At 44.9% G+C, this 204167-nt stretch carries 169 protein-coding genes and 2 pseudogenes; 84 read left to right on the top strand and 87 right to left on the bottom strand.

The genetic code is table 11. The features are described from left to right. Nucleotides 1–66, top strand: a complete 66-nt coding sequence (locus QQ041_RS24165; protein ID WP_353057832.1) for a hypothetical protein — start codon at nt 1–3, stop codon at nt 64–66. Between the two features lie 64 nt (nt 67–130). Here the strand turns inward: QQ041_RS24165 and nagB are convergent, their stop codons facing one another. Both nagB and QQ041_RS19270 read right to left on the bottom strand, forming a co-directional pair. Continuing rightward, nucleotides 131–931, bottom strand: a complete 801-nt coding sequence (gene nagB / locus QQ041_RS19275) for a glucosamine-6-phosphate deaminase (RefSeq protein WP_008216780.1) — start codon at nt 929–931, stop codon at nt 131–133. Between the two features lie 566 nt (nt 932–1497). Then, complete coding sequence (locus tag QQ041_RS19270) at nt 1498–1851, bottom strand: DUF413 domain-containing protein (RefSeq protein ID WP_019819999.1); 354 nt, start codon at nt 1849–1851, stop codon at nt 1498–1500. Nucleotides 1852–2005: 154 nt separating this feature from the next. Here QQ041_RS19270 and QQ041_RS19265 point away from each other — a divergent pair, with 154 nt between their 5' ends. Further along, nucleotides 2006–2896 carry a LysR family transcriptional regulator gene (locus tag QQ041_RS19265; protein WP_285954845.1) on the top strand — a complete coding sequence of 297 codons (891 nt, stop codon included), beginning with the start codon at nt 2006–2008 and terminating at the stop codon, nt 2894–2896. Between the two features lie 196 nt (nt 2897–3092). On the opposite strand, the gene QQ041_RS19260 is transcribed toward QQ041_RS19265, so the two are convergent. Beyond that, nucleotides 3093–3296, bottom strand: a complete 204-nt coding sequence (locus QQ041_RS19260) for a hypothetical protein (protein WP_146492599.1) — start codon at nt 3294–3296, stop codon at nt 3093–3095. A 236-nt stretch (nt 3297–3532) separates the two neighbouring features. Between QQ041_RS19260 and QQ041_RS19255 the strand changes: the two genes are divergently transcribed. The 3 genes from QQ041_RS19255 to QQ041_RS19245 all read left to right on the top strand — a co-directional run bounded on the left by QQ041_RS19255 (nt 3533) and on the right by QQ041_RS19245 (nt 6015). Next, the gene (locus tag QQ041_RS19255) at nt 3533–4909 is read left to right on the top strand and encodes an AlkA N-terminal domain-containing protein (protein WP_285954844.1); all 1377 of its coding nucleotides are present in this window, start codon (nt 3533–3535) and stop codon (nt 4907–4909) included. A 65-nt stretch (nt 4910–4974) separates the two neighbouring features. Further along, nucleotides 4975–5457 (top strand): methylated-DNA--[protein]-cysteine S-methyltransferase, encoded by a 483-nt coding sequence (locus QQ041_RS19250; RefSeq protein ID WP_146492596.1) that lies wholly within the window; start codon nt 4975–4977, stop codon nt 5455–5457. A 171-nt stretch (nt 5458–5628) separates the two neighbouring features. Further along, nucleotides 5629–6015, top strand: a complete 387-nt coding sequence (locus QQ041_RS19245) for a hypothetical protein (RefSeq protein ID WP_086714579.1) — start codon at nt 5629–5631, stop codon at nt 6013–6015. Here QQ041_RS19245 and nhaD read toward each other — a convergent pair. Then, the gene (gene nhaD, locus QQ041_RS19240; protein WP_146492594.1) at nt 6012–7451 is read right to left on the bottom strand and encodes a sodium:proton antiporter NhaD; all 1440 of its coding nucleotides are present in this window, start codon (nt 7449–7451) and stop codon (nt 6012–6014) included. The two genes, QQ041_RS19245 and nhaD, sit on opposite strands and share 4 nt — an antisense overlap. Before the next feature lie 235 nt (nt 7452–7686). Beyond that, nucleotides 7687–7857, bottom strand: coding sequence for a hypothetical protein (locus QQ041_RS19235; RefSeq protein WP_167373185.1), 171 nt, complete (start codon nt 7855–7857; stop codon nt 7687–7689). A gap of 531 nt (nt 7858–8388) precedes the next feature. Here QQ041_RS19235 and QQ041_RS19230 point away from each other — a divergent pair. From QQ041_RS19230 to QQ041_RS19215, 4 genes are all read left to right on the top strand, one after another. Further along, nucleotides 8389–9126 carry a nucleoside recognition domain-containing protein gene (locus QQ041_RS19230; protein WP_048610036.1) on the top strand — a complete coding sequence of 246 codons (738 nt, stop codon included), beginning with the start codon at nt 8389–8391 and terminating at the stop codon, nt 9124–9126. Continuing rightward, on the top strand, nt 9126–9593 hold the full coding sequence (locus QQ041_RS19225) for a YjiG family protein (RefSeq protein ID WP_004737023.1): 468 nt from the start codon (nt 9126–9128) through the stop codon (nt 9591–9593). The genes QQ041_RS19230 and QQ041_RS19225 overlap by 1 nt, the downstream gene beginning before the upstream one ends. 608 nt (nt 9594–10201) lie before the next feature. Next, entirely contained in the window at nt 10202–10588 is a 387-nt protein-coding gene (locus QQ041_RS19220) for an MAPEG family protein (protein WP_285954843.1), read from the top strand. An 8-nt stretch (nt 10589–10596) separates the two neighbouring features. Beyond that, on the top strand, nt 10597–11127 hold the full coding sequence (locus tag QQ041_RS19215; protein ID WP_285954842.1) for a DNA mismatch repair protein: 531 nt from the start codon (nt 10597–10599) through the stop codon (nt 11125–11127). 34 nt (nt 11128–11161) lie between these two features. Here QQ041_RS19215 and QQ041_RS19210 read toward each other — a convergent pair whose 3' ends face one another. Both QQ041_RS19210 and QQ041_RS19205 read right to left on the bottom strand, forming a co-directional pair. After that, the gene (locus QQ041_RS19210; RefSeq protein ID WP_285954841.1) at nt 11162–11788 is read right to left on the bottom strand and encodes an START domain-containing protein; all 627 of its coding nucleotides are present in this window, start codon (nt 11786–11788) and stop codon (nt 11162–11164) included. A gap of 162 nt (nt 11789–11950) precedes the next feature. Further along, entirely contained in the window at nt 11951–12427 is a 477-nt protein-coding gene (locus tag QQ041_RS19205; RefSeq protein WP_146492588.1) for a YHS domain-containing (seleno)protein, read from the bottom strand. Nucleotides 12428–12537: 110 nt separating this feature from the next. Between QQ041_RS19205 and QQ041_RS19200 the strand changes: the two genes are divergently transcribed. Together QQ041_RS19200 and QQ041_RS19195 are read left to right on the top strand one after the other, a co-directional pair. Beyond that, complete coding sequence (locus QQ041_RS19200; protein WP_285954840.1) at nt 12538–13362, top strand: AraC family transcriptional regulator; 825 nt, start codon at nt 12538–12540, stop codon at nt 13360–13362. Nucleotides 13363–13595: 233 nt separating this feature from the next. Further along, nucleotides 13596–14474, top strand: a complete 879-nt coding sequence (locus tag QQ041_RS19195) for a 6-carboxytetrahydropterin synthase (protein ID WP_285954839.1) — start codon at nt 13596–13598, stop codon at nt 14472–14474. Between the two features lie 433 nt (nt 14475–14907). Here the strand turns inward: QQ041_RS19195 and QQ041_RS19190 are convergent, their stop codons facing one another. Both QQ041_RS19190 and QQ041_RS19185 read right to left on the bottom strand, forming a co-directional pair. Beyond that, the gene (locus QQ041_RS19190; RefSeq protein ID WP_285954838.1) at nt 14908–15948 is read right to left on the bottom strand and encodes an acyltransferase; all 1041 of its coding nucleotides are present in this window, start codon (nt 15946–15948) and stop codon (nt 14908–14910) included. 123 nt (nt 15949–16071) lie between these two features. Continuing rightward, entirely contained in the window at nt 16072–17028 is a 957-nt protein-coding gene (locus QQ041_RS19185; RefSeq protein ID WP_146492581.1) for an AEC family transporter, read from the bottom strand. Nucleotides 17029–17191: 163 nt separating this feature from the next. Here QQ041_RS19185 and QQ041_RS19180 point away from each other — a divergent pair, with 163 nt between their 5' ends. Both QQ041_RS19180 and QQ041_RS19175 read left to right on the top strand, forming a co-directional pair. After that, nucleotides 17192–17785 (top strand): TetR/AcrR family transcriptional regulator, encoded by a 594-nt coding sequence (locus tag QQ041_RS19180; RefSeq protein WP_008216752.1) that lies wholly within the window; start codon nt 17192–17194, stop codon nt 17783–17785. Nucleotides 17786–18010: 225 nt separating this feature from the next. Next, nucleotides 18011–18859 carry an alpha/beta hydrolase gene (locus QQ041_RS19175; protein ID WP_285954837.1) on the top strand — a complete coding sequence of 283 codons (849 nt, stop codon included), beginning with the start codon at nt 18011–18013 and terminating at the stop codon, nt 18857–18859. Between the two features lie 112 nt (nt 18860–18971). Here the strand turns inward: QQ041_RS19175 and QQ041_RS19170 are convergent, their stop codons facing one another. Both QQ041_RS19170 and QQ041_RS19165 read right to left on the bottom strand, forming a co-directional pair. After that, the gene (locus QQ041_RS19170) at nt 18972–21512 is read right to left on the bottom strand and encodes a glycosyl hydrolase family 18 protein (protein ID WP_285954836.1); all 2541 of its coding nucleotides are present in this window, start codon (nt 21510–21512) and stop codon (nt 18972–18974) included. Between the two features lie 426 nt (nt 21513–21938). After that, complete coding sequence (locus QQ041_RS19165; RefSeq protein WP_285954835.1) at nt 21939–22403, bottom strand: DUF2850 domain-containing protein; 465 nt, start codon at nt 22401–22403, stop codon at nt 21939–21941. Between the two features lie 307 nt (nt 22404–22710). On the opposite strand from QQ041_RS19165, the gene QQ041_RS19160 reads away from it, so the two are divergent. Next, entirely contained in the window at nt 22711–22992 is a 282-nt protein-coding gene (locus tag QQ041_RS19160; protein ID WP_285954834.1) for a pyrimidine/purine nucleoside phosphorylase, read from the top strand. Nucleotides 22993–23219: 227 nt separating this feature from the next. Here QQ041_RS19160 and QQ041_RS19155 read toward each other — a convergent pair whose 3' ends face one another. Continuing rightward, nucleotides 23220–24092 carry a pirin family protein gene (locus QQ041_RS19155; RefSeq protein WP_285954833.1) on the bottom strand — a complete coding sequence of 291 codons (873 nt, stop codon included), beginning with the start codon at nt 24090–24092 and terminating at the stop codon, nt 23220–23222. Between the two features lie 158 nt (nt 24093–24250). Here QQ041_RS19155 and QQ041_RS19150 point away from each other — a divergent pair, with 158 nt between their 5' ends. Further along, nucleotides 24251–24535, top strand: a complete 285-nt coding sequence (locus QQ041_RS19150) for a hypothetical protein (RefSeq protein WP_285954832.1) — start codon at nt 24251–24253, stop codon at nt 24533–24535. Nucleotides 24536–24560: 25 nt separating this feature from the next. On the opposite strand, the gene QQ041_RS19145 is transcribed toward QQ041_RS19150, so the two are convergent. Further along, entirely contained in the window at nt 24561–25751 is a 1191-nt protein-coding gene (locus QQ041_RS19145) for a GGDEF domain-containing protein (protein ID WP_285954849.1), read from the bottom strand. A 314-nt stretch (nt 25752–26065) separates the two neighbouring features. On the opposite strand from QQ041_RS19145, the gene QQ041_RS19140 reads away from it, so the two are divergent. From QQ041_RS19140 to manA (QQ041_RS19115), 6 genes are all read left to right on the top strand, one after another. Further along, nucleotides 26066–26404, top strand: coding sequence for a DUF1840 domain-containing protein (locus QQ041_RS19140; protein ID WP_146492573.1), 339 nt, complete (start codon nt 26066–26068; stop codon nt 26402–26404). 400 nt (nt 26405–26804) lie between these two features. Beyond that, entirely contained in the window at nt 26805–28199 is a 1395-nt protein-coding gene (uhpT, locus tag QQ041_RS19135; protein WP_285954831.1) for a hexose-6-phosphate:phosphate antiporter, read from the top strand. Nucleotides 28200–28416: 217 nt separating this feature from the next. Next, a complete protein-coding gene (gene uhpA / locus QQ041_RS19130; RefSeq protein ID WP_017061545.1) occupies nt 28417–29025 on the top strand; it encodes a transcriptional regulator UhpA in 609 nt (202 codons plus the stop codon). Next, on the top strand, nt 29025–30521 hold the full coding sequence (uhpB, locus tag QQ041_RS19125) for a signal transduction histidine-protein kinase/phosphatase UhpB (protein WP_285954830.1): 1497 nt from the start codon (nt 29025–29027) through the stop codon (nt 30519–30521). The genes uhpA and uhpB overlap by 1 nt, the downstream gene beginning before the upstream one ends. Nucleotides 30522–30529: 8 nt before the next feature. Continuing rightward, nucleotides 30530–31870, top strand: a complete 1341-nt coding sequence (locus QQ041_RS19120) for an MFS transporter (RefSeq protein ID WP_285954829.1) — start codon at nt 30530–30532, stop codon at nt 31868–31870. 295 nt (nt 31871–32165) lie between these two features. Further along, a complete protein-coding gene (gene manA, locus QQ041_RS19115; protein WP_285954828.1) occupies nt 32166–33371 on the top strand; it encodes a mannose-6-phosphate isomerase, class I in 1206 nt (401 codons plus the stop codon). Nucleotides 33372–33487: 116 nt separating this feature from the next. Here manA (QQ041_RS19115) and QQ041_RS19110 read toward each other — a convergent pair whose 3' ends face one another. Then, nucleotides 33488–36169 carry a hypothetical protein gene (locus QQ041_RS19110; RefSeq protein ID WP_285954827.1) on the bottom strand — a complete coding sequence of 894 codons (2682 nt, stop codon included), beginning with the start codon at nt 36167–36169 and terminating at the stop codon, nt 33488–33490. Nucleotides 36170–36567: 398 nt separating this feature from the next. On the opposite strand from QQ041_RS19110, the gene QQ041_RS19105 reads away from it, so the two are divergent. Further along, the gene (locus QQ041_RS19105; protein ID WP_285954826.1) at nt 36568–39483 is read left to right on the top strand and encodes an alkaline phosphatase family protein; all 2916 of its coding nucleotides are present in this window, start codon (nt 36568–36570) and stop codon (nt 39481–39483) included. A 44-nt stretch (nt 39484–39527) separates the two neighbouring features. On the opposite strand, the gene QQ041_RS19100 is transcribed toward QQ041_RS19105, so the two are convergent. Then, nucleotides 39528–40004 (bottom strand): N-acetyltransferase, encoded by a 477-nt coding sequence (locus QQ041_RS19100; protein WP_285954825.1) that lies wholly within the window; start codon nt 40002–40004, stop codon nt 39528–39530. A 150-nt stretch (nt 40005–40154) separates the two neighbouring features. Next, on the bottom strand, nt 40155–41327 hold the full coding sequence (locus QQ041_RS19095) for a DUF5666 domain-containing protein (RefSeq protein WP_285954824.1): 1173 nt from the start codon (nt 41325–41327) through the stop codon (nt 40155–40157). Between the two features lie 84 nt (nt 41328–41411). Between QQ041_RS19095 and QQ041_RS19090 the strand changes: the two genes are divergently transcribed. After that, the gene (locus QQ041_RS19090) at nt 41412–42080 is read left to right on the top strand and encodes a response regulator transcription factor (RefSeq protein WP_017072378.1); all 669 of its coding nucleotides are present in this window, start codon (nt 41412–41414) and stop codon (nt 42078–42080) included. Further along, complete coding sequence (locus QQ041_RS19085; protein ID WP_285954823.1) at nt 42052–43314, top strand: HAMP domain-containing sensor histidine kinase; 1263 nt, start codon at nt 42052–42054, stop codon at nt 43312–43314. The genes QQ041_RS19090 and QQ041_RS19085 overlap by 29 nt, the downstream gene beginning before the upstream one ends. A 90-nt stretch (nt 43315–43404) precedes the next feature. On the opposite strand, the gene QQ041_RS19080 is transcribed toward QQ041_RS19085, so the two are convergent. From QQ041_RS19080 to QQ041_RS19070, 3 genes are all read right to left on the bottom strand, one after another. Beyond that, nucleotides 43405–43662: a YdcH family protein gene (locus QQ041_RS19080; RefSeq protein ID WP_009846137.1), complete on the bottom strand. Its 258-nt coding sequence runs from the start codon at nt 43660–43662 to the stop codon at nt 43405–43407. Nucleotides 43663–43818: 156 nt separating this feature from the next. Continuing rightward, complete coding sequence (locus QQ041_RS19075) at nt 43819–44808, bottom strand: rhodanese-related sulfurtransferase (RefSeq protein WP_285954822.1); 990 nt, start codon at nt 44806–44808, stop codon at nt 43819–43821. Nucleotides 44809–45109: 301 nt separating this feature from the next. Further along, entirely contained in the window at nt 45110–46258 is a 1149-nt protein-coding gene (locus QQ041_RS19070; RefSeq protein WP_285954821.1) for a PLP-dependent aminotransferase family protein, read from the bottom strand. 115 nt (nt 46259–46373) lie between these two features. Here QQ041_RS19070 and QQ041_RS19065 point away from each other — a divergent pair, with 115 nt between their 5' ends. Next, nucleotides 46374–47243 carry a GyrI-like domain-containing protein gene (locus QQ041_RS19065; protein WP_285954820.1) on the top strand — a complete coding sequence of 290 codons (870 nt, stop codon included), beginning with the start codon at nt 46374–46376 and terminating at the stop codon, nt 47241–47243. Between the two features lie 24 nt (nt 47244–47267). Continuing rightward, a complete protein-coding gene (locus QQ041_RS19060; protein ID WP_102299817.1) occupies nt 47268–47510 on the top strand; it encodes a hypothetical protein in 243 nt (80 codons plus the stop codon). A 134-nt stretch (nt 47511–47644) separates the two neighbouring features. Here QQ041_RS19060 and QQ041_RS19055 read toward each other — a convergent pair whose 3' ends face one another. From QQ041_RS19055 to QQ041_RS19040, 4 genes are all read right to left on the bottom strand, one after another. Then, entirely contained in the window at nt 47645–50500 is a 2856-nt protein-coding gene (locus QQ041_RS19055; protein ID WP_285954819.1) for an FAD-binding and (Fe-S)-binding domain-containing protein, read from the bottom strand. A gap of 428 nt (nt 50501–50928) precedes the next feature. Continuing rightward, nucleotides 50929–52068 (bottom strand): FMN-dependent L-lactate dehydrogenase LldD, encoded by a 1140-nt coding sequence (gene lldD / locus QQ041_RS19050; protein WP_285954818.1) that lies wholly within the window; start codon nt 52066–52068, stop codon nt 50929–50931. Nucleotides 52069–52102: 34 nt separating this feature from the next. Beyond that, nucleotides 52103–52294, bottom strand: a complete 192-nt coding sequence (locus QQ041_RS19045) for a hypothetical protein (protein ID WP_285954817.1) — start codon at nt 52292–52294, stop codon at nt 52103–52105. Between the two features lie 87 nt (nt 52295–52381). After that, complete coding sequence (locus QQ041_RS19040; RefSeq protein ID WP_285954816.1) at nt 52382–54073, bottom strand: L-lactate permease; 1692 nt, start codon at nt 54071–54073, stop codon at nt 52382–52384. A 235-nt stretch (nt 54074–54308) separates the two neighbouring features. Here QQ041_RS19040 and QQ041_RS19035 point away from each other — a divergent pair, with 235 nt between their 5' ends. From QQ041_RS19035 to QQ041_RS18990, 10 genes and pseudogenes are all read left to right on the top strand, one after another. After that, a complete protein-coding gene (locus tag QQ041_RS19035) occupies nt 54309–55226 on the top strand; it encodes a LysR family transcriptional regulator (protein ID WP_192891465.1) in 918 nt (305 codons plus the stop codon). A gap of 61 nt (nt 55227–55287) precedes the next feature. Then, nucleotides 55288–55500, top strand: a pseudogene (locus tag QQ041_RS19030) (prolyl oligopeptidase family serine peptidase); the annotation flags it as partial. A gap of 373 nt (nt 55501–55873) precedes the next feature. After that, the gene (locus QQ041_RS19025; protein ID WP_146492554.1) at nt 55874–57157 is read left to right on the top strand and encodes a carbohydrate porin; all 1284 of its coding nucleotides are present in this window, start codon (nt 55874–55876) and stop codon (nt 57155–57157) included. Nucleotides 57158–57736: 579 nt separating this feature from the next. Beyond that, nucleotides 57737–58744, top strand: a complete 1008-nt coding sequence (locus tag QQ041_RS19020; protein WP_285954815.1) for a LacI family DNA-binding transcriptional regulator — start codon at nt 57737–57739, stop codon at nt 58742–58744. 18 nt (nt 58745–58762) lie between these two features. Then, nucleotides 58763–60010, top strand: coding sequence for an ABC transporter substrate-binding protein (locus tag QQ041_RS19015; RefSeq protein ID WP_285954814.1), 1248 nt, complete (start codon nt 58763–58765; stop codon nt 60008–60010). A 67-nt stretch (nt 60011–60077) separates the two neighbouring features. Further along, a complete protein-coding gene (locus tag QQ041_RS19010) occupies nt 60078–61064 on the top strand; it encodes a carbohydrate ABC transporter permease (protein ID WP_017631101.1) in 987 nt (328 codons plus the stop codon). Nucleotides 61065–61110: 46 nt separating this feature from the next. Beyond that, a complete protein-coding gene (locus QQ041_RS19005; protein ID WP_017061568.1) occupies nt 61111–61959 on the top strand; it encodes a carbohydrate ABC transporter permease in 849 nt (282 codons plus the stop codon). A gap of 17 nt (nt 61960–61976) precedes the next feature. Continuing rightward, entirely contained in the window at nt 61977–63326 is a 1350-nt protein-coding gene (locus QQ041_RS19000) for a GH1 family beta-glucosidase (protein ID WP_285954813.1), read from the top strand. After that, a complete protein-coding gene (locus tag QQ041_RS18995) occupies nt 63326–64417 on the top strand; it encodes an ABC transporter ATP-binding protein (protein WP_285954812.1) in 1092 nt (363 codons plus the stop codon). Before QQ041_RS19000 ends, QQ041_RS18995 begins: the two co-directional genes overlap by 1 nt. 108 nt (nt 64418–64525) lie before the next feature. After that, nucleotides 64526–66940 (top strand): glycosyl transferase, encoded by a 2415-nt coding sequence (locus QQ041_RS18990; RefSeq protein ID WP_285954811.1) that lies wholly within the window; start codon nt 64526–64528, stop codon nt 66938–66940. A gap of 107 nt (nt 66941–67047) precedes the next feature. On the opposite strand, the gene QQ041_RS18985 is transcribed toward QQ041_RS18990, so the two are convergent. Beyond that, the gene (locus QQ041_RS18985) at nt 67048–67995 is read right to left on the bottom strand and encodes an aldose 1-epimerase (protein WP_285954810.1); all 948 of its coding nucleotides are present in this window, start codon (nt 67993–67995) and stop codon (nt 67048–67050) included. Between the two features lie 64 nt (nt 67996–68059). Here QQ041_RS18985 and QQ041_RS18980 point away from each other — a divergent pair, with 64 nt between their 5' ends. Together QQ041_RS18980 and QQ041_RS18975 are read left to right on the top strand one after the other, a co-directional pair. After that, on the top strand, nt 68060–71131 hold the full coding sequence (locus tag QQ041_RS18980) for a GH116 family glycosyl hydrolase (protein ID WP_285954809.1): 3072 nt from the start codon (nt 68060–68062) through the stop codon (nt 71129–71131). Between the two features lie 94 nt (nt 71132–71225). Next, a complete protein-coding gene (locus QQ041_RS18975) occupies nt 71226–72239 on the top strand; it encodes a LacI family DNA-binding transcriptional regulator (protein ID WP_050643642.1) in 1014 nt (337 codons plus the stop codon). Between the two features lie 200 nt (nt 72240–72439). Here the strand turns inward: QQ041_RS18975 and QQ041_RS18970 are convergent, their stop codons facing one another. Then, nucleotides 72440–74068 (bottom strand): ABC transporter ATP-binding protein, encoded by a 1629-nt coding sequence (locus QQ041_RS18970; RefSeq protein ID WP_146490224.1) that lies wholly within the window; start codon nt 74066–74068, stop codon nt 72440–72442. Nucleotides 74069–74080: 12 nt separating this feature from the next. Next, nucleotides 74081–74575 (bottom strand): hypothetical protein, encoded by a 495-nt coding sequence (locus tag QQ041_RS18965; RefSeq protein ID WP_285954808.1) that lies wholly within the window; start codon nt 74573–74575, stop codon nt 74081–74083. 240 nt (nt 74576–74815) lie between these two features. Between QQ041_RS18965 and QQ041_RS18960 the strand changes: the two genes are divergently transcribed. Continuing rightward, the gene (locus QQ041_RS18960) at nt 74816–77176 is read left to right on the top strand and encodes a Lon protease family protein (RefSeq protein ID WP_285954807.1); all 2361 of its coding nucleotides are present in this window, start codon (nt 74816–74818) and stop codon (nt 77174–77176) included. 173 nt (nt 77177–77349) lie between these two features. Here QQ041_RS18960 and QQ041_RS18955 read toward each other — a convergent pair whose 3' ends face one another. After that, the gene (locus tag QQ041_RS18955; protein ID WP_146490227.1) at nt 77350–78096 is read right to left on the bottom strand and encodes a flagellar brake protein; all 747 of its coding nucleotides are present in this window, start codon (nt 78094–78096) and stop codon (nt 77350–77352) included. 273 nt (nt 78097–78369) lie between these two features. Between QQ041_RS18955 and QQ041_RS18950 the strand changes: the two genes are divergently transcribed. After that, the gene (locus QQ041_RS18950) at nt 78370–78654 is read left to right on the top strand and encodes a GNAT family N-acetyltransferase (protein WP_285954806.1); all 285 of its coding nucleotides are present in this window, start codon (nt 78370–78372) and stop codon (nt 78652–78654) included. 11 nt (nt 78655–78665) lie between these two features. Next, a complete protein-coding gene (locus QQ041_RS18945; RefSeq protein ID WP_285954805.1) occupies nt 78666–79796 on the top strand; it encodes a phosphotransferase in 1131 nt (376 codons plus the stop codon). Nucleotides 79797–79878: 82 nt separating this feature from the next. Here the strand turns inward: QQ041_RS18945 and dsbD are convergent, their stop codons facing one another. The 18 genes from dsbD to QQ041_RS18855 all read right to left on the bottom strand — a co-directional run bounded on the left by dsbD (nt 79879) and on the right by QQ041_RS18855 (nt 100180). After that, entirely contained in the window at nt 79879–81675 is a 1797-nt protein-coding gene (dsbD, locus tag QQ041_RS18940) for a protein-disulfide reductase DsbD (protein ID WP_285954804.1), read from the bottom strand. After that, nucleotides 81672–82631, bottom strand: a complete 960-nt coding sequence (locus QQ041_RS18935) for an FAD:protein FMN transferase (RefSeq protein WP_285954803.1) — start codon at nt 82629–82631, stop codon at nt 81672–81674. The genes dsbD and QQ041_RS18935 overlap by 4 nt, the downstream gene beginning before the upstream one ends. Then, the gene (locus QQ041_RS18930) at nt 82621–83847 is read right to left on the bottom strand and encodes a DUF3570 domain-containing protein (protein ID WP_285954802.1); all 1227 of its coding nucleotides are present in this window, start codon (nt 83845–83847) and stop codon (nt 82621–82623) included. The genes QQ041_RS18935 and QQ041_RS18930 overlap by 11 nt, the downstream gene beginning before the upstream one ends. A gap of 49 nt (nt 83848–83896) precedes the next feature. Continuing rightward, entirely contained in the window at nt 83897–84388 is a 492-nt protein-coding gene (locus QQ041_RS18925) for a DUF4266 domain-containing protein (protein WP_285954801.1), read from the bottom strand. Further along, complete coding sequence (locus tag QQ041_RS18920; protein ID WP_004732809.1) at nt 84388–84852, bottom strand: TlpA disulfide reductase family protein; 465 nt, start codon at nt 84850–84852, stop codon at nt 84388–84390. Before QQ041_RS18920 ends, QQ041_RS18925 begins: the two co-directional genes overlap by 1 nt. A gap of 84 nt (nt 84853–84936) precedes the next feature. Beyond that, a complete protein-coding gene (locus tag QQ041_RS18915; RefSeq protein WP_285954800.1) occupies nt 84937–86151 on the bottom strand; it encodes a VWA domain-containing protein in 1215 nt (404 codons plus the stop codon). Beyond that, nucleotides 86144–86704, bottom strand: a complete 561-nt coding sequence (gene tadF, locus QQ041_RS18910; protein WP_285954799.1) for a tight adherence pilus pseudopilin TadF — start codon at nt 86702–86704, stop codon at nt 86144–86146. The genes QQ041_RS18915 and tadF overlap by 8 nt, the downstream gene beginning before the upstream one ends. Continuing rightward, nucleotides 86691–87140, bottom strand: a complete 450-nt coding sequence (locus QQ041_RS18905) for a TadE/TadG family type IV pilus assembly protein (protein ID WP_004732812.1) — start codon at nt 87138–87140, stop codon at nt 86691–86693. Before QQ041_RS18905 ends, tadF begins: the two co-directional genes overlap by 14 nt. After that, the gene (locus tag QQ041_RS18900) at nt 87140–87880 is read right to left on the bottom strand and encodes a lipopolysaccharide assembly protein LapB (RefSeq protein ID WP_285954798.1); all 741 of its coding nucleotides are present in this window, start codon (nt 87878–87880) and stop codon (nt 87140–87142) included. The genes QQ041_RS18905 and QQ041_RS18900 overlap by 1 nt, the downstream gene beginning before the upstream one ends. Next, the gene (locus tag QQ041_RS18895) at nt 87877–88728 is read right to left on the bottom strand and encodes a type II secretion system F family protein (protein ID WP_285954797.1); all 852 of its coding nucleotides are present in this window, start codon (nt 88726–88728) and stop codon (nt 87877–87879) included. The genes QQ041_RS18900 and QQ041_RS18895 overlap by 4 nt, the downstream gene beginning before the upstream one ends. Beyond that, entirely contained in the window at nt 88725–89639 is a 915-nt protein-coding gene (locus tag QQ041_RS18890; RefSeq protein WP_102445647.1) for a type II secretion system F family protein, read from the bottom strand. Before QQ041_RS18890 ends, QQ041_RS18895 begins: the two co-directional genes overlap by 4 nt. Continuing rightward, the gene (locus tag QQ041_RS18885; protein WP_285954796.1) at nt 89639–90982 is read right to left on the bottom strand and encodes a CpaF family protein; all 1344 of its coding nucleotides are present in this window, start codon (nt 90980–90982) and stop codon (nt 89639–89641) included. Before QQ041_RS18885 ends, QQ041_RS18890 begins: the two co-directional genes overlap by 1 nt. After that, nucleotides 90982–92142 carry an AAA family ATPase gene (locus QQ041_RS18880; RefSeq protein ID WP_285954795.1) on the bottom strand — a complete coding sequence of 387 codons (1161 nt, stop codon included), beginning with the start codon at nt 92140–92142 and terminating at the stop codon, nt 90982–90984. The genes QQ041_RS18885 and QQ041_RS18880 overlap by 1 nt, the downstream gene beginning before the upstream one ends. Further along, nucleotides 92139–92762, bottom strand: coding sequence for a CpaD family pilus assembly lipoprotein (locus QQ041_RS18875; RefSeq protein ID WP_285954794.1), 624 nt, complete (start codon nt 92760–92762; stop codon nt 92139–92141). The genes QQ041_RS18880 and QQ041_RS18875 overlap by 4 nt, the downstream gene beginning before the upstream one ends. A gap of 7 nt (nt 92763–92769) precedes the next feature. After that, a complete protein-coding gene (locus QQ041_RS18870) occupies nt 92770–94167 on the bottom strand; it encodes a type II and III secretion system protein family protein (protein ID WP_285954793.1) in 1398 nt (465 codons plus the stop codon). Beyond that, nucleotides 94160–95041, bottom strand: a complete 882-nt coding sequence (cpaB, locus tag QQ041_RS18865; protein WP_285954792.1) for a Flp pilus assembly protein CpaB — start codon at nt 95039–95041, stop codon at nt 94160–94162. The genes QQ041_RS18870 and cpaB overlap by 8 nt, the downstream gene beginning before the upstream one ends. Before the next feature lie 30 nt (nt 95042–95071). Continuing rightward, entirely contained in the window at nt 95072–95251 is a 180-nt protein-coding gene (locus QQ041_RS18860; RefSeq protein ID WP_146490243.1) for a Flp family type IVb pilin, read from the bottom strand. A 69-nt stretch (nt 95252–95320) separates the two neighbouring features. Then, nucleotides 95321–100180: a DUF1566 domain-containing protein gene (locus QQ041_RS18855; RefSeq protein ID WP_285954791.1), complete on the bottom strand. Its 4860-nt coding sequence runs from the start codon at nt 100178–100180 to the stop codon at nt 95321–95323. A 242-nt stretch (nt 100181–100422) separates the two neighbouring features. Here QQ041_RS18855 and QQ041_RS18850 point away from each other — a divergent pair, with 242 nt between their 5' ends. Further along, a complete protein-coding gene (locus QQ041_RS18850; protein ID WP_285954790.1) occupies nt 100423–102426 on the top strand; it encodes a hypothetical protein in 2004 nt (667 codons plus the stop codon). Nucleotides 102427–102632: 206 nt separating this feature from the next. Beyond that, nucleotides 102633–103814 carry an MFS transporter gene (locus QQ041_RS18845; protein ID WP_285954789.1) on the top strand — a complete coding sequence of 394 codons (1182 nt, stop codon included), beginning with the start codon at nt 102633–102635 and terminating at the stop codon, nt 103812–103814. Nucleotides 103815–103922: 108 nt separating this feature from the next. Here the strand turns inward: QQ041_RS18845 and QQ041_RS18840 are convergent, their stop codons facing one another. The 5 genes from QQ041_RS18840 to QQ041_RS18820 all read right to left on the bottom strand — a co-directional run bounded on the left by QQ041_RS18840 (nt 103923) and on the right by QQ041_RS18820 (nt 109550). Next, nucleotides 103923–104837, bottom strand: coding sequence for a DMT family transporter (locus QQ041_RS18840; protein ID WP_146490247.1), 915 nt, complete (start codon nt 104835–104837; stop codon nt 103923–103925). A gap of 369 nt (nt 104838–105206) precedes the next feature. Continuing rightward, nucleotides 105207–105860 (bottom strand): hypothetical protein, encoded by a 654-nt coding sequence (locus QQ041_RS18835; RefSeq protein ID WP_285954788.1) that lies wholly within the window; start codon nt 105858–105860, stop codon nt 105207–105209. 73 nt (nt 105861–105933) lie between these two features. Continuing rightward, nucleotides 105934–107409 carry a hypothetical protein gene (locus QQ041_RS18830; RefSeq protein WP_285954787.1) on the bottom strand — a complete coding sequence of 492 codons (1476 nt, stop codon included), beginning with the start codon at nt 107407–107409 and terminating at the stop codon, nt 105934–105936. Nucleotides 107410–107582: 173 nt separating this feature from the next. Beyond that, on the bottom strand, nt 107583–108503 hold the full coding sequence (locus QQ041_RS18825; protein ID WP_285954786.1) for a LysR family transcriptional regulator: 921 nt from the start codon (nt 108501–108503) through the stop codon (nt 107583–107585). A gap of 153 nt (nt 108504–108656) precedes the next feature. Next, nucleotides 108657–109550, bottom strand: a complete 894-nt coding sequence (locus QQ041_RS18820) for a DMT family transporter (RefSeq protein WP_285954785.1) — start codon at nt 109548–109550, stop codon at nt 108657–108659. Between the two features lie 123 nt (nt 109551–109673). Between QQ041_RS18820 and QQ041_RS18815 the strand changes: the two genes are divergently transcribed. Beyond that, nucleotides 109674–110156 carry a MarR family winged helix-turn-helix transcriptional regulator gene (locus QQ041_RS18815; protein WP_146490252.1) on the top strand — a complete coding sequence of 161 codons (483 nt, stop codon included), beginning with the start codon at nt 109674–109676 and terminating at the stop codon, nt 110154–110156. A 98-nt stretch (nt 110157–110254) separates the two neighbouring features. Here QQ041_RS18815 and QQ041_RS18810 read toward each other — a convergent pair whose 3' ends face one another. Both QQ041_RS18810 and aceB read right to left on the bottom strand, forming a co-directional pair. After that, complete coding sequence (locus tag QQ041_RS18810; RefSeq protein ID WP_060980973.1) at nt 110255–110695, bottom strand: heme-binding protein; 441 nt, start codon at nt 110693–110695, stop codon at nt 110255–110257. 103 nt (nt 110696–110798) lie between these two features. Further along, nucleotides 110799–112424, bottom strand: coding sequence for a malate synthase A (gene aceB / locus QQ041_RS18805; RefSeq protein WP_285954784.1), 1626 nt, complete (start codon nt 112422–112424; stop codon nt 110799–110801). A gap of 313 nt (nt 112425–112737) precedes the next feature. Here aceB and gcl point away from each other — a divergent pair, with 313 nt between their 5' ends. The 6 genes from gcl to QQ041_RS24160 all read left to right on the top strand — a co-directional run bounded on the left by gcl (nt 112738) and on the right by QQ041_RS24160 (nt 119730). Continuing rightward, on the top strand, nt 112738–114510 hold the full coding sequence (gcl, locus tag QQ041_RS18800; protein ID WP_285954783.1) for a glyoxylate carboligase: 1773 nt from the start codon (nt 112738–112740) through the stop codon (nt 114508–114510). A gap of 114 nt (nt 114511–114624) precedes the next feature. Next, a complete protein-coding gene (gene hyi, locus QQ041_RS18795) occupies nt 114625–115401 on the top strand; it encodes a hydroxypyruvate isomerase (protein WP_285954782.1) in 777 nt (258 codons plus the stop codon). A gap of 37 nt (nt 115402–115438) precedes the next feature. Next, complete coding sequence (locus QQ041_RS18790; RefSeq protein ID WP_086714501.1) at nt 115439–116335, top strand: 2-hydroxy-3-oxopropionate reductase; 897 nt, start codon at nt 115439–115441, stop codon at nt 116333–116335. 340 nt (nt 116336–116675) lie between these two features. Then, nucleotides 116676–117986: a glycerate kinase gene (locus QQ041_RS18785; protein WP_285954781.1), complete on the top strand. Its 1311-nt coding sequence runs from the start codon at nt 116676–116678 to the stop codon at nt 117984–117986. 208 nt (nt 117987–118194) lie between these two features. Beyond that, nucleotides 118195–118809 (top strand): TetR/AcrR family transcriptional regulator, encoded by a 615-nt coding sequence (locus QQ041_RS18780; RefSeq protein WP_146490258.1) that lies wholly within the window; start codon nt 118195–118197, stop codon nt 118807–118809. A 144-nt stretch (nt 118810–118953) separates the two neighbouring features. Continuing rightward, nucleotides 118954–119730, top strand: a complete 777-nt coding sequence (locus tag QQ041_RS24160) for a type II secretion system protein (protein ID WP_353057841.1) — start codon at nt 118954–118956, stop codon at nt 119728–119730. Between the two features lie 79 nt (nt 119731–119809). Here the strand turns inward: QQ041_RS24160 and QQ041_RS18770 are convergent, their stop codons facing one another. Next, entirely contained in the window at nt 119810–121060 is a 1251-nt protein-coding gene (locus QQ041_RS18770; protein ID WP_285954848.1) for a HAMP domain-containing sensor histidine kinase, read from the bottom strand. Between the two features lie 50 nt (nt 121061–121110). Continuing rightward, complete coding sequence (locus QQ041_RS18765) at nt 121111–121815, bottom strand: response regulator transcription factor (protein ID WP_285954780.1); 705 nt, start codon at nt 121813–121815, stop codon at nt 121111–121113. A gap of 197 nt (nt 121816–122012) precedes the next feature. Between QQ041_RS18765 and QQ041_RS18760 the strand changes: the two genes are divergently transcribed. The 4 genes from QQ041_RS18760 to QQ041_RS18745 all read left to right on the top strand — a co-directional run bounded on the left by QQ041_RS18760 (nt 122013) and on the right by QQ041_RS18745 (nt 128598). Next, nucleotides 122013–122846: an efflux RND transporter periplasmic adaptor subunit gene (locus QQ041_RS18760; protein ID WP_285954779.1), complete on the top strand. Its 834-nt coding sequence runs from the start codon at nt 122013–122015 to the stop codon at nt 122844–122846. Nucleotides 122847–122848: 2 nt separating this feature from the next. After that, complete coding sequence (locus QQ041_RS18755; protein ID WP_285954778.1) at nt 122849–125893, top strand: efflux RND transporter permease subunit; 3045 nt, start codon at nt 122849–122851, stop codon at nt 125891–125893. A 252-nt stretch (nt 125894–126145) separates the two neighbouring features. Continuing rightward, the gene (locus QQ041_RS18750) at nt 126146–127582 is read left to right on the top strand and encodes an amidohydrolase (protein ID WP_285954777.1); all 1437 of its coding nucleotides are present in this window, start codon (nt 126146–126148) and stop codon (nt 127580–127582) included. Nucleotides 127583–127854: 272 nt separating this feature from the next. Next, on the top strand, nt 127855–128598 hold the full coding sequence (locus QQ041_RS18745) for an oligogalacturonate-specific porin KdgM family protein (protein WP_285954776.1): 744 nt from the start codon (nt 127855–127857) through the stop codon (nt 128596–128598). 108 nt (nt 128599–128706) lie between these two features. Here QQ041_RS18745 and QQ041_RS18740 read toward each other — a convergent pair whose 3' ends face one another. Continuing rightward, nucleotides 128707–129351, bottom strand: a complete 645-nt coding sequence (locus tag QQ041_RS18740) for a MurR/RpiR family transcriptional regulator (protein WP_061015689.1) — start codon at nt 129349–129351, stop codon at nt 128707–128709. A gap of 172 nt (nt 129352–129523) precedes the next feature. Here QQ041_RS18740 and QQ041_RS18735 point away from each other — a divergent pair, with 172 nt between their 5' ends. The 6 genes from QQ041_RS18735 (at nt 129524) to manA (QQ041_RS18710) (ending at nt 138511) form a co-directional block, all read left to right on the top strand. After that, on the top strand, nt 129524–130927 hold the full coding sequence (locus QQ041_RS18735; RefSeq protein WP_285954775.1) for a PTS fructose transporter subunit IIC: 1404 nt from the start codon (nt 129524–129526) through the stop codon (nt 130925–130927). 84 nt (nt 130928–131011) lie between these two features. Then, entirely contained in the window at nt 131012–133669 is a 2658-nt protein-coding gene (locus QQ041_RS18730) for a glycoside hydrolase family 38 C-terminal domain-containing protein (RefSeq protein ID WP_285954774.1), read from the top strand. Between the two features lie 10 nt (nt 133670–133679). Then, a complete protein-coding gene (locus QQ041_RS18725) occupies nt 133680–135416 on the top strand; it encodes an alpha-amylase family glycosyl hydrolase (RefSeq protein ID WP_285954773.1) in 1737 nt (578 codons plus the stop codon). Between the two features lie 10 nt (nt 135417–135426). Beyond that, complete coding sequence (locus QQ041_RS18720) at nt 135427–136074, top strand: fructose PTS transporter subunit IIA (RefSeq protein WP_285954772.1); 648 nt, start codon at nt 135427–135429, stop codon at nt 136072–136074. A 14-nt stretch (nt 136075–136088) separates the two neighbouring features. Continuing rightward, a complete protein-coding gene (locus QQ041_RS18715; RefSeq protein WP_285954771.1) occupies nt 136089–137249 on the top strand; it encodes a glycerate kinase in 1161 nt (386 codons plus the stop codon). 74 nt (nt 137250–137323) lie between these two features. Next, nucleotides 137324–138511, top strand: a complete 1188-nt coding sequence (gene manA / locus QQ041_RS18710) for a mannose-6-phosphate isomerase, class I (RefSeq protein ID WP_285954770.1) — start codon at nt 137324–137326, stop codon at nt 138509–138511. Between the two features lie 113 nt (nt 138512–138624). On the opposite strand, the gene QQ041_RS18705 is transcribed toward manA (QQ041_RS18710), so the two are convergent. The 4 genes from QQ041_RS18705 to uraH all read right to left on the bottom strand — a co-directional run bounded on the left by QQ041_RS18705 (nt 138625) and on the right by uraH (nt 143763). Further along, complete coding sequence (locus QQ041_RS18705; RefSeq protein WP_285954769.1) at nt 138625–139986, bottom strand: 8-oxoguanine deaminase; 1362 nt, start codon at nt 139984–139986, stop codon at nt 138625–138627. Between the two features lie 159 nt (nt 139987–140145). After that, nucleotides 140146–141597 (bottom strand): nucleobase:cation symporter-2 family protein, encoded by a 1452-nt coding sequence (locus tag QQ041_RS18700; protein ID WP_285954768.1) that lies wholly within the window; start codon nt 141595–141597, stop codon nt 140146–140148. Nucleotides 141598–141818: 221 nt separating this feature from the next. Next, the gene (locus QQ041_RS18695) at nt 141819–143162 is read right to left on the bottom strand and encodes an NCS2 family permease (RefSeq protein ID WP_285954767.1); all 1344 of its coding nucleotides are present in this window, start codon (nt 143160–143162) and stop codon (nt 141819–141821) included. A 247-nt stretch (nt 143163–143409) separates the two neighbouring features. Further along, nucleotides 143410–143763 carry a hydroxyisourate hydrolase gene (gene uraH, locus QQ041_RS18690; protein ID WP_004732855.1) on the bottom strand — a complete coding sequence of 118 codons (354 nt, stop codon included), beginning with the start codon at nt 143761–143763 and terminating at the stop codon, nt 143410–143412. A gap of 411 nt (nt 143764–144174) precedes the next feature. On the opposite strand from uraH, the gene puuE reads away from it, so the two are divergent. The 8 genes and pseudogenes from puuE to QQ041_RS18650 all read left to right on the top strand — a co-directional run bounded on the left by puuE (nt 144175) and on the right by QQ041_RS18650 (nt 152520). After that, a complete protein-coding gene (gene puuE, locus QQ041_RS18685; protein WP_210473430.1) occupies nt 144175–145095 on the top strand; it encodes an allantoinase PuuE in 921 nt (306 codons plus the stop codon). Nucleotides 145096–145118: 23 nt separating this feature from the next. Further along, complete coding sequence (gene uraD / locus QQ041_RS18680; protein ID WP_285954766.1) at nt 145119–145634, top strand: 2-oxo-4-hydroxy-4-carboxy-5-ureidoimidazoline decarboxylase; 516 nt, start codon at nt 145119–145121, stop codon at nt 145632–145634. A gap of 123 nt (nt 145635–145757) precedes the next feature. Continuing rightward, nucleotides 145758–146744, top strand: coding sequence for an allantoicase (alc, locus tag QQ041_RS18675; RefSeq protein WP_285954765.1), 987 nt, complete (start codon nt 145758–145760; stop codon nt 146742–146744). A gap of 14 nt (nt 146745–146758) precedes the next feature. Then, nucleotides 146759–147319 carry an ureidoglycolate lyase gene (locus tag QQ041_RS18670; RefSeq protein WP_146490274.1) on the top strand — a complete coding sequence of 187 codons (561 nt, stop codon included), beginning with the start codon at nt 146759–146761 and terminating at the stop codon, nt 147317–147319. Between the two features lie 14 nt (nt 147320–147333). After that, nucleotides 147334–148653 carry a urate hydroxylase PuuD gene (locus QQ041_RS18665; protein WP_104215200.1) on the top strand — a complete coding sequence of 440 codons (1320 nt, stop codon included), beginning with the start codon at nt 147334–147336 and terminating at the stop codon, nt 148651–148653. Between the two features lie 298 nt (nt 148654–148951). Next, complete coding sequence (locus QQ041_RS18660; RefSeq protein WP_285954764.1) at nt 148952–151447, top strand: bifunctional diguanylate cyclase/phosphodiesterase; 2496 nt, start codon at nt 148952–148954, stop codon at nt 151445–151447. A 69-nt stretch (nt 151448–151516) separates the two neighbouring features. Next, nucleotides 151517–151728: pseudogene (locus QQ041_RS18655) on the top strand (hypothetical protein); the annotation flags it as partial. A 267-nt stretch (nt 151729–151995) separates the two neighbouring features. Then, complete coding sequence (locus tag QQ041_RS18650) at nt 151996–152520, top strand: hypothetical protein (RefSeq protein WP_285954763.1); 525 nt, start codon at nt 151996–151998, stop codon at nt 152518–152520. Here QQ041_RS18650 and QQ041_RS18645 read toward each other — a convergent pair. The 10 genes from QQ041_RS18645 to QQ041_RS18600 form a co-directional block, all read right to left on the bottom strand. Then, the gene (locus QQ041_RS18645) at nt 152517–153398 is read right to left on the bottom strand and encodes an AEC family transporter (RefSeq protein ID WP_239718505.1); all 882 of its coding nucleotides are present in this window, start codon (nt 153396–153398) and stop codon (nt 152517–152519) included. The two genes, QQ041_RS18650 and QQ041_RS18645, sit on opposite strands and share 4 nt — an antisense overlap. 264 nt (nt 153399–153662) lie before the next feature. Then, nucleotides 153663–154997 (bottom strand): guanine deaminase, encoded by a 1335-nt coding sequence (guaD, locus tag QQ041_RS18640; RefSeq protein WP_285954762.1) that lies wholly within the window; start codon nt 154995–154997, stop codon nt 153663–153665. A 59-nt stretch (nt 154998–155056) separates the two neighbouring features. After that, a complete protein-coding gene (gene xdhC / locus QQ041_RS18635) occupies nt 155057–155938 on the bottom strand; it encodes a xanthine dehydrogenase accessory protein XdhC (RefSeq protein WP_285954761.1) in 882 nt (293 codons plus the stop codon). 71 nt (nt 155939–156009) lie between these two features. Beyond that, nucleotides 156010–158400: a xanthine dehydrogenase molybdopterin binding subunit gene (gene xdhB, locus QQ041_RS18630; RefSeq protein ID WP_192891385.1), complete on the bottom strand. Its 2391-nt coding sequence runs from the start codon at nt 158398–158400 to the stop codon at nt 156010–156012. Next, on the bottom strand, nt 158393–159838 hold the full coding sequence (gene xdhA, locus QQ041_RS18625; protein ID WP_285954760.1) for a xanthine dehydrogenase small subunit: 1446 nt from the start codon (nt 159836–159838) through the stop codon (nt 158393–158395). The genes xdhB and xdhA overlap by 8 nt, the downstream gene beginning before the upstream one ends. Before the next feature lie 468 nt (nt 159839–160306). Further along, nucleotides 160307–161041 carry a GntR family transcriptional regulator gene (locus QQ041_RS18620; protein WP_285954759.1) on the bottom strand — a complete coding sequence of 245 codons (735 nt, stop codon included), beginning with the start codon at nt 161039–161041 and terminating at the stop codon, nt 160307–160309. 194 nt (nt 161042–161235) lie between these two features. After that, the gene (locus QQ041_RS18615) at nt 161236–161922 is read right to left on the bottom strand and encodes a DNA-3-methyladenine glycosylase I (protein WP_285954758.1); all 687 of its coding nucleotides are present in this window, start codon (nt 161920–161922) and stop codon (nt 161236–161238) included. Between the two features lie 80 nt (nt 161923–162002). Continuing rightward, nucleotides 162003–162500, bottom strand: coding sequence for an N-acetyltransferase (locus QQ041_RS18610; RefSeq protein ID WP_285954757.1), 498 nt, complete (start codon nt 162498–162500; stop codon nt 162003–162005). Between the two features lie 50 nt (nt 162501–162550). Beyond that, nucleotides 162551–163177: an HD domain-containing protein gene (locus QQ041_RS18605; RefSeq protein ID WP_285954756.1), complete on the bottom strand. Its 627-nt coding sequence runs from the start codon at nt 163175–163177 to the stop codon at nt 162551–162553. A 185-nt stretch (nt 163178–163362) separates the two neighbouring features. Beyond that, entirely contained in the window at nt 163363–164022 is a 660-nt protein-coding gene (locus QQ041_RS18600) for an HAD family phosphatase (RefSeq protein ID WP_285954755.1), read from the bottom strand. 411 nt (nt 164023–164433) lie between these two features. On the opposite strand from QQ041_RS18600, the gene QQ041_RS18595 reads away from it, so the two are divergent. Both QQ041_RS18595 and galM read left to right on the top strand, forming a co-directional pair. Beyond that, nucleotides 164434–165762 (top strand): anaerobic C4-dicarboxylate transporter, encoded by a 1329-nt coding sequence (locus QQ041_RS18595; RefSeq protein ID WP_017630706.1) that lies wholly within the window; start codon nt 164434–164436, stop codon nt 165760–165762. A gap of 222 nt (nt 165763–165984) precedes the next feature. Next, the gene (gene galM / locus QQ041_RS18590) at nt 165985–167049 is read left to right on the top strand and encodes a galactose-1-epimerase (protein WP_285954754.1); all 1065 of its coding nucleotides are present in this window, start codon (nt 165985–165987) and stop codon (nt 167047–167049) included. A gap of 32 nt (nt 167050–167081) precedes the next feature. Here galM and QQ041_RS18585 read toward each other — a convergent pair whose 3' ends face one another. Then, nucleotides 167082–168089 (bottom strand): LacI family DNA-binding transcriptional regulator, encoded by a 1008-nt coding sequence (locus QQ041_RS18585; RefSeq protein WP_285954753.1) that lies wholly within the window; start codon nt 168087–168089, stop codon nt 167082–167084. A 213-nt stretch (nt 168090–168302) separates the two neighbouring features. On the opposite strand from QQ041_RS18585, the gene QQ041_RS18580 reads away from it, so the two are divergent. Both QQ041_RS18580 and QQ041_RS18575 read left to right on the top strand, forming a co-directional pair. Continuing rightward, on the top strand, nt 168303–169373 hold the full coding sequence (locus QQ041_RS18580) for a cellulase family glycosylhydrolase (protein ID WP_285954752.1): 1071 nt from the start codon (nt 168303–168305) through the stop codon (nt 169371–169373). 70 nt (nt 169374–169443) lie between these two features. Next, on the top strand, nt 169444–170832 hold the full coding sequence (locus tag QQ041_RS18575) for an MFS transporter (RefSeq protein ID WP_285954751.1): 1389 nt from the start codon (nt 169444–169446) through the stop codon (nt 170830–170832). A 129-nt stretch (nt 170833–170961) separates the two neighbouring features. On the opposite strand, the gene QQ041_RS18570 is transcribed toward QQ041_RS18575, so the two are convergent. The 3 genes from QQ041_RS18570 to QQ041_RS18560 form a co-directional block, all read right to left on the bottom strand. Further along, nucleotides 170962–171273 (bottom strand): DUF4144 domain-containing protein, encoded by a 312-nt coding sequence (locus QQ041_RS18570; RefSeq protein ID WP_285954750.1) that lies wholly within the window; start codon nt 171271–171273, stop codon nt 170962–170964. Nucleotides 171274–171363: 90 nt separating this feature from the next. Next, entirely contained in the window at nt 171364–172155 is a 792-nt protein-coding gene (locus QQ041_RS18565; protein WP_285954749.1) for a CLCA_X family protein, read from the bottom strand. A 90-nt stretch (nt 172156–172245) separates the two neighbouring features. Beyond that, nucleotides 172246–172947: a flavin reductase gene (locus QQ041_RS18560; protein WP_285954748.1), complete on the bottom strand. Its 702-nt coding sequence runs from the start codon at nt 172945–172947 to the stop codon at nt 172246–172248. Nucleotides 172948–173125: 178 nt separating this feature from the next. Between QQ041_RS18560 and QQ041_RS18555 the strand changes: the two genes are divergently transcribed. Together QQ041_RS18555 and QQ041_RS18550 are read left to right on the top strand one after the other, a co-directional pair. Then, complete coding sequence (locus tag QQ041_RS18555; RefSeq protein WP_285954747.1) at nt 173126–174457, top strand: ferric reductase-like transmembrane domain-containing protein; 1332 nt, start codon at nt 173126–173128, stop codon at nt 174455–174457. A gap of 193 nt (nt 174458–174650) precedes the next feature. Then, nucleotides 174651–175058 carry a hypothetical protein gene (locus QQ041_RS18550; protein ID WP_065206759.1) on the top strand — a complete coding sequence of 136 codons (408 nt, stop codon included), beginning with the start codon at nt 174651–174653 and terminating at the stop codon, nt 175056–175058. A 256-nt stretch (nt 175059–175314) separates the two neighbouring features. Here QQ041_RS18550 and QQ041_RS18545 read toward each other — a convergent pair whose 3' ends face one another. After that, nucleotides 175315–176757 carry an N-acylglucosamine 2-epimerase gene (locus QQ041_RS18545; protein WP_285954746.1) on the bottom strand — a complete coding sequence of 481 codons (1443 nt, stop codon included), beginning with the start codon at nt 176755–176757 and terminating at the stop codon, nt 175315–175317. A gap of 302 nt (nt 176758–177059) precedes the next feature. On the opposite strand from QQ041_RS18545, the gene QQ041_RS18540 reads away from it, so the two are divergent. Then, nucleotides 177060–177608: a DUF2975 domain-containing protein gene (locus QQ041_RS18540; RefSeq protein ID WP_285954745.1), complete on the top strand. Its 549-nt coding sequence runs from the start codon at nt 177060–177062 to the stop codon at nt 177606–177608. 10 nt (nt 177609–177618) lie between these two features. Next, the gene (locus QQ041_RS18535) at nt 177619–177852 is read left to right on the top strand and encodes a helix-turn-helix transcriptional regulator (RefSeq protein ID WP_146490297.1); all 234 of its coding nucleotides are present in this window, start codon (nt 177619–177621) and stop codon (nt 177850–177852) included. Nucleotides 177853–177923: 71 nt separating this feature from the next. On the opposite strand, the gene QQ041_RS18530 is transcribed toward QQ041_RS18535, so the two are convergent. After that, on the bottom strand, nt 177924–178571 hold the full coding sequence (locus QQ041_RS18530; RefSeq protein WP_285954744.1) for a glutathione S-transferase family protein: 648 nt from the start codon (nt 178569–178571) through the stop codon (nt 177924–177926). Nucleotides 178572–178669: 98 nt separating this feature from the next. On the opposite strand from QQ041_RS18530, the gene QQ041_RS18525 reads away from it, so the two are divergent. Further along, the gene (locus tag QQ041_RS18525; RefSeq protein WP_285954743.1) at nt 178670–179521 is read left to right on the top strand and encodes a LysR family transcriptional regulator; all 852 of its coding nucleotides are present in this window, start codon (nt 178670–178672) and stop codon (nt 179519–179521) included. 126 nt (nt 179522–179647) lie between these two features. Here QQ041_RS18525 and QQ041_RS18520 read toward each other — a convergent pair whose 3' ends face one another. Continuing rightward, nucleotides 179648–181780 carry a methyl-accepting chemotaxis protein gene (locus QQ041_RS18520; protein WP_285954742.1) on the bottom strand — a complete coding sequence of 711 codons (2133 nt, stop codon included), beginning with the start codon at nt 181778–181780 and terminating at the stop codon, nt 179648–179650. Between the two features lie 400 nt (nt 181781–182180). Next, nucleotides 182181–183971: a sigma-54-dependent Fis family transcriptional regulator gene (locus tag QQ041_RS18515; protein WP_285954741.1), complete on the bottom strand. Its 1791-nt coding sequence runs from the start codon at nt 183969–183971 to the stop codon at nt 182181–182183. 351 nt (nt 183972–184322) lie between these two features. Here QQ041_RS18515 and QQ041_RS18510 point away from each other — a divergent pair, with 351 nt between their 5' ends. Continuing rightward, nucleotides 184323–185843 carry an aldehyde dehydrogenase family protein gene (locus QQ041_RS18510; RefSeq protein WP_285954740.1) on the top strand — a complete coding sequence of 507 codons (1521 nt, stop codon included), beginning with the start codon at nt 184323–184325 and terminating at the stop codon, nt 185841–185843. 132 nt (nt 185844–185975) lie between these two features. On the opposite strand, the gene QQ041_RS18505 is transcribed toward QQ041_RS18510, so the two are convergent. The 5 genes from QQ041_RS18505 to QQ041_RS18485 all read right to left on the bottom strand — a co-directional run bounded on the left by QQ041_RS18505 (nt 185976) and on the right by QQ041_RS18485 (nt 190338). Continuing rightward, nucleotides 185976–186713, bottom strand: coding sequence for an NUDIX domain-containing protein (locus QQ041_RS18505; RefSeq protein WP_146490303.1), 738 nt, complete (start codon nt 186711–186713; stop codon nt 185976–185978). A gap of 222 nt (nt 186714–186935) precedes the next feature. Further along, the gene (locus QQ041_RS18500) at nt 186936–187337 is read right to left on the bottom strand and encodes a hypothetical protein (protein ID WP_146490304.1); all 402 of its coding nucleotides are present in this window, start codon (nt 187335–187337) and stop codon (nt 186936–186938) included. Nucleotides 187338–187523: 186 nt separating this feature from the next. Beyond that, entirely contained in the window at nt 187524–187856 is a 333-nt protein-coding gene (locus tag QQ041_RS18495; protein ID WP_215402852.1) for a multidrug efflux SMR transporter, read from the bottom strand. Nucleotides 187857–188005: 149 nt separating this feature from the next. Beyond that, complete coding sequence (fghA, locus tag QQ041_RS18490; RefSeq protein WP_102265547.1) at nt 188006–188845, bottom strand: S-formylglutathione hydrolase; 840 nt, start codon at nt 188843–188845, stop codon at nt 188006–188008. 344 nt (nt 188846–189189) lie between these two features. After that, nucleotides 189190–190338 carry an S-(hydroxymethyl)glutathione dehydrogenase/class III alcohol dehydrogenase gene (locus QQ041_RS18485; protein ID WP_285954739.1) on the bottom strand — a complete coding sequence of 383 codons (1149 nt, stop codon included), beginning with the start codon at nt 190336–190338 and terminating at the stop codon, nt 189190–189192. 368 nt (nt 190339–190706) lie between these two features. Here QQ041_RS18485 and QQ041_RS18480 point away from each other — a divergent pair, with 368 nt between their 5' ends. Then, nucleotides 190707–191270, top strand: coding sequence for an outer membrane beta-barrel protein (locus tag QQ041_RS18480; protein WP_285954738.1), 564 nt, complete (start codon nt 190707–190709; stop codon nt 191268–191270). Between the two features lie 86 nt (nt 191271–191356). Here QQ041_RS18480 and QQ041_RS18475 read toward each other — a convergent pair whose 3' ends face one another. Continuing rightward, complete coding sequence (locus QQ041_RS18475) at nt 191357–192379, bottom strand: diguanylate cyclase (RefSeq protein ID WP_061015592.1); 1023 nt, start codon at nt 192377–192379, stop codon at nt 191357–191359. A 143-nt stretch (nt 192380–192522) separates the two neighbouring features. Further along, entirely contained in the window at nt 192523–193137 is a 615-nt protein-coding gene (locus QQ041_RS18470) for a hypothetical protein (RefSeq protein ID WP_086714397.1), read from the bottom strand. Nucleotides 193138–193532: 395 nt separating this feature from the next. Between QQ041_RS18470 and QQ041_RS18465 the strand changes: the two genes are divergently transcribed. From QQ041_RS18465 to QQ041_RS18455, 3 genes are all read left to right on the top strand, one after another. Beyond that, nucleotides 193533–194240, top strand: coding sequence for a response regulator transcription factor (locus tag QQ041_RS18465; protein WP_285954737.1), 708 nt, complete (start codon nt 193533–193535; stop codon nt 194238–194240). Continuing rightward, nucleotides 194233–195582 (top strand): ATP-binding protein, encoded by a 1350-nt coding sequence (locus QQ041_RS18460; protein WP_285954847.1) that lies wholly within the window; start codon nt 194233–194235, stop codon nt 195580–195582. The genes QQ041_RS18465 and QQ041_RS18460 overlap by 8 nt, the downstream gene beginning before the upstream one ends. A gap of 142 nt (nt 195583–195724) precedes the next feature. Further along, the gene (locus QQ041_RS18455; RefSeq protein WP_285954736.1) at nt 195725–196069 is read left to right on the top strand and encodes a multidrug efflux SMR transporter; all 345 of its coding nucleotides are present in this window, start codon (nt 195725–195727) and stop codon (nt 196067–196069) included. Nucleotides 196070–196212: 143 nt separating this feature from the next. Here the strand turns inward: QQ041_RS18455 and QQ041_RS18450 are convergent, their stop codons facing one another. From QQ041_RS18450 to mpaA, 3 genes are all read right to left on the bottom strand, one after another. Continuing rightward, entirely contained in the window at nt 196213–196539 is a 327-nt protein-coding gene (locus QQ041_RS18450) for a hypothetical protein (protein ID WP_285954735.1), read from the bottom strand. 174 nt (nt 196540–196713) lie between these two features. Continuing rightward, nucleotides 196714–200313 carry an Ig-like domain-containing protein gene (locus QQ041_RS18445; protein WP_285954734.1) on the bottom strand — a complete coding sequence of 1200 codons (3600 nt, stop codon included), beginning with the start codon at nt 200311–200313 and terminating at the stop codon, nt 196714–196716. A gap of 374 nt (nt 200314–200687) precedes the next feature. Beyond that, nucleotides 200688–201398: a murein tripeptide amidase MpaA gene (gene mpaA, locus QQ041_RS18440; RefSeq protein WP_285954733.1), complete on the bottom strand. Its 711-nt coding sequence runs from the start codon at nt 201396–201398 to the stop codon at nt 200688–200690. Nucleotides 201399–201542: 144 nt separating this feature from the next. On the opposite strand from mpaA, the gene QQ041_RS18435 reads away from it, so the two are divergent. Both QQ041_RS18435 and QQ041_RS18430 read left to right on the top strand, forming a co-directional pair. Further along, nucleotides 201543–203168 carry an ABC transporter substrate-binding protein gene (locus tag QQ041_RS18435; RefSeq protein WP_285954732.1) on the top strand — a complete coding sequence of 542 codons (1626 nt, stop codon included), beginning with the start codon at nt 201543–201545 and terminating at the stop codon, nt 203166–203168. Nucleotides 203169–203589: 421 nt separating this feature from the next. Beyond that, nucleotides 203590–204167 (top strand): ethylbenzene dehydrogenase-related protein (locus QQ041_RS18430; protein ID WP_285954731.1); only part of this gene is annotated, 578 nt, incomplete at its 3' end.

The following is a 204167-nucleotide window of genomic DNA, read 5'->3' as shown; positions in this document are numbered from 1 at the left end:
ATAAAAGTGAAACTAAAAGGCCTGACTCCGATAGAATATCGAACTCAGGCCTTGAAAGCCGCTTAACAGAAATGTCCAACTTTACGGGGTCAGTTCATTATGTGGCTTTTTGTTTCAACAAAACCTGAGATTATAGGTCTTGGATGTTCTCAGCTTCTAGCTCTTGGAAGTAACGTAGAGTCTTAACTTTTAGCTCTTGTTGAGCTGGCTCATCAGCAACGATGATCGCTTTACGGTGCATCTGTAGAGCTGTAACAGTCCACATGTGGTTTACAGAGCCTTCGATAGCCATTTGAAGCGCTTGAGCTTTGTTGTGGCCTAGAGAAAGGATCATTACTTCTTCTGAATCTAGAAGAGTAGCAACACCGATAGTTAGTGCGTATTTAGGAACTTGGTTGATGTCGCCATCGAAGAAACGAGAGTTCGCGATACGAGTGTCTTCAGTTAACGTTTTGATACGAGTGCGTGAAGATAGAGAAGAACCAGGTTCGTTGAATGCGATGTGACCGTCGATGCCTACGCCGCCCATGAACAGGTTGATTTTGCCGTATGAACGGATTTTCTCTTCGTATGCTGCACAGTGCGCATCGATGTCTTCAGCTTGACCGTCTAGCAGGTTGATGTTTTCTGCTTGGATATCAACGTGGTTGAAGAAGTTCTCGTGCATGAAAGTGCGGTAAGACTCTGGGTGGTTAGGGTCGATACCAACGTACTCATCCATGTTGAATGTTACAACGTGCTTGAAGCTAACTTCGCCAGCTTTGTAAAGTTCAATTAGCTCAGCGTAAGTAGTTAGAGGTGTGCTACCAGTAGGAAGACCTAGTACAAATGGACGCTCAGCAGTTGGCGCGAATTTGTTAATAGAATCTGCGATATGACGAGCAGCCCATTTACCTACTTTTGCTTTGTTGCTTAATGGAATAAGTCTCATTGATTTTGCCCCTAGAAATAAAATTTTATAGTGTTCTGAAACATTAATTCGCATTATAAAATAAGTTGTCGAGTTCCGCTATTGTTTTAGGTCAAGTTTTTGCTTTTTTCGTCATATGTGTGACTGGAACTCTCAAAATTGCACAATTATTGTATGGATATTTAGTTACGTTAAACAAGATTAATACGTTTGTCATATAGAGCAATATTGATCTAATTCAGCGCCTGAAAGGGACGGTGTTTCTACGTATTAATAGGTATTGAGGTTTTGATATACTTCGGCGTATTAACAAGCTTTGAAAGTATAGTTGAGGCTAGAAAATAATGATGGCAATGAGGTGCTATCGTGATAAAAGACGGGAGCGGGATAAAGAACGATGAATATCATTGGGATGAATCCCTAGGATATTGAGAAAGAGCCGTGTTTTATTCACGCTATCGCTATGAATTCTATATAAATATTGGTAAAAATGGACAGTTTGGCTAAACTTATCAATTACAATGAAGATGTGTGTTCGAAGGCAAAAAAAAGCCCAAAGTGATGAGGAATCACTTTGAGCGGTTTTACTAATCTTCTAACACTAACTCACTTTCGTATTCTTCCCTAGGCACTTCACCGCGTTTGCAGCCGTTTAGGGTATGAAAGCGACGGCGTCCACGAGCCAGTTGAATGTACTTCAACCAAACACGCTCTAACTTGGACTTTGCCTTATGAGGGTGAGATAACACTTTAATGAAGTGTTTTTCTTCTGCATTGATTGGTGCTAGTTCACCAGTTTCAAGTGCAAGCATAGTGTCACCAAACAAGGTTAGGATTTCCTCTTCTGAAAGAGTAAAATCACCCGACTTAGCGAACCCTCGTGGGAATTTAATGGTGTCATAAAAACGTTTTTTTCCGTGTCGGAATTCGGTCTCAGACATATCAGCCTCAGTAATGTGGTTAGATAGAAATTAGTGTTTATTGCTCACGCGAAAATATTGTTAAAAGGCTAAAATAGGAAACAAAACGTTTTTGCCTTTACGATAAACAATCCTAGATCGGCTAGTTAGCAGATTTATTACAGAGATGTATTTGATGGATGTGAAAGTATTTAGAACCTTTCTTGAGGTTGCAAGGGTGCGCCATTTTGGGCGTGCAGCTGAAAACTTGTATTTAACACAAGCGGCGGTGAGTGCGCGGATCAAACAGCTTGAAGGCTATTTTGATACTCAACTCTTCATTCGTGATCGCAATAACATCAAACTCACATCTTCCGGTGAACGTTTGATTGGTTATGCCGAAGTGATGGTGTCCACCCTACAACAAGCCAAATTTGAGCTGTCGTTAGAGAGTGGTAAAGCCTTGCAGTTAACGCTGGGTGGCACGCCGAATATTTGGGATGCGTATCTACAAAACTGTTTAAGTGTGGTGACCGACTCTTTTGGTGGTTACGGCTTTATGGCAGAGGTGATGGGGCGCGAGCAACTGAACCGAAACTTGTTAGAACGAACTTTAGATATGGCGTTCGCGTTCGATCAGATCAAAGCGGAAGAGCTGAACTGTAAAAAAGTGGCTGATTTGGTTTTGGTGTTGGTATCAACACAGCAAGATGATCTGGAATCGGTATTCCAACATAAATATGTGTATGTTGATTGGGGAACGCGCTTCGGTTCAGAACACGCAGAACGTCACCCTAAAGTTCCGGCACCTTATCTTCGTACCTCTACAGCGCGTATTGCCCTAGATTTCATTTTAGAGAAAGGTGGTAGTGCGTATCTTCCGGTTTCTCTAGTCGAACCTTTTATCGATTCGGGTAAGCTGCACAAGGTGAAAGGGGTTGAAGACTGGTATCGCCCAATTTATCTGAGCTACCGTAAAAGCAGCACTTCGGTGGATGCGATCATGCAGGTTGAGAAATTGGTTAATGAGATTGACCCATCGACCGCTTACACGCTGCAACAAGCCGCTGAACAGACGCCAGAGTAATAGCACGCGCAGCCAGCAATATGCTTTGTTGACGAGATAAAAAATGGCTCCTAACTAGTTGTATAGTTGGGAGCCATTTTTGTTTTAAACCAGAGATGTACTTCTTTTTTGAATTAGAGATCGTTTCTAATTCAAATAAAATCGTTTAAGCCTGGTATACCTAGCCCTATTTAAAGGCTCTATAGTGTTAACACACTTATAGGTTCATTAGATTCTCAATAGACTCTTCGAGAGAGTGTGACATGTACGAATGGATTGTGTGGCCATCCGTTGCGTCAATCTCAATCATAGAAATCCCATTGTCCGCTTTGTCTTCAAGAAAGCTCAGAGATTGCTCGACTGATTGACTGGTGAGAACCTGTTGGTTTGATAAAACAATACGACATGTGTGTAGAACCATAGCCTTTTCCTTTTTATATTCGATAGGTCTCTGCATCTTGGTGTGCTAAGTACCTATCGTTGACGTTGTGAGAAGAATTTCTTCTCAAGATTAAATTTAGTCGAATTGAATAAAATTAAAACCCTTTTTTGTGATTTATCTAACCTTCGCTTCCGAAAGTGGCTAGCGATGATGCTGGTTCACGGTAAACTTTTAGTTATAGGAGCAAAAGCTATGGCAAATGGGAAGAGCACAGAATGTCGAAAAATATTCATCACAATAGTACCTTAACGAGTGAGCAGTGCCATTTGGCTCGATATGCGCGAGATGCTCGCTTTGATGGTACGTTTTTTACAGCAGTGAAAACGACAGGGATTTTTTGTCGTCCGATTTGCCCAGCAAGCCCGCCCAAAGAAGAAAACGTCGAATACTTTTCTCATCAAGCTCAAGCATTGAAAGCGGGGTATCGTCCTTGTTTGCGTTGCCGACCAGACAGTGCGCCTTTCTCTCCGGCATGGAAGGGCGTTGAAACCACTTTTTTACGTGCGATGCAGTTGATTGATAACGGCGCGCTGAATTCAGGATCTATCGTTGACCTTGCAACGCGGTTAGGTATTTCCGATCGTTACTTACGGACCTTATTCAACAATTACATCGGTGTGTCACCCAAGCAGTACAGCCTTTATAGCCAATTGATGTTCGCCAAACAGTTGCTACATACCAGCAGTATGAGCATTACTGATGTCGGCTTTGCGAGTGGCTTTAATAGCACACGTCGCTTTAACGATGCTTTCCAAAAAGAGTTGCAGCTTTCGCCGAGCCAAATTCGACGAACGAAGCCAAGTGACACACTGAGTAATCATATTCAGCTTGGTTTTAATGGGCCTTTAGACTGGAAGCACTTGTTGGGTTTTTATCGACGAAGAATGATTGAAGGCTTAGAAGAGGTTGGCGAAGATTGTTATAAGCGCACGGTGAATGTGAACGGAGCGAAGGGGTGGTTCAAGGCGACTTTAGCCAAAGAGAACCGCTTAGATATTGAGTTTGAGTTGGATGATATAAGCCAATTAAGAAGTTTGATTACGAATATCCGACGTATGTTCGATCTTGATGTCGATATTGTAAAGGTCGAGACTTTCTTTGCGACGATCGATCCTAACTTGGTCGCTAAGAGTGGTATCCGTATTCCTGGCGTGTGGAGTGCTTGGGAAGCCGGAGTGAGAGCGATTTTGGGGCAGCAAGTCTCGGTAACCGCTGCAATTGGTCAGCTCAATTTATTGGTCAAAGAGCTTTCTGAAGCACATGAGGAGGTTAGCTTTCCCATGCCGCAACAGATAGCGAAGGCTGATTTGAGCTTCTTGAGAATGCCGGGAAGCCGCAAAGAGACCTTAAAGCGTTTTGCTGAATACATGGTCGACAATGAAGCTGAGCATCCTTCTAAATGGATTGCGCTAAAAGGCATTGGGCCTTGGACGATTCAATATGCACTGCTTCGTGGTTTAAGTGAGCCTAACCATCTGTTGGTTGGCGATTTAGTGGTGAAGAAGTTTATTGAGCATCGCCCCACCATCAATATAGAGAGTGTTTCGCCTTGGGGGAGTTACGCGACGTTCCACTGTTGGAATCAGTCTTAATAGAAATAGCTATCCACGAACATCAGCAATCCACAAACATCTGAAATACCAAGCTAGGAGATATTATGGCTAACCGATTTACTTATTATGAGAGTCCATTGGGAACCGTGACTTTACAGGCGAACGATCAAGGGTTGCTAGGCCTGTGGTTTGAAACACACACCACTAAGCCGGAACAGTTAGGTGTTCAAGATGATAGCTTTCCGATCTTTGTAGTGGCAATCGAGCAGCTTAATCGCTATTTCTCAGGTGAAACTATCCAATTTTCTGTGCCTATCGCAGCCAAGGGCACGCCATTTCAGCAGTCGGTTTGGCAGGCGCTGACGACCATTCCTTATGGAGAGACTTGGAGCTATGCACAACTGGCTGATGCGATAGGTAATCCGAAAGCCGTTCGTGCTGTTGGCTTAGCCAATGGCAAAAATCCGGTTTCTGTGATTGTGCCGTGTCACCGTGTGATTGGCAAAAATGGCAAGCTGACGGGTTATGCGGGTGGTGTAGAACGCAAACAGCGCTTATTGGTGATAGAGGGCAGAGATCAAGACTAGTAAGCGATTTGGCAACGAGCCTGTCGCGATGCTGGCTGAGGATCACGTACTACTCAATGGTGAAGGCTAGTGGTTCTTAAAATGTGACTTTGCATTAAAATCAACGCTTTCTGGAAAATGTCGATTTGGTTGCATATTCTTTGACTATGTTCTCTAGGCAAGGATGCCCAAATGAATAGCCATCACTCTCTGATAATTGGCTGCAGTAGCGCGCTGTTGCTAGCCGGTTGTTTAACCGATACCAGTCGTCCCTTCGAAGTACCACAGCTTGTTCTGTTCAAAGGTATGTATGAGAACGCAGATAATGACAGTTTTCTAGTTTTTGAATCTGGGCAAGTGACCTATCAAACAACGGATAATTCCGTGACTCGAACCTATAGTGTCGAAGGTGATTTGCTCAACATTAAGTTGAATTCAGCGAATAGCCGATCAGATTCTGGACTGGTAATGCGAATACAACACGAAGGGGAGGTGCTAACCTGCAATCGGTGTCCAGCAATGCAGTTAAGCAACGTCTGGACACGTGTTGAACAACCTTTGAAAGGAGCATCGAATTAGAAAAGCCCACCATTTAGCCATAAGTGGGCGGCGATACTTACGGCATATCCAATCATGATTACTGGCATCCATTTCAAGTGGCCAAAAAAGGTGTATTTACCATGTGCCGCTCCCATTAATGCGACACCTGCTGCACTACCAATAGATAACAAGCTGCCACCAACGCCTGCAGTTAAGGTGATCAGTAGCCAGTTGCCCATCGACATTTGTGGCTCCATGGATAACACGGCAAACATCACCGGAATGTTGTCGACAATCGCAGATAAGATCCCCACCATGATATTGGCCCAAATAGGATCCCATTGGCTATACATCACGCCAGAGGCAAGTTCCAAGTATCCAAGCAGACTCAAACCACCGACACACATCACCACACCGTAGAAGAACAACAGCGTGTCCCATTCGGCATGCGACACTCTTCGAAATACATCAAATGGCACAACAGAACCGAGTCTCTTTAATGCCCCCTCATCATTATTGGCAATCGCCACCGCTTTTTTCTTGGCCAGTGAATTAGGTAAGGTCTTACGCAAGAAATACCCAAAGAACTGTAGATACGCCAGCCCCATCATCATCCCCATGACCGGAGGGAAGTGGAGTACGGCATGGAAAGCAACCGCAGTGGCTATCGTCATGATGAACAAGAACACGATGCGTCTTGCACCACGTTTTAATTCAACGTGTTGATGCACCGTATCGGGTTGGGTTGTTGGAACAAAGTAAGACATGATCAGTGCAGGGACGAGGTAATTCATCACTGAAGGAATAAATAAAGGAATGAACTCACTGAAGCTCACATAACCAGCTTGCCACACCATCAGTGTTGTGATGTCGCCGAATGGGCTGAATGCGCCGCCAGCGTTAGCGGCTATTACGATATTTACACAGGCCAAGTTAACGAATTTAGGGTTGGATCCTGCGACTTTCAGAACCACGGCACACATCAATAGAGCTGTCGTGAGGTTGTCTGCGATAGGTGAGATAAAGAAGGCCAGAATACCGGTTAGCCAGAACAGAGATCGGAAGTTAAAGCCTTTGCCGACCATCCACGCTTGCAACGCATCAAACAGTCTTCTCTCTTCCATGGCGCTGATATAAGTCATAGCGACGAGTAGGAAAAGTAATAGCTCGGCGTATTCAAGTAAGTTGTGTTCGAGCGCTTGTTTAGCGACTTCAACGAGGTTGTGTTCTTGGTAGGTAAAACCAATGATTATCCAAATCAGGCCAGCCGCAAGTAGCACTGGCTTGGATTTTCGGAGCTTTAGGTACTCTTCCATCATTACCACAATGTAGGCGATAACGAAAATTGTCAGTGATAGGTAGCCGACAAATGAGTTAGTTAGCTTGAGAGGCTCTCCTAACTGAGAGGTAGCCGCACTTGTTACTGAAGAAAAGAAGAATAAAAAGAGAACAGCAGGAAGCTGGATACCTAACATGAATTACGCTCCAAAGTTAATAAGTTATTAACACGCGTAAAAGCGTAGACCTAAATAACCATGTGGAGTGTGATAGATATCTTAATAATTCAATAGATTATAGTGAAAGCAATAGACTGTGATGTGAACGAAATATGGTCTTACATGCTCAAAATTACTGTCTTGAGAACTCAAAGCCTAAAGAAAAAGCCCTACCGGATTCACTGCCGATAGAGCTTATTCGAAATAGCCAATATTATGCAGCATTGAGATCAAACGTCAGTGTTTGTTCTGCAGCACATACTTCAACAGGCCAGCCGTAGGATTGGTATTCCAGCGCCAGTTTGTCCGCTACTGCACGAGATACCGTTGCAGTGATCCACATGCCCTTGCCCATTACTTGATATTTAAGCGTTCTCATTTCCATTGTAATCACCGTTTTCCTTCAATATTGGCTGCGCGAAGTCTATAGCACCTCTGAGGGCTGAAATTTCGAATCAAGCTCAAATTCTTTATAAACGGGCTCACCGTTGTCGCTAGGCTCAAAACTCAATCAACTAAGGGCAAACGGTTGCATTTTGGAAGCGAACTCACTCTTTAAGTCTCTGTATTATAATTGAATTAAAATTAAACAAAACACCATGTAAGAGATCACTTACATCATTATCAGAGATCTGATTAGGTAAAAAACTCTCACTAGAAGCCAGAGTTGTGTGTTGATTGTGTGCGTTTTTGGTTGCGGTGTTGAAGCAAGGTTTGTTTAGTTTTGTATGTTAAATATTCTAATTTATTTAGCGTATGGTCCTGCTTTTAAATCCATGTCACAGTTTTATATGTTGTTGTGCTTCTTTTATTCAAACCGATACGCTGTTTGATTTTGGTCATTAACCTTTTGCTCATTAGTTTGCACTATCTATACGTGTTCTGTTCCACATAAACGAGATGTATAGAGGTCCTTATGACGAATCCAACCAAAACCGATCGTAAAGTCACGATCGGTAGCTATATCGCACTCGCATTCGCGATTGTGTTCTTTTCAGGCTTAATGCAGTCCAATGAATGGTATGGAGTGTTCGATTTTACAACGCTCAACGGTTCATTCGGTAAGGTCGCTTACGATGTGAGTGAAACGGCTGATGGTATTCAAGCGGCAACGACGTCATTGCGTGGTAAAGGTGGTAGTGGTGCTCGCGACGGTTTCATTTTTGCTTTGACACTTATTCCGACCGTGATGTTTGCACTGGGTATGATCAACGTACTTGAGCACTATGGTGCGCTAGATGCGGCTCGCAAACTGCTGACACCTCTACTTCGCCCTCTGATGGGTATTCCGGGTAACTCTGGCTTGGCATTGATTGCTTCTCTGCAAAGTACTGATGCGGGTGCAGCGATGACGCGTCAGCTAAAAGACGAAGGGCATTTAACTAAGCGTGAAACCGATGTCTTTACGATGTTCCAGTTCACCGCGGGTGCCGCGATCGTTAACTTCTTCTCGTCGGGTGCCGTGTTGTTCACTCTAACCGCGATGGATGGCTCTTTGGCAGTAACCTCGTCAATTGGTCTTGCTGTGGCAGTGATGTTCATCTTCAAGTTTGTTGGCGCGAACCTATTCCGCATTTACCTAAATATTACTGAAGGCAAAGAAGACAAACCAAAATCAGACAAAGAACAAAAACTGGAAGAGGAAGTAGCATAATGAGCGAAGTTAAAGCAAAGAAACCTATGGTTACTGATATTTTCGTTGAAGGTGCCAAGAAAGGCTGGGTTATTGCGACCACCTCGACCGTGCCAAATGTTCTGATGGCGTTTGTGATTATCAAGGCATTGCAGATTACGGGCGCGTTGGATCTGATGGGCAGCGTATTTGCTCCAATCATGGCGGTATTTGGTTTACCAGGTGAAGCGGCAGCGGTGTTGATTGGCGCGTGGATGTCGATGGGTGGCGCAGTAGGTGTGGTTATCACGTTGTTTGACCAAGGCATCTTGAACGGCAACCACATTGCTATTTTGGCGCCAGCTATCTACCTGATGGGTTCTCAAGTGCAATACATGGGCCGTATCATGGGGCCAATCGGAACTGAAGGTCGTTACATCCCAGTGATGATCGCGATTTCGGTACTGAACGCATTTGGCGCGATGTTCTTGATGAACATCATCCTGTAACCCGATTTCTGAATCTTTATAAGCTTTAGAAAAAGGAAAACCCGTTTGGCTTTCACCAAACGGGTTCTGTTCTTTTTCGTAGCCATCCTGCTACTAACGTTGTTACTTATTTTTCAATAAGGTAACGCATGCTCCCTGCATCGTTCCTTGACTTGGCTAAATCCTTTAACCTATCCAATTCATCGCCGTCCTAGCGGTGTCCTTACTAACTCATCATCCTGATAAGTGACTCTATCCTAGAGTATAACTTCCTTGCTGATAACTCATCCGAAGTCATCAAATCTTCGTCCTGAAGATACCTAATCCATTAGGCTTTTTCCTGTTCCTGCCAACTCCCTGTCGACATGTATATTAAACACTCTGGAGGCTTCTCCGACAATCTACCTCAAGTAAATAATCTGAAGGCAAAGCTAAGAAAAACTGTGCGGACTCATACAAAACAAGGGCTTGGGTTTGTAATCTAGGATTTTTCTGCGAAGCTTGATTGTAATCTCTTACGTTTGTTGTGAGAGATCTCTTACACATGTGCGGGCGTGAATGCTCCTTGTTTTCTGAATACAGATACGTTGAGGTAGTCCGCCGAATAAACTAACCAGTAGGAAATGATAATGGTTACAGCGTTATATGCTTCGTTGCTTACGTTAGTCATGTTATGGCTTTCCATTGAAGTGATTAAGCAAAGAAGAAAGAATCAAGTAGCACACGCAGATGGTGGTGTTGAATCGTTACAAGTGGCTCGTTCCGCTCAAAGTAACGCAATGGATTACATCCCAATCACGGTGATTTTGATGGGATTGTTAGAAATGAATGGTGCCGGTGTGTGGCTGATTCATGTTATTGGTATTGCTTTTGTTGCTGGTCGTATTATTCATGGAAAAAGCATTCTTGCTCGTAGCCTGAAGGGAAGAAAGCAAGGCATGTATTTGACCTTTGCCAGCATGGTGTCTTTAGTTGTTCTAAACTTGATTTATCTCCCGTTTGATAAGCTTATGTAAGGACAAGCATGGCGCTACGCCTCCCTCCACCATGGATGATTGTATTAACAGGTTTAGTGCTGAATATTCTGGCCATTGTTGTGTCGAGCCTAGTGCTCGACAAAATGGTGGTTGAACAAGCCCAGTATCGAGAACGCCAACAGGGCAATGTCTACTCGATTCAGTTGGCTTGGAATACGATTGAAACCTTAGAACGTAAGCGTGAATCTATGTTGCTGCACATGGATATTAGTACTTCTTCAAGTTCGGCGGTGACGCCGGAATTAGAAGAAGCGATGCGCGGTCAGCTTGGTGCGTGGGTCAGTGGCGAAGTTCCAGAGATTACTGTCGAAAACCTTTCTCAGATCATGATGCTGATTAACCAAGCTCAGCAATCGCAACGCATACGCATCGATGACTTCTACCTTGATAATCTAACCTTATCTGAACTCCTCCAAGCTCTTGAAGAGCAGATGACCCTCTATAAAAATATCGCGCTCTTTCTTCAGATCTTTGGTTTAGCATTGATTCTTGCGCGTGACCTAGCGAGACGAAATTAACCGTTCTACAACTGCAGCCAAACCTGATGTTGAGTTATTTGTCGAGATTAGGGTGTTGTTGCCCTTGGTACTTTGGAAGCTGGTCTTTAAGCTTTTTGAAGGTACTGAATGCGTTATTAGCTGATAAGCGGTTCATTAACCAGTCAGGCAGGATACCGCCCGCATTCGCATATGCCGTATAGGTGATGTGAGTCAGGCCATTGGTTAGAGGCTGTAAAACCCAAAGCGCATCGACCTCGTTGATTCGAATATACCCCGACTCTTTAGCCAAGTAATTGGATGCATCTTTAATGGTTAAGGTGAATTGACCGTCTTCTACTTCATATTTCGAATACGTCACCATATCACGGTCACGAGCTGGCCAAGGAGCTTTGAACTGGGTATAGACGATATTCTCATTACTAGAGATCTGCATTAATACTTCACTGTGCGACACATTGTCGATCCAATTCGGCACGTTATCGCTGTCTTCCAACAATAAGAGAAAACCTGAGCAGCTCGTTTCGACCTGCATTTGGGCTCGAACTTCAACAAGACCATTCCCATGATTGCGCTTATGAATGGTGATGCCATTTTCACTTTTGACGAACTGCCACGGAGTCGCATAAGAGAGGGCTGAAAATAGACAGAGTCCAAGTACCAAAATCCTAGGTAATATCATTATTCTTCCATGAAATGAAAAGCTTATCTTCCATGATTATAGAATAAAAATAGGTTGGATTCGCGTCGTAAGATGCTGCGTATTGAATATGGTTATTTGATATTGGGAAAAACGGAAGACAGAGGTCTTCCGTTTATAGAAGGGAGGGTAGTGGCAATTTATCTAGAGCTTATAGGCTTCAACCGTTTTTATAGTGGTCCAATTGCTGTCGGCATCTTGGATGAATTCTTGGGTATTCTCTAACCAGCGTTTCTGAACCGATTTGTCTAAGTTCAAGTACAACTTCCCATCTTCCACCTTCCAAGCGAGAGGGTCAGTTTCAAACTTCTTACCCATTGCTACACCAAATGCGCAGTAACCGCCATATTGAGGAGCATAGGCTTCTGGATTGGCTCGAAATTCATCTCTGTTTTCACTGTTCGCAAAGTTATAGATCGCATTCTTATAGGTCGCTGTGAACTCTGATGTACCTTTTACTGGTCCTTCATTGGCAAAGTAAGCAACAGGGTCATAACCTTTAATCGCGAGGTCATTGCTGTCGACGCTCATATCAAGGTCGGCTGCCATGATGGAAAAGCTGGCACCTAATAACGCGGTCATTAGAGTGATTTTTTGGCTGGTCGATTTCAAATGTGACATATCAAGTTCCTTGTCAGTATTAGTTAACTTGTATGAAATAAATTAGCTCACTCGTCCGGTCTATAGAGGGACAAAAGAACTAAAAACTAAGCGAATCGTTCGGAGGGTGCATGGATCTGCTTTCACAATTAATGGAACACTTCTCGATACGTACAGGCGTTTTCTATTCAGGGAACTTGTGTGGGGTGTCGTCATTTAACGCGCAACAAGGTAAAGAGGGGCACCTTCATGTACTGAGTGCGGGGGAGTTGAGCTTGTCTAGTGCTCAAACGGAACACAGGCAACTGTCGCAACCTTGTATTGTTTATCTGCCGAATAGCACACCACATGCGATTGAAGGTGTGGGAGACGGCGCGGAGGTCGTATGTGCGAACGTAGAGTATCGCTCAGGACAGATGAACCCATTGTTGTCTGCGCTTCCTGATGTGATAGTGATTCCGTTTGTGGACGCACCTAACTTAATGCCAGTGATCGAAGTGTTATCTAACGAGTCGAGCCAAGAATCGTCGGGGCAGCAGTACTTAATGGACAAGTTGAGTGACGCTTTGATGGCTTTGATTTTTCGTCATCTTATTGAGCAACAGAAAATTGATAGTGGTGTTTTCTCGGCTCTTGCACACCCTCGATTGGCTTCTGTAGTGACGGCCATTCATCGATTACCCGCTCGTCATTACTCGATTGCCGAAATGGCGTCATTGGCCGCGATGTCTCGTACTCAGCTTATTGAAGCATTTAAACGAGAAGTGGGTGAAACGCCGGGAGATTATGTGCAAAAGTGGCGAGTATCAGTGGCTCAATCGCTGTTATTGCAAAATAAGCCCATCAATTGGGTTGCCGATGAAGTGGGTTACAATAGCTACTCAGGATTCTCACGTGCCTTTCAACATGTTACGGGTGTGTCGCCGCGCCTTTGGCTAAAGCAAAATGTGTCGTGAAGCGCCAGGCACTCCCCCACTCGGTTTATGGCTATTCGCATCAGGCTGGTCTATGTTTTAGCGGAAATTGTATGTAGTTTGTTCTTTTATCGGAAGAGGGTGTAAAAAGGTGGACTTTATAAGCTCGTTGTAACATCCTGCCCGTCCTATTTTATCTAGACACCAATGAGACGAAGTGCCTGCTGAACATTATTCAGCCTCCCGTATCTCATTAAAGTATTAAGGAGTTCAACTTGAACCTATTTGTAAGAGACCTTACCGTTATCGATTCTTCATACATTTGTGAGCACAGAGGGGTCGTAGGAGATAGTTGGATTTTAGATGTCACCATGTCTGGTGAACTTAATGAAATGAGCATGGTGCTGGATTTTAGTAAGGTCAAAAAGCAGATCAAACAGCTGGTTGATCAACATGTTGACCACCGCTTACTGCTGCCAATGAAAAGCGCTGCAATCGTGCATCAGGCGAGCAAAGCCGGTTACTCTAAGGTGGATGTGTTGCGTGGTGATAAAAGCCTGCACCTGCACTGCCCTGATGAAGCATACTGTTTGATTGATGCTGAAGCGATCACCATCGAGAGTGTGACCGCTCATGTTTATCATATTCTTCGCGATAACCTACCAAGTAACGTCACAGGGTTAGAGATCACCCTTCGCCATGAAAACATTAATGGTGCGTTTTACCACTATACCCATGGCTTGAAAAAGCACGACGGTAACTGCCAGCGTATCGCACATGGTCACCGTTCTCCTGTCGAAATTGTGGTTGATGGTCAACGTGATGAACAACGCGAGCAGGCGTTTGCTCAGCGCTGGGAAGATATCTATTTAGGCTCTAAAGAAGACCAAGTTTCAGTTTCATCACTTAACCTGAGTGAACACGCGAATAGCGTTAATGACGAAAGTCACTATGGCTTCCGCTACACCGCGCCACAAGGCGAATTTGAGCTAGCGATTGCTAAGAGTGAAACGGAAATCTTACCAACCGATACCACGGTGGAATTACTGGCAGGCTACATTGCGGATCAAGTAGCCCCAAGTTTGGTAGAAAACCAATCACTACAAATTGTGGCTTATGAAGGGGTAGGTAAAGGCGCGATGGCGTTCCGATAACACCTCACGAGAGAGAGTCTCAGTTCTAATATGATGAAAGAAAGGCAAGATATTCAGTTATCTTGCCTTTTTTTTGTGGCTCTTTAAAACTGATTTAGCGGATAGTTTTAGGCATAAACACTAGGGCGTGTTGATCTTTCGAGCTGTTTTTTGCAGCGAGTTGCTGGGTATTTATACAAGGCAGAGGCATCGATGTGTAGCTAGCCTACATGAGAAGCCGACTAGCCTACATGAGAAGCCGATAACGTAGTAGAAATGACCAGCAAACGCTGCCCGAAGGGTTCGAGCTGGGCGCCCCCGCAAAAAGCGTTTTACTCTTTGTTGAGGGAGATTTGCTTAGAATGCTAGGCTATTTCTCCCTCGCTGCGATTAAAACGCTTTTGACTAGGCGTCCCCATCCGAACAAAATTTAACCGCGAAAGGTCAACACGCCCTAGCGAAGTAGCACGCGTCGCAGTGGCGTTTTCTCGATTCCAGCAACCAACCCAAAGCTCAACAATACGGTGCCAAAAAATACCGTAACGTCTTTTGCCAATTCCGTAATGCCTAAGATTCCACAGACATTGAACAACACGATAATGATCAGTAAGTGGCTTACGTAGATACCCAGCATGCGATTTGAAATGGCACGAACCCAAGCGTAGTTACCCATGTTTGGATTTGCTAAAAGCCACATGAACACACCAATCCCCCACAAAGCCGTACCAAATAAGAAATCGTGAATATTAAAGGCGATATCAAACTGGGTTAACCATGCTGCTTCTGAAAAATGGATGATCATTCCCACAGCGACTAACCCCAACGCTTTTGCTGATGATAGCTGCCATTGGTGTTGGCGAATCAGAAAACCAGCGGTAACGAGTAAAGTGCTAAAGAACGGACCATTGCGCGTGAAGAAGGGTGCTTCTAATCCGGTTAGCGTTGCGTAGCTTCCTGCCAAAGCACCGTAGCCATAGAGCGCAATAGCGATCGGCAATAGAAGTTTATTGAGCTTCAATTCAACCAATAAAGCGATGATCAACACTGCGCACACAAGGGCTGGAATGAACCACAAATGCACCAATCCGCCCTCTAAGAAAGAGTTAAGTGGAGTGTTCATTAAGAAACCCCAATAGCCTTCGCGCTCACCTAGGTAGCCAAACTCTTCTACCTTTGCGAGGTTGAATGGCATCACTAAGCAAATGATACTCCATGCCAACCAAACCTTAAGCAGTGGTTTGGAGTAATTAATGACGGTTTGCCACGGGGATGCAGTTAGCTTGGGCTGAATAAGATAACCGGAAATTAGGAAAAACAAAGGCACCGCAAAACGAGCAGTTTGGTTGAGTACATAACCGATCCAAGGCACTTCATCTATTTGCCAATAAGTGAGTGCCATTTGACCGTGTAAACCAATGATCGCCAAGATAGCAATCACTCGGCCTAACTCGATACTGGCGATGTGCTGTGAAGGCGTATGTTGAACGGAAGACATATCAGATCTCTTAGTAAAATTTTTACGAAATCTAGCAGTCTTTATGCCCAACTAGTTAGTCCTAAATCAAGGCTTATGACCTTTGTTTCAAGGCTTGTGTTGGTTTTTTGAAGCCTGTCGCAGCTATATTAAATCCATTGCAGTAAGCGCAAAGATGCCAAGTGTACAAGTGATAAGCGAACCCATAGTTGTGAGCGCGATAATATTGGCAGCAAGCGTTGCATTTCCGCCCATTGCACGTGCCATGACATAACTCGCGGCTGCGGTTGGTGCAGCACTCATCAGGAAAACTAGGCCCAGATCGAGACCTTCAAAGCCTAAGGCCAATGCTGCTAATGTGATAAGTAAGGGGGAAACAATTAATCGGTAACTTGAGGAAAACCAAGTCGCGAGTCTCTCTTGTTTGAGAGAGCTGATATCCAATGAGCCGCCTGTACAAAGTAAAGCCAAAGGCAAGGTCATTTTTGCCAAGTATTGCCCGGCGTCAGTGACCATTTTAGGGATTGGAATAGACAATGCGTAACAGAAAACGCCGAGGAAAATGGCGATAATAAGAGGGTTCTTGGTTATCGACTTTGCGATTGCTTGAATGGCTTTATTGCCGGTATCTGTCCCCTTGGGAGTTAGGGCAATCACCGCTTGGATATTGTAGAGCACTGTAATTGATGCGACATAGATAGCGGCCAGTGCCACGCCTTGGTTGCCGTAGATATTGGCTACATACGCTAAACCTATGATGCCAGTATTAGCCCGAAATCCACCCTGGATGATAACACCTTGGTCCTTCGACTCTTTAAACAACAGCTTGGTGGATAGAGTAGCAATTAAGAAAAAGGCGAAGTTAGCAGCTAGAGCAAATAACACTAAGGTGCTACTGGCAGAGAAGTTATGTTCGGACTGAACAATACTCAAGAACAGCATCGCAGGTAAGGTGATTTGAAAAACAATTTTGGAGGCGACATCAATGAAGTTGTCGTTGATCAGTCCAATTCGTTTGAGTATCACACCAAGAAACAGCATTAAACAGATAGGGCCTGTTACTGAGGCCGAAAACGCAAACTGTTCCCTAAGTGTGTCCATTATTTTTCCTTAAATTTAGCCGACTTCAATATCCTTTGAATACTGTCGCATTTTTCCACAATTCTTTGAGAAGACAAAATGAATACCAAGAGTTAAGTAAAAAACTTTGAAAAAAAGAACGAACGTGCTAAAAGTAACGTATCAGATTTATCATTGGTGAATAATGAGCAAGGGAAAGATAACCAAAGAGTATATTTTGAGCCATGCATTCGCGCTTGCGAGTGAAAATGGGCTTGAGAGTTTGACGATTGGCGAGCTAGCCAAGCAGTGTGGCATGTCTAAGAGTGGCTTGTTTGCGCACTTCAACTCTAAAGAGAACCTGCAACTCTCTGTACTCGAATATTCCAACGCCATATTCACTGAAAGAGTTATCATTCCGGCGAGAGAGCTCGGTGACGGTGATATTGAAGCCAAGCTTAAACAACTGCTCGATAACTGGCTGGGTTGGAATCATTCATTCCAAGGCAGCTGCATGTTTATTGACGCATGGAAAGACGCTGGCAGTGAAACCTCTGTGATTCAGAAGGCATTGCAGAAAACCATTTCAGTGTGGATTGATTACTTGACGATTCAGGTAGCAAAAGCGGTTGAGAGCAAACAGTTCAGAGCCGATTTAGATCCTAAGCAGGCTACCTTCGAGTTATACGGTCTCTACTTGAGTGCGAACTTGTTCTATTCGTTGCGAGGCCAACAAGCGAGCCATACCCATTTTTGGAGTGGTGTAGAGCGCTTAATTGCTAGCTGGAAAGCGGTTTAATACATATAGCAGGTTAACTCGCAAATCATTTAGTTCGCAAACCATTGAGCTCGCAAAGCATGTGACCTTGCTTAATTAATGTTTGCAAAAGATTTTAAGAGAAGTGGCGGCAAGCAGTCATAAAAAGCGCTATCGCCATTTTTTATATTAATAAATAGCACGGTCGTTCGATTTTTTAGGGCCGAGCTCGACCCGCCAATGATGATGGCGATACAAGGAACGGTCATGAGTGACAAAATCTATTTCAATACATCGAACAAATTCAGCTTCAAGCGCAGCCTGATTGGTGCAACAACCAACCTGCATTACATTCTTGCGCCGAGCCATGCAAAGAAAACAGCGCGTAAGTTACTCCTTACTCCAATGCGAACTGAGCAAAAAAACGCCGATCCACAAGGGCTGATTAAGAGTGAAATTAAAGGCCGTGATGGCGTTTTAAAAACCTATTCTTTGGGTACGGGGCCTGTTTGGGTGCTGACTCATGGCTGGTCTGGCACTGCGAGTCAGTTCTTCCCTCTGATGGAGTACATCGCCGCTAAAGGCTTTACGGCTTTGGCTTACGATCATCCTGCTCATGGTGGCAGCGATGGCGTACATGGTCATATCCCTGCGTTTGTGAACGGCCTTGAAGCCATTCTTGATTCGGTGGGCGAGGTAGCTGGTTTGGTCGGTCACAGTATGGGTACCGCTTCTGCGTTGGAATGTAAGCACGTTAAATTGGAAAACAAGCCATTATTGCTGATTGCACCTGTACTGGATTATCTAGAAAACCTATTTGGCAGCGTTGCGCGTTCAGGTTACTCAATGAAACTGTTTGAGGCGGTAGTTGGAGAAGTAGAAGAGCAGTTTAACTACCCAATTCAGTCTGTGGATCCATATGGAAAGCTAGCGCTTCGTGAGTCTCAAACGATCATTGTTCATGACGAGCAAGACAAGTTTACTAAGTTTGATGTGTCTCAGCGTGCTGCGAATGAAATGGAACGCGTTACTTTGATTGCTACTCAAGGTCAAGGTCACGGGCGAGTAATGAAGTGCCCGCAAGTATTCGAGAGCTTTGATAACCTGATTGGTTAAGGTTAACTAATCAAATAAGTAGAACGTGGGTTAAGAAAACAAACACGAAAAAGGCCAACCAGACATTCTCTGGTTGGCCTTTGCTTTTAGTTGGCTTTAGCTAATCTTGTTCTTAGTTAGCACAGCTTGCTGGGCCGATCTCTTTCCACACGCCCCATTGGCCTGTCGTTGTTGGATCTTCACCAGTTGTCCACCATTTCGCTTCCCAAACCTTACCGCCTTGAGTCACTTGGTCGCCGCCAGTGTAAACCGCACCTGAATCCCAAGCGTTAGTACACGTACCGCCGCCTGTGGTTTTCTTAAGAACTTTCACTGAAGTAGCCGCTACTGATGTCTCTGTGCCATCGCTGACCGTTACAGAGAAGTTCAGCGTTGTATCTTGCGTGTATTCCGCCGCGACAAAGCTCACTGAAGAACCTTGAACAGTCGCATCAATACCAGCAGGCACATCCCATGTGAAGGTCAATGTGTCTTGGTCAGCATCGCTCGAAGCCGAAGCATCAACCACGACTACATCACCCGCATTAACTTCAGCCGGAGCCGTAACCACTGCAACTGGTGCTGTGTTTACTGGGCCTGTGTCTTTAGGGTTTACCGTTACAACAACTGTGTCTGTTGACGTTGCGCCTTCGTTGTCTGTTACGGTTAGGCTGAATGTTAGAGTCTCTTGTTGTGCGACTTCCACAACATCGAAGCTTGCAACGACTGCATTGGCATTAGCCAGTGTTACGGCTGGACCGCTCACTTGTGACCAAGCGTAGCTAGCAATTGTGCCGTCGCTGTCTTTTGAAGCACTGCCATCTAGAGAAACAGAAGCTGGGCCTTCAACCGATTGGTCGGCACCTGCTGCAGCCGTTGGTTTACGGTTTACAGGATCGGTGGTGCCACCTGCTAGACCTTCATGCATTGCATTTAGGATATCACCGTTATCAGCATCAATCTCCCAAGAGAATAGACCCGCAAGGCCAAGGCTACGAACGTACGCGCCTTTGGCTTTTACAGAGCGGTCATCATCAAATGTGATCAGCTGGCCTGAAGTGCGGTTCCAAACGTAAGGCGCTTCTGCCATTTCGTCGTAGCCGTATTCGAAGCCATTGATACCTTGGTTGTTCGCACCAAGCATGTTCGCCTTAATGCCTTTGTAGTCGATAACGCCATCTTCCCATACTCCTTGTGCAGAGCTGCCTTTCAGTTTGCCGTTACCAACTCCTGTCATAGGATCGCTCGGATCTGAAAGTGATGATGGTAATACGCCTTCCCAACCACGACCGTACATCGCTGTACCAACAACAAGCTTGTTGGCTGGAACACCTTGCTCAAGAAGCAATTGGATGCCGTTGTCTGTGGTGTAAGCAGGGCCTGTGTATGGTTCGCCATTTTCATCAAGTCCTGTGCCATCACATTGACCAGGACGCATGAAGTTACCGCAGTTTAGTGCCGTTTGGTGACCCAACACGTTGTTCCAACCACCGTAGAAGTCATAAGTCATTGCAAAGATGTAATCCATGTACTGGATAGCATCGCCGTAGTTCACGTCTTCAATCTTATCGTGACCAACACCGATCGCTGAGGTTAGTTCATAAGTACGGCCATTTTCTGCTTCTAGCTCATCGAGCATTGCGCGCAGCTCTGCCATCAATGCGATGTATGCTGGGCCATCATTTACTGGGTCACCAAGATCTGGCGCAGCACCGCCACCACCAGGGAATTCCCAGTCAATATCTACACCGTCATAGAATTTCCATGTGTTTAGGAATTTTTTAACCGATGCCACAAAGGTGTCTCGGTTCGCTTTGGTTGTGAAATCGAAGAATGGGTCTGACAGCGTCCAACCACCAATCGATGGTATGATTTTCAAATCAGGATTACGCTGTTTGAGTGCCATCATCATCGCGTAGTTACCCTTGATCGGTGAGCTGTATTCGTGGCCCGCTTGAGGGAAACTTTTCTGGAAAGCGGCCCATGGGTCATGAATCACCACTTCGTAATCATTAACACCCTGACAAGCTGTCATTAGTGCGTTGTAGCTGTTTCCACCTACCGATTTTACTGATTCGTTAGGACCACAAATTGGGATGAAGCCATAAAGGATATGGGTCAAGTTATCAGCGGGTAGATTATCAACTGTGTAATCACGGCCATAGATGCCCCATTCAACAAAGTAAGTACCCACTACTGTGTTTGGATCTGTGTTGTATGACTTGTTGTTCGGATCAACATTCATCGCAAGTGGGGCTAAGTGTGAGCCATCAGTATCAGCGATCGTGATTTGAGCGGGTGCACTTTTGGCACAGCCTGTTTCGTCACACGCTTCGATTTCCATCTCAAATAAGCCGCCTTGGCCGTATTCGAATGAAGCTGTGGTTTGACTGCCAGTAATTGGGCCAGTGGCAACTTTCACGCCATCGAAGTAGATGTTGTACGTGTTTCCTGACGTTCCGCTCCATTGGTTGAACTTAACGTCGACCTTTGCTTTGTCGTGATATTTAACCATCTGGTTGTAGCCTGATGTGGTTTCCATCGCGAGTTCAATTTTAGAAAACTGCAGGTTGTTGGAACCGTACATGTCGATGCTAGGTGCTGTTGGAGCAGCTAATGCTGTACCAGATAGCGCTAGAGCAATGCTTGCAGCACAGGTATTTATACGAATCATACTTTTTCTCTCATTCCTTGAAGGTTACGAGAACCAATTGGCCCCATAAGCGGCTCCAGTCAGTTTTGAAGGAGCTTCCCAGTCAGTATTCGAGAGAGTTTTTATTTTATAACTGAAAATAAATCCGTTTACGATGGACAACTAAAAAATTGTATCTTGTTACAATTCTGTTGCTTAATGAGTGAGAGGTTGAGTCCATGTTTTATAAAATAAATCCTTCTTCAGAATGAAAATCTCATAAGTGAAAATTTACAACATTAAGTGATGAAAAGATGCGACAAACTATAGGAAAATATCGCGAATTGAAGCCGTATCACAAAGTGAAGTGTGTTGGATGAGTGGGCAGATCAACAAGGAGATATGAAGGGTATAACTGCAGATAATACTTTTATGGAGAATAGATTTACTGAGAAGATAGAGGTGAGGTTATTTTTTGAACTGCTCAGCTAAGGAAGCGCGTCTTTGTTGCATCACACTGTGGGTATCACCCGTCGCGGTATCTTCGAAGCCTTCTTTGATGAATTGCTGAGAGGGCACACTTGGCATCAGTCGCTTTAAGCGAGGTGAATCGTAAGTGCCACTGATGGTGTAAACCGTTGGTCCGGAACCTGTATTGATTGTGACAATTTTGCCATCAAAGTCAAACGAGGTAGCAATGAGGCGATGATTCATCATTACACCTTTATCTGAAAGTGTAAGGATATCGGTGTTGTAAGGTGGCGCCGCAATCTCTACCCATGTGCCATAGACGTTGCTTGGGCTGACAGATTGTTGGTGGGCTTGGTAAGCAAAATAGCCGGCGGTGAGAGCAACCATAAAGCCAACTAATAGGAAGCCGTAGAGTAACGCGTTGGCAAATAGATCTCTGCTTTTAGTCGGCTTTTTTACCATTATCTCTTCATTTTTCGACTGATATTGTTTTAAATTCTATTAACTAAAACCTTAGTTTGCAAAAATTGTTCTAAGAGTTAGAAGCAGGATCGAATGTTCCAATAAATCTGGTTGCTTTGGCGATTTTTAGCCTTGTCCCTCAGTATTTGCGCTGTCAATGAAAGCGAATTCCAGAAATGCTTAAGCTATGCGTATTTATTTCTTGTAGGAAAGTCTCGAATTGGTTAAAACAATTATCACCTAAATTTACGCATAGGCTTACTCGGTGAGCTCAATAATTGCAATTTGAAGATAACAAGGAAGTACAATGATTAAAGAAAACACATACTTTGAAGGTGGCGTTAAGTCGTTAGCGTTTAACCAGTCTGGTGCTGATGTGAGTGTTGGTGTAATGGCGGCTGGTGAGTACACGTTCGGTACTGCGGCTCCAGAAAAGATGACCGTTGTTAAAGGTGCTTTGATTGTAAAGCGTGTTGGTGATGATGACTGGACGACATACCAATCTGGTGAGTCTTTTGACGTTGCGGGTGACTCTTTATTCGACCTACAGGTAAAAGAAGCGACTGCTTACCTATGTGAGTACTTGTAATCAGGTCTAAATTTGTTCAATCAGGCATCGTTTGTCTCTGATTTAATAGAAAAAAACCACGCTCTAGGAGCGTGGTTAAATAAGTGATAGTAACCGGCAGTGGATAGTGTCACTTGTTTTTGTAGTCATCAAATGGATGACCAAATCGTTGTTCGTTGCAAAGTATCTTCAATCTTCAATCTTCAATCTTCAAAGCTCAACTCAAAGCTCAACTCAAAGCCAAGACATCAGTAAGTCTCAAACACACCGTTGTTGTAGTCTTGAATTGTTTGTTCAATCTCTTCCATCGAGTTCATGACAAACGGACCATAGTGCACAACAGGTTCATTAATCGGTTCACCAGAAAAAATCAGTACCCCTGAATCTTCTAAGCTACCCAAAGACAGCAAGTCAGCTTTGGTGAGTTGGGCAAGTTGACCTTGGTTGATGACTTTGTCGCCGATCTTAATACTGCCTCGGTACACGTAAGTCATGGCATTGTGATTAACATTAGTCCCTAACGTGACTTTTTGCCCAGAATGAGAGCGCCAATCCGCAACGCTTAATGGCACACCTGTTTTCTGTAATGGGCCTTGAGCTCGTAAAGCCTCTGAGTCATCGTCGGTTTGGTTGTGCAGCTCAAATCCTCCGGCAATCATTCTTAACAAACCACTTTGTTCACTTTGATGTTCCACGATGCTTTCACTTTGGAAGTCGTGATATTGCGCCGGCTGCATTTTGTGTGTCGCAGGTTGGTTTATCCAAATCTGGAAACCATGCAGCGCGCCTTCTTCCATCATTGGCATTTCACTGTGAATGACACCACGACCTGCAGCCATCCACTGCGCGCCACCGCTGCGCAGTTCTCCAACATTCCCCATATGGTCTTTGTGTTGGAAGTGACCTTGCAGCATGTAAGTGAGCGTTTCTATCCCACGGTGAGGATGTGGAGGAAAGCCGCCAACATAGTCTTTGCTTTCATCCGATTTAAGTTCATCAATCATCAAAAATGGAGAGAAACGTGCGTTGTTAAAACCAGCGAGTCTTTGGATTTTGACGCCATCACCGTCGGAGGTGGCATGTGCTGCAATCACATGATCTACTGCTCTTACATTCGTCATTTTAAAACCCTCATAAACTTGAATAGCTGTAGTTTATGTAATTTGATTGAAAAAGAAGATGGCATAGCGTTGAGTGACTTATTCGAAAATCTTGAACAGGTAACAAGATGAAATTATGTCTATACTTGAATAGAGAGTAGACCGCCAAGGAGGCCGCTATGGCAGTTCAGCAAAAACATGGCGAAAGGCATGGTCGGATGGGTTTTGATAACGACTTTACAACGGAGCAAGGTCAGCGTTTTACAGAGGTTGCAAACAGCGCGGTTAAACGCCGCGTGAAAAAACGTGAGATTGAGGCGCCGTTTATTCAGTCGGCTAAGCAAGCCGCTTTTAAAACAGTGGCGAGGCGACCTAAAGGTAATAACCCAAACCGAACACGGCAAGTCATATGGATTATTATGCTTGGGTTAGTGAGCCTTTGGCTTATGTACCTTGCAGGTTAGCAGCACCGATGAGTTATAGTACTGGTTAGCGTTGACGCATTTTTAATCGCGTCACATTGTTCCCTTCGACCTGCGCTTCAAGACAATCTTTAAGTTCAGATGAATCAGATTCTAAGCAGGCTAGGTTCGTCGGTAGTTCCTCAATCAAGGTCGATACTGGATTATCGTGATAATAAGCGTATCGGTTCTTGCCTGAATGCTTGGCAACATACATCGCTTTATCAGCACATCTAGTCAGTTCATGTAATTCTTGAGCGTCTTGTGGGTATAAAGAAACCCCAACACTTAGCGTCAATTCCTTGATTCTCTCGTTTGTTTGGCAACCGCTTTCGAACAGCCCGCAAATCCTATCTAGAATGCCGTCTAAATCTTTACGAGTTGGCACATCGTAGAGCATTAAAACAAACTCGTCTCCAGCAAAGCGCGCGATGGAATAATCGTATTCATGGTTTTTTCTGTCTCTGGTTCGAATGTTGTTGCTCAAGCGATTGGCAAAATGCTGCAAGACACTGTCTCCGACGTCGTGCCCGTAGCTGTCATTAATGCCTTTAAAGTCATCAATATCCAAAAAGACTAGTGCCGTAAGTGATCGCTCACTATCGACTGTCGCAAGTTTTTCAGCCGCCCAGCGCTCAAAGCTCCAGCGGTTTGCCAAGCCGGTAAGTTGGTCTCTGTAGGCAAGATCTTCGATGCCTTCTTTATACAGACGTTGAATATAACTGACGGCTTTTGTGTAGTAATAGGCAGATGTATGACACACCAAGCTCATGGTAAATAAACTAAGAATAAATCGATGGGTACTGTTAAAGGGTAAAGAAAAGTTGTTAGGCATAGCGGTAATCAAGGTGCTGATAAACAGACAAAATGAGGTGCTCAAAATAATGCCAATTCTGAAATCGTTAATGAAAATGACTGCCGCCAGAATCGGGTAGAGCCAAAGTATCCGGTCGGGAATAGCATAACTGTACAAAAATAGGATGAGGCCTTGAACTAGAAGGACTCCGCTCAGGATCAATTCTGAATATTCAGGATTAATAACTTTTTTTACGTAAAATGCATTGGAGATAGCGATAAGTGCAAAACACAGTTCGAAAATCGACAGTGTGTAATGCTGACCTTGGAAATAAGCCCAAGTGTAGAAAATGAATAACACAGCGGCAGTCAGTGAAAAGGAGTAAACAATTTTTTGTTTGCGAGTGGATCGTATGTCCGCCATTTCTTCTAGGTGTCTGCCGACGAGCCTTTTCATGTGATTTATGCCAAAGATTTTGATAATGGAGTTAATAGTAGATTAAATAATAGCCGTTGCGGAGTGCTAGTCGTCTTTTTAGTGTGACTGCTATCAATGTTTTGGATTAAACATGCTCAACCTATAGTTATTGGTGATACGTGTCGCTGAAGGTGCAAAACTGCCTGGTAACGAGTAACTTAAGGTTCGATTTAGAAGAAGCGATTTGGTGATTATCTACTTGCTTTCCAGTGAGTTACTCAACATAGTTTGTAAACTACCAAAATTAAGAGAGGCTCATTATGTTAATCACCTTTAGTTGTAAAGCCCATGCTAGCGTCACGATGTTTGGTGAAGTCGGCCTTCAGTTTATCAAGATGCTTGGGCACAGCGGTACCATTCCAGGTGCTATTGATGCTTCAGAGGTTCCTCAAGCGTTAAATAACTTACGTGTTGCGATTGCCTCTGAGCAGAGCAAGCAGGTAGAGCAAGAGAATGTTGGTGACGACAATGAAGAAGAGGCTGTTGAAGCGTCTGTTAATATCGGTAGCCGAGCGTTCCCACTGGTTGAATTATTAAAAGCCGCCATCAAGGATGAATGCGAAGTGATGTGGGAAGACGGCAGCGGTAAGCGACTGTAGTACGATTTGCTCGAAGCGTAACAAGCCTATTGCATCTATTTTAATAAGAATGAATGTTGAGCCAGTATCGGTCATACCATGGAAATTGACGGTGATGAACCGATACTGGTGTTTTTTTTAGTGAAGTAATCCACTCGTTTCTGTTTGTTTACAAGGTTTGTCCGCCTTGAAATGAGTGACTTTTGTTATCGTAATATCAATCCATAACACACCGTAAACAAAGTGATACTGTTCACGCTTTCTTGACTCCCAATTCTGAACTAAGAATTTTTCCTAGTTATTCTAAGACCCTCTCTCATGCGGTCGATTTTTAGACTCCTTATTATTTCACGGTCAACTAACAAAATGCATGGTCGCAATTATGCCGTGCAGACCTCATGAAAAAATAAGAGAGTTCACAATGTTAAAGTTCCTAGATCAGGTTAGAAAACCGACGCTGGATCTTCCGGTCGAAACTAGAAGAAAAATGTGGTTTAAACCATTCCTACAATCTTACCTTGTCGTGTTCATTGGTTACCTAACCATGTATTTAATCCGTAAGAACTTCAATGTCGCGCAAAACGACATGATTTCTACTTATGGATTATCAATGACGGATCTAGGTCTTATTGGTCTTGGTTTCTCAATTACTTATGGTATTGGTAAAACCGTCGTTTCCTATTACGCCGATGGTAAAAACACCAAGCAGTTTCTGCCATTCATGCTTGTCCTGTCTGGTATTGCCATGTTGGGCTTCAGCTTCAGTATGGGTGGTGGCAGCGCTAGCTTATTCATGATGGTGGCCTTCTACGCATTGAGTGGTTTTTTCCAAAGTACAGGTGGCCCTTCAAGTTACTCAACCATCACTAAATGGACACCTCGTAACAAGCGTGGTTCATATTTAGGTCTTTGGAATATGTCACATAACGTGGGTGGTGCGGGTGCAGCTGGTGTTGCTCTGTTTGGCGCTAACTACCTATTTGATGGCAATGTGATTGGTATGTTCGTTTTCCCATCTATCATCGCGATTGTGGTTGGCTTTATTGGTATGCGCTTTGGTAATGACTCTCCAGAAGCCTACGGCCTAGGTAAAGTTGAAGAGTTGTTTGGTGAAGAAATCAGCGAAGAAGATACAGCCGCTGAAGAAAATCAAATGACCAAGAAAGAGATCTTTGTTGAATATGTTCTTAAAAACAAGGTGATCTGGTTGCTCTGCTTCGCGAATATCTTTTTGTACATTGTTCGTATCGGTATCGATCAATGGTCTACCGTTTATGCGTATCAAGAGCTAGGTCTATCAAAAGAAACCGCGATTTCAGGTTTCACACTGTTTGAAGTTGGCGCACTGGTCGGCACGCTAATGTGGGGCTATTTATCAGACCTTGCGAATGGACGCCGTGCTTTAGTTGCTTGTGTATCGCTTGGCCTGATTATCGTTTCGCTAGAGTTCTACCAGCATGCAACGAGTGAGTTCATGTACCTAGCGTCACTGTTTGTGCTTGGTTTCCTAGTATTTGGTCCTCAGTTGCTGATTGGTGTTGCTGCGGTAGGTTTCGTGCCGAAGAAAGCAATCAGTGTTGCGGATGGCGTGAAAGGCACATTTGCTTACTTAATTGGTGATAGCTTTGCCAAACTTGGCCTAGGTATGATTGCGGATGGAACGCCTATTTTCGGCTTAACGGGTTGGAAAGGAACGTTTGCTGCACTCGATACTTCAGCGGCTATTTGTATCGTATTGCTGCTATTCGTTGCGGTTGCCGAAGAGAAGAAGATTCGCCACGCTAAGAAAATGCATTTAGCGGCTCAAAACACGTAGCGAGTTTGGTGAGCCTGTTCTTGTGTATTTGCTCTCGCGCATTTGTGGTCGCAAAGAGAGTTTCGGGTAGATAGTCTCACGTGATTTATTGGTTTAAAGCACGTGAGATCATACCAATCGTTAGTTCGATTCAGTATCATCTCTATCAATAAACTTAATTTTAGATAGCTCCTGTTGGGGCTATTTTTCTTTCTTACTCTTAATTTTGGTTAATATCATGATTAATGTTGCGCTTGTTGATGACCACGTCATTGTTCGATCTGGCTTTGCTCAATTACTCAGTCTTGAAGCTGATATTACGGTCGTGGGTGAATTCAACTCTGCGGCAGAAGCGCGCCTAGGATTGCCAAGCTGTCACCCTGATGTCGTGATCTTGGATATCTCAATGCAGGACGAAAGTGGCCTGAGCTTATTGGAAGAGATTCCATCTGGCATTGCCAGCATCATGTTGAGCGTTCATGACTCTCCGGCGATGGTTGAGAAGTCATTAGAGTTAGGAGCCAAAGGTTATCTCAGCAAGCGCTGTAGCCCTGATGAGTTAATCCAAGCCGTACACACGAGCGCAAATGGTGGCTGTTATCTCACGCCTGATATCGCCATTAAGCTTGCGACACCCATGAAGAATAAAGCCTCTTTAAATCAGCTCACCCGCAGAGAAAGCGAAGTGTGCCAGTTATTGGCAACAGGGCTCGATGTAAAATCTATCGCCGTAGAGCTAGGGGTTAGCCATAAAACGGTGCATGTACACCGTGCCAATGCGATGGACAAACTCAATGTTAAGAATAACGTCGAGTTAGCGAAACTGTTTACACAAGACCAGTACTAATGCGTTCTTACCTAGCCACCTCCCTGTGTGGGTTTTTTATGGCTGGTTGTGCATGGTTCTGTTTATGGGTTATTGCCTTCTATTTCATTAATGACCCTGAGTTAGCGATTCTGCTTTTCCCGTTTTCACTTCGACTGGGAATGACGCTGCACACTCGCACCCACTATTGGCCTGCCATCTATATTGCAGAGTGGGGGCTCGCGATTGCTTTAGCTCTACTGCTTGATGAACCTCAATGGCTGACGATACTCATCGCCAGTGGATTGAGTATTCCTGCTACGCTAATTGCCAAGCGTTATTATTCTGGTGACCAGAATCGTCACTTGTTAGTGATGGCGAGCTTAATCATGGTCACAGCATTCATTAACGTTGCCGTGGTGGGTTCTCATGTTCCGGCTGTTTACATGGTGTGGTTGGTGAGTATCACTGGCGGATTGATGCTGGTACCGATGTGTTATCTAGTCTGGAACTACCTATTCCAAAACAAGTGGGCGCCACTGAGCTCTTACTTAATCAATAATGTCGTTGAGTTCAAAATCCGTCACATCGCTTTATATAGCGTCTTGTTGGTCGCCAGTATTTTGATACAAACCAGTTTGCCTGATGAACTAAGGCGCTTCGCCCCGTTCTGTATGGCGATCCCTATTATCTTGCTCGCGGTTCGTTACGGGTGGCAAGGCGCTCTGCTTGCAACAATGTTAAATAGTGTCGCGTTGATTGCAGCCCACAGCGGAACATCTAAACTCGAAATTACCGACTTGCTCTTGTCTCTGTCTGCTCAAACCATCACCGGTATATTACTTGGTTTAGCGGTTCAAAAGCAGAAAGATCTCAACTCGAAATTGCGAAGTGAACTTTCCAGGAATCAAAATCTTTCACGCCAGCTAGTGACGGCAGAAGAGTCGGTTCGTCGTGATATAGCTCGTGAGCTGCATGATGAAATAGGCCAAAACATTACGGCAATCCGTACACAGGCAAGCATTATTAAACGCGTCGATGCCGCTGAGATGAGTGTTCGCTGTGCGGGTACGATTGAGTCATTGTCTTTGAATGTTTATGACACCACCAAACGTCTACTTACAAAACTAAGACCTAAAATGTTGGACGATCTTGATCTAAAAGATTCCGTGGAACAGCTTATTCGGGAGATGGAGTTTTCGGACCATGGCGTTGATATCCAGTTAAATTGGCAAGGTGATTATTCATGTTTGAGTGACACGCTCAAGGTCACTATCTTCCGACTGTGTCAAGAATCTTTAAACAATGCCCATAAATACGCGAGTGCGAGCGAGATTAAAATTGAACTGATTTTAGATGATCAGGCTTATCTTCAGATATCAGATAATGGCGTTGGTTTTACAGCGCAAGATCTTCTCAAAGGAATGGGGGTTCGCGGTATGCAAGAGCGTGTTCAGGCGCTCGGCGGCAAGATGACCATTAACGCTAATAGCTCATCTTCGGGTACCAATATCAGCGTTACATTACCTAAAGTGTGAGAACGAATATGTTTGGATTTCTGCGCTCAGCTACGTCAAAGAGTGATGCTCTAACTGATGATGAGGTTAATCAGAGTTATCGCTACTGGCGTCTCCACATCATGATAGGAATGTATGTCGGCTATGCAGGTTTTTACTTCACCCGTAAAACCTTTAATTATGCTGCGCCAGCCATGATCACTGACCTTGGCTTGGACAAAGGCGATATCGGCTTAATTGGCACGCTCTTTTATCTTTCTTATGGCTTATCGAAATTTATCTCAGGCACGATATCGGATCGTTCAAACCCGCGCTACTTTATGGGGCTTGGCTTAATCGCAACAGGCTTGATCAATATCGCGTTTGGCTTTTCTAGTTCGTTAGCGGTTTTCATCTCGCTTTGGGTACTGAATGCATGGTTTCAAGGTTGGGGCTGGCCATCGTGTTCTAAGTTATTGACGACTTGGTATTCTCGCTCCGAAAGAGGCTTTCGCTGGGCTATATGGAATACAGCACATAACGTTGGTGGGGCGCTAATTCCTATTCTTGTGGGGTATCTGACGCTGCAATTCAGTTGGCGATCGGGGTTTATTTGGCCGGGTGTGATTGGCGTTTTTATTGGTCTGATTGTTTGTTGGCGTTTGCGTGATAAGCCCACCACCATGGGACTTCCGACGGTAGGAAAGTGGCGCAATGACCATCTAGAGTTGGCACAAGAGAGCCACGGGCAAGGGTTAAGCTATCGAGAAATCCTGAAAACCTACGTGTTCAGCAACAAGTATATTTGGTTGCTCGCCTTTAGTTATGTGTTGGTTTACATCGTAAGAACGGCGGTTAACGACTGGGGTAATTTATACTTAACCGAAGAGCACGATTACAGTTTGATCAATGCGAACGCAGCTTTGTCTCTGTTTGAGATTGGTGGCTTTGTTGGTTCACTTGTTGCAGGGTGGGGATCGGATAGGTTGTTTGGTGGTAACCGCGGTCCAATGAACATCCTGTTTGCGATTGGTATTTTCCTCTCGGTATCGGCTTTATGGCTTATGCCTTTAACCAATTTTGTGTTTCAAGCTGCTGGGCTGTTTTGTGTAGGCTTTTTTGTTTTTGGCCCTCAAATGCTTATTGGTATGGCGGCGGCTGAATGTTCGCACAAAGATTCTGCCGGGGCAGCGACAGGCTTTGTTGGCTTATTTGCTTACATGGGAGCAGCACTCTCGGGTTATCCATTAGCGCTCGTTTTAGAAACCTACGGTTGGAGTGGGTTCTTCATTACCATCTCTACTTGTGCTGCTGTTATCGGGTTACTGCTATTGCCTTTCCTGCAAGCTCAATCACCTCAGAAAAGTGCAGAGGCTCGCTCTGGCTTTTAACTGGCCTTCTCGATAGCAAGATAGTCGCTAGTGTTTGTATTGCAGATGCTTGTATCGCTGCTGTAACCAGTGCGATACAAGCATTTATCTGATCCAGCGCTTCTGCTCGTGACATTTAAATGTGATTCTTTTCACGCTTTTCATCTGTCTCACCCGTTTCTAAGAATTTTTCCTATTGCGTCTAAGACCCCATCTCATGTGGGTTTTAGCTGCTCTCTGTAGTCTTTCTAATTATTTACGTTATTAGAAATCAGCTCTCTGAATTGTGTTCAAAGGGCTCACTACGGAAAACGCCATGTCACTCAGCCACTTCTCTGAACATTCATTTTTCCCAATGGAAAACACCATCCAAAATTATGCATGGGGGAGTATTTCTTCGATATGTGAACTGTTTGGCTTTAAGAATGAGTCACAAGAGCCGCAAGCGGAAGTTTGGATGGGAGCGCATCCGAAGGGCTGCTCAATGGTCAAGCTGGACCAATATTTAGTACCTCTATCTGAGCTGATTAACAAGAATAAACCCGCTTATCTATCAAGCGATATTGCGCAGGAGTTTGGTGAGCTACCTTTCTTGTTTAAGATCTTGGCAGCAGAAAAAGCGTTATCGGTTCAGGTTCACCCAAACAAGCATCAAGCTGAGTTAGGCTTTGCGAGAGAAGAGCAAGCAAGCATTCCTTTGAACGCAGGACACCGTAATTACAAAGACTCAAACCACAAGCCTGAATTGGTTTACGCGATCACTGAATATCAAGCGATGAATGGCTTTCGAGAATTCGATGAAATATTAGGTCTATTCAGAAAATTGAATTCTGGCGAGCTTGCTGGTTTGGTTGAAGAGTTTGGCAACCACCTTGATTCTCAGGGTTTAAAAGTGTTTTTTCGTGATCTGTTAACTCTAGATGACCAACGTAAACACCGAGCATTAGAGCAACTTCTGACTTACGCAGTCGCACACCAAGACCAAGCTGAGTTTGCTTTGATTACTGATCTTAGCCAGCAATACCCGAACGATATCGGTCTGTTTTGTGTTTTGCTGCTTAACTTGATCACTCTGAAGCCAGGTGAAGCGATGTATTTGAATGCAAACACTCCGCATGCTTACATTAAGGGAACTGGACTCGAGATTATGGCCAATTCAGACAACGTGTTACGTGCCGGTTTAACGCCAAAACACATTGATGTCGCTGAGTTGGTTGCCTGCACTGAGTTCACCCCAATCCCGTTCGAACGCTTGTTGTTAGCGCCCTCAAAACTGGGTCAATGTGATCGCTATGATATCCCAGTTAGTGACTTTGATTTCAATATCTTTCATAGCCCCAAGCAAGAAGAAATCATCACAAGCGGCGCTGAAATTTTAATGGCAATCGATGATGATTTAACGCTAATAAGTCAGAAAGGTGAACACTTAACACTCACCAAAGGCCACTCGGTATTCATTCCAGCCTATATTGGTCATTACGAATTGAGCAGTAACGGCAGAGTGGCTAGGGCGTTTAACTAGGGGAAGCGATGAGCTTGAAGTGCTATCAAGTTTTGTGAATGGATAGTTTGGTTTAAAGAGTTAATACAAAAAAGAACAAGCCAAATTCATATTGGCTTGTTCTTATTATCTATCGATTATTGAATAGAAGGTAAGCTTGTTGCTTCCATATTAATCGACATGCCCCAAGATTGTTCCTCTCGAATGGACTTAATAGATCCTCGGTTTGTAAGCCAAGCAGTTTGAGTGTCACGAGGTCCGTCATTTTCAAATTGTGTTTCACTTTCTACCTTACATGCTGCAAAAGTACCTGCAGGTACAGTGATTTCCTCTTTACCTAGGTAAGTTTCTTGGTAGTTGAAGGTGGATAGAAAGTAAGTTTGCGCATCGATAATGTCGCTTAGTGAGGTCTCTGCAGAAACGGTTCTTAATCCAGGGTACTCTGTTTCACCGAATTCACCGCTGCTCTCGTCATACCAAGAGTCGTATTGTGATGTTAGCGGTGCATTGGTTGAGGTTCCGAAATCTACCATTTGATTGATGATTTTTTGGTTGTCAGCTATTACTGGTGGTAATACGACCTTAGCCGCGCCCCATCCCAATGAGTCATCAGAGTTAAAGCCTTCTTGACCTAGATAGTGATCTTCAGAGCTATATGAATACTCATACCCCATTAAAGCACCTTCCGAATCTTTGATGTCGACACGTGTTTTTTCTAGGCTGCCCGCTAAGTCAGAAATCCAGCTTGGTAGCCCGGTGACTAACGTAACGTCATTCAGCCAAGAGAAAGTGTCACCCAAGTAGGTAAACTCATAAGTTAGGCTCTGTGTTACTGCCTCCGGCTCCCACATAGGTGTGCGTTGCACATCGTAAACCGTGACGTCATTAGCTGTAGCGATGAACTGAGCATCCGGTAGTGAGTCGAGACAGGCTTGCAGGTTGAGAGGGTGCAAAGGCTGTGGTGTTAATGCGTTATCCAAAATGAACTGCTTAGTCGCTTCATCAAAGATATAAACTTCACTGCCAGCTTCTTCAATCTCTTTGTAGGTAATACGCACAAAGCCTTCGACTACAGACAAGTAAGCGGAGTTATCTTCTTTTTGGTAGTTAGACCAAGTAGCTTGTGAGTGGATAGATTCAGGAATCGTCACTTGACGTAATAGCTCGTCATTTATAGACACATCTTTCCATGAACCGAGTTCTGAAAGCTTGGAGAAAGGAGCCTCCCAATCCCATGCTCTCATATAGTAAATCACGGTACCGTTAGGCAATAGTTGAGCGAATATATCGCCATTTTCCGTGCCTGCCATCGGAATTAAATCCGCATGATTATTAGACGCTGTGTCATGACGATCTGATTCATCTTCTGCGATAGTCGATGCCAAGGTGGCAAGCCATGTATCGCTGCCATTCTTAAAGGCGCTAATGCCATTACACATGTTATTGAGTGCGGCATATCGTTCTGGATCGTACTCTGCACACCAATCACCCTTGTAAAAGGTATAAATGTCGTCGTGGATATCTTCCACAGACAATTTGTATGCGGTTGTGTTGTCAGGGAATTTTAAACCTACTGGCATAATGTTAGACCAAACGTTCTCATCATCCGTTTGATCCATAATGGAACGAACATTGAGGCCACTTATATCTAACTGCTTCGCACTAGCGACTTCGTTAAAAATAGAGGTTTTGGATTCTAGGGTTAAGCTTCCATCTTTATTGGGTTTAATGCTGGTTAAGGTATCATCGCTCGCTTCCCAACCGTTTTGACCCAATACCATGTTATTTGTGTCAGGGGTATATTCAAACTCAACAAATTGCTCAGCAAAGTAATCATAAATGTAACTGGTTTCGGTCACTGAGTTATCTGAATCAGACTTCAATGTTCCATAGGCAACCACTAAATCTTTGCCAGTGTCATTATCGCCGCCAAACCAATTGATACCGTCTGTTTTGATAAGCTTCGCGAGGTCGGCTTGCTTAGAGCCTTTATTTGCCTCATTTTCTTTAATTTTATCTTCGAGATTAGAGTCATCAATGGCGATGTGATCGCGATTAATGCTGCCAGCAATGTCGCTTGGATTGAAGTTTTCTCCGGCTGCTTCAATATTTTTTACGACTTCGTCTAGGACTCGAGTAACTTCTTCATTAATCAAGGCCGTGAGCGCTTCTATAGAGATACCAGCTCCCGCTGCGGTTTCTGATAGTGTGTCAGTATTCTCTGCCATGACTGAAGCGGTAACTTGAGCAACGCGGTGTAGGTTTTCAAAAGCCGCTTTTTGTGAATCGGCTAAGTCATTATTGTTTTTGGCTTCGATATAATCTTGTGTTAAATCGAGTGTTGTCCCCAACTTCTCTTGAATAGCTGTTTTAGCTTCTTCTAACGAAGAACCACTCTCGATTTCATTTTGAATCAGAGTCGTCAATGGACTAATAAATGCGGATTTTGGTGGCGCAGTTAAGCGATAGCTCTTGCTTAGAACGACTCCTGGATTATCGGTATCGATGGTTTGTCCGGCAACCACTTCGATCAACAGAGTACTTTGTTCAAGTTGTTCTTGAGTTAGATTATCAATTGTAAATGAACCATCGTCACCCGTTACGGCACTTGGCTCATCCTTATCACAAACTTTATTGCTGTTTAGATCCAAACACGCATTGGCTCCTACCAAATAGCCATCAGCGGCCTTTGCTGTTAAAGACGCTGAAGTTGCTGTTGAACCGCCAGTATCAGTTGTGGAGCTATTTGAACTGTCGCTACCACATCCTGCTATCCCTAGGGCTATTGCCACTGCTAACAGTGAACGTTGACCATTCATGTTAGTTCTCCTATTAAGTTATTGATAAAAATTCACTACTCTGGAATCAATTGGGAGAATGTCATTGATAAATATGACTATTTATAAATTGAACGCCATTGGTGAAAAATGTATCAAAACGGAATCTAGTGGGAATAGCAGGAGTATTTATTCTAGAGACATATCTAATGGATGGAGTTATATATGCGAGTGATATCTCTGGTGAATGTCTAGCGTTTGTAATTGATGTTTCTGTCAATTGTAGATTGGGCTAAGTGATTGTTATTTATAGATGTATATGTATTTTATAGGTATTGGTTGTCTGTATAACCTTTAGAGATGGCCGTAGGTTGACTAATCAGTTGAAACTGAAACAATAAGTCGCATTTATAGAAGTGTGTTGATCTAAAGGAAATTTGATGAGCTCTTATTCTCACGTTCGCAGTTACGCCAGTTTATTCAGTGTCTTATCGTTGGCGCTTGCGTCAACTCCGAGTGTCGCTGATATATCAACAAGGCCCGTCATTGGTGGTGTGTTTAGTTCCAGTGAAGTGTTGAAAAATCAGGTGCTTTCAAGCTTAAGTTACTCTGCCAAATTCACTCGTGATGCAGCACTTTTCACTATTGGTGGCGTTACATTAGACGCGTATATTCTAGTTCTCCCTTTAGATGCTAAAACCAAAGCTCGAGTCATTGGTCAGTTATCCAACCCGACGTACTCAATTCCTTTGGGTTATTTTCTCTATAGTTATTACGACCGCTATTCAGGTTTGGGCAGTGAAGATGTGTTCAAATCTTACTTATCGACGGTTTATGATGAACAGGTGCTAAAAGGCTTTGAACATAGCCTTTATCATGTTGGAGATAAACCAACCTTAGAGCATCACGAGCTAGATACTTCGACTGAAGCAACGGGACATCATGAAGGTATTCGTATCGATGAACAGTTCATTGCCAACATGGTGGTTATCTACGATGCGTTATTCGAAATTGGTGTTTGGCAGGATATGGACACGCTCCCTGCGAATTACACATACTTAACCAATAGCCCTGAAGATCTAGCGATTATCGCTCAGATTCAACCGATCATCGTTGACTTGATCGGTAAAGCAGCATTGGGAATGGATGACGGCGACATGAAGTCTGCAATGTTGGCGATTGCAGAAGATGGTAAACCAGAAAACGCTGATAAGCCGAATAACAAAGCACAAGCTCTTACCATCACTCTCATTGATTTTGTGCGCTTAAACTTGCTTAAAGCTTACCGACAGTTTGTGTTCAAAGAAGAACGTGCAGAAGCGCTCGATGATTGGATGCAACAAGCGTTCAGTGACCAGCCTGATGCGCTAATACAATTCTTAGAATCCCAACAGCACAAACGTTTTGCGGTCCAAGTGACCGTCGATGGTTTACAGCAGGGGTTGATCGAAGGCTTGGTCGATGAAGATTCACCTTTCATTTCGGTTGCTTATCAGAACCATAAAAACCGAGCGCAATATAAACCTCAGTTAGAAAAGGTCATTGAGCCAGAACATCAACAACAGGTGAGGTTCATGGAGGCTCTTTCTGAACAAACCTACCGTGATCCGAATTATCTTCCGTTCTTCAAAAAACTCTATCAAGAGAATCGAAATAATATAAGCCGAGTGGGTATCTCTTCTACTCCGACGATCAGCGTACGTAATCTACCGATCATTAAAACGGGCGCGAAAGTATCGGGGCAAGGTGGCACTGGTATCCCTAATTTCCACTTTGTTGACCGAGAGATCGACCGAGCTTATTACTTCTTCGGCAATGATGCCCTGCAGTTGGATGTGTTGATGGCAAATAACAAGGTGCAGACCATGTTTGATCGCCTTGATTACCTGAAAACGTTGAACTGCAACGCTCAATATGATTGGAATGCTCACACGACTTACGACGGGCTAGTAAACCTAGGCTTGGGTGAGTCACTGCGTGATTATGGTGAGAAACGCTGCGTTAAAGAGCTTCAAGAACGTTCAGAAGTCGAAGTGGTTTTGCAAGAAAAGCGTCAAGCCTTGATTGAAGATATTGAAGCGTATCAGTCTATATCTGGCTTTGATTTTTTCACTAAGTTTTCAAAGAAGGCTCAGGTTAAACAGTCGATCACTCAGTTTGCCGAGTTAGATGGAAAAGGGATGCCGGATTACACCTTGGTTTATAACCCATGGCCGGATCACTTCGCGCACTTTACTGGTCCTTTTAGTGACGAAATTCTGATGCCGACTGGAGAGCTTAACCGACTGGACTATTGGATTCGCCAGATTGAAGCTACCTACCGCAGTGCAGGCGTTTATGATAAAACGCTATGGGGCATGGCAGGAGATCATGGTTTAACACCGGTGTTCTACGCGCTCAATCCCGAAAAGCAGGTATTTGAAGGCTTACAAGCAGAGCTAGAGTATCCAATTGTGGTTGAGAAGATATCTTCAGACGAGGGGGAAGGGCCTAAAATCACCAATGCTCTAAGCTACCCAAGCTCGAAGGAATTGGATGTGGTAGTCGCCTCGACTGCCGGTGGTAACTTCATGATGGACTTCTTTAATTCGGCTCAAGGGTGGCAGGTTCAGCCGGTTTACCAAGAACTCACGCAGTGGTCTCCGATTGCAGCGCCAGCTGGTCAGAATATCGACATCATCAATCAGATAGCGCAACGCTTGCCTGAGAGTCTTGATTATATGGTCGTCAGAGAAAGCACATGTGATCAACAACGTTGCGCTGTTCGTGTGATTGGTAACCGTGATTTAAAACGGGTCGATGAATTGATCACACGTGAAGGTGACAAGCTTTTCTATGAGTCATTGAAAGACAATCGAGCGCCGATTTTGCTCAATACGCAAAGGTTAAATCCATACCTAGCATCACCAAGCGAAGCTGATTTTTCACAACATTCTCAATTGGTAGAAAAGTGTATTAACCGAGCGGTTAAAGCGGATGTGACAACGTGGTGTAGCAGTGCTGAGTGGACTTCATTAACGCAACCAACATCTCGACCAGATTCTGTGAATCAACTGGCTAATATCTACCTTGAAGATAGAGCTGGCACGGTTAACTTGTTCCCTAAAGCGGGAATTGGCTACAACACCAAGGTACCGGGGCGTCATGCTGGTGAGGATTACTTAGAGAAAGATGCTTTCATCGGATTCTGGGGAGCGCCAATTGGCGATAACTCTCAGCAACTGAAAATCGAAGCTAACGGATCTTTAGCGCCAACGCTGTTTGAGTATTTGACCGGAGAATCGGTGGTCGAAGGCGAGAACGGTTGGGGCTTTCCGTCGTTGATTGAGAAATTAGGTATTTCAAGTACGCGCTAAAGTAAGCGCTCTCTACCTACTAGCTATCTGTATTTCCTCTATGGTTAGCGAGGCTGAGAGTTAGCTAGGTTGAGAGCCATCCCCACAAAACCCTCATCGTTGTCATCAACAATTTGATAGCCAAGTGCCTGATAAAAACTGATGGCGCGAGTGTTACTTCTAAAGCTCGACAGAGTGACTTGGTTTCGTTGTTCTTGACGGGCTTTGTTGTGGATGAGTAACATGGCTTTTTTACCAAGAGACTGACCTTGGTATTGAGGGGAAATGATCAGCAGATGAATATGATAGGTGTTTCCGTAAGTCTTAAAGCAGACGAGTCCGACTCTTTCGTTTTTATGGTATATCCAATGAAACCAAGAGGGATGGTAATCGTTTAAAAGTCGCTTACGTTGGAAGTCGTCCTCCCAGCCGAAAACGTTATCTACGTGTATGAAAAGCCCCTGCTTAACAAACGCAAACAGTTCTTCGAATTCGGAACTTGGAACGAGTCGGAGTTGTATATTCTCTTCTTTTATTACCACTCTGCTTGCTTCCTTATTAAACGCCTTTTAATAAGCAAACAGTAACATAATTAAAAAGGTAGTTTTCATCTGTCGTTTGGAAGATTTTGATGCAAAAAAGCCATGCGTAGAGCATGGCTTCTGAATTAAATAACAAGGATGTTCTATGCGTTAGTCGTTGTCTTCTGCTTCGATTTCGCTTGCTATGTACTGGTTATTAACCTTGTAAGCTTCTGCCTCAATACGTTGACCATGTAACGTATCGAAACTTAGACCATCTTCATAGCGAGTATTTTGGTTAACGTAGATAGTTTGATTGCCAGAGAACGTTTGAATAACAAAGCTCAATGCTTCGTCATTGGTGCTCTGAACTTCACCTTCAAAATCAACGTCATTATCATTCCAATCTTGTGAATCATCGTTGTGTTCAAATTCGATTTCGGTAGCAACATTTTCGCCGTTAGCTTTTTTTGTTGTTACTTCAACTTCTGTACCGACCGTTAAGTTCGACTTGTTGCCATCCTCGTAACGAGTATTGTCATTGACAAGAAAGCGACCCTTGTAGCTTAAATCAAATGACGACTGGTCGTTCGCTACCCAAGTAATGATGCCTTCGATTTCTGTGTCATTACTGACTTCGTCAAAGTCTTCGACTTCCACTTCTTTGGCCGTTAGTACAGAGTCTGCCATTGAGCCTGTCACTTCGACCCAAAGACCGTTAGATAACCCATTGCTGCTTTCATCGTTGTCGATGTGGGCAATTGAATAATCAACACTTAGATTAGCCCCAAGTTTGAAAGTCGATTCATTTAAATCGCTTATTAGTCCTTCAACTTCAACGGATTCAGTTAAGTTAGAGTGCTCAAACTTAACAACAGAAAGTACTTTGTAACCTGCATTCGCTGTCGGTAAAGAAGAAACCATAACCCAATCGCCATTTTCAATTTCACGTGACAGATCTGTAAAGGTCAATTCGATGCCATTGACTTTAAATGTGCCATTATTGTGGTTGGTGTCTGAAATAAGACCAACGATGGTCGGCTCAAGACCAACTTGAGTCCCGCCAGTGTGAGTTGAAGCGCTGCGAGCAATAGATGAAATAGAGACCATCATGTTTTTTTCTAGGTCTGCAATTGCCACGTCTTCGCCTGCATAGTTCGCACTGTCTACTTGATAGCTATAGCCATTCACAACAATGGTGTTGCCAGAAACATAGTCAATGGTACCTTGAACTGCTGATGGAGCTTGCGTGTTGTTATCGTTGCTTCCATTGCTATTACTGTCACTACCGCCACAGCCAGTTAGAATTAAACCGACAACTGAAATCAGCGCTAACTTTTTCATCTATATACCCTTTATTTGGTTTATTGAGGGTGTATCTTATAAACTCAAACGTGAAGTACTCGTGAAGAAAGGTGAAATAAATCGATGAAAGTTTTGATCGTTGATGACAGCCACAATGTTGCAGAAACCATTGCCGATTACCTAGAGTTAGAAGGGATGGTGATCGATTGTGCTTATCATGGAGAAGCGGCGTTAAAGTTAGCGTCTGAGAATCATTATGACGTGATTATCATGGACATAATGATGCCTAAATTAGACGGCATCTCCGCTGTTAGAAAGTTAAGAGAAGAGGTGCAGTGCCCTACGCCAATTCTATTTTTAACCGCTAAAGATAGGTTGGATGACAAGATAGCGGCCTTTCAAGCGGGCGGAGATGATTACTTGGTTAAGCCTTTCGCAATGCAAGAGCTCAGTTTAAGGCTCAACGCATTGGCAAGCCGAGGACCACGCCAAGATATCGGAAAGCTCAGTTTTGCCGATATCTCTCTCAACTCGCAGACCGACGAGGTATACCGAGAAGGTAGGCTAATTAAGTTGAGTCGAATCCAGTTAAAAATACTAAAAGTCCTTATGCGACACGCGCCAGCGATTGTTTCAAGAACTGAAGTGATTGATTCCGTTTGGGGGGATGAATCGCCAAGCAGTGATGCACTTCGAAGTCATATCTATGGCCTGCGTAACGCGCTCGATAAAGGGTTTGAACATTCACGATTAGAGACTATTCATGGACAAGGTTACCGACTCAAAGCATAACGGCTCAAATCACGGCGATTACCCGAGTATCTACCGAAAAATCCGTCGCAGCTTTGGTTTGATGACCTTGGTCATGTTTGGCCTTTTCTGGACAGTGATTTATATCGCTGAAAACCAGATGGAAGTGATCAGCCTCCATCACTGGCTAGACACTGAAGCTAATCGTTATACGTCTGAATATCAGTTGCTTGGCGAAGATGCGTTGTTGCCGAATAAAAATGAGTTTTCAACCTATTGGAGCGAAAGTGAACTGCCCAATTGGTTAGCTCGATACAAAGAGCCCGGCTTCTATGAACATCTGTTAGGTACAGAAGATAAACATTTTTACGTATTCGAACACCCGTCAGGCAAAGGGCTGATGTATATCTTGTTTCAAGATGACGCCGACGACTACCTCGACGAGTATGAATGGAGCCTCCACAACTACACCCTCATACTAGGTGGCTTAACCTCCATCTTCATGGTTCTGTATGGGATCTATGTTGTACGCTCGCTGTCGAGGCCACTTAATCAAATAGAAAAGAAAATAGGGCAAATGCACCCTGAGCAGCCAAGTTTTGAAGTTGAGACATCTTACGCTGAAACACGACATATTGAGCAAACGCTTTTAGATTCAAAGAATCACATTTCAGGATTTTTTCAGCGGGAAGAAGAGTTCAATCGATTTGCTTCTCATGAACTTAGAACCCCGATAATGGTGATAAAAGGGTCGGCAGAGCTGCTAACTAAAGTACCCAATCAACCTCCTGTTGCGTTAAAAGCGATTAATCGCTTGCAAGAAGCGAGTGAACAGATGCGAGTGCTGACTGAGATGTTTTTGCTGCTTGGTAAAGAGAGTATCGATGAGCATTATTTCGGTCACTATGACTTGGCAGTCGAAGTTCAGAATCAGTTGCTTGAAATGGCGCCTTTGTTTGCCAAGCAGGATGCGAGTTATGATCTGGATGTCAAAGAGACTGTCACTGTGTATGCGCCAGAGAGCTTTATTACTATTGTATTGAATAACTTAATTAAAAATGCGTTTAGCTACAGTATTGGCGATGTTGGAATTGTGGTGACAGGTTCTCAATTAGTGATCACTAACCGTCATGATGGCAACGAGACTTACAATGCTGGCTATGGTTGTGGCCTAGTGATTGTGCAACGAATTTGTGAGCGAATGGGTTGGAGTTTTGAAACTCAAGATGATGGGCTTCAATTCAGTACTTACTTAGATTTCTCAGTGGATAATTAGGTTGGGTAGCAGGTAGTTTCGATTACAAAAAATTAACCCATTGAGAAGGAGAGTAGTGTGGCTAAGTTAGCCACACTAGCATATGAGTTGTTATACGATCTTAAGTGCGTGATGGCGTGTGAGCTGTTTGTGTAGCGAGTCTTTTAGCTCCATGCGTTCTACTTTGAGGTTGTGCATGCTGTCGTCATCGATAGGGCTGCCAGAGATTTCTAGCTGACGGATGTCGTAGTCGAGTTGGTGGTATTTCTGCATGTCTGCTTTGAATTTTTCGTCGTCGTGGTTGAGCTGAACAATGTCTAATTTAAGATCTGGGAAATCTAAGATAAAGGCATGGTTTTCATTGAGCATTGGCACTTCCTCACTTGTCTAATTAACTTCAGTATAGAGCCTATTTTTGAAGATAAATGTGTTCCTAAACACAAAGCGAGAGCAGGATCAAAAAAGGGCATTAGCGTTCCATTGTGGATGCGCTAATGCCCTTCGTTATTTTAGTAGGAGCAAATACTACTTCGCTTTCTTGCTAGAGCGTTGTTGCTCTTTGTGTGCAAGCTTCTCTTTTTTGCGTTGCTCGATAAGATGAGCAGCTTCGCCACCTACGTGGGTTTCACCACGCGCATTTGATAGCTGAACTTGCTTTTCACGTTCACGGAAACGCGCTTTTTGCTCGTCGCTGTGCTTATCAACACATTTAGGGCAGCTTACGCCTTTCTCGAAGTGCTCAGAGGCTTTGTCTTCGTCAGTGATTGGCAGACGACAAGCGTTACACACATCGTAGCCGCTCTTTTCTAGCTGGTGGTTTACCGCAACACGACCGTCAAATACGTAGCAATCGCCTTCCCACATGCTCTCTTCTTCAGGTACTTCTTCTAGATACTTAAGAATGCCGCCTTCAAGGTGGTAAACCTCATCAAAACCTTGTTCTTTCATGTAGGCTGTTGATTTTTCGCAACGAATACCACCAGTACAGAACATTGCAACTTTCTTGTGCTTCTTAGGATCAAGATTGTCTTCAACGTATTGAGGGAATTCACGGAAGGTTTCTGTGTTTGGGTTTACAGCATTTTTGAATGTGCCGATGTCCACTTCGTAGTCGTTACGAGTATCAACCAGAATCACATCTGGATCAGAAATCAGCGCATTCCATTCGTTTGGTTTCACGTAAGTGCCGACAACGTGGCGTGGGTCGATGCCCTCAACGCCCATGGTTACGATCTCTTTCTTAAGCTTAACCTTGGTACGGTTGAATGGTTGTTCTTCGTTGAACGACTCTTTGTAAACCACATCAGCCAAACGAGAATCTTGTTTGAACCATTTAAGAAGAGCGTCGATAGATTCGCGCTTACCTGCAACGGTGCCGTTGATACCTTCACTCGCAAGTAACAAAGTACCGCGGATTTGGTTGTCTTCTAAAACATCAGTGAGTGGCTGGCGAATTTCTTGGTAATCATCAAGTGCTACGAATTTATACAGAGCACATACAACATATTGAGACATGGTTTTCCCTTTCTGCGAGCTGGAACGTAAATCCAGAGCGGTTGCCTGTTTTGATCAAAACTTAGTATTTCAACTTAGTTCAGTCTGTTGGCTTATTAAAATCAGCCGCAGTATAACTAAGGCGGTACGGGACAAAAACCAACCAAAGGTAGGGCTATTTATCAACAAATGTTATGTGGATTTACTATTTAAGAAACCGAGTTATTTCACCATCTTTCTTGGAAGCGACATTACACAAAAAAGCCCTGCTGTAATAATACAGCAGGGCTTTGGTATCTAGTCTGTGTTACTCAAGCAGCGATTACGCTTGGTTAAGTACTTCCGCTAAGCGTTTCACCGCTTCCGTCAATTCTTCCGGGTTGGCATTAGTGAAGTTTAGGCGCAGTGCGGCTTTGGCTTCATCGGCCTTTGGATAGAATACTGGGCTTGGTACAACCGCCACGCCATTCGATAGTAAGGTTTTCGCTAATTCGAAGGTGTCACACTCTGGGATTTCAACCCAGATGAACATTCCGCCATCCACGGCTTTTAACACGCAATCTGCAGGCAGTTGTTTCTCTAGCTCTGAGAACAGCACTTCATAACGAGATTTGTACAGTGTGCGAATGCTTTCCATGTGTACGTTGAAGTCTTCATGTTTTAGAAGACCAACAAGCAGCGCTTGCATCGGTACACTTGAGTGTAAGTCGGCACCTTGTTTCACTTTGATCAGTGGTTCAAGGTAACTACGTTTGCCTGTTACAGCACCAATACGTAGGCCTGGCGATGCAATCTTAGAGAATGAACGAAGAACGATAGAGTTATCAGGGCAGAATGAAGAGACCAACGGCAGTTCCGTACCTGTGAAACGTAGCTCGCGGTATGGCGCATCTTCAATGAATGCCACGTTGTATTTGATACACAGCTCAGCCACTTTTTGACGAGTTTCTGTTGCCCAGCACACACCGGTTGGGTTGTGAAAATCAGGCACGGCATAGAACATCTTCGGTGATTGCTGTGCAAAGCACGTTTCCAGTTCGTCTAGGTTCGGGCCAAATTCAGTTTGAGACACGGTCGCGATGTTTGCTTGAACTAGGCCAAACACCTGCATCGCACCTAAGTAGCTTGGCGCTTCCATCACAACCACATCACCTGGATCGACATAGGCACGGGCAATCAAATCCAAACCTTGCTGAGAACCGGTACAGATCATAGCTGTGTGAGTCTCTGGCAATTGGTAGCTTTGCGTCAGGTGGTCAAGCAACGGGCCGTAACCTGCGGTCGAACCGTATTGGAAAACTTCAGGCATGTTCGCTAGGTTTTCTAGCGTTGGCTTCATCAAATCGATAGGGAATGTTTTCTCGTCCGGTAAACCACCGGCCAATGAGATGACATTTGGATCACTTGCGGCTGCGAGGATCTCTCGAATGTATGATGATTGAATCTGTTGTAATGACTGTGCGATTTCCATGTGTTGTGTCTCGTCGTTTATCGTTTTTATTCTATCGCTTGATATTACACGGCAATTGTAAAAAGTAGCGTGTCCGTTTATGCTCTTAGACATGTCCATTTATGCTATTTAAACGATGTCACGTCAACACATATCGCGAATCAATGATGTTTTGTTCCATATTCACCAAGACATCAGTCAGCTTTTGTCGGCAAAAGCGCTCTCTGAGATTGCTGCGTATTCAGAGCAACACTTTCATCGCACGTTCAAAAGTGTGGTTGGGGAGTCGTTACATCAATACATTCGACGCACCCGAATGGAGTATGCGGCCAATCAATTGATGTTCGATACCACATCCTCGGTGGTGGAAATCGCCAGTAAGTGTGGTTTTAGTTCGGTGTCTTCGTTTAGCCGCGCGTTTAAAGCGACCTTTAACATGTCGCCAGGTGAGTGGCGTAAGCACGATTTACAAGTAGCAGAGAAACCCTATTTGAAAGATCCCGAAGTGGCGGCGGGCTATTTGAATGTGGCGCAGCGAGTATTACCCGAACCTAAGATCGTTGAAGTGCCTGAACGCATGGCCGCCTATGTTCGACATACAGGCTATAACCGATCCATTCGTAATGCGTGGTTGATATTGAAAGCGTGGGCGAATTCCGAACAGCGTGATTTTTCGAGTCAGTTTGGTTTGCACCACTCTAACCCTGCTTGGGTTGAAATGGATCAGTGTCGTTATGTTGCTTGTATTGCGATTGATGAACCGATTAAGTACCGAAGCGTAGTGAACCAGATGGTGATTCCGGGCGGGTTACACGCCGTGTTTCGACTTAATGGTCGTTATGGTGAGCTGCTACCACAGATCAGTATGGTATTAGAAAAATGGTTACCGGCCTCTGGTTTCAAACAGCGCTCAACTCCAGCCTATGTGCATTATCATCGGAATCACTTTCTTAACACGGATGAAGTGTTTGAGCTTGATTTCTATCTACCTGTGAGCTTTTATTAGTAACCCCGTTTTTGAGGAATAATTATGTATCTCGTTTTGTATTGCCACAATATTGGTATGACCGACTTTTCATTCTTTGAAACAGAAGATTTTGACAAAGAAGAGGGCTATATCGTGCGAGGTAAATGGCCGAATGAGAAAGCGTTTCGTGATTACTTGACCAAGGAGTTTGGGGATATGAGCGAGTTCCAAGTGATTGACCTAATCGCCAAAGGTGCAGAGGCAGAACACTACTCGCCAGAAGAGTTGATGCGCTTAGCTCAATAACATAAGGCTCTGTAGCTCTCGCTTAATAGCATTTATTTCAATAATATATTTCAGCCGAATAAAGAAATGGCAGCCTGATTGGGCTGCCATTTTTCGTTTTAAACTAGAGCACATTGCTCGCAGTATGAGTGAAGCTACTGCGCCACTTCGTCCACCAAGTACAAGATCGATTGATACGGAATGCCACTGTGGTGCGACAAACCGATCTCACAGGTTCGGCTGTTACTGAAGCCGCGAGTGCAGTTTCTCGGCACTTGTTCCTTGAGTGGATGTACTGCCGCTTCATTTAGTTCTGGCGTAGTGAAGCCTTTGTCACCCGCCCAGCCACAACATTGAATATGCTCTGGAACAATCACTTCTTCGGTACAGGCTTTAGCGAGGTTTAGCATCGCACTTTCTAAGCCCATTCGGCGAGAGCTACAAGTGACATGCAGCATTACGGTTTCTTTCAGTGGCTCAAGCGTCAGGTGCTCTAGCAAGTATTGATTCACAAACCCTGTCGGTTCTAGAACTTCTAACGGCTTGGTGAACTGCTCAATACTGCGTTTGGCACATGGACTTGTGTCCATCAAGACTGGGTATTCACCCTGACGACTCGCTTGCCACAACACTTCTTCGAGCTGTTGCGCTTTCGATTGGGCTAGGTCGTTCATCCCTTTACTGTCGTAAGGCATACCACAACATTGGTCGTCTAGTTTTTTTGGCAGGATGACTTCAAAACCAGCTTTGTTGAGCAGAGACATGGTCACTTCAGTAAGAGGACGTTGATCGCCCGCATCGCTCTGTTGCCCCATGGTTCGACTGGCACATGAAGCGAGGTAAACCACCTTTTTATGATTGCTTGAGGATTTTGGCGTCACTGGTGATGAGACTAGCGAGTGGCTATTGGATTGTGGCATCTCATGCATCCAAACGGGTGTCGCACCTTTAGTTATTGAGCGCAAGCCGTTGGTTAGCTTGCCGACAGTATTTGCGCCTAATACTTTGCTCGCCACTTGGTTGGTTTTGAGGCCGGCCTTGGTAAGTTTAGTGGTGGTCGAGAAATGATCCGCTGTCCACTTAGCGATTGGTGTGAATTTCTCATACTTAGCAACACGAAGCTTCTTGACCAAGTCGCCAGTGTTGATGCCCACTGGGCAACGCTCGGCACATAGGCCAGTTGCGGCGCAGGTATCAATACCTTGATATTCGAAGGTTGTTTCTAGTTCGCTTGCTTCTATTTCTTCACCTGCAGCACGGCGGCGTTGTAACTCGCGGTACAGCACGATACGTTGGCGAGGCGATAGGGTTAAGGTACGAGACGGACAAACAGGCTCACAGAAGCCACATTCAATACAGCGGTCGACAAGGTCGTCAGCAACAGGCATTGGCTTCAAATTGGTGATGTGTGAATTTGGATTGTCGTTAATAATAACGCCGGGATTGAGCAGTCTTTCTGGGTCAAACAAGGCTTTGATTTGTTGCATCAAGGCGTAGCCATCTGTGCCCCATTCTAATTCGACATAAGGTGCCATGTTACGGCCAGTGCCATGTTCTGCTTTCAGAGAACCTTGGTATTTGACGGCAACCAGTTCGGCAACGTCATCCATGAAACCGCCGTAGCGATCGATTTCTGTTTGGCTGTCGAAACCTTGAGTAAACACAAAATGCAGGTTGCCTTCGAGGGCATGGCCGAAAATGATCGCTTCGCTGTAGTTGTATTTATCGAACAGCTCTTGCAGCTCTCGAATGCCGTTAGCGAGGTTTTCGACAGGGAAAGCCACGTCTTCGATGATAACGGTTGTGCCGACTTCACGAACCGCACCAACGGCAGGGAACATGCCTTTTCGAATGCCCCATAGTGTTGCGACTGTCTTTGGATCAGAAGTGAAAGGAACCGATTCTACAATCGTGTATTCAGTCAATGCGCCCAAAATTGATTTACATTGTAAATCTAAGTCCTGCTGGGAGCTGGCGTGTGATTCAACCAAAATTGCCGCGGCTTCTAAATCTAAGCTCGGCATAAACGCAGGCATGCCCGGTTTGTCAGCTACTGAACGAAGTGCTCTGCCATCCATCAATTCAACCGCAGCAACCGGTGTTTTTGATAGCGTAGTCACGGCTTTGCTTGCTTGCTCGATGTCGGAAAACACCAGCAGAGCAGAAGCTTTATTCGGGTGTTCAACCACCGTGTTGTAAGTGATCTCGGCGATGAAGCCTAGCGTGCCCTCTGAACCAATCATCAGGTGTTTAATGATTTCGATTGGCTCTTGATAATCGACCAATGCGTTAAGCGCGTAGCCGGTGGTGTTTTTAAGACGGTACTTGTGGCGGATTCTGTCTGCCAGTTCTTGGTTTGAGCTGGTCTGTCTGTGTAAATCAACAATGCCTTCAAATAGCGCTTTGTGTGATTGCTTGAAAGCCTCAACGCTGGCGTTATCCGCTGTATCAAGTAGGGAACCATCACTCAATACGATTTTCATGCTCTCGACAGTACGATAGGAGTTCTGCGCCGTACCACAGCACATGCCGCTTGCGTTGTTCGCAGCGATACCGCCGATTTTACAAGTATTGATTGAAGCCGGATCTGGGCCGATTTTACGTTGGAAAGGGGCGAGGTATTTGTTGGCATCTGCACCAATCACACCGGGCTGCAGAATGATTTGATTACCGTTATCGACGATCTCGTGGCCACGCCAGTCGTCGGTTAGTGTGATGAGTACCGAGTCTGAAACCGCTTGCCCTGAAAGGCTAGTGCCAGCGGCGCGAAAGGTAAAGTGAATGCCCAGTTCGCGACAACTTTGAATGGTGAATATGACTTCGTCTAAGTTCTTGAGCCTTAGAACCATTTTCGGCACCAAGCGATAAAAACTCGCATCGGTGCCGTAAGCCAAGCGCTTTGCCTCTTGTGTGACAATGCGTTCCGTTTCTATTTTTTGAGCCAGTATCGCTTCAAGCTGCTGATAAGCTTGTGCATCTATTACTCGCTCATGGGATGTGTTTGTCTCCATCTTTGCTTCCTTGTGCTTCTTATTTGGCACTGGTTAGGGCGTGTTGACCTTTCGTGGTTAAATTTTGTTTAAGATAAAAGCGTTTTAATCGCGGCGAGGGGGAAGTAGCCTAGTCACTCTAAGCAAATCCCCCTCAACAAAGAGTAAAACGCTTTTAGCTGAACCCTTCGGGCAGCGTTTGCTGGCCATTTCTACTACGTTATCGGCTTCTCATGTAGGCTAGCTACACATCGACGCCTCTGCCTTGTATAAATACCCAGCAACTCGCTGCAAAAATCAGCTCGAAAGATCAACACGCCCTAGTTTTTATTTTATTTTCCAGTGCTTAAACGGTGTCACAACGGCAGTGGAATTGCTGTGACACCGATTGAACTTCAGTCTAAGTAGACCAAAGCATTAGTCCGAATCCGAACCTAAGTCGTTGAGGTTTAATCTAGCCCCACCAGAGAATCACGAGTTAAGTCTTTGATTGTCTTGGCCCCAGTTAGAGTCATGGCAACGCGCATCTCTTTGTCATACAGGTCGAGTAGATTCTCAACGCCTGCTTGTCCTTGTGCTGCTAACGCGTAGACGAATGAACGGCCAAGCAAGGTGCAATCTGCGCCCATCGCCATCATACGAACCACATCTAAGCCGGTGCGAATACCAGAGTCGACCAGAATCTTGGTGTCGCCTTTTACTGCGTCTGCGATCGCAGGCAAGGCTTTAGCACTCGATAGAACACCATCGAGCTGACGACCGCCGTGGTTTGAAACCACGATACCGTCAGCACCAAATCTCACCGCGTCTTTTGCATCTTCTTCATCAAGAATGCCTTTGATGACCATTGGGCCATCCCAGAAATCACGGATCCACTCTAGGTCTTTCCATGAGATCGATGGGTCGAAGTTGTCACCCAACCAACCGATGTAGTCTTCCAGTTTGGTTGGAGAGCCGCGGTAAGTAGAGATGTTGCCTAGATCATGTGGCTTACCTAACAAGCCAACATCAACGGCCCAACTAGGATGACGCATAGATTGGAATACACGACGCATTGCCGCATTTGGGCCACTCATTCCTGAGTGCATGTCACGGTAGCGAGCGCCAGGTACTGGCATATCAACGGTGAAAACCAATGTTGTTATGCCTGCTGCTTTTGCGCGTTCAAGAACGTTCTTCATGAAGCCGCGATCTTTTAGTACGTAAAGTTGGAACCACATTGGGCGTTCAATCTTAGGTGCGACCTCTTCTATTGGACATACCGACACCGTCGACATCGTAAAAGGAATACCTTTGTTGTCCGCGGCTTTTGCTGCTTGCACTTCACCACGTCGCGCGTACATGCCCGTTAGGCCAACTGGTGCTAAGGCAATTGGCATCGCCAGCTTTTCGCCAAACAACTCAGTTTCCAAATTCAGATCTGACATGTCATTGAGGACACGCTGCTTGAGCGCGATCTCTGCAAGATCGGCTGTGTTGCGGCGTAGGGTATGTTCTCCGTAAGAACCGCCGTCAATGTAGTGGAAAAGAAACGGTGGTAATTTTGCTTTTGCTGCGGCGCGGTAATCAGTCGATGCGGATATGATCATAATTTCAGTCCTAAATTCTTGGGATGTTGCTCTTCTATGAGAGCTTGGCTTGGGCTGCTTTAATTCTTGAAAAGTAAGTGTTCTGTCTTTCTTTCGCTTTGAAACAAATAAGCTGTAAAACGATAAAACGATAAAACGATAAAACGATAAAACGATAAAACGATAAAACGATAAAACGGGAAAATGGCGTTAATACCCGAGGGTGTTGATGTGTTTTAGTATCCATTCCGAAACTCATCAACTGTCTTATTAGACGGTGTTGCAGTCGGGGAATTGAGTATTAACGCCAAGTGCTTTTGTAACGACTTATGGTTTACATAAGTGCGTCTGTCATTTTGAAGCCGTAGATAACCACTAGGCCGATGATTCCTGTCATCACCAAGTAGTAGAACGTTGGGATGATTGTCTTACGTAGTGTTGCACCTTCTCGTCCTAACAAACCTACGGTCGCTGATGCGGCTACCACGTTGTGAATCGCAATCATGTTACCTGCTGCTGCACCAACGGCTTGCAGAGCCACAACCACCGCACTAGAGATAGTCAGAGTTTGTGCTACTTCGAACTGGAATTGGCTGAACATCATGTTTGAAACGGTGTTCGAACCTGCAATGAAGGCACCTAGCGCACCAACTGTTGCACTCAGCGCTGGGAATGCGCCGCCGACTAGGTCAGCTGCGAAGTTGGCAGTGGTTACTGGCATACTTGCTAAATCAGCGCCGTTAACACCAGAGTTAATGAAGATACGAACCATTGGGATGGTGAACACCAACACAAAGCCAGCGCCAATCAGAGTCTTGCTTGATTCACCAAAAGCTTTAGCCAGCGGAGCAGCACTGCGAGATTGCATTAGAACCGCAACTAGCGCGACGAATACCAAGATGCCGCCAGGTAGATACAGAGGTTGAATTGCGGTGCTTACGCCTGTCTCGCCAAGGATGTTGCTGAAAGAAAGGCTAACGCTCTTAAGCAGGCCTTTGAACTCAGGGCTCACACGGCTAGCAACCAGAGTCACAGCGAGCAGCACGTAAGGTGCCCATGCCATCGCCATACTCATCTTCTTGTGGCCTTGGTTGTCGTCTAGATCGATTTTCAGAGAACCTAGCCACTCTGCTGGCCATTTGTCTTCGCTTTCAAAATCCCATTTTGATTTTGGAACTAGGAAGCCACGTTTTGCTGCAGTAACCACAATTGCTAGGCCAACCAGACCACCAATCAATGATGGGAATTCTGCGCCTAGGAAGACACCAGTCAGTGCGTAAGGAATAGTGAAAGCAGCACCCGCGAACAGTGCGAACGGTAGGATATCTAAACCTTCTGTCCAGCTTTTGTTCTTACCGAAGAAGCGAGTTAGCATCATCGCCATTAGCACAGGCATCATCACCCCAACAGAAGCATGAATCAGCGCAACGCTTGACGTGATCTGTTGCAGGTAAGCATCCCAAGTAGAACCATGAGCAATCAGGCTTTCACCGATGTTGTGCGTGTCCAAGCCTTTGTTCACACCAACAATGATTGGTGTACCAACCGCGCCGAATGATACTGGCGTAGATTGGATCATCATGCCCATAAGTACCGCAGCAAGCGCTGGGAAGCCGATAGCAACCAGTAGCGGAGCGGCAATTGCAGCAGGTGTACCGAAGCCAGATGCGCCTTCGATGAATGAACCAAAACACCAAGCGATGATGATCGCTTGCACACGACGGTCTGCTGATATGTCAGTAAAGCCGTTACGGATAGTGGTGATAGCTCCGGTGTGTTTCAAAGTGTTTAATAAGAAGATGGCGCCAAACACAATCCAGAGAACCGACACGGTAATGCCGAAGCCTTGGAATACAGAAGCCAGCACGCGAGTGCCAGACATATCCCAAGCAAATAGGGCAATAGCAACGGTTAGTGCAAATGCCACTGGCATCGCTTTTTTCGCTGGCCAGTTCAGGCCAACCAGTAGAATCGCTGCAACAACTATTGGTGAAAAGGCCAATAGAGCTAGTAGAGTTTCACTCATGGGTACTTCCTCGTACTGATTTCAAACGTTCATGTTTGAAGTAAATAACACGTTATGGGTTGTCATCATTCGAATCGCTATTGGCCTCTTAAGCGGGAACCATTTAGGTGCGAATCTTGTAATTGGAATGACTCTTTTGTAATTGTTTTGTTAATTTGGCGTGAATTTACCCCTTTATTTTTTATTGATATAGGGAAATAATGAAAATAATTAATTCCAAAATTGGCATAATCAGATGCGGGCAGATGATTTGATCCTGTTTTCACAGGTAGTAGAGCTGGGTAGTTTTAGTAAGGTGGCAGAGCAAAATAACCTTACAAATTCGGTAGTTAGTAAGAGGATTGCGCGTTTGGAAGAAGAGATTGGCGTGCAATTATTATATCGAACTACGCGTAAATTGACGCTGACCGAAGCAGGCAAGGCAATGTTACACGGAGCCAAAAATGTGAAGCAGGCAGCTCAAGAGGCTATGGACGCAGTTTCAGGCTTTGGGGAAAATGTCAGTGGTCATATCAAAATGTCAGTGCCTACTATCTCCGGGGATTTGATTCTGGCAGACGCTGTTGCCGAGTTTTGTAATATGCACCCAGGTTTAACGGTCGATATGTCTTTGAACAATCGTTTTGTTGATTTGGTTGAGGATGGTTTGGACTTGGTAATTCGTACTGGTTACTTGGAAGACTCCAGCCTTATTGCTCGTCATATATTGGATTCACAATGGGTAGTGTGTGCCTCGCCTTCTTATATCGCCAAGAATGGTAAGCCGATGCTGCCTAAAGACTTGGTGAAGCACAACTGCTTGCAATACGCCTATCAAACAACGGGCGCTAGCGAGTGGCAGTTCTTGCACAGTAAAGATGGCTGTACTGACAACGACAAATACATCGTGCGTGTTTCGGGTTCATTTTCTACCGACAACGCGACGGCATTAAGAAAAGCGGCGCTGGGCGGTCATGGGGTCGCGTACGTACCACGTTGTCTGGTTTATCACGATATTCGTAACGGCCAGCTGGTGGACATCTTTCCAGATTTGGTGGGTAAAAAGCTCGGTATTTATGCGGTGTACCCCTTTACTCGCCAGCCACCAAACAAGATTAAGTTATTGATTGAACACATTAGAACGCGTTACCTGACGATTTCACATTATTTTTAATGTTATGAGTTTCGCCATGTTTTGATGAGTAGAGTCATAGCGTTATAGCATATAAAAGAAGGAGCATGACAACTGCGTCGTATCTGCACACTCTTATAAGTTCATCGCTGAGCTGCAAGACAAGCATGAAGGTGGCGCACCTGTGATGATTCGTATTGATGTTAATGCGGGTCACGGTGCTGGAATGCCATTGAGTAAAGCTATCGATCTTACTGCAGATATCTATGCATTTACTCTGTTCAACATGGGTGTTGAGCCTCTTGATATGCCGTAGGGGTATCTTGAATCATTTAAAATAGATATTTCACGATAACTAGAAAGCCTCAAAATTGATGATAGATTTTGAGGCTTTTCATATATATGAAAACCAGTCAAAACTGCACCATATTTCCCTCATTTTCACACACTGCTTTCCGTGATAGACCCCGCCATTATTGATGAAATGAAAGCGATTTCAAGCTGATATTTCACGCACTTTATGTTCTAAGTTTCTGATATTAAATTAATAGTTTTGGGTATGATTTTTCTAAAAGTTTCATGGCTCTCGACCTAATTTATCAGTGTGAACAGCGACCAACTTTTCAACGCTTTCATTGCTTAATATTTCCCTGTTCGATGAAAACTCAAAAAAATAATAGGGAATTACAATGCAAAAATTTAAGCTTTTGCCAATAACGGTCGCAGTGGCGGCTTCGCTTGCTTCAATCTCTTCTTTTGCTGCAGAAACGGATCTTGCCGCTCTGGAACAACGAATCCAAGAGCTGGAATCTCAAGTTGGTGATATCAAGTATGTTGATGATCAACAACAAGCGGTTCTGACTGCAGAAACCAATGTACCAGACGGTATCGTCTTCTCTGGTTATGCTCGTTACGGCGCTCACTACAAAAGTGGTGATGAGCGTTACGTAGACATAGGTACAACAGGTCGTTCTGTTGGTCGTTTAGGTAACGAAGCTAACGGTGGTGAAGTTCAGTTAGCTAAGCTTTTCCAAGCAGATAACGGCGCTATCTGGGACATCGTATTTATGGCTGACCACTGGGAAGCAGACGCATGGGCTGATGACGGCGGCCTAAGCATGAAAAAAATGTACGCTGGTGTAACCAACGTCTTTGAAAGTCAGCCTGAGCTTTACATGTGGGCTGGTCGTGACTTCCATCAACGTCCACAACAAGGTTTGAACGATTACTTCTGGATGACACACGATGGTCAAGGTGCTGGTTTTAACAACTTCGACTTCGGTGGTGCTAAGTTAGACATGGGCTTTGTTGGCCAAGTTAAAGGTGGTTTGGTTAACGACAACGGTCGATACGCTGTGACCGCAAAACTGCACAGCATCAACGCTGGTATCGGTAACCTAGATCTGTATGCGAACTACGGCTTTGCTTCAGATGAAGCTGATGTAGCAGGTGAGCCAAAAGTTAGTGATGAAACGGCATACCTATTGGGTGCGACCTTAGGCTTGGGTGAGTCTAACAAGTTGGTTGTTAAGTATGGTGACGGTGCTGATTCGTCAGTATATGACCTGAAAGGTGACTACCAGACTTTGTATGCAAGCGTTGAAGGTAGCTATGCAGCGACAGACAACTTCATCATCGATTACTTAGTGTCGTACAAAGACAACTCTGGTTCTGATCTAGACCGCGAGAATACGGAATACGCTGGTATCGTTCGTCCACAATACCAATGGGATGATGTTCACTCTACATGGCTAGAAGCGGGCTACGGCATGGTTGATTACGATGACGACGGTGAAGAGAACGCGTGGAAAGTAACCCTGTCTCAAAACGTTTCTCTAGGTGGTTTACCTTGGAGCCGTCCAATGCTTCGCTTCTACACAACCGTGGGTGATGTAGAAACGAAAGGCAACACAGTGAAGACAACTAATGTTGATACATTGTCGTTCGGCGCAATGTTTGAAGCTTGGTGGTAATCACCGATATAGAAAGCGCAGCTCTTTGAATTCGGCATATTTTCAAAGAGCCATGCTTTCGAATATCCATGCGTTTCAATAGTACGTAAATACTGTCCATTTTAGCCCTAAAGGCAGATTGATTAGGGCACGTTATGTAACTCCATTCTTGGGCACATTCTTTGTGCCCTTTTTTCGTCTTGAATATCTGTTCTATCATTTGGGATTGCCTCTCCCTCTACCCTCCATGACATCTTCAATACCTCGTTTCATATTATTTTAATTTATCTCGCCGTGGCCCCTGCATATCAATAGCCTCGATAATGGGAAATACTAGATATCAATCGTATTTGATACGCCAATAGATGTGTTGAAATCCCTTTATTGAACTAAGGCTTTTAACAAAATTGACTAAATGTGGATTCATGAATCCATGAAACAGTTTCATGGCGTGAAGGTAATCTGTAAGCGCTTTCATGATTTCCATAACTGGCCTTTTTAGCTCGAGGTTTAGTGTGATGTCACTCACTTCTACTTAGACTTAATTCTTTAATAATCGTTTTGTAAGCGGTTACAAGCTAATGAAGTATCGAGGTTCGAGTGGCGACAATTAAACACGTATCAGAACATGCAGGTGTGTCTCAGGCGACAGTGTCTAGGGTCATTAATGGCACTAGTAGAGTGAGTCATGACAAGAAGTTAAAGGTTGAAAAAGCGATCAAGGAGTTGGGTTATCGCCCGAACTCTATCGCACAAGCTTTGGCGTCAAGTCGTACCGGTAGTGTTGGCGTTGTTGTTCCAGAGCTGGGCGGTTCTTTCTATTCGGGCATTTTGCACAGTATAGAAGAAAACCTACGCCGCTTTGGTTACCACGCTGTTGTTGCGGCGGGCTCGAACACCGAACAAGGGCAGCGCGAGTCGGTGGAGTTTTTGTTGGGGCGTCGTGTTGATGCTTTGATTCTTCACACTCAACTGCTCAGTGATGATTATTTAATTGAATTGGAAGAACAGGGGACCCCTGTGGTTTTAATTAACCGCTTCATCCCAGAAATGGCGATGAGTTGTATTGATATTGATAACGAAGTCGGGGGGCTGCTCGCTACTCAATATCTTTTGCAAAAGGGACATACAGATATCGCGTGTATTACCGGGCCTTTAGATAAAGCAGACGCTAGGGGGCGTTTGCAGGGGTATCGAAAGGCCTTGGAAGAAGCGGGTGTGCCTTACGATGAAGCTTTAGTCTCGGAAGCGGGCTTTACTGAAGAGACTGGTATCAGTGCTATGAAGAAGCTTATGAATCGTAAGTGTCATTTCACAGCAGTATTTGCTTCGAATGATCACATGGCATTCGGTGCCTTTGAGGTGCTGCATCAAGAGGGGCTGTCTGTTCCAAAAGATGTATCACTGGTGGGCTTCGATAACACCATCTTCGCGCGCTATCTGACCCCTAGTTTGACCACCATTAATTTCCCTATTGAAGAGATGAGCGTTGAAGCCGTACAGCTTACTCTACAGAAGCTTAAAAAAATCAAACATGACGTGAACTTTAAATTGCTGCCGACGTTGGTCACAAGAAACTCGGTATCGGATTTACTCGTTACCCTATAAAAACATTAAGGATAGAACATGAAATTTAAGACCTTAGCGCTCTCGTGCGTGGTTGCTTTAGGATTAGGTACAACGGCTGTTAATGCGGCTGACAAAGAGATTCGTTTCGACGGCTTCCCTGATTTCGATAGCAGCCTGAAGGTGTTACTGCCTGATTTCGAAAAGGAAACAGGGATTAAAGTTGATTACCTTATGAACAACCACGGTGACCACCACACCAAGCTAACCACCAACTTGGCTACTGGCTCGGGTGCTGGTGATGTGATTGTTGTCGACGTTGAGAAAATCGGTCCATTCGTTAGCTCTGGTGGTCTAGTAAACTTATCTGAAAACTACGGTGCGGATAAATACGAAGAGCGATTCGCACCTTACGCATGGGCGCAAGGTAAAGGCGCTGACGGCGACATGTACGGCATTCCTGTCGATCTTGGTCCAGGTGTTATGTATTACCGTACCGACGTATTCGAAAAAGCGGGCATTGATGTAGAAGAAGCTATCAAAGATTGGGATTCATACATCGCTGCCGGTGAAAAACTGAAAGAGCAAAACGTACAACTTATTGCTTCAGCGGCAGACGTTGCACAGGCAATTATCTTCACAACGGTTCCTGAAGGTGAAGGTCTTTACTTCGATAAAGATGGCAACCCAGTTGTGACATCAGAGCGTTTTGTTCACGCTTTTGAAGTAGCAAAAGAGATCCGTGACAAAGGTTTAGATGGTCGCATCCTGGCTTGGTCTAACGAATGGTACGAAGGCTTCCGCAACGGCACATTTGCAACTCAACTTTCTGGCGCTTGGTTACTTGGTCACCTAAATAACTGGATTGCTCCTGAAACCAAAGGTAAATGGGCAGTAGAAAACCTACCTGATGGCATCTACGGCAGCTGGGGCGGTTCATTCCTTTCAATTCCAACTCAATCAGATAACCCAGATGAAGCTTGGGCTCTTATTGAATACATGACGACTGACCGTGAAGTTCAACTTAAGCACTTCGAAACGATTGCTGCTTTCCCTGCGAACGTAACTACGTATGACGATGAGTTGTTCCAAGAAGAGATGGAATTCCTAGGTGGTCAGAAAGCGCGTCTTCTATTTGCTGAAGTGGCGCAGAACATCAAACCAGTATCTCCAGCTCAAGGCGACCATGTAGCACGTTCTATAATTTTAGAGAACGCATTGATGGAAGTGCTTGATGAAGGTAAGGACATCGAGACTGCATTGAAAGAGGCAGAGCGTCTAATCAAGCGTCGTACGCGTAATCTTTAATTTGTTTTTATTTTGAGTAAGTGAGGAAGCGTGGGTAACGCGCTTCCTTTTTTAAGAGGTCGTTACTATGAATCATACAGCGAGCACAACGATAGAACCTGCGGACAAAAGCCTTTTTTCTCGTCTGAATTTGAAAGCGCTTACACCGTATGGATTCCTTCTGCCGTTTCTGATCATTTTTTCTGTATTTGGGATCTTCCCGCTGTTGTTCTCTGTTTACCTGTCGTTCCACGAATGGAACCCAGTACAGGGCATGGACGCAATGCAGTTCGTTGGTTTTGAGAACTATCACATTGCATTGACTGACCCGTGGCTATGGCGTTCGTTAAAGAACACATTGTGGCTAGCAATCACTTCGGGTGTGGCTCAGCACTTAGTCGCTATTCCAGTGGCTTACATGTTGGTTTCAATGGGTGACCGTATGCGTCACTGGCTAACATCGGCGTACTTTCTACCGTTCATCACATCAACGGTCGCAGCGTCACTGATTTTCTTCAACATGTACTCTCCTAACTCAGGAATTATTAACCAAACGCTAATGGCTCTGGCCGATAGCACGCTGTTTGGTTGGGCATTTGCTTGGGTTAACGATTTTCAACCAATCCGTTGGTTAGACGATGCGACTATGGTGAAGCCGTCTATCGCGATCATGGTTTTCTGGAAATACACCGGTTTTAACATCGTCCTTTACACCACAGGGTTAATGACGATTCCTAAAGATATTTTAGAAGCTGCTCGTATGGATGGTGCCAACGCCTTCCGCCGCTTCTGGAACATTTCACTACCAATGATTCGTCCATTCATCTTCTTTGCTATCACCATGACCATCATCGGTAACCTGCAAATGTTTGAAGAACCGTTCGTTCTAACGCGTGGTACAGGTGGTACAGGTCAATCTGGTTTAACTATCTCTATGTACCTCTACAAAGTGGGTTGGGAATGGTTAGAAATGGGCACAGCGTCAGCGATTTCATGGCTTCTGTTTGCACTCATCGCGTCTTGCACTTTGGTTCAATTTTTATTCTTCGGTAAGAAAGGCTTAGGGGAACATTAAGATGTCGACATCAATTAAGACAAATACCTCACCACTAAGTGGCCTAATGCCAAGCGAACGCACCATGTACATCATGACTAAGATCTTGATGGTCATGCTCGGCATATTACTGATTGTTTCCGCAATCATTACGGTGTTCCCGTTTGTGTGGTCAGCACTGCTTTCAACACGTGACCGCTCGGAGATCTTCGGCTCGGGCATCAGCTTTGCGATTGGCGATAGCCTAATGGTGAACTACGCAAAACTGCTGGAAATCATGCCGTTTTGGAAAGCGATGTTTAACTCGATTTACGTGGCTTTCTTAGGCACCACTATCTCGCTGCTGTTTTGTAGCATGGGTGGTTACGCGTTTGCTGTGTTTAAGTTCCGCGGTAAGAACGTGTTGTTCGGCATGCTGGTTGGCTCAATGGCGATTCCGCCAGTGCTTAGCTTGATCCCTTACTTCATGATCGTGAAATTCTTAGGCTTGTTGGATAACCACATGGCGGTATGGCTACCGTTTACCACCACACCATTTGGTATCTTCTTGATGCGTCAGCACGTGATTGCATCGATTCCTAAAGAGCTATTAGAAGCAGCGAAACTGGATGGCGCAGGTGAGTTTAGAACGTACTGGAGTGTGGTACTGCCACTGATGAAACCAGCACTAGCAACACTCGCTATCGTGCAGTTCGTCTTCTTCTGGAACATGTTTATGCAGCCTCTTGTGGTGCTGAACAACCCTGACAACTACGTCATCACACAAGCACTACGAAGTGTTCAAGGTATTCCGAATACGCCATGGGGCGCGGTAATGCTAGGTACCACAATTTCTATTTTACCACTCGTTATTACTTACCTGTTTGCATCGAAGCAGATGATCAGTGGTTTAACGTCCGGCGCAGTTAAAGGTTAGGTTTAAGGGTTATAACAATGAATAAATTTCAACTTCCAAGTGATTCAAAGTTACGCAGTAAGGAATTTGTATTCGGTGTCGCGACATCTTCATACCAAATTGAAGGCGGCGTTGAAGAGGGCGGTCGTACACCGTCTATCTGGGACACGTTTTGTAAGACGCCAGGTAAGGTAGATAACGGCGACAGTGGTGATGTGGCGTGCGACCACTACCACTTGTGGAAGCAAGACATCGAGATGATTCAAGGTTTAGGCGTTGATGCTTACCGTCTCTCAATTGCATGGCCACGCATCCTGCCGCAAGACGGCATGGTGAATCAGCAAGGATTAGAATTTTACGAGCAGATCATCGATGAATGCCATGCTCGTGGCATGAAGGTGTATGTAACGCTCTACCATTGGGATCTACCGCAATACCTTGAAGATAAAGGCGGCTGGCTAAACCGTGAAACGTCTTACAAGTTTGCAGAATATGCAGAAGTGGTGAGTAACTACTTTGGCGACAAGATTGATGTTTACACCACTCTGAATGAACCGTTTGTTTCTGCATTCCTTGGCTACCGCTGGGGCGAACACGCGCCTGGCATCAAGGGTGAAAAAGAGGGCTACTTAGCCTCTCACCACCTAATGCTGGCACACGGTTTGGCTATGCCGATTCTTCGCAAGAATGCGCCTCATGCTAAGCATGGAGTGGTATTTAACGCGACGCCGGCTTACCCGATAACGTCAAAAGATCAAGGCGCCGCAGACTACTGTGAAGCAGAGAACTACCACTGGTTTATCGACCCAGTATTGAAAGGTGAATACCCACAGCTAGTGGTAGAACGCCAAGCGATGAACATGCCGATGATCCTTGAAGGTGATTTAGACATCATCAGCGCACCGGTCGATTACATCGGTATCAACTACTACACACGTAATGTCGCTCGCTTCAACGAGAATGGCGACATTGAATCAGTGAAACAGGCTGACGCTGAACACACTTACATTGGCTGGGAAATTAACCCACAAGGCTTAACCGATTTATTGGTAAGACTGGATGCTCGCTACGAAAACATACCTCCAATTTACATTACTGAGAATGGTGCAGCAGGTAACGACGAGCGTGTAAACGGACAAGTGATGGACGAGCAACGCGTTCGTTATTTCCAAGGTCATATCGAAGCGGTTCACAACGCAGTTGAAGCCGGTGTAAAAGTCGATGGCTACTTCGCTTGGAGCCTGATGGATAACTTTGAGTGGGCATTCGGTTACTGCCAGCGTTTTGGCATTGTCCATGTTGATTACACCACCCAAGAAAGAACACTGAAACAGAGCGCAATTGCGTACCGAAATATGCTGCTAGAGCGCGCTGAGGAGAACAGATAATGGCTAAAGTAGAATTTAAGAACATCAAAAAATCATTCGGTGATGTTGAAGTTGTCAAAGAGTTTGATTTTACGGTTGAAGATGGTGAATTCGTGGTTTTCCTTGGCCCATCTGGCTGTGGTAAATCGACAACGCTACGTATGCTTGCTGGCCTTGAAAGCATCAGCTCTGGTGACATCGTGGTTGGTGGCAAAGTGATGAACAAAGTCGATGCTAAAGACCGTGATTTGGCGATGGTATTCCAAAGCTACGCTCTTTACCCACATATGACGGTTTACGAGAACATCGCCTTCGCACTAAAACTGAAAGGCATGCCGAAAGCGGAAATCGACGTAGAGGTACTAAAAGCCGCCAAAATGTTAGAGCTTGACCCGCTACTGAATCGTAAGCCCAAAGAGCTTTCTGGTGGTCAACGTCAGCGTGTGGCAATGGGCCGCGCGATGGTTCGTACTCCGAAAGTGTTCTTGTTTGATGAGCCGCTATCTAACCTAGATGCAAAACTTCGTGGCGTGATGCGTGAAGAGATCAAACACCTACACCGCGAGCTGAAAACCACCACGATCTACGTTACACACGACCAGATTGAAGCGATGACGCTAGCAGACCGCATCGTGATTCTGAAAGATGGTTATGTTGCTCAAGTGGGTACACCAACTGAGGTGTTCCAACGTCCAGCTAACAAGTTTGTCGCGCAATTCATTGGTAACCCGTCAATGAACATGTTGGAAGCTAAGTTGATTGAAAAAGAAGGCGAATACTTCGTTGAACTTGGCGATGTTCATATCCCACTGCCAGAGCGCTTTAAGTCTCTGGCATCTAAAAACCTAGCGCTTCACTTTGGTGTTCGTCCAACAGACATCCACCTACGTGCTGAGCAAGTCGACCATGACCGCGTGCTGCCATTCCCTGTGAAGATCAACGACAAGGAGTTACTGGGCGCAAGCATTCTTCTGAAAACAGAAATTGGTGGTCAACCGCTGATGGTTGAAACCCAAGCCGCTGAAGTGGACGTGAAAGAGCTGACACTTTACTTGGATTTGGACGCTTTCCATTTGTTCGATGCACTGAGTGAGAACTCGCTAGCGAGCTAGTCAATTACGAGCTAGCCAGTCAATTTAAGTCAGCCAACGAGCTGATACCAACCAACTTACGACAAATTGTTTTGGCTCCTCCTGATTTGGGAGGGGCTAGGGATAGTGATGATGAAATTCGGATATTTTGACGATAAAAACAAAGAATACGTAGCAACCACGCCATGCACACCGATCAAATGGTGTAACTATGTGGGCACATTAGATTTCGGTGGCATTGTAGATAGCAACGGCGGCGTGTTGTTGTGCAAAGGTGACCCGGCACTGAACCGTATTACCAAGTACATTGCACAACTGCCAAACTCAGATTTCAAAGGTTCGACCATGTACCTAAAAGTACGTGATGAAGCGGGCAACGTAGAAATATTCTCACCTTTCTACACTCCAACCTTGAAGCCTCTGGATAAGTTCGAAAACCACACTGGTTTGTCTTACACCACCATCATTGCAGAAGCATTTGGTGTGCGTTGTGAAGCGACGTTCTTCGTGCCTAAAGCCGACCAAGTATTGTTGCAAGACATCAAAGTCACCAACATTTCAGACAAAGCGCTGCACGTTGATGTGGTTCCTGTGTATGAGTTCACACACTTTGATGCACTTAAGCAGTTATTGAATGCCGATTGGGTTCCACAAACAATGACATTGAAAGCGCACCAACAAGAATCGGGTCACACCGTGCTTGAGCAGTATGCCTTCATGAAGCGCGATTACGCGGTGAACCTGATGACAGCGGATCGCCCTGCGACGTCTTTTGATGGTGACCGCCAATCGTTCCTAGGTAATTTGGGCTACGGAACATGGGCAGCGCCGCAAGCGCTAGAAAACGACGAGCTTGGTAATACTGAGTGTTTGCGTGGTGACAACATTGGTGCTCTAAATCTGCGTTTAGGATGGTTATCTCCAGAGCAGACGGAACGTACGGTTGTGCAGATCGCGCAAGAACAGAGCTTAGAAGCAGCGCAGCCTTTGCTGTCTAAATACCGTGATCTTCAAGTGGTTGATTCGGCATTCGCTGAATTGGCTGAGCACTGGGATTCTTACCTACAAGCGGTTCAGGTTGAAACGCCAGACCCTGCTATGAACTCAATGCTTAACGTACACAACCCACGTCAATGCCACACCACTAAAAACTGGTCTCGTTACCTGTCTCTGTATCAGCTTGGCTATGGCGCACGTGGCATCGGTTTCCGCGATTCTTCACAAGATACATTGGGCGTTATTACTCATATGCCAGAAGAGGCGCGTGAGTTCATTGAGCGTCTGTTATCTGTGCAAAACACCAACGGTTCTGCGATGCACCAGTTCTTCCCATCGACCATGGAAGCGAACGCGGGTGACTCACGTGAAGAAGAAGATCGCCCGGATTACTACGGTGACGATCATCTGTGGATCATTTACGCGGTGACTCAATATGTGAAAGAAACGGGCAATGCAGACTTCTTGAACAAAGAGATCCCGTTCTACCAAAAAGACAAAGCGGGCAACCCAGTTGAAACGAGAACCGTGTGGGATCACTTGTGCCGCGCAATTGAATTTACCTACACCAATACGGGTGAGCACGGCCTACCGTTATTAGGTTTTGCTGACTGGAATGACACGGTGAACCTGCCAACGGGTGCTGAGTCGATGATGGTAGCCAACATGTACGGCAAAGCCCTGCTCGATATGCTGGACCTTTGTGAGTTGCGTGGTGAAGCGAAGCTAACAACCAAGTTTAAAGATCAGTACCAACAGATGCAGAGCACAGTGAATGAGTGCGGTTGGGATGGCGAATGGTTTGTGCGTTACTTTGATGAGCAAGGCCTGCCGATTGGTTCTCACAAGAACGAGCAAGGGCAGATCTACACTAATGGTCAAAGCTGGCCTGTGATTTCTGGTTTCGCGACTCAAGAACGTGCGACGCAAGCGCTAGATTCGGTTTACAACAAGCTGAACACAACCAATGGCATCAAGCTTTCAACACCGGGTTACAACGGCTTTGATCCGCAACTAGGTGGCGTTTCGACATATCCACCGGGTGCGAAAGAGAATGGCGGTATTTTCCTGCATTCAAACCCGTGGGTGATGATCGCAGAAGCGAAAATGGGCAATGGCGAGCGTGCTTATGAGTACTACCGTCAAATTAACCCAGCTTCTAAGAACGACGACATTGATATCTTTGAGTCAGAACCCTACTGCTACCCACAAAACATCTTGGGTGACGAACATAAGCAGTTCGGCTTAGGCCGTAATGCATGGTTGTCTGGTACCTCATCTTGGACATACGTTGCGGGTACGCAGTGGATTCTGGGTGTTCGACCTGAAGTAGATGGCTTGCTGGTGGACCCTTGTATTCCGGCTGAATGGCCAGAGTTTAAAGTCCGTCGTCAGTTCCGCGGTGCAACATACAACATTCATGTCACGAACCCGAATAACGTGTGTAAGGGCGTGGTTGAGATGAAGGTCAATGGTGATCTGATTTCAGGCAACAAAGCACCGGTGTTTACCTCTGGCGAGCACACGGTAGAAGTGGTTTTAGGTTAACAAAGAGAAGGGCGCTTTATGCGCCCTTTATTGCTCTTTCGTTTCGTTAGCAATGCGTTCTCTGGGGGGCTGATTTCGCATTCAGCAGTTGCTCTAGTTTAGCTCGATTATTTTGGTTGATAGGCAGCTTGGCATTGCCAAGTGAAGGTTTGAGACTGGTTCGGGCTAAGCGTCAATAAGCCAATCTGGTTATTGAAAGCATCGGCAGGGCAAGTCATTGGTTCTATTGCAATACTTTGCTCACTCGTTGGGGTGTACAGCTGAACAAATGGGTAGCTCGCATCTTGTTGATAGTGAATCTCGGCAGATGAATCTGAGCGTTTGAAAGTCAGTTGGTTAGTTGTCTTTGAATCAAATTCAAAGCAGTGGTTTAGGCTTTGATTCGTTAGGGAATCAGCCAAAGACAAACGGTCAAAAGCCTGTTTTTCACCATTAGGTAGGTCGTTCTCGTGTATGACCTCAGCACAAGATGACATGGTAAGCCCACACTGTTTCAAGTCAGTGCCAAGCGAGAAATAAGGGTGCCAAGCATCACCGAATGGGAAGGCGAAATCACCACAATTAGAGACAGTTGTCGAGCAAGATAGCTTGCCTGTGATGTCGATAGTGAAGGTGACTTCAAGGTTAAAAGCGAACGGGAAAGCAGGGTGCAAAGATGACGTCTGATATTGCAGCGTCACACTGGCTGACTCTTCATTGGCTACGCTGTTTTTGATTGAAAAAGGTTGGTTGTAGAGCAGGCCATGTACGGCGTGATTTGACCAAGGAAAGTTAGCTGGGAGTTGATGGTTTTGGTTTTCGAAACTGTAACGACCTAAGTTTAAACGGTTTGGAAAAGGGAATAATTTAGCACTGCGGGAAAAGAACGGATGTTGGTTGATCAGTTCATCATAATTCTGATAACCACAAATAAAAGAGAATGGACTGTTATTTACAATGTATTTATTTATAACAGCACCAAACCCATTGATTATTTGAAGTTCTATACCATGCTGGTGGTTTATTAATGTGACAGAGTCAATATTTCCAAATTTTTCATTTATAATTTTAAACATGTTGATGTCTCCATTTTTGAAAGATATTAACAAGAAGAAAAAAATATTCAATGGCGGTTTTAAAATGAATAATAAAATTCCATATACAAGCTATTCAGGAAATTCAAAATACCTGTGTAAAAAAGGTGATGCAGTTGAATTTATTCAACCTTGGTACACGCCAATTTCTACGACACCAGAAAATACCGGCATGGCAATCGGTGGTATCGGTAATACATTTACACTGACGCCAAATGGCAACACGCCAAACTTCAGTTTCATTCCAGGGATATTTGTCGACTGCTCACAACAAGCTATTAATTTTAATGATTTTTATGCGTCAGTGATGGATGTGCCGACCACTGAAAAGCTCCAAGTTCTTAACGAGCAAGAGCTTAGTGTGCACCTGAATTTTTACCCAGCGCTATTCGATGGAAAGAAGATAGATAAAGAAAATATTTCGAATGCAATTAACCTTATTCGTGTCGCATTAGAAAATGGTAATTTCTATAAAGAAAATAAAGATAACTTTATAAAGTGGAATGTCGAGTTTTCTAATAAGACTACATTATTAATTGAATCCGATTCATCATCGATTGATTGTCAATTATATGTAGCCTTAGATTTCTTTAATGGTTTATTAATAAATGGTACAGCGAGACAGTTATCACTAACTGCGGGAAATAATAGTGATATAGAAAGTGTTAATGGTAGCGATATAGAATATAAGGCTTTATATCCATTAGCTGAATATCAATATAATAGTTTTGATGGTATTAATATAAAGCGAAAGGTAGTCTCGCCGATCGTTAAGGAAGATAAACGCCTCTGTTCTTTGCCAATGCACTGGAACCACTTCCAACTTACTAACCAATCACAGCAAACACGCGTGATTACTCTTGCTCAACCTCTACAAAACTTGATCGGTTCAACCTACCGGAAAGGTCGTGATGGGATTCAAGATTCGGCGTGTACCTTGTCTCAAAACCCGATTGTTCAGCAGCATCAAGCGGTGAAGCTTAATGGTGAAAGCTACGGTTTTACTGGTGTTCAGCTCACAAGTCAGTCCCCTTATCAAAGTGACATTGAGGGTGAGGTGGTGTTTGGTGTTCAAGCCGAAAACCGTTTGATGGAGTCGGGCAAGGTATCGGTGTCTGTTAAGCCAACGCTTTATACTTCGAAAGTGACCCAGCAAACCGAGTTCGCATTGAAAACCGGCCGCACTAACGCTGAATTCCAAACTGGCATTTACACAGGTCGCGAAGCATTGAGCGCACTTGTTGTGGTACAGGTTGAATTGGAGCCGGGTGAGTCTGTAGACCTGCGTTTTGCACAAGTGATGGCACATAGCAAAGTGATGCTTAATGGCTGGAACTCGGAGAAGGCTTATACGCAATTCTACCCTCAAGCTAAACCTGCCTTACCTATGTTAGAAGATGTCTTGCCAAAGCTTGAGGTGATTGAGCAGAAGCTCGTTGAGCAGCAGACTGCTTTCCTAGAGCAAGCTCAGAGTAAGATATCACAGCCTGAATCAGCACTGCGCTATGCGACGATGGCGATGAACTCACTATCATTCCTTGCTGAATCAACAGTATGGGATAAAGAAGATAAGTTCCTAGTGAAAGAGTGTGTTGATTACCCATTCTTTAACTCTTTGGATGTGTATTTCTACGGATCATTTTCATTGCTCTATTTGCTACCTGAACTTGATGGCTGCGTGATGAAAGAGTTCTCAAAAGCGATTTTGGCCGAAGACTTTACTCAGCGCCGCTACTGGGAATATGAAGCGACACCGAATGCTGAATTGATTGATGAAAAGTACCAAGGTGTGCGTGCGATTCGAGGTGCAGTAATCCACGATTTGGGTAGCCCGTTCGACATTCAGCCTGACGCATATAGCTGGCATAATGTTAAGGAGTGGAAGGACTTAGCACCGAAATACATTCTGATGGTGTACCGTCACTACCAAAACACACAAGATATGTCAGTGGTTAAAGAGTGCTGGCAAGCCGTAACAGAGAGCATCGATTTCTTGTCGAACTTGATTGTAGATGGTGATGATTTACCACTCACTCGAGGTACTGACGATACCTTCGACAACCTTGCGTCTCACGGTATCTCTATTTACTGTGCGAGCCTCTGGGTTGCTGGCCTTCAAGCCGCGAGTGAACTTGCACAATTAATGGGTGAAAACGATCTGGGTTCGGACTACCTAACACGTTCTAAAAAGGCATTAGCAACAGTTGAGCAGAGCTTGTGGGATGAGAAAGAGGGTTATTACCACTTCTTCGTGACGCCTGTCCAAGCCAAGCATCTCACCGGTGAAGGCTACCAAGCTTTGGAAACTCTGGGGTTGGTTTTAACGGGTGATGCGATTGCTGATAAGAATATGCTTAACGACTATCTACAAACCGATACTTCGATAAACATCGGTAAGGTAGCTCAACGTGTCTCCAAGAAACGTTTGTTGAGTGAGACGGCACCTCAAGCTTTCACGCAAGAATATCTAGAGTTGGTACCCGATTCAGACAATAGCTTTGGTGATGCGCTGCTTGCCGATAGTTATCTCAAACTGATTGGCCTAGAGGGTATTTTCCCGCAACAGCGCATTCAGCGTGCATTGGACTATGTTTATAAACATAACTTCGAGATTAACAGCCCTAAACTTGGGGTGGCGAATATGACGCTCGCGGATGGTTCTCCACATGAGGCTTTTCAGGCGCAAGACGTGTGGATTGGCGTGCAATTTAGTGTCGCGACAGCGTTGAGTTTAGCGGGCAAATCGCAGCAAGCAGAAACATTAATGGATACCGTGTATACCGCGCTGTATGACTATTCAAAAATTCCATTTGCCGCACCAGAAGGGTTCAACTGTTCAGTCTCATTTGATGAGAAAGATCTTTCAGAGTCTTTTAAATTGTCACAAAGTGATGCGAAAAAGTGGATTAATGCACTTAAATTGCAAAACTGTGTGCTGTCTGACGGTCGGGTTAATCCTAGTTTGACGAAAGACAGTGATAAATTTGTTAATATGGTACAAGGTGAAATTTCAGCGGATCAAGCTACGGTTCTTCACAAGTGGCTTCTGAGCACAGGTTTGAAATATACCGCGGGTCGCTACTTCCGACCGGGGATGATTTTCGCCTACTTATATTAATTAAATAGTATGAGTTTCACCTTAAGCAATGTTGAGTTGAAACTGATGGGGAGCTTTAGGGCTCCCCTTAATGTCATTGGGTTAGGGTATTGAGATGCGCACTAAAACTAAAAAAACCACCGTATACGATGTAGCGAGGCTAGCTGGCGTTTCTCCAAGCACGGTTTCTCGTTTTCTTAATCGAACAACCTATGTGTCGGATGATAAAAGCCAGAATATCGAGCAGGCAATCAAAGACACCGGCTACAAGCCGAATTTTCAAATGCAGGAAAACATTAATCGCCGTTCATTAACGATTGGTGTATTGGTGCAGCATCCTGATAGCCCTTATACCAGTCGTATTCTTAACGACATGGAGAAAACCCTGATAGCTCAAGGCTATTCGTTAGTGATAGCTACCGGGCATTGGCAAAAAAAGCTCGAAATACATGCCTTGGAGTATTTAGCTAAGAGTAATGTCGATGGCATGATCATTGTGACAGGCAGCATTACCAAAGAGGACATCGCTAAGTATGCGCAAGACATTCCGGTTGTTGCGGTGGGCTATGACATGGTTGCAGATAATGTTCGCTCAATTAACATTGATAATGTGTTGGGTGGTTACATGGCGACGCTTCACTTATTGCAACAAGGGCATGTGAACATTGCTCATATTAAGGGCCTTTCGAGCCAACCTGACGCAGGTAACCGCTTCGAAGGCTATAAAAAAGCACTCCAAGAGGCGGGCATCAAGGTGATGCCAAAGCTCGTCAAGCAAGGGGATTTCAGTAGTGAAACTGGCTATGAGAAAACCGTGGAATTAATCGAATCTAAGATTCACTTCTCTGCTCTGTTTGCCGCCAATGACCAAACGGCTTATGGGGCGATTAAGGCGCTCCATGATCACGGCTACAAAGTGCCAGAAGACGTGTCAGTGATTGGCTTTGATGACTTGCCTACGTCGAAGTATTTCACGCCGGCGTTAACGACTTTGAGACAGCCGATTGAAGAGATTGGAGAGGTGTGTGCTCAGTCTATTTTGAATTTGTTGTCGGGTGAAAGACATGAAGCACGACTACCACCGATTGATTTAATCGTCAGAGAATCGACCAAGTCTCTGTATCGCTAGTTGATGTTGAAGTGATTGAGTCTTAGGGGATGACGTTGAAAGGCACATTATTTCCCTTCAGAAACGAAAAATGTCGCATCCATGCGACATTTCTCTTTTGGCGGCCAAACCAGTTTTGCTATATCCATTCTAGAGTGCAATCCATTAGATGCTTTTTCAGAATGTATCTATAAGACGCTGTTAATCTTGATTAGTTCCCTTTAAGCTGCATTTTTTTCCGAATTATTTTCTAAATCGAATGACGCAGCGATGAGTTTCTTGGTGTAGTCGTTTTTCGGCGCATTAAAAATCTCTTCAGCAGAGCCTTCTTCCATCACTTCACCCTTCTGCATCACCAATACACGATCTGAAAGTGCTTTCACTACTGAGAGGTCATGACTAATGAACAGGAAGCCAATATTGTGCTTCGCTTGAATATCTTTCAGTAGGTCAATCACGGTCAGTTGTACTGAGCGGTCGAGTGCTGACGTCGGTTCATCCAACAGGATGAAAGATGGCTCAAGGATCAACGCACGAGCAATCGCGATACGCTGTCTTTGTCCGCCAGAGAATTCGTGCGGGTAACGGTTAATTGAGTTTGGCTCTAAGCGAACCTCAATCAGTGCTTTACGCGCTCTTTCTAAACGTTCTTGTTTTGACAAGTGAGGTTGATGCACCGTTAAGCCTTCCGTGATGATCTCCCCAACCGTCATACGTGGTGATAAAGAACCATAAGGGTCTTGGAACACCATCTGCACATCTTTCTTAAGCTTGTGACGTTCTTTATCGGTTAATAAACTCACGTCTTGGCCCTTGTAAACAATACGTCCGCTGCTTGGCAGCAAGCCGATCAATGCGCGTCCAAGGGTTGATTTTCCTGAACCAGACTCTCCCACAATACCTAAAGTCTCACCTTGTTTCAGTTTCAACGAAATGCCTTTAACCGCTTCGAAGTACTGGTTCTTACTTTGGATAAAGTGAGATTTGATCAAGAACTTCACGCGAATATCTTCTGCACAAAGCAGTTCAGGTGCGGATGCCTCAACAGGAACTTTCGCGCCTTTCGGAATTGAGTTAATTAGCATACGTGTGTAATCGTGTTTAGGGCTATCGAATAGCTCTTGAGTAAGCCCTTCCTCGACCAATTCACCCTTACACATCACCAGCACACGGTCAGCAAAGTGCTTCACTACACCGAGATCATGGGTGATGAACAAAATAGCCATCCCCATCTTGCCTTGTATCTCTTTGATAAGAGAGAGCACTTCAGCTTGAACCGTTACATCGAGTGCTGTCGTCGGTTCGTCCGCAATCAGAATATCCGGTTCATTAATCAGTGCCATTGCGATCATGATGCGCTGTAACTGACCACCTGAAAATTCATGGGGGTACTTGGTGTAAGCCTGATCTGGCATAGGTAAATGCACAAGGTTGAACAGCTCTAACACACGCTGTTTTGCTTTTGATTTCGATACCTTACGGTGACACATAATGGCTTCCGCCACTTGAGTACCGACACGCAGGTATGGATTCAAAGAGGTCATTGGCTCCTGAAAGATCATGCCGATTCTATCGCCACGAATTGACTGCATTTCTCGCTCAGTCTTTCCTAGAATCGATTGTCCCTCAAACTCGATTTCTGATTGTTGATCGATAATCGCGTTATCAGGAAGCAAACGCATAAGCGCGTTGGAAGAGACGGATTTACCTGAACCTGATTCACCAACAATGGCCAAGGTTTCGCTTGAGTTAAGGGTAAAGTTAACCTTTTTGACCGCATCAATGATTCCATCATTGGTGGTGAAGCTAACGGAGAGGTTATTGACTTTAAGTATGGCCCGGTCCGACATGATATATCCTTATCAATTTAAGACATTAGGTGAAGATTGAACTTCTGACGTTGTTTTAAGTTGCCCAAAATGGTGATGAGCACGTTGTATTTGTTCTAGTTCGAGCATCCAGTGCGAACTGCGCTGAGCGCTGCAAAAAGCGATCAGGTGATTGAGTAAATCTTCGCTCTGCTTTTCCAGTAACCCAAAGGTACGTTGAATCAGATCAGTGTTCTCAAGAGAGATAAATTGCATCAGCGCGTAAGATTGATTCAAGGTATCGAAGGCTTGTTGATGCAGACCTAAGCGGTTGAGTATCTCGGATTGAGCGACACTTGCGTCCCTCAACCCAGCAAGCAGGCATGCAAATTGGCAGGGTTTGATATCGCTTTGGTATGCGGCATCTTGGATGTGATGAGGAAGAGAGGTCAGAACATCACCATAGAGGCGCTGTGCTTCGGGCCAGTGGCCTTGTTCCATTAACTGTTCAGCTTTTAGGTAGTGCATCCAGCATCGTTCAATTTCCATATCCACATCCTCAATTTATAATATTTTAAAATGTTAATGATATTTATTATCAATTGCAAATTAAAATCATTCACATGTTAAGTTGGTGAATTAAATGACGGGCTATTCCTAAATATGGCTTAAATTGTGTGTTATTTGTTCGGTTGAACAGCTGTGTAGCGTAAGTCACTAAATTTGTAGGAAATTACATCTACACTGATTTTATCTACACCCAAGTAATGAAGGACTAAGGAGGCGGCGATGGCGATGCAAAGGCTCAATACAGAACAACTGTATCAGGTAGCGGAATTAGACAAGCTACCATGTAAGTCGACCAAAGAACTGGCTCCAATTGACGAAATCGTCGGACAGGAACGGGCACAAAAAGCCGTTGAGTTCGCGATGTCAATTAAGGAAAAGGGTTACAACATTTATGCGATAGGGCGAAATGGTCTGGGTAAACGCACCATGATCTTGCGCTATCTAAACCGTCACCCTCAAGAAGTGCAGGAGCTTTTTGATTGGTGTTATATCGCGAACTTCGAAGATATTCGTACACCTAAGGTACTGAAATTGCCTCGTGGCGTAGGCAGCAGCTTAAAGCAAGATATTGAAAAATTGATGCGTAAGTTGCTAAAAGGTATGCCTCTAGCGTTTGATAACGAGATGTACTTTAGCCGTGCTGACAGGCTTAAAAACCAATTAGCAGCTAAGCAACAAGCCGCGTTAGAAAGCATTAGCCAAGAAGCGAAAGATAAAGGTATCAACCTGACGATCACCACTCAGGGTGATTACCAGTTCGTGGCAATGAATGGTGATGAGCTCCATACCGAAGAGAGCTTCGATCTACTGTCGCCGGAAGAGCAAGATCAATTTGATAAAACCATTGATGGATTGGAAGTCGGACTGCGAACCATTTCTCGTGAATTGACTGAGCTTGAAGAGACGTACACAGAGAAAATTCAAAAGCTAAATGATGATACGGCGCGAGATGTGATTACTCACTTTATCAAGCAGTTGAAGCAGGATTACAGTCAATATCCAGAGATCAAGAAGTATCTCACGGCATTACGTAAGGATATTGTTGATAACGCCGATATTTTCCTAGAAGAGAGCACAGAGCAAGCCGAAGTTGCAACGGCCTCTTTGGATAAGAAAATGCCGCGTCGCTACAAGGTCAATGTGATTGTGAGCCAGAAAGAGGAAGCGATGCCGATCGTGGTAGAGGAGAATCCGAATTACCACTCTCTGTTTGGCCATGTGGAAACCGCGACCTTTAAAGGTACCGTATTTACTGATTTTTCATTGATTCGCGCAGGTAGCTTGCACAGAGCAAACGGCGGCGTACTGTTGATGGATGCGGTCAAGGTACTTGAACAGCCGTACGTTTGGGAAGGCTTGAAGCGAGCGCTGCGTTCACGTCAATTGAGTTTCACTTCACTAGAGAAAGAGGTGACCTTAACGGGGGCGGTATCGCTTGATCCTGAGCCTATTCCATTGGACGTTAAGATCATTCTGTTTGGTGATTACCGAACTTACCAGCTTCTGCAACACTACGATGCGGAGTTTGGTGAACTGTTCCGTGTGACAGCCGATTTTGAAGATGAGATGAAGCGTACTCCCGACTCTGAAATGCATTACGCGCGTTTCATTTCGAGCATCGTGCATGACAACAATATGCTGCATTGTGACCGTAAAGCGATTGCTCGCATCATTGAGCACAGCTCTCGTCAGGCGGGTGACCAAGGCAAGCTTTCCCTGCACTCAGCACACATTGCTAACCTGCTTCGTGAGTCAAACTACGTGGCTAGAGGATCAAAATCGAACCTGATTCGTGCAACACACGTCGACCAAGCGCTATCGAACCAACAGATGCGTGTCGGACGACTGCAAGACAGCGTGATGGAAACCTTCACTAATGGTACAACGCTAATCCATGTGGATGGTGAAGCGGTTGGACAGGTCAATGCTCTGTCTGTGTTAAGTACAACTGACCATATGTTTGGCGCGCCGAACCGAATCACGGCTACCACGGCTTACGGTGACGGCGAAGTAATTGATATCGAAAGAAACGTCGACCTAGGTGGCAGTATTCACTCGAAAGGTGTGATGATCTTGTCGGCTTATCTTTCTTCTGTGTTTGGTAAGACAGCGAAAGTACCGCTTACCACTAACATCACCTTCGAGCAATCGTATGGTGGCGTCGATGGTGACAGTGCGAGTATGGCCGAGTTCTGTGCGGTGGTGTCGGCGTTTTCTAAGCAGCCAAACCGTCAAGATATCGCAATTACTGGCTCGATGAACCAGTTTGGTGAGTCTCAACCAATTGGTGGCGTGAACGAGAAGATCGAAGGCTTCTTTGATGTGTGTGAAATTAAAGGTCGTTCAAGTGAGCAAGGTGTGATCATCCCGCGTTCGAATGTTCATAACCTGATGCTGCGCAGCGACATCGTCAAAGCGGTTGAAAAGGGAGAGTTCAACATCTGGGCCATCGACCATGTAACAGAAGCGATTGAACTGTTCACAGGTAAAGCTGCTGGTGAGGCTAGTGATGAGGGGAGCTACCCAATCGATACTATCTTTGGTATCGCGCAAGCTAAACTGAACGCACTGCGTAAATAACCGTATAGCTAATTAGTTTAATGCTTAGATAAACAGTTAAACAAATAGCTAGAACACAAAAGCCATCGATTTTAGAGTCGATGGCTTTTTTATTTGTTGAGGTTTGGCTCGCTAGGAGCCATTTGTTTTTGGTCAGCTTACGGTATTCGGAGAAAGTCGCGTCTTAAAAGGCGTTAACCGTTTCGTAAGCAGAGCTTGGTGCCATCGAACTTCAACTTTGCCAATAAGTGTTTGGCGTTAGCTCGGCCAATATCATCAAATTCAACACCGTATCGAGCGTAGTGCGTCGATTTTTGCAGATTACAGATAATGCCTCGCAATGGCGGAATCAGCGGACCGTTGTAATTCTCAGGAGTTATCTCAATAGACACTCGATCGGCAATCTGAATCGCACGAGAGGTCGGTGAGGTCACAAAGCGACAGCCACTTTTCGATAAGTCTCTTATCTCGCAGTTTGCTCGTTGGTCGTTGAAGATGATTCTTGAAGCTAAATTCACTTCATAGCGTGTCTCTTTACGCAGCTGAGTCACTTGCATCGTGCTTGGTGTAGACAGCACAAGAATAGGAAAGGGTTCACCAATCTTGTGGTGAATTTGGCTTCTAAAGTGGATAAGCGCACCTTCACCTCGTAGAGAATAAGCCCGAGCGGTCATCCAAAAACCTTCTTGAAAGAAAAAGTTCAGATCTTCATTGGATACATCAGGAACCTCAACCACAATACAATTATCACTGTGCGTACCGATAAATTTGGTGGTGGCGAGAAACTTAGTGCCAACGGGAGTTGAGACATTTAATGTCAGTTCACTGCCGTGCTCAATCATCGCTAGCGCATCAGTGCTATTGATGGTGGAAACGGTGCGATTACGAGGGTCTTGAAGTGCCTGATTATGCTCCAAAGGCTTCTTCAGGGGTGCGTTCATTATAGGTTCTCCATGCGCCAACATGCGTCTGTTAGTTATATTGGTAGCTTGCTAACAAGGGGTTATTACGTGCTAGATTTAGTGGACGTACTCACATAGATTTATAGAGTGCCTTTATCATTGCTGATTTTATATTAAGCCGATTGCACTAAATTATTTACTGTGTTTGTAAGTACTTAGTTTTATTTATATGCACTTGCGTTAGTCTATTACAAGGAACTCATACTTCAAACTTTTATTGTTTGTCGTATCAATTATTTGCAGGAGTTGAGAATGCAGGCAGTAAAATGGGATCAAGAAGTGAACCAGCTCACGGTTGAGCTAGAACCCGACCAGTTCGCAGTCGTTAAGTATAAAAAGGACGGAGATGTACTACATATCACCTCGACACGCATTCCTGATGAGCTGCAAGGCAAGGGCTTTGGTAAGGTGATGATGGAGTCGGTTTTGCCCGAAATTGAACAAGCGGGCTTCAAAATTGTGCCGGTTTGTAGCTATGTTGTTCACTATATGAATAGGCAGCCACAGTGGTCACATCTTCTATCCGACAAAGCATAACAACGAGTAATATGTCTCAATCAATATCGTCGAATAATCGAGCTCAACTTCAAACTAGCTCAGATAAAAATCAGTCGGAACTCTATCAAAAAATTGCCGTCTCACTTGGCTTTAACCAAGGGTTTGGTGTCCAAGTGATTCAAAGCCTGTGGGGCGGGTATGGCGAGTTAGTTCGCTTGGTCTTTTCTCAAGAAAACAGTGCTGAACTCAAGAGTGTGATTGTTAAACATGTCGCATTGCCAGATAAAGCCGAACACCCAAAGGGTTGGAACACCAAACTCTCTCACCAACGCAAGGTGCACTCTTATCAAGTTGAGACGGAATGGTATCAATCGTTCACTCAAGAATGGGATGAGCGTTGCCCCGTACCTGTTGGGCTGCAATGTGAGTTGCAAGAGAACGAATGGCTGATTGTGATGCAAGACTTAGCGGATATCGGTTTTCCGTTAACCTCTCAATTTGATGTGCTTGCTGTTTCTGACGATCTGGCAACCAAAGATACTCAGTCTGAACTGGCGTCTGCTTACACTCTAGAAGAGCAGAAACAACGCGATGCTTGCCTTAAATGGCTCGCTAACTTTCACGCAAAGCACATCAATGCAGATCAAGAACAATCAGCCTCATTGTGGCAAGTGGGTACATACTGGCATTTAGACACACGCCCTGATGAGCTGAACGCATTGTCCGATTTACAATTAAAGCACCAAGCACAGCACATCGACCGCATACTCCGAGAGTGTCCATATCCAACCTTAGTGCATGGTGATGCCAAGCTCGCCAACTTCTGCTTTGATCCTGAGAGTGAAAAAGTCGCTGCAGTCGATTTCCAGTACGTCGGTCACGGATGTGCGATGAAAGACGTGGCTCTGTTTATGAGCAGTGCTGTGAGGCCGCAAGATTGCGCTGAACTTGAGTCACATATGTTAGAGACATACTTCCGATACTTGGAAGAGGCATTGACGTACTATCAGCCGCAGCTTTCGTTTGGTGATGTCGAACAAGCATGGCGCCCCATGTTTTACGTGGCGTGGGCTGACTTCCAACGTTTCGTAAAAGGGTGGAGCCCAGAACACTGGAAGATCAATCCGTATACTGAGCAATTGACTCAAACGGTGATTGAGCAGCTAGAAAGCCCAGAATAAATTGCCTCATATATGTAAACCACAAAAGAAAAAATCGCCCAATTTATGATTGGGCGATTTTGATTTTATCTAGCGTGTGTTTTTAATTCGTTAGGCTATCAGCTTCTATCGTTCGTGTGTAAGCGAGCTTATTGGCAAGTTTGAGTTTGTTATTGAACCCCTCTTTATCAATATCCCCCATTACTCGCGCAGGCTCTATTTCACCGCTGGCGGGTGAGTAAAAGAAAATCGCTGGAGGGCCAAATACATTCTTATCATTGAGCCACGTCATTTGCTCTGGAGAGCTTTCTGTCACATCAAGTTTTATTGTCTTCCACTCTTTAAGCTTTTGACTTACTTGTTGGTCATTAAACACATTAGTTTCAATCACTTTACAAGACACACACCAATCTGCGTAAAGGTCGACTAGCACCTTTTGGTCGCTGCTCGCTGCGGTCTTCAACTGTTGTTCTAGCTGAATAACAGAGTCTGTTTTTTCAAAGGGAGTGATCGCAATGGATTGGACTGACTCCCTGTTTTTAAGTGGGTTCAGAGGATCGGTATTACCTAAGAAGAATCCGACAAATAGAATGAGACCGTAACTCAGTGGTAGCAAAGCAGAGAACTTACGAGTACGAGCCCAACCTGGTTGTGCAGCTTCTAAAGCACCGAAATGTACACCAGAAGCGATGGCGAGCAGCGCCCATAAGATCATAATGATCGATGGAGCGACAAAGCGGCTTAATAGCACGATAGCAACAGCCAATAGCAGCACGCCAAATACTTGCTTAACTGAAACCATCCATGCGCCACTTCTTAATAGCAAACGCCCGCCACTTGCGCCGATAGCGATAAGCGGTATGCCCATACCAAGCGCCATAACGAACAGAGTCGCCCCACCAAACATCCAATCTTGAGTTGTTGAGACGTACAGCAACGCACCAGCCAATGGAGCACTGACACAAGGTGACACAACCAAGGCTGATATTGCGCCCATGGCAAAGACACTGGCGATCTTACCGCCTCCAAGCTTGTCTGAGCCGCTGTTGAGCTTTTGCTGCAGGGCGGCAGGCAGTTGGAGTTCATAGAATCCGAACATCGCCAATGCGAGCAGAACAAAAACCGCTGCAAAGCTACTTAACAACCAAGGCTGTTGCATCGCGGCTTGCAGGTTGACGCCTTTTGCCAAGGTGGTGACTAAGATCCCCGTCATGGCATAGCTGGTCGCCATACCCAGAACATAGGAACTGGAGAGTGCCGCACCTTTTTTGCCTGTCATCGCTTTTTCGCCACCGATGATACTGGCTAAGATTGGAATCATCGGCAGTACACATGGGGTCAGTGATAAACCTAATCCAAGTAGGAAGAATACTAGTAGTGCTTGTAACTTGCCCGCTTGGGATAGGAACGAAGATAAGCTATTGGTATCTTCACTGATCTCACCTAAGGTTTGAACCAGAGAGTTTGATTGCTCCTCGACAAGTGCTTCAGCTACGGTTTCGAGCATCGGTAAATCGAGCACTAACTTTTGCGGCAGATAACAAAGTCCTTTGTCTGCGCAGCCTTGATAACGCACGGTGAGTTTGCCACTTCCCGAGTAAGGAACAGTAACGGTAACGGGCTCGTGAAACACGATGACGTTACCAAAGTTAGGGTCCTCTTTCTCTTCACCTGACTGCGAATAACTCGGTTCTAACGTTGATAATGACGACTCCCCTTTGAACGAAAATCGAGATTGATACAGGTAGTAACCCTTGTGGGTATCAAAGCTGATGACCGCGCCTTGGTCTGTGGCTTTCCATGTAACAGGGAAGGCCTCTTCAACGGGAAGAAACTCGTTTTCTTGAGCATGTAACAATCCGCTAAATAATAGAATTAACGTAAGTAGGTAGCACTTCATGGATGAAGGAACTCCGTGTTTTGGTGAATGTGTAATTGATCGTCGATGTAAATAACAGCGCTGTCTTCGGGCACCGAAATATTGGGGTTCAGTGTCAGAGAAGTGCTGAGCACGCCCGCTTCCAATGTGGACGACGCGATAGCAGTAACAGACATGATTTTCTTTTCAACATCCTGTTTCGACAGAATATGAGAGGTGGCCTTGTCACCAAATTGCACTTGGCGTTCACTGTGAGCCGAAGTCGTGAGCGCTGCGTTCGTTAACGGAACGGCGAAAAATGGGGTCTTGTTGTCTCTTGGGTCTAAGACAGCAATGTTAAATGCCGAGCCATCCGGTTTGGTTCCCAACGCATAGATGTCACCGCCAAAATTCACTAACATCGACGTCGCGCCGAGCTGTTTGCCGATCGCTACCGCTTGGTCAACGGCGTACTCTTTGATGACGCCGCCAAAGTCGAAGCGAGTACGTGAATCAGGGACGTGTAGCCTTGTCCCTTGTAAATCGATGATTCCTTGTAGATCGACGGTTCTTTTTAGATCCATTGCTCCTTTCAGCTCCCACGCTTGCTTCCCCAAAGCTGAAGACAGTGCTTGGAAGGCGTGACTGTGCAACATCTTCGGCTTCTGTTTTAAAAGATGTTTGATGCTGCCGACCGTAGTATCAAAGGTATCGAACGTCAGTTGACTTAATCGGTCGAGGTGTTGGAAAACCTCGGCAGATTCAGGGTCGAGTTCGACATCACATGACGCTCGTTGATTAATGCATTGTGTTAGCCACGAATCGTCGCAATAGAAGTTATATTTGTCTTCTAAACGGCGAGTGTTTTGCTCTATCTCATCGGCGATTTCTTTTGTACTTGCCTCTGGAAAGTTCGCTAAATCAATCGACAGGATTTGCACTTCACACGGCACTGTCATCGCATTAAAGCGGTGCACAAAGGGTAGATTAGAACTCATAGGTTGCTCCAACCGCCCACCATTGCGCTTCAAAACCGTTGCTCTGTTCGTAATATGCAGCAAGCGCATTTAAGCGTAATTTCTTATGTACCTTGATACTCGCCCCTAGTTCATAGGCATTGGCCGTGAAGTTACCTAAGCGAAGGTCTGAAGTTGCGTAGCCTGATGAAGCAAAAGAAGGATCGGCACTACTTGGGTCGCGATAGAAATCGGCCGCATCTTGCGTGTACCAGAAATAGCCCGGTGCCAACGTTAACCATTCACTCACTCGCCAAGATAATTTGCCGCCTAACTGGTGAGACATTACGCCCCAATCATCCATAAACCATTTGTATCTTGGTCGGATTTTTAGGCTATCGGACAATGAGTAAAAGGCTTGGAGATTAATACCGCCAGAGAGTCGTGTGTCTGGTCGAGAGTCTTGCCCTAAGAACACTTCGTCATCATCGATTTTACCGTCGTCATTGATATCGACTTCACGCAGAACCGTTAAATAGTGATTGCTTAAATAGCCACTGCGGTAACCCGCATAAGCCGTAAAAATGCTATATAAATTAGGCGTGAAGGTTTGTGATAACCCAGCTTCCAAGCTACCAGTGAAAATATCTTCCCAGCTCTGGCTGTTGGATGAGCCCAATGAGTATTTGCCGAACGCTTGAGTCTTATCGAAAAGGGCTGAGCCACCCAGACTGTACGAACGGTTTTTCGTGCTGTCGGCATAGACTAAACCTTTGCCATTGATACCAAGGCTTTCATAATCTTCTTCTTGTGAAGCGTTACCACCGAGTGTCCATTCGTTACGTAAGGTGTCGCGATAGGTCGCGCTTAAGCTGATGGACTTTCTGGTGTCTTCAAGTCCTACTTTTTGGATTTCATAACCGCTGCGGTGAGGATCGTAACCCGCACGAATCACTTCGTTGGTTTTGTCTTGTGCTTGTTGAGTTTTTAAAGCGCGATTGATCTGATCGGCATTGGAAGCGGGAGGTGTCGTCGGCCCCCATGCTGGTGAGGCTCCGGAAACACTGTCGTAGCTTATCTCTGCGTTGAGTGTCCAATCTAAGCCGATACTTTTCTCAATCGAAACCATGGTGTCATTGGCTGATACTCTGTCATCGTATTCCTCATAGCTAAGGTAATGAACGGAGATATGATCTTCAGCTAATGCCACGTTAGCCACTGCCGCTGCACTCAGCAGCGTAATTGGTAGTTTTTTCATTTTTTTCTTATTTTGTTTTGAAGTACTGATTTATTCGTTGAAGGAGCGGTTAGTTACAACCACAACCTCCGCCACCAACGCCACTGCCGCCGACGGAACCTTGTTTGTAAGCGAAGACCTTTTCAGAAAAGACGTCGAATTCAGGCACCGGGCCACCGGGTTTCATCTCTTTTTGAGCCAATGTGCCTTTTTCCCAAGGCTTTATTGGTTCAATACCAAGGAACTCATCAACAAAAGCCAGAGCAGAAGGTTTGTTGCTCACTTCAGGTGCTTTCTGTTCGATAACCAGTTGCTTTGCCTTGGGTTTAACCATCTCAATGTTTCGTCTGGTTGCACGTTTCGCTTCCGGGTTGGAATAATCACCGCCACTTGAATAAACGGTGCTGGAGATGATCTCTTCTTCAACGATAGGACCTTCGTTTTTGTCAGTGGCTTGTTGCTCAACGGGCTTTTTGCCCAGACCACTGAGGTCGAGTTCTAGCGTGGCATTAGCCGTCATTGGAATAGCGAGTAGCCCAACAAGGGTGACTTTGATTAACATTACAGTTGCACTCCCATCTTGGTGAGGTCATCAGTAATCACATCACTAATGTGGTTAATGGCACCAAAACGAATCTTGATAACCTTGCCTTGGTAGATGTAGTAAAGCGCAGGCATGCCGATAGGTTTAAACTCTGCGATCAACGCTTGTTCAGGGTCGTTAACAACAGGGAACTCCAGTCCGAGTTGTTTTTGAAACTCCAAGCCAACCTCAACATCTTCATCCACATCAACGCCTTTAAACGTGACGCCTGTGCCTTTGAGTTCGGTGTAGAGTTGATTGACTTCTGGTAGCTCTTCACGGCAAGACACGCACCACTCTGCAAAGAAGTCGACAATGGTCAGTTCATCCTTGTTGAGTTGAAGTTTTTCTATGACGTCTGGCGACAACGAATCCCCTTCTTGATAAGCCAATGCAGGTAAAGAAAGGCACAGCGCCAATAGTGCTAGGGCTCGTGTAAACATGTTTTTCTCCATATTGTTTTTAACTTGTTTGTTTTTAATTCAATGCTTAAATTCAGGTGTTTCCAATCAAACGCTTTGTTTGGATTAGCGAGTGAGTTTGATGGTTGCCGAGTATTCAACGGCTAAAATATCGGAAAAGTACTCGTTGAGCTGAGCCGTGCTGGTGGCACTAAACACGCGTTGTGGATCCCCGGCACAGTTCTCGAATTGAGCGATTCGAGAAGGGCTGACGCCATAGCCGATGAAGTTCATTTCGATGCCATATTGATTGATTGCGGTAGTACAGAACCCGGCGTTAACCAGTTGGATAAACGCGTCTCCACTGTCATCACCGTCGGTAAAAAGCACCAATTTTCTTCTGGTTTCGGGAACTGTGCTGGCGTTCAATCCCCATGCTTGTTGCCAGCGTGGGATAAGCTGTCTCACTCCCCATACCAAACCGTGATAAGAGCGAGTACCGCCATTTGCTGTTAGGCTGTTTATCGAGTTTTGGACGCGGGAAAATACGTTGGTCAATGGCAGCATTGGTGAATTTTGATTACAGTCGCTTAACCATTGACTTGGCGGTGTAAATTTCACCGGTCGCTCTGAGTGAAGCGTCGCTAGGTTATCGACGGTCAGTGCCGCAGAGAAATTGCCACTACGATAGCTAAGCCCATCGATACAGTAGATTCCGGCTGCTTCTTTGGATAACCAAGGTGGGCGCTGCGCTGCAACGCCAGAGTCGAAAGGAACGATTGAAATTCTTACTGAATCTAAATCGTTAACGTTCTTACTCTGAGATTGAATCGTATTCAAAGCATTGGATAAAATGGATTTCAATGACTGGATGTTTGAACCCATCGATCCAGACACATCAAGTACTAAAACCAGCTCCGTTGGAATCGAGGATTGCTTGCTTTCAACCACACCTTTATAACCTCCACCCGTTGCCGTTACCTTGTTTGCATAGCTCTCATATTTAAAGTTGGGCAGTATCGGTGACAATGAATAACCTAGGCTAATACGGCAGCTTGAGCCTGGGTTTTCTGGTTGTAAGTCACTCACCCCGTTTAGGGTTGGCTTATAGTAATCTTGGTAAGCCAACATCATTGGGTGTGTGGCTGTATCAGCAAAGGCACAAGCTAATGCGGCCGAATCGGCGGCTTGCGCAGCTCGGTTTGAAACCATCACTTGTGCCGTGATCATCAGAGTGCCAACGGCGATGAAAAGCGCGGGAAACAGTAACGCCAACAATGAAATGGTCATGGAGCCTTGCTGTTTTTTAAGCGCAATGCTGCCGAATATTGGTTTAACCATAATGCTTTCCTATCACGGCTGATGAACTTGAGAGTGTTTTAGGAGGATCGAGTCGCTTGTAATCAAACGGTGTATTCACACATAAAGTGAGTTGAACCAAGGTGGATGGTCTTCCATCTAACGCAGGGTCGCCGCTACCTTCTACGACAAGTGCCGTTAGTTGTTCGATAGGTGTGTCGCTTTGACAGGTGATCCCGGCATGGATGTGCTTGTATTCCCAGTTCGAAGCGGCTGTATCAAATACACGGCTCTCAAGTAACAACCCAATATCGTTACGTTCAATGTCTTGCGGAAGATAACGCTCGGCGAGAGCGAGAAGCTGATTCTTTAACGTATTAGGTAATCCGTTTGGGCCTTGCTCTGGTTTTAGTTGCGTCAGGGAGACAGCATTCACTAGGTTATATGTCACGTTGTCGAGTTGAGTCTGCAGGCTGAATAAGCGATAGACGGCAACAAGCCCCCACAAAATGATCATGAGTGCGAGCACAACAAAGGGGAACTCAATCGCTGCTGAACCCGCTTGTTTTTTTCGAGGTGTTTTATTTGTTGTCATAACTAACCAGTACCTTTCTTTTCAAGGTTGTCATGTTGCCGATAGACTCAGAAAACTGAGTTGATAGATTAGGTAATAAGGCAAATGAAAATGAGTAAGACACCTTGTACTCGCCTAACACTGCTCTGCTTTTGGATACTGGTTTCTCATTAACTAAATCTGAGAAGTTTTCGGCGTATAGCGGCGATGGATCCAAGACGAGCTTGCTCTTATCTATCAGTGGGAACTTTGCGATGGTCTCGGCAAAAGCTTGGTCTGAAATAGGACTAATCGGCCGTGTCTTGGCCTCACGAACCCCCGCATTAACGGCTACATCAAGGATGATGTTGACCAACAGCAGGCGGCAGATCTCAAAGAAACCGATGATGAGTATCAGGAACGGTACCACCAACATTGCAAACTCGACGGTCTGCGCCCCTTTTTGACGAGAGAGCATCACAGTTCTCCTTGCTCAGTTTTAGCAGCAACCTCTTGGTAATACAGACTATTGTTGGCGAACTCAGGTTGAGATAGATGTGCACGAGCGATACTTTTCGCTGAATCACTGTCTCCAGAAAGCGCATAAGCCAGTGCTAGATTGAGTTGCAGTTTTACGCTCGCTTCACCTCGGACAAAGATCGGGTGCAGAATTCGGATCCCTTGCTCTGGTTTGCCATCGAGTATCCAAGCCATGGCTAAGTTGTTGCGATACTCATTACTGGATGGCATCAAACTAAGGGCATGAGAGTAAGATTCACGCGCTTTTGAATACTGCTTATTGAGCGAGTAACTTACGCCTAGACTGTTGTGGGCGACATCATCAGTTGTAACTAATCTGACAGATTCTTCGAGTGCTGATGTGGCTTGTTCAAGCTCACCAAGCGCCAACCACGCGCGGCCAAGTTCTCTGTAAATCGCGCTCGATTGATTAAGCTCGATACCACGCTTTAGATAATGCAGTGCCTCATCATAACGACTCGCTTGATTCGCAGCGGACCCCATTAGCAAGAGTAGCTGCGGGTCATCAGGCTTCGATATCAGCATCTTTCGGTACAGCTCCATGGCACTTTCTGGTTTGCCATTCATCAGTGCAACCTCGGCGACTTTCATGTCTTCAGTAGCCTCTGTTTCAACGTTATTCGTTGACTGACAGCCGACTAAAATTAGCGCTAACCCCAAGAGAAAGATCTTGTTCATAAGCCCCCCAGAGTTTGTTTAAGGGATAACATGATTGGCACAACAATAATGCCCACAACAGGTAGCATGATGAAGACCACTAAAGGGAATGACATCTTGGCTGGTATTTTTCCTACCCATTCTTCAAGCTCTAAGAAGTGATATTGGCGGCTATCAGAGGCAATCAGCTTTAACGCTTCAGCGAGAGGCGTGCCGTATTGAAGTGCTTGATTCATGGTGGTCACAATATTGTTGATGTCAGGAAGCTGCACTCGTTTGTCTAGGTTTGAAAGTGCCGTTTGTGGTGAATCAAGAACCGATATTTCAGTCGCAGTGAGTAGCCATTCGCGTGATAACGCTGGAGAGATAGCACGCATTTCTTCACCGACACAGCGAAATACCGCTTCGAGTGTTAGACCTGATGCGACACATACCACCATCAGATCGACAGCATCAGGAATAACGCGGCTAATTTGCATTCGGACTTGGTTCACGCGCCAATCTAGAATGCGGTCGAACAGGATGCCAACCACAATGGCGATTGCGATACATTCGGCCACAGAGTTCATGTTAAGCACTTGGATTCGAGTGACATACCAAGCAATAGAGCCCGTCACCATCGTCAGTAGTCTTAAGCCAAGAAAGTAGATCTCTGCATTAGGACTCAACCAGCCAATGAGGGTTAACTTCTGGCGTCGTGGTTTTGCACCTTGGAAGCGCCAGTTGCTAGAAGCGGTGGTGTACTTAGAGGAGTAGCTCGATACGCGAGTCAGTCGCTCAGCGACAACATCTCGTTTGAAAGAAGACAAGTGTGCGACAACTGTCAGTAGTAATGCACATCCCAACAGAAGCAAGGCAACATACATCATGATGAGAACCTTTTGTTACGAGTCAGAGCGTTCAAAATGAGTGTGCCTGAGCTGATGCTAATGACGGCGTAGGTTAGTACACGCTGTCCCGATTCGGTGTTGAACAATTGGATTATCATGGTGGGTTCCATCAAATAGATACCACCCAATAACCCCAAGGGTAAGATAGAGAGAAAGAGGGCTGTCATACGAGGCTCCGAGGTTAAGCTCTTGACCTTTTTTCTCATCGCTCGATTGTCATGCATGGTTCTGCTTAAGCTTTGAAGAATGTCGCGCAGTTGGCCACCATTAGATTGATTCAGGATTAACGCGACCGAGAAGTAGCGAAAACTGCTGTAAGGAAGGCGAACGCATGCATCATCGAGGCTTTGTCGAAGGCTTAAACCGAGCGTTAAGTTATCGCGAATATAGGAGAACTCACGTCCTAATAGTCCTGGTTGGGTTTCTGACACTTGTTCAATCGCTTGTGGGACTGAGAGCCCCGCAGCCACCGCTCTAGAAATTAAGCCAAGTACATTGATGATGCCTTGTTCGAACTCTTCTACCTGCATTTTTCGGCGGTACATCACCAAGGCACATGTGCATACAAACCAAAGTCCAACAGCGGCGAAAAGTTGATGATGCATTGCCAGTTGGGGAAATAACATGTGGCCTGATGCTGGGAAACCGATAGCTGATAAAGCAATGAAGTACTTATCCCAAACTGGCAGCAATGCATTCATTCGTAAAAAGAAAGCATGCAGTTTGTTGCTGCGCTGGTGGTTGGTTTTTTTGATTGAAACGTCAGCTGTAAGCGAGCGTTGACTGCCGCTTACCAATAACAGCCGTTTATTGACGATGGCTTGCTTTGAGCTCAACCTGATTAACCCGATCGCGATAAATAAAACGAAAACAGTGAGAACTAAGATCATTAGGCTTCAAGCTCCATCGCTACTCTTAGTTGAGCATCGAGTTGGTGGTATTTGGCTTTTTCATTGAAGCTTGGTACGCACTTAGCACTCTTGTATTCGCCAATCAGGTTGCTTTGTTGATCCTCCGATAAAGGTTTGAATTTGAACAAGTCTTGAGTGATGTATTGTTCTCCTTCTAACCCTTGCACCTCGGTGATCGAAACAATGCGTCTTTTGCCATCACGCATTCTTTCGACTTGTATAACCACATCGATGGTGTCTGCGATTTGGCGACGTAATGAGAACAGAGGCAGTGTCGCTTGGCTCATCATCAACATGTTTTCCATGCGAACCAGCGCGTCAGTTGCCGAGTTTGCGTGCAATGTACACAGTGAACCATCATGGCCGGTGTTCATTGCCTGCATCATCTCAAAGGCTTCATCACCACGAACTTCGCCTAAAATGATGCGATCTGGTCGCATACGTAGAGCATTTCGCACCAACTCTCGCTGGGTAATTGGCGTTAAGCCTTCGGCATTGGCTGGGCGAGTTTCAGCGCGAACAACATGAGGCTGTTGTAGACGCAGTTCTGCGGTGTCTTCAATGGTAATGATGCGTTCTTGAGGTGAAATGCTAAAAGACATCGCATTGAGCAGTGTGGTTTTACCTGCACCAGTGCCTCCTGCAACAAGCACATTAAGGCGTGAGCGAACAATAATATCGATAAGTTTAACCATCGATTTCGACATTGCGCCAAACTGAGCTAATTGGCTGAGTGTTAGCTTATTCTCATTGAATTTTCGGATGGAAATGTAGGTTCCATCAAGTGCTAGCGGTGGGATCATCACATTGACACGGCTACCATCATCCAATCGAGCATCGACTAATGGATTGGACTCATCGATTCTTCGCCCAACCTTGCTGACGATGCGTCGCGCTAGGTTGAGAAGTTGTTCTTCATTGCGAAATTGAACTGCCGTTTTTTGCAATTTTCCTGAGCGTTCTACGTAGACTTCACGGTACCCATTGACCATGATGTCGGTAATGCCTTGGTCTTCAATTAAGGGCTGTAGTGGACCTAATCCTAGAAACTCATTAAGCAGTTGTTCTACTGAGTGAGCGACATCTTTGTGACCAAGTGGTAACTGCTTAGAGACCACGATATCTGACACCATTTCGGCAATTCTAGCTTCAAGATCGGGTGCGCTTAAGCTCACTACAACCGATGGGTCGATCGCCTTAATGACCTCTTCATGGATCACATGATAATGCTCACGAACCGAAGGTGTTGATGTTAGGGCTTCATGAGACCGAGCTCTATTCGCTTCAATCGGATCTATGGCTTGTGTGTTCTGACCAAACATTATGCGCCTCGCTTCCAAAAACGGCGGTTGCCTTGTTGCGGCTCACCAGTGACTAGTTCAAGTAGAGAGTGAAACGCGAGCTTCACTTTCCTATTGCCTTTATGGGCAGGCTGACCAAGCGATGACTTGCTCAAGAAATGGTTAGGCAAAAATGGAATCACGATGTCTACGGAAGTTCCGAGTGATTTCTTCACATCATTGACCGAAATAAGGGATGCGGAATCGGACTTACAATGGTTCAACACCACAATAGTTTGTGAAGCGGCTTGGTTTTGAAGTCGTTTGATTATCTGGCCGGCATTGCGAATGGAGCTGAGTGTAGGCTCCACCACAATGATTCGGATATCGGCACTTTTTAGCGCTTCAAAGCCGACCTGGTCGCGCAAGGAATAGGTCGGGATGTCGATCAATAAGTAGTCTGAGCTTTGCAGGCAGAACTTTGTAAACTGATCGAATGCACTCTTTTGTGGCCAAAATGGTGTGGTGTCTAAAGGTAGATAGCCGGTAAAGAGCGTGTGCTCGGGTGACACACTGATCCCGCTGCGCTCAAACACGAGAGGTTCTAATCTTTCTGGGTATTGTAAAAGCTCGACCAACGCCGTGTTGCCTTCGACATTGAGTAGTAAATCCAAATCACCCATCGAAAAATCGAGGTCCATACAAGTTACTCGTTTATCGAGTTCGGCAAGCTGTTGCGATAACGTCGCGATAATGGTGCTGCTTCCTGAGCCACCTTTTGCACTGACAATGGAAACGACTTTTTCATTTCGTTTTTCGTTGTTGAGTTGCAAAGCAGCAAAGGAGACGTGTTCAAGATCTTGTGGTGTCACTGGGTTGACTAAATAGTCACTAGCACCGGATGCGAGCATTCCACGGTAAGCCAAAATTTCGGTTGAATGACCAATCGCGATAACCTGGCACCCAGTACGTTGTATTAAACGCTGCACAACCTGTTTTGATTCTGGCAATTCGCTATTCAATACATCGAGGAAGATGGTTTTAACGTCATTTTTAAGTACCTGTCTCACCACGTCATCTTCTTGATTCGAAGAGGTTGTGATGTTGTTGATACCGAAATCATTCAGTGTGTATGTGAGCGCTAATGTATCGAGTTGCTCCGATGCCGCGATCAGTACCGTTAAGTTGTGTACTTGATTCATTGCGAACCTCCTAGCGTGGTATTCGAAGAACCAGAGTTTGTCTGTTGGTTTTGTGCTGGTGGTGCGAAGTAGTTATCGATGCTAGACACCGCTTTTTGTCCTTGTGCACTGTCGATGGGCTGACCAACTATCAGGTCTTTTGGATTTGCGACCATTTGCGCCAGTGCATTGGCATTCGCACAACCAAAATTGCGCTGAGTACGATAAGCGTTGAGTGTGGTTCTTGGTGTTTTACCCGCGTCACATACCGTTACTTTGGCACGATAAGATTCAACAAAAATCGTGATGTCGCCTTTACCTTGCGCCGCAGTGTCTGACACTGAAATTTGCGAAGGGTAGAGGCCTGACTCGATCAGACGAAGCCTAACTTTTTCACTTTGGCTTTCTCCTTTCTGAGTCGTATTTTCAATTTTGACCATTAAGTTGGATAGCGTGCCTCGGCGAGCAATAAAGTCAGAGATATCAGCTTTCTCTTGAGCCGATAACGTTTTACCCGACAGTGTTAAAGTCAGCTTGTTTGTCACGGACACCACATCCACAGAAGGTTGTTGGGTTGTAGGCGTTGGCGCGCAACCCGCAAGCGCAAAGAGAGCGGGCAGTAATAAGGATAATTTGTTCATGATGTCCTCAGTAGTAGAACCCGTTGTCACCCAGTAAGCGAGGCTTCTGGTTGTCGGTATAAGTCGCTTTATTATTTGATGTTTTTTGTTGCTCTCTTGGCCATGCCAGTAAACGTTCAACATCGCTCAATGGGATTAAGCCATCGGTTGGTAGTGGCATTGAGTCCGAACGAGTCGGTTGAACTAGGTAAGCCGTTACAATGATGATCAGTTCTGTTTCTCTACGAGTGAATTCAGTCGAGCGGAACAGGCTACCGAGTACTGGTATCTCACCGATGAGCGGTACTTTTTGTAGTTGTTCGATGTCTTCCGATTTCAATAGCCCACCTAAAGCAAAGCTCTGCCCACTTGCCAATTCAATGGTGGTGGCGGCGCTACGAGTGGTAAAAGAAGGGAAGTTAGTTCCGTTTATCACTTGTTGGCTCTCGATTGAGATGTTACTGACCTCGGGATTTACTTTTAAGCTGATACGGTTTTGACTGAGCACGGTTGGGGTGAAGTTCAGTTTTACACCGAAATCTTTGTATTCGATTTGAGTGGTGTCAGCCGTGATCAGTGGTAGCGGTACTTGCCCACCCACCAAAAACTCCGCATCTTCGCCTGACATCGCGGTCAAGTTAGGTTCAGCAAGCACAGACATCATGCCGTTGGTTGCTAGCGCATCAATCAGAGCAGTAATGCTCGGCTTGCCCCAACTACTGACATTAGGCAGCTTTGAAAACGAAAATTGCCCCACACCGCCAGCGATTGAACCCCATTTGATGCCCAACTTATTGGATACATTTCTTGAGACTTCAGCGATTTTTACACGAATGTTGACCTGATTTGGCATGGTGACAACCAATTGATTGATCAGCTCATCATCATTGGGTTGAGTCTGCTGATTTTGATTGGTTGAACTACTGCTGTTGCTATTGTTTCCTTCCGAACTTGAGCTTTCTGGTTGTCCGGTAGAATCGACAACCGGGGATAGGTAGCCTTTTGCTAGCGACACGATATTGTGTGCCATCATCGGAGAAGAAACGCGTCCTTTAAGCCATAATTTTCCGCCCAGAGATTCCGCGTTGACTGACGCTTCAGGGAATTTGTTTTTAACCAGTTCATTGAACTCGCGGCTGTTGTGCGTGACGCGAATTTTATTGGTATAAATCACGCGCTCTTGCTCATTCAAAACGGTGATCGTAGCGCTGCCAGCTCGCTTACCAAATACCATTACCTTAGTGTTGGTTAAGGTTTGGTAATCAGCGATATGGGTGCTAGAGATGAAAATAGATTTCGCTTTTTCTGGTAAGCGAATCATTCTTGCCTCATTGATCGTGACATCAAATGTTGATGCTGCAGATGCAAAAGAGACACATAGGCTTGATAGCAGGAGAACACCCCACCAACGACAGATGTTAGCCATTGTTATCAGCTCCAGTTTTATTATTGACGGTTTTATTTTCGGCTCTAAATTCCACCAAACCCACGTCAGGTAATACCTGAGTTGTGTCTGGAGAAATGACTTTCAGCGTCACGGCATTTGCGTGTTGAGGTTGATCTTGAGCCTCGTTTTGCCCGCGTAATACAAGCGTTAACTTTCCTAGTTGTTTTGCAAGTACCACTTGGTTTGCTTGCTCGGGTGTTACTTCTAAAGAGACACTGCTGTCGTCAGGGATACCATTTTCGAAACCATTCGATTCCCGAGCCTTTTGATAAGATTCTGCGGTTTGCTTGTTATTGAATGCCAAGACTCTTGCATCATGCACTATCGTTGTAACGTACAATCCTTGAGATGAATTGCCATAACGAAGTAGCTCACCATCCTGTGAACCGAGTAGGAGAATATCCACTCTGTCGCCCGGTTCAATGAAGCCTGAATTAGACGTGACTTGATCGACAGGAACCGAAATCGCGCGATAGCCCGGTTGCAACTTCAATGAGAGCGAGTAGCCACCTTTAGGTTCTGTAATATCGGCCTTCGATAACACTGAGTCTTTGACTAACTTGGTACGTGCTAGCCCTGACATCGTGTGGTCGGCAGAAATATCTTCCGGTGTCACGTGGTCGATGTAGTTCTCTAACTCTTGCTGTGGAACTTCTTTCCATCGAAACGAGTTTGGCGTGTAGGTTTGGCCTATCTCAATCGTACGAGTTGGAACCAGCACTTTGACCGTTTGCTTAGCGGCTTGTTTAGAAGAGGTGGTCGCAGACTCGCTATTGGTTTGGCTCAACAGTAAAACGGATAATCCGAGCACCGAGCAAAATAACGACAGCAACATGAGTCGCTTGGAAGTCATAACTATTCCTTTAATTTACGGTAAACGGACTTATTCTGATTTTTGAGCGTCTTTGAGCTTATCGACGACAGTCTGGTAAGCGCCAGTAATCTCTTTGGTTAGATCGCCATTCTCACCGCCAACAAAATTGAGTAGTACGACTGCCATTGCTGCTGCGAGAATGGCGTATTCGATTGCGGCTGCACCGCGTTGCTTTTTCTTGTTCAACATTTCTTGTTTCCTAGATGAAAACAGCCTCAGCAGAGGCTGTTGTAGTAATTAATAAGAGATTTTTAGTGCCTATTTGGCAACAAGTCGGTATAGGTAGCGGCCGTCGTAACTTTGAGTGCCGACTTGGCTCTCATCCATGGTTGTCATATTCAATCCGAGGACACGACCATAAGGAGCGGGATCGCTGGTGATATAGGAACTATGGTTTGAGTAGCCTCCACCCGTCACGTCATTAAATTTAAAGACATCCGCATTGATCGGTAGCAACCCGTATAGTTCTGCTTTTGATGGGTAGCGCCAGTTTGCTTTGCCACACACCTTTTGTGTATTTCGTGTTGAAATTAAAGGTGTTACCTCTACGTACTTCTTGAAACGACTGCTGTCTCCGTTGGTAAACAGTTGCCAAACGAGGGTGCTGTCAGTGTCTTGTGCGCAAATAGCATTTTGGCGATCGGCTACCACGCTCCCTTGCATATCTAGGTACTGGTATGTAGTCGCTTTTTCTCTAACCAGACGCCCTAAGATGACAACATCTTCAGTACCGCCGACTTCTGAAAGATATACATCTTGGTAGCTGCGTTCGGCGCTGTAGTTTGTGATGTATTGCTCAGTGCCCATCGTTTGATTTGACCAGTAGTAAAAGGTCACACCACCGTAAGAGCTATATTTGTCATACTCCGGATCCAGCCCCCGGTGATGAGGGAATGCATCGGTATCGATTGTTATGGTCGAGTTTGAGCTAGAGATTGCTTTAGTTTGCAGTGAAAGTAGCTGAGACAGCGCTGGTACTTTCCAATCGTTGAAGCCACACAAGTCCGCATCATTAGTGCTTTCTAATAGGCCGTTACTGCCTAAGACACTTGCTACACCAGAGGCTGAAGCGTCATAAGCAAGATCGTCAGCACCTTTTGGGCGGCCGTCTTTGAGCAGTGTCCAAACTCGGCGTTTGCCTACGATGTTAGTGTCTTCAACACAACGCCAGCCTTGTTGGTAGGTAGTGCTTTTTGGTAGGTAGTTGCCTAATTCGTCCAATTTAGCGAAGCGGCTGCTTACCATCGCGTCTACTTGAGAAACGCTAAAGCCATTGTCTTTTGCCTGTTTCAGTCCATCTTTTGCTAGCACTTTTGATTGTACTAGGTTGTGAATTTTGGCGGTCGTGTTCATCTCACTGACAAACTTTTGGAACAATGTTGTTAAGGTGGCAAACTCCGAGGCTAGCGTTTGTGTTGATGTATTTAGCTCGCTTACGAACGAGTTAACCATTTCATATTGTTGTTCTAGAACTGAAATCGCGCTGTACAGGTCTAAACTTGCTTGGTGAATATCCTTAGCCAGTGACGCTGAACTTAGTGCGTTGGTTGAGCTGGATAGAGTTACGGATTTTTGCTGCATGAACGCCAATTTTTGAGCAAATTCAGAACCAGAGACTAATGCGCTCAGTGCAATGGTGTTTTGCTCTAATTTAGCGACTTGCTCCTTATACGCTTTTACCTTGCTAATGAATTCAAGGCTCTCAGTATCAGTTCGGCTTTGAGCAACAGATGCCTGAAATTCAAGAGCTTTTAGTTTTAGCTTCGTATTCTTAAGATCATCTGCCCATGGTTGGGCTAAAGCCTGTAGTTCTAGTACTTTAGCTTGAGCTTCCGTTTCTAATACAGCGTAACCTTTGCTCTTAGATTGGTTGGCGGTTAGCCAGGTTTCTAGATAAAGCTCCGTAGCGTTAATCTTCGTATCTTGTGTAATCAGGAAGGCGGTTATTTCAGTCGTCGCGCTATCTACACCAGTGAGTAACTCTGTACCTGATGGCAATTGCCACTTAGCGTATGCGTATTTTGAATAATATTGCTCAACAGATTCCTGGCCTTTGTTGATAGTGACAGCGACGCCATTTTTATCCGCTAATGTATTCATTGACTGATTCGATACCAAGTAACCACCACTTCTTAGATTTGATGGCAGTGTTGCAGGATCTCGTTGCGATAACGTAATCACTTCATTGGTGTCCGGAAGTGTCCAACCAGTGATATCACAAGCAATCAGTCGAGCGACTTTATCGAAGACGGTATTGATTTCTGAAGAGAATCGCTTTGCCCAAAACGTCGGCTCCCCTTGTCCTTTATCATCGTATTCAGCGATACAATTGAGCGAGTAGGTATTCCATGAGCCACCATAACCAAAATCAGCAGCTTGCGAACGGGTTTTCATTGGTACGAATTTTAGGCTGACAAAGCGGCTGCTTGCTGCTGTTGCCCAAAGCGTGTCGCTGGTTGAGTTTGCTACGCCTTCTTTCGCATGTGCTTTTAGTCGGATACCGACATTAGCCTTGTCATATGCTTCAGGGCCAATGAACTGTGGGTTCGAAACAGCAGGCTGCCAAGTCAGACCTTTGTCGTTGGTGAACTCATAGTATTCGGCGTCATCAAAGCGAACAGATTGGCCATCAACGTTAGCTGTTAAGTAGTCCCATTCAAAACCATTGGTCTTGATTGGGTTTGAGCCAGTGAAAGTGTTGGTGATCTCAGGCGAGGTTGGTGCTGGAATCTCAAACACTTTGGTGAAGGCTTGTGTGGTTAATGCTGCTACGCCATGAGGCATGCCATTCGTCGGGTTTTGAGCGACGCGCATTTGAACTTCACCGATATTCTTGTCGATATTACCGATCACAACCGGTTTTACGGTGACTTTAGTCCAAGTTGAACCTGAGTCGAGCGTGATTTCGAAATGCTCTGGTTGTGTGAATTCGCCAAAGTATGTCCAATCTAGCGTGTTGTCCGTATCGTTCACCACTAGTCCAGTTGGAGCATTGGGTGCAGATGGACGAACGGTAAACGCAGTATCATTTGTCAGCTCTGCTCCACTAGGACGACCGGTAATTGGATCTCGTTTGACTCGCACTTGAATTGAGTCAATAGCGTAAGCTTGGTCGTTTAGCTGATATGGCTTTATGGTAACGACTGTCCAACCTGTGTTAAGCGCATTGATCTCGTAATCCGTTACCTCTGAAAACCCGGTAACGAATGTCCAATCAAATGTGTCTAACCCATCCTGAGAGATTGGTGATGTCGGCGCGGCAGGCATACTAGGAGTAACGGAGTAGCCCTTGTCTGAACACAGCGCTTCGCCAGGATCATGTAGAGGGTCCGATTCTGCTTTTACGCGCACACAGACTTGTCCCTTGGAAAATATCTCATCAGGGATAGCTTGTGGGTTGCTAGTTACAGGGGTAAATGTAAGACCTCTGTCTAGTGAGTATTCGTAGGAGTCACTCCCCGTGAACCCTTGAACGTTCTTCCATGCGAATGTGTTTTCTGCATCGTCAACAATCGGTGAGGTTGGTGCTACAGGTTGATTTTCTGAGCGAGTGAACGCGGAGCTGATAACCAAGGGAACTCCCGCGGGACGAGCATCCAGTGCATTTGACTTAACGCGAACCGAAATCGTGTTTACAGGAAGTGACACATTACCCACAAGATACGGCAGTGCGGTGACGTCCTGCCAACCATTACCTAGATTAATCTCGTAGAAAGACGGATCGTTGTATCCAGCTACCCAAAGCCAATTGATTTGATTGGTGCTGTCGTTAGCAAAATCTAGTACTGGTTGCGCGGGCTGGATTGGGGTTACCGTCATCGATTGTTCTGACGCTGAACTTAATCCCGTTGGGTGACCTAGCGAGTCATCTTTGGCTACACGAACTTTTAGATGTCCAACTGGGATATCTAGGTCTTGAATGTCTTGAGGCTTTTCAGTCGCTTTTGTCCAGTTTGAGCCGTTATCTAATGAATATTCATACAAACCCAGTTCATTAAACGAGTCGACCAATGCCCAATCAAATTGGTTGATCGCGTTATTTACCGTAATCCAAGCTGGAGCAGCAGGCACTGTCGTTAGCGTAAATGCTTTGTGTGAAAGAAGCGGTTTACCTGCTGGAGTATTACGTGCACTAGAGGCTGCGACTCGAACCTGAATAGCGCCTTTATCGAATGCCTGTTTTCCAACCACAATCGGTTTGCGAATGACAGTCGACCAGGTGCTACCGGCATTTAGCGAATATTCGTAATCTGTGTTGTGGTTGAAGCCACGTACAAACTGCCAGTCGAAGGTGTCTGAGGCATCATTGACCTGACCATGTTTAGGAGCCGGCGGTCTAGTGATGATTTCATTGCCATCGATGTCTTCTTGGGAAACTTTGAGTTGATCTCGGTACTCCTTACCAAGTTGCTTCAATGCGCTATCGGTTCCTGATGCGCCATGAGACAGCAAATCGGTCTTGGCTTTAAATTCTGCCAAATCAAGTTCGGCCAATTTGTACATAGAGCCTTTTCGAGCATTCACTTGGTCGACACCTGCATCAACAGAGGCCATTTGTGCTTCTTGAAGTACGCGAGTAACACCGCGTGCAAACATGTGTACTTCACGGCTTATCGCTGAGTTTGATGCGGAATAATCACCAACAGCCAGTTGTTTATCGATGCCTAAGTCGCTGGCCACAAGCTGAGTTGCTTCATCAAAACTGATGCCACTGGTTTTCGCTACACTCGCAATAAGAGATGTCATGGGGCTGATCACGTTCGAAGTGTTACTCGGTACTTCTAACGTAAATCCGGATTCAATAGGCTGATTCGGTGAATCCATATCGATGGTTATACCGGCAACCGCTTCAACCAATATTGGGTATTGGGCGACATCATTGTCGACGTCTAACTGAAATCGTCCTTCGGCGTCCGTAGTGGCAATTTCTCCATCAGCAGAGTCGCACATAGCATTGCTGTTTCTGTCTAAACAAACCTTCGCGTTGCGTAAATAACCATCTAAAGCAATGCCCGAAATATTCTGAGAACTTGGCTTAGTTTGTGACTGTTTGAGCTTCGGATCTGACTCTGCTCCGCCACAAGCAATCAGCATTGTGGAAACGAGTGAAACACTCATTAATTTGTATGGATTCCTTACCACCTGAACTCCAAATAATTTATAAATTACCCATGGGAAAGGCGGAGGATATTAATTTAAATGATAGTAATTATCAATATCATTTGATCTTTTATTTCGTTAAGTGATTTAATAGCAAAATAAAATACTATCAATCAAATCATAAACTAGGTGAATCGGTCGAAAAAATGCACAATAAATTCTTAATATGCAAATTGCCACTAGCAATCTCTAGTGTCTTAATGGTCTCTGGATGTGGAGGTAGTTCTGATAGCGAAAACCCAGTTGGGTCTACGGCTTCAGGCTATGCGTTTCTAGATTCATTAGTATGCGCTGATGCAGATCTGAATGGCGTATGCAGTGATCAAGAGAAACAGATTGCTGATGTTTCTGGGTACGCACAGCAAAGGCAATATGATGGTGCAATTTTGACTGCTTCTCCTGGTATGAGAGTGGTGACGCCTTTCACTACTTTGATTCATAGCGAGATGATGTTTAACCCAACGGTAAGTAACGATGTAGAGCAAGCAAAAGCATCGCTTCAAAGTAAGTTAGGCGATCATGTTGGCATCAATTTTAGTGTGCTGGATTCAACTCATGGGTCTAAAGATCTATCAAATCTGTTGTTAAAATCACTGAAAAAGGCGCAAAGTGACGGTAAGCAGTCTTCTTATACCAATATTGCGCATGCTCTTGATTTGATGATAGAACATAAAACTTTAGACTTATCTAATATTGACGTTGCTGGTACGGTTTCTCGGCATCTACAAATTGAAGACTCTTTGGTTGTTCGCGGTTCACAATCGGTACCGCAATTGTCTGGTGCGAAGTCGATAGCTCTGAATCCAGCGAGCAGTCAGATTGTGTTTTTAACGGCTAATGATGTGGTTATGCAAATTGATAGCTCTTCACGCAATAAGCCGGTGACAATCAATGGTGACCCTGCATCTCAAGCGGTTTCTGGTCTGGTTAGTATCCGTTCACACGACGACGATGACGATCACGACGACCATGATGACGATGATGATGACCACGATGGCGATCACGGAGGTGGTACTGGAGGCGGAGAAATACCGGTCGACTCGAGTGAAATCATTCAGTTAGTTCCTGCGTTAAATGGTGTTCAGGCCTATAAGGTTTACAAACCGACCGCTTACGTCTCACCCACATCGAGTGATATTTGTAATAGCCAAGGCGCTAACGGTGTTTTCCTTACGAGCCTCAATGGTTCGAATAACAACAATGTTGGCGTGAAGGCTTTTGCGATTGATACATACAGCAGTCGCAGTGGAGGTACGCTTCCACCCATTCCAAAACCTAATCCAGCCGTGCCGCCTAAATCGAGTGAGTCGTGCATCAATGATAACTTCGCAGCAGTGGTCCCTCTGTTACAAAGTGGCTCGTTACTGGCGATTAAAAATACCGGAAGCTCGATATACTCACAGCAAGAACTCAAATTGCTAAGCGCTAATAAGCTTGATATGAAAAGCTGGAGTCACGCATTGAAAGCTTCCTCACCGCAAGTCATATCATCTTACGACGAAAGTGAAGCATTAATTGTTTATAAGAATTACTTTTCAAACAGTAATTTAGCGGCAGAAGTTATCGACACCTCTAACCTATCCACTAAAATGACGATTGATAAGTTAAACCTTAAAACAGCCAATATTGTCGTGAATCAGCAGATATTGTTGGGGTTGGATAGCAATAAGGTTGAGTGGGTGTCTAACTCGATACAACAAACTGTACTTGGGGAGCTGACCGTTGATTCTGCTATTAGCAAGATCGCGACATCGCGAGACGGAAAAACCAGTGCGATTACCACAGCAAGTTCTCTTTATATCGTTGATAACATGACGAGAACCTTACTTGTAACAGAGTCTCTGAGTAACAATGCTATCAAGTCTTTGTATGTGTTAGAAGATAAGGTGATTGTGTTAACTTCTTCGGGTGCGGACTATTATCAGTTCCGAAATATCAGCGGCCCGGCTCTCAAGGTTGGCAGCCAGTTGGTGACCAAAGAACTCCTCAAAAAGTGGGAAGACAGCGGCAATTCAAGTTGGAGTTCAACGAACTTGGGTTACATTCTTTCTCAAACGGGTACGGAAAGTAACATCTCCGATAAATTTAAAAACGTAAACCTCTCGTTTTCTCCGACCAATGCGACAACTTCAAGTGGCATCTCTGGTGTGCACGTCAGTGGCTTAGAACGAGGTGAATGGCTAACTTTCTATAAAGGTCTTTAACGGTTTTTTGCATCAAAGAAGGGAGACTTTCTCCCTTCTTATTCGATTCCCTTCCTTTCCATATTACAGACTATCTACCCAGCTTATAGCTTTGTTCAGCTTCTATTTGTAGCTCTTATAAACATCAAAAGCACAAAAGTTAATCGTTTGTTAATTGCCATAAAACCGGAGTATGATACTGGATTACTATTTAGGATTTTGTTGTCATGAGTGCATCAACCGCGAGCTGGAAAACGCCGCAAAACTTCTTATTATTGATTTCGATTGTTGTCCCTATTGCGTTTTCGAGCTGGATGGCTCTGCTGAATAACTTCGTGATTGAGAAAGCGAACTTTGACGGTGCCGATATTGGCTTGCTGCAAAGTGTTCGTGAGATCCCAGGCTTCTTAGCGTTTACCGTGGTATTTGTGTTGGCATTTATTCGTGAGCAACGCTTTATGTTGATATCGCTGGCGATGCTGACCGTGGGCACGGCGATAACCGGTTTATTCCCTTCACTCACAGGCTTGTTGCTGACGACGGTTTTGATGTCGACGGGCTTTCACTATTTTGAAACGCTGAAGCAGTCTCTGTCACTGCAATGGTTGAGTAAAGAAGAAGCGCCCGAGATGCTGGGTAAAATGATCTCAGTCGGCGCACTGGCATCCTTAATCACTTACGGATCGATTTGGATGATGCTAGAGCAACTTAAACTCGATTTTGCTTGGGTGTATTGCATCACTGGCGGCATTGGTTTTATTTTGGTTTTGGTGATGACCTTTGGTTTCCCAGAGTTTCAGACCAAGACTCAACAGAATAAGAAATTGGTGCTGAGAAAGCGTTACTGGCTCTACTACGCTCTTACATTTATGAGCGGAGCAAGAAGGCAGATATTTACCGTGTTTGCAGGCTTCTTGATGGTAGAGAAGTTCGGTTACTCGGCTGCTGAAATAACACTATTGTTCTTAATCAACTACCTATTTAATTTCTTGTTCGCAAAACGCATTGGCCGATTTATTGGTGTGGTTGGCGAGCGCAAGGCGTTGATCTTCGAGTATGTCGGTTTGATCGGTGTGTTCGTCGGGTATGCCTTAGTACAAACGGCGGAATGGGCGGCAGCATTGTATGTTGTCGATCACCTGTTTTTTGCTTTAGCTCTAGCAATTAAAACCTACTTCCAGAAAATTGCAGATCCTGCTGACATGGCATCGACCGCTGGTGTTTCTTTCACCATCAACCATATTGCCGCGGTCGTTATCCCAGTCGTATTTGGTGTTATTTGGTTATCGTCCCCTGCAACGGTTTTTTACATTGGTGCAGTGATGGCGGCGGTTTCTTTGGCGCTGTCTTTAAATATTCCTAAGAAGCCTGAAGAGGGCAATGAAGTTCGGTTGTTTAGTTGGCGCTAAGTTGGTTTCAATATGATGAGATAAACAAAAAGCTCCAATAGCGATATTGGAGCTTTTTTATATGTGTTAGGTCGAGAGATCTAATCGATCAAATAGGTTTCAGTAGGATTAGCTTCTTACGGTTTTTAATCCTGTGCGTAATTTGAAGATTCCTTTTGGTGCCTTGGTCAGTAAGATGCCACAAAGTAGAGGGAGCATCATAAGCAGAGACTGTTCAGATAGAACTTCACCATTGATGTAACAAGAGATCAGCAGCGCAACCACTGGGAAAATAAGGAAACAAATTGATGCTTGGAACGGTGTCGAAACCTGTCCTAGTTTAAAGTAAGCCACAATGCCACCTACACTCGCCACAAAACCTAGATAAACTACAGCTGAAATTGAATCCCAAGTGAAAGATTCAACATTCACGTTTTCACCAGCTGCCGACACCGCAAACAAGAAAATCGCAGCAATAAAACTTGGTACCGCGTTGTAAGTTAGTACTTCGATGCCTTTACAGTGCTTTTGAACCAACACGTACATCACCGCGTGAATCGCAACCGCAAGCCCAAGGCAAACCGTACCAATAAAGTAGTCATCACCACCCATCTGCATTTCGTTACCTAGAATTAAACACAGGCTCACAACCGCAGTAACTAGGCCGAATATTTGATGCCTTGCTAAGCGCAGCCCAAGGAACAAACCCGACATCAGCATCACAGCGACGGGCATGTTCGCGAAGATGATCGACGCCAAACCAGAAGAGATGTATTGCTCACCATAGATCATCAAAGTGAACGGAATAGCAAAATACATCAGTGCCACAATAAGCAGCCATTGACGCTTGCCCTTCGGAAATAGCAAAGGTTGTTTAAAGACTTTCGCTAATACTGCGAGCAACGGTGCTGCTAGGAGAAAGCGCAGTCCGGTAGCAAAAATGGGTGGGATAGAGTGCAATGCCACTTCCATAGCGAACCAAGTGGTTCCCCAAATTAAGCAAACAGAGACAAAAAGCAAGATAGTTAGCGACTTCGAATTCATGGTGACTACTCATTAATAATTATTTTAAATCATAGGCTTGTAGCGCCTTAATGACGTGGCACAGTATAAGCAGGTCACCGGAGAAAAGTTTTGTCTTTTTGTCTTTAATTGCAATAATTTGTAGAAATAAAACCTATTAAATAACCATTAAAGGTAAAAAATTTCCATAAAATTGGGCTGGGTTAAAGTCATTATTCTTTGTGAGGTTTTGTTGAACGATAGAAAGTTAAAATTGAGGAAGAAGCGGCGAAATTGACTTAAGTCGATTACGGTATTCACAACTGATTGGAAAGGCTACTACATGAAGTAAAAAGCCCCTTTATTCAAATAAACTATAAAGGGGTGAGAGCTACCACACGAAACGGTAAACTAAAAACGTAGGTTGAAGCCTAGCTCAACGCTGCCATCAGAACGAAATACGTCTCCTGGGCTAACGCGTTTTTGACCGAATGTGTATTTCACATAAGGTTCTACCCATTTGGGCTTTAGGGTAAAAGTGACGTCTTGGCTATTGTAATAACCTTTTGAACCCGTTAATTGGCGGTCATGACTGAATGAATAAGAGAAGTTCATAAACTCTGTGGGAGAGTAACTAGTCCCAACCGTGTTCTTCCATTCTCTGTCTGTCATATCTATGAGGGATAAAGAAACATCGCGCCATTCGTGCGAAGTGCTGGCAAAAACCATAATATTGTTCGTGATGGCAGTGCCCCCAAATAAGCCGATGTCGTAGATATCGATAAGGTCAGCTCGGCCATAACTCACGAAAGCTTCAGTGTAAAAGTTACCTAGCATCAAGCCGTAACCAGTCCCTATTTCTAGGTAACCTTCCGAGTCAATTTCTGCACTGATGTTGATCTCTTCAGTTGCTTGAATAACTCCAGATACAGTACCTATCCAGTTGTCTCCAGCTTTAGCTGTTTGAAAGCTTAAGCTTGGCTCATGATAATTTAATGTTTGTAATTGATGGTCGTTTGCACATACGGCAAGGGGCATCAATAAAGTGATTAATAGTCGTTTCATCGTGTTCTCAACTCTCAAATAAAAAGGAGCCGCTAATAAGCGGCTCCCTTGCTTTTGCATTTATTATTTTTTATTAGCTGCGGCTAGCGCGGTCTTTGACAGCTTGCTTAATTTGTTGACGTTGTTCTTGAGATAGAGATTGAATTTTAGCTTTTAGCTTAGACTTATGTTCTGTGTTCAATAGGCTATTTTCAGGAACGGCACCGTTATCGAAATCCAGTACAGTAATAACGCCATTTTCAATTGAGATAGTAACTGAGTAATCTTTATTGTCAGGAGAAGTTAGTACAATGCCCTTGTCCTTAGCTTTCTCTGCGTTAACTAGGATCGTTTTATCAGATTCAGTATGGATAATGAATTGAGCTGTGTTATCTGTTGGGTATATTGAAGCAACTTTTTCAGCGTTGTAATAAAGTTGCCCGTCATTTACATACCAAATGCTTTCTGGGGGGAGAACCTCAAAGTCAGGGTCTACGTTGGGCAGATCGTTATCGATATCTGGACGACTAATTACCGCAGCGAAAAGGCGTCCGTCGTCATTACGGAATGTAATTTCTGCACCATTTTCTAAGCTCACAACAAAACCGAGTTCTTGCATTTCAGCGTGAGCGATAACTTCGCCATCCATATTAGTGATTGTACCGTCTGCATTGAGCACAGCTCCACTATCTGAACTTGGGTGGTATAAAACACCATCTTTTAAAATCAGGGTCTCACCGTTGTCTAGAGTAATGATAGTTGTGCCTAGAACGTCATCTATGTCGCCGTATGTTGGTGCTGAATCAGGGCCTTCGTGTTCGTGACCATGACCGAATACAGTCGCAACTAATCGACCATCTTCATGGCGAATAATGATTTCTTCACCGCGAGGAGTATTGAATGTTAAATGTGTAATTTGACCATTAGTACGATGAGTTTCTACTGTGATCCCGGTGCTTTCACCAGACATCGTTAGCACTTCGCCATCTACGATTTTGTGAGTTGGTTTAGCATCTGAACCGTTGATGTTAAGGTAATAAGTATCATCTCCTTGGATGACCCACATGTAGTTACCGTTGTCACCTTCGATAAGCGCTACAGGCATTCCAAGGTCGTCTACAATCATGTAATTAGCAAAGAATTCGTTGCCAGCAGAAGGCCCCCACTCGTCATCACCGAACTCTGGGTCTAACACTGAACCTTCGATGACCAATCGACCATTTTCAACAGCTAAGGTATATGATTTATCGTTGATGTAAACTGTAGCAATACCATCGTCTGTTACAACTGTACCCACGATATCACCATTAGCGTTGACTACAACATCACCTTGTATAGTGAATATTTCGCCATTTAATGTTACTACCGCGTTACCTTGACCGTCGCCAATAACGACAGCGTTGTTACCTTCATCACCAATAATGTAAGCAGTATTGAGGTCTTCGTTATAAACAACGTCGGCTACGCCAACTTGTGGTCCAGGAGTTGTACCGTTATCGCTGCTTCCTGAAGAAGAACAACCAGCAAGGAATGTTGCCGCAATAGCAGTGCTCAGTAATTTTAGTTTCATGGTTTACTCTCAAATATTGTATAGGAACAAAGGTTGCTTCTTGCAGTGTTATGTGGCGTTCCTAGCCGATGAGAGAAGTATATGGATTGTGTAAAAAAGCCTCTAATCCCTTAAAAGAATAGAGGCCTTAACGATGAGTTATTAATGAAAGAGGGGAAAGGTGGTGATAACCGCTAGTTATCATTGAGCAATAGCTCGAGTTTTTTCTTGAGCCATAATGTGACTGGGCTGTTTCGGTTTTTATGGTGGTAATACGCACAAACGGTTGGCTGAACGTCTGCACTGTCAAATAACAACTTAATCGCTTTGAGCGAGGTCTTTTGTTCGATCTCCAAAAACTTTGACGCCGGAAAAATCATATCTGAGTTTCTGACTACATCAATGACGGCTGATGGTAGCTCGGAGCGAAAGCCTATATTGGCAGTATGGCCTTTTAGCTTCAAAATCTTTTCCGCAAGCGATTGGTGTGAATTCCAATCAACAGCGATGACAGAGGCTAACTCGAAATTGACGCCATCTTTTACCTCTAAATAATCATTTTCATAAGGGTGATCTTCTCTTACATACCCCTTAAACGTATCTTTAGCTATTGGCTGTTGAAGCAGCTCTTTTGGCGCGTGATTGATTTCATAATTTAAGCCGATATGTACTTCATCATTGATGATGTCGGTCATAGTAGTACCAGACCAGTTCAACAGCTGAACCTGTACCAAGGGAGCTTCTGCTCTTATTGCTTTAAAAAGTTTACTGGAAAGGGACGAAAGCAAATAAGGAGAGAGAGCGACTTTAATCACACCTTGCAGCTCTTCAGGGTTGAACTCATTACTACTGTTTAATGCAGAAGAAAGCTCATCGAGTATCGGAGAAATACTCTCAGCCAACATATTCGCGTGTTCAGTTGCTCGTAAGCCGTGATGCGTTTTGACAAATAGTTCATCGTCGAAATGATCGCGCAATCGTTGTAGAGCTTTACTTATCGCAGGCTGAGATACGAATAGGCGCTCGGAGGCTTTACGCATGTTTCTTTCTTGATGAAGAATGATAAAAGTGCGAAGTAAATTTAAATCTAAGTTCGAGAATAGATCTTTTGCCATAAGGAGCACCGAATGATTATGAGTTCTTTAATCATAAGTTGGTAACCGCTTGAGAACAAATAGAAAACGTATATAGATGTGATGCTAATAAAACAAAACCCGCACTTGGCGGGTTTGTTGGGCTCTGGAATAGATACTTTCTATATGCGCTTGCTATTGAGTAACAGGTTTAATTTGCTTGGACTGTCTAATTGCCAAAATAAGTTGTGGGAGCAGCGACATCACGATCATGCCAGTCATTAACGAGTATTGGACTGCAGTGAATGATTCACCCATCAACACCATACCAGTCACGATGCCGGCTACTGGGTTTGCAATACCACCGAAGGTGAAATCAACCACTGACATACGTTGCAGTAACCACACATACATGCCGTATCCCAGCGCTGTGTTTAGGCCAATCACCCACACTAGCCCCATAGCATTACGAGTATCGAAATGAGTCACTGCGTTAACATAAGGCTGCGGGTCGATGAATGCATGAACGCCAGAAGCTACGGATAAAATCGTACCACCCAAAATCAGTTGCCACGTTAATACCTTCCACCAATGCATGCGATTACCTAGTGATTTGGTAATGCTGCTACCGATGACGATACACATGATTGCGGCGAACATGGCACCCAAACCGATCGGGTTTAATGCTATCTGACTCGGGTTAAATAGCACCCACGCCAACGTGATTAAGCCAATACCAGACAAGGCTTGAATCAAATGTGGGCGTTGCTTTTTCACTACCCAGTGAAAGATCATCGCAAATACAGGCACGGAGATCATGCCTACACCAGAGATGGCCGAAGGCAGCGTTAACGCCATTACGAAGATCAAGCCAAAGAAGGTCGCAATATTGATAAGGCCCAATGTGAAAATGATTTGCCACTCGCCTTTTTTAGGCAGTGTAGGTTTTACTGCTAGCAATAACAAACCAGCAGGTAACGCACGCAAAGCACCCAATAATAATGGTGGCCACTCCTGTAGCGTAAATTGCGTCACTGCATAGGTTGTTCCCCAGAAGAACGCGGGGATCATTGCTAATAATATGTTCATATAAAATATCTTCACGTTAAGATAACTGTTGTGTGAACTGTATACTGAGAACTAGTGGTTGTAAAGTATCTTTATGTTAAACTAGTTTAAAGTAATCAGACTAACAACGGAGTGAGATTGCAAATGGATGCTATCGACCGCGTAGTAGAGCAATGGGCAAAGGAAAAGCCTGAGCTAGAAACTGAGCCTATGGCAATGATGGGCCGGATTATGCGAATTGCCAAGTATATGGAGACGCAAGTTGCCGAGCTTCATAAAAAATACGACATGAAGCTGGGTGAGTTTGATGTGCTAGCCACCTTGCGACGTTCTGGAAAGCCTTACAGACTGACTCCGTCAGAACTGATCGGGTCGATGATGCTGACATCTGGCGCGATGACCAATCGCCTTGATAAGCTAGAAGCTAAAGGGTTGATCAGCCGTGAGCACAGCAAAGAAGACCGACGTAGTGTGAGTGTCCAGCTAACAAAAGATGGTCTCATTCTGATTGACCAAATGATGACTGAGCATGTCGAAATGCAGAAAAAACTGGTTAAATCCATGTCTGCGAGTCAGAAGAAGAACACTAACCAACTCCTGAAAACGTGGCTGAGTGCTTACGAATAGTTTTGCTGATCTTTCTTTAGATTCATTAAAAAACCGAAGCTTAATCGCTTCGGTTTTTTGTTCCTTTCTAAGAGTTTCAAGTACAAAGAATTGGTGAATTAAGCTTGCAGCATTTCATCACTGAACAGTTCCGCGCACCCAATACCATTGATGGCGCAGCTTTCGTCTATATCTGAAATGTCACCGCTTACCCCAATAGCACCGAGTACCGTTTTATCCTTGTCTCGAATTAGTAAGCCCCCTGGTACTGGCACCATATTACCGTGTGCGAGTACGTTTACGGCGGAGATAAATGCTGGTCTGGTGTCAGCATCTTGGGCGAGTTTTCTAGAGGAACAACCCAGTGCGAGTGCTCCCCATGCTTTAGCGATAGCGATGTCTGGTCGCATCATGCTAGAGCCGTCTTGACGTTGCAAAGAAATCAACTTGCCACCACTATCTAAGACGGCGACCGTCAAAGGCTCGGTGTGGATCTTGTTTCCTGCTTTTAAGGTTCCATCTATGATGGTTAACGCTTGTTGTAGAGTCAAACTTCCCATGTTATCTCCTAGTTTTTCAAGGGGCATATGTACCAAGCTCAGTCAGCCAATTGCTACTCATGTTCATGAATACCATTGACGGATTCAACTTGGTACAAGAGTCCTAACTGGACTCTTGTAGTAGCCCATAGCTGGGTAAAGTTAGGAAGGCAGCGAACTCATCGGCTGTAGAAAGTTGATAGAAAAGATCGGCTGTCTCTTCAAATCGACCAGCTGCATAACGCGAGTCTCCGACTTCATGTTTTATCGTGTCTAGCTCTTGGTAAAGCCAAGAGTGGAACAGTTGTTTGGTAAAAGTTTGGCCGTCATCAAGTGTGACTCCGTGGTGGATCCATTGCCAGATGTTGGCTCTTGAGATCTCAGCGGTTGCGGCATCTTCCATCAAACCGTAGATAGGTACACACCCGTAGCCTTGGATCCAAGCTTCAATGTAATAAAGCGCGATGCGTATGTTTTTACGTACGCCCGCTTCGTCGCGGCTTCCTTCACAAGGTTTCAATAGCGTGTCTGCGTTGATGACATGCTCAGGGCTTTGGAAATCCATTTGGTTTACTTTGCCATCAAGGTGTTTATCAAAGATCGACATCGCTAAATCAACCAATGCTGGGTGCGCTACCCACGTGCCATCGTGGCCGTTTTGAGATTCTCTTTGTTTATCTTCGATAACCTTGGCGGTTACACGCGCCATTTCTTGCGGATCTTTTGCTGGAATAAAGGCAGACATACCACCCATTGCCAGTGCACCGCGAGCATGACAAGTGCGCACCAACAGTTGGCTGTAGGCGTTAAGGAATTCTTGATCCATGCCGATTCCATGACGGTCAGGCAGGATGCGGTCTTTATGGTTCTTCAGCGTTTTGATGTAGCTGAAGATGTAATCCCAGCGGCCGCAGTTCATCGCTACGATATGATCACGCATGGCATACAAAATCTCTTCCATCTGGAATACAGCAGGAAGCGTTTCAATCAAAACGGTCGCGCGAATGGTGCCTTTTGGTACGTGGAAATAGTTTTCGGTGAAGCTAAAAATATCGTCCCACCATTGTGCTTCTTCCATGTTTTCAAGTTTTGGAATGTAGTAATAAACTCCTAAACCTTGTTGTGCGCGTGATTGATAGTTATGGAAAAAGTACAAAGCGAAGTCCATCAAGCAACCACCGATAGGCTGATTGTTAAGTTGGATGGACTGCTCTGGTAAATGAATGCCACGTGGACGAGCAATTAGTAGCGCTGGATCGTTATTTAACTGGTAATTCTTTTGCTTCTTTTCATCGAAGTAGCTAATGGTACCGAGGTTGGCGTCTCTAAGGTTGATTTGTCCCTCGACCATATTGGCCCAAGTTGGGGAAGACGCATCCTCAAAGCAGCACATGAAGACTTTGGCTCCTGAGTTCAGAGCGTTAATCACCATCTTGCGCTCGATTGGGCCGGTGATCTCCACGCGGCGATCCAGTAGCTCTGGTGGTGGTGTTGCCACTTTCCATTCTTTATTCTGGCGAATAGAGATAGTGTCTTTTCTGAAATTGGGTAACTCCCCCTCGTCGTATTGAGTCTGTTTTGTGTCGCGGTCACTTAGCAGGGCATGACGGCGATCTCCAAACTTATTCACGAGAGCTTCTAAGAATTTTAATGCATCTTTAGACAAGATCTCTTTGTACTCGGAGTTGTCCATATTCCCGAGTACCTGCATACACTGTACTTCTTCTCTCTCTTTTACGTCATTCATCATTGTTGTCTCCTTTAAACAATACGATGCTATTTTGTATACAAAATGCTCTTTTTAAGGATATTTATATTGCATAAATTGTAAACAAGCAAAGGGTATTTAACATTTATTTATCATTTGATCTTTTTGTAATTTATTTTCACGTAAAGATATTTTATGTAAAGCAATGAATTGTAAGCTTTTCAGGCTTGTTTGCTGTTCAATAGGATAGGTTGATGTAACAAAAATGTTTCAATCTAGGGTTGATAAATGCTGAGGATGATTCATAGTGTACAAAAGTTAGTTTAATTGTATACAATCTGAACTGGAGGTTCGAATGGCAATTATGAAAGCGATTGAAGCAGCGGTAGAAGTGCTTAAACGTGAAGGCGTAGACATCGCATTTGGTGTTCCCGGCGCAGCAATAAACCCTATGTATGCGGCTATGAAAAAGCTCGGAGGAATCGACCACGTCTTAGCTCGTCACGTAGAGGGTGCATCCCATATGGCTGAAGGGTACACGCGTACCAATCAAGGTAATATTGGTGTGTGTATTGGTACCTCTGGTCCTGCGGGCACGGATATGATCACGGGTCTGTATTCTGCATCTGCAGATTCGATTCCAATTCTATGTATCACAGGCCAAGCGCCACGTGCTCGTCTTCATAAAGAAGATTTTCAAGCGGTCGACATTGAATCTATCGCTAAGCCAGTAACAAAGTGGGCAACCACGGTACTGGAACCTGCACAAGTGCCACGCGCATTCCAAAAAGCGTTTCATTTAATGCGTTCGGGTCGTCCAGGCCCAATCCTGATTGACCTGCCTATCGATGTTCAGCTGGCTGAAATTGAGTTTGATATCGATACCTATGAACCGCTAGAACCATATAAGCCACAAGCAACACGTGCGCAGGTTGAGAAAGCACTAACCATGATGTCTCAATCTGAGAAACCACTGATTGTATCTGGTGGTGGCGTAATTAACGCTGGCGCATCTGAGTTGCTGCAGCAGTTTGCAGAAATCACGGGTGTACCGGTTATCCCAACCTTGATGGGCTGGGGTTCTATCCCAGATGATCATGAATTGATGGCCGGCATGGTGGGGCTACAAACTTCTCACCGTTACGGCAACGAAACTATGCTCAACTCTGATTTTGTATTTGGTGTAGGTAACCGTTGGGCAAACCGTCATACCGGCTCTGTCGATGTTTACACCGAAGGACGCAAGTTTGTGCACGTTGATATTGAACCGACCCAAATCGGTCGAGTGTTCTGTCCTGATTTAGGTATTGTTTCTGATGCGAAAGCAGCACTTGAATTAATGGTTGAAGTTGCTCAAGAGTGGCGTGATGCAGGCAAACTGCCAAACCGAAATGCTTGGGCAAGTGAGTGTCAGGAACGCAAATCGACCATGCTGCGTAAAACCAATTTCGATGAAGCACCAATGAAACCAATGCGTGTTTATGAAGAGATGAACAAGGCATTTGGTCGTGACACTTGCTTTGTGAGCACCATTGGTTTGTCGCAAATTGCTGCTGCTCAATTCCTGCATGTTTATAAGCCACGTAACTGGATCAACTGTGGTCAGGCTGGCCCTCTAGGTTGGACAACCCCTGCGGCATTGGGTGTACGTGCAGCTGATCCGGACCGCGATATTGTCGCTATCTCTGGTGATTATGATTTCCAATTTATGATCGAAGAACTGGCGGTAGGTGCCCAATTCAACCTGCCATACATTCATGTGTTGGTGAACAACTCATACCTAGGTTTGATTCGCCAAGCACAGCGCCAATTTGATATCGATTATTGTGTACAACTGGCGTTTGATAACCAGAATGCGCCTGAGCTTGAAGGCTACGGAGTTGACCATGTCGCGGTTGTGGAAGGTTTAGGTTGTAAAGCGATTCGAGTTCGTGAGCCTGAGCAAATTGCCGCTGCGTTTGAGCAAGCAAAAGAGCTGATGAATAAGCATAAAGTCCCGGTTGTTGTTGAGCTAATTCTTGAGCGAGTAACCAACATAGCAATGGGTATCGAGATCAATGCCATCAATGAGTTCGAACCGCTTGCCGAAAGCCGCGGCGATGCCCCGACAGCGCTTGTATACAAGTAGCTTTGTTGTACGTGTACCCGTTGAGCCAAAGCTTGGCTCAACGGAGAAGTTCCAAGAAATCGGAGCTTCACTAAATAGACATAGCTTCACCAAATAAAGAGTAAGGACAGAGTCATGGCAAAATTTGCAGCAAACTTGTCAATGTTATTCACGGAAGTTGATTTTATGGATCGCTTTGAAGCCGCAGCAGAAGCGGGCTTTCAGGGCGTGGAGTACCTTTTCCCGTATGCCTTTGAGGCAGACAAAATTAAAGAAAAGCTTGTCGCTAATAATTTAGAACAAGTGCTATTTAACCTACCTGCAGGGGATTGGGACGCCGGTGACCGTGGTATCGCGGTCGACCCAGCTCGAGTCGAAGAGTTTCAAGCGGGTGTACCTAAGGCGATTGCTTACGCTAAAGCGCTCGGTTGTACCCAAGTGAATTGTTTGGCTGGGATAGTTCCGCAAGGTGTGACCCAACAAGACGCTCAATCGGCGTTTGTGATTAACCTGCATTACGCAGCGAACGCGCTAGCAGCAGAAGGGATTAGCCTAGTGATTGAAGCGATCAACACGCGTGATATTCCGGGCTTCTTCTTAAATACCACTGAGCAAGCCAAAGCGATCATTAAAGAGGTAGGGAGCGATAACCTTTCTATCCAATACGATATTTATCACATGCAAATTATGGAAGGCGACTTAACGCCGACCATGCAACAAAACATTGGCCAAATCGCCCACGTTCAACTGGCTGATAATCCAGGTCGACACGAACCGGGGACGGGAGAAATCAATTACCCATTCGTGCTCAATTATCTTGATGATCTTGGCTATCAAGGCTGGGTTGGCTGCGAGTACAAGCCAAAAACAACGACTACAGAAGGCCTTGGTTGGCTACACCAGTACCGTTAATTCCGTCTGGTAACCCTCAAACGTTAAGGAGAACAACATGTCTAAAATTGCATTTATCGGTACTGGCATCATGGGTAAACCTATGGCGAGTAATCTTCAAAAAGCGGGTCACGATATCTTTCTATCAGACCACTTCAATGAAGCTCCTGCTGATCTGGTCGCAGCGGGCGCAACAGTCTGTCACTCACCCGCGGAAGCGGCAGAGGCGGCGGATGTCATTATCCTAATGGTGCCAAACACACCTCAAGTTGAAGACGTACTGTTTGGTAACAACGGAGTAGAGCAAGGCCTAGCTGCGGGCGGTGCGACTGGAAAACTGGTTATCGATATGAGTTCAATCTCGCCTATCGCGACCAAGGCCATTGCCGCTCGCATCAATGAAGGTGGCGCTTCTTATCTAGATGCACCGGTATCGGGTGGGGAAGTCGGTGCTATCAATGCCGCACTGACCATTATGGTTGGTGGCGAGCAAGACGCCTTTGACAAAGCTCGTCCGCTATTCGAAATCATGGGTAAGAACATCACGCTGGTGGGTGATAACGGTGCTGGCCAAACGTGCAAGGTTGCTAACCAGATCATCGTTGCACTGAATATCGAAGCGGTATCCGAAGCCTTGGTATTTGCCTCAAAAGCCGGTGCTGATCCAGCTCGTGTACGTCAGGCACTATTGGGTGGCTTTGCTAACTCTAAGATCCTGGAAGTTCATGGCGAGCGTATGGTTGAAGGCACATTTGACCCAGGTTTTAGAATCTCGCTTCACCAGAAAGATCTGAACCTTGCGCTAACGGGCGCACAAGAGTTAGGTGTCGCACTACCGAATACGGCTAACGCTCAAGAGTTATTTGGCGAGTGTGCCGAAATGGGCGGTGAAGGCTGGGACCATTCTGCGCTTATCCAAGCGATAGAGAAGCGTTCTGACCACTCTATTCGCTAATATCCGTAACGATTAATCCGTCTCAATTCATTGGCTTTTGTCGCTGTAGTGGCTTTGTTGTAAAGCTTTGTCGCTTCAGTAGGGCTAAGGCCAATGAATCTGGGCTGCCATTACATGTAATGTCGAATTGTGAATCTACTTTGCGCCTCGACAGAGCTGCGATGTGCGAGCCCACCAGTTTCAAACAGTTTGTTTATAAATCGCGTAGTTTCGTCTCCTTTTATACGCGTTCCTGATACGAGGCAGAGGTTGAAGTTGTTCCTTTCCAACTTAATCTTAGCAGGCACCCTTTCGCCTTGTATCGGGGTTCTTTTTTTCTCCGTCAACTAAGGAGTGGCTGATGGACATTGATGCTAAGCAGTTTCTGCAAACCCTTTTCTCAAGTGCTGTAAATGAGGCACTACCAAAAAATCACATCGAACCTTTTCTACCTCAAGACATTTTTTATCGCTATGCTAATCAAGCTGGGCGCACTGTCGTGATCGGAGCGGGAAAAGCTGCAGCGTCAATGGCGGCGGAGCTTGAAGCCGTATGGCAAACAAAGAAGCAACAAGATCTTGCACTGCGTGACCTTGAAGGTTTGGTCGTGACTCGCTATGAGCACACGGCTCCTTGCGAACACATTGAGGTGATTGAAGCGGCGCACCCAGTTCCAGACGCGATGGGTTTAGAAGTGAGTCAACGTATGTTGCAACTCGTTAATGATCTTAGCGCTGATGATACTGTGATCTGCTTGTTGTCGGGTGGAGGCTCTGCTCTATTGAGTTTACCGGGTGGTGATATCAGTTTGGCAGAGAAGCAACAAATAAATAAAGCGCTGCTCAAGTCGGGTGCCGCCATTGATGAGATGAATTGTGTGCGTAAGCACTTGTCTTCGATAAAAGGCGGTCGACTCGCCAAAGCGGCGTATCCAGCAAGAGTGGTGTCATTGGCGATTTCGGACGTACCGGGTGATGACATCAGTGTGATTGCCTCTGGCCCAACCGTACCCGACATCACTACACGTTTTGATGCGATGGCAATTTTAGAACGTTATCAAATAGAAACACCACGCTCGGCATTTGAATGGCTTAATAACCCTGAGTCAGAAACCGTTAAGCCTGATGATGTGTGTTGGAAGAATGCAGAGCATCATATTATCGCTACTCCAATGTCAGCATTAGAATCTGCCGCTGCAGAAGCTGAAGGTTTGGGGATCCCCGCTTACGTGTTGAGTGACTGTATTGAAGGGGAAGCGCGAGAAGTGGCGAAGGTTCATGCTGCTCTGGCTAAGCAAATTGCTAACAATAAGCACCCATTTGAGACGCCTTGCGTGATACTTTCTGGTGGTGAAACCACGGTAACCGTTAAAGGAAATGGTCGTGGCGGGCGAAATTGTGAATTCCTTTTAAGTTTGTATAACGAACTTAAAGGCCAAGACAATATATTTGCTCTGGCTGCCGATACTGATGGTATAGATGGTGTCGAAGATAACGCCGGAGCATGGATCACACCTCAAACATGGCAGCAAGGTTCGAACCTGTCGCTTAAAGCGCAAGACTACCTTGACGCGAACAACAGCTATGACTTCTTCAAGCAAGTTGATGTGCTTCTTACGACAGGCCCAACGCTAACTAATGTCAATGATTTCAGGGCTATATTGATTTTGTAGTCTGCAAACTCGTTTGTTGTGAGTTGATCTCAGAGTGTTCAAATGGTCGCCGATGTACTGACATCAAGGCGGCCATTTTGATTTTATCGACGCTGTCAGTGTTTCGTCAGATGAGATAAGCGCTGGGGTTGAGTTATGGCATTATCTTCTGGACTAATGAAGCACGTTGATTACTATGGCTTAAGTAATGAGTTGTAAAGGATGCAATATGTCTAGGATCAGACAAAAGAATCAAGATTTAATCATCGAAGTCGCGTGTGAACAATTCGCCACTCATGGTTATGCCGCAACAAAAATGGCTGATATCGCAAAAGCGGCCGACATTCCCAAACCTAACGTATTCTATTATTTCAGCTCTAAAGATAAGCTCTACAACGCTGTGCTTGAAACCGTCACTCAGCCCTTGCTAGAAGCATCTCGTCCGATTGAAGAGCTCAGCGATCCTGTTGAAGCTTTGTCTCAATATATTCAAACCAAGCTGATTATTTCTCGCGACCATCCACATGCTTCTAAAGTATTTGCCAATGAAGTGATGTCGGGCGCGAAAGTGCTGCCGAAAGAGATAGGCGATGAGCTGTATAAGCAATCGCAGATGATTCTTGATAAGTTCTCAACGTGGTCAGCACAAGGTTTAATGGATGACGTTCCTGCGCACCACCTGATGTTTACCATCTGGGCGGCTACCCAAACCTACGCCGATTTTGGTTGGCAGATTTGCAGCGTGATGCAGAAAGAGCAGCTCGATGACAAAGATTATGAAGAAGCCGCTGAGTTTATCACCCAGCTAGTTATTAAAGGTTGCGGTGTGAAAGGAAAGTCTTAGTTAACATGGGCTTGGAGTGAATCCCTCATTCATACTTTGTTACATATGATGTTCCATTAAAATTATAAGTACGCTGTACCACAAGTTTGTTTTTATAGTATCTTGTTCCTTATTATCTGTTTTAATAGTTTCTAAGTAGGCAAGATGAAAAGCTCTAAGGGTTTTACACTGATCGAACTGGTGTCTGTGATTGTTCTTTTAGGTGTACTCGCCGTAACCGCTGCCCCTCGTTTTCTTAATTTTTCTAGTGATGCAAAAGACTCAGTCTTGTTTGGTTTAAAAGGAACGCTGCTTTCTGGTCTAGATATCGTTTACTCAGAACATAAAGTGGCGGGAGAACCGAACGAACTTGAGGTAAACGGTGAGATGTTGAGTTTTTGGGATGAAGAGACTCAACAGAGATCAGAATACCCTTTAGCGTCGTCAGCATTAGAGTGTGAATCGATTTGGAATGTAATAACGACAGGCATTCGAGCAAGCGTTGATAGTATAGATTCAGATTCGTTGGTTGCTGTGTTTGATGCGCAAAATGCTGCGTGCCAGTACTATTATTACAACGCCCCAGTTCTGTCTTCTGCAAGCGCGATGGCAGGAGCTTCAAATCAAAGTTTTAGCTCTCATGGTTTCTTAACTTACGTCGTTGGCACTAGAGGTGTTGAAATCGGTGATGGTGGTGGCTCGATGCCTGTAGACCCTGTAGACCCTGTAGACCCGGATCCCGAACCAGACCCAGGACCAGATCCTAAGCCACCTTGGGAAAGGCCGTGCTGGGATGACGATAGCGTTGAAGCCAATGATCGTGAACCGTGTGAAGATGATGATCCGGAAGACCCAGAGGACCCTTGCGACAGGTGGGACCGAAGAGATAACGAAACCTCTCCATTCGATCGAGACTGGGAGCCTTGTGAGGACGACGATTAAATAGCAAAAGGACATCATTCGATGTCCTTTTTTGTATACGCAGTTTCTTGTAAGAGTCGCTTTTGAATAGATGCAGCTTTTATACATCGTTTCGAGCAAAAGTCGCAGTGCAGCCCGCGGGATGTAGGCTCGCGTCTGACTGGGCGTTATCTATTAGTGTGGATCTCCAGCCGTAACTGTCTCCGATGCGTTTTACTATGATGAGGCCAAGGCCGTGTTCCGTTTTAGTATCATCATTAAGCCCCGAGCCGGTATCTGAAACCGAAATCGTGTTGGAGTTGATGCTCACTACAATCTTACCTTGTGTGGTAAATCGAATCGCATTTTCAATGTAGTTCTTAAGCACCATATTGACGATTGGCAAAGGCATGTTAAGCGTAGTATTTGGCTCAATGTTTAACTGTAGCTCAACACCTGGAGCCAACATCGTGTGGTACTTCGATAAATCGATAGCGGCTTCATCGATTGCCGTTAGTGTCTTTTCGGCGGAAGAGTTCTCTTGCTTAACAATGTTCAGTAGCACTTCAACAGTAGAACTCATGCCGTTTGCGGCTCCAAGAATACGTTGTCGTTGCTTGGCTTGAAATACAGGATCATCGAGCTTCATGGCTTGTAATTCTGCTGCGCCAATAACAATTGAGATCGGTGTTTTCAATTCATGGCTAGCGTATTTCGCAAACATCATCTCTTGCTTGGCAAGCCTGTCTTTCATTGTCGAGTAACTATTGAGGTGCGAGGTGAGCATCTGCAGCTCATCAACCGTGTGGTCAGGTACTTTGAAGTTGTCAGATTCAAGTTTAGTGAGTTGAGTACTGAGCTCCGAAATGGGCGCCATTAGTTGGTCGAATACTCGCTTAAGTGTAATCCGCAATATTATGATCAGCCCGATCATCAACAGAGTCGAAATCGCCATCAATACGCCCCAACTGTCATCCCACAGGTCCATATCAAAAGAGCTGATGGTGATGTAAGTCGGAATGGTTTTCCCCTGGTCTTCAAAAGCAAAGTGGTAGACGATAACCCCGGGAATAATAATATCTTCTTCGGAAAGCCTGATCTCAAAACGTTGTCGATCGACCGTTTCTAGTGCCATTGGCGGAAGCTTTTTCAGTTGGTCGGTAAAATCGGTTTCACCATAGTAGGCCGTTACATTTTCCGACAGCTTGAGGCTGCCTTCGGGTGAAAGGCTTTTGTAGAATTGTTCTGCCACACCTTTAAATGATTTTAGGTGGCTCTCAATTTGAGCCTCTTCTTGCCACACTAAACGTAGCGAGAAAACGAAAAAGACAATGCATGAAGAGACGAGCGCGATGACCGAAAAGGTTCGCATAGTGCGAATTCTGACATCCTCAATTGAGTTGCCTAGCTTTGTGCGAATTTTCATGCGGATTGAGGCTCATTGTTAGACACGATTAATTGAAAACCGTGTTTAGGAATGGTCTTGAGCATAGGAAAATCGAAGGGTTTATCAAGCACGTTTCGTAGTAGGTAGATATGGCTGCGGAGTACGTCTTTGTCTGGAATGTCATCGCCCCAAAGCATGTAGATTAGGCTTTCACGAGACACGACGCCACCTTGAGCTTTGACTAACTCTCTCAAAATCTGAAACATGATAGGGGTTAGGTTGAGTGATTGACTACTTCTTGATGCGGTATGTGTTTTTTCATCGATGATCACTTCACCAAAGCTCAACGACTTTTTGGCGACTAAGCCTTTATTGCGTTTTATCAGTGCTGACAGGCGAGCTTCTAATTCAGGAAACTTGAACGGTTTGGTTACGAAGTCGTCGGCACCTGAATCAAAGCTACTTAATAGATCTTCTTGGCCATTCAATGCTGTTAGCATCAATATTGGAGTGGTTACACCATTTTGACGTAACTTAGACGCCACTTGCATTCCGTCAAGTTTGGGTAGCATTACATCAAGAACGATAGCGTCGAAGTCGTTGTCCATTGCAAGTTTGAAGCCTTGCTCGCCATCAGAAGCGAAGTCTGCAACGGCCTCTTTCACTTCTAAGAAGTCGGCAATTATGCCTTGTAGTTCGATATTGTCTTCAACAACCAAAATACGACTGCGTTCAAGCATCGCTCTGCTCCCACCCAAAATATACGGTCAGTAAAAATGTAGCCTATCTAAAATTATGTCGAATTTATGTCTAATTGATAGTGTTGCGCACAAAAATACAACGCCATCAGATTATTTTTCATTGTCGAACTGACTTCGACTTTAATTCGACAAAGCGAATTCAACAATAGTTCACATCAATAGGTGAGGGTTGAATTATGAACACTAAAATTATCGCGCTTGCAGTTCTTCTGGGAGTCTCCACAACTCAAATATCAATAACTCAAGCAACGGAGTTAATCGGACATGTTCAAGGTTTAAATAAACACAGTGTCGTGGCAGAGGTGCCTGGCGTGGTGGAGATGAATAACCTCGAAGTGGGTGATGCGGTAAACCATCAACAGATACTGGCTCAGATAAAAGCCGATGATTTTAAGTTTAGCGTGAACAAAGCCAAAGCAAACCTAGCTCTTGCTGAGGCGGATCTCGCATTGCGCAAAGCGACCTACAACCGCTATCAAGCACTCATCAAAAAGAACAGCCTCTCATTAGGAGAGTTAGACACCGCGCGTGCAGAATTTCTTAGCGCCAAAGCAGCCGTTTCCGTCGCGAAAATTGAATATCAACAATCGCAAGTAGATCTCGAAAACACTCAGATTGAATCCTTAATTTCGGGTTACATCTCCAATAAACCCGCGCAATCAGGCGCTTGGGTGAGCGAGGGAGATTTGCTTTATGAAGTGGTTAATATCGATAAGGTGACTCTGTCATTCATGGCAAGTGAATATGACTTAAAACATTTCACGGTTGGTCAGGAAGTGGTGGTGTGGTCTGAGACTAACCCAGAATTCAAGATGGAAGCCAAGGTGCAGCGTATTGGTGTCGAGATGCAAAACTCAACCTATCCGGTGCTCGTCGAAATTACCAACCAAGGCCATCAGTTTAAGCCGGGGATGTCGGTTTATGCCTCGACTGATCTTTCTATGCAAAGCATGACAACCGCTCAAACAAAATCGAATCAAATTGTATTAAATGAAGGTAAAGGGCTGTAACAATGAACTTTCTAGCATACTTCGCCAAACGTCAGTTCTTGGCTCGTATCATCACGGTTATGGTGCTGTTAACCGGTGCTATGTCGTTAATTCAGCTCAATTTGCAAGAGTACCCTGATGTTGCGATGGATACTGCGGAAATCGAAACCATCTACCCCGGTGCAACGGCCCAAGACATCGAATTGAACATTACTAACCCAATCGAGAAAGAGCTTCGCTCAGTGGATGGTATTGCGTATTTTTCGTCTGAATCTTCAGAAGGACGTTCTTTCATTGAGGTTGAATATCTGCCCGGTGAAGATGCTGCAGTGATCTTGCGAGACATTCAACAAGCGGTCGATAGAGTCGGTAATCTGCCGAAAGATATTGATTCGCCACCGGTAGTGACTCAGCCAAAAACCTCTTTTTTGGATGTGTACCATTTTGGCGTCAGCCTAGCGGGTAACAATACAGATTCGGCGTCTTTGCAGCACTACGCCTATCAGTTAGAAAAGAAAATCAACAACCTTGGCGGTGTTGGTTCTATCACTATGTCTGGCTTTAATGAGCGAGAGTTTTGGGTTGAGGTCGATCCTGAAAAAGCGCGTCGTTATCAAGTTGCTTTCGACGATATCAGCACCGCGATAGAGCAGCACAACCTGTCGCAATCGGGCGGCTTTGTTGAGTCGTGGAGTCAAGAACAGAAGATCGTCACCATGACGAAAGTGGAGTCGACGGACGATGTGTCTAGCATCGTGATTAAGGCGTTGGATTCTGGTCAGGTTGTGCGAGTTTCTGATATCGCGACAGTCATCGATACTTTTTCTCGAGCAACGCAAGCTCCAGTCATGAGCGGCAAGCCTGCAGTCATTTTCTCAATCACCAATAGCGGCAATGCCGATGTGATCGCCACCATCGATAGCATCAAGGCATTGTTGGACAAAGAGAGCGAGCGCATTGGTGGCCAATTCATTTTCCAGACAAGCCTAGATCTTGGTAAAGACATGGGCGAGAAGTTCTCTATCGTGGCAACCAACGGGGCGATAGGTTTAGTGCTGGTTCTACTGATCTTGAGCATGATCTTGCAGCGTCGCGTGGCTTTCTGGGTATCGGTCTCTATTCCATTTTGTGTGTTTGGCGTGATGATGGTTCTGCCAATCATGGGGCTGAATTTAGATAGCATCACATTGGCTGCGTTGTTGTTGGTGATCGGTATTATCGTCGACGACTCAGTGATCATTGCTGAGAGTATTTTCCAAGAGAAGGAAGCGGGTAAAACAGGCGTCGATGCTGCGGTGTCGGGTACTTTAAAAGTGATTAAGCCATTGATGGCAAGCCTAGTGACAACTGCATTGGTGTTTATTCCTATGATGTTCATACCGGGCACCATGGGTAAAGCCGTCGCAGTGATTCCAATTACGGTTATTGCAGCATTAGTGTTCTCATTTATCGAATGTACGTTAACGCTACCTGCTCACTTATCTTCTGCAAAAGAGAACACCAAAAAAGTCGAAGAAAAAGACCGTTTTGAATGGATTTCTAACCAATATAGTTCATTGCTGAATGTGGCACTGAACTACAAAAAATCGGTTATCGCATTGGCCATCGTTGGTTTCGTCGCTTCAGGTTATTTAGTCTCTTCGTTGAAAGTGGATATCTTCCCAACAGAAGCGGGCAAATACATTGATGTGTATACCGAGGTAAAGGCTGGAACTCCGTTATCCCAAGTGCGAGAGGCTCATCAAGCTATTGAACAAGCGATTGAATCTCTGCCTCAAACCGAGCTAGTCAGCTATGAACTGACTTACTCGTCGCCAGTATCACAAGGCATCATCAACTTAACGAACTTTGATCAGCGCAGCCGTTCTGCTGAGCAGATCATTACTGCACTGAATGAAGAGTTGGCGTCGTTGTCTGATGAGATGTTTATTAAGTTCTCAATTGATGCTGGTGGTCCGCCTCCGGGTGACCCAGTTGAAGTCCGCGTGCTTGGCGGAACGGAGAGCGAGCGCAACCAAACGGTTGATTTGGTGATGGCTTGGTTAGAAGACTACCAAGGGGTAACCAGCATTAACCACAGTGAAGCGCTGAAAGATCCCCAGCTTAATATTGTTCCTCAGTATCACTGGCTGGCGAAATACAACCTAACGGTGACTGATCTATCAAATGCGCTGCGTGTCGGGTTTGATGGTAACAGCGTGACATCCACCTGGCTTGGTGACCAAGAAGTCGATATACGAGTGGTATTGGACGAGCAGTTCCGCGATATAGAGAAACTGAAAACCACCAAAATTTACACGGCAGACGGACAACAAGTACCACTGAGCCGCTTGGCCATGGTTGAGCAGATAGAAATCCCGCGTCTTATCAAACACTACAATGGTGAGCGTGAGGTGACGGTTTCTGCGGGTTTATCTGACGAGAGTATCAGCGCTGTCGCGCTAGCCGATGAGTTAGTTACTGAGCTTGCAGGCCAATACCCAGCAAGTGTGACAATTAATGTTGGCGGCGAGGCGGAAAGCACCAATGAAACCATGAGCGGTTTTATGGTGGTGTTCCCTGCGGCGATGGTGGCGATCTACTTTGTATTGGCGGTGATGTTCAACTCATTACTGCAACCACTGCTTATTATGGCAGTTATCCCGTTTGCGATCATGGCTTCACTGATGGCGTTAGTCGTACACATGCAGCCGATGTCTCTGTTTGGACTGATTGGCGTACTTGGAATGACCGGGGTGGTGGTTAACAACTCATTGGTTCTGATTAACAGGATTAACGAACTAAGGACCGAAGGATTGAACGCGATAGACGCCGTGACGCAAGCTGCAGTCAGCCGTCTACGTCCAATCGTGATGACCTCTCTGACCACAGTAGCTGGCTTGCTACCGCTCGCTTATGGGCTAGGCGGAACGGATGTGTTTATGGGGCCAATGTCGCTCACGCTAGGCTATGGCCTGTTGTTCTCATTGCCAGTTGTACTGTTGGTGATTCCTGCTATGTATGCGTTGTTCTTTTCTAAAGGCTCGGTTTCGAGAACTAAGGACAGTTTGCACGCAGAGATCGCGTAGTACGCCAACATCAACGAGGCGTGAAGCTCGGTTTTGTGACTTGTTGTGCAATTACATATTTATCTTGAATCTGGCTCGATTAGGTATGCCATTTCATTTAAATAACAGGTTATAGTGTCGCGAAAATTAGCGGCACTTATTCTTCTGAAAAGCGAAAAGCGAAAAGCGAAAAGCGAAAAGCGAAAAGCGAAAAGCTGAAAACTTAAAGTGAAGCTCCTAACAATATTACACGCACAACATATAGGTTTAGCAATGACGCTTAAAAGCTTGGCATGTACCATTAGCGCAGTTTTACTGGCTGGCTGTGGTTCGACAGTGGCAACTCAAACATACAACGCCGATCTGATTATCACTAATGGACAAGTCCTGACGATCAACTCTGAAATGGATGTGATTGAAGATGGTGTTGTTGTCGTTAAAAACGACCAGATCATCGCGGTGGGTAATGAGGACTTGATGACTCAATACCGAGCTGAAAAGGTGATTGATGCTCAAGATGGTATTGTTATGCCAGGCATGGTTAATGCTCACAACCACCTTCCTATGATTGCGTTTCGCGGTCTGGGAGAAGAGGGTATTTCCAACCGATTATTCGCTTACTTCTTCCCGCTTGAAGCAGAAAAGCTAAGCCGTGAACTGATTTATAACGCGACCAAGCTAGGCAGTATCGAGCTGGCACAAAGTGGTGTCACGACTTATGCCGACATGTATTACCACATGGATGAAATGGCAAAAGCGACCAAAGAAGTTGGTCTGCGTGCGGTGCTCGGCGAGACCGTGATTAAGTTCCCTGTGGTAGACGCTAAAGAACCTTATGGCGGTATCGATTATGCCAAAGGCTTCATTGAGCAGTACCAAAACGACGAGCTGATTACACCTGCTTACGCACCACACGCGGTGTACACAGTGAGCAAAGACAAGCTTCAAGAAATCAACAAACTGTCTGCTCAATACGATGTGCCTGTATTAATTCACGTTGCTGAATTCCCGAATGAAGAAAAGCGCATCAAAGATGAAACTAAGGCAACGTCGCCAGTCGAATACATGAGTGAAATTGGTGTGCTAGACAAGCGTGTAGTCATTGCTCACGGTATCCACCTTTCAGAGAACGATCAAAAGCTTCTAAAGCAAGCTGACGCAGGGATCTCATACAATCCAATGGCGAACGCTAAAGGCGCAACCGGCATCGCACCAGCATGGGATATGTACCGTGCTGACATGCGAGTAGGCTTGGGAACCGATGGCCCAATGAGCTCAAATCAAGTCGATATCATGCGTACCCTAAGCTACGCTGCAAATATGCAACGTTTAAAGCATTCTGACCGCACTATCATGATTCCTGAGCAAGTGATTGAAATGGCGACCTTAGGTGGCGCTAAAGCCTTACACATGGAAGACCAAATTGGTTCTTTGGAAGTCGGTAAAAAAGCAGACATAGTGATTGTCGAGACACAATCAGCGAACATGATGCCAAGCTACGACCCATACGCGACCTTGGTTTATCAAGCGAACCCAAGCAACATCGACACGACCATTGTTAACGGCCAAATCGTAATGGAAAACCGCGTGATGCAGACGGTTCAGCTGGATGACATCCGCCAAAGCGTTGATCAGTTTGAAACGGATATCAAAGCCTTTGCGAAAGAGCTTTCTAAGAAGGCGATTAAGTCTAAAAGTTTGATGAATTAGGTTAATTTAGGGGTAATGGTACCTGTCAGCTTGTATGCTCTGATCTGAGCGGTAGTTAAGTTATGGATTGTTCTTATCATTTCTGTTTTGGAACAATTACTCATTGGCTACTGTAAAAATTAGTTTTGATACCGTTTTTGAATGTGACCAACCTTCAAGTTGAACCGTGATACATCGAATGTATCACAATACTTTTTACTCATTGAATCCCTGAGTTTTATAGTGGCGACGACGTAAAAACTCGTCCCTCTAATAAAATATAAAGGTTGAAAATGAAAACCCAAGTCCTACTTTGTTCTACTCTTATTGCCCTTTCTTCAATGCCCACTTTTGCTGGAGAAACCAAGTTAGATGTGCGTTTTGGTCACAACACTGCATCTGATATCCGTGATAGCCGTGTCAAATTTATGCACACTTTTGATACTGGTTTCTACTTTAGCGCTGAGGCAGCCCAGATACATAATGATGGTTACTTTGCAGGTAATGATTCAAATGATGAAGACAAAAATGGTCTAAAAGCAGCGGCTCAAGAATTTGAGGCTACTTACAAATTCCAAATAAATGATCAGTGGTATTGGGCTCCAGGTCTGGTGACGGTCACTGCTCCAAACTGGACCGAATATCGTCCTTATTTAAAGCTAGGGACAAGTTTCGAAAACGGAGTGTCTTTAACCGGCCGCTATCGTTACAACTGGTCGAACGATGCAAATGGCAAAGACTACCTAGATGGTAGCGGTACGACTCGTGGTGCTTCTAATCAGTTTGATATTTGGCTATCGAAAAGTTTTGGTGATATAGGCTTAATGTATAACCCTCGTTACCGCTATCAAGACGGTGTCGATCAAGGTACAGGTCGTGACGATTACTGGGAACACACAGTTATGGTTAACTACAAGGTTAACGAAACTTGGACGCCTTACATGGAGCTCGTGTCTGTCGATGAAACTTACGTGGATTCTAATAGTAATAGAGAAAATGACTATGCGGTACGTTTAGGGTTTGTTATGAACTTATAAGCTACTGAGCTTGATGTATATTTATTGTCCGTAATATTGAGTCAAAATAAAAGAGCAGCCGGAATCGCTGCTCTTTTTGCATCTGGAGAACTGTACAAGAGGGAGGAGTTAAAAAGTGAGCAGTTCTTTACCAATTTGGTCAACGATTTGCAGTGAGTGAATTTGAGACTCCCTTCCATACAAAGAAATCCCGTCCACTTGCTCTTCTAGCGCTACGTTTAGGTGACAAATCTGGTCAAGTGTTGAGCCTTGGTGGCTTATTCCTACTACTTTGAGCCCTTTACGCTTCGCATTTTGTGCCATTTCAATTACAGCGTTGGTTTCACCAGATTTACTGATCAGTAGCAGAGTACCTAGTTCGGCACGAGTGAGCTGATGAATGTCTGTGATTACCAAATGGGGTACGTTGGCTAGTGACAAAAAGCGAGATAGGTAATTTACGCTAACAATGGATGCACCGCGAGAATACATATACACCACAGGGGACAACTTTAACGTATTGGCAACAATGGCAATTTGTTGTTGGCTCATGTCATTTTCAGGGATTGGCTCAGTTTTTTTGAGCTCATTCGCGAGTTTGTATCGCAATTCAGTATAACTTGCGTAGCCCATTTTTTTACAGACTCGGTTTACCGATGTCGTTGTTGTTAAAGCCTTATTTGCAATGGTCTTAGCGGAAATATCATGTAGTTCACTGGCATGGCCTATCAAATATTCGTAAATCGCGCGTTCTATACCTTGAAATGTGTTCATTGCTCTCAGCTATTATTGAAGAAACTATCAATATTACGCGCGAAAATGAGGCGAATTACCATGACCTCAGTCACAGATGTATCGTGATACTACGGTTGTACGATGAAACAGTGTCGGCATACATTCACGCTTCATATACTGGCTGCAGTTGATAAGAACAAGGTATTAAACCATGGCTAAGAAAAAACTGGTTGCAGTGACTGCCTGCCCTACAGGGATTGCGCACACCTTCATGGCAGCTAAAAAAATTCAGAGCTGGGCTGAAAAGCAAGGCTATGAAGTTAAAGTTGAAACACAAGGTAGTGATGGTGTCAAAAATAAACTAACGGCGCACGATATCGCAACAGCAGACGGTGTCGTATTAGCCGTAGATGTGCCAATTATGGATATGGAACGTTTTGATAACGCGAATCCCCTACAAATTCGTACCCAAGAATTGATTAAACGAGTCGACGATTTGCTTCCGACGGTTTTTCTGCGCGGTAAAGAAAAGTCTGACTCTGATGTTGAAGTTCAGGACGAAAAGCGCTCCGCCTACCAAGTCGCGATAGGCCACATCATGACAGGTATCAGCTATATGCTGCCTGTGGTTGTTCTTGGTGGCTTGCTAATGGCGGTGGCAAAAATTACTGGCGAGTTTATTGATATTTCGGGCTCGCCAATTGAAACCCTCGATAAGCTTGGTTTCATGACAATCAAGTTTATGTATCCAATCTTCGCCGGATACCTAGCTTATTCTATTGCGGGTAAACCAGCTCTTATTCCAGCCTTTATCGGCGGTTTGATGACAGACGAACCGTACAAGAGGTTTTTCGATTTAGAAGGGTGGGCACCATCTGGATTCTTCGGCGCTATCGCGATTGGTTTCCTCGTAGGTTACTTGGTTCGCTATCTCAACGATGTGATTCGTGTAAGAACCGATCTGACGACTCTAAAAACCATGTTGCTAGTGCCAGCCGTAACCGGTGTGGTGATGGTACTGACCATGGAGTACGTGATTAACCCGTTCTTTGGCGCTTTGAACCTTGCGATGATCAACTTGTTCACTGAAGCAGGCGACGCAGGCCGAGGCATTTATTCGATGGTGATTGCTGCGGGTACCGCTTTTGACTTGGGTGGCCCAATTAACAAAGCAGCCGGCTCGGTAGCGTTGGGTCTTAACGGCATGAGCGAAGGCTTCGATCTTATTGCACGTGAACTGGGTATTGTTATTCCACCAATTGGGGTTGGTTTGGCGGCAATGTTAGACGGCAAATTCCGCAAGCGCGTATTTACACCAGAAGAGCAAACCGTAGGTAAAACTTCTTTGATGCTTGGCATGATTGGTATTTCAGAAGGTGCAATCCCGTTCATTCTAAAGAACCCTAAGATGATCCCAATTATGATCCTTGGTTCAATCATTGGTACTCAACTTGCGGTTGTCCTGAACGTTTTCCAAAGTCTACCGCTCCCAGCCGTTTGGGGTTGGTTCCTATCATCAGACCCAATTAGCTACACCTTATCTGTGTTCGTTGGCTCAGGCTTTATCGCAGTCGCACTACTGCTATGCACTAAACCTCAACCGAGCAATGCCTAATTAGGTTACCGCTTTATTCGAAAATTATAGGGGGGAGTGATTACTTCCCCTTGATCAAAAATTAAGACAAGTCGAGATAAATCAATGGCTAAAGTTCATGTTATTCCACATACACACTGGGATCGTGAGTGGTATTTTACCCAACAAGACAGTGACGTCTTAGCGACGTATAACTTCACCAAAGTTATCGAAACGTTGGAAACTCAACCAGAGTACAGCTGCTATCACCTAGATGGACAATCATCCATCGTAGAGGATTATCTCAAAGTCCTACCACATATGCGTGAACGTCTAGCAGCGCTGGTTTCTGATAAGAAGTTGTTTATTGGCCCTTGGTACACTCAAACCGATACTTACAATGTGGCGGGCGAATCGATCATCCGTAACCTTAAGTACGGTATGCACATTGCTGAAGGTTTAGGTCACAGCATGAAAGTGGGTTACTTACCCGATACATTCGGTCATAACGCACAAATGCCAACTTTATTTAAAGGCATGGGGATCGACAACATCATCTTCTGGCGCGGGATTGATTACGACCAACAGGTAGAGCGATCTAACTTTAATTGGTGCTCGGCAGGCGGAGACGAGATTTACGCATATAACCTTGTTCACGGTTATGGCGCTGCTAAAAACATGGTGGCGACAGCGGACCATTTGGATAAGAAAATCTTCCCTATGGTCGAGAAGATCAAAGCGCTTTCTGGCTTAGATGAGGTGCTTATTCCATCGGGTGGCGATCAAGTGAATATTGATCCCGAGCTTCCAAAAACACTCCAAACCGCAACCCAGCGTTCACCAGAACAAGACGTGTACGCCATTTCATCGATGGAAGCGTTTGTGGATGTATTGCGCGACAACAGCGATAGCTTTGAAACTTATCACGGTGAATTTAAAGCGCCGCGTTACGCACGAATTCATAAGACGATTGGCTCAGTCCGATACGACATCAAAAAGCTCAACTTCGATATAGAACAGTTCTTGATTAAGAAGCTTGAAGTGGTTATTGCAATTGCTAAAGCGCAAGGCATTACCGTGCACACCGAACTTATTGATATCGCTTGGAAGAAGATCCTTGAATGTCATGCTCACGATAGCATTGGTGGTTGTAATAGCGATGCCACTAACGCTGATATTATGCACCGCCTAAAGCAAGCTCAAGAAATCTGTCATGGTTTGTATAACCTAGTGATCAAAGAAATCGCGAGTAGCTGTCATGACGACGAGCTAATGTTATTCAATGGTCAACTTCAACCTTACACTGGCCTAGTGAAGGCTGTGGTATTCAGTTCACATGAAAACATTGCAATCTCAGATGGTAATGAACACTGCGCTATCGAAGTGATTACGTGTGAGACGTTAGATGGCGGTAAAGTCATTGAAGTCACGAAAGATGGTGAGAAAGAGGTTGCGGTTCCGCCGTACTACCGTTTTGAACTGAACATTTCAGTGAACGACTTACCTGCAATGGGCTATCAGGTATTTGAAGTGCAGCTAAGCGATGTGAGCAACCGTCAAATGGAAGTGCGTCAGCAAACCGCGATTGAAAACGAATCACTTATGTTGACGTGCGAAGGCGGCCAGCTTCAGTTAGTCGATAAAAAGGCTAGCCGTATTATTCCTCAACTTCTTACGTTTGAAGAACAAGCGGATGATGGCGACTCGTATGACTTCTCACCGTTACAAGGTGACATTCCAGTATATAACCAATCCATCGAGCTTATCGAAACTCAGGTTGGTGAAACAGAGCAAGTGATGACGGTACGCGCGACGCTCGACATTCCTGTCGATCTCAACGCACGTACTGCAAACCAGAACGATCATCAAGCGGTATTTGAGGTAAGCCTAACGCTTAGCCAAGGTCGTGAGCAGCTAGTAGTGGACATCACAACACTCAACCAAGCGAAAGATCACCGAGTTCGTGTGTTGGTTAACTCTGACGTGCAGTCCAATACCTCTATCAGTACTCAGCCATTCGCATTGATGGAACGTCCAATTGAACCGTCAATTGAAGGTTGGCAGCAGAAGTTCCGTGAATGTCCAATCGATATCGAAACTACAGAAGGGGCTGTAGCGTTAGCAGAACAAGATAAAGCACTAGTGATTAACGGGAGTGGCCTTAAAGAATTCCAAATCATCAAAGGTGAGCACTCAGATAAGGTGGCATTAACTCTATTCAAGTCAACCGGAGTGCTGGGTAAAGATGACTTAGAGTGGCGACCGGGCCGAGCTTCTGGCATTAACAATACCGTGGTACACACTCCAGATGCGCAGCTGCAAAAGTCTATGCAATTTAGCTTTGCTTTAGCGTTAACAGAAGATGCTAAGCACGACACAGTTCGTCAGCTAGAGCGAGAGTACCTCGATGCACCGTTCAGTTACCAAAAGCAAACGCTAAATAGTTTTGAAAACCGATTAGAGCGCTTCCAAGTTCGATTTGATTCACGCGAGCGTTTGGCGTCATTCAGCCTACTTTCGCTAGAGCAGCCCCTTGAGCTATCAAGTATCGGGCACTCTTTCTACAACAAAGACGCTGTGGTCGTTCGATTGTTCAACCCAACGCCTTCAGCTATCGAACTCGATCTGACTGCGTTCAAACAATTTGCTCAAGTCGAGTTGGTGGATTACAGAGAACAACCGAAATTGTACGCCGAGTCAACAAATGATAAGAGCACCGCTAACGCTGTGGTTAAGCCAAACAACAGCATCGATTTACGTGTAACGTTTTCCGTTGCTCAATAAGGACAGAGACATGATTGAAAAAACAATCTTCAATAAAGTTGCCGATATTTATGGCGAAGAGGATGCGCATTCGATTACTCAAGAAATCTTAGTCTTGATTGAGAAATGGAAGCCAAGTGCACCACTGTATTCGCAGTGGGTCGATGAGACGACGTCATACTTGATTACTTACGGTGACAGCTTTTCTCGTAGTGGTGAAAAAACCTTAAGTAGCATGAAGTCGTTCGCGGATAAGTACCTGAAAGACTCAATCAGCAATATTCATATTCTGCCAATGTTTCCCTATACCTCTGATGATGGATTCAGCGTGGTGGATTACCGTAAAGTCGACGAAAAGCTCGGTGATTGGGAGCATCTCAACGCCTTGTCTGAAAACTTCGATTTGATGTACGACTGCGTTATCAATCATATCTCTAAAAGCAGTGATTGGTTTCAAGCGTACTTAGCTGGTGATGAGCAATACCAAGATTACTTTGTTGAGTCTGACCCAAGCCTAGACTATTCGAGTGTTACACGCCCCCGCGCATTACCGCTCCTGACACCGTTTAGTAAGGCTTCGGGTGAGACCACCCATGTATGGACAACTTTCTCGGATGATCAAATTGATATCAATTTCCGCAGCCCTAAAGTGCTGTTGGAAAGTATTGATATCTTGTTGATGTACGCCGCAAATGGTGGTCGTTCAATTCGCTTGGATGCGATTGGGTTTATTTGGAAAGGGCTTAATAGCACTTGTATCCACCTTCCTGAAGCGCACCAAATTATTCAACTGTGGAGAATCATCTTTGATGAAACGATCCCAGGGGCGCTGCTGATCACTGAAACGAACGTGCCACACAAAGAAAATATTTCGTACTTTGGTCAGGGAAATGAAGCGCACATGGTGTATCAGTTCCCGCTGCCACCTTTAACTCTGCACGCTTTCATGAGCCAGAACAGTTCTGTACTAACCAAATGGGCGAAAGGTTTAACTGAAGAAGCCATGACGTCGTTAAAGCAAGGAAGCAAGACGACCTACTTTAACTTCCTTGCCAGCCACGATGGCGTGGGGGTTCGCCCAACAGAAGGCATTCTTAGCAACGAAGATCGCCGATTGATGTGTGAGCAAGTTGAGCGAAAAGGCGGACGTGTAAATTACAAGAATAATGGTGACGGTACGCAATCGCCTTATGAATTGAACATCAATTACTTAAGTGCTTTAACTGATGCAGCAGACAGCGATGAGTTTAAAGCGAAGAAGTTCTTAGCAGCGCAATCTATTTTGCTTTCGTTTATTGGTGTACCAGCGATTTATTATCACAGCCTATTGGGTAGCGGAAACGACATTCAAGGCATGTTGGAGTCAGGTATCAACCGTCGAATCAACCGCGAGAAGTTCGACCTAGATGAGTTGGAAGCTGAGCTGGCTGAGGCAGGTTCGTTACGTCAGCAAGTGTATAGCCAGATGAATGAATTGGTGAAATTGCGTAAGACTCAGTCAGCGTTTTCGCCGCTTTCTAGCCAAGCGATCTTAGATCTTGGCGATAAGGTATTTGCACTACAGCGCGGTGAAGGCGCAGAGACGATTCGATTTGCCGTGAACTTAAGTGAATCTTCGCAAACCGTGCGTCTAGAAGAAAGCGGACATGATCTGATCAGTAATGAGCCACTAGAGAACGCCTTTAAATTAAAACCGTATCAATTTGTTTGGCTGAAGCAGCAAGCTTGTTCTGCTCAAGAGCAAAGTCAGATCGCTAAAGCGCAATAAGGAATCACACATGAAATTATCTAACTTAACGTCTGAAAACTTAATCCTGTTAGATGCAGTGTTCGACGACCGATTTGCAGCAATTAATGCTCTGACAGACAAGATCGATCAAGCAGGAAAATTAACCAATAAGCAGCAGTTCTTAGATGCCGTATTACTGCGTGAGGAAGAAGGCCCGACGGCTCTAGGTGAATACTTGGCGGTGCCTCATGGCAAATCACCAGCGGTAATTGAGCCTGTGTTTGCTTGCGCTTTTGTAAAAGACGAACTGATGTGGCAAGGCATTGACGGTGATGAGCCCGTTAATATGATCTTCTTGATAGCGATCCCGCCAGCTGAAGCCGGGTCCACGCATATGGAAGTATTGACGACGCTAACGTCATCACTTGTTGACGATGATTTCCGTGATGAACTATTAGCGGCGAATTCGACTCAACAAATCATGAAATTGTTTGGTGCGGAGGACGACATTTCTCAAGATGTGAATGCTCAGCAAGCCGAGACCAATGAAGGTAGCAATACGAAAAGCGAAGCGATTTCAGATGCGAAACAGCAGCAAGAAGAACCGGAAATGGCGAAAGACATCAGCCAAATAGCTTATCCAGTGGTACTTGGAGTCGGCTTACTTATTTCAGCGTTTTTGTTCTTACTGCTTTAGAGTGAATATCGTCGATGAAAATAGTGATTGCTCCCGACTCATTTAAAGAGTCCCTGACAGCCAAACAGGTTTGCGAGTGCGTTGAGCAAGGCTTCTCTCAAGTTTTCCCAAACGCCGAATATATGCATCTTCCTCTCGCCGATGGTGGTGAGGGAACCGTTGAGGTGCTGATGCAAGGGTTAGATGGTGAGATACGAATTTCGCCTGTCACTGGCCCTTTAGAGCGAACCGATGTCGATTCTAAGGCTAGTGCACAGTGGGCGCTGCTAGACAACGGGAATACCGCTCTGATTGAAGTGGCGGCAGCATCGGGCCTAGATTTGCTTGATTCAGGTGAGCGCGATCCAGCGGTGACGACCACTTACGGCACTGGTGAGCAGATCCGAGAAGCGTTAGACCTGGGCGTAAGTAAGATTCTTCTGGGTTTAGGTGGCAGTGCAACCAACGATGGCGGGGCTGGTATTGTCCAAGCTTTAGGAGGACTGTTGCTGGATCGAGATGGTAATGAGTTACCAAAAGGTGGAGCTGCACTTTCTGAGCTGGATCGTATCGACTTATCACATATCCACCCGCGTTGTACGCAAGTGGAGTTCATAGTGGCGTGCGATGTTGCGAATCCTTTGATTGGTGAAAATGGAGCAAGCGCGATTTTTGGACCTCAGAAAGGCGCATCTCCAAGCTTGGTTGCAGAGCTGGATCGCTGTTTATCTCACTTTGGCAAGGTTGCTTGCTTAACCACTGGTATCGACCGCAGCGAGAGCATTGGCTTTGGCGCAGCTGGCGGGACTCCGCTGGGGCTGTCGCTGTTATTTGATGTTCAAATCAAGCCGGGTATCGAGATGATTTTAGATGCGCTAGATGCCGATAAAGTCATTGAACAAGCGGATTTGGTGATCACAGGTGAAGGTCAAATGGACAATCAAACCTTGCAAGGTAAAACCCCATTTGGTATCGCAAAACGTGCCAAGGCTAAGTTGATTCCAGTCATTGGAATTGCGGGCTCGTTAGGGGCAGAAGTTGAAGAGTTGTACAACACGATTGATAGCACTTTTGCCACTGTTCGCTCTCCTCAAAGCCTTGAACAAGTGCTGGTCGAAGCCAATAGCAACGTGATTCGCACCGCTAGAAATATCGCCGCGACCCTTAAGTTGGGTACCACCATTAATACCAAGTAGCTGACCGCATCTGGTGATTACCGTGTCTGGTGATTACAGCGTTTGGTTACTTGTCAGTAATGCAAAGAAATATTATGTCGTTATTTAAATTAGATAATGTTATTCAACATTACCCATGGGGTAGCAAGCAGTCTATTTCGGAACTGTTTGGTATTCAAAACCCTGATGCTCAACCTCAAGCTGAAATTTGGATGGGTGCACATCCGAGAGGCTGCTCAAGAGTGGCGGAAACCGGGCAGCTGCTTTCGGACGTATTGAGTAAAAATAGCAAAGGAATGTTTGGAGAGTACACACAAGCAAGGTTTGGAGAATTGCCATATCTGTTTAAAGTGCTGGCCGCAGAAACTCCGTTATCGATACAGGTACATCCGAGTAAGAAGAAAGCTCAACTTGGCTTCGAGCGAGAAAACCAATTAGGCATTAGCCTAGATGCGTCTAATCGTAACTATAAAGATCCAAACCATAAGCCTGAGCTTGTTTACGCGCTCACTTTTTACAAAGCGATGAATGGCTTTCGTCCGGTATCGCAAATTGTTGAGCTGTTTGAAGAAGCTGGAATTACGGCTTTAGATACCGAAATTACGGCTTTATCAAACAACCTAAACCACGAAGGCTTGAAAACGTTTTTTACCGCAGTGATGACTCTTGAAGATGAACGTAAGCAGTTGGCCCTTGAGCAGTTGTATTGTGCTCATGAACGTAGGCCGAAAACCGCGATGGGACGAGAAGCATTGCAGTACAGCAAAGGCTTTAAACAGCACTACGCGGATGATATCGGTTTGTTTTCGCCTCTGATGCTTAATACGGTAGAGCTTGCACCGGGAGAAGCGATGTTTTTACACGCTGAAACACCACATGCTTATATCGAGGGGACTGGGTTGGAAATCATGGCGAATTCGGACAACGTATTACGCGCTGGCCTGACTCCCAAGTTTATCGATGTCTCTGAGTTGATTGATAATACTCGTTTTGAAACGACAGAAATTGAAACTATTAAGCTACAGCCGATCGTGAAAGAAAGTAAGTTAAGCTTTCCAATTCCAGTGGATGATTTTGGGTTCGATATTTTATCTGTGAACGAGACTGGGAACCAACAATACCTCCGGAGCGCAGAGATATTGTTTTGTGTTGATGGAAAGGTGACGGTTGAGACCAAAGACCACAAGTTAACGCTGAGTTCAGGCGAGTCGGTGTTCATCAGTAACGATGCTGGAATGTATGAATATCAAGGGCAGGGAATACTTGCTCGAGCATACAATTAAGTCTAAAAGTTTGATGGATTCGGACGCAAACCTGATTCTAAAAATCGAATAAAAATAACAAGGCCGACATTACGTCGGCCTTGTTATTTTCGTGTTACTTAGATAACACATACCTAGTTATTCATCGCCAGCTTACCTAACTTCATGGCTGCCGCATGGTGGCGGTGCATCAGTTGCTCCATGTCTACGCCAATCACAGCGCCATCGTTAACTCGCCACTTGCCGGCAACCATCACTTTATCTGCTTGTTGAGCACCACAAAGCAATAGTGCAGCGAGTGGGTCGTGGCTGCCAGAGAAGCGAATGTCATCAAGCTTGAACATCGCGATGTCGGCTTGTTTGCCGACCTCTAGCGTGCCAATGTCGGTTCTGCCCATCGCTCGTGCAGAGCCTGACGTTGCCCAGCGCAGTGCGTCGAAGTGTGAAACATTAGCCGAACCATATTGCAGGCGTTGTAGATACATCGCCATGCGAACTTCGGCAATCATATTGGAGCCGTCATTCGAAGCCGATCCATCCACACCAAGCCCCACTTTCACGCCAGCGGCTTCGAGGTCGTTGTTCTTACAAATACCAGAAGCCAACATCATGTTGGACGTCGGGCAGTGGCTGATACCAATTCCTGCTTTACCCAAGCGCTTGATCTCTTCTGGGTTGAAGTGAATACCATGAGCAAGCCAAGTACGGTCGTTGAGCCAGCCGACATCTTCTAGGTAATCCACAGGGCGCAGGCCAAACTTCTCAATACAGAAGTCTTCTTCATCCAGTGTTTCACATAAGTGCGTGTGCATCATTACGTTCTCACGCTCACTTATCTTAGCGGTTTCTTTCATTAGATCGGTGGTGACAGAGAACGGCGAACAAGGCGCGAGTGCGATTTGAATCATCGCCCCTTCATCACGCTGGTGGTAATCGCGAATCAAGCGTTGGCTGTCATCAATGATGGTCTGCTCGGTTTGAATGGTGTGTCTTGGAGGTAGCCCACCTTCATCTTCCCCTAGGCTCATAGAACCGCGAGTGAAAATTGCTCTTACACCCAGCTTCTCGGCCGCCTCGACTTGTAAATCAATAGCGTGCTCAAGCCCGCTTGGTAATAAGTAATGGTGATCGGAAGCTGTAGTACAACCCGACATCATAAGCTCAACCAGAGCAAGCTCTGTAGCAAGGCTCATCATCTCCGAATCGAGGTTGGCCCAAACCGGGTAGAGGCTTTGTAGCCAATGGAAGAGTTCTTTATTGAGTGCGCCGGGGTAGGCACGCGTTAGGGTTTGGTAGAAGTGGTGGTGCGCATTGATAAGCCCAGGAGTCACAACATGACGAGAGGCATCGACGCTGTAATCTACCGGTAAGGTTGGTTCTTTGTGTTTACCAACCAGTTCAATGACTTTATTACCTTTTATGACAATACCACCTTCTGCATCGGCATTTGAGCCAGTGTAGATTGCGAGAGGATTCTTAATCCAGATGGTTTCCATTCATAGTAGTCCTTAGCCATCTCAGCCTTTTCAGGGAAGAGGGTCTTTATTGGTATTTGTAGTGAAAGATAAATTCGAATCAAGGGCGATGAAACAATTAGTTTTCTAGTTACGCCCGTGATTCTACGGAAATTGGTTTTACGCTCGTTAGCGGTTCATCTAGTTCGTTTTTGGCTCAGGGTTATCTGATGCCGTTTGAACGTCAGTTTCTGTTGTTGCTTGTTGAATTTCTAATTGCTCGTTTGAGTGTAGTTCTTCTTCAGCCTGTTCTTTCATTTCTAGCTCAACTTGCGCTTGGCTCTCGGCCAACGCTTCTTGCTCTTCTGCTCGTGAAGATTTCGGTAACACAAGGTTTAGCAGCACGGTCATGATAGTACCGGTCGTGATGCCAGAGTGAAGAAAGTTCGCTAGGTCATGAGGTAAATGTTGAAGTAATCTCGGTTCGAAGGTAACAGCTAAACCAGACGCCAAACCAACACAGATTACCAAAGCGTTACGTTTGGTGTCTGCGGCTTTGATCAACATGCGGATACCCGCGTAGGCAATCATTCCGAACATCACGAAACCCACACCACCCAAAACAGGTTTAGGAATGGTGACGGCAATAGCGGCTAATTTCGGGAATAAACCGCCTAAAATCAGTAAACCACCGGTTGCTGCTACGACATAGCGACTTGCGACACCTGTGATACCAACAATACCGACGTTTTGACTGAATGACGCCAATGGCATCGCTGTTAAAATTGAAGATAAGGTACTACCAAGGCCATCGCCTAGCAGCCCACGTTTTAGATCTTTACCGCTGACTTGGGTTTGACAGTTGTTGCCCAATGCCATGAAGTCACCCGTTGCTTCCGCGATAACCACGATGTACACCAAGCTCATACTGATGATGGCGCTAGCAGAAAAGGTAAAGCCATACTTGAAGGGTTCAGGTCCGCCAACCCAAGCTGCAGAGCTGATTTGCTCAAGGTCGACCATGCCGAGCGATAGCGCAACGATGTAACCTCCCGCTAAACCAATCACGATAGCTGAAGCGGCAACCGCGCCTTTACAGTAAACCGATACACCAACCACAATCCCCAAAGAGACCAGAGCTAGAAACAGTTTAGGTAGCGTGGCGAATTGTTCTGTATTGGCAGGAGAGTCTCCGACCCAGTTCATGGCAACCGGTAAAATGGTTAAGCCGATTAGGGTAACCACCACACCACTTACCACGGTTGGGAACAGCTTTCGAACTTTGTCCATATAGAAGCTGGCACCAATTACGACAAACGAGCCGATAAGCGCCGAGCCCATGATCGCGGCGACACCACCTTCGTTACCGATTGAGATAGCGACACCTAAAAAGGCAAAGCTCGACCCCATAACCACGGGCAGTCGAATGCCAACAGGGCCAAAGCCAAGACATTGAGCGACGGTCACAATACCGGATGCCAATAGCGCTGCATTGATCAGTGAGACGATCTCTGTGTTGGGTAGGCCAATGGAAGCGCCGACAATAAGGGGAACAGCGACAATGCCACCAATCGAGGCGAGCATGTGCTGCAATGCGAGTAGGAAGGTTAAGCCGTGAGGCGGTCTTTCATTTAGGGTGTACAGAAGTTTCATTTGATATTCCTCTGCCTGCGTTTCCGTTTACAGGCGATTGGCGGTCAAATAATGACTTCTACAAACTGCGTAGGGTCATAAAAAAGTGCATTAAAGGGACGGAATGCATCTGCGTTCCGCGTATTAATACAATTAGCTTTCTTAGCAATTTTGTCGGTAGCTTGTGTGTTAGTAACTTGGCTCATGAATGAGCCAAGCAATAAATCATGTTGCTGTATTGATTATCCGATGAACACCAGCTTGGCAACGAAGATAGCCGCTAAGAAGTACATCGAAATCGAGACGTCTTTTGTTTTACCTGTCGCCAATTTCAGCACTGTGTAGGTAATGAAACCCAGTGCGATACCATTCGCGATAGAGAAGGTCAGAGGCATCATTAACGCTGTAATGGCTGCGGGAGCACCGTTGGTGAAGTCTTTCCAATCCACGTGTTGCATGCTGCTCATCATTACGAACGCTACGTAAATCAGCGCGCCAGAGGTTGCGTAAGCGGGGATCATGCCTGCAAGTGGCGATAGAAAAATCGCCGCTAAGAACAACACGCCAACCACAATTGCCGATAGGCCAGTTCGTGCGCCCGCTGCAACGCCCGCTGCACTTTCTACATAACTGGTTACTGGCGGACAACCCACACAAGCACCTGCCACACTTGAGATACTGTCGGCTTTCAGCGCTTTGCTCAGACCTTCGATCTTGCCTGTCTCAGGGTTCGTCAGGTTTGCACGTTCAGCCACGCCCATCAAAGTACCTGCGGTATCGAACATGTTTACAAAAAGGAAAGCCAAGATAACGCTGATCATCGAAACATCAAGCGCACCCATAATGTCCATTTTAAGGAACGTAGGCGCTAAACTTGGTGGAGCAGCGAAAAAGCCGTTGTAATGCACTAAGCCAAGCATCATGCCGACCAGAGTCACACTCAAAATTCCGATTAACACGGCACCAAATATTTTACGCTCACTGAGTACCGCGATGATCAAGAAGGCGATAGCGGCCAGTAGAGCTTCAGGTTTAGTAAAATCCCCTAAAGAAACCAAAGTTGCTGGGTTTTCGACGACGATGCCCGCTGTTTTAAGGCCAATTAGACCTAAGAATAGGCCAACACCCGCTGTCATAGCATAGCGCAGACTCACCGGAATACTTTCGATTATCCATTGGCGAACCTTGTAGAAGCTCATTCCGACGAACAAGATACCGGAGATAAACACCGCACCCAGTGCGACTTCCCAGCTGTAACCCATTTCGCTTACTACCGTGAACGAGAAGAAGGCGTTTAAGCCCATGCCCGGTGCAAGGCCAACAGGCCAATTGGCAAATAGTCCCATTAACAAACAACCGATCGCGGCACCAATACAGGTTGCGACGAATACCGCCCCTGCATCCATGCCCGATGCGGCCATTATTTGTGGGTTAACGAAGATAATGTAAGCCATAGTGGCGAAGGTAGTCACACCCCCCATTAATTCATCTTTCACGCTGCTTCCGTGGGCCTTAATTTTAAAGAGTTTCTCTAAAATTCCGTTATTCGCGTCTTGGTTGAGTATTTCTGTTTTACTCTCACTCATGTCAGCAAGTCCTTTTATGTTGTGATCCATTTATTGAATACAGCGAGATTTCAATATTAAGTTTTAAGGTTTTTTCCTAGCCGTTATTTCTTTAGTTATCTGTTGTTTAGTCATCAACTCTCTAACTAATAACGTTGTTAGTATTTTTATATGAGCGTGTTTAGTGAGTGCACACCCTTTGGGATGTGCACGTGAATCTGTTTATTATTCGACGGTTGAGCCTAGTTCGAAGTGCTAGGTCACGGGACTAACTGCCCCGATAGGTTGAGAAACTGTAAGGCGAGACGAGAAGAGGAACGTGATAATGCGCTTCTGGATCATCTAGACCAAAACGAATGACCACATCGTCTAGGAAAGGTACGCCATCCAATTCCACACCTTTGCTTTTGTAATAATCCGCAACGTAGAACACCAATTGATATTTCCCCGGCCGGAAATCATTCCCTGCCAGAATCGGCGCATCGGTTCGGCCATCGGAGTTGGTGATCACCGTCGCCAGCTTTTCTGTTGAGTCTTCATTGACCTTATAAAGCTCTACCTTGATCTCTGCACCTGGTAAGCCGTGCGTGGTGTCTAATACGTGTGTTGTTAATCTTCCCATAGTCCTTTAATAGCGCTTTTGGCGCTCCTCTGTTCCGTGGTTTATCTGTCTGTTTCGACCTTGCAAAGAATGCAACTGGTCACTTTGTTATCACTAACTATGTACGAACTGTACACAATTAGTAAAGCGAATTGTTGGGGAAATGTTAACCATTGTGTCGTTTTTTCTGACTTTATAGATCTTGATTACCGTTTTTTGGTGAGTTTTGTTTTTCTTAAGTTGTTGTTTTTAATTGGTAATGGTGCGTTAATTTAACTTGAATAACAAAATCTTTACATTGAGATAAATAATTGTATACAATAAATGTACAGGGGTAAGGTTGCTCTGTTTATCGAGAATCCATTTGGTTGAATCATTTGGTGACTCACTTAAAGAGCGGCTAAGCCAACCACTTATGTTAGGAGTACTTGGATGAATAAGGATTATTCAAGAAATTTGATCGGTTACGGAGCTAACCCTCCAAACCCTCAATGGCCAGGTAATGCGCGCGTCGCGGTTTCTTTTGTATTGAACTATGAAGAGGGCGGTGAGCGTTGTTTGTTACATGGAGACGACGAGTCTGAAGCCTTTCTTTCAGAGATCCCGTCAGCACAACCGATCAAAGGCGAACGTCACATCAGCATGGAATCCATCTATGAATATGGCAGCCGTGCGGGTGTATGGCGTGTTCTTCGCTTGTTCGATGAATATGAAATCCCACTGACCGTATTTGCCGTCGCTATGGCCATTGAACGTCATCCGGACGTTGCCAAAGCCATGGTCGAAGCGGGGCACGAAATCTGTAGCCACGGCTACCGCTGGATAGACTATCAATACATTGATGAGTCTGAAGAGCGTGATCACATGACCAAAGCGATTGAGATCATCCAGCAAGTGACTGGGCAACGCCCACAAGGCTGGTACACAGGCCGAACGGGCCCAAATACTCGTCGCTTGGTTGCAGAAGAAGGCGGCTTTCTTTATGACTCAGATGCCTACGATGATGACCTGCCTTATTGGCATACCGAAACGGGTCACCCTCAATTGGTGATCCCTTACACACTCGATGTGAACGACATGCGTTTTTCTACCGCGCAAGGTTTCAACTCAGGTGAACAGTTCTTCCAGTATCTAAAAGACACTTTTGACACCCTTTATATGGAAGGCGAAACCGCACCGAAAATGATGTCGGTTGGGTTGCACTGTCGGCTGATTGGTCGCCCTGGTCGTATTGCTGCGTTAAGACGTTTCCTAGATTACGTTAAACAGCACGACAGCGTGTGGCTATGTCGTCGAATCGATATCGCGAACCACTGGCACCAACATCACCCATACAACGGACAACAAAATTAGAACGAACAGCAAGGAGGCTTAACGTGACTGAATTTCGATCTTGCCAACCAACAACCATGAGCCGCGATACCTTTATCGCGCACTTTGCTGATGTTTACGAACACAGCCCATGGGTTGCTGAAGCGGTGTATGACCTAGGTTTGAATGCCGAAGATGATCATATTGAGAATCTTCATCTAAAAATGGCATCGACCTTGTTAAATGCCGATCAAGGCAAACAGTTGGCTTTGATCAACGCTCACCCGGATTTAGCCGGCCGAGCAGCAGTAAACGGCGAACTCACAGAGTCGTCGACCAAAGAACAAGCGGGGGCGGGCATTGACCAGTGCAGCGCCGAAGAATTTGAAAAATTCACTTCTTACAACAACAGCTACAAAAGTCGCTTCAATTTCCCTTTTATCATGGCGGTGAAGGGAGCCAATCGTTACCAAATTCTTGAGTCGTTCGAGATGCGATTAGGAAATGATAGTGAAACTGAGTTTGCTACGGCGATTCAAGAGATCAACAAGATCGCGATGTTTCGTCTCTGGGATATGTAAGTTAACGGAGTTAACAGCTATCTCAGCCCAGTCTTAGTGCGCTAAGAGCACGCTTTATAAGCGAATAAGCTACTAAGTTCTCATTTTATTATTACTTGATTAATTGGATAGGATTACACGGACATGACCCAAACATTTGAACAATACATAAACCTTGCAGACGAAAAACTCGGCGCAGAAGCTATCTTCGCAACCGACGATTTTTTCGCAGATAAAAGCCGTCTACTCAGCCACGCAGCGCCCGAGTGGAAAGACGACTTATACGACGACAACGGCAAGTGGATGGACGGCTGGGAAAGCAGACGTAAACGCGGCGAAGGTTACGACTACTGTGTCGTTCGCCTTGGCCTAGCTGGCACCATTGCTGGCGTTGATATTGATACCTCATTCTTCACAGGTAACTTCCCACCTTCGGCATCAATTGACGCGTGTTATTCACCACAAGGTGAGCCAACTGACTCAACAGAGTGGCAAGAAATTCTGCCTTCAATGGCACTACAAGGTGATCATCATCATCTTGAAGACATCGAAAGTGACCAAGTATTTACGCACCTACGTTTGAACATCTACCCAGACGGCGGTGTCGCACGCCTACGTGTTTACGGCCGACCAAGCGTGGATTGGGACGCAATAGATTCTCAGCAACAAGTTGACCTGGCAGCCGTTGAACACGGTGGTCGAGCACTCGCATGTAGCGACGAGCACTATGGCAACAAAGCCAATATCTTAGGCCCAGGCCGCGGCGAAAACATGGGTGACGGTTGGGAAACAGCACGTCGTCGTACACCGGGTAATGACTGGGTTATCGTGGCACTAGGCCATCCAGGTAATATCGAACGTATCGTTGTGGATACTGCCCACTTTAAAGGTAACTACCCAGACAGCTGTTCGATTCAAGCGGCTTACGTGAAAGGCGGTACAGACGATCAAGTAGAAACACAAAGCCTATTCTGGCGTGAACTCTTGCCTGCACAAAAGCTGCAAGCACACGAGATTCATGAATTCATTTCTGAGGTTAACGACGTTGGTGCGATTACCCACGTACGTGCAAACATATTCCCAGATGGTGGTATCAGCCGTTTGCGTCTATTTGGTACGAAAGCGAAATAGGTAAGGAAATGAGTATGAGTAATGGAATACGTCGTTTATCAATCGAACCGTTAACCAAGCAGGCTTTTGCAGAGTTCGGCGATGTTATCGAGTCCGATAATAGTGATTTCTTCATGATCAACAGTGGATCAACACGTCGCTACCACAAGTTAGCGACAACGGATGTGCAAGACCAAGGCGGAGAAGCCATCATCAGTATCTTCCAAGCCACGCCGTTGAGCTACCCACTGACCATCAAAATGTTAGAGCGTCATCCACTTGGCTCTCAGGCATTCATTCCATTACTTGGTCAACCCTATTTAATTGTTGTTGCGCCAAAAGGCGATGATCCAACATTAGCCAATAGCCGAGCTTTCTTGAGCAACGGCCGTCAAGGAGTGAACTATCACAAAGGGGTGTGGCACCACCCAGTTCTCGCCCTAACCGATCAAGACCAGTTCTTGATCGTCGATAGAGGCGGCGAAGGACACAACTGTGATGAAGTTTATTTCGACAACGATCGAGTGGCATTGCATTTGGACGATCTGCCTACGGACGACAATAAGGAAGAGCAACGCTTAGCTAAAGCGTTGTGATACAGGAGTTTATTATGGATCCGCATATTACAGAGTGGTTGAACTTAGCAATACGCTGGGCTCACATGATTGTTGGTGTTGCGTGGATAGGCGCATCATTTTACTTTGTTTGGTTAGAGAACAACCTTAACCGAGTAAACCCAAAAACGGGCCTTTCTGGCGACTTATGGGCAATTCACGGTGGTGGTATTTATCACCTAGAAAAATACAAATTGGCACCACCAGAGATGCCAGAGCACCTGCACTGGTTCAAATGGGAAGCTTACTTCACGTGGATCACCGGTGTGTGTCTACTGGGTGTGGTTTACTACCTTAACGCTGAGATTTACCTGATTGCACCGGGCTCTGGTCTTGATTCAACCACTGCAATCGCGATTGGTATTGGTTCATTCGTTGCCGGTTGGTTTATCTACGACCTACTGTGTGACTCACCATTAGGTAAAACTCCAGTGCTGCTTGGTGTCGTGCTGTTTGTGCTGCTCGTCGCTGCGACATATGGCCTAACTCAAGTGTTCAGTGGCCGTGGTGCTTACATCCACGTTGGCGCAATTATTGGTACCATCATGGTGGGTAACGTATTCCGCGTTATCATGCCTGCACAGCGTAACTTGGTGAAAGCGATTGAAGAGAAGCGCGAACCGGATCCTGCACTGCCAGCGAAAGGTCTACTGCGTTCTCGTCACAACAACTACATGACACTGCCAGTGCTGTTCATCATGATCAGTAACCACTTCCCAAGTACTTATGGCTCGGAATACAACTGGCTGATTCTTGCTGGGCTAGCGATCTTCAGTATCTTAGTGCGTCACTACTTCAACACGCGTCATGGTAGCCAAAAGTTTGCATGGACAGTACCTGTAGCGGCATTGGGTATGATTACTCTCGCGTTTGTTACCTCACCTTACGCGAAAAAACAGATGACTCCGGTTGTACAAGCGCCAGTGGTTCAAGAAGTGCAAGTAAGCTCGACTGAATCGGCGACAGAAGAGGTTGTTTCGAACGGCACAGCTTCAACTACGGCTAGTTCTCAAGCTGTACTAGCAGACCACGCAATGCAAACTGATAGCGCAGGCGTAAGCTTTGAAACTATCAACAAAGTCATTCAAGAGCGCTGTTCTGTGTGTCACTCATCAACCCCAAGCCATGCCGCTTTTGCTGCGGCGCCAGCCGGTGTGATGTTTGATACCCCAGAAGAGATTAAAGCCAACGTACCAAGGATTGTTGCTCAAACCGTAACAACCAAGGTGATGCCGCTCGGCAACATGACTCAAATGACCGACGAAGAACGCGCACTCATCGGCACATGGGTAGAGCAAGGCGCTACGCTTCAATAATGATGTGAATCCTTTACCTAAGAGCATGAGTCTTAGGTGAGGCTTGGGGAGAGTTTGGTTTCGGGCACGCGCCAAACTCATCCCACCCTGTTTCCCCGGTTCCTATAACCGGGGCTTTTTGTTTTTGGCTGCATAAGGGGCTATGTTGTATGTGAACAGGCTTCTTGTTAAATATGTCTATTAATCCAGCGAAAAGTGAGAACTACAACAACAAATGTATCAACCTGACTAAGGACTAATAGCTAGGCACCAATGATTATATTATCATTCGCTAAACTAATACTTTTCTGGATGCGTAATGGAGCACTTATTACAAGGGTTGCTTAAGGCCAAGTCGAGCTCTGAATTATTCTATAGTTCGTTAAACTTGATATATAAAAAATACAAACCTAATCATTGCTTTATTGCTGATACTAATCGCGACGACTCCATTGCCTATACTAATTGCTACTTGCAAGAGGGGAGGTTAGTAGAAAACTTTTCGTACCCTTTACTAGAGACACCTTGTGACATTGCGTTAAAAGGCTTAAGTAATTACTGCTTTTACTCCTCTGATATCCAAAAGAAATTCCCTAAAGATATTGCACTAGAAGTGTTGTGTGCTCAAGCATATATAGGTTTACCATTAACTGCTCGTAATGGCGAAAGAGTGGGTTTGGTTGTCATGCTTTATGATAGAGCTATGCCGAATCTAGAGTTGGATAATCAGCTGATCGAACAATTGGGATACATCCTTGGACAGGAGCTATACCAAAACAAACTTAACCAAAATAATCAAAGGCTTATAAGACAGTTTGAGCACGTTGAGTCATTGAGTGATTTGGGTTTTTTCCAATGGGATATTCAAAGGCAAACTTTTGAGTTTAGCCCCAATTTTTGGAGAGTTCTTGCTGTAGACCCATATCAATTACCATCACTCGAGTTCCTGTTTTCGACCTATATTTTCACGGATTCTGAAAGAGCCTCTGAATATATAGCAACAGTACTATCTAACCTAGATAACCCATCAGTAGCGATCGTGAGTAAAGATGAATCGCCAGTGAATAAGCACCTTAAGCTAATTTGTCACAATAACTTTGATGAGCAAGGTGTACTTACCAGTATCGAGTGGGTCATACAGAATATTACTTTGCATCAAGAGCTTACGCATGAGTTTAATATGGCTTGTGAAGCATTGAATCAAAGCAATGATGCGATACTAATTACTGATGCAGAAAATAAAATTGTTCAGCTAAATGATCGTGTTGAAGAACTTACAGGCTATTGTAGAGAAGAGCTGATGGGCAAAAACCCATCCTTGTTTTCTTCTGGTTTACAGGAGCCTGATTTCTACAAGAAAATGTGGGCGGACCTCGAGAGTAATGGACGTTGGGAAGGTGAACTATGGAATAAAACTTGTCATGGAACGATTTTCCCTGAGCGTTTGAGCATTACCACATTGAAGGATGAGAATCGCGCTATATCGCATTATATTGCGGTGTTTAGGGATATCACACGACGAAAGAATAATGAGAAAAAGATTGAACAGTATCAGAAGTATGAGTTTGTTACTGGACTTAAGAACAGACAAATTTTTATTCAAGACATTGAAGACTGGCTACTTAGTGGCGAGAAAATTTCAGTAGCTTTATTTGATATAAAAGGTTTCTCATTGATTAACCAAATACATGGTGATGAGATTGGCGACCAATTGCTCTCTTCGGTTGCAGAGCGGTTAGGTCAAGTCATGGGTGAACAGTGTATAGCAGCATGTCGTTATGGTTCCGACGAGTTTGCTATTGTTATCGATGAAATGCCAATTGAAGATGTACTCAGTTTATGCAAAGACATCCGTCGTGAGCTTCTAGTAAGTTACTCAATCTTAGGGAGGACTATATCCATTGGTTGGAATGTAGGTGTTTCTACCACCTTAAATAATGTCTCTGAAGCCAATCCGATGATGCAGGCGAAACTAGCACTAGAGAAATCAAAAATTCGAGATGGCCAGCCAGTTGTTTATACTTCAGAATTGGAAGATCAATCTGTTCGTAGATTAAAGCTGAAAGTGGCACTGGAAGCCGCAATTAAAGAAAAGCATATTCAAGTTTACTATCAGCCGATTTATCATACCGAGAGTAAGGTGGTCAAAAAGTTCGAGGCATTAGCTCGTTGGAAGCATGGAAATGAATATATTTCCCCTTTTGAGTTTATAGGTATTGCCGAAGAATACGACCTGATTATTCCACTTGGCCGCTGTATTCTGGATCAAGCGTGCGCCGATTTAGTTACACTGCACAACCAAGGTTATACAGATACTGTATTTTCAATTAATCGCTCAATAAAAGAGCTCAATGCAGTAGAGCTTCAGCATAATTCGATTATCGAAGTATTGAATCACTACCAGTTACCAGTGAGTGCAATTGTTGTCGAGATTACCGAGTCGGTATCTCTTGACGATAACCCAATCGCAAAGCAAGTTCTTGATAAATTAAAACAAAGTGGTATTAAGTTGGCTATTGATGATTTTGGTACTGGTTATGCTTCATTTGGAAACTTACTTAGTCAAGAGCTAGATTACCTGAAAATAGATCGCTCGTTTATTAAAGATATTATGCACGATAAAGGTTGTTCTATTCTCACTCAAACCGCGATCAGTCTGGCAGAAAAATTAGATCTAGATGTCATAGCTGAGGGGGTTGAAACTGAGAGTCAATTAACCCTTTTAAAGGGGCTAGGTTGCAAGTTTGTTCAAGGGTACTTTTTGGGCAAACCAGCGCCGTTCCAGGATATCTATCGCCATCTCCCCTCCCTTTAATTGAATGGCAATATTCATTGGGAATTGAACTACATGAAAACGCTAACGCACAATGTTAGCGTCTTCGGTCCAGCTGCCGTATCTAAGGGTGACTTAGATATCTTAGTTGGTGTTGAGTTACGTGAGCTTGAAGATGCTATAGAGTCACTCACAACACTCGCTTTCAAAGGAAACTCGACGCGTTGAGAACACTTGAACTGTGTATGTTGGAACTTATATCCTCAGATGAGTGCCACGAAAATAAGTCGAGTTTTATCCAGCATGTATTGGCTATGAAATAGCGACAAGTTTCAATCGGATATTATTCATCCAAACTCTAACTTTTGGTGCTGTTTTTACTTTCCCCTCACACTCCTTTCAAATATCGAATTTAGTATCAAATTTCTCTTTGTTATACAGGCAAGTCTCTCATTATGAAGAACTTCTTTGATAGCGAACTCATGCTCTCTAGCTCCTTGAATTTCGTTTTGCTATCGCTTGGGCTAACGCTCCTTTTACACCTTCCCATTTGGTGTGGGTTCAACTTGAGCCGACGTAAATGGAAATTGATGGACTATTTGTGGCCATTATTGGCAGGGATCGGGATGCTCGGTGCAGTGTCTGAGATTCGTGCGAAAGTGGCGGGTGATTGGGTTGAAACAGAACAAACCAGAGCGGTGGTGATTCTAGAATCGGTTCAGAAGTTTTCTTTGGATAAGCTGAGAAGTGATATCTGCACAGGTCAACCATCTTTAGATAACCAGGCTCAGCATCATGAAGCGTGTTTGTGGTATTTGAACACCGCAATGACGTTCAAAGATGTTGATTTCACCTTGTTACCCAACGCATCGGATTTTACGGTTCCTGCGCCTAGTGTATCGCTGGTTGAAAGTGATGCGGTGTGGGTGGATGGTATGCTGAGTCAGTATGAGAAGCAGAAAAACCAATACATAAAAACCAGAGAAGCGCAGGTGAAGCAACCGTTAGAAAGTATCTTCTGGTATGTGAGCCCTTACTTAGTCTGCTTTGCAATAGCTCTGCGCCTTACTAAAGTAACGGCAGAGCTTAAACTGGATAAATGCGTAAAAAACTAACTCGACAAAGACAGCGCGAACGACAGCAAGATAGGTAAGGTGACTACACTCAGGAAGTTGCCAAATAGCACCATAGACGCGACCTTGGGTGGCTCGACATTGAAGCGTTCTGCGAACAGGTAGTTCATTACTGCGGGTGGCAGCATGGTGAACAGCACCATCATTTGCAGGTGCAGTGTTGGCAGCGGAATAAAGAAGTAGATGATGGTAAAAGCGATGGCTCCAGTAAACAGCGATTGAGCGGTACACAATAAGCCGACTTTCAACCCGCTTAGCCTCAAGTTGACCATTTGCGAACCCAGTGACAACAGCATGATAGGGACAGCGGCTTGCCCAAGCAGTGACGTTGCTTCGTAGATTGGGTTCCACACCGCAATGCCGGACAAGTTCAGTGTCATCGCCAATGCTGCCGCTAAAAATATCGGCATCTTGAGGATCTGTTTGATTGGGTTGCCTTCGCTTAGTAACGCCAAGCCCACACTGATATGAACACACGCCGACACCACAAACAGCAGTACCGCTGGGGCTAATGCGCTTTCGCCAAAGGTATACGTGAACAGGGGAATCGCGAGGTTGCCACTGTTGCGAAACATGTGTGGTGGAGCCCAAGCTTTGAAGTTGAGCTTAAACAGTTTACAGATCGGAATCATCAACAAAGCTGGCACTAATACCGCGACCAAAGAGGCGGAGATGAGTGGCAACTGTTCGGTGTCGAGCGGCATGGTGGTCAGTGATGCAAACACCAAAGCTGGAATACAAACATCCATATTAATGCGATTGATCGGTTTGAAATCGGGCTTGAGCCAACGACCGACAGCAAAGCCAGCACTGGCGAGTGCAAAAACGGGAAACAGAATGCTGACGACCTGTTCGAACATAGAATTCCTTTCTAAGTGGAGTGTTGGTTCTGTTTTAAACGGAAAACTTCGACCTAATAGCATTTAATCTACTGACACTTAACCTATCAACATAAAGCGTCTTCGTCATGGGTGTTGAGCACACCACGAGTAATAATTTGTATTTCTTTGAATTAAGGACAAAAAAAGACCAGCGGAGTTAACGACTGGTCTTTAAAAGCTAGGGGAATCTGGACGGATTCTTTAACAACAAAGGTTACCTAGCATGTGTTCATTGTTAGCGCGCTAGCTAACGAGTTTTTTGTAATCTTTGAAGTTCACGTCGTAGGCTTTTTCACCGTAGATGTAAGTTTCGCTGACGGTTCTATCGTCACCTAAACTCATTAGCACGAACAGTTTCTCTTCGAGCTTGGTCGCTTGTTCCATTCTAAAGCGCATCAGTTGTGTTGCGTGCAGATCCAACACGACGAAATCTGCTTCTTTACCGACTTCTAGGTTACCGATCTTGTCTTCTAAATGCAGCGAGCGTGCGCCACCCAGAGTTGCTAAGAACAATGATTTAACTGGGTGTAGTTTCTCTTGTTGAAGCTGCATGATTTTGTACGCTTCGCTCATGGTTTGCAGAATAGAGAAGCTGGTACCGGCGCCAACGTCTGTTCCCATCCCAACACGAATGCCGTGCTCTTCCATTTTTGGCAGCTTGAATAAGCCAGAGCCTAAAAACAGGTTTGAAGTAGGGCAGAAGGCGATTGCAGAATCGGTATCCGCTAGGCGTTTGCATTCGCAGTCTGATAGGTGAATACCGTGTGCGAATACCGAACGCTTATGCAGCAAGCCATAGTGGTCATACACATCTAAATAGCTGTCGCGTTCGGGGAACAATTCTAGAACCCAGTCGATCTCTTTCTTGTTTTCAGAAAGGTGGGTGTGCATGTATACGTCTGGATACTCTTCTAATAGCTTACCAACCGTTGCCAATTGTTCTGGGGTACTGGTAGGCGCGAAACGTGGTGTTACTGCGTAGTGCAAGCGGCCACGGTTGTGCCACTTTTCGATGAGTTCTTTTGAATCTTCATAGCCAGATTCTGGCGTGTCGGTGAGGTAATCAGGCGCGTTGCGATCCATCAAAACCTTACCCGCGATCATACGTAGGTTACGTTTTTCAGCTTCTTCGAAGAACACATTGACCGACTCTTTGTGCACGGTGCCGAACACGAGTGCAGTGGTGGTACCGTTGCTTGCTAGTTCGTCTAGGAATAGCTTCGCCACTTTGTGCGCATAGACTGGGTTTTTGAAGCGTTTTTCTTCAGGGAAGGTGTAATTCTCTAACCAATCGAGTAGCTGCTCACCGTAAGATGCGATCATCCCCGTTTGAGGGTAGTGGATGTGCGTATCAATAAAGCCAGAGGTGATCAGCTTATCTTTGTATTCTTTTACTTCGAGTGTATTAGGCTGACGCGCCAATACGTCATCGGCATGGCCTAAATCGACGATGTGGCCGTTCTCAACCACTAAAACACCGTCTTCAAAATAGTCGTAAGACTCATCGATACCGACGTCTTTTGGGTCGGCTACGCTGTGTAAAATACTGGCGCGATAAGCTTTGCGTTGCGTTGTCATGTTTACTTCCTTTTAATGACTTCAGCGACGTGATGGTCACTGAAGCTTTGCGACTTTTATTAGGCGATCTTCTCTTCCAATGGTGGTTCGCCTACATCGCTTGGTTGACTGTGTTGATCGGTCAAATCCTGATTTCGATATTGTTTGGTTGGGCGCTTTTGTTCAAGTGCTTGACCTTGATAGTGTGCGATCAGTTCACCTGCAACCGATACCGCAATTTCGGCAGGATGTTTGCCATTCACCGCGCTAATACCAATCGGGCAAAGCATAGTTTCTATCTGTTCTTGGCTGTAGCCGCGCTGTTCTAAGCGGAAATCGAACTTCTTGCGCTTAGTCAGCGAGCCGATCATGCCGAAGTAACGGCTGTCTTCACGGTCGATGATGGCCTTAGTCAAATCGAAATCAAGCTGGTGGTTGTGGGTCATTACTAGGTAGTAGCTGTTCGGTGGCATGTGTTTAACTTCGCCAACCGGATCGTCGGTGACTAACTTTTTGACACCGTGAGGAAGTGTGTCAGGGAACACTTCTTCACGTTCATCAATCCAGGTCACACGGAAGGGTAGGGTCGCGACAATGTGCAGCAGCGCCTTAGCCACATGGCCGGCGCCGAATAGCACAAGGTGATTCTGCTGAGTGCCAATCGGTTCAAAGCTTAATGTTGCCATTCCGCCACAACATTGGCCTAAACGAGCACCGAGGTTGAAGCGTTCCACTTTGAGCGATTTTTCGCTGGCAATCAGCATTTCGCGCGCCATTTTGGTGGCCACATGTTCAAGGTGACCACCACCAATCGTGGCGATGATTCGGTCACGAGTGACAAGCATCTTGGTTCCCGCATCTCGCGGCACTGAGCCTCTGTCTTCAAGCACTGTCACCATGACACATGGTTCGTAGTTCTCTTCCAGTTTTGCCAGTTCGTGAATCCAATTATCCTTAAACATATGTCCTCCTAAATCCCTTTTATGCTTCCCTAGATGTCTATTTGCGCAAACGGTAAGCTATATCAGCCTTATTAAGCCGTTTCTGATTGAGCATCGACCGAAGTCGGGGCTGTTTCAGAGACTTCCTGAATCGCCATCAGAATGCGCTCTGGCGTTGCTGGTGTGTTCAGCTTAGGAATCGCGCCATCAACGGCTACGTAGCTAATCGCATCTTTCAATGCACTCCATACCGACATACCCAACATGAAAGGTGGCTCACCCACGGCTTTCGAGTTGAATACTGTGTCTTCTGGGTTGCTACGGTTTTCCAAAAGGTGCGTTCTGAAATCAATCGGCATATCAGCAATCGCTGGGATCTTGTAACTTGCAGGGCCGTTGGTCATTAAGCGACCTTGTTGGTTCCATACCAGTTCTTCTGTAGTCAACCAGCCAACACCTTGCACAAAGCCGCCTTCGACTTGGCCGATATCAATCGCTGGGTTCAACGAAGCGCCCACATCATGCAGAATATCGACACGTAGAATCTTGTTTTCGCCCGTTAGGGTATCAACGATAACCTCTGAACAAGATGCGCCGTATGCGTAGTAGTAGAACGGGCGACCGCGTGCCTTCTCGTGATCGTAGAAGATCTTCGGCGTGCGATAGAAGCCGGTGCTCGAAAGCGAAATTTGATTAAACCAAGCCAGTTCAACAAATGAGTTGAAGGTCATGATCTCATCGCGGATCTGCACCATACCGTTCTTGAAGATGACTTCTTCAGGCCACACTTTGAAGTGTGAAGAAGCAAAGTCGATCAAGCGCTGTTTAATGGTTATTGCGGCGTTTTGCGCGGCCTTACCGTTGAGGTCGGCGCCCGATGAGGCTGCGGTTGGTGATGTGTTCGGAACTTTGTCTGTGTTTGTAGCGGTGATCTGGATACGTTCGACATCGACTTGGAACTCCTGTGCAACGATTTGTGCCACTTTGATGTTCAAGCCTTGCCCCATTTCCGTACCACCGTGATTCAAATGAATACTGCCATCGGTGTAGATATGGATGAGCGCACCTGCTTGGTTCAAGAAAGTCGCAGTAAATGAGATACCGAATTTCACTGGTGTGATCGCTAAGCCTTTCTTCAATATAGGGCTTTGCTTGTTGAACTCGGCAATTTCTTTACGACGTGCGTGATAGTCACTGCTGCGCTCAAGCTGTTCGGTTATCTCAGGTAAAAAGTTGTCTTCAACGGTTTGGTAGTAGTGGGTCACGTTACGGCCTTCTTCGCCGTAGTAGTTTGCCTTACGTACTTCCAAAGGATCTTTTTTCAGGTAACGCGCAATCTCATCCATGATGTGTTCAATGGTCATCATGCCTTGCGGACCACCAAAGCCACGGTATGCGGTATTCGATGCTGTGTTGGTTTTGCATCGGTGACCGACCACAGTTGCATCACCTAGATAATAGGCGTTGTCTGAGTGGAACATTGCACGGTCTACGATAGAACTTGATAAGTCTGGCGAGTAACCACAGTTGCCTGCAACGGTAATATCGGCACCTTGAATCACACCATTGTCGTCAAAACCGACGGTATATTGGTTGTAGAACGGGTGGCGTTTACCGGTTTGCTGCATGTCTTCACTACGCAGCAAACGCATTTTTGTTGGTCGACCGGTTAGGCTCGCGATAACCGCTGCCATACAAGCTGGAGAGGCCGCTTGAGTCTCTTTACCACCGAAACCACCACCCATACGACGCATATCAATCACGACTTTGTGCATCGGCACGCCAATCACTTCCGCAACCAGCTTTTGAACTTCGGTCGGGTTTTGAGTCGAGGTGTAGACGATCATGCCGCCATCTTCGGTTGGCATCACGCTACTGATTTGGGTTTCTAGATAGAAGTGCTCTTGGCCGCCGATCTCTAGGTCGCCAGAGATCACGTGTTTTGCTTTTGCCAGTGCTGCTTTTGAATCACCACGCTGTTGAGTGTGGCTTTCTGTCACGAAGTGCTCTTTTGCTAGCGCTTCTTTCACATCAAGAATGGCAGGTAGTTCTTCGTATTCAATAATGGCGGCGTGTGCGGCTTTACGTGCGGTTTCTAAGTCGTTAGCTGCCACAGCAATCACAGGTTGGCCGTAATACTCTACTTTGCCATCCGCAAGTAGCGGGTCACCCGGTAGGATTGCGCCGATATCCAGTTCACCCGGTACGTCTTTGGCTTGAATAGCAATCGCCACACCTTCAAATTCGTAACACGGTGATAAATCTATCTTGGTGATGTTCGCGTGTGCTTGTGTGCTCAGGCGTGCGTATACATGCAGCTGATTTGGGAACTCTAGGCGGTCATCAATGTATACCGCTTCGCCCGTTACTTGCTTGGCTGCACTGTCGTGTTTAACGCTTTTACCCACGCCAGTTTTTAGGTCTTGTTTTGCAATGGTAACCATTTCTTCGTGGGTCATCGCATGCTCGTTTGATTTAGACATAAGACGTTACCCTTGTTTCGATTTGGTTGCTTTTGTTCTGTTGTTCAATGAAGTAGCGACGCAGCATGTTGGCCGCCGACAATGAACGGTATTCTTGGCTTGCACGGAAATCAGAGAGCGGCTCAAAGTCGTTATACAGTTCCTGCATCGCTAACTTAATATTAGCGTCTGTCCACGGTTTGCCTAATAACGTATTTTCACAACGAGTTGCGCGCTTAGGCGTTGCTGCCATACCGCCGAAAGCGATACGAGCGTAAGAAACGTTGCCATCTTCGATTTGAATATCAAACGCACCACACACCGCGGAGATGTCATCGTCTAAACGTTTAGACAGTTTGTAAGCTCGGAAACTGTCGTTGGTTGGCTTAGGAATGATGATCTGTTCAATGAATTCACTCTGTTTCTGCGCCGTCACTTTGTAGCTGATGAAGTAATCTTCAATCGGCATCGTGCGTGACTCGTCGCCGCAGCGAAGTTTGATTTTCGCATCGAGAGCAATCAGCAGAGGAGGGGTATCACCGATAGGTGAAGCATTCGCAACATTACCGCCAATGGTGCCTTGGTTACGCACTTGCAGCGATGCAAAGCGGTGCAGTAGCTCACCAAAATCTGGGTAGTGTTTTTTCAGTAGTGAGTAAGAGTCACTGATTGGAAGGTTGGCACCAATGATTAAGTCGGTGTCTGTCTCTTCACATACCTTCATGTCTTCAACAAGGTTTACGCTGATCAGTGTTTCAATCTCACGATGGAATTGAGTCACTTCCAGTGCTAAATCCGTACCGCCAGCAACCAGCTTAGCGTTCGGATGTGCTTGAAAAAGCTTGGCCAACTCATCGGTGCTTTTCGGGGAAAAAGCCGTGAGGTGACCAAGGCGTAAGTTAGCCTCAGTGTCTTGAATGCTTTCTAATTTCTTGATGGTGTTGCGTTCAAGTTCAGCAAATTGGTCTATCAAAGGTTGGTCTGTTGAAAGTGACATCGCAGCATCAACAATTGGGCGGTAGCCAGTACAGCGACATAGGTTACCCGCCAGTGATTCCATGACGTCTTCTTTGCTCGCATCGGGTTTGTTCTTACCTAGCGCAAACATCGACATGATGAAGCCCGGTGTGCAGTAACCACACTGTGAACCGTGAAAATCCACCACTGCTTTTTGCACTGGATGCAGAGAGCGGTCTTTGTTTTGCAAATCTTCTACCGTGATCAGTTGCTTACCATGCAGCGCTGACACAAAAGTTAGGCAAGAATTCACCGAACGGTATTGCAGCTGTCCATCCACTACTTCACCTAGAACTACCGTACATGCGCCGCAGTCGCCTGACCCACAACCTTCTTTGGTACCCGTCTTATTGATCTTGGTACGAAGGTAGTTGAGCACTGTCATGTTAGGTGACAGATTGTCTTCACGTCTTATTTCCTGATTGAGCAAAAAAGTAATCAAGAGACCTCCTTGTATATCGACATATTTCCATGTGTATTCTTTTTGACTTCTAGGTCAATAATTATCCATCCTGACCCTGTGGTCAACTATTTATTCACAAAAATGCAACAAAGAGGCGCTAGTTGAAATTGTATACAATAAATTATCGACTCTATTTGATTGTTTTATAAAGGGTTGTCCGAAGTATCAATCAGTTTGATAATGTGAATGAATTGATGGCGATGTATACAAAATAACGGCAGGGTTTGTAGGGTAGGCGGGGAATGCATTACTGAGGCTAAGTTAGCGGTTCAGGCCAGATTTGATAGGGTTTTAAGAATAAGTGGTATCGATTTTTGTACCGAGTTAGAGAAGGTGGGGCATAAAAAAGAGAAGTGAGTACAGGCGCTCACTTCTCTCTATTTGTTAACAGGTGGTTGCTAATGTTTGTGCTGTAATGTTCTTAGCATCGCTATATCGTTGATACGGCTATGATTTGCTCTTGAGCAGATCAGAGAACACCACATGTAGATCGCTAGAAGCTGTGCTGCTGTCTAAATTGAGCTTTGAACGGATGTGGCTTAAGTGCTCTTGCATCAACTCTACTGCTTGCTCTTCATTGCCTGATTCAATCGCATCAAGTAACCCAGAGTGCTCATCTAAAGAACAGTTTGAATGATTACCTGTTTCGTATTGAGCGATCAGCAGTGAAGTTTGTGACACTAAACTGCGTTGGAAGGCGAGAAGTGGTGCGTTCTCTGCCATTTCAGCCAGTTTGATGTGGAACTCACCAGACAGTCGTAAGCCAGAGCCGTAATCACCTTGGTCAAAGGCGCAATTCTCTTTCGCTACTAATTTTCTACATTCTTCGATTTGAGCTTTGGTCGCGTTTTTCACTGCAAGTTCGGTGATAGCGATTTCCATCACTTCACGCGCTTTAAATATCTGTTTGGCTTCGTCTACCGTTGGCGCAGCAATCATTGCCCCTCGGTTTGGACGGATCACCACAACTTGTTCTAAAGATAGACGTAGCAAGGCACGACGGATGATTGTACGGCTAACACCAAAGATTTCTGCTAGGGCTTCTTCACTTAATTTAGTGGCTGGTGGTAGCCTTTGTTCTAGTATTGCGTCGAAGATATGGCAGTAAACAACATCGTCTTGAGTCTGGCCTGTTACTTTCGTTTTTACACCTTTGGAGACAGAATTTTTGAGAGCTGTCATAGAGATAAGGGCCCTTGTTTAGTCGAGTTGGGTAAGTCGAGAATAATTCATGAGAGTTACTCTATATTGTATACATTTATCTATACAATGCCACCGGATGAAAGTGCGATGCACGCTTATTTGTTAATGACTTATAACATTTAGTTTGCAAGGAACTGCGTGCAATCTAGAGCTTTAAGTCATTCGCCCTAAAACTAGACGCGATTATCACCGCAGCTATACGCAACGATCTGGCTTATTTCGCTCAGGCTACGGCCTGATTGTTGCTGCCACTCATTAAAGGCTTTACCTGCCGCCAGTTGTGCTCGCTTGGTGTTACGACCGCTATCGATAACATCTGTACTACGCAGGTGCGCTTCAACATCAGAAGACAAGATGAAGGTGTCTTTGCCCATTTGACGTAAGGTGTAGGCGCCCGTGTTACCGCCTAAACGCTTACCGTGTTTTTTCAGGTAATCCCAAAGTTCAGTAATGCGTTCTGATGGCCAATCTGCAACCATTTGTGAGAATGAATCGGCTTCACGCTTGGCATTGTGGATCATGGTAGCGTTAGCAGGGATGGTCATCACCTTAGTGAGGTGGCGAATAATACGCGGGTCTTGTGCTTTTTGTTCCCACATCTCATTCGGCAGCATCAGCATTTTTTCGATATTGAATTCAAAGAACACTTCTTCAAATTGCGGCCATTTCTTTCGCACTACATTCCATGAAATGCCACACTGGAATACCTTTTCAGTAAAGGCGGCCAACCAACGATCGTCTGTGATCTGTGATAATTCAGCTTGTGAAAGAGGCGCACGAACAATCTTTTCGAGCTCGGCCGCTCCGCCTTTACGGTGAGCCGCACGTTGATAAATGGTGTCGAATTTTTCTTGGGTCATTGAAGGTTCCAAACTAATGCGAGTTTTTAATATATGGGGTCAAATCTGGTAATTAAAACCAGCCTGACAATTAAAACGAATTAGCCGAGCTGTAATTCCATTTGATACAAGGGCCACGTTTTACCATTGAATTTTTTAACGCTTGGTTCTTTGTCGACAACCTGAAACCCCGCTTTGTCGTAGCAGCGTTTTGCCCCTTGGTTTTGCTTGAATACGGCCAAGGTGATGGTGGTGACATCCGGTATTTCTTTCGCCGCTTCTAAGGCCGTTTCTAGCATCGATTGTCCTAACCCTTTGCCTCGTTGGTTTGGGTGAATCGCAACTCGGCAAAAGCGAAGCTCACTGTCTGACATGCGTTGAAACTCCATAAAGCCAAGTAATTCACCGGTGCTAGAACCAGCATTAGGTTGAGAGAAGGTATATAGCTCAACATGTGGTTCTTGAGATCGTTCGATGATAGAAGTCGCTTCTAACGGCCAACCAAAGGTTCGTCCTCCCCATAGCACGTAATCTTCCAGTGACGTGAACCAAGTGACGATCTCGTCGGCGTCGGATTCCTTAAAGCGATTAATTTCCATATTCGTACTTCTCCCTTGTTGGCTAACTGTTTTTCTAAGCAAGTAAGCCGTTAAACTTCTGTGCTCAACTGATCAAGAAAGCAACGCATATAGTCAGTGCGCTTGTTAGCTTCTAACTTGGCGGATTCTGTATTCATGGTTTCAGCGAGCTTAAACAACTTCACGTAGAAGTGATCGACGCTGTAATGCTTATCATCTAAGTCTCGATGTGCAGCGAACGGGTCTTGATGGTTATAGAGTTCGGCATTAAAACTCTGACCCACATACAGGCAACGTGCAATGCCAATTGCGCCGAGAGAGTCTAGGCGATCCGCATCTTGGACGACTTGAGCTTCCAAGGTTTCTGGTGTGATGTTGGCACTGTAACTGTGAGTGACAATGGCATGATGGATCTCATCAAGATAGGACGCAGGATATTCGATAGATTTGAGATAAGAGATGGCTTTGTCTGCTGCCATTTGTGAGCTTTGAGCGCGGTCTGGGTGGTTCTTGGGAAAGGTGAAGCAATCATGAAGGTAAGCGGCGGGCACCACGACTTCAAGCTTAGCTTGTTCTTGAGTACATAAAGCCTTGGCAGTTTTGACTACGCGCTTAATATGGCTGATGTCGTGCGCGGCATCTTGTGTCATTTCTTGTTTTGCAAAATCAAGCAGTTGGCTTTCAAATTTTTCTATCACGCGTCCCTTTCTCCATTATCAATATTGCTTATCGATCAGTGTCGTTTCATATCGACTTTAACAGTTTCAAGCGCGAGTTTTTATCTTTTATAAAAGGAATACCCACAAAAAAACCGACTCTGTGAGTCGGCTTAATAGAAAGGTTATTCTGTGTTGATTAAAGCGTTATCAACGGTAATAAGAGCCTAAGCTGCAGCTTGTTGAAGCTGCGCTAACACATGATGCAGAGAAGGGCTGATCGTGTGACCAAGCGCTTTTACTTCTTCGCAAGGCTCAACCAAATCAGGGATCTGGAAGCTGATCATGTTGGCTGCCATTGATGCGCGAATACCGTTGTTTGAGTCTTCAAACGCTAGGCAGGTTTCAGGGGCAACACCTAGGCGTTCTGCCGCTAGCAGGTAGATCTCTGGGTGAGGTTTACCGTTGGTCACTTCACAGCCTGTGCTTAGTGAGGTGAAGTAAGAATCTAGGCCAGCCAGCTCAAGCTTCTTTCTAGCGATATCAAGCTGAGTTGAGGTCGCAACCGCGATTGGAATGTCGTTTGATTTCAGCCATTCAAGAAGTTCAATCACGCCATCTTTAACTGGGATAGCCTGGTGCTTAACAATCGCACTGTAGCGAGTGCGCCATTCATTGTTCAATGCTGGGTAATCTAACCCTTCGCCGTAGCCATTTCTAAAGATCTGTTCGATGGTTTTTGCGTTACAGCCAATGATGCCTAGGTAAACATCCTGCAAAAACGGAACACCTTGCGCGTGACATGCTTCTTCAAAAACCTGCATACAAAGTCGCTCGGTGTCGAGCAACAGTCCATCCATATCAAAAATAGCAGCTTGGAAATTCATATCCGTGGTTCTTTCTGTGTTGTCGTGGTGAGGGCGAGTATTTTGACATAGTGTCTAGTGATAGGCGAGTCAACGTTCAGTAAGAATATATCCAATCGGCTCGGCAATATGCTTCTGAATGACTTCAAATGTGATTGATTGTGGTTGAAATAATATCGTTCAGTTATGAGCCTGATATTTTATAGGCCATCCAGATCTAACAGAAACAATTATGACTATTCCACATAACAAATCTAGCTTGTGCGTCTGGCTTCTTATTACATTTCATGAACTTACGGTTCATTTAGCGTGACCATAATCTTAGAAAAAACAATTTGCGAGATTCCGCAATCATAGTGTGACCAAGCAATAAGTAAATGGCTGAGCTTAGGGAGAAAATAACATTAGTCCACATTTTTAGCAGGGTTGCTTATGTTGTATTTTGAGTTTCTATTTTTACTTGTCGTTCTCTATATCGGTTCTCGATATGGTGGTATTGGTTTAGGGGTTGTTTCTGGTATTGGTTTGGTGATTGAGGTCTTTATCTTCAAGATGCCGCCAACATCGCCACCTGTCACCGTAATGCTGATCATTCTCGCGGTGGTAACCTGTGCTTCGATCCTCGAAGCGGCTGGTGGCTTAAAATACATGCTGCAAGTCGCGGAAAGGGTGCTGAGAAAGAACCCGAAACGCGTCACCCTGATAGCTCCGTTCGTGACTTATTCGATGACTTTCCTATTGGGTACTGGCCACGCGGTGTATTCAATTATGCCTATCATCGGTGATGTGGCATTGAAGAACGGGATTCGTCCTGAGCGCCCAATGGCTGCGGCTTCAGTTGCATCTCAACTTGCGATTACCGCATCGCCAATTTCGGCGGCAGTGGTGTACTACTTAGCGCAACTTTCAGATATTCAGCATTCCATTACTTTGCTTTCGATTCTGTTAGTAACGGTGCCTGCAACCTTGTTCGGTACGCTGTTACTTTCTTTGTACAGCTTGAAACGCGGTAAAGAACTGAACGACGATCCTGATTATCAAGAGCGCTTAAAAGATCCTGAGTGGAAAAAGCGCATTGAAAACACCACTGCAACGTCTTTGGATGAAGTGCTTCCAAGCTCAGCGCGTAATGCAGTATTGATTTTCCTATTGTCGATTGTGGTGATTGTTATTGTGGCGATGGTGCCAGAGATCAGAACCATCGTAGACGGCGACAAGCCAATCAAGATGTCGGTGATCATCCAAATGATGATGCTCTGTTTCGGCGGTATCATCTTGCTGGCGACCAAAACTGACCCGCGAGATGTGCCAAACGGCGTGGTATTCAAATCCGGTATGGTGGCAGCGATCGCTATCTTCGGTATCGCTTGGATGTCGGATACTTACTTCCAATACGCAATGCCTCAGTTCAAATCGGGCATCGTGGAAATGGTAACCAACTACCCATGGACGTTCGCACTAGCGCTATTCATCGTATCGGTTGTCGTGAACTCGCAAGCGGCTACTGCACGTATGATGTTGCCTGTTGGCCTTGGTCTAGGGTTAGATCCAGCACTGTTAATCGGCTTGATGCCAGCGGTGTACGGCTACTTCTTTATTCCTAACTACCCATCAGATATCGCTACGGTTAACTTCGATGTATCTGGTACCACTAAGATTGGTAAGTGGTACTTCAACCACTCATTCATGTCGGTGGGTTTAATCGGTGTAGTAGGCGCATGTTGTTTGGGTTATGCACTGGCACAGATTTTTATCGCTTAATCTAGCTCTTTATCACTTAATCTTACTTTTTGTCGCTTAATTAAGCGATAACGAGATAAAACGAAAAACAGCGCCTATTGAGGCGCTGTTTTTGTTTCTGACGCTTGAAAAGGTATGTGAATTAAGTAAAAGGTAATTTAGATCAAAATATTAGCTAATATTATTAGCTATAGGTGGGTTAGTGGTGATATAACGCTATTTTTGTGAGACGAAGAGGTACTAATGATTACTAACTTTGAGCAATTAGAGCAAGACATGGCATCCACTCCATCGTTTGATGGTCAGTTAGCTAAACTGGTCCACCTCAAGAACAGCAATGGAATGAGCGTATCACTCATGGATATTGGAGCTACTTGGTTGAGTTGTTCTATGCCAGTGAATGAAGAAGCTCGAGAGGTGTTACTTCGCTCACCCAATATGGCTGAACATATGGAGCAGAGCTCTTATTTCGGGGCGATTGTTGGGCGTTTTGCAAACCGTATCGCTAAAGGCCAATTCGAACTTGAAGGGAAGCGCTACCAACTCGGGGTTAATAATGGTGAAAACTCATTACATGGTGGAGTAGAGGGCTTTGATAAAAAGCGTTGGAGCATTGTTGAACAAAGTGCACAAAAGGTAGTGTTTACTCTTCTTACCAAAGATGGTGATCAAGGGTATCCGGGTAATCTTGGTGTCAAAGTTACCTACTCTCTAACGGATGACAACCAAGTATCTATTTCTTATGAAGCCAATACTGATAAGATTTGCCCCGTTAACTTAACCAATCATGCTTACTTTAATTTGGCTGGTGAGGCTTCTGGTTCGAAAAGCTTGGATCATGTATTGCAGTTGAGTTCAAGCCATTACTTACCAACGGATCAAGGCTTAATACCGACAGGAGAAATAAAGGCGGTTAAGGATACGAGTTTTGATTTTTCACAAGCAAAGCTCATTGGGCGGGATTTTCTGACTGAGTCGGACCAGAAAATGGCTGGTGGTTATGATCATGCCTTTGTTTTTCAGCAGGAAGTGACTGATGGGGAATCGACAGCAGCGATACTCATATCGCCTAATAAAGACCTTACAATGAGGGTGAAAACAACAAAACCAGCAGTACAATTTTATTCAGGAAACTTTTTGGCAGGGACACCCGGTAAGAGCAAACACTACGAACTGTATGATGGGCTTGCTCTGGAAACACAATACCTTCCAGATGGTCCTAATAAGCCCGAATGGGGTAGTAAGAGAGGTGTATTAAACCCGGAGGAAACCTACCAACATCAAACGGTTTATCAGTTTGAGTTTTAGGTGTTAATGGTGGGCTATGCGCCCACTTTGTCCTACTTGGTCGAGGAGGTACGGATAATCAATTCGCCTTCCACTTTTCGCTTGCTCGATAGCAAGGGTTGCTCCTCAATCAGCGCCATTAAGGATTCAACCGCTAGTTTACCCATATCTGAATAAGGCAACTCAACCGATGTTAATGCAGGGAAGCTTTCCGACGCGATCTGCTGATTGTCGTAGCCAACTACCGCGACATCTTGAGGGATCTTAAGCCCTAGTTCAGCCAGTGCTTGATAGCACCCCATCGCCATGTAATCACTGCCACAAAAGATAGCTTCTGGTGGTTGAGCTAACTTAAACAAAGCTAATGTCTGCTGATGTGCTTCTTTTAATGACCAGTTGGCCTCTGCTAAGTAATCACTGTTTGGGATAATATCTGCATCAATTAACGCCTGACGATAACCTTCGCTTCGTTGTTGGCTCGCAAGCATCCAGTTTTCGCCTGTGAGCATCGCAATGTGACGATAGCCTTGCTGTGTGAGGTGAGAAACGGCTTTGTAAGAACCAATCATATCGGCAGGCAAAATACTTGGTGTATTACTAAGGCTTTCATTGGTGCAATTTAAGAGCACGGTTGGTAGCGTCGTATTAACTCTTTGTTGTTCAAGGTCTCGAGTCATACTCGATGCATAAACCAAACCTGCGTAATCACCGCTGTTGATTTCCGCCTCAATCTTACTCGCTAATACTTCATCGTGGCTGTAATTAAACGTCACTAAAATATAGTCATTCGCCCAAGCTTCTTCACGCGCAGCGTTAATAGCGTCAATGAAAGGGTCATAGCTGGATAGTCCGTTGATAACCAAAGCGACTTTTTTAGGCCGACCTAGCGCATGAGCCACTTTTTTATTTCTATAGCCCAATGATTCTGCGGTTTCAAGCACCTTCTGTTTGGTGGCATCAGCAATCTTGACTGATGTTGAGCCATTTAACACCAAGGATACGGTTGATTGTGACACGCCTGCTGTTGCCGCTATGTCACTCATGGTTACTTTCTTAGCCATTGTTCATCTTATAGATAATTCTCTTAACTAAAGATATTAGCTAAAGATTTCATTCTGGTCATCCTCTAAAGACTTTGATCACAAGTTTCTAACTGAGAAACTTGAAAGCTGTGATGGCTGCCACGTTTACTCCTAGAACGTATAGCGGTTAAATTATTAGCTAATATATTAGCTAACATTATTAGTTAATATATTATTTTTAAGGTGAGTAAGATGCAAAAGTGGTCCGAAGATAAAGCATGGCAATGGCAAAAGGAACATGGCTGGTTGCGTGGCTTTAACTATTTACCGAGAACAGCCGTGAATTGGAATGAAATGTGGCAGGCCGACTCATTTTCACCAGAAATAATGGAACAAGAGTTGGCATGGGCGAGAGAGGTTGGCTACAACACGCTGCGTACCAATTTGCCTTTCATTGTGTGGCAAGTCGACCGCCAAGGACTGCATGAGCGCATTGATCATTTCTTAGATATTTGTGAACGAAACCAGATTAAGGTGATGATGACCCCAATGGATGATTGTGGTTTTTCTGGTGACCACCCATATCTTGGTGAACAAAAGTCACCAGTGCCAGATCTCCACAATAGCCAAGCTGCGGCAAGCCCTGGTCGTAATGTTGTGATGGATAAGTCGCAATGGCGCGACGTTGAGACTTACATTCGCGACATCATCTCAACATACAAAAATGACCCGAGAATTGTCATTTGGGATCTCTACAACGAACCGACCAACCGCATGATCTTTACCAAGAGTGGTGAACTTGCTTACGACGAAGCGATGGAAAGATTCAGCCATGAGTTGATGGTAAAAGCCTTTGAGTGGGCGCGCGCCGAAAACCCAACACAACCGTTAACGGTAGGGGCATGGCACGCTCCGAGCATTTTGGATCGTAGTTTACCTATTTATGAACATCCAACAGACCGTAAAGCAATGGAGCTATCTGACATCATCACGTTCCATGCTTATTTGCCGATAGACCTATTCCACGAAGCCGTTGAAATTATTGAAAAATACAACCGCCCAATGATGTGTACAGAGTGGCTAGCGCGTCACGCTGAATCACATCTTCATGAACAACTTCCTATTTTCCACGATAAATCAATTGGTTGCTATCAGTGGGGCTTAGTCAAAGGTAAGACCCAAACACATCTGCCTTGGCCTGAGATAAAACGCAATGACAGCAACTATGCAAGTCGATGGTTCCACGATCTGCTTGATGAGCAAGGACAGCCATATGACCCAAGCGAAGTGCAATTAATCAAAAGACTCGCAGAAGTGGATTAATTGCCTGTGAGCCAGGCGTAAGTACTGGCTCGTTAGCCAATCTATAATTAACTAAACTGAGACGTGAACTATGACTACTCTACAAAACAAATTAAACAATAAGGAGCTGATGTCCTACTTCGGCTACGGTGTAGGCCAGTGCTTTAGCTTTGGCCTCGTCGGCTCCTTTATTCTCTACTTTTATACCGATATCTTAGGTATATCGCCGATTGCTGCGAGTACGATATTTTTGATTGCTCGTGTGTGGGATGCTGTCAATGACCCTCTGATAGCGGGCTACATGGATACATTAGAATCTCGTTTTGGTAAGTTCCGTCCTTACATGTTGTTCACACCATTCCTTATCGTGTTGGTGACGATCGCTGCTTTCTACAATATTGATGCCGACACTTCAACGAAGGTTATGTATGCGGGTATCACTTATATTCTTTGGGGTACGCTATATACCATCTCAGATGTACCGTTTTGGTCGATGTCCTCTGTAATGACGGATGAGCCTCAAGAGCGCGCGAAAGCGGCAACATGTGCCATGCTAGGTGTAAATGCAGGCATTGGTGCAACGTTAGTAATTTTTCCTAAATTGAGCGCTTACTTCGCTGATGGTCGTGCGGACCAAGGATACTTACCGGCTGTTATCGTATTGATGATCGCTGGTTTGTTATTCATGTTGAACGGCTTTTACAACACCAAAGAGCGAATCTCTACCGCCAGTTGTGAAAAGGTGACCTTAAAGCAGACCTTCCAAGCTGTACGCAAAAATAAACCTCTGTTCTTTATTCTTGCTGCCTTCTTCATGAATGTTTTCTTCAATCTAGTGAATGGCTTATACATTTTCTTTTTCACTTACAACATGGGTGATGTTGGCCTTGTTTCCTTGATTGGTACCATCACTTTGGTGAGTGCTATCGCTTGCTTAGCTACACCAGTGTTGACTAAGCGCTTTAAAAAGCGTGATATTTTTATCGCTCTTTGTGTACTGGAAATTATTGCTCGAATTGGTTTTTACATGACCGGCTATGATAGTCAGATTGCAGTGATGACATGGCTTGCCGTGATAACAGGCATCTTCATGATGACTAACCCTCTTATTTCGGCAATGATCGCAGACACCGTGGAATACTCTTATTATCACAGTGGTAAACGTACAGCGGCGATTACCTTCTCAGGTCAGACATTTACAGGTAAGTTGTCTGTTGCTGTAGCGGGTGGCTTAACTGGTATTATCTTAACGATGATTGGTTACGTGCCGAATGCAGAACAAACAGAAATCGCATTAGACGGTATGTTTTTCTGTGTTGCTCTTTTGCCCGCTCTTGGTGCTTTAGTGCGTATTTTTATCATGTCTCGTTACACTTTTACGGAAGACCAGCATGCAATCTTGCGTGAGAAACTGCAACGTGGTGAGTTTGCTGAAGGGGTCGTAGAGCAACTAGCAACAACTCAAAAGGCGACGACTTAATCGGTTTAGTCGGGATGACTAAGTGATTTCGGAAAAGAAAGGTCAAGCAGTGTTGCTTGACCTTTTGCATATCTTTTCTTGGAGCTGAAATCGTATTTATAGCTGAATGTGGAGTATCACTGAGGGCTGTCAGGCCAACGAGTGAATTGCTTCTTCGATAGTCAGGAAGTGGATCTTCATCAGACACATTCCTGCTTTCTGGAACTCGTGATTTCGAATCAGTTTGGTCACGTTTTCAGTCGAATAACGCTCAGGTCGTTTCGCTAGAGACAGTTGATTTGAACTCGATTGAAGCGAATAGCTGTCGCCAACTGAATCGATGAGATAATCCTCTTCACCTAAGATCATGTCTGAGCATTCTGCCTGAAATTCTTTTTCGGATGCGACGTAAATAAGTTCATCATCACCGTCGAGTTTTACTAAAGATGGCCAACTGATCATTACTGCCTCTAAATCATGTGTGTTGAAGTTTGTGTCGACTATAAACAGTTTTGAACCTTGGATCACCTATTGTCCTGACTGTTCAAAACGTTACTTACTTAAAGACCGCCCTAATGGTGCAAAATAGCCTTGCATCGCATTGTAGATTTCCTCTCTATGAGCGAGGTCGGGGTACAGAGGGAACATATCTGGTTTGGTTGTGCCATCAACTAGGTAACTGTTTTCGATATCTGAGCAGGATTCAATCGCGGATTCAAAAGCGCGAGCCATCATTTCTGTGGGTAGTGAGAAGTAACGGGCAGACGTTGCCTTGTCGGCAATAACACTGCGCGCAACGTAGTCGTGCTTATCCAGGTTGTTGTCGCTGAGTAGTGTGGCATCGAACAGAGACATCAAACTCTCGTTTAATGGGTGAGGTCGCACCTTTCTATCGTGTAACCAACAGTCGCTAGCGAACAAGATGTGTTTTCGAGGACCTGAGGTGTCACCAATCTCAAACGCTTTTTCGGCAATATAGTGGTCAAACGCATGCCAAAACTCGTGGGCGAGTGCACCAGCACCAGCGTTCTTGGCAAGGGCTAATTCTCGTTGGTTCGGTGCGTAGTGTGCTTGCACGCCTTTTCTGCCACCACTGCCAAACGCTAAGCCTAATGTGCCGCGCAGGCCAATGGCTTCTGGCGGCAGAGCCAAGATGTAAGCCAAGTCTGCAAGCGAGTCGAATATCAGATTCGCAGCCAGCTCTTTCTCTTCTTTGGTTACCCAAGCACCCACGCGAATACTGCCCATACCAAAGGTCTGCTTGATGTCCATGAAAGACACCTGATCACCATGGCGATAGTCTGGGCCTTTGCGAGTCTTGTATTTAAAGTGGGTTAACTTCAAAAGAGTCCTTGGAAATGGTGGTAGATGCAGTTTAGAACTGTTGTGTGCGCATTAGGTTAAGCTTAGAAAGTTAACACCTTTGTGACTAAATTACCGAACAAAATGAGTTAGGTTGTGTTCGAAAGCCTCCCATGAGGTTGGGGTACCTTCGTGGGTCAGCGGAAACAGAGACTTATTTGGCTTGGCGTAACTCAATCGGTGAAGCCTTTGGGTGACGTGGTAGCTATCGAGCCCTGAAATCGTGACTAAATCTAGCGCTTCTAAATCAAGGTAGCCATCCGGCATCACGGCACGCTTGGGTGCTTGAATCGTAATAACCTCTCCAATCAGCATCTGGGTTTGATTACTCTCTATTGATATCTGTTCTTTCAAAACCAGCCCTATCTTGAGTGCACTTTCTAATACAAACGGCGCGGGAAACATGTCGTCATAATAAGGGGTGAGCCCGACGGCTTTGAATTCGGATGCCGACTTTGGATAACGAGCCGAGGTTTGATGCGCTTTTTGAACAAAGTCAGCGCTGATGCTGTTGATGGTGAAGTGCTGAGTTTCTTGGATATTCTCTGATGTGTGGCGACGGCTCTCTGCTGGCCGAACTATGAAGCCAAACAAAGGTGGGTTTGACCCTAGATGAACCACAGAGCTCACCACAGCAAGATTTTCTAGCCCTTGTTTATCACACGTACCAATCAGGTTTGCGCTCTTGAACCCCGATAAGGAGTTAATTAAGCGAGCGCGCTCTCGCTGATCCATCGTTTGTATATCTTGTCTTGAAAGGGTCATGTCCTTCATATCTTCTCTTCTTCTCATTTTTGTTTTCGACGATTTGTTTACTAACCAAATTATATTTACGCGGAAGCCCCCTCTAACGATCAGCTGAGCGTGTGCCTTTGCATAGATTTACGTATGTTGACGTCGCTTTACATCACGCAAGCTAAAGTAATGATGTCGTCTTTATGAGTGTTAAAAAATGAAAACAGTCCGCAATATCCTCTGGGCAATGATTGCCATAATGTCAGCCTTTTGGTTTGCGATGGAACCGCAACTCTTCGCTTCAAGCAACGTATTTGAATGGCGCTCCGCCATGATTCAGTACTCGGGTATTTTGTCTCTGATGTTAATGTCCATCACCATGATCTTGGCGATGCGTTTGCCTATGGTTGAGAATTGGCTCAACGGCATGGATAAAGCGTATCGAGTCCACAAATGGTTGGGTATCGGTGGCGTAGCTCTGGGTGTGACACACTGGTTGTGGTACCAGATCCCTAAGTGGCTAGTGATGTCTGGAGTGTTGGCTAAGCCTGTTCGCCATGATGGTTCCGGCCCGGCAAGAACTTTGTCTGGTTGGGAAGCGTGGGTCAATGGGCTACACGGTTTCGCTGAAAATATTGGCGAGTGGGGTTTCTATCTATTGCTTGTTTTACTGGTGGCGTCGTTGTGGGCGGCAGTGAAATACAAACCGTTTAAATTGTCACATCGCTTGATGTCTGTCGCGTATCTGTTGATCGCGTTTCACTCGGTATTACTGCTCAAACATGCCTATTGGGGCCAGCCTATTTATTACCTAACTGTGACTTTTGCTTTGGTTGGGTCTATCGCGGCGATTTACAGTTTGTTTGGTTTTGTAGGGCGTCGTAATCGTCACTCTGCTGCTGTTTCTTCCACTCGATATTTTCCACAAGCCGAAGTGATGGAGTTGGTGCTAAAGCCCGATACATCTTGGCGAGGACACAAAGCAGGGCAGTTTGCGTACTTGCGCTTCGGCAATGAAGACCCGCACCCGTTTACCATTGTTTCGGGCAGCGAAGATTCAGAACTGCGCTTCTTGATTAAAGAGTTGGGTGACTTTACTAATGGTCTTTATGAACGAGTAAATGCGGGCGATGCGGTTACGGTGGAAGGGCCTTATGGTCGACTTGAGTTTGACTTAAGTAAGCCACAAATTTGGATTGCGGGTGGTGTCGGGATAGCGTCATTTTTTGCAACGCTTGAAGCGCTCAAAACAGAGAAGACTCACTCTCACATCGAGCTGTTCTATTGTACTCGTGGTGTCGATGAGCATTTAGTGGATGAGTTATGGCACCTTGCACATCAAGTTGGAGTGAATTTGAACGTGATAGACACCTTGCATTCACCTCGATTAAACGCTGAACGCATTGCTCATCAGTGTGGTGATTTAAACGATTATGAACTGTATTTCTGCGGGCCAGAGCTGTTCTCAACATCGCTTAAAAAAGAACTCGATGCGTGCAAGTTCAATGTTGACCAGAATTATCACGAAGAGCTGTTTGTGATGCGTTAAAAAGACCGAATGAGGTATCAATAGCGTCAAGTTTGGCTCTTCGTTGCGGTGTTGGGGGAGCTGTCTGATTTGGCGTTATTGATACTTAACTACAAGCTCTAATTAAAAAGGCAAAAGTTACTCAATTTTTTATTGCAGCGGTTTGCTATTGAGCGATACCATGTACGGCTGTTTTATTGGTAAAGATTGCAAAATGTCAGATGAAAAGCTCGCGCTAGAGTGGATGCGTCAACAAGCGCATAGAATTGATCCATATGTTATAAATCCATCATTTGATGAGTGTGTCGAACTGCTTGAACCTGCTTTCAAAAAAGGGAAAAGTGTCGCGCAGCTAAAATATCTATTATCAGAAGCCGATCGCCGAGCTGGCGCTGCCGAGCGTAAACATGCCGCCTTAAAGTTCGCCAAAGAAAAAAGCCCGAAGGCAGGCCAAAACCTTCGTCTGCAAAGCAAGCTTCAGCAAGTTCAGTTAGCGCTAAAGCTAGCAACTGGCGACAACAACATGACCATATCGCAGTTTTGTTCTGAATATGATGTTAGCAAGCGGGACGGTAACGTAGCGTGGAATGAAAAGCTGGTTGAGCAGAACAAGAAGAAGTGATTTTCGCAATGCCTTATGCTTTTTGAAGTGATAAATGATAAATGATAAATGATAAATGATAAATGATAAATGATAAGTGATAAGGCTTCATCGCTCAAATACCAATTTCAAACCCTACCAATAAATGCCGTTCAACTGTGTTTTAAAAGCCTGAAAAGCGTCTTCTCTTCTCAGGCTTTGCTAACGGCTAGTCACTCATCTTTTCCGTCTTAACCGCAAATCACTGCTAAAAGTATCGATTAGCGAATTTCATATATTACGGTCGAATGTTATTGAAACTGACCTTCTGCGTTCCATCAACTTGACTCTCCAACTCCACCACATCACCTTGATAATAGTAAGGTTCCATTGGCATCTTGCTGTTGGTTGGCCTTGCGTAGTGCAATACCGCGGGTTGGTCCTCAACTTGCTGCGCGTACAAATAACCAATCAACGCGTGCTCAAATTGATGGTAGCCGTTGCCCCAATGAAAAGCCTTAGTACGCTTAGGTTCAAGCCCGACACCGCCGTATTTGTGGTCAACCCACACATCATGAAAGGTTGGCAGGGTGTATTGCAGAACTTCTTTCATTGAACCATCAACAAGCGATACCGTCATTGCGGCTTGATCGAGCTCTGCCCATTCCCATGATGACGCCCAATTAGTGTTTGGCTTGCTTTGCCACCCAGTAATCTCTTGTCCTTTCCACGTATTCTGAAGTTCCTCGCCAAAATATTGGGAGACGTTCACGAACTCTTTCTGGTATTGAGCTTGCTCTAAGGTGTGTTTCATCCCTTGGATGCCAAATTGCGACCATTCAGAGTTATTCAATGTTTGGCCTGTCAGATAAGTCATCCAATACGCTTTGATGGTGTGCCCAAAATCGTTGTGATTGGCGTTCGGCATCATGGCTGCTTTGCTGTGAATGGCACCGTAGAAGCGTTGTTCATCTTCAGAGTGGTAGTGCTCAACCATGGTTTTTGTCAGCCAATTCAGATCATCAAGCCATTTCGATTTGATAGGCTCTTTTAGCAGGGGTGCTACTAACAGCATGTAGCCGTTAATCTGGTCAAGCTGTGCAACCAACTCCCGCTGAGTGGCTTTGCCATCTACGCCGTCAGTAAGTACCCACGCTAGGCCGCTGTTGTCGTTAAGTCGATATTTATTAAAGATAAATGCTTGTTGGGCAATGAGCGCTTCCTCTACCTGCTTGTCTTGGGTTAGGTAGTAGTACATTGCCAATCCAACTAGTGCATACGCTTGATCTTGAGCCGTTCGCTGTTGCCACTCAAGCCCAGATTTCCCACCTTTGGTAAAGCTGATGAAACCGCCATTTTGTTTATCTTCTAAGTGTTCAATAAGGTAGTAAGCCCCTTGCTTAGCGAGCGCTAATGCCTGCTTATCACCAGTCAGGTGGTATAGCACGCCATATGCGTAGGTTTGGCGTGATTTCATCCGAGTGAACTCTTTGCCAAAGTGTGGCGTGATCCAGCTTCTGTTCAATTCAGGACAAACATTAGTCACATCAAGCAATGTTCCATCATCACAACGAAAAGTAGGGAAGTTGCCTATCGGTTCGCCCTGAGCGCTCGGCATCATCCAATAAGGCGCAAGCCCTTCAGAAGCATGATTGATCCAGTCTTGTCCAGAGGGAGGGGTGACGTTGGCAGATACAGCTAAGCTTGTGACACTGAGGAATGCGATAGAGGTTCGTAACATGATGTTTATCTTAACGAATTGGATTTTGTTGAATATAAACAATCAGGTCTGCACATTGTGGTTCGGTGATCACAGTCGACAAAATTATTGCGATTTGGGTAAAGGTTCAGGTGATTGGTGGTTAAGTGAATCGACTCGAGAGCGAGCTAGGGCCTTGATCATTAACTGATAAATCTAACGCTATTTTGTTTCTTAATTAAAATGTTAAAAGGTAATAAATTATCGAAAAACGATAATTTATTATTGATCATCATTTGATTTGATCTTGGTATCCTCCTGTCAACTTAACAGGAATATTCATTATGTCTAACATCCAAAAACAGAGCCGACGTGTTCGCATGCTATTGCAGTTCTTTCTTGTACTTACTCCTATCATGGTGTGCTACTTCTGGTTAACCGTTGAGACTCCCTATGACTTTATAAGTGCGACAGGTATTTTTTATCTCACCTATGACATCGGGAGTTACACGATGTTGCCGCTTACTATGACAACAAGAATGGTTGCTGCGTTCACAAGTTTAGCGATGTCCAGCATCCTGATATACGCACTAATGGTTCTGATACGTTTATTTCGCAACTATGAGCGAGGCGAAATCTTCTCTTTGGAAAACGCAATGTCATACCAGAAACTCGGGTATAGCTTTTTCTATTGGGTATTTGGGTCGGTTATCTATGGTTCATTGATGTCAGTGATTTTGTCGTTCAATAATCCACCAGGTGAGCGTATCTTTGAGATTAGTTTTGTGGGTATGGACTTTTTGACACTTATATTAGGTATGATTATCTTGATCATCTCATGGGTGATGAAAGAGGGTTATATTTTGGCCGACGAACACAGCCACACGATTTAAAGGACTTGTCATGACTATCTGCATTAATTTAGACATTATGATGGCCAAGCGGAAAATGCGATTGAAGACATTGGCAAAAGAAGTAGGGATTACAGAAGCCAACTTGTCGGTGTTAAAGAATGGCAAGGCCAAAGCGGTAAGGCTATCGACACTTGATAAGTTGTGCGAAGTGTTAGAGTGCCAACCTGGTGACATATTGGAATTTGAAGCGAATGTTCACCAAGACAGCGTTACTTCCGAGTAGCGAGTCAGCGGATCGTATTCACTAGTAACAACAATGAGTCTCGACGCTATTCGAGACTCATTCTCTCCAAACTAAACAGGTTCTCCCGCCTCGTCTTCTTCAACGATATCCTTTTCTAAACTCGCCTCCGCCAACCATTTTTTTATAGACGGGCTATTCAACACTCGTTGTTGATACTGTCGGGCCTTGTCCGAAAGCTTGATGCCATAGGTTTCGACTCGCAGCGCTACAGGTGCAAACATCGCATCAGCAATCGACCATTCACCAAATAGCCAGCCCTCTGGGTATTGCTCCATTTGCTCTGACCAAATGGCATCGATGCGAGCGATGTCTTTTAGTGCACCTTCACTCAAAACCAATTTTCTTTTGGCTCGGCAATTCATTGGTAATTCATTTCTGATGTTGAAAAAACCAGAATGCATTTCTGCCGAGATAGCTCGGGCCAAGGCGCGTTCAGCGACAGAAGTTGGCCACGCAGCACCGTCTAAATAGGCATCGTTCACGTATTCGAGAATCGCTAAGGAATCCCACACAGCAACGTCACCATCGACCAGAGTCGGGACTTTCGCAGTCGGTGTTACTGAGGCAAGAGTGTCGTAAAAGTCAGAGGTGAAAAGCTTGAGCTTGATAACTTCTGTATTCAAGTTGTAGTTGTCGAATATTAGCCATGCGCGCAGTGACCAAGTTGAGTAGTTCTGATTAGCGATATAAAGCTGCATAGATGCTTCCTTGCATTTGGTGGGGATGCTTTTGAGATTAAGGGATTGTATTGCTGCGCACTAACGGATAATTTTGATGCAATACATTAATAAAAACGATGGGTGGTTATTTCAATATGGATATTGATGCTTTGCGAGGCTTTCTCGCGTTTGTGGAGACCAGCAGTTTTACACGTGCTGCGAAGCAGATTAATCGCACCCAATCGGCCTTTAGTGCTCAGATGCGCAAGTTAGAAGAAGAACTGAACGTCACCCTGTTTCAAAAGGAAGGACGCAACCTGGTTCTGACTGAGGCGGGCTTGGCATTGCGTTCTCATGCGGAGCAGCTCGTCGCACTCCACAATACGGCATTGAAACAAGTAAAGCGTTATGAAGACAAACAGCCCTTGAGGTTAGGTTGCCCTGAAGACTATAACGACACCATTCTGCCGAAAGTCATTCGTGTGTTGCAGAAAGCAGAACCTACCTGTTCTATTCAAGTATTCAGCTTACCAAGCATTACGCTCAGAGAGTGGTTGGATGATGGCCGATTAGATGCCGCGATTGTGACCAGAGCACCTGACAGTGAAGAAGGATATTGGTTGACCAATGATGTCGGAGTGTGGATAAGCAGTTCTGATTATGTCTTGGATGACTCCAAGCCTGTTCCATTAGCTCTATTTCAGACTGACTGTAAATACCACGCTGCGGCGGTAAATGGTTTAACTAAGCAGGGGATACCCTATCAATTACTAGCCTGTAGTAACACGGCTTCAGCTCAGCGCGCTATCGTCAAAGCAGGGTTGGCGATTGGAGCTATGGGTAAGCTAAGCGTCACTCCGGAGCTGAAAATCCTTGATGATATGCCACCATTGCCTTCGGTTGATATCGTGCTGATCTTAGCGAGCAAGCACCACCCTGTATTAGATAAAGAGGTACTCAATCAACTTGTCGAGTTGGATTCTGATTAGCTTTTTTCTAAATGACTTTTGTTTTCTCACTCAGGAGTTGAGCTTTTTACGATGAGATAAGGTGGATAAGAGATAGGCCGAGAACATTGCGTTTCTCGGCCTTGTTTTTATGGAAGAGAGAGCGAATTAAGATAGCTTAAATTTACTCAACTCCCCGTGCAAATCTCCGGCTTTTACTGTCAGCTCATTACTGATTTCTACCGAGGATGTCATGGTGCCCATCACCTCAACGGCAGTGTCATTGATGATCACCACATTACGGTTAATCTCTTCTGATACCGAGCTTTGTTCCTCAGCAGCGGAAGCAATCTGGTTGTTCATGTCGTTGATCACTTCAATGGCTTGGTTAATCTCAGACAGCGCTAAATGGGCGGCTTGAGTTTCGCCTTTGGTATCGTTCGCTTGCTGTTGGCTTTGCTCCATCAACACCACGATAGATTGGGTCTCTTGCTCCAGGCGCGCTAGCATTGAGCGGATCTCTTCGGTCGAACCTTGAGTACGGTTTGCTAGGTTACGTACTTCATCGGCCACCACGGCAAAGCCTCGTCCTGCTTCTCCTGCGCGGGCTGCTTCAATGGCAGCATTCAGTGCAAGCAAGTTAGTTTGTTCTGCAATACCACCAATCTCGCTTAAAATGCCTTGAATAGCAGTGCTCGAATCGACCAAGTTTTGCGTTTGTTGCTGCGCATCATTTACTTGAACCGCTAAGCTATCTACCGCGCTGGCGGCATTGTCCATGCGTGCCATACCATTAAGGCTGTTGCTTTGCACTTGGCTCGCAGCTGCGGCCGCTTGAACGGCTGAACTTGCCACTTCTTGTGCAGTCGCACTCATTTCATTAATGGCTGTTGCAAGTGAGTTCACCTCGTTAACTTGAGAATTCAACTGATCACGAGAAACTTCAGCGCGAGCTTGGCCTTCAGCGGCATTTTTATCTACTTGGTCTGCTGTTACCATAACGGTTAGGAGCATTTCTTGTATGCGAGATAGGAAGGTATTGAACCAATGTGCTAGCTGAGCAGTTTCATCCTTACCTTTCACTTCAATGCGATAAGTTAAGTCACCCTCGCCTTGTGCTGCATCTTTGAAACGTTCCACTAAGTTGTTCAGAACCTTGCCTAAAGAGTTGGCGATAAATGCCATGGAGGCAATGCCTAGAAGAGCTGCGATGATCCCCGCCCACACACCTTTTTCAAGTGCTTTTGAATTCTGCTCATCACTCCACTGGGTGTATTCGTCGACACTTTTTGCAAGGTGACTACTGGGAACCGACACCATGACTACCCACGGTGCGTCGCTAGTCTCGATAGCAGTAATGGCGTACTCATCTCCGCCAAATGTAACCAACCCAGCCCCAGACTGTTTAGCGATAGACTGAACTCGCGACCACTCTTTTTCTAGCTCTGGTGAGACTTTCTTACCAACCATTTTTCCAGCACTGCTGTTGGCCAGTGTAATGCCTTTCCAGGAAGTGATGAGGATCTTGCCTTTGCCATCAAACAGGTCACGCGCAAACAATTCACTCTGGCTTTGAAGCTCGAACAAAGACAAATCAAAGCCAATTGAGCCAATGATTTTCCCGTCTTGTTTGATTGGTTGGCTGATGGTGGTGATGAGCTCTTGCTTACCTCGAACCGGGTAGAAATACGGTTCCATCACAAATGTCTTACCGGTTTGGTAAGGCATTAAGTGCCAGTCGTCTTTTCGCTCCCCGTTGCTGTTTAACTCGGTATTGCTGAAGCTTTCCATCGCGACTGCATCAAAGCTGTTTTGGTCATTGGGAGAGAAGAACGGGGCAAGGTAGCCTTGGCTGTTAAAGCCTAATTCGGTGTTTGAGCTTTCTTGGGAGTTTGAGTTACTTTCGCTGTTCAACGTAGCTTGCTGTGGCCATGTTTTGTTTTCCCAAACCATGTAGCCCGCAAATACAGCTTTGTTTTGTGCTTCCAAGGCGGCAGTAAACTGTTTAACAACAAGGTCTGCGCTTGCGTTGGTTTCTGAACTCAACTCAATGATTGAGCGTGCTTGTTTTAGGTTGGCCAATACAGGGTCAAGCTGGTTAGCGATGTTTAAACCTTGTTGAAGTGCTGTGTTTTGTAAATCCGATGTCGTGGCGTCTGTCAGCTGCGTTTTGACTTTTTTAGTGACTTGCTCATTCACATCGGTAAATGCGTTGGTCGTCATCCCCATTGCGATTAACAGGGTGAAAGCCATTGCCCCGCCTGCACTTACCGCAATTCGTGTACGTATACTGTTAAACATATGATCTCATGCCAAATATTTTAAATTTGCTGAGATTTTAAACAAGATAAATGAATGAAAAATTCAAAATAATGAATACAAAAAGAATAGACAGATTAAATTTATAAACAGGATTGCATTGGGCTTGTATTTATATTTGATGTGTGGGTTATGAAAGATAAATAAATGCTTGCTTAAGGTTAAGTAACCAATTGTATTTATTGATCTTTAAACCTTATTGATAAAGTGGTCTTTTGTTAGGTGAGAACTGTGTTTTTTTCGCTCGTTACTGAATGTGGATTATTCATTATATGACAATGGTCACACTTAATTTTACTCAAAGTCATTCATTCCCCCTATTTATACGAGTGTTTATGTTTGTTTTATCAATTTAGGGCAGCCAAAGCTTGGTTCATTTCCTTCATTGAAGAATCCCCAAACTCTTTAGTTTTCGATAAATAGTATTGCGGCTGATGCCGAGTATTCGAGATGTCTTACTGATATTGCCTTGGTTGGCTTGATACGTTTGCAACAAGGTTTCTTCAACGGTACTTCTTAAGTCAGCATTTGACTTACCTTCGATGATACGAGAAGCAGTAATCTGATGATGACTATCTTGAGCTAAAGAGGTGAGGTGCTGAGCAAGGTGGCTTGGTACATGTTCTAGAGTGACTTGTGGTTCGTCGCTCGCGAGTAGGGCGGCGACCTTAAGTAAATTGTCTAACTCGCGGATATTACCCGGCCAAGAATAGGCGCACAGTAAGCTCATTAAGTGCGGGCAGATTGTCTGTCCATCTTCTGCGTATTTTCGGTGAATATTTTTGATTAAAGCGTGCTTGTCTTGTCGGTATTGCAGGCTTGGTAAGGTGAAGGCCAAGCCATTTAATCTGTAATACAGATCTTGCCTAAATTCTCCTGTCGCAACTAACTGCTCGAGGTTTTTATGTGTGGCAGCGATGATCTGACAATCAACTTGGTAACTCTGGTTTGAACCTACAGGTACTACGGATTTGTCTTGCAGAACATGCAGCAGTCGACACTGAGCCTCCAAAGGCATGTCGGCGATCTCATCTAGAAATAGAATCCCTTTATCTGCTTGGCGGATCTTACCTTGGAAGCCCTTGTGGCTTGCTCCCGTAAAGGCGCCCGGCGCGTAACCGAACAATTCAGATTCGATAAGATCTTTCGGTAGTGCTCCACAATTGACGGCAACTAAGGGTGAGGATTTACGCTGGCTCTGTTTGTGTAAGGCTTTAACAAACTCACCTTTTCCAACGCCAGTTTCACCTAAGATCAGCAAGCTGATCCCTTTATCGATGACCTTATTAGCTTGCTGCCAAGCGTGTTCTATCTGTTGTTCGCCATGGTGCAAATCACACGATGCTGAAATAGAACGTGTGCGTTTGGTTGTCGTGCGTTTGAGGTGCTGTTTTTCAAACACAAATGAGGTGTCTAATGAAGTTCGATTGAAGAGGGTATCAATGCATGCACCAACGATCGAGGTTTGATCCAGCAATTGAGAGGCGACTTGATTATGCGCCACCACCTCACCAGCCTCATTCGCTATTACGATCCCTTGCCAACCACTGTGCAATAACGATTTCTCACACGCGAGATCAATACGAGTCGTGCCTTGTGGGATATGACTCAATAGCTGGTTTTCAACAAGCTGAACCATACTTTGAACGAGTAGCTGCACCGAACTGTCGTGTTGTTGCTGTTCACTGGTGATGTCCAATATGCCAACCATTTGGCCTTGATGATCAAACACAGGGCTTGCTGAACAACTTATAAACCGATGCTGGTGGATGAAGTGCTGTTCGCCAATGATCGATACTGGCTTGGCTTCAACAATCGCGGTGCCAATCGCGTTGGTGCCTTTAAGTTGTTCCTGCCAACACGCCCCTGAGCTGAGTGCAATTGACGTCAGTTTCTCTTTAAACCGCTCCTGTCCCCAACTTGCCAGAATGACGCCCTCAATATCGGTCAAAATCAAACGACTGTCAGTGCGTGCAAACATCTGATTAAACAGAGGTAGCGCATTACGTTCGACGATTTGAATCAAGCTCGATGATTGATGACGTCGCTGTTTAAGAATCGATTGTGGCAGGCGAATGTCTTCGGGAAGTCGTCTCTGTTTAAGACCCGCTTCTGTGCTGCGGTGCCAAGAGGATGAAAGCCAATCTGAGGTGTTTGCTTGTTGAAGGTGCATGACTGTTCCATGTCGTAACAGTGAGGGTGTACCAATTTGGAACAGTTGAACACTGGAGTGCTTTCCATACGTCCGTTCAATGCCAACTCACTTTGGGTTGTAAACGTTTGGTAATCATAGTTTTACAATTTATTAACAACAAGTTTTGAAGTTCTGGCGTGTGATTTGCGTTGTTACTGTTGTGAAGAAAACACGAAGTATCAGTGTTTTAAACAGAAAGTATAAACATGGCGGCTCTTTTTTTGAGTTCTCTTCTCGGGTTCTCTTCTCAAGGGAAGCCGCCATGCTAGCTCGACAACATAAGCTCAATAACGAATGAACAACGACTAAAAATCTAAGAAGGATCTAACTATGATTTACGCACAGCCGGGTAGTGATAACGCAGTGGTGAACTTTAAAGCTCAATACGATAATTTTATCGGTGGTGAGTGGGTGAAGCCTGTCAGCGGCGAGTATTTTGATAACACTTCCCCAGTTAATGGTCAGGTGTATTGCCAAGTCGCGCGTTCAACCGAGGCAGACATTAGCTTGGCACTCGATGCAGCGCATGCAGCTCGTGCGAGTTGGGCAGCAACGAGTGTGACTGAACGCTCGAATATCCTGCTTAAGATTGCCGATCGTATTGAAGCGAACCTAGAAGAAATCGCGGTTGCTGAAACGTGGGAAAACGGCAAACCTGTGCGTGAAACTTTAGCGGCAGATATTCCTTTGGTTGTCGATCACTTCCGCTACTTTGCGGGTTGTATTCGAGCGCAAGAAGGCAGTGCAGCTGAGCTCGATTCAAACACGGCAAGCTACCACTTCCCAGAACCAATTGGTGTGGTAGGTCAGATTATCCCTTGGAACTTCCCGATTTTAATGGCGGCTTGGAAACTGGCACCCGCACTGGCTGCGGGGTGTTGTGTAGTGATGAAGCCAGCCGAGCAAACGCCAACCTCGATTTTGGTGATGATGGAGAAGATCGCTGACCTTCTGCCTGCTGGTGTGGTCAACATCGTCAATGGTTTTGGTAGCGAAGCGGGCCAAGCATTAGCAACCAGCGATCGTTTGGCGAAGCTGGCGTTTACTGGTTCAACAGAGGTCGGCCACCATATCCTGAAATGTGCCGCAGAAAGTTTGATCCCATCAACGGTTGAGCTTGGCGGTAAGTCTCCAAACATCTACTTTCCAGATATCTTTAACCACGAAGACGAATACCTAGATAAGTGTGTCGAAGGTATGTTGCTGGCGTTCTTTAACCAAGGTGAAGTGTGTACCTGTCCTTCTCGTGTGCTCATCCATGAATCGGTATACGACAAGTTCATTGCGAAAGTAGTCGAGCGTGCTCAAACCATCAAACAAGGTAACCCGCTAGATACCGATACTCAGGTTGGCGCACAAGCTTCTAAAGAGCAGTTCGATAAGATTCTGAGCTATCTTGAGATTGGCCGCCAAGAAGGCGCGAAAGTGCTGACAGGTGGTGAAATCGCGCAGCAACCAGATGATTTAGGTAATGGTTACTACATTCAACCAACCATGCTCGAAGGCAACAACAAGATGCGTGTCTTCCAAGAAGAGATCTTCGGCCCTGTTATCGCGGTGACGACCTTTAAAGATGAAGCGGAAGCGTTAGAAATTGCCAATGATACCGAGTATGGCTTGGGTGCAGGGGTATGGACACGTGATGCAAACTTAGCGTATCGAATGGGGCGCAATATCGAAGCGGGTCGTATTTGGGTTAACTGTTACCATGCTTATCCAGCACACGCGGCGTTTGGTGGCTACAAGAAATCAGGCATTGGCCGTGAGACACATAAGATGATGCTCGACCATTACCAAAACACCAAGAACCTGCTGATCAGCTACGATACCAATCCGCTAGGTTTCTTCTAATACAAAAAGTATGAGAATGAATCATGGGTACAAAGAATAACTAACAACGCAGTTGGCTTAATTAAGAAAACAAAAGCTAGAAACCAAAACGCCCAACTCATTTGAGTTGGGCGTTTTTATGTTTGAATTGGTCTAGTTTTGCGAAAAGAAGATCTCTGGCTTGTGGGTTGGGCCTGAATTGCTTTCGAGTTGAGTCAGCTCCAAGCCTTGTTTACCAATCAAAGACGCAACCATTTGACGGTTGAACGGGTAGTTCTCAGCGTTGTTGATGAACTCTTCTACATCTACCCATTTGGCTTCTGCAATTTCATCGGTGTCTTGAATCGCAATCTCTTGATTTTGAGCAATCAGGTGACAAACGAAGTAGAGGTTTGATTTGCCAAATTGATATGGGTGGCGCGTTGCCATGCCAACCACCGATACAAACTCCGCTTTGATACCCGTCTCTTCCAAGGTTTCTCGAACCACAGACTCTTCAATACCCTCGCCAAGTTCAATGTGGCCGCCAGGTAATTTGTAGCCTGTCATGCCATGCTCTTTTATCATCAGCACTTGTTTGTGTTCGTTGGTGATCAATGCACCTGCGCCCAAGGTGTGAGTCGGAATGAAAGGCACAAACTCAACGATTTCGGATTTATGGATCAGCGTGATTTCATCTTCTAGGCAGTTGTGAAACACAAAGCCTAGCTCAGTGGCTACTGGGATAAGATGCGATAGCGAAATAGGCAAACTAATCCAAATAATGCCTTTGTTGTTTTGTTTTGAAAATTCGGTGATTTCATTAAGTTCGGCACAAAATGCATCAGCATCTTGAGGTGCTGTCGCTGGGTCAATGATGATGCCGTTAAATTTGTCGAGCGTAAATTCCACGGGTGGTCCTTTATTATTTTTGATTTATTGGGCGTGAGCATTGGATGAGCTTATCGTATCTAAAGAGCTTATAACACCTTGAGAGCAGGGTAGCAGTGAATCAAAAGTAGGCAATGCAGTTTATGTCGACTGGGTAGGGATAAGTGGAGAGTGTTGTTAGAAACAAAAACAGCGCTTGGAAGCCAAGCGCTGTCTAATCATAGATTCTATTGTGTACCGACTTTAACGAACGTAGTTGGCATTAATACTCACATACCAGTGCTGCAGTTTGCCATCGGCTTTCTTGATCCACAAATCGTTGGTGTAGCTCTCAATCTTGCCGTTAACCGTAAGGTTGAATGTGTTCTCGTCGAATTCGCCAAGCTTCACAAACTGGTCTGTCGTAATTAGAAACGGGTCCATGTCGTCCACGCCAACCACATCGGAAATCACATAGTAGTGATAAGTCAGCGGCTTGCTCGCATCATTCGGATTACTGCGATACGCCACCAGCTTGAACGGTTCTGTTAATGGAACATCGAGTGTTTGTTTGTCCATGGTCGCTGGAATCGGGATAAACAGCCAAGCGGTAAACAGACCACTCAATAAAACCATCAGGAAGAAAAGAGTTTTAATTGCTTTCATAGCAACCTTCAAAATAGGTAATGTTGAAGGCGCTATGGTAACAGGTTTGATTTGCTGATTGTAAGAGTATGAATAAGTGAAGGCATCACCTGTCTGTTAGGAAGTTTGAACGAATTGACTCACTGTTCATAACTTATTGCTTGTAAATCTGAACTGGTGAGCCCCTTACGCTCATTAATTGTTTAATTAATGAGCGTGCCCTTGTGATAGGTTGATCAACATGACGCCTGCGGCAACAAGCCCCATGCCAATCCAAACTTTAGTGTCCAGATGTTGGCTGTAAACGAAGGTAGAAATCAGGCTCACTGTCACGATAGCTAAACCTGCCCATAAAGAGTGCACCACACCAACTGGCATCCCTTTCATGGCTTGGCTCAAAAATAGAAATGCCGCTAAGTGTCCTGAAATAACCAGCAAAGCAGGAACAGGTTTAGACAAACTAAAACCATCGGTTGCCTTAAGTGCAACGTGAGAAAGTGCTTCAGCCATTACGCCCATCATCAAGAAAAACCAGCTCATATTCGTACCTTTATCGTTGTATGGTTTGTGTTGGTATAGCAAGAGTGTTTGAAAGTGGTATTCGATGCTAATCGCGGATTAGCTCATATTGCAGGCACAAAAAAGCCCACACCTCACGCTTTTGCAAGGTGTGGGCTAAATAGATGTGACTATTTGTTTAGGTAAGCAGCGTGGAACTCAATATGCTCATCAATAAAGCTAGAGATAAAGTAGTAGCTGTGGTCGTAACCTGGCTGCATACGTAGCTCTAAATCGGCATTCGTTACCTTAGCGGCTTCAACTAATTGTTCAGGCTTTAGCTGCTCAATTAGGAAGTTATCAGCTTCGCCTTGGTCTACTAACATTGGCAGCTTAGTGCCTTTGGTTTTTAAAAGCTCAGAAGCATCGTACTGTTTCCATTCTTCAATATCTAAGCCTAGATATTGGTTGAATGCTTTCTGTCCCCAAGGGCATTGCATTGGGTTCGTTATCGGGCTGAATGCAGAGATAGAACGGTAGCTATCTTCGTTCTTGATGCCAATCGTTAGTGCACCATGTCCGCCCATGCTGTGACCAGAAATCGATTTTACTGATGTTACAGGGAAGAACGATTCAATCAGCGCTGGGAGCTCTGTTACTACATAATCGTACATGTGGTAATGGCTGTCCCACGGTGCTTGAGTCGCATTCACGTAGAATCCTGCACCTTGGCCTAGATCGTAGCTTTCATTGTCGGCAACGCCTTCGCCACGTGGGCTAGTATCAGGTGCAACAATAGCGATGCCTTGCTCTGCCGCGGCTTTGAAAGCGCCGGCTTTTTGCATGAAGTTTTCATCGGTACAGGTTAAGCCTGATAACCAATACAAAACAGGAACTGGGTTTTCTTTGCTTGCATTTGGTGGCAAGAAAATCGCAAAACGCATGTTGCAGTCAAGCGTTGCTGAAAAGTGGGTGTATTGTTTGTGCCAACCACCAGCAACCTTTGCTTGGCTAATGTTTTCGATTGTCATTTATTGTGCTCCGTTAGGTTGATGGTTTCGGAATTGATGTGTTTGGGTTGTTTAATACTAAAGCCAAAGTTATAGCTAAAGGTTTCACCACCCACCGGGCAGGAGGTGGTGAAGACAGTTTCGCTCTGATGTTTAAGTCAGAACTGTGGTCTCGATACAGAGGTATCGAGACCAAGGGGAGTTATATCAATCACAGTAAGTAGATGGTCATAAATAGCGCAGGAAAAATGCTTGAGAACAAGGCAGAAATTTTCGATAAGTAGTTATTATACAATCAAAATTTCTAACGCCGTTATCGAGTGTTTTAACAAGCTAGAATGACCAGTTATTTACTACGATTGGTATTATTTATCCATGTGTAGAACAGTACGGATAGATTCACCTTTGTGCATTAGGTCGAATGCTTCGTTTACATCTTGCAGACCCATAGTGTGAGTAATGAACTCTTGTAGACCAAACTCACCCGCCATGTAACGGTTTACGATTTCTGGAAGCTCTGAGCGGCCTTTAACACCACCGAAAGCAGATCCACGCCATACACGACCTGTTACTAGTTGGAACGGACGAGTTGAGATCTCTTGACCTGCACCTGCAACACCGATGATTACAGATTCGCCCCAACCTTTGTGGCAGCACTCAAGTGCTTGACGCATAACGTTAACGTTACCGATACACTCGAATGAGTATTCAACGCCACCGTCTGTCATCTCAACGATAACGTCTTGGATTGGTTTGTCGTAGTTCATTGGGTTGATGCAGTCAGTCGCGCCAAGTTGTTTCGCTAGCTCGAATTTGCTTTCGTTGATATCAACACCGATGATGCGGTCAGCACCAGCCATGCGAGCACCAATGATTGCAGATAGACCGATACCGCCTAGGCCGAATACAGCAACGTTGTCGCCTTTTTCAACTTTAGCTGTGTTAAGTACCGCACCCATACCTGTTGTAACGCCACAACCTAGAAGACAAACTTCTTCAAGTGGTGCGTCTTTAGCTACTTTCGCTAGTGAGATTTCAGGAAGTACAGTGTACTCAGAGAAAGTAGAACAACCCATGTAATGGAAAATAGTTTCGCCATTTACAGAGAAGCGGCTAGTGCCGTCTGGCATTAGGCCTTTACCTTGCGTTTCACGAACGGCTTGGCAAAGGTTAGTTTTACCAGACTTACAGAATTTACATTCGCCACACTCAGCTGTGTAAAGTGGGATAACGTGGTCGCCAACTTCAACACTTGTAACGCCTTCGCCGATCATTTCAACGATACCACCACCTTCGTGACCAAGAATTGAAGGGAAGATACCTTCTGGATCGTCACCTGAAAGAGTGAATGCATCAGTGTGACAAACGCCAGTAGCAACGATACGAACTAGAACCTCACCAGCTTTAGGAAGTTGTACATCAACTTCTTCCATTTTTAGCGGTTCACCAGCTGCCCATGCAACCATTGCTTTTGATTTAATATGAGTTTGACCAGGTTTAATTTCGATTGTCATTGGATATTTCCTATATATGTCAGTACAGCGGATAACTGTTCAATTAACGTTAACTCGTTAAGAGTAGTTGAGCTTAATTGTTTCCGCTCTCTCGTTTTGTTGTGGCTAGTATAGGTGTGAGTGCGGGTTTTGATAATCCCCCTAAATGGAAAATGATTATTACACATGTGTAATAGTAGGGTGTTGGGAGAAATGTACAAAGAAGTGCGAATAGGTGGGAGAGCTATTTGTAAATGTCTCCTGTTACGTTCGTTACACGGCCTTACCAATGGCAGTTTAGAAAGTTGATAACCTACTTCAAGTTTCAATGCCCTTTAAATTTTTGTGTGAATAGGGCATTCCAATTGATGTTTTAACTTGAGGTTCATATGAAGAAAACGCTTTTAACTCTAATGCTTGTGTCTGTTTCTAGTTCAACATTTGCGAACGGATTTTATCTTGGTGCAGCTTATTCTCAGCTAGGGCACGGTAAGGTGGCCTATTCAGAAGAAGTAAGCAGTGATGATGGCTTTGCTGTTAGTGCCGGATATGATTTTGAGTTAGGGAGAGTTTTCACTTTGGCGGCTGAAGTCGAGTATAAAGATTTGGGGGGCGTTGTAGAAAGAGAGTACGTTGGTCAGGGGAGCTACGCTCAAGTTGACCTGTCAGCTACTTCCATTGGTATCAATGCTATCCCTAAATTTTACGTTAGCGACAATTTCTATCTTCTTGGTAAGGTTGGTCTGCATAATGTTAGCTATACAGCTAAGATAACGACAAACGTGACTAATCAGTTCAACAGCACAATTGAAGAGTCAGTGGTCGAGCTAGGTTATGGCGGCGGTCTAGGCTACCACTTTGGCCCATTGACGGCTCAAACGACCTATGAAGTTGTGAGCGTTAAGAATTCAGACATTAGCTCAATCAATATCGGTGCAAAATACAACTTCTAGTCTGTGGAGGTTGGACTCAATGATTAGTGAGGTGCGAATGTCAGGCTCGTATCTCACTATGTTCTTACCTGAAAGAGTGCCGCAAGCTAGTTAACGAGACTAGTACGATTCTTAAAAATGCTTGATGAACCATGGCTTCGAGCTAGCACTAGGTTACCCTCAGCTTCATACCATACATGCTCTATCGTATTGAACTTACTGAGCTCTGCGATTCCTGAACTGAGTGTCACTGCAATTTTCTGCTCGTTGACGGCGAAAGGAGTAGCGGAGACCGTTTGTTGAATATCGTTGACCAAACTGAATTCATTCACTGCACTTTCTCTAAATCTATCGCTTTTGATTAGTACAACGAACCGTCCTTCACCCAAGTAATATAAGTAATCCCGATTAATGATGGTATAGGTTCTTTGAACGACTTCTTTAATCAACTTATCCGAATATGCGTAACCAAACTTGCTACTGATCTTTTTTAGGTTGTCGATATCGAACATAATGAATGAATTGTAATCATTGAAATCATTATTGAGTGTTTGCAGTAAAGAGTTACGGCTCAGTGCTCCTGTCAGTAAGTCATGACTGCCAAGGTATCGAGCGTAGAGCTTAGAGCCTTCACGCTCCTTCTCATATTTACGACTCACAGCTGTTATTACCAAGTAAACACACAAAAAATTGACGACTGAGAGTATGTATTCGTGCTTATTGTAGAGGGCTATTTCATGCAACAAGATCGAGAGTTGGATAAACAACAGCCCCATCGAGTATGTGAATGAGTTACGACTTCCTAACAGTAAATAAAAGAGAAGAGGCACACTGCAAGACCAAATGTAGATGCCTTCTTCGATGGGCTTAGCGTATTCGGCGAAACAAATTGCCGCAGCAATGAAGAAGACGTGAAGGTGAGAGTGCAGTGTGACGTTTTGGTTATCTCGAATTTGATAGAGAGTGTATCCACCCAATAAGATATAAAATACTTCTATTATTGATAACGCATAAGATTTGTTAGGAAATACAAAGCTGTTACCAATGGACATGGGAATAGCCATAACCATCAGTGTTATGCATAGAGCACTTAAAACTTGTTTACGCATGGTTTCATTGGAATCAATCATTAGATCTCTCTGGATAAAGGGATAAGATTTTAAATATTCCAATTGTAGCTTAGACAAAATAGTGGATCTTAACCTGTTTTGTAATCGTATGTATGCGATATGGGAGTATTGGCTCTACTCATGCGTCAAATTCTATAGTCGGTTTACATCGTGAATTGAACACCTAAATTAAAGGCTTTCTCGGAGTACCGGCGTTTAGATGTTTCGATGCCGGCTACTAACCCAAAGACGCGTCCAAATTGAAACACGTTATTCATTTTGAACGTGTCTTTATCTACGTCTAAAAAATCGTGTTGATAGGAGAGATCGATCAGCCAATGTTTTGCTGCTTGAACGCGAGCTCCGGTTTTACAGTAGGCAGCTTGTTCGCTGTATGAATTACTGTAGTCACTGTCTGCTCGATAGTTGACTGCACCACATGAAGTAGGTATCGAAAAATGGTCGTTGATCGATGCATTAAACCCCGCCCCAAGTTTCCAAGTATCAATTTCTGAGCTTACGCGAGTAACAAAGTCAGCATCGCCTTCAATAAATAGTGACTCGGTAATATTTACACCAAGGTTAAGGTATAACCCACCGAGTGCTTTGTCTTCATTATTGGAGTATTGGTTATCCAAATAATCTGCAAATGCCCCTTTCTCAAGAGTTGCATGTTTATATCCAAAGCCTATGTAAGTGAGTTCGTGAACGATGTTACTGCTAGCTAAGACAGGAGATACCGTCAATAAGGTGGCTAGCGCAGTGAGCATTACTTTCATACATTAAATCCAAAAATGAGACAGTAACGGTATATTAAATCTGTTTTATAGCTCGGTCGAATAAAGAGATGTAAGTTTTGTAAGGGGCGTGAGTGTTATGAAAGGAGTGAAATTTTGGTGATTATATTTGGGCTTTTATACAGTGAAATTCCATGGTTACTTATTAGGCTATTAAACAGCAATTTTCCGAATTGAATTACTTTAGAGTGATACAGCTGAAAATAATAGAAAATAAGTCAAATTATTACAGGATATGGCATCAACTATTGGGATGATGAGATCTTGAGGTATGAGTTTTGTAAGTTATGTATCCATTTTACTTTTTTATTGAAGCTTTAATTTACAATCACTGGGTATATATTTAGTAAGTAATCTTGATTTATTTAGGTGAGATTTTGAGTAAAGGTAAAATTCTAATCGTTGAAGATGACTTAGAGATTCGTCGTCTTGTACAGATGTATCTAGAGGCCGATGATTATGAGGTCCATGCGATTGATGATGGTGCTGATGCAATACAAATGATTCAAGATGTACACCCCGATTTGGTTTTACTGGACTTGATGCTTCCTGGGATGAACGGAGCCGATATTTGCGTGAAGGCAAAGCAATTTTATCAAGGGATGATATTAGTTCTCACTGCATCTGAAGAGGAAATGAGCGAAGTCAGTTTACTCCGGTTTGGCGCTGATGATTACATGACGAAACCGGTTCGTGGGCATGTTCTTTTAGCCCGGATAGAAGCACTGCTAAGGCGTAAGGAAGGAAGGTTATTGAGAAGTGGTAAACCTGAATTTTCGTTGCCGAATAAGTTCCCTTATGCTTTTCAAATCGATGAAATTAAAAAAATAGTGGCTTGCCAAGGTCAAGACCTTCAATTAACAGCGGCACAATTCGAGATTTTACAAATATTAATAGATAACAAGGGGAACATTGTAAGCAGGGAGCAATGTTGCCAGTTGTTGCGAGGTATGGAACATGGCTTTAATGACCGTTCAGTCGATATGAGAATATCAGGCTTGAGGAAAAAATTAGCGAGTGCTAAGTGTTCTGGAACCATGATTCGAACTATTCGAAATAAAGGGTATATGCTTGTCGATGATTAACAAATGTTCGAGTATGTTTTGTCGGCTCTATATCGGAATTGTCGTTTCGATTGTATTGATTATTACCTTTACTTTTGGGGTAGGAGAAAGCTACTTATATAAGAGTAACGTAGAGTCATTTCTCAGAGACAGCCATCTATTTTTAGAGAAATATATAGCGAGTGAACAGAAAAGTGTTGGGTTGTATGCCGATTTACAACTACAGGATAAAATTCATTCCTATACAATGGAACTCGAGCTTATTAGACAATGGGACGGTTCTCCACCTTGTCCTTCGTGTCAGGAACTAACTCAAATCGATAGTTCTGTTATTTACGATCGTGAACAGTACTATACGGCGGTAATGGCGATCCCAAACAGCTCTGATTACCTCGTTTTTTCCAAAGATAAAGATTACTTCACCTATACAACCCCTTGGTTTAAAACCACGTCTATTCTGTTTTTGTTTTCTTTGATATGCGGTGTTATTCCGATTTTTATTTTTGCCATTTACCTTCCTACAAGACAATTACAATATCAGGCGCAGGAATTTCAGAGCACTCAAGCTCAATTTGGTGATGGAAATTTTTCGAAGAGAGCCGATCCTAGTGTGCCTGACCCTGTTGGTAATGTGGCTAAAAACTTTAACCGCATGGCTGATGAAATTGAGAGCCGCCTTGTTCAAAGTCAGGTGTTTGCTCAGGCTATTCCTCATGAAGTTCGTACTCCTTTGAGTAGGATTCAATTGGTCAGTGATCTTATTCGTATAAAAAATCCCTCTATCGATCCTAAGTTACTTGATGATATTGACCTATATATCGAGGATATTAATACCTTGACCGAAGATATTATTAAGCTGTCTCGGTTAACTTCTAAAGAGTCGTCATTCTACGAAGCTCGTAAAATGGAACTCGAGTTCGTGGGGTTTGTTCGATCTCGTGTCGAGGCATTACCTCATGGTGAGGTGAGTGTAGAGTGCAACTTTGTCGATGAAGCGATGATTTTGTGTGACCACACTATGGCTCGTTTAGTTGTCGACAATTTGATAAAGAATGCCATTAAGTACGCGAGTCAAAGAGTTTTACTGACTATAGAGGTTAAACCCAATGAAGTTTGCATGGCTGTTGAGGATGATGGGGAAGGCATTCCCAAAGACAAACGAGAAGAAGTTTTTGTCCCATTCTCGAGATTAGATAAGAGTCGAACTTCAAAGACGGGAGGTTTCGGATTGGGTCTTGCAATTACTCACGCGGCAGTGAAACGTTCAGGTTGGTGTATAGAAGTAGAAGAGAGTCGTTTTTCCGGTGCGAAGTTTAATTTTTATATTCCATATCAAGGACACTCAGAGTTGCCTGAATCATAACACACAGATTTTTGCCGTGAGTGATTCGGCTAAGTCACTATTAAAGCTAAAGAGAGCTGCAACATTGACTGATGACTGGTTACATTAAGCCGACACAAACAGGGCGTAAACTGCCGTTCAGTTTATCTTAGTGGACTCAAACATGCTTTTATTTTTCCCTTCACCGGTGATGCTCTCACTTGCCATCGTGCTTGAAGTGGTCGCAAATTCTCTATTACCAAAAATGCAGCAATTTACTTCCCTTCTTGCTACCGCCGCTGTTCTAGTCGGCTACGGCTGTGTCTTTTATCTGTTGTCTCTCACCGTGCAAACCATGTCTTTAGGTGTGGCGTATGCGATTTGGTGTGCGGCAGGGATCGTGTTAGTCGCAGCTTTGTCTTGGCTGGTCTACGGGCAAAAACTCGATATCTTCGCGATCATCGGCATTACTTTGATTCTGTCGGGTGTGGTGATCATCAACCTGTTTTCAACGTCGGTGAGTCACTAATTTTTCCTATTTTAGGGAGGGTTGAATACTTAGGTGGTTTAGCTCGCTAAGGTGCCATTCGATTTAAAGTCGTAAGAAGCCGTTAATAAACCAGACATAAACTTTATTTAAATATACCAAAATATCTGTTTGACTGGTTCGCACTATGTCAGTTTTACAAACACTTGGTTTATAAGAGCTGTGTAACGTAAAAAGGGGCAGCAAGTTAAACGTTTAGTCGCGGCCAGTTTTTCTCTCCATTTATTTTGAAATATACCAGCTTGAGCTTTATAGCACTTAGGGCAGCTGTGGTGCTTTGCTGCAAAATGCGCTTTTGGTGTTTGTTCAAAATCTAAACGGTGTTTCTTGCAATGAATGATGACGCTGGTGCGACTGTTCACATAGTCCACTTTGCTGTAATCGTATTTGTGTTCCCAGCGTTGTTGCGCTTTCTCAACAAATGCTTTCTTTGTGTTTTTGGGTATAGCCATAATCCGCAATCGTGTTTATTAAATAACCTCTGCACCGTTGCACATCTGTTTATCTTTGTGCTGCTTCAGGTGGGTTTGAAAGGTTATTAATCAGTTATCTTTATCTATTCAAAGTCGAAAAAGAAGGCTAGCCGGAGTGCACTGGCTAGCCTTTATCAATTAGGCTTGTATCTCTTATTGTGGATTAAGACCTAGTTTTTCTAGCACTAACTTAAAGTTAGTACGACGTTCTTCTACATTGTGGACAGGGCCTGTATCACACGTCAGATCAGGACAGCCACGGTTAACGATACCCGAAACGTCATCAATAAACTGATTGCCTTTCATACCGCCATCAACGTAGTTTTTAAGTTCATCGTAGTAGTTCCAACTAGGGTACTGACCGTTTTCATCAGGGTATGCCTGTACAGAGGTTACCCAGTAAAACAGACCTGCAATCCATTTGATTTCTCGGTTTTCTTCAGAGCTACAAATTAACCCTGGGTTTGAACAGAAATCTAAGCCAGAGTACAGTGGGTTCTCTGGTGGCGCTTCCACAACCACACCATCGACTGTTTTACCAATAGTATCTGGGTCTACATGTGAACGACCCATGTAATGGTTGAGCGTACCGAAGTTTTGGCGACCTGTGGTTTGAATTACACCACGACCCCACCAACCACAGCCTTGAACACTTTCTTGGCTGCTGCCGTCCCAAATAAACTTACCTGCCTTTTGGCCTTCGTAAACTTTACACTCGTCACGCTCCCAAACTTGCTTAGAGCCGTCTACTGTTTCTGGTACATCGTTACAGTGACCGTTAATCGACCAGCGACCAACATGACCGTTAACAAGCAGGCCTCGTTCTTCAAGCACAGAATCTGGAGCAGCAAATACTGGAGCTGGAGCGCCATACCATTGAGCGTGAGTTAAAGCGCTCACTTCCATTCTGTCGTCACGAGGGCAAGAATATGCGTGATCCAAGCCTGAGATTGGGTTTACACCATAATCAGCGTATTTTTGGTCTAGCTGACCACAACTCGCTCCCATAGGGTAATCTGTTGGAGCTCCCCATCTTGTTTCTGACCAGTTGTTTTCATCACAAGCGTTGTAGCGAATCGTCTCTTGCATGCTTTGTGCTAAGAATGCGGCAATAGCCACTTTCGCATACTTGCTGTTGGTCGCATCATCCTCATTTTCATCGAGTAACCAGAACTTATTCCCGGCAACACCAATGTTATGCATCGCGTTCAAGCCATCTAAGAAGTCGGCCCATTTGTAGACGGTTGATGGAATCCATTGTGACTGAGGCGTTTCAAATAAGAATGCCTCGTTGTCCATCACATATTCTGCGTCAGCCAGTTCGCGGTTTAGGCTATCAATAATCGTTAGCGGACCTTCATGTACATCTTCACCGTCATAGTAAAGAGGTACTTTTGCACTCTCATAACGTTGAATCTTAGTGTTTAGGTCTGCTGAATCGCTGTCAAATAAGATAGCGAAGACGTTGCTAAACGAAGCTTTTCGGATATTACTTTCACCTATGGTGTTACCCATGAAGTAAGTCGATGCTTGATCAGTTGGCATTGGAGCGAGTAAAGCAGGAGCTTGAACGTAATCAGTAACCTGTTTTACATATTCCAAAGCGTTATGCCATTGGTCACTTGATAGAGCTTCTGTTGAATCAGACTTAGTGAATACAACAAAATCTGCCTTTGTTGATGCTTCTACTTGGTACAGTTCAAGCTTATCAAGCAGGTCAGCGGTTTTATTGGATGCAGCGTCCCATACTGACTGACGGCCTGAATGTGTATCGTAAGCAAAATCACCAACCTCTAAAGACCACCCGAAAGTTGCCTTGGGAGCCAACGTAGACAGAACCAAGTTTTGAGCTTGAGCCCAGCCTTTAACATCGTTGCTAAGCGCGTTGATTTCTTGGATATCAATAGTATTACCCGTGCTATCAAGTGCTTGAGTTAGGGCTTCTCTTACTTCGATAGTCTCTAAAGATGCACCTTGGTCTGCTTCAATACTGCTCAGCACATTGCTACTGATGATGATCGAAGAAGTATTAGCCTGTTCTGCTGCAACGATCATCGATATGAAGGCATCGGTAAGTTTTGCGTAATCAGAAAGCTCTTCAATATCGATAGTATCGACAATAGATGTTGCTGGAGCTTCGGTCGACGGGCTCGCGACAACAAATTTGTTCGGCCAACCATCAACTTCTAGTCGTAATGGATCCAGAGGGTTTGGTAGTGAAAGTAGTGGTGCTGTACCTGGAGGAGTACCATCACAGTTTAGGTGGTGGGCCCAAGAATCATCACTGCCTGGTGTTGTTTGCGTCCAATATTTTGCTGAGTAAGCAATATTATTGTTCACCATGATGTCGCCGTTGGTTGCATGATCGCCACGCGTCCAGTCTGGGTATACATTGAAGTCTTTACATAACTCGCCAGGTGGTGGTACGGGTGGTTGATCAATGTCGGTCACTGTGATTTGAATCATTGCTTTTGATGATAGGTTTTGAGCATCTGTTGCGATTGATTCAAGTTTCACATTGCCTGTTTGGGACGCCTCCCAGTTACATAAGAATTGATCTTCTACTGTTGCGTCAAAAGAACAAATTTCTTGGTTGTTCGCGTTAATCACAACTTTAGTCAAGTCGTCATCAGCATCCGTTGCGCTAACCGATATCGCAACGATATCTTCTTTCTTAAATGTTGAACCTGTTTTAGGAGTGATGAATTTCACTTCAGGTGCAACATAGTCCTCTTCTGAATCAACGAGGACAATGATAGATTGATCTAATAAACGGTTATTCTGTTCGTCCAATAGGTAAACATTGATAGCTGTATCGCCATCTACCATTGGTGTCCAAGCTTGAGAGTATGTCGCTTCTTCACTAAGAGGTTGTGTACCAATCTTTTCGCTGTTGACCCAAAATTCGATCTTAGAATTTGGTTCGCCTTGAGCTTGAACAGTAATTAATGTTGTTTCATTTGTTTTTACTGTTTGGCCGTTCGTCGGTGAAGTAATAGAAAGTTCTGGCTCTATAGGGTCGACACCTTCGTCTCCCTCTACTTTGACGGTGACAGATTGTTCTAACAACGGATTGTTATCTTCGTCAAAGAGAAAAACGTTAATTTTCGCATCACCTTCTACGCTCGGTGTCCAAGCGTGAGAGTAATTTGACTGTTCACCAATCGGTTGAGTGGCAAGCTTGTTATCGTTAACCCAAAATTCGATCTTAGAATTGGCTTCGCCTTGAGCTTGAACGGTAATGAGCGTTGCTTCTCCTGTCTTTACTGTTTGGCCATTAGACGGAGCTGTAATTGAAAGTTCCGGATCGATAGGATCTACTGGTGGAGGATCAACCCCTTCATCAGGACATTCAGTCATATCCCAAAACCATGAGGTTGGGTTTGGCGTTTCCCATACTCCGGGGTTATTTTTCGCAACATAGCACTCTCCTTCATAAGAGACCATATCACCATTGTTTACACTTGTTTCTCCAGGAACAAACGGAATAACATCCCCTGGGCCTGGGCCTGGGTCGGGATCCGGATCAGTATCGCCTAGTAATTTCCATGGTGAATCCCATACGTTTGCATACTCATCGGTTGGACTCTGCCCTGAGTTTGCCCACCACTTTGCTTCATAAAGCTTGCCATCCGCAGAGACTTGCTCGCCCTTTGAATATGACTTTGAACTGTCATAGGGTTCAGTAGCGTATAGATATCCACTAAAGATCACCGTAGCTATTGCCGCTGCTATTTTGTTCATTTTACGCATGTAAATATTTCCCACTGAGGACACGCTCTTTTGTAATTCTATTGAGCATGCGTTGTTTAAGACCTGTCTTACTCATAAGCAGACAATCGTTACTTTTCATGGACCGATTATCTAATCAAATGCCACAGAGTTAATGTCAGAAAATTCCGACAAAGCTTTTAAAATCGAACTATTTATTTGTCTAGACTTTCAGTGGGGGTCGATTCATTTATGGAACAGTTGATTGATTTCGTGAAGAAAGTTTCGTTTATTGGGGAGTGGGAAATGAAATTTAGTGCGCGATGTGTGGATCCTCATTTTAAGTCGTTGTGTGGCGTAATCATCATTAACCCTCAGCCCTCAGCCCTCAGCCCTCAGCCCTCAGCCCTCAGCCCTCAGCCCTCAGCCCTCAACCCCAACACAGCCACAAACGCCTCCAAATATTGTTCGATAGTTAAATCTGCGGAAACGGGTGGTAGTTCTACGGTAATACACGGTAGGTTTCTTTCTTGGCACCATGTGCCGAATGAGCCTGGGGTTTCGTAGTCTACGTCTTCAACGAGCGGTAGATTGAACTGCTTGCCTAGCCAAGTGGCGAGTTCGGACTTAGCTGGGTCATCGACCATGGCGAGTGGTTCGTGGAAAGAGATGACGAACTTGGGTTTGCGCTGTTCGATGAGGTTGATGAGCGATTCCACTTCTGGTTCCAGCTTATCGGCTTGCCCTGTTTTTACTTTTACATCTCTGACTGGGGTGTGAGAACTCCAGCGATAGACGGTGCCGTTTTCTGTCCAGTTTTGCGTCGGGAATGCGCGGTTCAGATCGACTTGATTGGCGTTGGCGCGAGTGCCTAGCTGGTTACCGTCTGGGTTCATCGACAAGATCACATCATGTCGCAAGTTGGCGGCAGGTAGGCTTCTTAGTGCGCAAGACAAACCCGCGATAGAAGCGGTTTCATCGCCGTGTGTGCCCGCTAAAATCAGCCCACGAGACTCGCTTTCTACTTGCGCGGGGAAATAGAGCAAGGGTGCGCCCAATACCGACTTTCCATATGGCAGCGGCTTTATTGAAAATGCAGCTCTTTCCGTTCTTGGAATTAAACTCACCTTTATCTCCTGATTGATCAAGTACTATCAAGTATTAACGATTACACAAACTTACTTAAATAAACTAAAGCGTTAAAACTCGTCAACAGTCGCATTGTTAATTTTATTACTTGCTTCAAAGATAGGCTAGGAGAGCAAAAACATATGGATTTTAAGAAACATTCAACGGCTTTACTCATTTCATCTCTATTGACCCCTTTTATATCAGTAACTGCCGTTGCTGACACATTGCCTGCGGGAACTTCTCTGGCGAAAGAACAACACTTAGTGCGCGCGAATGATGCAGAAGCGGCGACACTAGACCCTGCAAAGGCTGAAGGCCTTCCTGAAATGCACATTCTACGTGACCTCTTTGAAGGCTTAGTGATTCAAGATCGCAATGGCAACATTACTCCCGGTGTGGCGGAATCTTGGGAAACCGAAGACAACCAGACGTTTGTATTCCACCTGCGTAAAGATGCTAAATGGTCGAATGGCGATCCGGTGACGGCTGATGATTTCGTGTATGCGATAAGACGTGCAGTCGCCCCGAAACTTGCTTCGCCAAATGTGTGGTATCTCAAGCTTACTCAAATCAACAACATTGCTGACGTGGCTGAAGGTAAGAAGCCCGTTGAAGAGTTAGGCATTTCCGCCGTCGACAAGCACACCGTGAAGTTCGAACTCGATAGCCAAGTACCTTACTTTGTGGCGATGACGGGCCACACATCCATGATGCCAGTACACAAAGCAACCTTAGAAAGCAGCGATAAGCCGTGGAGCGATCCTAAGCAATTTGTCGGTAATGGCGCGTTTGTGTTAGATGAATGGGTGGTGAACGAGCGCATTGAACTGAAGAAGAATCCGAAATACTGGGACAGCTCCGACACGCACTTAACCGAAGTGACTTACATTCCGTTTGAGAATCAGAATGCGTCGATTAACCGTTATGCAGTGGGCGAGGTCGATATCACATCTGATGTGCCAACTCACATGGCGCAGCAACTTAAAACTAAATACCAAGATGCGTTTACCACCGTGCCTTTACTGTGTACTTACTACTATGCGTTCAATACTACTCGACCACCATTTGATGACGCGCGAGTGCGAAAAGCTGTGTCTTATTCAATGATGCGTGATGTGATTATCAATGGTGTTACTCAGGTGGGTAACCTACCTGCTTATACCTTTGCTCATGAATACACGGCAGGTTTTGATGCGACTCAGCCTGAATACAGTGAATGGACTCAAAAGGAACGCGATCAAAAGGCGAAAGAGCTGTTGAAAGAAGCGGGCTACGATTCGGCTAATCCATTGGATTTCAAATTGCTCTACAACACCAGTGAGTCGAACAAGTCGATTGCAGTGGCTATTGCGTCGATGCTGAAAAGCAATTTAGGCGCGCAAGTTGAGTTAGAAAACCAAGAGTGGAAATCTTACCTAGTATCACGTCGCCAAGGTGATTTTGATGTGATGCGAGCGTCTTGGTGTGGTGACTACAATGAAGCATCGACTTTCTTGAGCCTGCTACGCTCTGAGTCTTCGGGTAACTTTGCGCGTTACAACAATGACAAGTACGACGCAGCAATGGACAGCGCATTAGCCGCAACCAGTGAACAAGATCGCCAAGGTTTCTATGACCAAGCAGAACAGTTATTGGCTGAAGATATGCCTATCGCACCAATCTACTATTATATGCAGGCTCGTCTAGTACGACCAAGTGTGGGTGGCTTTGCTAAGAACAACGTAGAAGGGAGAATCTATTCAAAGGATCTTTACATCAAAGAATAGATAGCCAAATGCGAGTTCAGATATAGCAGGTCCAAAATATGATAGAGCTAGTAAATAGCGCATAAAGGTTAAAAATAGAAGAAAAGGGACGTTGAACATAAATATATGATTAACGTCCCTTTATTATTGCCATATTTGTAATGAATCTAATTATGGGCGATTTAAATTTTCGATAAATGAACAATTGAGCTTGAAGTTGGTACTAATCCCTATTATTTGTAATTTTATCATTGATACCTGAGATAAGGTTATTGATATTTATGATGTTTGTTTTTCTTGATAATAAATAAATCCCTATTTATCGAGCTCTATATGCCTATTTTTCTATTTGTGTTTAAGTTGATATCGATCAATTGAAATAAACTCATTCATTCCTACGCTTAATTGTATAAACAGATCAATGGAAGTTAGGAGAGTAACAATGAAGTACTCAATAATTACACTATCAACCGTGGCTGTACTTACGATCATTCCAGTCAGTGCTGTTCACGCAAAAGATAAGATACTAGAGAGCAGTAAGCTTACCTCAAATATAGTTATCGATGGCAATGTTGATGCCGTTTGGGAGCAAGCTAAACCACTGACACAGAAGGTGAACAAATTACCGTATAAACCAAATAATGGCTATGAAGGCATTAAAAAAACCAGTGTGGAAATGAAGTCGATGTATGACAGTGAATACATTTACTTCTTGTTTACTTATGCCGACCCGACCAAAAGTATTGACCGCTTTCCTTGGGTTAAACAAGAGGATGGGTCATGGAAGCAGTTGAAAAATAAAGATGATACTGGGCACGACAATACTTACTACGAAGATAAATTTGCGGTCTATTGGGACATCAATGCTGAAGGCTTTTCTGAGAAAGGGTGTAATGCTGCATGTCACAGAGCTAAAAAGGGTAAAAACGCAGGGCGTGATGATAAGAACCCAGCACGTAAATACACCAAGCAGGAAGGCGAGTTTATTGATATGTGGCACTGGAAAGGTGTGAGAACTGC

It is taken from the genome of Vibrio sp. TMPB1044 (genome assembly GCF_030442075.1).
GTDB classification, from domain to species: domain Bacteria; phylum Pseudomonadota; class Gammaproteobacteria; order Enterobacterales; family Vibrionaceae; genus Vibrio; species Vibrio satsumensis.
Note: the sequence above shows the minus strand (reverse complement) of the source record. Positions and strands in the feature narration are given on the sequence as shown.

Excerpts from the sequence above, each read along its gene's own strand:
- QQ041_RS19010 (WP_017631101.1), top strand. The coding sequence starts at position 60,078 with ATGAATCATACAGCGAGCACAACGATAGAACCTGCGGACAAAAGCCTT.
- QQ041_RS18835 (WP_285954788.1), bottom strand. The coding sequence starts at position 105,860 with ATGAAACGACTATTAATCACTTTATTGATGCCCCTTGCCGTATGTGCA.
- puuE (WP_210473430.1), top strand. The coding sequence starts at position 144,175 with ATGAATAAGGATTATTCAAGAAATTTGATCGGTTACGGAGCTAACCCT.
- QQ041_RS18985 (WP_285954810.1), bottom strand. The coding sequence starts at position 67,995 with ATGTTTAAAATTATAAATGAAAAATTTGGAAATATTGACTCTGTCACA.
- QQ041_RS18600 (WP_285954755.1), bottom strand. The coding sequence starts at position 164,022 with ATGAATTTCCAAGCTGCTATTTTTGATATGGATGGACTGTTGCTCGAC.
- QQ041_RS18540 (WP_285954745.1), top strand. The coding sequence starts at position 177,060 with ATGTCTAACATCCAAAAACAGAGCCGACGTGTTCGCATGCTATTGCAG.
- QQ041_RS18955 (WP_146490227.1), bottom strand. The coding sequence starts at position 78,096 with ATGAACGCACCCCTGAAGAAGCCTTTGGAGCATAATCAGGCACTTCAA.
- QQ041_RS19185 (WP_146492581.1), bottom strand. The coding sequence starts at position 17,028 with ATGGACACACTTAGGGAACAGTTTGCGTTTTCGGCCTCAGTAACAGGC.
- QQ041_RS18435 (WP_285954732.1), top strand. The coding sequence starts at position 201,543 with ATGGATTTTAAGAAACATTCAACGGCTTTACTCATTTCATCTCTATTG.
- QQ041_RS18920 (WP_004732809.1), bottom strand. The coding sequence starts at position 84,852 with ATGTTTACACGAGCCCTAGCACTATTGGCGCTGTGCCTTTCTTTACCT.
- QQ041_RS18990 (WP_285954811.1), top strand. The coding sequence starts at position 64,526 with ATGATGAAATTCGGATATTTTGACGATAAAAACAAAGAATACGTAGCA.
- QQ041_RS19150 (WP_285954832.1), top strand. The coding sequence starts at position 24,251 with ATGGCAGTTCAGCAAAAACATGGCGAAAGGCATGGTCGGATGGGTTTT.
- QQ041_RS18970 (WP_146490224.1), bottom strand. The coding sequence starts at position 74,068 with ATGTCGGACCGGGCCATACTTAAAGTCAATAACCTCTCCGTTAGCTTC.
- QQ041_RS19220 (WP_285954843.1), top strand. The coding sequence starts at position 10,202 with ATGGTTACAGCGTTATATGCTTCGTTGCTTACGTTAGTCATGTTATGG.
- QQ041_RS18570 (WP_285954750.1), bottom strand. The coding sequence starts at position 171,273 with ATGATCAGTTGGCCATCTTTAGTAAAACTCGACGGTGATGATGAACTT.
- QQ041_RS18880 (WP_285954795.1), bottom strand. The coding sequence starts at position 92,142 with ATGAATCAAGTACACAACTTAACGGTACTGATCGCGGCATCGGAGCAA.
- QQ041_RS18650 (WP_285954763.1), top strand. The coding sequence starts at position 151,996 with ATGGACTATTTGTGGCCATTATTGGCAGGGATCGGGATGCTCGGTGCA.
- QQ041_RS19140 (WP_146492573.1), top strand. The coding sequence starts at position 26,066 with ATGTTAATCACCTTTAGTTGTAAAGCCCATGCTAGCGTCACGATGTTT.
- QQ041_RS18485 (WP_285954739.1), bottom strand. The coding sequence starts at position 190,338 with ATGACAATCGAAATTAAACCTGGTCAAACTCATATTAAATCAAAAGCA.
- QQ041_RS18950 (WP_285954806.1), top strand. The coding sequence starts at position 78,370 with ATGCAGGCAGTAAAATGGGATCAAGAAGTGAACCAGCTCACGGTTGAG.
- gcl (WP_285954783.1), top strand. The coding sequence starts at position 112,738 with ATGGCAATTATGAAAGCGATTGAAGCAGCGGTAGAAGTGCTTAAACGT.
- guaD (WP_285954762.1), bottom strand. The coding sequence starts at position 154,997 with ATGACAACGCAACGCAAAGCTTATCGCGCCAGTATTTTACACAGCGTA.
- QQ041_RS19175 (WP_285954837.1), top strand. The coding sequence starts at position 18,011 with ATGAGTGACAAAATCTATTTCAATACATCGAACAAATTCAGCTTCAAG.
- QQ041_RS18855 (WP_285954791.1), bottom strand. The coding sequence starts at position 100,180 with ATGAGTGTTTCACTCGTTTCCACAATGCTGATTGCTTGTGGCGGAGCA.
- QQ041_RS19060 (WP_102299817.1), top strand. The coding sequence starts at position 47,268 with ATGTATCTCGTTTTGTATTGCCACAATATTGGTATGACCGACTTTTCA.
- QQ041_RS19055 (WP_285954819.1), bottom strand. The coding sequence starts at position 50,500 with ATGGAGACAAACACATCCCATGAGCGAGTAATAGATGCACAAGCTTAT.
- cpaB (WP_285954792.1), bottom strand. The coding sequence starts at position 95,041 with ATGACTTCCAAGCGACTCATGTTGCTGTCGTTATTTTGCTCGGTGCTC.
- QQ041_RS18945 (WP_285954805.1), top strand. The coding sequence starts at position 78,666 with ATGTCTCAATCAATATCGTCGAATAATCGAGCTCAACTTCAAACTAGC.
- QQ041_RS18660 (WP_285954764.1), top strand. The coding sequence starts at position 148,952 with ATGGAGCACTTATTACAAGGGTTGCTTAAGGCCAAGTCGAGCTCTGAA.
- xdhC (WP_285954761.1), bottom strand. The coding sequence starts at position 155,938 with ATGTTTAAGGATAATTGGATTCACGAACTGGCAAAACTGGAAGAGAAC.
- QQ041_RS18550 (WP_065206759.1), top strand. The coding sequence starts at position 174,651 with ATGTCAGATGAAAAGCTCGCGCTAGAGTGGATGCGTCAACAAGCGCAT.
- QQ041_RS19180 (WP_008216752.1), top strand. The coding sequence starts at position 17,192 with ATGAGCAAGGGAAAGATAACCAAAGAGTATATTTTGAGCCATGCATTC.
- QQ041_RS19210 (WP_285954841.1), bottom strand. The coding sequence starts at position 11,788 with ATGATATTACCTAGGATTTTGGTACTTGGACTCTGTCTATTTTCAGCC.
- galM (WP_285954754.1), top strand. The coding sequence starts at position 165,985 with ATGATTACTAACTTTGAGCAATTAGAGCAAGACATGGCATCCACTCCA.
- QQ041_RS18930 (WP_285954802.1), bottom strand. The coding sequence starts at position 83,847 with ATGAAAAAACTACCAATTACGCTGCTGAGTGCAGCGGCAGTGGCTAAC.
- QQ041_RS18820 (WP_285954785.1), bottom strand. The coding sequence starts at position 109,550 with ATGAACATATTATTAGCAATGATCCCCGCGTTCTTCTGGGGAACAACC.
- QQ041_RS19065 (WP_285954820.1), top strand. The coding sequence starts at position 46,374 with ATGTCACGTCAACACATATCGCGAATCAATGATGTTTTGTTCCATATT.
- QQ041_RS18530 (WP_285954744.1), bottom strand. The coding sequence starts at position 178,571 with ATGCAGCTTTATATCGCTAATCAGAACTACTCAACTTGGTCACTGCGC.
- QQ041_RS19155 (WP_285954833.1), bottom strand. The coding sequence starts at position 24,092 with ATGACGAATGTAAGAGCAGTAGATCATGTGATTGCAGCACATGCCACC.
- QQ041_RS18860 (WP_146490243.1), bottom strand. The coding sequence starts at position 95,251 with ATGTTGAACAAGAAAAAGCAACGCGGTGCAGCCGCAATCGAATACGCC.
- QQ041_RS19250 (WP_146492596.1), top strand. The coding sequence starts at position 4,975 with ATGGCTAACCGATTTACTTATTATGAGAGTCCATTGGGAACCGTGACT.
- tadF (WP_285954799.1), bottom strand. The coding sequence starts at position 86,704 with ATGACAACAAATAAAACACCTCGAAAAAAACAAGCGGGTTCAGCAGCG.
- QQ041_RS19000 (WP_285954813.1), top strand. The coding sequence starts at position 61,977 with ATGAATAAATTTCAACTTCCAAGTGATTCAAAGTTACGCAGTAAGGAA.
- QQ041_RS18980 (WP_285954809.1), top strand. The coding sequence starts at position 68,060 with ATGAATAATAAAATTCCATATACAAGCTATTCAGGAAATTCAAAATAC.
- QQ041_RS19120 (WP_285954829.1), top strand. The coding sequence starts at position 30,530 with ATGTTTGGATTTCTGCGCTCAGCTACGTCAAAGAGTGATGCTCTAACT.
- QQ041_RS19005 (WP_017061568.1), top strand. The coding sequence starts at position 61,111 with ATGCCAAGCGAACGCACCATGTACATCATGACTAAGATCTTGATGGTC.
- QQ041_RS18715 (WP_285954771.1), top strand. The coding sequence starts at position 136,089 with ATGAAAATAGTGATTGCTCCCGACTCATTTAAAGAGTCCCTGACAGCC.
- QQ041_RS19160 (WP_285954834.1), top strand. The coding sequence starts at position 22,711 with ATGATTAAAGAAAACACATACTTTGAAGGTGGCGTTAAGTCGTTAGCG.
- QQ041_RS18875 (WP_285954794.1), bottom strand. The coding sequence starts at position 92,762 with ATGAACAAATTATCCTTATTACTGCCCGCTCTCTTTGCGCTTGCGGGT.
- uhpA (WP_017061545.1), top strand. The coding sequence starts at position 28,417 with ATGATTAATGTTGCGCTTGTTGATGACCACGTCATTGTTCGATCTGGC.
- QQ041_RS24160 (WP_353057841.1), top strand. The coding sequence starts at position 118,954 with ATGAAAAGCTCTAAGGGTTTTACACTGATCGAACTGGTGTCTGTGATT.
- QQ041_RS18735 (WP_285954775.1), top strand. The coding sequence starts at position 129,524 with ATGGCTAAGAAAAAACTGGTTGCAGTGACTGCCTGCCCTACAGGGATT.
- QQ041_RS18915 (WP_285954800.1), bottom strand. The coding sequence starts at position 86,151 with ATGGTTAAACCAATATTCGGCAGCATTGCGCTTAAAAAACAGCAAGGC.
- QQ041_RS19265 (WP_285954845.1), top strand. The coding sequence starts at position 2,006 with ATGGATGTGAAAGTATTTAGAACCTTTCTTGAGGTTGCAAGGGTGCGC.
- QQ041_RS18535 (WP_146490297.1), top strand. The coding sequence starts at position 177,619 with ATGACTATCTGCATTAATTTAGACATTATGATGGCCAAGCGGAAAATG.
- QQ041_RS18610 (WP_285954757.1), bottom strand. The coding sequence starts at position 162,500 with ATGGAAATTAATCGCTTTAAGGAATCCGACGCCGACGAGATCGTCACT.
- QQ041_RS19015 (WP_285954814.1), top strand. The coding sequence starts at position 58,763 with ATGAAATTTAAGACCTTAGCGCTCTCGTGCGTGGTTGCTTTAGGATTA.
- QQ041_RS18765 (WP_285954780.1), bottom strand. The coding sequence starts at position 121,815 with ATGCTTGAACGCAGTCGTATTTTGGTTGTTGAAGACAATATCGAACTA.
- nhaD (WP_146492594.1), bottom strand. The coding sequence starts at position 7,451 with ATGTTAGGTATCCAGCTTCCTGCTGTTCTCTTTTTATTCTTCTTTTCT.
- QQ041_RS19230 (WP_048610036.1), top strand. The coding sequence starts at position 8,389 with ATGACGAATCCAACCAAAACCGATCGTAAAGTCACGATCGGTAGCTAT.
- QQ041_RS19170 (WP_285954836.1), bottom strand. The coding sequence starts at position 21,512 with ATGATTCGTATAAATACCTGTGCTGCAAGCATTGCTCTAGCGCTATCT.
- QQ041_RS18560 (WP_285954748.1), bottom strand. The coding sequence starts at position 172,947 with ATGAAGGACATGACCCTTTCAAGACAAGATATACAAACGATGGATCAG.
- QQ041_RS19215 (WP_285954842.1), top strand. The coding sequence starts at position 10,597 with ATGGCGCTACGCCTCCCTCCACCATGGATGATTGTATTAACAGGTTTA.
- QQ041_RS18815 (WP_146490252.1), top strand. The coding sequence starts at position 109,674 with ATGGATGCTATCGACCGCGTAGTAGAGCAATGGGCAAAGGAAAAGCCT.
- QQ041_RS18725 (WP_285954773.1), top strand. The coding sequence starts at position 133,680 with ATGATTGAAAAAACAATCTTCAATAAAGTTGCCGATATTTATGGCGAA.
- QQ041_RS18460 (WP_285954847.1), top strand. The coding sequence starts at position 194,233 with ATGATTAACAAATGTTCGAGTATGTTTTGTCGGCTCTATATCGGAATT.
- QQ041_RS18705 (WP_285954769.1), bottom strand. The coding sequence starts at position 139,986 with ATGGAAACCATCTGGATTAAGAATCCTCTCGCAATCTACACTGGCTCA.
- QQ041_RS18785 (WP_285954781.1), top strand. The coding sequence starts at position 116,676 with ATGGACATTGATGCTAAGCAGTTTCTGCAAACCCTTTTCTCAAGTGCT.
- QQ041_RS18480 (WP_285954738.1), top strand. The coding sequence starts at position 190,707 with ATGAAGAAAACGCTTTTAACTCTAATGCTTGTGTCTGTTTCTAGTTCA.
- QQ041_RS18935 (WP_285954803.1), bottom strand. The coding sequence starts at position 82,631 with ATGAGTTCTAATCTACCCTTTGTGCACCGCTTTAATGCGATGACAGTG.
- QQ041_RS18500 (WP_146490304.1), bottom strand. The coding sequence starts at position 187,337 with ATGAAAGCAATTAAAACTCTTTTCTTCCTGATGGTTTTATTGAGTGGT.
- QQ041_RS18615 (WP_285954758.1), bottom strand. The coding sequence starts at position 161,922 with ATGACCCAAGAAAAATTCGACACCATTTATCAACGTGCGGCTCACCGT.
- QQ041_RS18760 (WP_285954779.1), top strand. The coding sequence starts at position 122,013 with ATGAACACTAAAATTATCGCGCTTGCAGTTCTTCTGGGAGTCTCCACA.
- QQ041_RS18720 (WP_285954772.1), top strand. The coding sequence starts at position 135,427 with ATGAAATTATCTAACTTAACGTCTGAAAACTTAATCCTGTTAGATGCA.
- QQ041_RS19075 (WP_285954822.1), bottom strand. The coding sequence starts at position 44,808 with ATGTCTCAATATGTTGTATGTGCTCTGTATAAATTCGTAGCACTTGAT.
- QQ041_RS18470 (WP_086714397.1), bottom strand. The coding sequence starts at position 193,137 with ATGAAAGTAATGCTCACTGCGCTAGCCACCTTATTGACGGTATCTCCT.
- QQ041_RS18925 (WP_285954801.1), bottom strand. The coding sequence starts at position 84,388 with ATGTTAATCAAAGTCACCCTTGTTGGGCTACTCGCTATTCCAATGACG.
- QQ041_RS19270 (WP_019819999.1), bottom strand. The coding sequence starts at position 1,851 with ATGTCTGAGACCGAATTCCGACACGGAAAAAAACGTTTTTATGACACC.
- QQ041_RS18475 (WP_061015592.1), bottom strand. The coding sequence starts at position 192,379 with ATGATTGATTCCAATGAAACCATGCGTAAACAAGTTTTAAGTGCTCTA.
- manA (WP_285954828.1), top strand. The coding sequence starts at position 32,166 with ATGTCACTCAGCCACTTCTCTGAACATTCATTTTTCCCAATGGAAAAC.
- QQ041_RS18755 (WP_285954778.1), top strand. The coding sequence starts at position 122,849 with ATGAACTTTCTAGCATACTTCGCCAAACGTCAGTTCTTGGCTCGTATC.
- QQ041_RS18965 (WP_285954808.1), bottom strand. The coding sequence starts at position 74,575 with ATGGAAATTGAACGATGCTGGATGCACTACCTAAAAGCTGAACAGTTA.
- QQ041_RS18445 (WP_285954734.1), bottom strand. The coding sequence starts at position 200,313 with ATGCGTAAAATGAACAAAATAGCAGCGGCAATAGCTACGGTGATCTTT.
- QQ041_RS18580 (WP_285954752.1), top strand. The coding sequence starts at position 168,303 with ATGCAAAAGTGGTCCGAAGATAAAGCATGGCAATGGCAAAAGGAACAT.
- QQ041_RS18770 (WP_285954848.1), bottom strand. The coding sequence starts at position 121,060 with ATGCGAACCTTTTCGGTCATCGCGCTCGTCTCTTCATGCATTGTCTTT.
- QQ041_RS19235 (WP_167373185.1), bottom strand. The coding sequence starts at position 7,857 with ATGGAAATGAGAACGCTTAAATATCAAGTAATGGGCAAGGGCATGTGG.
- QQ041_RS18510 (WP_285954740.1), top strand. The coding sequence starts at position 184,323 with ATGATTTACGCACAGCCGGGTAGTGATAACGCAGTGGTGAACTTTAAA.
- QQ041_RS18525 (WP_285954743.1), top strand. The coding sequence starts at position 178,670 with ATGGGTGGTTATTTCAATATGGATATTGATGCTTTGCGAGGCTTTCTC.
- QQ041_RS19080 (WP_009846137.1), bottom strand. The coding sequence starts at position 43,662 with ATGCTCAATGAAAACCATGCCTTTATCTTAGATTTCCCAGATCTTAAA.
- QQ041_RS19205 (WP_146492588.1), bottom strand. The coding sequence starts at position 12,427 with ATGTCACATTTGAAATCGACCAGCCAAAAAATCACTCTAATGACCGCG.
- QQ041_RS18780 (WP_146490258.1), top strand. The coding sequence starts at position 118,195 with ATGTCTAGGATCAGACAAAAGAATCAAGATTTAATCATCGAAGTCGCG.
- QQ041_RS18670 (WP_146490274.1), top strand. The coding sequence starts at position 146,759 with ATGAGTAATGGAATACGTCGTTTATCAATCGAACCGTTAACCAAGCAG.
- QQ041_RS18960 (WP_285954807.1), top strand. The coding sequence starts at position 74,816 with ATGGCGATGCAAAGGCTCAATACAGAACAACTGTATCAGGTAGCGGAA.
- QQ041_RS18450 (WP_285954735.1), bottom strand. The coding sequence starts at position 196,539 with ATGGCTATACCCAAAAACACAAAGAAAGCATTTGTTGAGAAAGCGCAA.
- QQ041_RS18850 (WP_285954790.1), top strand. The coding sequence starts at position 100,423 with ATGGTCTCTGGATGTGGAGGTAGTTCTGATAGCGAAAACCCAGTTGGG.
- QQ041_RS18870 (WP_285954793.1), bottom strand. The coding sequence starts at position 94,167 with ATGGCTAACATCTGTCGTTGGTGGGGTGTTCTCCTGCTATCAAGCCTA.
- QQ041_RS18700 (WP_285954768.1), bottom strand. The coding sequence starts at position 141,597 with ATGAAACTTCTGTACACCCTAAATGAAAGACCGCCTCACGGCTTAACC.
- manA (WP_285954770.1), top strand. The coding sequence starts at position 137,324 with ATGTCGTTATTTAAATTAGATAATGTTATTCAACATTACCCATGGGGT.
- QQ041_RS18545 (WP_285954746.1), bottom strand. The coding sequence starts at position 176,757 with ATGTTACGAACCTCTATCGCATTCCTCAGTGTCACAAGCTTAGCTGTA.
- QQ041_RS19245 (WP_086714579.1), top strand. The coding sequence starts at position 5,629 with ATGAATAGCCATCACTCTCTGATAATTGGCTGCAGTAGCGCGCTGTTG.
- hyi (WP_285954782.1), top strand. The coding sequence starts at position 114,625 with ATGGCAAAATTTGCAGCAAACTTGTCAATGTTATTCACGGAAGTTGAT.
- QQ041_RS18745 (WP_285954776.1), top strand. The coding sequence starts at position 127,855 with ATGAAAACCCAAGTCCTACTTTGTTCTACTCTTATTGCCCTTTCTTCA.
- QQ041_RS19045 (WP_285954817.1), bottom strand. The coding sequence starts at position 52,294 with ATGGATACTAAAACACATCAACACCCTCGGGTATTAACGCCATTTTCC.
- QQ041_RS18585 (WP_285954753.1), bottom strand. The coding sequence starts at position 168,089 with ATGGCTAAGAAAGTAACCATGAGTGACATAGCGGCAACAGCAGGCGTG.
- QQ041_RS19190 (WP_285954838.1), bottom strand. The coding sequence starts at position 15,948 with ATGTCTTCCGTTCAACATACGCCTTCACAGCACATCGCCAGTATCGAG.
- QQ041_RS19085 (WP_285954823.1), top strand. The coding sequence starts at position 42,052 with ATGGACAAGGTTACCGACTCAAAGCATAACGGCTCAAATCACGGCGAT.
- QQ041_RS19095 (WP_285954824.1), bottom strand. The coding sequence starts at position 41,327 with ATGAAAAAGTTAGCGCTGATTTCAGTTGTCGGTTTAATTCTAACTGGC.
- nagB (WP_008216780.1), bottom strand. The coding sequence starts at position 931 with ATGAGACTTATTCCATTAAGCAACAAAGCAAAAGTAGGTAAATGGGCT.
- QQ041_RS18575 (WP_285954751.1), top strand. The coding sequence starts at position 169,444 with ATGACTACTCTACAAAACAAATTAAACAATAAGGAGCTGATGTCCTAC.
- QQ041_RS18695 (WP_285954767.1), bottom strand. The coding sequence starts at position 143,162 with ATGAGTGAGAGTAAAACAGAAATACTCAACCAAGACGCGAATAACGGA.
- QQ041_RS19040 (WP_285954816.1), bottom strand. The coding sequence starts at position 54,073 with ATGAGTGAAACTCTACTAGCTCTATTGGCCTTTTCACCAATAGTTGTT.
- lldD (WP_285954818.1), bottom strand. The coding sequence starts at position 52,068 with ATGATCATATCCGCATCGACTGATTACCGCGCCGCAGCAAAAGCAAAA.
- QQ041_RS18845 (WP_285954789.1), top strand. The coding sequence starts at position 102,633 with ATGAGTGCATCAACCGCGAGCTGGAAAACGCCGCAAAACTTCTTATTA.
- QQ041_RS18665 (WP_104215200.1), top strand. The coding sequence starts at position 147,334 with ATGGATCCGCATATTACAGAGTGGTTGAACTTAGCAATACGCTGGGCT.
- QQ041_RS18810 (WP_060980973.1), bottom strand. The coding sequence starts at position 110,695 with ATGGGAAGTTTGACTCTACAACAAGCGTTAACCATCATAGATGGAACC.
- QQ041_RS19035 (WP_192891465.1), top strand. The coding sequence starts at position 54,309 with ATGCGGGCAGATGATTTGATCCTGTTTTCACAGGTAGTAGAGCTGGGT.
- uraH (WP_004732855.1), bottom strand. The coding sequence starts at position 143,763 with ATGGGAAGATTAACAACACACGTATTAGACACCACGCACGGCTTACCA.
- QQ041_RS18620 (WP_285954759.1), bottom strand. The coding sequence starts at position 161,041 with ATGACAGCTCTCAAAAATTCTGTCTCCAAAGGTGTAAAAACGAAAGTA.
- QQ041_RS18555 (WP_285954747.1), top strand. The coding sequence starts at position 173,126 with ATGAAAACAGTCCGCAATATCCTCTGGGCAATGATTGCCATAATGTCA.
- uhpB (WP_285954830.1), top strand. The coding sequence starts at position 29,025 with ATGCGTTCTTACCTAGCCACCTCCCTGTGTGGGTTTTTTATGGCTGGT.
- QQ041_RS18730 (WP_285954774.1), top strand. The coding sequence starts at position 131,012 with ATGGCTAAAGTTCATGTTATTCCACATACACACTGGGATCGTGAGTGG.
- QQ041_RS18840 (WP_146490247.1), bottom strand. The coding sequence starts at position 104,837 with ATGAATTCGAAGTCGCTAACTATCTTGCTTTTTGTCTCTGTTTGCTTA.
- QQ041_RS18995 (WP_285954812.1), top strand. The coding sequence starts at position 63,326 with ATGGCTAAAGTAGAATTTAAGAACATCAAAAAATCATTCGGTGATGTT.
- QQ041_RS19090 (WP_017072378.1), top strand. The coding sequence starts at position 41,412 with ATGAAAGTTTTGATCGTTGATGACAGCCACAATGTTGCAGAAACCATT.
- QQ041_RS18895 (WP_285954797.1), bottom strand. The coding sequence starts at position 88,728 with ATGATGTATGTTGCCTTGCTTCTGTTGGGATGTGCATTACTACTGACA.
- QQ041_RS18975 (WP_050643642.1), top strand. The coding sequence starts at position 71,226 with ATGCGCACTAAAACTAAAAAAACCACCGTATACGATGTAGCGAGGCTA.
- QQ041_RS18495 (WP_215402852.1), bottom strand. The coding sequence starts at position 187,856 with ATGAGCTGGTTTTTCTTGATGATGGGCGTAATGGCTGAAGCACTTTCT.
- QQ041_RS18905 (WP_004732812.1), bottom strand. The coding sequence starts at position 87,140 with ATGCTCTCTCGTCAAAAAGGGGCGCAGACCGTCGAGTTTGCAATGTTG.
- QQ041_RS18520 (WP_285954742.1), bottom strand. The coding sequence starts at position 181,780 with ATGTTTAACAGTATACGTACACGAATTGCGGTAAGTGCAGGCGGGGCA.
- QQ041_RS18885 (WP_285954796.1), bottom strand. The coding sequence starts at position 90,982 with ATGTTTGGTCAGAACACACAAGCCATAGATCCGATTGAAGCGAATAGA.
- QQ041_RS19070 (WP_285954821.1), bottom strand. The coding sequence starts at position 46,258 with ATGGAAATCGCACAGTCATTACAACAGATTCAATCATCATACATTCGA.
- QQ041_RS18825 (WP_285954786.1), bottom strand. The coding sequence starts at position 108,503 with ATGGCAAAAGATCTATTCTCGAACTTAGATTTAAATTTACTTCGCACT.
- QQ041_RS19260 (WP_146492599.1), bottom strand. The coding sequence starts at position 3,296 with ATGGTTCTACACACATGTCGTATTGTTTTATCAAACCAACAGGTTCTC.
- QQ041_RS19165 (WP_285954835.1), bottom strand. The coding sequence starts at position 22,403 with ATGGTAAAAAAGCCGACTAAAAGCAGAGATCTATTTGCCAACGCGTTA.
- alc (WP_285954765.1), top strand. The coding sequence starts at position 145,758 with ATGACCCAAACATTTGAACAATACATAAACCTTGCAGACGAAAAACTC.
- uhpT (WP_285954831.1), top strand. The coding sequence starts at position 26,805 with ATGTTAAAGTTCCTAGATCAGGTTAGAAAACCGACGCTGGATCTTCCG.
- QQ041_RS18750 (WP_285954777.1), top strand. The coding sequence starts at position 126,146 with ATGACGCTTAAAAGCTTGGCATGTACCATTAGCGCAGTTTTACTGGCT.
- QQ041_RS18790 (WP_086714501.1), top strand. The coding sequence starts at position 115,439 with ATGTCTAAAATTGCATTTATCGGTACTGGCATCATGGGTAAACCTATG.
- QQ041_RS18645 (WP_239718505.1), bottom strand. The coding sequence starts at position 153,398 with ATGTTCGAACAGGTCGTCAGCATTCTGTTTCCCGTTTTTGCACTCGCC.
- QQ041_RS18515 (WP_285954741.1), bottom strand. The coding sequence starts at position 183,971 with ATGCACCTTCAACAAGCAAACACCTCAGATTGGCTTTCATCCTCTTGG.
- QQ041_RS18595 (WP_017630706.1), top strand. The coding sequence starts at position 164,434 with ATGTTGTATTTTGAGTTTCTATTTTTACTTGTCGTTCTCTATATCGGT.
- QQ041_RS18740 (WP_061015689.1), bottom strand. The coding sequence starts at position 129,351 with ATGAACACATTTCAAGGTATAGAACGCGCGATTTACGAATATTTGATA.
- QQ041_RS18830 (WP_285954787.1), bottom strand. The coding sequence starts at position 107,409 with ATGAAACTAAAATTACTGAGCACTGCTATTGCGGCAACATTCCTTGCT.
- QQ041_RS19025 (WP_146492554.1), top strand. The coding sequence starts at position 55,874 with ATGCAAAAATTTAAGCTTTTGCCAATAACGGTCGCAGTGGCGGCTTCG.
- QQ041_RS19255 (WP_285954844.1), top strand. The coding sequence starts at position 3,533 with ATGTCGAAAAATATTCATCACAATAGTACCTTAACGAGTGAGCAGTGC.
- xdhB (WP_192891385.1), bottom strand. The coding sequence starts at position 158,400 with ATGTCTAAATCAAACGAGCATGCGATGACCCACGAAGAAATGGTTACC.
- QQ041_RS19105 (WP_285954826.1), top strand. The coding sequence starts at position 36,568 with ATGAGCTCTTATTCTCACGTTCGCAGTTACGCCAGTTTATTCAGTGTC.
- aceB (WP_285954784.1), bottom strand. The coding sequence starts at position 112,424 with ATGATGAATGACGTAAAAGAGAGAGAAGAAGTACAGTGTATGCAGGTA.
- QQ041_RS18890 (WP_102445647.1), bottom strand. The coding sequence starts at position 89,639 with ATGATCTTAGTTCTCACTGTTTTCGTTTTATTTATCGCGATCGGGTTA.
- QQ041_RS19110 (WP_285954827.1), bottom strand. The coding sequence starts at position 36,169 with ATGAATGGTCAACGTTCACTGTTAGCAGTGGCAATAGCCCTAGGGATA.
- QQ041_RS19225 (WP_004737023.1), top strand. The coding sequence starts at position 9,126 with ATGAGCGAAGTTAAAGCAAAGAAACCTATGGTTACTGATATTTTCGTT.
- dsbD (WP_285954804.1), bottom strand. The coding sequence starts at position 81,675 with ATGAAGTGCTACCTACTTACGTTAATTCTATTATTTAGCGGATTGTTA.
- QQ041_RS18900 (WP_285954798.1), bottom strand. The coding sequence starts at position 87,880 with ATGAACAAGATCTTTCTCTTGGGGTTAGCGCTAATTTTAGTCGGCTGT.
- QQ041_RS19200 (WP_285954840.1), top strand. The coding sequence starts at position 12,538 with ATGGATCTGCTTTCACAATTAATGGAACACTTCTCGATACGTACAGGC.
- QQ041_RS18455 (WP_285954736.1), top strand. The coding sequence starts at position 195,725 with ATGCTTTTATTTTTCCCTTCACCGGTGATGCTCTCACTTGCCATCGTG.
- QQ041_RS19145 (WP_285954849.1), bottom strand. The coding sequence starts at position 25,751 with ATGGCGGACATACGATCCACTCGCAAACAAAAAATTGTTTACTCCTTT.
- fghA (WP_102265547.1), bottom strand. The coding sequence starts at position 188,845 with ATGACAATCGAAAACATTAGCCAAGCAAAGGTTGCTGGTGGTTGGCAC.